General features: G+C 39.8%; 207 protein-coding genes, 2 tRNA genes, 2 rRNA genes and 2 pseudogenes (2 of these 213 running past the window's edge). 121 read left to right on the top strand and 92 right to left on the bottom strand.

Features of this window, described 5'->3' with window-relative positions; translation table 11 throughout:
* The 4 genes in view from DI060_RS08270 to DI060_RS08255 are tightly spaced (at most 9 nt apart) and all read right to left on the bottom strand, a layout consistent with a single transcriptional unit that may run on beyond the window.
* Window positions 1-165: the start of a DUF4436 family protein gene (locus DI060_RS08270; RefSeq protein WP_108975571.1), read on the bottom strand. The gene continues 732 nt to the left of window position 1, outside the view; only the first 165 of its 897 coding nucleotides appear in the window; it begins with the start codon at window positions 163-165; the stop codon falls past the left edge of the window.
* Window positions 162-530 carry a hypothetical protein gene (locus DI060_RS08265; RefSeq protein WP_108975569.1) on the bottom strand — a complete coding sequence of 123 codons (369 nt, stop codon included), beginning with the start codon at window positions 528-530 and terminating at the stop codon, window positions 162-164. Before DI060_RS08265 ends, DI060_RS08270 begins: the two co-directional genes overlap by 4 nt.
* Window positions 530-1,906, bottom strand: coding sequence for a tetratricopeptide repeat protein (locus tag DI060_RS08260; RefSeq protein ID WP_108975567.1), 1,377 nt, complete (start codon window positions 1,904-1,906; stop codon window positions 530-532). Before DI060_RS08260 ends, DI060_RS08265 begins: the two co-directional genes overlap by 1 nt.
* 9 nt (window positions 1,907-1,915) lie before the next feature.
* The gene (locus DI060_RS08255; RefSeq protein ID WP_108975763.1) at window positions 1,916-4,798 is read right to left on the bottom strand and encodes a M16 family metallopeptidase; all 2,883 of its coding nucleotides are present in this window, start codon (window positions 4,796-4,798) and stop codon (window positions 1,916-1,918) included.
* A gap of 150 nt (window positions 4,799-4,948) precedes the next feature.
* Between DI060_RS08255 and DI060_RS08250 the strand changes: the two genes are divergently transcribed.
* From DI060_RS08250 to DI060_RS08225, 6 genes are all read left to right on the top strand, one after another.
* The gene (locus tag DI060_RS08250) at window positions 4,949-5,551 is read left to right on the top strand and encodes a hypothetical protein (protein ID WP_108975565.1); all 603 of its coding nucleotides are present in this window, start codon (window positions 4,949-4,951) and stop codon (window positions 5,549-5,551) included.
* Window positions 5,532-6,059 (top strand): hypothetical protein, encoded by a 528-nt coding sequence (locus DI060_RS08245; RefSeq protein WP_108975563.1) that lies wholly within the window; start codon window positions 5,532-5,534, stop codon window positions 6,057-6,059. Before DI060_RS08250 ends, DI060_RS08245 begins: the two co-directional genes overlap by 20 nt.
* On the top strand, window positions 6,056-6,991 hold the full coding sequence (locus DI060_RS08240; RefSeq protein ID WP_108975561.1) for a CE1 family esterase: 936 nt from the start codon (window positions 6,056-6,058) through the stop codon (window positions 6,989-6,991). Before DI060_RS08245 ends, DI060_RS08240 begins: the two co-directional genes overlap by 4 nt.
* A gap of 81 nt (window positions 6,992-7,072) precedes the next feature.
* Window positions 7,073-10,684: an adenylate/guanylate cyclase domain-containing protein gene (locus DI060_RS08235; protein ID WP_108975559.1), complete on the top strand. Its 3,612-nt coding sequence runs from the start codon at window positions 7,073-7,075 to the stop codon at window positions 10,682-10,684.
* Between the two features lie 16 nt (window positions 10,685-10,700).
* A complete protein-coding gene (locus DI060_RS08230; protein WP_108975557.1) occupies window positions 10,701-11,336 on the top strand; it encodes a response regulator transcription factor in 636 nt (211 codons plus the stop codon).
* Complete coding sequence (locus DI060_RS08225) at window positions 11,336-13,240, top strand: 7TM-DISM domain-containing protein (RefSeq protein ID WP_108975555.1); 1,905 nt, start codon at window positions 11,336-11,338, stop codon at window positions 13,238-13,240. The genes DI060_RS08230 and DI060_RS08225 overlap by 1 nt, the downstream gene beginning before the upstream one ends.
* Window positions 13,241-13,246: 6 nt before the next feature.
* Here the strand turns inward: DI060_RS08225 and DI060_RS08220 are convergent, their stop codons facing one another.
* From DI060_RS08220 to DI060_RS19255, 3 genes are all read right to left on the bottom strand, one after another.
* On the bottom strand, window positions 13,247-14,281 hold the full coding sequence (locus tag DI060_RS08220; RefSeq protein WP_108975553.1) for a hypothetical protein: 1,035 nt from the start codon (window positions 14,279-14,281) through the stop codon (window positions 13,247-13,249).
* Between the two features lie 74 nt (window positions 14,282-14,355).
* The gene (locus DI060_RS08215; protein WP_108975551.1) at window positions 14,356-14,661 is read right to left on the bottom strand and encodes a winged helix-turn-helix transcriptional regulator; all 306 of its coding nucleotides are present in this window, start codon (window positions 14,659-14,661) and stop codon (window positions 14,356-14,358) included.
* Window positions 14,639-14,773, bottom strand: coding sequence for a hypothetical protein (locus tag DI060_RS19255; RefSeq protein WP_282097138.1), 135 nt, complete (start codon window positions 14,771-14,773; stop codon window positions 14,639-14,641). The genes DI060_RS08215 and DI060_RS19255 overlap by 23 nt, the downstream gene beginning before the upstream one ends.
* 90 nt (window positions 14,774-14,863) lie before the next feature.
* On the opposite strand from DI060_RS19255, the gene DI060_RS08210 reads away from it, so the two are divergent.
* The 3 genes from DI060_RS08210 (at window position 14,864) to DI060_RS08200 (ending at window position 18,424) form a co-directional block, all read left to right on the top strand.
* Window positions 14,864-16,327 (top strand): NADP-dependent isocitrate dehydrogenase, encoded by a 1,464-nt coding sequence (locus DI060_RS08210; protein ID WP_108975549.1) that lies wholly within the window; start codon window positions 14,864-14,866, stop codon window positions 16,325-16,327.
* 130 nt (window positions 16,328-16,457) lie between these two features.
* Window positions 16,458-17,522, top strand: a complete 1,065-nt coding sequence (locus tag DI060_RS08205) for a TauD/TfdA family dioxygenase (protein WP_108975546.1) — start codon at window positions 16,458-16,460, stop codon at window positions 17,520-17,522.
* Entirely contained in the window at window positions 17,519-18,424 is a 906-nt protein-coding gene (locus tag DI060_RS08200; RefSeq protein ID WP_108975544.1) for a bile acid:sodium symporter family protein, read from the top strand. Before DI060_RS08205 ends, DI060_RS08200 begins: the two co-directional genes overlap by 4 nt.
* Window positions 18,425-18,429: 5 nt before the next feature.
* Here the strand turns inward: DI060_RS08200 and DI060_RS08195 are convergent, their stop codons facing one another.
* The gene (locus DI060_RS08195; RefSeq protein WP_108975542.1) at window positions 18,430-20,016 is read right to left on the bottom strand and encodes a phytoene desaturase family protein; all 1,587 of its coding nucleotides are present in this window, start codon (window positions 20,014-20,016) and stop codon (window positions 18,430-18,432) included.
* 186 nt (window positions 20,017-20,202) lie between these two features.
* Here DI060_RS08195 and kdpA point away from each other — a divergent pair, with 186 nt between their 5' ends.
* From kdpA to DI060_RS08155, 8 genes are all read left to right on the top strand, one after another.
* Window positions 20,203-21,840: a potassium-transporting ATPase subunit KdpA gene (kdpA, locus tag DI060_RS08190; protein ID WP_108975540.1), complete on the top strand. Its 1,638-nt coding sequence runs from the start codon at window positions 20,203-20,205 to the stop codon at window positions 21,838-21,840.
* Window positions 21,841-21,848: 8 nt separating this feature from the next.
* The gene (kdpB, locus tag DI060_RS08185; RefSeq protein WP_108975538.1) at window positions 21,849-23,903 is read left to right on the top strand and encodes a potassium-transporting ATPase subunit KdpB; all 2,055 of its coding nucleotides are present in this window, start codon (window positions 21,849-21,851) and stop codon (window positions 23,901-23,903) included.
* On the top strand, window positions 23,900-24,478 hold the full coding sequence (locus tag DI060_RS08180) for a potassium-transporting ATPase subunit C (protein WP_108975536.1): 579 nt from the start codon (window positions 23,900-23,902) through the stop codon (window positions 24,476-24,478). The genes kdpB and DI060_RS08180 overlap by 4 nt, the downstream gene beginning before the upstream one ends.
* The gene (locus DI060_RS08175; RefSeq protein WP_108975534.1) at window positions 24,468-27,053 is read left to right on the top strand and encodes an ATP-binding protein; all 2,586 of its coding nucleotides are present in this window, start codon (window positions 24,468-24,470) and stop codon (window positions 27,051-27,053) included. The genes DI060_RS08180 and DI060_RS08175 overlap by 11 nt, the downstream gene beginning before the upstream one ends.
* A 17-nt stretch (window positions 27,054-27,070) precedes the next feature.
* A complete protein-coding gene (locus tag DI060_RS08170; protein ID WP_108975532.1) occupies window positions 27,071-27,757 on the top strand; it encodes a response regulator in 687 nt (228 codons plus the stop codon).
* 116 nt (window positions 27,758-27,873) lie between these two features.
* Window positions 27,874-29,121: a porin gene (locus DI060_RS08165; protein ID WP_108975530.1), complete on the top strand. Its 1,248-nt coding sequence runs from the start codon at window positions 27,874-27,876 to the stop codon at window positions 29,119-29,121.
* Window positions 29,122-29,194: 73 nt separating this feature from the next.
* Window positions 29,195-30,385, top strand: a complete 1,191-nt coding sequence (locus DI060_RS08160; protein ID WP_135355021.1) for a methyl-accepting chemotaxis protein — start codon at window positions 29,195-29,197, stop codon at window positions 30,383-30,385.
* Window positions 30,386-30,490: 105 nt separating this feature from the next.
* Complete coding sequence (locus DI060_RS08155) at window positions 30,491-30,799, top strand: hypothetical protein (RefSeq protein WP_108975526.1); 309 nt, start codon at window positions 30,491-30,493, stop codon at window positions 30,797-30,799.
* Between the two features lie 18 nt (window positions 30,800-30,817).
* Here the strand turns inward: DI060_RS08155 and DI060_RS08150 are convergent, their stop codons facing one another.
* Window positions 30,818-31,576, bottom strand: a complete 759-nt coding sequence (locus tag DI060_RS08150; protein ID WP_244594318.1) for an SDR family NAD(P)-dependent oxidoreductase — start codon at window positions 31,574-31,576, stop codon at window positions 30,818-30,820.
* A gap of 78 nt (window positions 31,577-31,654) precedes the next feature.
* On the opposite strand from DI060_RS08150, the gene purT reads away from it, so the two are divergent.
* A complete protein-coding gene (gene purT / locus DI060_RS08145; protein ID WP_108975524.1) occupies window positions 31,655-32,836 on the top strand; it encodes a formate-dependent phosphoribosylglycinamide formyltransferase in 1,182 nt (393 codons plus the stop codon).
* Here purT and DI060_RS08140 read toward each other — a convergent pair.
* Entirely contained in the window at window positions 32,833-35,895 is a 3,063-nt protein-coding gene (locus tag DI060_RS08140; protein WP_108975522.1) for a SpoIIE family protein phosphatase, read from the bottom strand. The two genes, purT and DI060_RS08140, sit on opposite strands and share 4 nt — an antisense overlap.
* Window positions 35,896-36,114: 219 nt before the next feature.
* On the opposite strand from DI060_RS08140, the gene DI060_RS08135 reads away from it, so the two are divergent.
* Both DI060_RS08135 and rrf (DI060_RS08130) read left to right on the top strand, forming a co-directional pair.
* Window positions 36,115-37,071 (top strand): hypothetical protein, encoded by a 957-nt coding sequence (locus tag DI060_RS08135; protein ID WP_108975520.1) that lies wholly within the window; start codon window positions 36,115-36,117, stop codon window positions 37,069-37,071.
* Window positions 37,072-37,118: 47 nt separating this feature from the next.
* Window positions 37,119-37,235, top strand: a 5S ribosomal RNA gene (gene rrf / locus DI060_RS08130).
* 359 nt (window positions 37,236-37,594) lie between these two features.
* Here rrf (DI060_RS08130) and DI060_RS08125 read toward each other — a convergent pair.
* The 3 genes from DI060_RS08125 to DI060_RS08115 form a co-directional block, all read right to left on the bottom strand.
* Entirely contained in the window at window positions 37,595-38,068 is a 474-nt protein-coding gene (locus tag DI060_RS08125; protein ID WP_108975518.1) for a hypothetical protein, read from the bottom strand.
* Window positions 38,069-38,231: 163 nt separating this feature from the next.
* A complete protein-coding gene (locus DI060_RS08120) occupies window positions 38,232-38,678 on the bottom strand; it encodes an LA_3150 family lipoprotein (protein WP_108975516.1) in 447 nt (148 codons plus the stop codon).
* Between the two features lie 37 nt (window positions 38,679-38,715).
* Complete coding sequence (locus DI060_RS08115; protein WP_135355020.1) at window positions 38,716-40,317, bottom strand: hypothetical protein; 1,602 nt, start codon at window positions 40,315-40,317, stop codon at window positions 38,716-38,718.
* 137 nt (window positions 40,318-40,454) lie between these two features.
* Here DI060_RS08115 and DI060_RS08105 point away from each other — a divergent pair, with 137 nt between their 5' ends.
* The gene (locus DI060_RS08105; RefSeq protein WP_108975510.1) at window positions 40,455-41,036 is read left to right on the top strand and encodes a DUF4256 domain-containing protein; all 582 of its coding nucleotides are present in this window, start codon (window positions 40,455-40,457) and stop codon (window positions 41,034-41,036) included.
* Between the two features lie 27 nt (window positions 41,037-41,063).
* On the opposite strand, the gene DI060_RS08100 is transcribed toward DI060_RS08105, so the two are convergent.
* The 3 genes from DI060_RS08100 to DI060_RS08090 are packed head-to-tail and all read right to left on the bottom strand — an operon-like array spanning window position 41,064 to window position 44,491.
* The gene (locus DI060_RS08100) at window positions 41,064-42,596 is read right to left on the bottom strand and encodes a hypothetical protein (RefSeq protein ID WP_108975507.1); all 1,533 of its coding nucleotides are present in this window, start codon (window positions 42,594-42,596) and stop codon (window positions 41,064-41,066) included.
* Window positions 42,597-42,639: 43 nt separating this feature from the next.
* The gene (locus DI060_RS08095; RefSeq protein WP_108975505.1) at window positions 42,640-43,632 is read right to left on the bottom strand and encodes an SPL family radical SAM protein; all 993 of its coding nucleotides are present in this window, start codon (window positions 43,630-43,632) and stop codon (window positions 42,640-42,642) included.
* The gene (locus tag DI060_RS08090; protein ID WP_108975503.1) at window positions 43,625-44,491 is read right to left on the bottom strand and encodes a phosphorylase; all 867 of its coding nucleotides are present in this window, start codon (window positions 44,489-44,491) and stop codon (window positions 43,625-43,627) included. The genes DI060_RS08095 and DI060_RS08090 overlap by 8 nt, the downstream gene beginning before the upstream one ends.
* A 27-nt stretch (window positions 44,492-44,518) precedes the next feature.
* On the opposite strand from DI060_RS08090, the gene DI060_RS08085 reads away from it, so the two are divergent.
* The 5 genes from DI060_RS08085 to DI060_RS08065 are packed head-to-tail and all read left to right on the top strand — an operon-like array spanning window position 44,519 to window position 49,958.
* Entirely contained in the window at window positions 44,519-45,061 is a 543-nt protein-coding gene (locus DI060_RS08085; RefSeq protein ID WP_439956895.1) for a glutathione peroxidase, read from the top strand.
* The gene (locus DI060_RS08080; protein WP_108975499.1) at window positions 45,058-45,942 is read left to right on the top strand and encodes a ChaN family lipoprotein; all 885 of its coding nucleotides are present in this window, start codon (window positions 45,058-45,060) and stop codon (window positions 45,940-45,942) included. The genes DI060_RS08085 and DI060_RS08080 overlap by 4 nt, the downstream gene beginning before the upstream one ends.
* A gap of 19 nt (window positions 45,943-45,961) precedes the next feature.
* Window positions 45,962-48,559 carry a transglycosylase domain-containing protein gene (locus tag DI060_RS08075; protein WP_108975497.1) on the top strand — a complete coding sequence of 866 codons (2,598 nt, stop codon included), beginning with the start codon at window positions 45,962-45,964 and terminating at the stop codon, window positions 48,557-48,559.
* Window positions 48,559-49,509 carry a hypothetical protein gene (locus DI060_RS08070; RefSeq protein WP_108975495.1) on the top strand — a complete coding sequence of 317 codons (951 nt, stop codon included), beginning with the start codon at window positions 48,559-48,561 and terminating at the stop codon, window positions 49,507-49,509. The genes DI060_RS08075 and DI060_RS08070 overlap by 1 nt, the downstream gene beginning before the upstream one ends.
* Window positions 49,506-49,958: a hypothetical protein gene (locus DI060_RS08065; protein WP_108975493.1), complete on the top strand. Its 453-nt coding sequence runs from the start codon at window positions 49,506-49,508 to the stop codon at window positions 49,956-49,958. Before DI060_RS08070 ends, DI060_RS08065 begins: the two co-directional genes overlap by 4 nt.
* A gap of 216 nt (window positions 49,959-50,174) precedes the next feature.
* Here the strand turns inward: DI060_RS08065 and DI060_RS08060 are convergent.
* Together DI060_RS08060 and DI060_RS08055 are read right to left on the bottom strand one after the other, a co-directional pair.
* A tRNA-Tyr gene (locus DI060_RS08060) sits at window positions 50,175-50,256 on the bottom strand.
* An 11-nt stretch (window positions 50,257-50,267) separates the two neighbouring features.
* A tRNA-Thr gene (locus DI060_RS08055) sits at window positions 50,268-50,339 on the bottom strand.
* A gap of 84 nt (window positions 50,340-50,423) precedes the next feature.
* Between DI060_RS08055 and DI060_RS08050 the strand changes: the two genes are divergently transcribed.
* Genes DI060_RS08050 through DI060_RS08035 form a run of 4 tightly spaced genes read left to right on the top strand, consistent with a single transcriptional unit; the run spans window position 50,424 to window position 53,527 of the window.
* Window positions 50,424-50,810 (top strand): DUF420 domain-containing protein, encoded by a 387-nt coding sequence (locus DI060_RS08050; RefSeq protein ID WP_108975491.1) that lies wholly within the window; start codon window positions 50,424-50,426, stop codon window positions 50,808-50,810.
* A 9-nt stretch (window positions 50,811-50,819) separates the two neighbouring features.
* Entirely contained in the window at window positions 50,820-51,632 is an 813-nt protein-coding gene (locus tag DI060_RS08045; protein WP_108975489.1) for a transketolase, read from the top strand.
* A 50-nt stretch (window positions 51,633-51,682) separates the two neighbouring features.
* Window positions 51,683-52,573 carry a transglutaminase-like domain-containing protein gene (locus tag DI060_RS08040; protein ID WP_108975487.1) on the top strand — a complete coding sequence of 297 codons (891 nt, stop codon included), beginning with the start codon at window positions 51,683-51,685 and terminating at the stop codon, window positions 52,571-52,573.
* On the top strand, window positions 52,574-53,527 hold the full coding sequence (locus tag DI060_RS08035; RefSeq protein WP_108975485.1) for a polyprenyl synthetase family protein: 954 nt from the start codon (window positions 52,574-52,576) through the stop codon (window positions 53,525-53,527).
* Here DI060_RS08035 and DI060_RS08030 read toward each other — a convergent pair whose 3' ends face one another.
* Both DI060_RS08030 and DI060_RS08025 read right to left on the bottom strand, forming a co-directional pair.
* Window positions 53,528-54,760 (bottom strand): ATP-binding protein, encoded by a 1,233-nt coding sequence (locus tag DI060_RS08030; protein ID WP_108975483.1) that lies wholly within the window; start codon window positions 54,758-54,760, stop codon window positions 53,528-53,530.
* Complete coding sequence (locus tag DI060_RS08025; protein WP_108975481.1) at window positions 54,735-55,442, bottom strand: LIC10920 family plasminogen-binding lipoprotein; 708 nt, start codon at window positions 55,440-55,442, stop codon at window positions 54,735-54,737. The genes DI060_RS08030 and DI060_RS08025 overlap by 26 nt, the downstream gene beginning before the upstream one ends.
* Before the next feature lie 103 nt (window positions 55,443-55,545).
* Between DI060_RS08025 and DI060_RS08020 the strand changes: the two genes are divergently transcribed.
* Entirely contained in the window at window positions 55,546-57,369 is a 1,824-nt protein-coding gene (locus tag DI060_RS08020) for a chloride channel protein (RefSeq protein ID WP_108975478.1), read from the top strand.
* Here DI060_RS08020 and DI060_RS08015 read toward each other — a convergent pair.
* Window positions 57,366-57,938, bottom strand: coding sequence for a DUF6580 family putative transport protein (locus tag DI060_RS08015; RefSeq protein WP_439956894.1), 573 nt, complete (start codon window positions 57,936-57,938; stop codon window positions 57,366-57,368). The two genes, DI060_RS08020 and DI060_RS08015, sit on opposite strands and share 4 nt — an antisense overlap.
* A gap of 49 nt (window positions 57,939-57,987) precedes the next feature.
* Here DI060_RS08015 and mazG point away from each other — a divergent pair, with 49 nt between their 5' ends.
* On the top strand, window positions 57,988-58,863 hold the full coding sequence (mazG, locus tag DI060_RS08010; protein ID WP_108975474.1) for a nucleoside triphosphate pyrophosphohydrolase: 876 nt from the start codon (window positions 57,988-57,990) through the stop codon (window positions 58,861-58,863).
* On the opposite strand, the gene DI060_RS08005 is transcribed toward mazG, so the two are convergent.
* Window positions 58,808-60,328, bottom strand: a complete 1,521-nt coding sequence (locus tag DI060_RS08005) for a M14 family metallopeptidase (RefSeq protein WP_209452001.1) — start codon at window positions 60,326-60,328, stop codon at window positions 58,808-58,810. The two genes, mazG and DI060_RS08005, sit on opposite strands and share 56 nt — an antisense overlap.
* An 82-nt stretch (window positions 60,329-60,410) precedes the next feature.
* Between DI060_RS08005 and DI060_RS08000 the strand changes: the two are divergent.
* The 3 genes and pseudogenes from DI060_RS08000 to DI060_RS07990 form a co-directional block, all read left to right on the top strand.
* Window positions 60,411-61,199: pseudogene (locus DI060_RS08000) on the top strand (formylglycine-generating enzyme family protein); the annotation flags it as partial.
* The gene (locus DI060_RS07995; RefSeq protein ID WP_108975467.1) at window positions 61,196-62,185 is read left to right on the top strand and encodes an LIC_10091 family lipoprotein; all 990 of its coding nucleotides are present in this window, start codon (window positions 61,196-61,198) and stop codon (window positions 62,183-62,185) included. The pseudogene DI060_RS08000 and the gene DI060_RS07995, both read left to right, overlap by 4 nt.
* Window positions 62,182-62,571 carry an LIC_13241 domain-containing protein gene (locus DI060_RS07990; RefSeq protein ID WP_108975465.1) on the top strand — a complete coding sequence of 130 codons (390 nt, stop codon included), beginning with the start codon at window positions 62,182-62,184 and terminating at the stop codon, window positions 62,569-62,571. The genes DI060_RS07995 and DI060_RS07990 overlap by 4 nt, the downstream gene beginning before the upstream one ends.
* 60 nt (window positions 62,572-62,631) lie before the next feature.
* On the opposite strand, the gene lpxD is transcribed toward DI060_RS07990, so the two are convergent.
* The 3 genes from lpxD to DI060_RS07975 form a co-directional block, all read right to left on the bottom strand.
* Window positions 62,632-63,699, bottom strand: a complete 1,068-nt coding sequence (gene lpxD / locus DI060_RS07985) for a UDP-3-O-(3-hydroxymyristoyl)glucosamine N-acyltransferase (protein ID WP_108975463.1) — start codon at window positions 63,697-63,699, stop codon at window positions 62,632-62,634.
* Between the two features lie 83 nt (window positions 63,700-63,782).
* Window positions 63,783-64,424: a RibD family protein gene (locus DI060_RS07980; protein ID WP_108975461.1), complete on the bottom strand. Its 642-nt coding sequence runs from the start codon at window positions 64,422-64,424 to the stop codon at window positions 63,783-63,785.
* Window positions 64,421-64,618: a (2Fe-2S)-binding protein gene (locus DI060_RS07975; protein ID WP_282097141.1), complete on the bottom strand. Its 198-nt coding sequence runs from the start codon at window positions 64,616-64,618 to the stop codon at window positions 64,421-64,423. Before DI060_RS07975 ends, DI060_RS07980 begins: the two co-directional genes overlap by 4 nt.
* A gap of 113 nt (window positions 64,619-64,731) precedes the next feature.
* Between DI060_RS07975 and DI060_RS07970 the strand changes: the two genes are divergently transcribed.
* Together DI060_RS07970 and DI060_RS07965 are read left to right on the top strand one after the other, a co-directional pair.
* Complete coding sequence (locus DI060_RS07970; protein WP_108975460.1) at window positions 64,732-66,081, top strand: MFS transporter; 1,350 nt, start codon at window positions 64,732-64,734, stop codon at window positions 66,079-66,081.
* 5 nt (window positions 66,082-66,086) lie between these two features.
* A complete protein-coding gene (locus DI060_RS07965; RefSeq protein ID WP_108975458.1) occupies window positions 66,087-66,305 on the top strand; it encodes a hypothetical protein in 219 nt (72 codons plus the stop codon).
* Between the two features lies 1 nt (window position 66,306).
* Here the strand turns inward: DI060_RS07965 and DI060_RS07960 are convergent, their stop codons facing one another.
* The 4 genes from DI060_RS07960 to DI060_RS07945 all read right to left on the bottom strand — a co-directional run bounded on the left by DI060_RS07960 (window position 66,307) and on the right by DI060_RS07945 (window position 70,718).
* Window positions 66,307-67,122: an LIC13212 family protein gene (locus DI060_RS07960; RefSeq protein ID WP_108975456.1), complete on the bottom strand. Its 816-nt coding sequence runs from the start codon at window positions 67,120-67,122 to the stop codon at window positions 66,307-66,309.
* Between the two features lie 67 nt (window positions 67,123-67,189).
* Window positions 67,190-68,236 carry an alpha/beta hydrolase gene (locus tag DI060_RS07955; RefSeq protein WP_108975454.1) on the bottom strand — a complete coding sequence of 349 codons (1,047 nt, stop codon included), beginning with the start codon at window positions 68,234-68,236 and terminating at the stop codon, window positions 67,190-67,192.
* A 3-nt stretch (window positions 68,237-68,239) separates the two neighbouring features.
* Window positions 68,240-69,721, bottom strand: coding sequence for a DUF2779 domain-containing protein (locus DI060_RS07950; RefSeq protein ID WP_108975452.1), 1,482 nt, complete (start codon window positions 69,719-69,721; stop codon window positions 68,240-68,242).
* Complete coding sequence (locus DI060_RS07945) at window positions 69,711-70,718, bottom strand: helix-turn-helix transcriptional regulator (RefSeq protein ID WP_108975450.1); 1,008 nt, start codon at window positions 70,716-70,718, stop codon at window positions 69,711-69,713. The genes DI060_RS07950 and DI060_RS07945 overlap by 11 nt, the downstream gene beginning before the upstream one ends.
* A gap of 64 nt (window positions 70,719-70,782) precedes the next feature.
* Between DI060_RS07945 and DI060_RS07940 the strand changes: the two genes are divergently transcribed.
* On the top strand, window positions 70,783-71,541 hold the full coding sequence (locus DI060_RS07940; protein WP_108975448.1) for an LIC13411 family adhesin: 759 nt from the start codon (window positions 70,783-70,785) through the stop codon (window positions 71,539-71,541).
* Here the strand turns inward: DI060_RS07940 and DI060_RS07935 are convergent.
* The 10 genes from DI060_RS07935 to DI060_RS07890 form a co-directional block, all read right to left on the bottom strand.
* Window positions 71,538-71,906 (bottom strand): LIC13410 family lipoprotein, encoded by a 369-nt coding sequence (locus tag DI060_RS07935; RefSeq protein WP_108975445.1) that lies wholly within the window; start codon window positions 71,904-71,906, stop codon window positions 71,538-71,540. The genes DI060_RS07940 and DI060_RS07935 overlap by 4 nt on opposite strands.
* A gap of 30 nt (window positions 71,907-71,936) precedes the next feature.
* Window positions 71,937-73,190, bottom strand: a complete 1,254-nt coding sequence (locus tag DI060_RS07930; protein WP_108975443.1) for an MFS transporter — start codon at window positions 73,188-73,190, stop codon at window positions 71,937-71,939.
* A 13-nt stretch (window positions 73,191-73,203) separates the two neighbouring features.
* A complete protein-coding gene (locus tag DI060_RS07925) occupies window positions 73,204-73,878 on the bottom strand; it encodes a biliverdin-producing heme oxygenase (protein ID WP_108975441.1) in 675 nt (224 codons plus the stop codon).
* Window positions 73,879-73,957: 79 nt separating this feature from the next.
* The gene (locus DI060_RS07920) at window positions 73,958-75,094 is read right to left on the bottom strand and encodes a hypothetical protein (protein ID WP_209452009.1); all 1,137 of its coding nucleotides are present in this window, start codon (window positions 75,092-75,094) and stop codon (window positions 73,958-73,960) included.
* On the bottom strand, window positions 75,094-75,870 hold the full coding sequence (locus DI060_RS07915; RefSeq protein WP_108975757.1) for a GNAT family N-acetyltransferase: 777 nt from the start codon (window positions 75,868-75,870) through the stop codon (window positions 75,094-75,096). The genes DI060_RS07920 and DI060_RS07915 overlap by 1 nt, the downstream gene beginning before the upstream one ends.
* A 90-nt stretch (window positions 75,871-75,960) precedes the next feature.
* Complete coding sequence (polA, locus tag DI060_RS07910) at window positions 75,961-78,762, bottom strand: DNA polymerase I (protein ID WP_108975437.1); 2,802 nt, start codon at window positions 78,760-78,762, stop codon at window positions 75,961-75,963.
* Entirely contained in the window at window positions 78,759-79,868 is a 1,110-nt protein-coding gene (locus DI060_RS07905; RefSeq protein WP_108975435.1) for a glycosyltransferase, read from the bottom strand. The genes polA and DI060_RS07905 overlap by 4 nt, the downstream gene beginning before the upstream one ends.
* Window positions 79,869-80,468 (bottom strand): ATP-binding protein, encoded by a 600-nt coding sequence (locus DI060_RS07900; protein WP_244594316.1) that lies wholly within the window; start codon window positions 80,466-80,468, stop codon window positions 79,869-79,871.
* A gap of 115 nt (window positions 80,469-80,583) precedes the next feature.
* Window positions 80,584-82,134 carry a glutamate--tRNA ligase gene (gene gltX, locus DI060_RS07895; RefSeq protein WP_108975753.1) on the bottom strand — a complete coding sequence of 517 codons (1,551 nt, stop codon included), beginning with the start codon at window positions 82,132-82,134 and terminating at the stop codon, window positions 80,584-80,586.
* Window positions 82,135-82,136: 2 nt separating this feature from the next.
* Complete coding sequence (locus tag DI060_RS07890) at window positions 82,137-82,892, bottom strand: hypothetical protein (protein ID WP_135355019.1); 756 nt, start codon at window positions 82,890-82,892, stop codon at window positions 82,137-82,139.
* A gap of 197 nt (window positions 82,893-83,089) precedes the next feature.
* On the opposite strand from DI060_RS07890, the gene DI060_RS07885 reads away from it, so the two are divergent.
* The 3 genes from DI060_RS07885 to DI060_RS07875 all read left to right on the top strand — a co-directional run bounded on the left by DI060_RS07885 (window position 83,090) and on the right by DI060_RS07875 (window position 88,463).
* Complete coding sequence (locus tag DI060_RS07885) at window positions 83,090-84,460, top strand: DNA gyrase subunit A (protein ID WP_108975751.1); 1,371 nt, start codon at window positions 83,090-83,092, stop codon at window positions 84,458-84,460.
* Window positions 84,461-84,463: 3 nt separating this feature from the next.
* Window positions 84,464-86,590 carry a toprim domain-containing protein gene (locus DI060_RS07880; RefSeq protein WP_108975431.1) on the top strand — a complete coding sequence of 709 codons (2,127 nt, stop codon included), beginning with the start codon at window positions 84,464-84,466 and terminating at the stop codon, window positions 86,588-86,590.
* A gap of 109 nt (window positions 86,591-86,699) precedes the next feature.
* Window positions 86,700-88,463 (top strand): serine hydrolase domain-containing protein, encoded by a 1,764-nt coding sequence (locus DI060_RS07875; RefSeq protein WP_135355018.1) that lies wholly within the window; start codon window positions 86,700-86,702, stop codon window positions 88,461-88,463.
* Here the strand turns inward: DI060_RS07875 and DI060_RS07870 are convergent.
* A complete protein-coding gene (locus DI060_RS07870; protein ID WP_108975427.1) occupies window positions 88,433-88,906 on the bottom strand; it encodes a MarR family winged helix-turn-helix transcriptional regulator in 474 nt (157 codons plus the stop codon). The genes DI060_RS07875 and DI060_RS07870 overlap by 31 nt on opposite strands.
* Before the next feature lie 104 nt (window positions 88,907-89,010).
* Between DI060_RS07870 and DI060_RS07865 the strand changes: the two genes are divergently transcribed.
* Entirely contained in the window at window positions 89,011-89,466 is a 456-nt protein-coding gene (locus DI060_RS07865) for a DoxX family protein (RefSeq protein ID WP_108975425.1), read from the top strand.
* A 168-nt stretch (window positions 89,467-89,634) separates the two neighbouring features.
* On the opposite strand, the gene DI060_RS07860 is transcribed toward DI060_RS07865, so the two are convergent.
* The 7 genes from DI060_RS07860 to DI060_RS07830 all read right to left on the bottom strand — a co-directional run bounded on the left by DI060_RS07860 (window position 89,635) and on the right by DI060_RS07830 (window position 94,497).
* Complete coding sequence (locus DI060_RS07860) at window positions 89,635-90,684, bottom strand: hypothetical protein (protein WP_108975423.1); 1,050 nt, start codon at window positions 90,682-90,684, stop codon at window positions 89,635-89,637.
* Between the two features lie 8 nt (window positions 90,685-90,692).
* The gene (locus tag DI060_RS07855) at window positions 90,693-91,025 is read right to left on the bottom strand and encodes a TRL domain-containing protein (protein WP_108975420.1); all 333 of its coding nucleotides are present in this window, start codon (window positions 91,023-91,025) and stop codon (window positions 90,693-90,695) included.
* Complete coding sequence (locus DI060_RS07850; RefSeq protein ID WP_108975418.1) at window positions 91,022-91,345, bottom strand: TRL-like family protein; 324 nt, start codon at window positions 91,343-91,345, stop codon at window positions 91,022-91,024. Before DI060_RS07850 ends, DI060_RS07855 begins: the two co-directional genes overlap by 4 nt.
* A complete protein-coding gene (gene lsa14, locus DI060_RS07845) occupies window positions 91,342-91,671 on the bottom strand; it encodes an adhesin Lsa14 (RefSeq protein ID WP_108975749.1) in 330 nt (109 codons plus the stop codon). Before lsa14 ends, DI060_RS07850 begins: the two co-directional genes overlap by 4 nt.
* A 305-nt stretch (window positions 91,672-91,976) precedes the next feature.
* Window positions 91,977-93,308 (bottom strand): DUF445 family protein, encoded by a 1,332-nt coding sequence (locus tag DI060_RS07840; RefSeq protein ID WP_108975416.1) that lies wholly within the window; start codon window positions 93,306-93,308, stop codon window positions 91,977-91,979.
* A 5-nt stretch (window positions 93,309-93,313) separates the two neighbouring features.
* Window positions 93,314-94,084 carry an SDR family NAD(P)-dependent oxidoreductase gene (locus DI060_RS07835; protein ID WP_108975414.1) on the bottom strand — a complete coding sequence of 257 codons (771 nt, stop codon included), beginning with the start codon at window positions 94,082-94,084 and terminating at the stop codon, window positions 93,314-93,316.
* On the bottom strand, window positions 94,084-94,497 hold the full coding sequence (locus DI060_RS07830) for a GNAT family N-acetyltransferase (protein ID WP_244594315.1): 414 nt from the start codon (window positions 94,495-94,497) through the stop codon (window positions 94,084-94,086). Before DI060_RS07830 ends, DI060_RS07835 begins: the two co-directional genes overlap by 1 nt.
* A gap of 63 nt (window positions 94,498-94,560) precedes the next feature.
* Here DI060_RS07830 and DI060_RS07825 point away from each other — a divergent pair, with 63 nt between their 5' ends.
* Both DI060_RS07825 and DI060_RS07820 read left to right on the top strand, forming a co-directional pair.
* Window positions 94,561-95,433, top strand: coding sequence for a tetratricopeptide repeat protein (locus DI060_RS07825; RefSeq protein WP_108975410.1), 873 nt, complete (start codon window positions 94,561-94,563; stop codon window positions 95,431-95,433).
* Window positions 95,434-95,526: 93 nt separating this feature from the next.
* Window positions 95,527-96,414: a DNA-processing protein DprA gene (locus DI060_RS07820; RefSeq protein ID WP_244594314.1), complete on the top strand. Its 888-nt coding sequence runs from the start codon at window positions 95,527-95,529 to the stop codon at window positions 96,412-96,414.
* Here the strand turns inward: DI060_RS07820 and DI060_RS07815 are convergent.
* On the bottom strand, window positions 96,407-97,438 hold the full coding sequence (locus tag DI060_RS07815; protein ID WP_108975406.1) for a sodium:calcium antiporter: 1,032 nt from the start codon (window positions 97,436-97,438) through the stop codon (window positions 96,407-96,409). The two genes, DI060_RS07820 and DI060_RS07815, sit on opposite strands and share 8 nt — an antisense overlap.
* Between DI060_RS07815 and DI060_RS07810 the strand changes: the two genes are divergently transcribed.
* On the top strand, window positions 97,437-98,069 hold the full coding sequence (locus tag DI060_RS07810) for a hypothetical protein (protein ID WP_108975404.1): 633 nt from the start codon (window positions 97,437-97,439) through the stop codon (window positions 98,067-98,069). The genes DI060_RS07815 and DI060_RS07810 overlap by 2 nt on opposite strands.
* Window positions 98,066-99,235, top strand: a complete 1,170-nt coding sequence (locus DI060_RS07805) for an FAD-binding domain-containing protein (protein WP_108975402.1) — start codon at window positions 98,066-98,068, stop codon at window positions 99,233-99,235. Before DI060_RS07810 ends, DI060_RS07805 begins: the two co-directional genes overlap by 4 nt.
* Here the strand turns inward: DI060_RS07805 and DI060_RS07800 are convergent.
* Together DI060_RS07800 and DI060_RS07795 are read right to left on the bottom strand one after the other, a co-directional pair.
* Window positions 99,215-101,533 (bottom strand): hypothetical protein, encoded by a 2,319-nt coding sequence (locus DI060_RS07800; protein WP_244594313.1) that lies wholly within the window; start codon window positions 101,531-101,533, stop codon window positions 99,215-99,217. The genes DI060_RS07805 and DI060_RS07800 overlap by 21 nt on opposite strands.
* A 5-nt stretch (window positions 101,534-101,538) precedes the next feature.
* A complete protein-coding gene (locus DI060_RS07795; protein WP_244594312.1) occupies window positions 101,539-102,792 on the bottom strand; it encodes a valine--pyruvate transaminase in 1,254 nt (417 codons plus the stop codon).
* Window positions 102,793-102,927: 135 nt separating this feature from the next.
* On the opposite strand from DI060_RS07795, the gene DI060_RS07790 reads away from it, so the two are divergent.
* Entirely contained in the window at window positions 102,928-104,022 is a 1,095-nt protein-coding gene (locus tag DI060_RS07790) for a DegT/DnrJ/EryC1/StrS family aminotransferase (protein ID WP_108975400.1), read from the top strand.
* 123 nt (window positions 104,023-104,145) lie between these two features.
* On the top strand, window positions 104,146-105,192 hold the full coding sequence (locus DI060_RS07785) for a hypothetical protein (protein WP_135355017.1): 1,047 nt from the start codon (window positions 104,146-104,148) through the stop codon (window positions 105,190-105,192).
* Here DI060_RS07785 and DI060_RS07780 read toward each other — a convergent pair.
* Window positions 105,189-105,968 carry an NADase-type glycan-binding domain-containing protein gene (locus DI060_RS07780; protein ID WP_108975395.1) on the bottom strand — a complete coding sequence of 260 codons (780 nt, stop codon included), beginning with the start codon at window positions 105,966-105,968 and terminating at the stop codon, window positions 105,189-105,191. The two genes, DI060_RS07785 and DI060_RS07780, sit on opposite strands and share 4 nt — an antisense overlap.
* Window positions 105,969-106,023: 55 nt before the next feature.
* On the opposite strand from DI060_RS07780, the gene cutA reads away from it, so the two are divergent.
* Complete coding sequence (gene cutA, locus DI060_RS07775) at window positions 106,024-106,335, top strand: divalent-cation tolerance protein CutA (RefSeq protein ID WP_108975393.1); 312 nt, start codon at window positions 106,024-106,026, stop codon at window positions 106,333-106,335.
* Here the strand turns inward: cutA and DI060_RS07770 are convergent.
* Entirely contained in the window at window positions 106,308-107,075 is a 768-nt protein-coding gene (locus DI060_RS07770; RefSeq protein ID WP_244594311.1) for a glutathione S-transferase N-terminal domain-containing protein, read from the bottom strand. The genes cutA and DI060_RS07770 overlap by 28 nt on opposite strands.
* 71 nt (window positions 107,076-107,146) lie before the next feature.
* Between DI060_RS07770 and DI060_RS07765 the strand changes: the two genes are divergently transcribed.
* Complete coding sequence (locus DI060_RS07765; protein ID WP_108975741.1) at window positions 107,147-108,007, top strand: cytochrome c; 861 nt, start codon at window positions 107,147-107,149, stop codon at window positions 108,005-108,007.
* Here DI060_RS07765 and DI060_RS19250 read toward each other — a convergent pair.
* Genes DI060_RS19250 through DI060_RS07745 form a run of 4 tightly spaced genes read right to left on the bottom strand, consistent with a single transcriptional unit; the run spans window position 108,002 to window position 113,385 of the window.
* Complete coding sequence (locus DI060_RS19250) at window positions 108,002-109,132, bottom strand: methyl-accepting chemotaxis protein (protein ID WP_108975391.1); 1,131 nt, start codon at window positions 109,130-109,132, stop codon at window positions 108,002-108,004. The genes DI060_RS07765 and DI060_RS19250 overlap by 6 nt on opposite strands.
* 55 nt (window positions 109,133-109,187) lie before the next feature.
* A complete protein-coding gene (locus tag DI060_RS07755; RefSeq protein ID WP_108975389.1) occupies window positions 109,188-110,633 on the bottom strand; it encodes a gamma-aminobutyraldehyde dehydrogenase in 1,446 nt (481 codons plus the stop codon).
* 2 nt (window positions 110,634-110,635) lie between these two features.
* Complete coding sequence (gene gabT / locus DI060_RS07750) at window positions 110,636-111,931, bottom strand: 4-aminobutyrate--2-oxoglutarate transaminase (protein ID WP_108975387.1); 1,296 nt, start codon at window positions 111,929-111,931, stop codon at window positions 110,636-110,638.
* Window positions 111,928-113,385, bottom strand: a complete 1,458-nt coding sequence (locus tag DI060_RS07745; protein WP_108975385.1) for an NAD-dependent succinate-semialdehyde dehydrogenase — start codon at window positions 113,383-113,385, stop codon at window positions 111,928-111,930. The genes gabT and DI060_RS07745 overlap by 4 nt, the downstream gene beginning before the upstream one ends.
* Window positions 113,386-113,520: 135 nt before the next feature.
* Between DI060_RS07745 and DI060_RS07740 the strand changes: the two genes are divergently transcribed.
* The 4 genes from DI060_RS07740 to DI060_RS07725 are packed head-to-tail and all read left to right on the top strand — an operon-like array spanning window position 113,521 to window position 117,437.
* Window positions 113,521-114,687, top strand: coding sequence for an ABC transporter substrate-binding protein (locus DI060_RS07740; RefSeq protein WP_108975382.1), 1,167 nt, complete (start codon window positions 113,521-113,523; stop codon window positions 114,685-114,687).
* A 30-nt stretch (window positions 114,688-114,717) separates the two neighbouring features.
* Window positions 114,718-115,725, top strand: a complete 1,008-nt coding sequence (locus DI060_RS07735) for an ABC transporter ATP-binding protein (protein ID WP_244594310.1) — start codon at window positions 114,718-114,720, stop codon at window positions 115,723-115,725.
* A gap of 16 nt (window positions 115,726-115,741) precedes the next feature.
* On the top strand, window positions 115,742-116,647 hold the full coding sequence (locus DI060_RS07730) for an ABC transporter permease (protein WP_244594309.1): 906 nt from the start codon (window positions 115,742-115,744) through the stop codon (window positions 116,645-116,647).
* On the top strand, window positions 116,637-117,437 hold the full coding sequence (locus DI060_RS07725; RefSeq protein ID WP_108975375.1) for an ABC transporter permease: 801 nt from the start codon (window positions 116,637-116,639) through the stop codon (window positions 117,435-117,437). The genes DI060_RS07730 and DI060_RS07725 overlap by 11 nt, the downstream gene beginning before the upstream one ends.
* Window positions 117,438-117,439: 2 nt before the next feature.
* On the opposite strand, the gene DI060_RS07720 is transcribed toward DI060_RS07725, so the two are convergent.
* Together DI060_RS07720 and DI060_RS07715 are read right to left on the bottom strand one after the other, a co-directional pair.
* Window positions 117,440-117,934 (bottom strand): hypothetical protein, encoded by a 495-nt coding sequence (locus DI060_RS07720; protein ID WP_108975373.1) that lies wholly within the window; start codon window positions 117,932-117,934, stop codon window positions 117,440-117,442.
* Entirely contained in the window at window positions 117,931-118,869 is a 939-nt protein-coding gene (locus tag DI060_RS07715; protein WP_135355016.1) for a hypothetical protein, read from the bottom strand. Before DI060_RS07715 ends, DI060_RS07720 begins: the two co-directional genes overlap by 4 nt.
* 101 nt (window positions 118,870-118,970) lie before the next feature.
* On the opposite strand from DI060_RS07715, the gene acpS reads away from it, so the two are divergent.
* The 8 genes from acpS to DI060_RS07675 all read left to right on the top strand — a co-directional run bounded on the left by acpS (window position 118,971) and on the right by DI060_RS07675 (window position 125,455).
* On the top strand, window positions 118,971-119,348 hold the full coding sequence (acpS, locus tag DI060_RS07710; RefSeq protein WP_108975369.1) for a holo-ACP synthase: 378 nt from the start codon (window positions 118,971-118,973) through the stop codon (window positions 119,346-119,348).
* A gap of 5 nt (window positions 119,349-119,353) precedes the next feature.
* Complete coding sequence (locus DI060_RS07705; protein ID WP_209452008.1) at window positions 119,354-119,575, top strand: tetratricopeptide repeat protein; 222 nt, start codon at window positions 119,354-119,356, stop codon at window positions 119,573-119,575.
* 6 nt (window positions 119,576-119,581) lie between these two features.
* On the top strand, window positions 119,582-119,950 hold the full coding sequence (locus tag DI060_RS07700; protein WP_108975366.1) for a bactofilin family protein: 369 nt from the start codon (window positions 119,582-119,584) through the stop codon (window positions 119,948-119,950).
* Between the two features lie 3 nt (window positions 119,951-119,953).
* On the top strand, window positions 119,954-121,732 hold the full coding sequence (locus tag DI060_RS07695) for a sensor histidine kinase (protein WP_108975365.1): 1,779 nt from the start codon (window positions 119,954-119,956) through the stop codon (window positions 121,730-121,732).
* Between the two features lie 10 nt (window positions 121,733-121,742).
* On the top strand, window positions 121,743-122,597 hold the full coding sequence (locus DI060_RS07690) for an SDR family oxidoreductase (RefSeq protein WP_108975364.1): 855 nt from the start codon (window positions 121,743-121,745) through the stop codon (window positions 122,595-122,597).
* Between the two features lie 142 nt (window positions 122,598-122,739).
* Entirely contained in the window at window positions 122,740-123,102 is a 363-nt protein-coding gene (locus tag DI060_RS07685) for a cupin domain-containing protein (protein WP_108975363.1), read from the top strand.
* Entirely contained in the window at window positions 123,102-123,725 is a 624-nt protein-coding gene (locus tag DI060_RS07680; protein WP_108975362.1) for a trimeric intracellular cation channel family protein, read from the top strand. The genes DI060_RS07685 and DI060_RS07680 overlap by 1 nt, the downstream gene beginning before the upstream one ends.
* Window positions 123,726-123,934: 209 nt before the next feature.
* Entirely contained in the window at window positions 123,935-125,455 is a 1,521-nt protein-coding gene (locus DI060_RS07675) for an HDOD domain-containing protein (RefSeq protein WP_108975361.1), read from the top strand.
* Between the two features lie 13 nt (window positions 125,456-125,468).
* On the opposite strand, the gene msrA is transcribed toward DI060_RS07675, so the two are convergent.
* Entirely contained in the window at window positions 125,469-126,140 is a 672-nt protein-coding gene (msrA, locus tag DI060_RS07670; RefSeq protein ID WP_108975359.1) for a peptide-methionine (S)-S-oxide reductase MsrA, read from the bottom strand.
* 304 nt (window positions 126,141-126,444) lie between these two features.
* Between msrA and DI060_RS07665 the strand changes: the two genes are divergently transcribed.
* Window positions 126,445-126,816, top strand: a complete 372-nt coding sequence (locus DI060_RS07665; protein ID WP_108975357.1) for a DUF2237 family protein — start codon at window positions 126,445-126,447, stop codon at window positions 126,814-126,816.
* On the opposite strand, the gene DI060_RS07660 is transcribed toward DI060_RS07665, so the two are convergent.
* A complete protein-coding gene (locus tag DI060_RS07660; RefSeq protein ID WP_108975355.1) occupies window positions 126,813-128,078 on the bottom strand; it encodes a phospholipase C/P1 nuclease family protein in 1,266 nt (421 codons plus the stop codon). The genes DI060_RS07665 and DI060_RS07660 overlap by 4 nt on opposite strands.
* A complete protein-coding gene (locus DI060_RS07655) occupies window positions 128,075-128,908 on the bottom strand; it encodes an SH3 domain-containing protein (RefSeq protein ID WP_108975353.1) in 834 nt (277 codons plus the stop codon). The genes DI060_RS07660 and DI060_RS07655 overlap by 4 nt, the downstream gene beginning before the upstream one ends.
* A 122-nt stretch (window positions 128,909-129,030) precedes the next feature.
* On the opposite strand from DI060_RS07655, the gene DI060_RS07650 reads away from it, so the two are divergent.
* From DI060_RS07650 to DI060_RS07625, 5 genes are all read left to right on the top strand, one after another.
* Window positions 129,031-130,221, top strand: coding sequence for an outer membrane protein assembly factor BamB family protein (locus tag DI060_RS07650; RefSeq protein WP_108975351.1), 1,191 nt, complete (start codon window positions 129,031-129,033; stop codon window positions 130,219-130,221).
* A 9-nt stretch (window positions 130,222-130,230) separates the two neighbouring features.
* Window positions 130,231-131,139 (top strand): hypothetical protein, encoded by a 909-nt coding sequence (locus DI060_RS07645; protein ID WP_108975349.1) that lies wholly within the window; start codon window positions 130,231-130,233, stop codon window positions 131,137-131,139.
* 1 nt (window position 131,140) lies between these two features.
* On the top strand, window positions 131,141-134,956 hold the full coding sequence (locus tag DI060_RS07640) for a tubulin-like doman-containing protein (protein ID WP_108975346.1): 3,816 nt from the start codon (window positions 131,141-131,143) through the stop codon (window positions 134,954-134,956).
* Between the two features lie 252 nt (window positions 134,957-135,208).
* The gene (locus DI060_RS07630; protein WP_108975342.1) at window positions 135,209-135,661 is read left to right on the top strand and encodes a WG repeat-containing protein; all 453 of its coding nucleotides are present in this window, start codon (window positions 135,209-135,211) and stop codon (window positions 135,659-135,661) included.
* Window positions 135,662-135,757: 96 nt separating this feature from the next.
* Entirely contained in the window at window positions 135,758-135,988 is a 231-nt protein-coding gene (locus DI060_RS07625; protein WP_108975340.1) for a hypothetical protein, read from the top strand.
* Between the two features lie 74 nt (window positions 135,989-136,062).
* Here DI060_RS07625 and DI060_RS07620 read toward each other — a convergent pair whose 3' ends face one another.
* From DI060_RS07620 to DI060_RS07590, 6 genes are all read right to left on the bottom strand, one after another.
* The gene (locus DI060_RS07620; RefSeq protein ID WP_108975338.1) at window positions 136,063-137,382 is read right to left on the bottom strand and encodes a thiolase family protein; all 1,320 of its coding nucleotides are present in this window, start codon (window positions 137,380-137,382) and stop codon (window positions 136,063-136,065) included.
* 33 nt (window positions 137,383-137,415) lie between these two features.
* Window positions 137,416-138,417, bottom strand: coding sequence for a ketol-acid reductoisomerase (gene ilvC, locus DI060_RS07615; protein ID WP_108975336.1), 1,002 nt, complete (start codon window positions 138,415-138,417; stop codon window positions 137,416-137,418).
* Between the two features lie 179 nt (window positions 138,418-138,596).
* Window positions 138,597-139,163, bottom strand: coding sequence for a manganese efflux pump MntP (locus DI060_RS07605; RefSeq protein ID WP_108975332.1), 567 nt, complete (start codon window positions 139,161-139,163; stop codon window positions 138,597-138,599).
* Between the two features lie 113 nt (window positions 139,164-139,276).
* Entirely contained in the window at window positions 139,277-139,687 is a 411-nt protein-coding gene (locus tag DI060_RS07600) for a response regulator (protein ID WP_209452000.1), read from the bottom strand.
* A complete protein-coding gene (locus DI060_RS07595; RefSeq protein WP_108975327.1) occupies window positions 139,684-141,624 on the bottom strand; it encodes a sensor histidine kinase in 1,941 nt (646 codons plus the stop codon). Before DI060_RS07595 ends, DI060_RS07600 begins: the two co-directional genes overlap by 4 nt.
* Window positions 141,625-141,627: 3 nt before the next feature.
* Entirely contained in the window at window positions 141,628-142,914 is a 1,287-nt protein-coding gene (locus DI060_RS07590; protein ID WP_135355015.1) for a SpoIIE family protein phosphatase, read from the bottom strand.
* Window positions 142,915-143,136: 222 nt separating this feature from the next.
* Between DI060_RS07590 and DI060_RS07585 the strand changes: the two genes are divergently transcribed.
* The 7 genes from DI060_RS07585 (at window position 143,137) to DI060_RS07555 (ending at window position 148,356) form a co-directional block, all read left to right on the top strand.
* Window positions 143,137-143,529: a nuclear transport factor 2 family protein gene (locus tag DI060_RS07585; protein ID WP_108975323.1), complete on the top strand. Its 393-nt coding sequence runs from the start codon at window positions 143,137-143,139 to the stop codon at window positions 143,527-143,529.
* A 75-nt stretch (window positions 143,530-143,604) separates the two neighbouring features.
* Window positions 143,605-144,018 (top strand): MAPEG family protein, encoded by a 414-nt coding sequence (locus tag DI060_RS07580; protein ID WP_108975321.1) that lies wholly within the window; start codon window positions 143,605-143,607, stop codon window positions 144,016-144,018.
* An 89-nt stretch (window positions 144,019-144,107) separates the two neighbouring features.
* Window positions 144,108-144,653 carry a hypothetical protein gene (locus DI060_RS07575; RefSeq protein WP_108975318.1) on the top strand — a complete coding sequence of 182 codons (546 nt, stop codon included), beginning with the start codon at window positions 144,108-144,110 and terminating at the stop codon, window positions 144,651-144,653.
* On the top strand, window positions 144,653-146,218 hold the full coding sequence (locus DI060_RS07570; protein WP_108975316.1) for a GMC family oxidoreductase N-terminal domain-containing protein: 1,566 nt from the start codon (window positions 144,653-144,655) through the stop codon (window positions 146,216-146,218). The genes DI060_RS07575 and DI060_RS07570 overlap by 1 nt, the downstream gene beginning before the upstream one ends.
* Window positions 146,215-146,583, top strand: a complete 369-nt coding sequence (locus tag DI060_RS07565; RefSeq protein WP_108975314.1) for a hypothetical protein — start codon at window positions 146,215-146,217, stop codon at window positions 146,581-146,583. Before DI060_RS07570 ends, DI060_RS07565 begins: the two co-directional genes overlap by 4 nt.
* Before the next feature lie 219 nt (window positions 146,584-146,802).
* Window positions 146,803-147,657 (top strand): acyl-CoA thioesterase, encoded by an 855-nt coding sequence (locus DI060_RS07560; protein WP_108975312.1) that lies wholly within the window; start codon window positions 146,803-146,805, stop codon window positions 147,655-147,657.
* Between the two features lie 33 nt (window positions 147,658-147,690).
* Complete coding sequence (locus DI060_RS07555) at window positions 147,691-148,356, top strand: TetR/AcrR family transcriptional regulator (RefSeq protein ID WP_108975310.1); 666 nt, start codon at window positions 147,691-147,693, stop codon at window positions 148,354-148,356.
* A gap of 9 nt (window positions 148,357-148,365) precedes the next feature.
* Here DI060_RS07555 and DI060_RS07550 read toward each other — a convergent pair whose 3' ends face one another.
* Window positions 148,366-148,905: an outer membrane beta-barrel protein gene (locus DI060_RS07550; protein ID WP_108975308.1), complete on the bottom strand. Its 540-nt coding sequence runs from the start codon at window positions 148,903-148,905 to the stop codon at window positions 148,366-148,368.
* A gap of 343 nt (window positions 148,906-149,248) precedes the next feature.
* Here DI060_RS07550 and DI060_RS07545 point away from each other — a divergent pair, with 343 nt between their 5' ends.
* The 9 genes from DI060_RS07545 (at window position 149,249) to DI060_RS07505 (ending at window position 159,362) form a co-directional block, all read left to right on the top strand.
* Complete coding sequence (locus tag DI060_RS07545; protein WP_108975306.1) at window positions 149,249-149,836, top strand: TetR/AcrR family transcriptional regulator; 588 nt, start codon at window positions 149,249-149,251, stop codon at window positions 149,834-149,836.
* Window positions 149,833-150,207 (top strand): Mpo1-like protein, encoded by a 375-nt coding sequence (locus DI060_RS07540; RefSeq protein WP_108975304.1) that lies wholly within the window; start codon window positions 149,833-149,835, stop codon window positions 150,205-150,207. The genes DI060_RS07545 and DI060_RS07540 overlap by 4 nt, the downstream gene beginning before the upstream one ends.
* Window positions 150,179-150,400 (top strand): DUF1289 domain-containing protein, encoded by a 222-nt coding sequence (locus DI060_RS19315; protein ID WP_108975302.1) that lies wholly within the window; start codon window positions 150,179-150,181, stop codon window positions 150,398-150,400. The genes DI060_RS07540 and DI060_RS19315 overlap by 29 nt, the downstream gene beginning before the upstream one ends.
* Window positions 150,401-150,532: 132 nt before the next feature.
* The gene (locus DI060_RS07530; RefSeq protein WP_108975739.1) at window positions 150,533-151,591 is read left to right on the top strand and encodes a CapA family protein; all 1,059 of its coding nucleotides are present in this window, start codon (window positions 150,533-150,535) and stop codon (window positions 151,589-151,591) included.
* A gap of 86 nt (window positions 151,592-151,677) precedes the next feature.
* Entirely contained in the window at window positions 151,678-152,151 is a 474-nt protein-coding gene (locus DI060_RS07525) for a tetratricopeptide repeat protein (protein ID WP_108975300.1), read from the top strand.
* A 98-nt stretch (window positions 152,152-152,249) separates the two neighbouring features.
* On the top strand, window positions 152,250-154,247 hold the full coding sequence (locus DI060_RS19310) for an adenylate/guanylate cyclase domain-containing protein (protein WP_108975298.1): 1,998 nt from the start codon (window positions 152,250-152,252) through the stop codon (window positions 154,245-154,247).
* 2 nt (window positions 154,248-154,249) lie between these two features.
* Window positions 154,250-156,682 carry a FecR family protein gene (locus tag DI060_RS07515; protein WP_108975296.1) on the top strand — a complete coding sequence of 811 codons (2,433 nt, stop codon included), beginning with the start codon at window positions 154,250-154,252 and terminating at the stop codon, window positions 156,680-156,682.
* Window positions 156,669-158,153 carry a hypothetical protein gene (locus tag DI060_RS07510; protein ID WP_135355014.1) on the top strand — a complete coding sequence of 495 codons (1,485 nt, stop codon included), beginning with the start codon at window positions 156,669-156,671 and terminating at the stop codon, window positions 158,151-158,153. The genes DI060_RS07515 and DI060_RS07510 overlap by 14 nt, the downstream gene beginning before the upstream one ends.
* 84 nt (window positions 158,154-158,237) lie before the next feature.
* Entirely contained in the window at window positions 158,238-159,362 is a 1,125-nt protein-coding gene (locus DI060_RS07505; RefSeq protein ID WP_108975292.1) for a hypothetical protein, read from the top strand.
* Here DI060_RS07505 and DI060_RS07500 read toward each other — a convergent pair.
* From DI060_RS07500 to DI060_RS19365, 4 genes and pseudogenes are all read right to left on the bottom strand, one after another.
* On the bottom strand, window positions 159,359-161,092 hold the full coding sequence (locus tag DI060_RS07500; RefSeq protein WP_108975290.1) for a SpoIIE family protein phosphatase: 1,734 nt from the start codon (window positions 161,090-161,092) through the stop codon (window positions 159,359-159,361). The two genes, DI060_RS07505 and DI060_RS07500, sit on opposite strands and share 4 nt — an antisense overlap.
* 48 nt (window positions 161,093-161,140) lie before the next feature.
* Window positions 161,141-163,780 (bottom strand): two-component regulator propeller domain-containing protein, encoded by a 2,640-nt coding sequence (locus DI060_RS07495; protein ID WP_209451999.1) that lies wholly within the window; start codon window positions 163,778-163,780, stop codon window positions 161,141-161,143.
* Window positions 163,752-165,113 carry an ABC-F family ATP-binding cassette domain-containing protein gene (locus DI060_RS07490; protein WP_439956902.1) on the bottom strand — a complete coding sequence of 454 codons (1,362 nt, stop codon included), beginning with the start codon at window positions 165,111-165,113 and terminating at the stop codon, window positions 163,752-163,754. The genes DI060_RS07495 and DI060_RS07490 overlap by 29 nt, the downstream gene beginning before the upstream one ends.
* Window positions 165,099-165,536: pseudogene (locus DI060_RS19365) on the bottom strand (ATP-binding cassette domain-containing protein); the annotation flags it as partial. The gene DI060_RS07490 and the pseudogene DI060_RS19365, both read right to left, overlap by 15 nt.
* A 168-nt stretch (window positions 165,537-165,704) precedes the next feature.
* Between DI060_RS19365 and DI060_RS07485 the strand changes: the two are divergent.
* From DI060_RS07485 to DI060_RS07470, 4 genes are all read left to right on the top strand, one after another.
* Complete coding sequence (locus tag DI060_RS07485) at window positions 165,705-168,317, top strand: hypothetical protein (RefSeq protein WP_108975284.1); 2,613 nt, start codon at window positions 165,705-165,707, stop codon at window positions 168,315-168,317.
* 189 nt (window positions 168,318-168,506) lie between these two features.
* On the top strand, window positions 168,507-169,880 hold the full coding sequence (locus tag DI060_RS07480; protein ID WP_108975282.1) for a hemolysin family protein: 1,374 nt from the start codon (window positions 168,507-168,509) through the stop codon (window positions 169,878-169,880).
* Window positions 169,881-169,882: 2 nt separating this feature from the next.
* On the top strand, window positions 169,883-170,419 hold the full coding sequence (locus DI060_RS07475; protein WP_108975280.1) for a flavoprotein: 537 nt from the start codon (window positions 169,883-169,885) through the stop codon (window positions 170,417-170,419).
* Entirely contained in the window at window positions 170,419-171,093 is a 675-nt protein-coding gene (locus DI060_RS07470) for a phosphopantothenoylcysteine decarboxylase domain-containing protein (protein ID WP_209451998.1), read from the top strand. Before DI060_RS07475 ends, DI060_RS07470 begins: the two co-directional genes overlap by 1 nt.
* Here DI060_RS07470 and DI060_RS07465 read toward each other — a convergent pair.
* Window positions 171,082-171,435 (bottom strand): DMT family protein, encoded by a 354-nt coding sequence (locus DI060_RS07465; RefSeq protein WP_108975275.1) that lies wholly within the window; start codon window positions 171,433-171,435, stop codon window positions 171,082-171,084. The genes DI060_RS07470 and DI060_RS07465 overlap by 12 nt on opposite strands.
* Before the next feature lie 89 nt (window positions 171,436-171,524).
* Between DI060_RS07465 and DI060_RS07460 the strand changes: the two genes are divergently transcribed.
* Together DI060_RS07460 and DI060_RS07455 are read left to right on the top strand one after the other, a co-directional pair.
* The gene (locus DI060_RS07460) at window positions 171,525-172,673 is read left to right on the top strand and encodes an aminotransferase class I/II-fold pyridoxal phosphate-dependent enzyme (protein WP_108975273.1); all 1,149 of its coding nucleotides are present in this window, start codon (window positions 171,525-171,527) and stop codon (window positions 172,671-172,673) included.
* Window positions 172,674-172,709: 36 nt separating this feature from the next.
* Window positions 172,710-173,894: a tetratricopeptide repeat protein gene (locus DI060_RS07455; protein ID WP_244594307.1), complete on the top strand. Its 1,185-nt coding sequence runs from the start codon at window positions 172,710-172,712 to the stop codon at window positions 173,892-173,894.
* On the opposite strand, the gene DI060_RS07450 is transcribed toward DI060_RS07455, so the two are convergent.
* Window positions 173,883-175,172 (bottom strand): DUF1577 domain-containing protein, encoded by a 1,290-nt coding sequence (locus DI060_RS07450; protein ID WP_108975271.1) that lies wholly within the window; start codon window positions 175,170-175,172, stop codon window positions 173,883-173,885. The genes DI060_RS07455 and DI060_RS07450 overlap by 12 nt on opposite strands.
* Window positions 175,173-175,266: 94 nt before the next feature.
* On the opposite strand from DI060_RS07450, the gene DI060_RS07445 reads away from it, so the two are divergent.
* The 9 genes from DI060_RS07445 (at window position 175,267) to DI060_RS07405 (ending at window position 182,271) form a co-directional block, all read left to right on the top strand.
* On the top strand, window positions 175,267-175,797 hold the full coding sequence (locus tag DI060_RS07445) for a hypothetical protein (protein WP_108975735.1): 531 nt from the start codon (window positions 175,267-175,269) through the stop codon (window positions 175,795-175,797).
* The gene (locus tag DI060_RS07440) at window positions 175,781-176,593 is read left to right on the top strand and encodes an enoyl-CoA hydratase/isomerase family protein (protein ID WP_108975268.1); all 813 of its coding nucleotides are present in this window, start codon (window positions 175,781-175,783) and stop codon (window positions 176,591-176,593) included. The genes DI060_RS07445 and DI060_RS07440 overlap by 17 nt, the downstream gene beginning before the upstream one ends.
* A 70-nt stretch (window positions 176,594-176,663) precedes the next feature.
* On the top strand, window positions 176,664-177,359 hold the full coding sequence (locus DI060_RS07435) for a Crp/Fnr family transcriptional regulator (protein ID WP_108975733.1): 696 nt from the start codon (window positions 176,664-176,666) through the stop codon (window positions 177,357-177,359).
* 178 nt (window positions 177,360-177,537) lie between these two features.
* The gene (locus DI060_RS07430; protein WP_108975266.1) at window positions 177,538-178,488 is read left to right on the top strand and encodes a rhomboid family intramembrane serine protease; all 951 of its coding nucleotides are present in this window, start codon (window positions 177,538-177,540) and stop codon (window positions 178,486-178,488) included.
* Between the two features lie 49 nt (window positions 178,489-178,537).
* Window positions 178,538-179,014, top strand: coding sequence for an LIC11177 family protein (locus tag DI060_RS07425; protein ID WP_108975264.1), 477 nt, complete (start codon window positions 178,538-178,540; stop codon window positions 179,012-179,014).
* 69 nt (window positions 179,015-179,083) lie between these two features.
* Window positions 179,084-179,665, top strand: coding sequence for an imidazoleglycerol-phosphate dehydratase HisB (gene hisB / locus DI060_RS07420; RefSeq protein WP_209451997.1), 582 nt, complete (start codon window positions 179,084-179,086; stop codon window positions 179,663-179,665).
* Window positions 179,662-180,288 (top strand): imidazole glycerol phosphate synthase subunit HisH, encoded by a 627-nt coding sequence (hisH, locus tag DI060_RS07415; protein WP_108975262.1) that lies wholly within the window; start codon window positions 179,662-179,664, stop codon window positions 180,286-180,288. Before hisB ends, hisH begins: the two co-directional genes overlap by 4 nt.
* A gap of 1 nt (window position 180,289) precedes the next feature.
* Entirely contained in the window at window positions 180,290-181,033 is a 744-nt protein-coding gene (gene hisA / locus DI060_RS07410; protein WP_108975260.1) for a 1-(5-phosphoribosyl)-5-[(5-phosphoribosylamino)methylideneamino]imidazole-4-carboxamide isomerase, read from the top strand.
* 8 nt (window positions 181,034-181,041) lie between these two features.
* Window positions 181,042-182,271 carry a vitamin K epoxide reductase/DsbA family protein gene (locus DI060_RS07405; RefSeq protein ID WP_108975728.1) on the top strand — a complete coding sequence of 410 codons (1,230 nt, stop codon included), beginning with the start codon at window positions 181,042-181,044 and terminating at the stop codon, window positions 182,269-182,271.
* Here the strand turns inward: DI060_RS07405 and DI060_RS07400 are convergent.
* Genes DI060_RS07400 through DI060_RS07385 form a run of 4 tightly spaced genes read right to left on the bottom strand, consistent with a single transcriptional unit; the run spans window position 182,268 to window position 186,904 of the window.
* Window positions 182,268-183,263 (bottom strand): N-acetylneuraminate synthase family protein, encoded by a 996-nt coding sequence (locus DI060_RS07400; protein ID WP_108975258.1) that lies wholly within the window; start codon window positions 183,261-183,263, stop codon window positions 182,268-182,270. The genes DI060_RS07405 and DI060_RS07400 overlap by 4 nt on opposite strands.
* A 28-nt stretch (window positions 183,264-183,291) precedes the next feature.
* Window positions 183,292-185,361: a ferrous iron transport protein B gene (gene feoB, locus DI060_RS07395; RefSeq protein ID WP_108975256.1), complete on the bottom strand. Its 2,070-nt coding sequence runs from the start codon at window positions 185,359-185,361 to the stop codon at window positions 183,292-183,294.
* Complete coding sequence (locus DI060_RS07390; protein WP_108975254.1) at window positions 185,355-185,603, bottom strand: FeoA family protein; 249 nt, start codon at window positions 185,601-185,603, stop codon at window positions 185,355-185,357. Before DI060_RS07390 ends, feoB begins: the two co-directional genes overlap by 7 nt.
* Window positions 185,600-186,904 carry an ABC1 kinase family protein gene (locus tag DI060_RS07385; protein ID WP_108975252.1) on the bottom strand — a complete coding sequence of 435 codons (1,305 nt, stop codon included), beginning with the start codon at window positions 186,902-186,904 and terminating at the stop codon, window positions 185,600-185,602. Before DI060_RS07385 ends, DI060_RS07390 begins: the two co-directional genes overlap by 4 nt.
* 114 nt (window positions 186,905-187,018) lie before the next feature.
* On the opposite strand from DI060_RS07385, the gene DI060_RS07380 reads away from it, so the two are divergent.
* Window positions 187,019-189,019 carry a helicase gene (locus DI060_RS07380; protein ID WP_108975250.1) on the top strand — a complete coding sequence of 667 codons (2,001 nt, stop codon included), beginning with the start codon at window positions 187,019-187,021 and terminating at the stop codon, window positions 189,017-189,019.
* A gap of 8 nt (window positions 189,020-189,027) precedes the next feature.
* Here the strand turns inward: DI060_RS07380 and DI060_RS07375 are convergent, their stop codons facing one another.
* The 3 genes from DI060_RS07375 to DI060_RS07365 all read right to left on the bottom strand — a co-directional run bounded on the left by DI060_RS07375 (window position 189,028) and on the right by DI060_RS07365 (window position 191,273).
* A complete protein-coding gene (locus tag DI060_RS07375) occupies window positions 189,028-189,321 on the bottom strand; it encodes a hypothetical protein (protein ID WP_108975248.1) in 294 nt (97 codons plus the stop codon).
* Window positions 189,322-189,400: 79 nt separating this feature from the next.
* The gene (locus DI060_RS07370; RefSeq protein WP_108975246.1) at window positions 189,401-189,868 is read right to left on the bottom strand and encodes a GNAT family N-acetyltransferase; all 468 of its coding nucleotides are present in this window, start codon (window positions 189,866-189,868) and stop codon (window positions 189,401-189,403) included.
* 4 nt (window positions 189,869-189,872) lie between these two features.
* A complete protein-coding gene (locus DI060_RS07365; RefSeq protein WP_167836941.1) occupies window positions 189,873-191,273 on the bottom strand; it encodes a glycine--tRNA ligase in 1,401 nt (466 codons plus the stop codon).
* A gap of 61 nt (window positions 191,274-191,334) precedes the next feature.
* Between DI060_RS07365 and DI060_RS07360 the strand changes: the two genes are divergently transcribed.
* Both DI060_RS07360 and DI060_RS07355 read left to right on the top strand, forming a co-directional pair.
* Complete coding sequence (locus tag DI060_RS07360; protein WP_108975242.1) at window positions 191,335-193,146, top strand: energy transducer TonB family protein; 1,812 nt, start codon at window positions 191,335-191,337, stop codon at window positions 193,144-193,146.
* Entirely contained in the window at window positions 193,143-193,919 is a 777-nt protein-coding gene (locus DI060_RS07355; protein WP_108975239.1) for a PrsW family glutamic-type intramembrane protease, read from the top strand. The genes DI060_RS07360 and DI060_RS07355 overlap by 4 nt, the downstream gene beginning before the upstream one ends.
* Here DI060_RS07355 and DI060_RS07350 read toward each other — a convergent pair.
* Window positions 193,859-194,383, bottom strand: a complete 525-nt coding sequence (locus DI060_RS07350) for a GyrI-like domain-containing protein (protein ID WP_244594305.1) — start codon at window positions 194,381-194,383, stop codon at window positions 193,859-193,861. The genes DI060_RS07355 and DI060_RS07350 overlap by 61 nt on opposite strands.
* Before the next feature lie 79 nt (window positions 194,384-194,462).
* On the opposite strand from DI060_RS07350, the gene rrf (DI060_RS07345) reads away from it, so the two are divergent.
* The 3 genes from rrf (DI060_RS07345) to DI060_RS07335 all read left to right on the top strand — a co-directional run bounded on the left by rrf (DI060_RS07345) (window position 194,463) and on the right by DI060_RS07335 (window position 196,786).
* Window positions 194,463-194,579, top strand: a 5S ribosomal RNA gene (rrf, locus tag DI060_RS07345).
* A gap of 618 nt (window positions 194,580-195,197) precedes the next feature.
* On the top strand, window positions 195,198-196,178 hold the full coding sequence (locus DI060_RS07340; protein WP_108975237.1) for a WD40/YVTN/BNR-like repeat-containing protein: 981 nt from the start codon (window positions 195,198-195,200) through the stop codon (window positions 196,176-196,178).
* 134 nt (window positions 196,179-196,312) lie between these two features.
* Window positions 196,313-196,786 carry a YbjN domain-containing protein gene (locus DI060_RS07335; RefSeq protein ID WP_108975235.1) on the top strand — a complete coding sequence of 158 codons (474 nt, stop codon included), beginning with the start codon at window positions 196,313-196,315 and terminating at the stop codon, window positions 196,784-196,786.
* A gap of 18 nt (window positions 196,787-196,804) precedes the next feature.
* Here the strand turns inward: DI060_RS07335 and DI060_RS07330 are convergent, their stop codons facing one another.
* Window positions 196,805-197,923, bottom strand: a complete 1,119-nt coding sequence (locus DI060_RS07330; RefSeq protein ID WP_108975233.1) for an MBL fold metallo-hydrolase — start codon at window positions 197,921-197,923, stop codon at window positions 196,805-196,807.
* 497 nt (window positions 197,924-198,420) lie between these two features.
* Window positions 198,421-199,200, bottom strand: a complete 780-nt coding sequence (locus DI060_RS07320; RefSeq protein WP_135355013.1) for an adhesin OmpL37 family surface protein — start codon at window positions 199,198-199,200, stop codon at window positions 198,421-198,423.
* A 124-nt stretch (window positions 199,201-199,324) separates the two neighbouring features.
* On the opposite strand from DI060_RS07320, the gene DI060_RS07315 reads away from it, so the two are divergent.
* The 3 genes from DI060_RS07315 to DI060_RS07305 are packed head-to-tail and all read left to right on the top strand — an operon-like array spanning window position 199,325 to window position 201,306.
* On the top strand, window positions 199,325-199,645 hold the full coding sequence (locus DI060_RS07315; protein WP_108975227.1) for a hypothetical protein: 321 nt from the start codon (window positions 199,325-199,327) through the stop codon (window positions 199,643-199,645).
* A gap of 12 nt (window positions 199,646-199,657) precedes the next feature.
* Window positions 199,658-200,953, top strand: a complete 1,296-nt coding sequence (locus DI060_RS07310; protein ID WP_108975225.1) for an ammonium transporter — start codon at window positions 199,658-199,660, stop codon at window positions 200,951-200,953.
* Window positions 200,954-200,961: 8 nt separating this feature from the next.
* Window positions 200,962-201,306 carry a P-II family nitrogen regulator gene (locus DI060_RS07305; protein ID WP_108975223.1) on the top strand — a complete coding sequence of 115 codons (345 nt, stop codon included), beginning with the start codon at window positions 200,962-200,964 and terminating at the stop codon, window positions 201,304-201,306.
* On the opposite strand, the gene DI060_RS07300 is transcribed toward DI060_RS07305, so the two are convergent.
* Complete coding sequence (locus DI060_RS07300; protein ID WP_108975221.1) at window positions 201,303-202,265, bottom strand: NAD(P)/FAD-dependent oxidoreductase; 963 nt, start codon at window positions 202,263-202,265, stop codon at window positions 201,303-201,305. The two genes, DI060_RS07305 and DI060_RS07300, sit on opposite strands and share 4 nt — an antisense overlap.
* A 100-nt stretch (window positions 202,266-202,365) precedes the next feature.
* On the opposite strand from DI060_RS07300, the gene DI060_RS07295 reads away from it, so the two are divergent.
* Window positions 202,366-203,286, top strand: a complete 921-nt coding sequence (locus DI060_RS07295) for an ABC transporter ATP-binding protein (protein WP_439956893.1) — start codon at window positions 202,366-202,368, stop codon at window positions 203,284-203,286.
* Window positions 203,283-204,044 carry an ABC transporter permease gene (locus tag DI060_RS07290; protein WP_108975217.1) on the top strand — a complete coding sequence of 254 codons (762 nt, stop codon included), beginning with the start codon at window positions 203,283-203,285 and terminating at the stop codon, window positions 204,042-204,044. Before DI060_RS07295 ends, DI060_RS07290 begins: the two co-directional genes overlap by 4 nt.
* Here the strand turns inward: DI060_RS07290 and DI060_RS07285 are convergent, their stop codons facing one another.
* Window positions 204,045-205,085 carry a ketopantoate reductase family protein gene (locus DI060_RS07285; RefSeq protein WP_108975215.1) on the bottom strand — a complete coding sequence of 347 codons (1,041 nt, stop codon included), beginning with the start codon at window positions 205,083-205,085 and terminating at the stop codon, window positions 204,045-204,047.
* Between the two features lie 3 nt (window positions 205,086-205,088).
* Window positions 205,089-206,246 carry a DUF1577 domain-containing protein gene (locus tag DI060_RS07280; RefSeq protein ID WP_108975213.1) on the bottom strand — a complete coding sequence of 386 codons (1,158 nt, stop codon included), beginning with the start codon at window positions 206,244-206,246 and terminating at the stop codon, window positions 205,089-205,091.
* 223 nt (window positions 206,247-206,469) lie between these two features.
* On the opposite strand from DI060_RS07280, the gene DI060_RS07275 reads away from it, so the two are divergent.
* Entirely contained in the window at window positions 206,470-208,683 is a 2,214-nt protein-coding gene (locus DI060_RS07275; RefSeq protein ID WP_108975211.1) for a ligand-binding sensor domain-containing protein, read from the top strand.
* Between the two features lie 6 nt (window positions 208,684-208,689).
* Here DI060_RS07275 and speD read toward each other — a convergent pair whose 3' ends face one another.
* The 3 genes from speD to DI060_RS07260 form a co-directional block, all read right to left on the bottom strand.
* Entirely contained in the window at window positions 208,690-209,451 is a 762-nt protein-coding gene (gene speD, locus DI060_RS07270; RefSeq protein ID WP_108975209.1) for an adenosylmethionine decarboxylase, read from the bottom strand.
* A gap of 53 nt (window positions 209,452-209,504) precedes the next feature.
* Window positions 209,505-211,769: an arginine/lysine/ornithine decarboxylase gene (locus tag DI060_RS07265; RefSeq protein WP_108975207.1), complete on the bottom strand. Its 2,265-nt coding sequence runs from the start codon at window positions 211,767-211,769 to the stop codon at window positions 209,505-209,507.
* A 115-nt stretch (window positions 211,770-211,884) separates the two neighbouring features.
* Window positions 211,885-212,724: a hypothetical protein gene (locus tag DI060_RS07260; RefSeq protein ID WP_135355012.1), complete on the bottom strand. Its 840-nt coding sequence runs from the start codon at window positions 212,722-212,724 to the stop codon at window positions 211,885-211,887.
* Here DI060_RS07260 and DI060_RS07255 point away from each other — a divergent pair.
* From DI060_RS07255 to DI060_RS07220, 8 genes are read left to right on the top strand one after another with little or no spacing between them, the layout of a single operon-like run.
* Complete coding sequence (locus tag DI060_RS07255; RefSeq protein ID WP_108975203.1) at window positions 212,713-213,684, top strand: DsbA family protein; 972 nt, start codon at window positions 212,713-212,715, stop codon at window positions 213,682-213,684. The genes DI060_RS07260 and DI060_RS07255 overlap by 12 nt on opposite strands.
* A 58-nt stretch (window positions 213,685-213,742) precedes the next feature.
* Window positions 213,743-215,212 (top strand): discoidin domain-containing protein, encoded by a 1,470-nt coding sequence (locus tag DI060_RS07250; RefSeq protein WP_209451996.1) that lies wholly within the window; start codon window positions 213,743-213,745, stop codon window positions 215,210-215,212.
* A 3-nt stretch (window positions 215,213-215,215) separates the two neighbouring features.
* The gene (gene lsa20 / locus DI060_RS07245) at window positions 215,216-215,815 is read left to right on the top strand and encodes an LIC11469 family lipoprotein adhesin Lsa20 (protein ID WP_244594304.1); all 600 of its coding nucleotides are present in this window, start codon (window positions 215,216-215,218) and stop codon (window positions 215,813-215,815) included.
* The gene (locus DI060_RS07240; protein WP_108975201.1) at window positions 215,815-217,110 is read left to right on the top strand and encodes a sensor histidine kinase; all 1,296 of its coding nucleotides are present in this window, start codon (window positions 215,815-215,817) and stop codon (window positions 217,108-217,110) included. Before lsa20 ends, DI060_RS07240 begins: the two co-directional genes overlap by 1 nt.
* A 13-nt stretch (window positions 217,111-217,123) precedes the next feature.
* A complete protein-coding gene (locus tag DI060_RS07235) occupies window positions 217,124-219,394 on the top strand; it encodes an NAD(P)-binding domain-containing protein (RefSeq protein ID WP_108975199.1) in 2,271 nt (756 codons plus the stop codon).
* A 20-nt stretch (window positions 219,395-219,414) separates the two neighbouring features.
* Entirely contained in the window at window positions 219,415-221,910 is a 2,496-nt protein-coding gene (locus DI060_RS07230) for a cation-translocating P-type ATPase (protein ID WP_108975197.1), read from the top strand.
* Window positions 221,911-221,952: 42 nt separating this feature from the next.
* The gene (locus DI060_RS07225; RefSeq protein ID WP_108975195.1) at window positions 221,953-222,816 is read left to right on the top strand and encodes a patatin-like phospholipase family protein; all 864 of its coding nucleotides are present in this window, start codon (window positions 221,953-221,955) and stop codon (window positions 222,814-222,816) included.
* An 8-nt stretch (window positions 222,817-222,824) separates the two neighbouring features.
* Complete coding sequence (locus DI060_RS07220) at window positions 222,825-224,693, top strand: two-component system sensor histidine kinase NtrB (protein ID WP_108975193.1); 1,869 nt, start codon at window positions 222,825-222,827, stop codon at window positions 224,691-224,693.
* Window positions 224,694-224,699: 6 nt separating this feature from the next.
* On the opposite strand, the gene DI060_RS07215 is transcribed toward DI060_RS07220, so the two are convergent.
* Together DI060_RS07215 and DI060_RS07210 are read right to left on the bottom strand one after the other, a co-directional pair.
* Entirely contained in the window at window positions 224,700-226,613 is a 1,914-nt protein-coding gene (locus DI060_RS07215) for a SpoIIE family protein phosphatase (protein WP_108975191.1), read from the bottom strand.
* The gene (locus DI060_RS07210) at window positions 226,613-228,001 is read right to left on the bottom strand and encodes a TPM domain-containing protein (RefSeq protein ID WP_108975188.1); all 1,389 of its coding nucleotides are present in this window, start codon (window positions 227,999-228,001) and stop codon (window positions 226,613-226,615) included. Before DI060_RS07210 ends, DI060_RS07215 begins: the two co-directional genes overlap by 1 nt.
* Window positions 228,002-228,133: 132 nt before the next feature.
* Here DI060_RS07210 and DI060_RS07205 point away from each other — a divergent pair, with 132 nt between their 5' ends.
* Both DI060_RS07205 and DI060_RS07200 read left to right on the top strand, forming a co-directional pair.
* Window positions 228,134-230,524 (top strand): ATP-dependent Clp protease ATP-binding subunit, encoded by a 2,391-nt coding sequence (locus DI060_RS07205; RefSeq protein ID WP_108975186.1) that lies wholly within the window; start codon window positions 228,134-228,136, stop codon window positions 230,522-230,524.
* 118 nt (window positions 230,525-230,642) lie between these two features.
* Window positions 230,643-230,686 carry the start of an aldo/keto reductase gene (locus tag DI060_RS07200; protein ID WP_108975720.1) on the top strand. The gene runs 784 nt beyond the window's last position, so only the first 44 of its 828 coding nucleotides appear in the window; the start codon lies at window positions 230,643-230,645; the stop codon falls past the right edge of the window.

The raw sequence follows: 230,686 nt of genomic DNA, 5'->3' as shown, positions 1-230,686 counted from the left end.
TGATGTCTTTTTTTGACTAACATCTACATCAGTGAAAGAGGCAAAGTCTAATTTGTCTTTTATGAAGAACCGCACGCTTGCCAAATAGCAACCTGCTATGATCACCAGCAATAGGAAGATCAGCTGGAATCGATTGGAGGAAAATAGACGAGGTATGGAAGTCATGAGAGATTTGTCCAGGCTAAAGATAAGAAAGTAAACAATACCAGAAAGAAAATAAAACCATATACATACAATTGCCAATGGTATAATTTGATATTTGCTTCTAGTGCCTGTTTAAGATCTTCAAGGCTTGGATTTTCAGGTGCTGCAGCATGTTTGAACGAAAGAGAAACTCTGATTGTCAAATAACCCAAAAATATCTGTAAGATGCCTTCAAAAATATTTCCATAATTTTCTTTGATGGTAACAAATCCTCCGATGAGATATAAAATTCCAAGTACGATGAGTATTTTACCAAATATACTCATTCTCGAAGACAATGTCAGCAATAGCTTTCGGTTTTGATTTTCTGTTTGGATTTCTTCCATTATTCCTTCTCCTTTTCTAAACGAGAACATGCTTGCAAAAGACCTTGTCCGCCATTGCATGCGATGTCTAAATATTTGATACCTTCTATCTTATCACCCAATTGAAGATTTGCTCTTCCCAAAGAGTAAGCGTTTTGTATGGAAATGTGTTGTTCTTTTTGTGCAGAGTAAGCTTCGCCATTTTCAGCTTCTAAGTGATAGTCTCTTGCTTTTTCATACTTGCCAGCTAACAGATAACTATCTCCAAGATAAGATAGTAATCGGTAATTTGGTGTAAACTTTGATTTGCATTCTTCTAATATTTCGATACCTTTGATCGAGTTTTCGTAATAGGCATAATTGTAGCCATATTCAATACAATAGTCGATGCTATCAGGCTCTTTCTCTGCCGCCAATTGGAAGCTTTTGAGCATTTTTGGAGTGAAACTTTCCTTCCATTCATCGAAATAACTCAATCCTGAAACATAGTCGTAGAGACCTATGTCGTCAAATTTTTGAGTCAATTCTTTGCTGAGCGAAAGAATTCGGTCTCTTTGGCCATAACGATTGTATGATGACTGAACCCAGTATTCAAATAATCCGTGTTTTGTGAAAAGTTTATCTTCTTTTTCATGGATTTCGAAACTTCTTTGGATCAGAGAATAGGCTTCACTTTCCAAAGAAGCTCTCTCCTCGGGAAGAGATGCGGCCTTTCTTAATTTGACAAGGGCAAGTCCAATAAAACACTCTTCACGATCCGTTTGTAAAGATATGCAGGTTTTGAAGGACTCTTCTGCATTAACGAAATCATTTGCATAAAATCGAAGATTCCCTTCAAAATTGAAAAATTCCGCCGTACGAGGATCAGTCGAAAAGGAGCTGGATTCCATGCCAGTCGCAATGTTATAATAGCTAGTAGCTTTTTCATATTTTTCATCCCAAATCTTTGTGTAGAGGGGATAATCATATTCCCAAAACTTGAAGATCATTTCTTCCAAACGGAAAATTTCTAGTCCTATGCGTATATGAGATTCAAAGATTTTGTTTTGAAATGGAAAATTTCCGGTTACGTCATTTTCAAAACCTTTTGTGAAGTATTGGATGGCTTTCTCCGGGTTGTTCTCTTGCTCCAAATAAAACAAACCTAGTTCCCAATTCTCTCGCACTAAACTTGGCGTATTTTCCAATTGTTGGATCAGTTTGGATTCATAGGAATTTTTTTGGTAGTAGAATCCTAATTCTTTTGCCCAACCAATTTTGTCGATGATACCGAAAGAATGGTCAAGATCCAAATGACCTAGATTGAAGAACACAATCAAGAGGGCAAAGATGGCCTCACCGAATAGTACATATAAAAAGGAATATTCCTTATGGATGAGATGTAGCTGTTTGGTCATGTTGGTCACCTATTTCCCCAAAATTTTCCTTTCTGATACAGTTTCAAGCTCCCCATATCTTTGTAATGTGGGACGATCCAAACGCTTTGCATCGCCTATGAGCGCTATCTGAAAGAAAGTAGCATCATTTAATTTTTTTGTAAAGTCGATAAAATCTTTCCACTCAATCTTTGAAAGAGAATCAAATCTGAGTTTGTCAACATCCTCTGTGACTTCTGCATACTGCGCGCGAATGAACTCATCAATCAAATAAACATTTGATTTTTTTGTGAGACTGGCAACTAACAAAGCAGACTGTTTTGCTTCCGAAAAGCGTTTTTCGCTGATTTCCAGTTTTCGTAGGCTAGCGTTTGCATCCTCTAAACAATTGCTAAGTTTGTCTGCCTGGCAGGCTAAGTTTACATACCAGAGAGCAGGGTCTTTCTTTTTTTCTGGATCTATGATATAGGAAAAAGCCGAATACGCATTTCCTGTCTGTTCTCGCATGGTGAGAAAGAATGGAGACGATAGACCCGCATGTAAGGTGTTGTAAAGAAAGAAAGAAGAGGCGAGATGCTCCTCTTTTAAACGGAAAGGAGCAAAAAAATTGAGTTCAATGTGGGGTCGACTTCTACTTAAAATATAAAATTTAGATTTGGGCTCTTCTCTCCAAGCTTTTTGACTTAAACTATGAGTATCAAAGGTTCCCTTTGATTGGAAGTATTCTGAAAAGACCTTCTTTTCCAGAGTATCAAAGTCTACATTTCCATAATAAGTAATGATCAATTTTTGCTTCAAAAGGCTCTTTAGGTGGTCAATCGCTTGGGAGGATTTAAACGAAAGTAGATCTGAGCGATTTGATTGAAAGAACCGATAGCTTTTGTCTCCGTGTAGGGCAAATTCATTTAGTGCAGAATTGATCTCGTTTTCATCTTGTAGGATCATCTTGTCTGAGCGTTGCTGATAATCTACGATGGAATCAAATACATCCTTTGAAGATGTTACAGATTTGATAGAATGCTCTAGTAATTGAAAAGAAGGGATAAAGTGTTCATCCTCTCCTTGGAGTGTGATTTCGATGTCGTCACCTAATCTCTGCATTTTGATCTCTGTTCCCCAAAGATAAAATTTTGTAGATAGCGCCCCAACTGTATACAAGTCAGTTCCCAGTTGTTTCCAATAATTAATGGAGAGATCTATATGTGGGCTAATCCAAGCTCCCTCTGGAATCAAAATCTTAAATCGATAGAGGGAATTCTCTGCATTCTTTTGGTAGATAAATTGATTTCCATTTGGGTATTGTTTAAATTTAATATTTCGATCAAAATCTGCAAATTCAGGTTCTATTTGATATGAAGGTTCGAAAGAAAATTGTTTTTTAAAGTTGGACTCTTCAACTTTACTGAATTGTAATTTGGAGATGGGAGGTTTTTCAATGAAATCAAATTTGGGATTTTGTGAAAAAGTTTCTATGGAAACAATGTTTTGCTCTATATATTCTTTTGTAAACTCGGCCAGATCATTTGCGTTGGATTGTTTGATAGCGGAGAATTTTTGGTCTAAATCGCTTCGACTCCAACCTGCCAAAAATGCTTCCGACATCTCTCGTATTCGAAAGTCGTTATCATCTTTTTTTTGAGTCAAATAAATTTGACGATTGTAATTCAAACCTTCGTACATCTCGTTCGGCAATTCCGAAGATTCTATTTTCTTGATTGCATCTACTAGTTGTTTTTTGGCCTCAGCTAAACTCAAGCCTGGATTAGGATCTATCCAAATGGTCAGGACAAGATAGTCCTTCCATTCATTGATGAAGGTTGTGATATGGTTTGCTTTTTGGGTGTAATAAAGACTTTCTTCTAAAAGTCCATTGTAACCGTTGGAAAGAAGAAGGGATACACCTTCCGTACTTGCTACTATTTTAGGATTCTTTTTGGGAATGCGAATTCCAAATAAAAAATGTTTTTGGGGTGAGGGGATGGAAATTTTGAGATCTTTTTCCAGAGGTTTCCACTCAGGTTGAGTATCTTCTTTTGATTCTTTTGAGGGAAGCTCACCAAATGTTTGTTTGATTTGGGAATAAACCTCTTCTGGATTGATATCTCCCGACATACATATCGCCATCTTAGAGGGAATGTAGTGCTCTTTGAAAAAGGAATGGATCCTCTGTATGGATGGGTTTTTCAAATGTTCATCTGTTCCGATTGGAGATTTTTCTCCATAGGGATGTTTGGGGAACATAGCTTGGTCATATTGGCGGAACAGCTGGGACTTGGCATCGGCAACTCGCAAATTTCTTTCTTCAAACACGGATTCCAATTCAGTATGGAAGGTTCGAAAGACGGGGTCCTTAAATCTTTCGTATTCCAATCGTAGGAAGTTTTCAATTTGGTTTGCGGGCACTGTCGCAACGTAGAAGGTTCTATCCTGAGATGTAAAGGCATTGGCATCCACAATTCCTAACATTGCTTGCATTCTGGAAAATTCGTTTGGCACAACGAATTGGGAAGCCTCTAAAGAAAGTGTATCAATCTCGGCGTAGAGTTTGCTACGTTCTTTTGGATCACTTGTTTTGCGGTACGTCTCAAAGAGGGATTCGATTTTGTCTAAATAAGGTTTTTCCTTTTGATAATCAATCGTGCCCAACTGACTTGTACCTTTAAACATCAAATGCTCTAAATAATGAGCAAGGCCAGTCGCATCCTCGGGATCATTGGCCGATCCAACAGAAACGAGGATAGAGGATTTCACGACAGGTTGGTGTTTGTTTACACTTAAGAATACTTTTAGTCCGTTTTCTAATTGGTATTCATACACATAAAAAGGATCTGAGAGGAAGGAGAGCAGTCTGTCGCAGGAAAGATGGACGATAGACATTGCGACAAGAAGTGTAAGCTTGAATTTGCGCAGCATAGAGTGACAATTGCTAACAGTGTGGAGTTCGAAGGCAAGAAAAATCTTTGAAAAAAGGATGGGATTGCAATTGACCTTTGTTACAAAGTGGTTCGTCATTGCAGAAAGTTTGCCCTCTGGCAAAATGCTATGTACTGTAAGAAATCTATTTTGAATCTTCTTTTCCTTCTACTTTCACTTAGTTCTTGTTCCACTTTTTATGTTGGTCCAAGGCATGAACCCACAACTGCTCCGTTCCCACCATTTAAAATCTTGAGTTACGAATTGTTTGGTTGGGAAGATGAGGAAGACCGAAAGAAGGCTGGAGAGATCTTAAAAGCGCTGGTTCAGACAAAGACAGCACAACTCCTAAAGTACAAATCGCAAAATACTTCCGAGTGGCACCTGCAAATCATCCTAGAATCAAGTCCCAAATTTCGGATGTATTTAGGCGAACAAAGAGAACCTTCCTCTAGGTTGCTCACAAGGGAGCCTCTGCGATTTCTATTGTATGGAGTGAACCGCTTGCTTGCGGTCTCAACTGTTTTGCTGATTCCGATTGTTAACCGAGATGATGATGCCATAGTTTTCCGACTCTACCAAAACAATCATATAGTTCGTGAAAAGAGAGTAATGGTTGAGTCTTACCAAATCATTGGATGGATTTCTCTATTTGCTAAATGGATTGATGATGGAGAGAAATGGGATTCTATTTTCAATGATTTGATCCTGGCAGAAAGAAGGCATTGGCAAAATGAAAGAATCTCTGAATAAAATATTTTTGATCATTTGTAGTATTCATACATTTCATTGTGCAGCTTTCCCTGTACATTCTGTACAAAAGGGAGTTAATCCTCCTTTCCCAAATGAGTTCTTAAAAGCTAATTTAATCTTTACTGGTTTTCATCGCTTTGAAAGGGAAGAATTAAAGATTCGAAATGAATTGAAAAAAATCGGCTTCTCCGAAGATAAGATTTCCGATACAACAATCGAATTTCGTTTAGAGAGAAACTACCCTATCTATCGTTATCTTTGGCTGCACCGGATGCATGCAGTTCTCACTGTTCTCTCAGGAGGTCTTCTGCCTTACTATACATATGCCGACCAAAGGTTAAAAATTCAGTATTGGAAAGACAAGGAGCTCAGAAAAGAATCCAGATACGATTTGAGTTTACACCAATGGCGAGGGACCTTGGTTCTTTTGGTTACGATTCCATATTTCCCTGATCAGACATTCTCTGATCTATTTGAATCTTCGCTACAAGAGGAGTTACAAAAATGAAAACGTGCACATGGTCTATTCTCATGATCTGCATTCTTTTCCATTGCAAAAGTTTCTTTTCACCTTTGTCAAACTATGAAAGAGAGGGCAAAATTTTAGTCGATGGGCAAACAAGAACCTACCTTATGCATACACCAAAAGAGGGATACAAAATGCCATTGCCCTTGGTCGTTGCTCTCCATGGACGCTTAGGTACGGGAAGTATCTTACGAAAACAGTCTCGTTTAGATGAGCTTGCCGATGAAAAAAAATTTATTGCCGTCTTCCCAGATGGACTCCAACGAAGTTGGGCAGATGGAAGAGGGAATTCACCTTCTGATCGAAACCAAGTCAATGATGTACTCTTTATCGAGACTCTTGTCAAAGAGCTCGTAGCAGAAGGCATAGTTGACCCAAAATCTGTTTTTCTGATGGGGCATTCGAATGGAGGTTTTATGGCACAACGATTGGCTTTGGAAAGACCCAAATTATTCCGAGCAGTTGTCTCCGTATCCTCGCAACTATCAGCATTCCTCGTAGAAAGAAAAAAACAAATTGCCTTCCATGCTATCTCTATAGGAATTATGGCAGGTACTGAGGATCCGATCGTTCCGTATAATGGTGGATATGTGAATGATGGGGGAGAAATATTAGGTGTGGAAGATAGCATTGACCGTTGGTTAGAATGGAACCAGTGCGATAAAAAAGCGATCGCTCGATCTGAATCAATCCAAGACGAAGGCATTCAATACTCGATAGATGAGTTCCTATATACACAGTGTACGGCAGAAACTAAAGTAAAATTGTTCCGCTTGCAGTCCTTTGGCCATGCATTCCCAGGAGAAAAACCTTTCTTTCCTGTCCGAATCCTAGGAAACTACAGCCAAAAAATAAATGGTACTCGCCTTATCTGGGAGTATTTTTCGAGCTTCTTACCAAAACCCCCAGTTTAGGGGGTCTCATTCCTTCGAAAATAGCTATATAGAAAACACAGCCAATTTTCTATCCTTACCATCCAATGGAAAGGAACGGACATGTTGACTCTCTCTGAACAGATGCAGGCAGACCAAGCTTGGATTTACTTTTGGGATATGCTTCCCTGGGCAATTCCAAGTTTCTTTACTTTTTTGATTAGCCTCAGTTTTGTAGGCATTGGCTTTTTTGCCTTGAAGCGTTTCCGAGATAAAGTGCAACTCATTGCCTTCATGGTCTTTTGCCTTGGCTATGCGTCTTACGGACTTTTACTCGCTTCGAGATCCTTGATTGTTGATAAAGAGGTTCTTCTCTTTTGGAACCGCTTGGGCTACTTAGGTTTCACATTGATCACACCCGCAGCTGCTTTGTTATCCTATACAATCATGAACCGACGGTATAAGATTTTACTTGGGTCATTTTGGTTGGGGATAGCGATCGAAATCATAGTGTATTGGGCTGTCTTCACAGGAAACGACCTCAAGAATGAGTGGTTCGAATACTCTTTTGGAAACTATCCCATTGGAAAACTTCCTCTAAAAATTTGGGCGAGTTATGGTATTTTTTGTATCTTAGGACTTTGGATCCCTTCGGCTATCTTTTTTTACAAGCAGGATCGAAAGGGATTTTTAGATGTAAAATACCTATCTGTCAGCTTGATTGCTATCGGATTTTTACTGATTTTAACTTCACCAAGTTTACTCGGATACCCAGTCTATCCTGTGAGTACATTTTCTTTTGTCCCACTACTCGTGATGGGATATGGCCTTTTCCACTCAGACTTTCTAAATATCAACGAACTATTATTTAAACAGCAATTTCTATTCAAAATTCTAAATGGAATTATCATTGTGGGACTTATCCTACTTTCTGCCTTAGTGGCTATTTTTCTTCCACCTAGTGAACACATTGTACCTTATCAAAAGCCATATTTTTTAATTCCACTTTTTTCAATGGTCTGTGTTTTTGCACTCGGGATCTATATTGCTGGAAGTAGGCCAGACCAAAAGATCAATATGATTGCGGCCTCTTCTCTTTTGCTCGCTGGATCATTTACTATTGTTATGGTTGTTATGAAATTGAGTTTGCCTGATTTGGTTTCGAGAAGGATAGAGCAGATTTTTTATACTGCCTTTGTTTTCACCCCAAATATCCATATTCGACTCTGTTACCTTTCTATTAAAGCAGAGAGACCACGTTATTTTCGTTATATAGATTTCATTTCTTTCATCCTTTGTGGAGTCGTATGGACTCCATATTTTTTTGGCGGTTTTTTTCAGAATACTTTTGGAAAAATATCTGAGGCAGGCATAGGCTTACAGGTTTTTGGAGTGCAGGGAGCTATTGCGATGACACTACTTTTGTTGCATTGGAAAAAACTTGGGACAAGTAAAACGGATGCCTTAGGAAAATACGTTGTCTACTCAATCCTATTGGGTGATCTTATGATCATTTCTAATTTGCCTGCAACCTTAGGATACCAATGGTATACGATCGGTGAATTGCAATTTCTCCCAGCGATTATCCTTGCTGTGGGTATCATAAAATTTGGTATCATTTCGATCAGAGGGGAGGCAACAAAAATTGCGAGCCAAATGTCTTTACTTATCCTTCTGTTTGTACTCATTAGTATGAGCTTTTATTGGATGAATTTAGCCAAAACCTTCACGTGGCTAGTAGCACTTTCCCATACTCTCTTGGTTTCTTCACCAATTGCCCTTGCCTTCTATATGGTTTCCTTTATTTTCTTTCGTCCAACAGTCGTCAAAATTGACCAGTCTGTTTTGGATTTGGCGGCACAAAAGGTGGAAACAGAAAGGGCATTCTTTGAAGCTGAAGCCATTCGCAAGGAAATCCAAGAAATCAACCACCTAACGCATTTGATAAATTCCCAGCTGAATATCAAAATGATTGTAAATGAAATCGCAAAGTATGTCCTTGTGAAGCATGGAATTAAAACTCTTTGGCTATTTTTACCAGATGAACAAAATAAATCCCTAAAAAGCTTCGAAATTGATACCATTGTGGAAGCAAAGAAAGAGGCCATGGAATTTGCAAAGAACTTAGTCATTCCTTTAAGTGAAGAGGGTGGTATTGCCTATTCTGTTTGGATGCGAAAGAACAGTTTGTACTTACCTAAAATTAAAAAATTTGCCTTTGATTTTGATAGGAAAATAATAGAGAATACAGGCGCCAAATCAATTCTCCATATTCCACTCGTAGTACAAGATAAGAGTGTAGGTCTATTTACCTTTTCCAATTCTACCGAAGAGATGAGGCTAAGTAGAAAAGAAATTACATCCTTGGAAAATCTTTGTGCTCAAGTAGCAGGGGTAATCAACAGGGTTTATCTATTGCGAGAGACAGAAAAGCAAAAGGCAGATACGACAGCTCTGAATCAATTGCTGAAAAGTTTAAATGAAAATATAGATCTAGATGTGATTATGGAAAAGGTTCATCAGTATGTTTCTGAGAATTTTGGAATCGAATATTACTCTTTATTATTACCAGAAGAAGGTAAGGATTACTTACGAATTGTGAATGTAAAGATACCAGAGTTTGTTTCTGAATTTGACAAAAAAAGACTCTTAGATATGAAAATTCCAACATTCGGAAGAAGTGGCGCTCACTCCATGGTACTACGGAGTAAAAAAGTTGTCTTCTTTACCCAAGGTGTAGGAAACTTTGATCGTTTATTTTCGGAAGATGATCAATTTGGTATGGGAGCATTAAAATTGAAGCATATCATTTTTATCCCAATGGTTCTTAGAGGAAAGATCATCGGAGTACTCGATTTATCCAATTCGGAGAAAGAGTTACGTCCTTCAGAAGAAGATCTAACACGACTTTCTATATTAGGCGAACAATTGGCGGGAATCATTTATATTTCGAAGCTTTTTAAAGAACTTCAGATTGCAAAGGAGTTAGCAGAAAATGAAAAGCGAAAGAACGAAAAATTATTACTAAATATTTTGCCAGCAGAGATTGCCGAAGAGCTTAAAGAAAAGGGAGCCACAGAACCAATCTTATACGAAAATGTATCGGTAATGTTTACAGATTTTAAAGGGTTTACTCAGATCGCAGAAACACTATCTCCACAAGAGTTAATTCGTGACCTAGATGCCTGTTTCATCCAATTTGATAAAATAACAGAACGTTACAAATTAGAAAAGCTGAAGACCATCGGTGACAGTTATATGTGTGCTGGGGGCATCCCAAAGCGTAACAAAACACATGCTATTGACTCAGTTCTAGCCGCATTAGAAATCCAATCCTTTATGAATTTGATGAAACAGATCAAAGAAGAGCAAGGCTTCCCCTTTTGGGAATTGCGACTCGGGATTCATTCTGGACCTCTTGTTGCCGGAGTCATTGGCGAGAAGAAATTTGCCTATGATGTTTGGGGGGATACAGTCAATACAGCCTCTCGTATGGAATCTTCTGGACAAACAGGAAAAATCAATATCAGTGGCACGACCTATGATATGGTCAAAGAATATTTCGATTGCGAGTTTAGGGGACAAGTCAGTGCCAAAAACAAGGGAGAGGTTGCTATGTACTACGTAAATGGATTGAAGGCTGAATTCTCCTCTTCCGAAGACTTTCGGATTCCCAACCAAAGATTTTGGGAAGAATACGCTAAAATTGATGGAAGTTTTGAATCGGTGGCATAAAACTTAAGAGAAGACTATGGATACTAAAAAGATAAGAATCGGAATCGTAGAGAACGATGAGTATTTTTTGGATGAAGTAAGGGATACTCTATCTCAGATAGAATGTGTTTCCGAGGTTCTCTCTTGGAATTCTGCTGAAGTCTTTTTACGAGATCCAAAACACAAAACATTAGATATATTATTTTTAGATATTATGTTACCTGGGATGAATGGAATGGATGTTGTTAAACACCTAACAGAAAAATCTGAAGGTATTAAAGTAGTAATGCTTACCAATATGAACTCGGATGAGATGATTTTTAATTCGATAAAGAATGGTGCGCTTGGCTATTTATTCAAATCAGAATTGGGGGAAATGAGCCATATCATTGACGTTATTGTAAAGGGAGGTGCCATGATCACTCCTACAATTGCGCTTCGAGTGTTTAGTAACTTTAGAAGGCCTGTTGATAAACCTCAGATCTATCTGACCGATAGGGAAAAACAAATTTTGGAACTATTGGTCAAAGGAAAAACCGTGGCCTCGCTCGCAAAGTTTTTAGATCTAAGCGAACATACCATACATGGCTACGTGAAATCCATTTACAAAAAACTACAAGTCCACAATCGCTCAGAGTTGGCTCTTAAAGTACAAGAATACTCCATCCTATAATGCATAAATCTTTTGTAGCTGCTCGATTCCTACTTTGTGTGGCCATCCAATTATCCTGTTACCGAAGCATTCCTAGCACCATTGCCCCCTCAGATGTGATAGACCTAAGCACATACCAGTTCGGGGAGGATCTCCCTATGAATCTATTTGGACCTTGGGAGCTTTATTGGGGAAAATTGTATGATCCAGAAGATTTCCAATCGGGAAGGGTTCAGAAAAGAGAAAAGGTAATAACTTACTTTCGGCCATGGACCAATCAACTCAATGGAGACCGTAAATTCCCAGCACAAGGCTATGCAACCTATCGTATGAGAATCAAGGTTCCTGCTTCGTCATCAAAAAGAATTTATACTATCCACTACTCTCATCTCTTTTCCGCTTCAAAACTCTTTATCAATGGACAGTTTGTCCACGAGAAAGGAAAGGTAAGTGAAAATTTGGACGAGATTGAAGCAATCAGAACAGGTTCTTACAATGAGTTCGAAGTGATTGGTGATGAAATAGAGATCATACTCCAGATAGCCAATCGAGATTTTTTTAGAGGTGGGCCCAGAGGCGAATTTCTCTTATCAACTTTAGAACCCATGGGTAAGTTTAAGATAAAAAGTATTATTCTTGAAATGTTTGCTTTTGGGCTTATCTTTGGGGCGGCCATTTATCATTTTTTTATCTTTATAGTGAATCGAAAACAAAAGGCATTCTTATACTTTTCTCTATTGTGTTTAGCATTTTTGGTTCGGATTCCGATTCTTAACTCAAAAATCTATGAATATTTTGTTCCGATTCCGAGCGCTCATTTTCTCGCAAATTTATTGCATTATAATGATATTGTTTCTTTTTTATTTGGAAATTTATTTCTCAATGCTTTGTTTCAAGTTAAAAGAATGCTTTGGATCAATTATTTATTTTATATAGGGGCACTTGTCTCCTGTTTTTCTCCTTTGTTCCCTTCATCAGTTGTTTTTTATTTCAATGTCTCTTATGTTTCTTTTTATTTGCTCTTATTTGTTCTACAATCAATACTCTTTCTAGTCTTAAACAAACAAAACCAACAATCTCTGTATTTTATGGGCTTTGGGTTATTTGTTTTTGCGGTACTATGCTTTTTGGCAATCTCATTAAATTTTATTGGTTTGCAAGGCGGCCTCTATCTTATCATCGCATATGCAATCTACGTCGTTTTTCAATCTCTTTTTATGAGCAATTACTTTGCGAAAACCGTTGAAAGAAGCAATCAATTGAAATTGCAAATGCAAGAAGAGCATCAAATAGCGCTCCAAAAACAAAGATCAGAAATGCAATTGATGGTTCATGACCAATTGGGCGCAGGTTTAACAGACTTGAAGGTGATGATCGAAAGAAAAATTCGTTCACAAGAAAGACCGATTTTTGATTCCATTCTACCAAACCTTCACAACCGCGTCATATCCATACTACAATCACTCAGAAATCAACTCCTTCATCTGGAAGATTTAGATTTGATTTATCAAAATTTTTTAACAGGTGTCAATCTTACTTTGCTTAGGCGATATACAAATGCTGGGAGGGAGTTTGATTTTCATGTATCGGAAACAGCTGAGGCACATTTTGAAAACCTTAAACTCCATGCAGAGATTCGAAATTATTATTTAAATATATACTATATCCTATATGAGCTCTGTACAAATGATTTAAAATATGGTATAGGTGAATCATCATGGTCTATTGATGTAAGCTCAGGAAAGATCAATATAGAACAAAAAAATGCAGTAGAAGAGAATAGGCAATTGTCCCCCCATTTAAAGAGCATCGGAAATCGTATCAATGGTTTGCGGGCAAATCTTTCAGTCAAAATTGAAGAAAGGGAATTTCACGTGAGAGTGGAAATTCCCCTTCCTAGTGTAGCAAAACTAGAGGCAGAGTAAATTCACTTACGGTCGGATGGGCCTCGCTCCTTTCCATTGGCCGAGTTCATTCACACAAATTCCATTGGAGACAAAGGGCATTGAGGCAGGGCAATTTTTATTTTTTTTCATTTTGCTCAGGTCAATTTTGGAAGAGTTTCGATCATCTCGTGGATATGGCATTCCAGAAAATGCTCCTGTATCAGATGTCGTTTTACTTCCGTAAGGTGCAAATTCATAAATGGGACTTTTTAATCCTAGAGAACCAGTAACTGAACCCCAATTTACATAGCTCACTTCCACAATGCCATACCCAGGCATTGTCCTTACAACAGCACGGTACCACTTTCCGTTCCATTTTGTATCGACAAGTGTTCCTGGTGGGACTACTTCATACTTTTGCATCTCTTCTGTAATTTCTGTGGACGGAGCTTTCTTCGGGTCAAAGAATCGTATGTTTTCTTTTTTGATTGTAAGTTTTTTGTCTTTGAATCCCGCCTTTGCACCCACCATAGTTCCATCAAAGATCCTTGCATTGACTTCATAGGTATCGCCATTGGCAGCAAGAATGGTCGCAGGCGAAAAAGTGGATCCAGATTCATCTTCGGAACACTCTACGGCTTCATTTGGCCAGTAGCAAATTTCAACCACATCGCCTTTGCCGAGAGTCCTTTCGACTTTGAAGATGTCTAGCTTGAGTACTCTTTCGAGCCATTCCTTTGGTTTCCATTTTGCTTCCAGTTCTTCTTGCTTTTGCGTGAATTCGATTTGTTCGTTTTCTTCGATTGCTTTGCAAGGAACAATCTTAGTGCAGTCTGTATAGTTACTTACCTTTTGACCTGCTTCCTTATAATAGCTTGGTACTTGCACCCAAACGCCATAGTAATATCCATCTGCGTCAATCTTATTGATTTTAAAGAGACCTTTATAAGCAGAGTTATTGCCTGTACCATCATACAAATCGACCTCGACAGTCTCTCCCACTTTTGGGCGTTCTGTACTGTGAAGGAATGTTGTGAAGGAAAGAGCGAAAACGAGAACTAGTGAGAATGTTAGTTTCATGCCTACGGAAAGATAGGACGATTTGTATTTCGTAAAGAGATTTTTAGAAAGTCTTCGAAATTAATTTCCGAGGGTTAGCGTCCTAAATTTAGGAGTTCTCCGATGTTGTGGTGTGCTTCTAGAGGGTGGCGCAATTTAATTTCTTTTTTGATTTTGTATTTATTCCGCCTGCCTTCTTTCTCAATTTTTAGAATCTTTGCCTCTACCAAATCTCGAACAATGGCTTGGACAGCTCGTTCGGTGATGCCGACCAGAAGTGCCACCTCGCGCAATAACATTTCCGGGTTTTGGTTTAAACAAATCAGTACGTGGGAGTGGTTCGAAAGGAAGGTCCATTCTATACTTTTTTTTGCAGTTTTAGCTGATTTTTTCTCGGTCATCATCTTTTCCAAACATGAGAAATGGAATGGTTCGGTATTTTACAATTTCACCTGAGTGTGCCAAAGCACAATCCATTAAAACAAGAAAATGTTCCTCTTTTTTTTCAATCAAAATTCAAAAAAATTTTTTTTGTTTGCTTTTTCAGTCTAATATACGAAAAATAATTCATGTAATAAAATACATATATAGGAGAAATCGACCATGGCAGAAAAAAACGTAGAACAAAATGGGACGACCACCATTTCTCTCATCAAAGGAGATGGGATCGGGCCTGAAATAACGGATTCCGTATTGCGTATATTGGAGGCATCTGGAGCAAATCTCAAATTTGTGGAAGTAGAAGCAGGGGAAAAAGTCTATCTCTCGGGAAAGACCTCCGGGATAGCCGATTCGGCCTGGGATGTCATGAGAAAGTATCCGATTCTTTTGAAAGGTCCGATCACCACTCCCAGAGGGACAGGCTACAAAAGTCTAAATGTTACCATACGAAAGACATTGGGTCTCTATGCAAATTTACGCCCGGCACGGACCTACGACCCCTTCGTAAAAACCAAACATCCTGGTACTGACTTGGTGATTGTTAGAGAAAACGAAGAAGATACGTATGCGGGAATCGAACATAGGCAAACAAGGGAAGTCACGCAGTGTTTGAAGCTCATCACCAAACCAGGAACCGAAAAAATTGTACGCTACGCCTTCGAATTTGCAAGGTCCAATGGAAGGAAGAAAATCACCTGTATGGTAAAAGATAACATCATGAAAATCACGGATGGTCTTTTTGCCTCAGTCTTTAAACAAATCTCAGAAGAGTACCCTGAGATCAGTACAGAAAGTATGATCATTGACATTGGTGCAGCCCATCTTGCGAACAACCCACAAAGATTTGATGTCATTTTGGCTCCCAACCTTTACGGTGATATTTTATCCGACATCGCAGCTGAAGTTACTGGCTCGGTTGGAATGTGTGGATCATCCAATATAGGAGATAGCATCGCAATGTTTGAAGCGGTCCATGGATCCGCACCTGACATTGCAGGAAAAGATATCGCAAATCCGACTGCTTTAATCAAAGCCGCAGTGCTAATGTTAGTCCATGTGGGTATGCCTGAAAAAGCGAATCTGGTTAGGAATGCGGTATTAAAAGCTTTAGAAGATGGATACAGAACCGCAGATATTTTCACAGGAGAAGCAAACACACAAAAGGTGGGAACAAAGGCATTCACCGATGCCATTATCAAACGATTGGGTGAAAAGCCAAAGCAACTCGAAGTGAGAGAATTGACCAGACCAAAAACTGTTTCGTTGGTAAAACCGAAGCATTTGGAGGTAAAGAAGTTAGTTGGAGTTGATGTGTTTATCGACGAATATGAAAATCGCAATCCAGAAACTCTTGGGAAAAAAATGGATGGGATACAAAATGCTTCACTCCATTTAAAAATGATTACAAACCGAGGTGTAAAGGTCTATCCACAGGGACAACCAGAGACCTTCCTGACAGATCACTTTCGGTGTCGGTTTGTTGTAAATGAAGGTAAGTCCGTACAACCAAAGGACATAGTAGATTTGCTATCCAGTTTCATTGGACTCGGCTTTGATGTGATCAAAACCGAAAATCTATACACCTTTGATGATAAACCTGGCTATTCTTTGGGACAAGGGGAATAATTTTTAGAGGGGGCTCTAGGTTGATAAAAATGGAGAGCCCCAATACTTTCAATAGTTATAGCAGCTAATTTTCACTCTGATGTAATAATGGCTCTTGCCAAGAAATCAGGCACAATGTACAATTTGCTTAATGAACAGTGTATTTAGAAAGGTTTCTTTGCATGGGGAGCAAACAAGTCCCAATGAGCTTCCTATGGTGTATGAAGGCTCTCCTGGCTCGGATCCCAAGCTACTCATTGATTGGATGCAACAGAATAAATCTGAATGGACTAAGGATCTAAACAATTCTGGTGCAATTCTATTTCGCAATTTTTCTTTTTCTAGTCCAAAAGAATTCCAAGAGTTTCTTCTCTCCACCAAAGAGCCTTTAGGTGAATTTTATCTTGGCACTTCACCAAGAGACCAAATTGTTCAATACGTTTTTACGGCAAGCGAACTGCCTCCTCATTATCCCATCATGCAACATGCGGAAATGAGTTTTTTAGACAATCCACCTAAGTATTTATTCTTTTTTGCAGAAAGAGCTTCGGAAAGAGATGGCGAAACACCTATAACAGACTTGAGAACTATTTGGGAGGAAATGCCAAATGAAATCCGAGATAAGGTACTCAAACATGGGATCAAATATAGGAGAAGGTATGATGGTCCAGCTCAGAAAAAACGATACTCGCTATGGAAGACAAAAAGATGGGACGAGATGTTTGGGACAGTAGATAAAACGGAAGTAAAAAAAATCTCTGATCAAAATCGATTTCAATTGCACTGGCAAGGTGATGACCAATTAACAATTGTAAACCATCAAGACGGTATACGCCAGCATCCTACTACCAAAACTACAGCTTGGCATAACCATAGCCAAACATTTCACTTCCAAGCAGCTGTCTCTGAAGTTTGGAGTATATTCAAAAGACAAAAAAGCATACGTTCTTTTTCTGTTGCTTTACTTTTGACGATTTTGACAGGAATAAAACGTCTTTTGGGTCCAGAATCCCATGATGTTCACGTCACATATGGCAATGGGGAAGAAATAAGTACAAAAGATATGAAACTCATTTCCAATTTATTTTGGAAACATATGAAGATCTTCTCATGGAGAACAGGTGATATTTTGATGATAGACAACTATTCGGTTTCTCATGGTCGGCTTCCTTTCAAGGGGCCTCGAAGAATATTAGTAGGCTGGGCAAACTCATGAACATAGATGAAGTTAGATTAAACTTTAATAAAGACTCAATTCTATTGATCAATCTTTTGATAGGATTTATTATGTATTCGGTATCATTGGATTTGCGTTGGAAAGATTTTGTAAACCTGTTCCGAAATCCGAAGCCAGCTCTAATCGGATTGATTAGCCAATATTTACTTTTGCCGCTAACGACCTCACTTATCATACTTATATGGAAACCTCATCCCAGTTTAGCATTGGGAATGATTTTGGTAGCGGCATGTCCAGGTGGTAACATGTCAAATTTTTTTACTTTATTGGCAAAAGGAAATCTTGCACTATCGGTAAGTCTGACTGCAATCACTTCTACTTTGGCATTTGTCATGACACCTATTAGTTTTCTATTCTTCGGTAGCATCAATCCAATTACGAAAGATTTTTTAAAAGAAATCGCTCTCAATCCATCCGATTTGTTTACTTCGGTGGCGATGTTACTTCTTCTCCCTTTAGCACTAGGACTTTGCAGTAGCCATTACTTTCCCAATTTGATCCAAAGGGTAAAATCTTGGTTACAGAGGATATCTTTATTATTCTTAGCCTTTTTCATAGTTGGTGCCCTATTGGCAAACTTTCGCTACTTCATTGATTATATTCTTATTCTATTTGGATTGGTATTTTTTATGAATGCGGCTGGATTGTTTGTTGGTTACTATTGGTCCTCTCTATTTTCACTTCCAGTCAAAGATAGACGCACGATTTCAATCGAAACGGGAATTCAAAATTCAAGTTTGGGTTTAGCACTTGTTTTTTTATTCTTTGATGGACAAGGTGGCATGGCTCTTATCTCTGCTTGGTGGGGGATCTGGCACCTTATCTCAGGTGCCACCATCTCTTATATTTGGTCAAAAAAGTCTGCGGAAGCAAACTCTTAATGGATTCACTCTTTTAAGATTCGCTTTAGTAAATTTTTATTTCCTAATATTTTAAGAGTCGAAGCCAAGCCACCCATCATTGCTCCCGCAATTCCAGGGGAACCTCCGGCGTCCACTCCCGTGAGATACAATCCTTTGATAGGTGTCTCAACCTCAAACCACGGTGATTTGGCTTTGTCATATCTCTCTGGGACACAAGCTAAACCATAGATGGCACCATCTGGGTGCCCTGTGAAATGTTGGTTTGTAAGCGCAGTGGAAACTTCTACATATTCAATGATCTTTTCAAATCCAGGAAAACGAGTTTCTAAAGTTTGGATTGCTTTCCTTGCAATCCTTTCCTTCAAAGCTTCATAGTCTTCCCCTCTTTTTTTCCAAATTTGCTCTTTCCATGGATCAAAAAGAGATGCATCACAAAATGTTATGACATCTGCTGTGTGGTGTTCAGCTAACGGATCTTTGAGACTTGGAAAGGAAAGGTATAAATTGCCAATAGGGCTTTCGGAAAAAATCCAATCATTCCTGCTTGCAAAATTTTTCTCATGGTCATTGGAAGCAAAGATCCAATGATTTTCGCCAGCAAAGCCAAATTTGGCGGGGCTCTCGGAAAGTCCTAAATAGACGCATATACTAGTTGCCATTTTTTCCCTTTTATAAAAAGACCTGAGTGCTTCTCTAAATTGGATAGGTTCACTTTCTGGGACTAAAGAATTGTAGGTATTCCAAGCCCCTATGCCTGAGACTACTATCGGTGCGTAAAATTCTCTTATAGGTTGTTTGCCTCTCAAAAACTGTGCTCGAACGCCTATTGTTTGTTTGTTTTGAATTAAAATCTCTTTCACTTCTGTTGTATCAAGGATTTGGCCAGATTTTTCTTCTATGAGAGGTTTTATACTTTTAAAGATATTCCCCCCACCTCCGATGGGGTAGTAACCACCATTTAAATAATGCACCACTAAGGCTGCATGAGTTGCAAACAAACACTTCGAAGGCGGCAAACCATAGTCGCCCCATTGAGATGCCAAAATTGCTTTCAAATCTGGGTCTACAAAATTCACATCTAAATAATCTTTTAAGCTTACTATATTCGAATTTCCTAATTGAGATTGAAATGCAGACAAGTCTGGTGCCGATGATTTCATCATCATTGATTTACCAAATAGGGCGGCTGCTTTCTTTATATCTGCAAAGTATTGAGTGATTGCTGTTTCTTCTTTTGGGAATGCTGCAATCAGGTCTGTTTGGAAACGTTGAGGATCTCCGAAGAGTTCGAATGTGCGGTTGGGATAAACAAATTTCTCAAATGGTTCCGCCATCCTTTGCCAATCGACTCCCTTATGTGTAATAGTATCCATAAGGGTCCTACTGAATCCGCCCGTCTGCATATCACCGATATAATGGATACCTACATCCCAGTGAAATCGATTCTTCCGAGAGAAAGCATGCGTGAACCCACCTGCCTGGAAGTGCCGCTCGATCACCAAAATTTTTTTGTTTTCGAATTGTGCAAGTAAACTGGCGACTGTTAAGGAACCCATACCGGAGCCTATACAGATAACATCATATTGTGAATCTACTTCTTCAAATTTCATGGTGATCGAGTTCCTTTTTGGAAATGAATGTAAAACAAAAACATTTCATGTTTGATTGGTCTATCTCAATCTTACTCTAGAATTGTTTACTTAACAAGAGATTTCTTAAGACAATCTTAATCTCTTAAACGAAATCTTAAGTCCTATTGCCTTGCCTTGTTTCAGTAGGTATGTTACCCTTATCCTATGGCTGATTTCGGTTATTTAATCTTTTATTTTTTTCTCCTCTTCCTTTTGTCACCACTATACGGATATTTTATGGCATTCGTTTTCAAAAAGGAATCTATTTGGGGAGAAAGAAAGGTGTTTTCCTATCTATTTTCTGGTAGTCCTATGGGACAATCAGCCAATGAATACCTTCGTTCTCTACTGGTCTTTCATGGATTAGGTGGCATCATCTTATTTGGAATTCTAATGTTCCAAGATCGGCTACCCTTAAATCCGCTCCATTTAAATGGACTTTCCTGGCACCTCGCCTTGAATACGACGATTTCATTTATAACAAATACCAACTGGCAAGCTTATTCAGGTGAGAGCCAACTTTCCTATTTTTCACAAACTTTAGGACTCGCCCCACAAAACTTTTATAGTGCCGCAGTCGGTATTTCAGTTCTCTGTTTTGTGGGAAGAGGATTGAGTAGTTCCCAAACAAACGAGTTCGGAAACTTTTGGGTAGACTTATATAGAGCAACTTTCTATATTTTATTGCCTCTCTCGATACTCCTTGCTTTGGTTCTAGTTTCACAAGGAGTTGTTCAGTCTTTTGATGCTCCCATTCAGTCGATAGGTTTGGATGGTTTTAAACAAACAATTCCTTTAGGGCCGGCGGCCTCTCAAATTTCGATCAAACAATTGGGAACAAATGGCGGAGGTTTTTTTGGTGTCAATAGTGCTCATCCGTTCGAGAATCCCACTGCAATTTCAAATTTTTTAGAATCATTTTCCATTCTATTTTTGCCTGCGGCATCCATTTTTCTTTTTGGTAAGTTAGTTGGCTCATTTAAACATGCATGGGTTATTTTTTTTGTTATGCTCACTTTTCTTTTCATCGGATACGCAATTGTCTATAGCAGCGAAGTCAATACAGCAGGAATATGGGAAGGGAAAGAAACTAGATTTAGCTGGATCGAATCAACTTTTTGGATGAGTGCAACGACTGCAGCTTCCAATGGATCTGTGAACGCAATGCACGATAGTTTTTCTCCGTTAGCTGGATCGATTGCCTTATTTCAAATGATGATTGGTGAGGTTATCTTTGGAGGAGTTGGGACTGGAATGTATGGAATGTTTCTTTTTATAGTTCTTACAGTCTTTCTCTCGGGACTTATGACAGGAAGAACACCTGAACTATTTGGAAAAAAAATAGGAAGCTTTGAAATGAAGTGGACTCTCTTCGGCATACTTGCCCCAAGTGTATGCATTTTGATTGGGTCTGCCATTTCAACCTTTTTTGAATCTGGCTATTCTGCGAAAGGTCCTCATGCACTCTCACAAATTTTGTATGCCTATTCTTCTGCATCCGGAAATAATGGATCTGCCTTTGCCGGATTTGCTGCAGATTCAATCTGGGGAAATCTCTCTCTCGGAGTTTGTATGTTAGTTGGCAGGTTCAGTGTCATAGCCTCTTCTATATATGTAGCAGCCTCTTTAGGTAAAAAAATTACTGCAAAAAGTACAGAAGGAAGTTTTCGAACAGATACAATTTTGTTTGGAATACTTTTGTTTTCCATTTTGATACTTGTCTGTGGTTTGACATTTTTCCCCTTCCTAACATTGGGTCCGATACTCGAGCATTTTCTACTTGGTGCAGGTAAATTTTTTTAGGAGTCTATATGTTGAAAAATTCATCCTTGTTTTCCAGAGAATTACTTTTTAGAAGTGTGATTTATTCCTTTCAAAAATTGTTACCAAAATATGCATTTTCCAATGCCGTGATGGCGACAGTGTGGTTGGGTACACTGATCCTCTTTTTCCAGGTTTGTTACAATCTGTTCACAAATAAGCATAGCAATTTGGATTTATCGATTTTGGTTTGGCTCATCTTGACACTTTTATTTGCTAACTTTGCAGAAAGTTATGCGGAAGGAAGAGGTAAGGCACGTGCGGATAGTTTAAAAAAAATGAGAATATCCACTCAAGCCAAAAAAGTATCCAAGATAGAATCAAAAGAGTATACTGCCATCTCTTCTAGCGATTTAAAAATAGGTGATATAGTATTCGTGGAAGCCGGAGATCTAATACCTTGTGATGGAGATGTTGTATTTGGAATTGCAACAGTTGATGAATCTGCAATGACCGGTGAATCTGCACCTGTTATACGAGAAAGCGGAGGGGATAGATCCGCAGTGACGGGAGGCACAAAAGTACTTTCAGACTTTTTATACGTTAAAGTAACGGCGCTACCTGGAGAGAGTTTTTTGGACAAAATGATTGCAATGATAGAAGGTGCAGTTAGGCAAAAAACGCCGAATGAAATTGCACTTGGCATTGTTCTTTTCACTTTAACATTCCTGTTTGCAATTACGGTCGTTTCGCTCATTCCAATCTCAGAGTTTGTTGGTAGGCAGATGGGTGAGAAATGGAGTTTGCCCATCTCGGTTTGGATTGCATTATTTGTCTGTCTGATACCTACAACAATTTCTGCTCTTTTAAGCGCCATAGGTATATCAGGAATGGAAAGACTTGTACGTTATAATGTAATTGCAAAGAGTGGAAAGGCAGTAGAAGCGGCTGGTGATATCGATGTTTTATTGTTAGATAAAACGGGCACAATTACTCTAGGTAATCGCGAGGCAAAGAATTTCATTGCTGCCGATGGCGTAAATGAAGAAACGCTGGCGGATGCTGCACAACTATCATCCCTTTCGGATGAAACTCCTGAAGGAAGATCCATCGTTGTACTCTCTAAACAAAAGTTTGCGATTCGTGAGAGGAATTTAAATGCCCTCGATGTCACTTGGATACCATTCTCTGCGGCTACAAGAATGAGTGGTATTGATATAAAAGAAAGCGGACAAATTGTTCGATCGATTCGAAAAGGATCTTTGGATTCGATAGAAAAATACATAGATTCTCTGGGAGGAAGTCTCTCCCCAAATATTAAACAAAGGGCGGATGAAATTGCAAAAAAAGGAAGCACTCCTATACTAGTGGCTGAGGGAGACCAGGTTTTGGGTATCGTAGAACTCAAAGATATCGTCAAAGGTGGTTTAAAGGAAAGGTTTGCTACATTGAGAAGAATGGGTATTCGAACAGTCATGATCACAGGAGATAACCCATTAACAGCAGCAGCTATTGCGGCTGAAGCAGGAGTAGATGATTTCATCGCAGAGGCTACACCTGAACGTAAAATGGAACGAATCCGAGAAGAACAAAGTAAAGGTTCTATGGTGGCTATGATAGGTGATGGGACAAATGATGCCCCAGCACTTGCTCAATCGGATGTTGGGGTTGCCATGAATACAGGAACTCAGACGGCAAGGGAGGCAGGTAATATGATCGATTTGGACAGTAATCCAAGTAAATTGATAGAGATTGTTGAAATTGGAAAACAATTATTAATGACAAGAGGTGCCTTAACTACTTTTAGTATCGCAAATGATGTAGCAAAATACTTTGCAATTATCCCAGCAATCTTCCCTATGGTAGGAGCACTCAATCTGATGAAATTGGCAAGTCCTGAAACAGCAATTTTATCAGCTGTGATTTTCAATGCGATTGTGATACCTCTCTTAATTCCTTTGGCTCTTCGAGGTGTGAAATATACACCCAAATCACCGGACTCTGCATTACTTCGAAATGTTTTTGTCTATGGACTTGGAGGTATACTATTTCCTTTTTTTGGAATTAAATTAATCGATATGATTATAGCAGGAGTTATAGTATGAAAGTTAATCACCCAGTTTCAGATTGGCAAATCGGTATTCGATTTATTTTTGTTAGTTTAGCTATTTTGGCAGGATTATATCCACTTCTAGTCACTGGTTTTGCAATCCTCATTTTCCCGATTGAGGCAAAAGGTAGCCTACTCGAAAAGAATGGGAACATCGTAGGTTCTCGATTGTTTGCGCAAAACTTCTCTTCTAGCGGTTTATTTAAGGCAAGACCGAGTGCAGGTGATTACAATGGCCTCCCGAGTGCGGCCTCCCAAAGCTTTCGAACTAGTCTTGATTGGAGATCCAAAGTAGAAGAAAGAAAAGTGAATCTTATGAAAAGCGGTATAGATCCAATCCTATGTGAAGAACTTTTGTATTCTTCAGGTTCTGGCCTTGATCCTCACATAACATTAGAATGTGCTCGAGAACAAGCCCGAGTGTTGGGAGTCTCGAAAGATAAAGTAGATCAAATTCAAATGCTCATAAATAATCACATAGAGGAAAAAAAGTGGCATTCCTTTGGGAGAACCATTGTAAATGTCAACAGCTTAAATTTTGAGCTTTTGAAAGGTGGATATGAGCGATAGAACGCCTGAGGATTTTTTAAACTTAGCAAACCAAGAAGAAGCTAAATCAAAAGCGAGTCTGAAGGTATTCTTTGGGATGTCTCCTGGAGTTGGAAAGACCTATTCTATGTTAAACGAAGCACATCGCTTGTTGAAAGACGGTTTTGATGTTCAAATCGGAGTCATAGAAACTCATGGAAGATTAGATACTATGAAATTAGCGGAGGGAATTCCTCAAATTCCATTGAAACAAATCAACTACAAGGGAAAAACTTGGTTGGAAATGGATATTGAAGAAGTCATCCGGAGAAATCCGCATACAGTTTTAGTCGATGAGCTTGCGCATACCAATATCCCAGGTTCGATCCATAGTAAAAGGTATCTGGATGTCTTTATGCTTCTCGATGCAGGTATCAATGTTTTATCCACTGTCAACGTACAACATTTGGAAAGTCAAGTCGATTCTGTGGAGCGTATCCTGAGAAGCCCTGTCAAAGAAACTATTCCTGACGTAATATTGGAACGTGCAGATGAATTGATTTTAATAGATATTATTCCTGATGAATTGCTCCAAAGGTTAAACGAAGGAAAGGTTTATTTTTCGGAAAAAATTGAAAAGGCAAAAGAGAATTTTTTTAAAAAAGAAAATTTAACATACTTAAGAGAATTATCTCTAAATTATACAGCTAGGTATGTAGAACATCGTATGCCGCATGGCAAAGAACGTGTACTTGTTGCTATATCGGCAAGTCCACATTCAAAGAATATTCTAAGATATGCAAAAAAATTATCGCTCGAGAGAAATTCTGAATTATTTGCTATGTTTTCAGAAAATACCGACACTCATCACTCAGCTGAGATGAATGATCTCATTCGAGCTCATTTGCGATTGGCAAAAGAGTTAGGTGCAGAAGTAATTCACTCTTATCATGCAGATCCTGTGCTGGGTATCTTATCCATCGTGAAAGAGAAAAGGATTCAAAGATTGGTAATTGGAGGTTCAGGAAAAAAGAACATCTATTCATTTTGGAAACGTTCCATTCCGGAAAGAATTGTTGCATTGGCCGAAGGAGTTGAGGTAACAATATTACCTACACCTTTAGAGAATGTCCACTCCCAGACTTTAAGAGATGGTTTGGCTAAACTGATACCATCTTCGAACTTGCGCACCTATGTTCAGACATTTTTAGCAACCTCACTAGTCACGGTGTTCAATTTATTTTTAGAGCCATTCACTGGTTACTGGACGGTTTCTATCATCTATCTTTTTTATGTGGCTTTTCTGGGTGCCTTTGTCAGTAGAGGACCAGTTCTTTTTGCGGCTTCTTTGTCTGCAATTTTTTGGAATTTTTTATTCATACCTCCTGTTTATACATTTCTCATAGAACGACTTGAAGATGCTTTAATGTTCGTAATCTTTTTTTTGATTGCGCTCATCAATGGTAGTATGACTGCCAAGTTAAGAAAGAATGAAACCATTTTAAAAACAAGAGAAGAACGATTATCTCTGTTATATGAGCTAACAAGGGAATTATCACAAACTTCTAAATCAGAGAGAATCTTACCTATAGGACGACGTTTCTTTGCCCGAGCCTTTCCTTTTCCCGTGCGACTTCATCTCTACCAAAACCACTCATTTTATCCAGATATAGAAGACTCTAAAGAACTTGCGGTTGCTACGTTAGCATTTCAAAACAAAAAACCTGCAGGAAAGTTCACCGATACACTATCTCTGTCTAGTTTCACGTTCTATCCTCTTCTCTCACCAGGCGGAACTGCGGGGGTAATTCAAATTGAATCAAATAAAGAACCAACTTTAGAACAAGAAGTTTTGATGAATACAATTGCAAATCAAATAGCCTTGGCTCTAGAAAGAGATATTCTGTCTGAGGAGGCAAAAAAGAATTTCTTAATTCAAGAATCGGAGCGTATGTACAATTTGCTTTTTAGTTCCTTATCTCATGAATTAAAAACTCCCCTAACATCCATTCGTGGATCTGTCAGCGCGCTCTTAGATCCGGAAATTGACAAGATTCCCTCAGCAAAGAAAGCATTATTAGAAGAGATCCAAGAAAGTGCACTCGTTCTGAATCTACTGCTCGGAAATTTACTAGATATCAGTCGTATTGAAAGTGGTCATTTAAAATTAAAAAAAGATCTAGTCCATCCCAAGGAAATTGTACAGGATGCGATTTCTTACCTGGGAAGGAGTAAAGATGAGCATCCGATTCAAATTTTAATGGAGGAAGCTCTTCCTACAATTTCAGTCGATAGAGTATTGTTTGCCCATGCTTTATTTAATCTTTTATACAATGCTTGTCTTTATACAAAAAAGGGAACAGAGATTCGCATCATACTGCAAAAAAAGTTGAATCAACTTTTTTTAATCGTGGAAGATGACGGGGAGGGTCTGCCTGAAACTCCTAGCCTAGTATTCCAGAAATTCTTTCGTGGAAATGCAACGGGTAAAATCGGAACAGGACTGGGACTTGCAATTACAAAATCAATTGTTGAGTTGCATGGCGGCCTTGTGAAGGCAGAAAACTCTGAAATTAAAGGAGCTAGATTTACAATAGAAATTCCAATCCTAAGCTAAATTCTGGATAAATCTACATGTTACCAAAAGATTACATTCTCATAGTTGATGATGAACTTGCGATTCGTAAAATGCTAAGAATCGCTCTCGAAGCTAAGGGATATACGACGATTGAGGCACTTAATAAAAAGGATGCCATTGAAAAAGCAGTTTTACACTCTCCACGTCTTATTTTGTTAGATTTACAGCTACCTGATGGATCTGGATTGGAGGTTGTCAAAGAAATCCGAAGTATGGTGATAACTCCCATCATAGTACTTTCCGTGATTGATTCAGAACAAAGTAAAATCGAGTTATTGGATGCAGGCGCAGATGACTATATTGTAAAACCCTTTAGTATGGGTGAATTGCTCGCAAGAATACGAACAGCACTTAGACGAATTCCGTCAGAGGAAATTATCTCAGGTTGGAAAGATTCTGATTTAGAAATAGATTTAACTAAAAATTTGGTATTGCGTTTAGGTAAAACAACACGGCTTACACCAATTGAATTTCAAATACTCGGAGTATTACTTCAAAATGCTGGTAAAGTGATCACCAACGAAGAATTGATCAAGAAAGTATGGGGAGATTCCGCACAAAATGAACTTAATTCTTTACGTGTTCATATCAATCAAATTAGAAAAAAAATTGAAAATGATCCTAGTTTTCCCACTCGCTTATTAACGGAGCCAGGGATTGGCTATAAGTGGTATGATAAGTAGTCAATGCAAATACCTAAAATATCAAAACTTCACACTTAATAAAATTCTAATATAAATCCAAAATTATTAAGACATAGGTTAATCGATTTTATATCCAGATGTGTTAGTATAAAATCATGTTCGATGAAACTTTAAAAAGTATAGAAAACCGTAAGGCTACCCTTGTCAGAATATTGGTGTTTTTGATTTTATTTTCTTCAATGACAACTCCGAGTTTAGTTTTTGCCGAAACGGAGGAGAATAAAATGCAAACAGAGGCTAAAAAAGAAAATTCAATTAGTCCATCTAGTTTGAAATTTGGAGCATATATAGACACATACTATCTACAAAATTTGAATCGTCCAGTTGTGAAAGAAAGAGAGTTTACGACACAAGCGGTGCGAAACCAAGAATTTAATGTCAATATGGCACATGTTGAAGCCAAATTAGAAGAAGAAAAATATCGTGGTCGACTAGCTCTGCACTGGGGTACGTCCGTAGTTGCGAATACTGCCTCTGAAGTAAATTCGGATCGATATTCAAATCAACTTTCCACGAGAAATATTCAGGAGGCCTTCGCTGGAGTTAAAGTGGGTAAAGAAACATGGCTCGATATGGGTGTGTTTTTTGGAAATATTGGATATGAATCCTGGATTTCACAAAATAACATAAATTATACGAGAGCCTTTGCTCTAGATTATGTGCCATACTATTCATCTGGGATACGACTTAGTCATCGGTTTAATCAAAAATGGAGTGGGCAACTTCAAATATTGAATGGTTGGCAAAATATTACAGAAACAAATAAAGATAAGGCGTTCGGAAGTCAAATCTTATTTAAAATATTTCCAAACGTAACCCTAACTTTGAATCAATTCGTTGGGAATGAAGCACCTAACACAGAAAGAAAACAGATTCGCTTGTATAATAATACAATTTTGGAATGGCACATTTCAGAACATTGGCTTATCGCTTTGCAAGCAGACATTGGTGCCCAGAGAGCAGGAGAGAGATTTGCCTATGAGCCCTGGTGGAGAGCCTATGATCCAAGTCTTTCTGAGACAAGGGAGGAGAGAAGTTTAGCTTTTAGACAATGGTACCATGGGACTCTTTGGCTCAGCTATAAAATCTCTTCGGATTATCGACTCAGTTTTCGAGTGGAACGATTCTATGATCCTAAGCAGGTGTTAGCAGTTTCAAATTCACCGAATGGGTTTATCGCATATGGCTATACAACCACATTCGATATTTTGAGTTTTGAGCCAGCGCTACTTCGTTTTGAATACGTTTACCGAAGATCTATGGACTCTATTTTTCCCTACCGTGATGCCAAGACATCCGCCAAAGAAGATTTCTTCATTTTTGCCTTCTCTTTGAGATTGTGACGGATTCTGCAAAATTCACCAATCTATCTTGACAATTTTATATTTTTTGAATACTCTTGGCCAAGAGAATCCATTGAAAGACTGGTCTACATTTTTTTTCAAATCATTAGAGAATTTATTTCTCATTGCCTGTCAATCCATTGGCATTTGTGGTTTTCTATTCCTTTATAACTCTCCCGGAAATCAATTAACATCCGTCATTTTAGGAAGTTTGTATCTAGTCCTTCTTTTTATTTATTGGGCATTCATTCTTTGGAAACAAAGGAAAAATGCTAAGAAAATGCAAGTTATATTCCATCCTTTGTTAGATCTTTCGCTCCGTGGGATTGACCTTCCTGATTTTTTGGAGTACTTGGAAGATAATTTTCAACAAATCCAGACAAAAATAGACGCGACCTATCAGCATTTAGAATCATTAAATGAAGAGTTAGGTGGGGTTTATACTCAGGTAGAAGAGATTTATAAAGTCGTAGCGACACTTGCGGAAGATGAAGTATTGTTTTTGGATTCTGTTAAGAGCACATCTCTCGATATCGAAACGATGCTTGAAATTGTGACCATAGTCATAGAAGAGATTCAACTCCGGGGAAGGACATTTGAGAATATGGTCTCGCAAACGGCAGAAGGAAAATCAAAAGTCACAAAATCAACGGACATTCTTGCTACCTTAGCAGATTCGACAGTGGGTATGTTAAAATTGACTGATTTCATCAATGAGGTGACCAAAAAAACAAATTTACTTTCTATCAATGCCGCTATAGAGTCTGCCCATTTAGGTGATAAAGGCAAAGGTTTTGCGGTAATCGCTGATGAAATGCGAACTTTAGCGATACAAACATCCTTGAACGCAAATGAAATCAAAGGACTCCTAAATCAAAGTGTCCAATTAACAGATGATGCCCATCAATTGAGTAAGGAAGCAGGCGAAGCGTTTTCAGAAATTTTTGATGGAGTTCAGGCAACACATGGGACCATTGCAGAGGTAGTGCAAACGATCTCAGAATTAAAATCGCGCGGATTCTCTGTCCAAGAGAAAACTAAGGTTTTAAACTCGATTTCCCATATAGTGAAAGATGTCTCGGGAGAAGTATATGGTTTAATCGTTCAGGTAAACTTTCATTTAGATGAAATTAAAAAATCTGGATTAGAACTTGAGAATAAAATGAAGGAGTTGACTGAAAGTTATTCCTGGTTAAAGAGAATTTCGATCAAAATCAAAGACCAAATGGAGGCCATTTTTAAAGAAATCGACGCACAGGTTTAGTCTACCTCCCACTTTCATCCGAGAACATTCTGTTCTCTCTCTTTTTTTTGGTTGCCACTATCGCGATCATTTTTTATGATATGACTCCTTCTTAAGGAGAGATCAATGAAACTAGTAATGTTAGGAATTACCTTCCTTTTGGCTTTTGTTTTTTCAGCCAATTCCCTGACTGCTGATACTTACAATTGTGGGAGGATCAAAGACAATTGGCCGCCGCAGATTCCTAAGTCGACCGGTACAACCTGTAAATTGAATGTGAATGCATCTAGTCCGCAAGAGGCTTTCGATTTGTGTACATCTCGTGCGGAAGATGGAAAGAATTGTTGCGAAGACAATGTGGTACATAAAAATATCAAGGGATTAGGAATTGTGAAAGGCAATGAAGTAACACATATCCCTTGCCCAGGAAAATAGACAGATAGAGAAATGGCTTCAAAAGGGAGGCAATCTTTTGAAGATGCCTTCCGGAATGATTTTGATGAGCAACATGATCCAACGCCAAATCCAATGGATATACACCTCGTCTTTATATTTTTCACCCGCCTCCACAATCTTTTTTGCTGCGATCGGAGCTTGCAAAGTGATAATAGGGAAGAGTTTATGCCCCTTAGACATTTTTGTGTACACTGGCCCTAGTAAAACGGTCGTTATCTGAACATTAGCTTTATGGAGTCGATTCCGAAGGCCTGATAAAAATACGGTCAGCGCGGCTTTTGTACTTCCGTAACCATAGTTTAATTGTCTACCTCTCTCACCAGCCACAGAACTTAGGACCACAATTTGACCAAATTTTCTCTCCTCCATTCGATTTGCGATTAGGCTAAGCAATGCCACAAGCCCTGAAAAATTAATTTCGATGGTGTCCGAGAGTTCTTGTAAGGAATATCGCAAGTCCATCTGGTCTTTGTAATACCCAATGGCGGAATAGACAACATCGGGGAAGGGATCAAGTTGTTCTAAAAAACGAATGAATTGATTTTTGTTTCGGATGTCCAAGCTAAAAAATTGAATTTTTTGTGCTTCGCTAGCTACTAAACCTGAGAAAGTTTGTTCCAAAACTTGGAGATTTGTTCCTGTAAGTTGTAAGTTTATATGTTTTTTTTGCAATTCATATACGATGTGTTTGGCGATATCAGAACTTGCACCTAAAACCAAAGCAGTTTTCATAGCAGATCCAGATTGTTTTCTCAAATCAAATTTGTCTCTTTTATTATTTTACTCCTCTCATAATTTTCTTTTTATTTTCAGAACATTTTTTTTTATAGCCTCATGATTCAAATTGGTACACCGCATTCAAGCACTGCATTAAAATTATTACTCCTTGGTTCTGGAGAGTTGGGTAAGGAAGTTGCCATTGAAGCGCAGAGACTTGGCGTGCACGTTATTGCTGTTGACCGCTATCCGAACGCGCCTGCGATGCTTGTCTCCCAAGAGAGTCGGGTCATTGATATGTTAAATCCTGCAGAACTTGAAGCTTGTATCAAGGATTTGAAACCAGATTTTATTGTTCCAGAAATTGAAGCCATCCATACAGCAACACTATTGCGTTTGGAGGGAGAGGGCTTTCGTATAATTCCCAGTGCCAATGCAGTCAATTTGACAATGAACCGAGAAGGGATTCGGAATTTTGCTTCTAAGGAATTAGGACTTCCCACCTCACAATATCGATTTGCAGACAATCTAGAAGAGTTTACTTCGGGGGTCAAAGAAATTGGACTTCCTTGTGTCGTAAAACCAATCATGAGTTCATCAGGCAAAGGCCAAAGTCTTATCCGAACCGAATCAGAAATTGAGACTGCTTGGAATTACGGGCAAACAGGTGGAAGAGCAGGTAAAGGCAGGATGATCATAGAAGAATTCATTTCCTTTGATTTCGAAATCACCTTACTTACGATTCGGCATAAGGCAGGAACGAGCTTTCTATCTCCGATAGGGCACAAACAGGTAAACGGTGATTATGTGGAATCATGGATGCCACAAAAAATGACCGATGAAAGTGTAAAGAAAGCGAAACAGATTGCTGAAACGATCACTTCAGGCCTAGGTGGTTATGGTATCTTTGGTGTTGAATTGTTTGTGAAAGGAGATGAAGTTTACTTCAGCGAAGTTTCACCGAGACCACATGATACAGGATTGGTTACATTGGTTAGCCAAAACTATTCTGAATTTTCTCTCCATGTACGTGCTTTGCTTGGTTTGCCAATTCCAGAAATCATTGAGTACGGACCGTCCGCATCCTCTGCCATCCTATTTACCGCAGAAGAGGAGGCTCCAATTTTTTATGGCCTAGAAGAGGCACTCTCAGAGCTAAATGTTGATCTAAGGCTTTTTGGAAAGCCAGAGATCAAAGGAAGGAGAAGGATGGGAGTTGCTCTTGCACGGGCAGAGTCCATCGAAACGGCCCGTTTGAAAGCCAACCAAACAAGAGATAAAATTCGCCTTAAAATTTAAACTTTATCCAAGTATTTTAAGATCTTTTTTGCATTTTGGTTGTCGGGATCCAACTCCAAGGCTCTTTCCGAATACTTTCTTGATTCCTCGTATTTTCCTGTTAGTCGGTTGAGGTCAGAAAGGTTGACCAAGTTATTTACGTTTTCAGGAGAAAGTTCATAAACTTTTTTGGAAGCTTCGAGTGAAGAAAGATATCGTCCCATTTTTTTCTGAGATAAAGATAGGTAATACCATAATTCTTCCGTATCTGGATCCATTTGTAGATACTGGCTCAAAACTTCAACTGCGGTCGCATAGTCCTTTCCTTTAAAGCTCATAAGTCCAAGTAACTTATTTAATTTTTGATTATTTGGTTCTAATGATCTTGCTCGCATGAGCAATCCGAGTGCAGCATTTACCTTCCCTTCACGGTACAATTGTTTGCTCTCTTGGTATACTTCAGAAAGATTGAAATTGGAATCTTCGTCTTTGAATGATAGTTCTTCCTCTTCATAAGATTGTGTGACTGGGGATTCCGAAATTGCCTGCTGACCTTCCCTGACTCCGATTGGTTGGAAATCTAATCTCAAAAATGACAAATCGTCTGTGATTGCTCCAAGTTCTTGGATTGCAGACTCCATTTGAAATATATTCCCCCCTGTTTTTTCAATCAAAGAGAGTACAAGGTTTTCATCTTCGTTGATTGTCCTTGATTCAGAATTGGGACTTAGATCGATATCATCTTTTCCATCGGAACCCATTATGATGGCATCACCTGGCAATAGTTTGAATTCTTGGATTTTAAATTCAAATTCCGATTCTTGGCCTAACTTTCGGAGTAATAGTTCTTTTTCGATAAAGGATGCTTTACCATCACGGTAGAGGATGGTCGCAGGATGTTCCGCATTAAAGTAAATCATCTCACCAGATTTTTCCTCTACAAGAATCACCGTTGCTGAAATCACCATAGTTCCGTTAAACGATTTGAAGACAGCATTTACCTCATTGTAAACATCTGTAAGCCATTCTCTCGGTGTGGTATTTAGGATTTTTTTATTGGAAGCAGATCGAGACATGATGGCATTGAATACTACTCCCATTACTAGAGAACCACCAGCCCCTTGCATAGACTTACCCATAGCATCACCATTCATTGCCATAATGTAAGTTTTAAAATTTTCAGGTGTTCCAAACTTTAGATTTCCAGTGATACAAATATCTCCACCGAGGTCAGCAGTTTTTGACTTAAACTCAAATCTCTTCTTTTGTTTGATCAAGAATTCAGTAGGTACAAGTTTGGATTTATTTGCATTGAAAAAGAGTGGTTTTGCGAGAAGGGAAGTCAGGAAGTAGTCTCCATCCTGTTGGATTTTCAACTGTTGGACTTCTTCCATTTTTTCTCTAACTTCACGAGTCCTTTCCTTCACCTTTACTTCAAGATTCTCGGCATAATCTTGTAGCTCTCGCCTTGCTTGTTTAATGGAAGTTACCATCGAGTTGAAGGAACTAGATAAAAATCCAATCTCATCTTTCACCTTGATTGGTACCTCTATGTCCAGATTTCCTTCATTTACTTTTGTCACCCCAGATAACAAATCGTTAAGTGGCTTAACCAAACTTGAGTAAAAGAATCGTGGGAAAACGAGTAAAATCAAGATTGTAGTGAAAAATATTGTACCTATAATTTTGATCGTATTTTGGTGAGTAAAGTTTCTATACAAATCGTAGGAATATCCGATCTCGTATTTTTTGTTCTCATCTACAAAATCAAAATGTGTATACCTCGACTTAGCCTCTCTGTAAAGTCTTTGAAAATCTTTTGTCTCTTCTTGAACGAGATTTTGGTATTGTCTTGACTTTTTGAATAATTCCAATGCCTCTTTTTGTTCTTCTTTAGTTGGAGTCTCTTTGCCGAATTTCCTTCCATTCTTTTTCATGACTTTGGTCAGAGAATCTTTTAATAGGTAATCTTTTTGTTTTTTGATCCCTCTTTTGATATCATCCAAATTTAAGTCGGAAGGATTTCTGTTGTATTCTAAAACCAATTCATCCGAAAATAGTGAATTGTCCTTGGGCTTAGTGAGGATGTATTCGATTTCTTGCGGTAAACCTGCAAACTGTCTGTTCAATATATCTTTTTTGATACCAACAATTTGTGCTTTTTTCAATTCATCGTATTCCTTTTCATTCATACTCAAAGTGATATTTCCAACAAAACCAAGTACCAATAGTACGGTAACCAAACTCAGTCCCACTAGTTTGAACATGAAAGTAGTTGGCTCTGGTGAATGATTGATATATGTAATTAAAATATAAAAACAAATTACTAAAGTTACGTTTGCAAAAATGAAAGCATATACCTCGTAAGAGATGATGCCCATCTTATTCAGAACATTCGATACAGCTATAATCAAAAAAATAAAAATAGCTTTAGAAAAGCTTTTTGTGGCTTGTGCTTCTTTCCCGAGTGGAGAGATGAATTTCATCCATTTGATCAAGAAATTGGAAAGATAATAGATTGGATAGGCACCTAGAGAGTGGGGTTTATCATTCCAGCGTAGTAGTATTCCATCATAATCTGAATTTTTAATAGTTTTGCGAATGAGGATTATGAGAGCGATTGTTTGGGTAGAAAGCAAAATAAGTGAGTGTTCGGCACCATAATCAAAGGTATAAAAGTGTGCAGTAAAGTTATAAATCTTTTCTAATCCAGATCCTTTCGCCACAAATTGAATATAGGTTGCAAGGATGATCAATAAAAGAACCGGTAATAGATACTTTGTTTCCTTTGGGTAATCCAATTTAGGAAAGTAATATGCAAATCCTAACATACCTGCGTTTCCAAGGAGCGCTACCATAGTAATGAATCGATGGTATGCGCCGAAGGGGGCGTTTATCGAATAGGCAAGTACGTATCCAAGCAGCATAAAGCTATAGCCAGTAAACATGATGGCAAGCCACCAGGTGGAAACGCTTTTGTCCTTTTTGGTCAATAGAAAGATGCTCATCAAAAAAATGATGAGGTATGCAGCAAAAACGCCTACGGAATGGTAGGAAAACGAAAGCCAATCCAAACTCATTGTTCCATCCTCATAAAAGGAAATTTCTCTCTTTTTGTGTCATTTCATTCCAACATTATGAAATAATTGTGCAATCTAATTTATCAAAGTCGACAGGTGGATGGGTCGGAAAATGTCGTTTTATAGTTAACGAAGTTCAGATCATCTCAAAATTCTGCATGATTTTTTTGGGTACGCAGAAATCTTAGGACATGATTTCAATTACAATAGGAAGGATCTATGGTACACAAGTTTCTCTTTCTCATTATCTTCTCGTTTATTTCCTCCAGCCTTTTCTCTAGTTTATTGGCCCAAGGTAAGGTAGAAGGAAGCGCCCTAAGAGTGCGCGGTGGATTGTTTTATGGTGGTGTCAAGACAGACATCGAAAAGAGATCGACATTTGCAGATTATTTTCTAGTGGACTTGAACCAAAAATGGGAAAACGGCAGAGGGCTTGATCTCATCAACCAATTGGGTGCCGATTACTACCAATCTTTAGGCAGTGGGCTTGTCAGCCATGCATTCTTTGGAGTCCAATTGAATGGTCATTCGCGGGACTATGAGTGGCGCTCCTTTTATCCAGCGGGTATCGGCATCAAAGAAGGTACTTACAAACTCAATTATAATGATTTTAACTTGGGTCTGACTCTATCGATAGCCCCTAACTTTCGGATTCTACCAAAATATGTTTTGAGAGTCGTTGACCAATCCTTTGAAGGATCATTGTTAGGTGCAGGTGTCCCCTCTTATTTTGGTACGCAAAAAACAACTGCACAAGGAATTGCAGGTCTTGTGGGTGCAGGTTTTGAGTACGATCTAAATTCAGATGTTACTTTGTTTGCAGATTTACTTGTCTATGGTCCGCTCCTCATCAACGGAAAGGGTTCATATAACAACGAAGTCATTCTCTTGAGAACCGATGGAGGTATTTACAGCACAGCTGATGGGGGTTATTTGTTTTCCTCTCAAAAATTCTCTTTCGGTGCCAGTTACCAGTTAATGCCAAAACTCAGGCTTTTTGCTAGTTTTGACCAAGAGAAAATGAATACGAAAAGCCAATCGCCCACTGCCTTCACACTTACCACGGCAGGATTTTCGGGATTGGGTACGGCGGGCCAATTCCTTGCGGCTACCAAGGAAGAAACGATTGATCTGACTGGGATCAAATTCGGACTTACCTACGACATAGGATTTTAAAATTCGTACTTGACGACGAGCTCATCACCAGGAGTATGGTAATTACTCCTGGTGATTATGGAGAGAAGGTCATACCCGTTCCCATTCCGAACACGGAAGTCAAGCTTCTCATCGCCGATGGTACTATTGGGTTCGCTCAATGGGAGAGTAGGACGTCGCCGGGTTCGTCATCATTGTTAACAGAGCGTTCAAGAGATTGAACGCTTTTTTTATTTAAGGGCGCTTCAAGCTAGTCCGGCGAGTCCGCGACTCTTCGGTCGCTGCCTCAGATCTAAAGCAAGGTGTCTTGCTTAAGATCTTCCGGCATTGTCGCCGGGTTCGTCATCATTGTTAACAGAGCGTTCAAGAGATTGAACGCTTTTTTTATTTAAGGGCGCTTCAAGCTAGTCCGGCGAGTCCGCGACTCTTCGGTTGCTGCCTCAGATCTAAAGCAAGGTGTCTTGCTTAAGATCTTCCGGCATTGTCGCTGGGTTCGTCATCATTGTTAACAGAGCGTTCAAGAGATTGAACGCTTTTTTTATTTTTAAAAAATATCTTCTTTGGCGACTTCCAAGAGGGTTTTGCTATGGGGAGCTATGTGTAACACAAGTTCTTCGCCTGCTTGGTGGGCTTCAAATTGACTCGATTCTACCTGGATTGACTCCCCATCTTTTAGAATCCAATGAAAGCTAATGGAATTCTTATAAGTCCGTCGTTCGGTACGTTCGATTTTTGTGCGGAGGATTTCCTTTTGTTTTCCCTGAATATCCAATTGAAATCTGCGAACACGAGGGAAAATCACTAAGTATAGGATGATGGCATCCATGACCAAAATTCCTATGGGCAAAAAGCGAATCCACTCTGCTGATTCTTGTAAATCCAGATAAAACCAAATCACATAAGAGAAAATGCAGAAACTAACCGTAAAGGCAATGGCCAATAGATAAAAGATCTTTTTGGATTCTTGTAATTTTACATTTAGCCATTGTATGTTTGCTTCTGTCATCTGTCTTGTCATGGGACACTCTCCTGGGAACCCAATATATTCGAACGGAAGATTTATCTGGCAACTCATAATTACAAAGTCTTGAATGAAAAGTAGGCAAGCTATCTTGCGTGCATATCGTAACACCTTGGTAGGAGATAGAGAGAGAGTTGTGTAGAAAAGAATCTGGTTTGGGTTAGAGTAAAAAGCCCATACTGCTTGCTAAGGAGCGAGAACAAGGGTTTGCGTTTGTACCGCATTGGTATGTTGAGTATTCAATGCCAGATTGGCTTTGGGTGCGGGGCCCTGACAATCGAAACCCTAAATTTGAGCAAGACTGTTCTGAGAGAATGTGTTTTTCCCAATCAGAGTTTGCGTTTTGTAAATTCATTGTTTGGAAGTATTGTTTGGCGGAAATACCAAAAAAATTATCCAAACAGATTCCAGTAAAATTAAAGGTATCGATCCTGCGCAGGCTTACAACAGAATTTGCGCCAGGTTCAGGCCTAGTTTGGAGGAGGAGTAAAATAAAGCCGTCGTCATCTATACCTTTTCTCTTGGGAGTACATACAATCAAAGTAATGAGGATCAAACAACTCAGAAGTTTTGTGTGTTTAAGGCAAAAACGGTTTTTTCTGAACATTCTTTTATCTCCAAATAATTTAGAATACGTTTTCCATTTAGCGTACAGAGTTAAGCACTTGTAGATTCCTAACTCCTGTCCAAAAGGTAGCTTGCAATTGGAAGTACAAGATATTGTTTCTTGCATCGTAATTTTCTCGGGCTATGGCATCGTAGGCTAGACGATCATTTAAAATCTGATAGAAAAGTTGAGCTTTGAATAGGTGACCATCACCGAATAGATTGGCCCCAATCCAATAGGAGCGAAATCTTTCTTTGTCGTTGATTTCTTTATTTAAATCAAAATCTGCTGATATCGTCTCATACCGAAAAACGGGCATTAGATAAAAATTCCCAATCTCAAAGTTGTACCCAATGGTTCCATGAAACATTTTGGCATCTCTCGAGGCAGCACCTCTAAATACAGTATAGGCAGAGGAAAGATATATGCCATTCCAGGTAAACGTGGAATCATATGTATGGCCTACTACACCCAATGAAGGCCGATTTGCATTTGTAATTGTATTCAATCCTGGGTTGTTGAAAGAACTTGTAACAACAATTCCATCAGAGCCTGCTCCCGTACCCCCCAAACCGATTCCGTTACTCGGAGTGGTTTGGACAAGAAAGATTGGAAATGGATCATAGCCTCTCGTTTGTGTATTGAAGTTATTGGTTGCTGAAGACTCTTTCGTCTGCATACCAGCGATGCCTAGTGACCATTTTAAATCCTTTTGGAAGATCTCCTCACCTTCTATCCAACCAACATCTTTCCCGTCTTTGATCAAGCCTCCGAACGGATTGTACTGTATTCTCCAGACATAGAGAGGGGATATGAGAAGAGGTTGTGTGTTGTTTCTGGTTTGTGTAAGGGTCTGTTGCCTTCCGATACCATCCAGTCCAGATCCTTTGCCATTGAAAACTCCAGCCTGAATGGTAAGATATCGATCATACTTTGCATCAATTTCTTTAAGTGGATTGATTGAGATCATTCCACCCCAATCCATTTGAGGGTAGGCAGAAGAGGCAAAGGATCTTTCCACCACCATCATATTGGCTGAGGTCATCATAAATTCGCGTATGAATGGTATCACAAATTGCCCAAAGTTTAATTGGATACGTGAATACGGGATATTGAACCAAAAAAAGGCTTCCTGGAGTCCACCCCGATTGTCTCTTATGTTTACATCTCGTGTAACAGTGATATCTCGGCCGGCTCCATCTTTGAAGGTAATGGTTTCTTTCACTAGGTAGGGTCGATTGACTAGGTCTTCTAATCGAATGGCAAGAGTAGAGCCCCACCAACTGTCTCCTTGGTAGATCCATCCTATCCTTGCTCGGCGGACATTCACATCGGGTGCATTAAAATCTCTGTGGCCATTGCTATAGATAGAATCTGCTTCTCCTCCTATCCCTCGAAGTTGGAGACGTCCAACGACCGTTAGTTTTTCTAGGATGGGGTTTTTGGGAACTCGAGAAAATCCTCCACGGTTGTCTTCTTCAACTGAAACTAACTTTTCTTTGATTTTTTTGCGGTTTGGGCCAGGTTTTGTGTATAGCTCACCCGTCTCTTGGTCCTCATACAATTCCTTGGTTGATTGAGAATAAATTCCCATGGTCCCTAGCAGAAAAATTAAGATTAGGAGATGTAATGGCTTCATAGAGAGGCAGTTCCAAGTGATCTGATAGCAAACGTTTTGGCAATGTAATTTTCTGAACTTCTGGATTTGCAAATCTTGGCCTCTTGGAATTTTTTCTCCTTCTCATTTTTCAGAGAGATTGTAAAGTATAGGTTTATATGGCCAAAGCAAGTAAAGCACTAACAAAAAATGCAAATAAGCCAAGTGACCTTTTACAAATATGTAAGGAAAGATTTGAAGCAAATCTAATTCGTCATCCGAACTTGTCTTGGGACCAAATAGTTACCTGTTTAGAAAAGAATCCTAAAAAGAAAAAGGCATTGGCTTGGATGGAAGAAACGGGAGGTGAGCCAGATGTGGTTTTGATGCAGGGAATCGCGCAAAGCATTTGCTTTGTGGATTGCAGCCTAGAAACTCCAGTCGGACGAAGAAGTTTATGTTATGATGATGAAGCTTTACACTCTCGAAAGGAAAACAAGCCAAAGGGTTCTGCAAAGGGAATGATTAAAAGTTTGGACTTACATTTACTCTCTGAAGTTGAATACCGACATCTCCAGACGATTGGTAGTTTTGATACCAAGACTTCGAGTTGGATTGAGACTCCTCTAGCTATCCGTACTTTAGGCGGTGCATTGTTTTGTGACAGAAGGTATAATACAGTATTTTCATATCACAACGGAGCTGAAAGTTATTATGCTGTCAGAGGATTTCGCACTCTTTTAAAACTCTCCGAATCCTGAATGGGAATTTTTGCCTAGCGGTGTTTATCAGTTTTCTTTGTATTCTAAACTTCCATCTGGTTTTATATAGGTTCTCCCAACTGAATAATCAGACCTTCGCCTTTGGCGGATGATAGTTTTAAAGGTATTTGGATTTGCAAGGTCATCATAATCAATCTCAACCGTCACCAATGAGCCATCGCAATTTGGCAGCGTACGGAAGTTATTCGATGTATTCCCCAGAGGTAGCATTGCAAATTTGGTTCTTGAGCCGTTAGATTCAGAAATAGTGCTTAAGAGTTCTACGCGCCCACCTGGATAACTGATGCCCACCCCAGGATCGGAACCCTTTGTCATCCCCGCGATGGTGGCACCTAAATTATCTGAAAAGATAGCATTGAAATAACCATCAGATGAAACACCATGAAAGGCACTATATTTGATCGAGCCGTCTGTTATATTAAAAGCAAAGCTTGTTTGTTCTCGATTTGGACCTTGGTATGCGGGCGATGGTGTAGGTGTGGTAATATAGTTTGCAGTATGGATTGTGCCGACTATTCCTATTCCATTTGTTACAGAGCTACTCGGAAACGGAGAGTCTGGACTTCCAGAAACAGATATTCCTAGATATCGATGTCGCAGGTAATTTCCATTCGCATCATAGCCTGCGATAAAGTAATGTCGAGTTCCCGGAGAAGTTGGAAAAGTGTTATCACCATTTGCAAAAGCTGGATCAGCAGAAGAGTTTATATCCCCAAATAACCAAAATCGATCTGTAGATACAAGTAGTTGCTGCGAGTTCACAGTAAATCCACCAGCCGAAAAAAAGGTAAAATAATTTGGCGAAAAATCATTCTGAATTGATATGATAAAAGCAGTACTATTAGTACCGGTTGCTGTTATCTTCGCAGAACCAGCATTTATTGGTGCATTCGAGGGACCACTGCCTTGAGCAAGGATAAGTAAGGTAGATGCAGAGATTCGTTTGAAGGATCTTGTCCGGATAGCCGCTCCACTATTTCCGAAGTATCGACCTCGTTTGATCGTTCCATCGGTCGACACTTCAAAAACTCCAATATTTTCTAGGCTACCGATAAAGCTTGCGCCAGTTGCCTCTGGGATTGCAGAAATCACTGAGGTAGAGATAAGCAAAGAATTCTTTTCCAGCAGAAGCTCACCTACATATTCATTCGATGTATTTGCTTTGCCTAAAGATAAAGACCAAGCGACATTTCCCTCACGGTTATATTTAATCAGGAAGATTTGATTTCCACCTTGGTCATTCTTTAAATTTTCAGGTAATAAGGTCCCCATAGTCAGTAAGTATAAATTTCCACTTACATCCGTTACTGCATCGGGAATCGTGACTATAGAGGATCGTACGCTCGGATAATTGGCGGTCCAAGGTGTCAGGTCATCGCAGGCACGTATCGATTGAGGCGCAGGTCTTAGGAGTGTTCGAAGGATTTGTGTAAATAAAAAAGTCCTTGTGTTCCCATCACCACTGTTATCAAGAGTGGGAGGTTGGCAAAAGAAAAGATTGGATGATAAAAATAGAATAGCTAGAAAACGAGAGAGCATAAGTAACTTTGAATCTTATTTGGTTAGATATTGCCTGTTAGTTTTAGGTAAAGCGAATTTTTTTTTCTGGGAAGTAAGCCAACAATTTTGAAAAAACAAAGTTTTCTAAGTCTCTTTTTTCCTCATGGGGATACGAAACGATTCCGTCCTTTCGTTCATATGGATAAAACAGTAGAGCATGGTCTTTTCGTTTTTTTTTGATCTCTGCGTAAAACTCCGAATTCATACGAAAGGAACCAATACTAATATCAAATACTTGTTCTGGCAAAAAGGATTTTCCCAATTCTTCCACCAATCCCGTATACAGCTCCTTCCAATTCGGTTCTCGAAGGAGAGGGTCCAAACAAAGCCTAAGCTTCCAACCCTTTGCGACTGCTAGCTTTGCGGATGTTATTTTATTTTTTAGACTTGGTGTTTTGTTCTCGATACTTTCTCGGAACTCTTGTGGGGATAAAGTCCAGGCAAAAATAGCATTGGGTATGGCTTCCACATCACGCAGCATTTGAAAATTTGCTGATTTTGTTCTTATTTCAATTTCTAAATTTTGATGTTCTTTTGCAAAAGACAACCAGGCTCTCGTTGCAGGAAAAAATCCTTCCATCGCCAGCAAATCTGTGTCATACGATAGAGCTAAATAGAGTGACTGAAACGCATTTAAAAATGCTTCTGTTGCACTGAAATAATCCTCCCAGTTTACAAATAGCACAATATTTGCTGAATCAAACATACCTTGCAAATAACAGTAGGCACAATCATAGATACAATTGAGTGCTAGGGTATTGTAATAAAAATGCTTTGCGCCAAAATTTGGGGCAAACTGGCTTCCAGGGTATAGAAATTGGTCTTCCTTTTTTGCAAGGATGAGTTTGGGAGATTCTTTTTGGAGGAGAAAATTTTGGCCTCGTTTGTGAAATACATCTTTGTAGTGTTTGACGGGTATCTGAATGCTTGAAGGAAATTTCTCTAGGACCAGCTTTGTTATGGGAGAAGCTAAAACCGATTCTTCAATATAGATATGGGAAAATGGTTTATGCATAAAGTAAGGCTTTCCAAGTCTTTAGATAATTTTTGGCGTCCCGTTTTTGCCAATTCTCTTGCAAAGTCTCAAACTGAGGCCTCGGAATCTTTTGTTTGGGATATCTAAGGTGGAAATACATCAAAGAATCTTTTAAGTCATGTAACATAGATTCTGTGAATTGTAGGTGTTTTGCAAAGTTGATTTCATCGCTAAAGTCAATTGGCTTTTCTAACCGATCTGCTAATTCTGAATCAGTGATATTTATAAACTCTTTCACCGTCTCTATGTGCGACTCTACAATAGATTCCACCTCTTTTGGGGAACACATTGTACCTTCCAAATGATCGGATACCATTTTCCCTACAAAAATTTGATGGATGGGGACGTAGAGGGAAGCAGCATAAAAAAATCCACTAGCTTCCATATCTATTAAATCCCATTGACTTAATTCTGACTCACTCAATTGGACAAATTTGGGAGTAAAATGCCTAGAAATCGGTTGGTCAACGGTCAAAAGATTTGCTTCTTTTGCTGGGAATTTTCCAAGGATTCTCTCCGGGAAAAAATCTCGGTCCATACTTTGGTCATGAATGCGATTGATCCAAAAGAAGTCACCTACCGGATTAGCTATGTTTGGTGATCCTGCGATACCTATATTTAAAATCTGAAAACCAGTTTGCTCCCTCTGTTCTTGGTTACTAAGGCAGTATTCGGTGACAGCCGAAGCCATAGCGAGTTTTCCGGGACCAGTCACGATAATTTGGTGTAGATCCGATTCAAATCGACGGAAGTGCCCTTGTTGTTTCAAGGGACTTGCCTTTAAGTCTCGAATCCAAGGATTTGCTTCCGATAAGAGAGCAAAAAAGAGTGCCGCCATAGTCTAAGGCTATAGGGGGCAATGTTTGTGCAAAGAAAAGTTTTTTTGTTCGCTTCACTGTGTTTGGTATCAAGTTTATGGGCAGGAGATAAAAAAGTGAATTTTCATTCATTACAATCAAAAAATATCCAAGGTAAAGAAGTGGCGTTCAGCCAATACAAAGGCAAGGTTGTGCTTGCGGTCAATGTGGCATCTAAATGTGGTTACACTCCACAATACGAGGGACTCGAGAAATTGTACCAGCAATACAAATCCAAAGGTCTAGTCATCATTGGTTTTCCTTCCAATGATTTTGGTGGTCAAGAGCCAGGCACGGAAAAAGAGATTGCTGACTTTTGTAAATTAAACTATGGTGTGACCTTTGACCTTATGAAAAAATTAAAGGTCACAGGTGACAGTAAAGATCCCGTTTATCAGTTTCTCACTGAATCCTCTCCTAAAAAAGGTGAGGTGAAATGGAATTTCGAAAAATTCCTGGTCGATAAAGAAGGTAATATCAAAGGAAGGTTTGAATCCTCTGTGAAACCGGAAAGCAATGAACTAAAGGCAGCCATCGAATCCTTGTTATGAAAGTCCGAACGATGATTTCTCTCTTTGTAATTACTTTCAGCATATCTTTCGTAACTTTATATGCGGAAGAGAGGGAAAGACCGATTTCGTTCAAAATCATAGAGACTCAGTCTGGTCAGATCGTTACCTGGAAAAATGTTTTGGACAGACTGGAATCCCATGAAGTTGTTGTATGGGGCGAGGAGCATGATGATACGATGGGCCACCAAGCCCAACTTAGTTTCTTTAAACTTTTAACAGAGCGGTTTCCTACCGCTTTGAGTTTAGAGATGTTGGAGAGGGACCAACAAACAACAGTAAACGAATTTTTCCAGTCTCATATTTCCGAGCGGCAGTTCTTAGATAGTTTGGTGCTTTGGAAGAATTTTTTATCCGATTACTTCCCTTTGCTGAAGCATGCGAAAGAAGTGTATGCTCCCATTGTCTGTGCAAACCCACCGCGTAGGTATGTCAGTAGTTTGGCAAAGAAAGGAATGCTTGCTTATGCAGACTTTTCAGAAGAGGCCCTTCGTTATATCCCCGCAGCATACTCCCTTAGTTTGTTTTCTTCAGAGGACTATACAAATAAACTACGTGGAGTTTTTTCTTCCACGCATGGCAACTCTAGTCAGCCTACTCCCCAAGTAGAATCATTGATTTTAGCCCAGTTTATGTGGGACCAAGGTATGGCAGAGTCTGTTTCTCGTGAGATTTACCGCTCTGGCCGAAAGGTCTTGCAGATCAATGGGAGGTTCCATAGTGATGAATGGGGAGGGCTTAGCCATAGGCTTCGTCAAATGGGGCACAAAGTAGTGCTCATATCCGCGTTTCCTGAAGGGAAGGAAGACGAGAAAAAATTTGTGAAAATAGCAGATTTTGTAATTTTGACTTCTGGCCGATAATGAGAGTATCGGTATTCAGATGCAGGCAAATTCGAAACTCTCTTCCCATCAATATATTTGCCCCCATTGCAATAAAACATCACGCCTTCCCGAGCCAATACCTGAAAAAGGCGTATTTCAGCTAACATGCGTACATTGCAAGGAAAAGGCTGTATTAAGATTTCAAGATTTCGAATATACTGTTGATCCAATCCAAAAAAAATCCAGTGAATCAAGTTTTATTTCTGGCGAAGTTAGACCCATTCCAAGGGAAAAATCTGAACCTAAAAAACCCTTCATAGAAAGACATGCCGTTCCTTCTCCCGTAACAAGGCCTACATTCAAGAGAAACAACTCGACCTCAAAACCGAATTGGTTTCAAACTAAATTCCAAAACAAAACACCCACAAGACCTAGAACCAAATCGAAAAATACAAATTCTCTTCTAAAGATTTTCTTTGTATCTACGGCCTTCACCTTATTTTTGTTTATTGTTGTTTTTGCTTATTTTATAGCAGGAATTTTTGAAGTGCAAAAAGAGGTACCAGGTTTACTTACTCAACTAACAAAAAATATACCTACCAAAATTCTGGATCGCAATGGAAATGTGGTAAGTGAGATCTTCCAAAAAAGAACTTCTACGCTACGCTTAAAAGATTATCCGGAAGATATGGTATCAATTCTACTTAATATCGAAGACCAAAAATTTTTCTCGCATTCAGGTATTGATTACTTTGCGATTCTTAGAGCAATTACAAAAAACATTATAACCTTTCGGTACAAACAAGGCGCTTCCACAATCACACAACAGCTTGCCAGAATCATAATCGATGATCGAAGAAAGAGTATCACTCGAAAGATACGAGAGGCGCAATTGGCATTTGCTTTGGAATCCATTCTCAGCAAGGAAGAGATACTCGAAACTTATATGAACCATGTATACTTGGGGCATGGTGCCTTTGGTTTTGGAGAAGGGATTAAGTTTTATTTTAGAAAAAATCCCCAAGAATTATCCCGAGAAGAAATTTTACTTCTTGCCTCTCTACCTTCTGCTCCGAATAAATATTCTCCTCTAAAGAATCCAGAGGATTCGTACAAGAGGATACTCTCCATACTTTCTATGTTCCGAAATAGAGGTATTTATCCTGGTTTGCAAAAAGAAAAATTTCTAAGTATATACCATAGTTTTTCCACGCGATCGCCCAATGAAACGGTATTCGGAGTTAGAGAGGATATTGCTCCTTATGTTACAGAGCATGTCAGAAATATCCTATCTCAGATAGAAGGAGATAAGAATATCTATGAAAGTGGCGGATATACAGTAGAAACCACATTAGATAGAAATATGCAAGAAATGATAGGGCCCATGGTGAGGTCCTACCTTGCCAAATCAGTACGTAGTGGTAAAATCCAAAAACGATTGATCAGAAAAACTCCAGATACTGTTGAAGAGAGGTCCATCAAACAATTGTTCTCTGATGTAAGCCTTTCGAATGAACTGCTTTGGGAAGCTGATTTTACTGAAAGCGACAAAGAAAATGGCATCCAAGCCGCTGTCGTGTGTGTAGAGCCAAAAACTGGCCAAATTTTATTTCTGCATGGAGGCGAGGAATTCAACAGCAAAAATCAATTCAACCGAGCAATCCAGATGAGAAGACAAACGGGAAGCTCCATTAAGGCAGTGTTATATGCTTCCGCAATTGATTCAGGTGTAATACAAGCAGGTACTAAAATTTTAGATGCCCCTCTCTACTACCGTGGGGGTGGTGGAAAAGAATGGTCCCCCGATAATTTGGGTGGAACTTATGACGGAGAAATCTCGCTGAGAACCGCATTGATTAAATCCAAAAATACAGCCGCCGTACAAGTTGCTGAAAAATTGGGGTACTATGGCATAGAAACCTACTTCACAAAATATTTCTTTCCTGATCCCGAAGAAAAAAAACATCGATTCCGTGGAGACCTCTCTTTGGCGCTCGGAACTTTAGAGATTTCACCATTGGAAATGGCCTCCGCCTTTACTTCCTTCATGAATGAGGGTAACGTAAAAAAACCTTATCTTATCAAAAAGATTTCAAATGCAAGAGGTATCACCATTTACCAAGCAAATGAATTGGATGAGTTTAAATTGAAATTACCCAAAGATAGACAAGTAATTCGTCCAGACACTGCGGAGGTGATGATTTCTCTTTTGAAAGACAGTGGTCGCGCGAGTGGGGTTCGTAACGGTGGTTATACTGGGGAGGTGGTCGGAAAGACAGGTACCACCAACGATTATAAAGATGCCTGGTTTGTCGGTGCTAGACCAGAACTTTCTATGTCTATTTGGATTGGGTATGACAATCCTAAGTATGGTATGGGTTCGAGCGGTCTCGGAGGCGCATTGGCAGCTCCTCTTTGGGGAGAGATTGTGGAGAGAATAGACCGAAATCAATTTATAGTAAAACAAAAATTTCCAGTTCCTATCCATGCAAAGCCACACAGGATTTGTTTGTTGACTGGTAAAGATGCAGGTCCACAGTGTACGGCAACAAGTTCAGAATTATTCTTATCAGAGTACCCACCAGACGGTATTTGTACGGAAGATCATAAGAATCCAAATCTTGAAAATCGTGACCTCATGAAGAACTTATACTAATGAAATGGTCAATCCTCATATTCTTTTTTGCAAGTAAGCTCATCGCTTCCGACAACGATCTGTATAAAGAAGCATATGAGATGGAAGCAAAGAATACACTCTTTGCGATTCCGCTCTATGAAAATACATTGCAAAAAACAAATTCCAAAAATCTTCAAAAAGCTGCGGCAAATCGTTTATTTTATCTTTATAAAAAACATTATAAATTGATCGATGCAATCTTTCTTGGATCTCGTTACTCCCATCTGATCTCTTCAAAAGAAAAGGCAAATATATGGAAAGCAATTACCGATATTTACCGTCCGATGTCTTATTCCAAATTGACCACCGCCTATAGTTTAGCGATGCGATCCAGTGCAGAGAATTACCAAGACTTAGAAAATTTTTTAAAAGAAGAGTCACAGACACAAATTTTCGATTTTGTCTTCTTGGTTCTCTATAAACGAAGGCAATACCCTTTATTGAGATTATTATTGCAGCCAGAAAACCCCCTGGCAAACAATCTTTTTTATTCTGGATTGATTGCGATTAAAGTTGATGAAGACTCAGGAAAGGATTTTTTAAACAAACATTCGCAGCGATTTGATACAGATGATTCTCATCGATCGGATTTGTTTTATTTAGTAGGGACCTTCTATCGTCATTTAGGTGAATTCGCACAATCTGCACGGTATTTTCGCATGAGTGGTTCTTTTTCTAGAAAAGAAAAAGGCGACTTGGAAGCAGCCAAATCTCTGGCTTTGGGTGGCTTTCTTTCTGAGGCATGCCAATCATTCCAATTTCCAAATGCAACACATGATGAGTATAGTCAGATCTTTCAATTGTTTTGTCATAAAAAAGACCGAGCGTACTTATTGGATATAAAGCCATCTCTTCAGCTATTGAATAAAAAAGAGGGCGGTGAATTCATTCAAAAAATATTGTTAGCAATAGAGCAAGGGGATATATGAAAGGTTTCTTTAGCCTTGGTGTCTACCTAATCTGTTCGATATTGATTTCTGCATATGGACAAACTGTATCCCTTCCTGATAAAGTCTTATCCCTAAAAAGCCCCATCCCCTTGGAAGAGCTGAGTATTTGCCAAACAGATACAAAGAAAGTGTTTGGGAAAAATCCAATCCTCTCTAACCAATGTATCTCTCTAAAAGAAAAAGCTTTTGCGGATGCATTTTATTATTTTTTTGAGCAAGCACAAGAAAGGGAAATGCAACTTGCCTTTTTTTCAAAAGAGGGACGTTTTGTCCAAGTCGTTTGGAAAGAAAACCAAGAAACATACAATATTAGCTCTTTCTTGATTCGACAAAACAAAAGTTTATTTGTTCAATGCATTCGAAACCAAAATAAATCCTATTTCCTTTGGAAAACGAAACCTGAACAGTGGGAGTGGGTAGAGGATTGATGCTTAAGTAGAGCAACGAGCGAGAGTTTGGGCAGGGAAGGATTCGCCTCCCCAGCGCAAGTGCCATCGTGGCCTTGCTTGCTTAGGCTCGTCGTCCTTTCTTTTCGGCATCCTTGCCGAAACATCTCCCTATGGGTCGAAGTCGAAAGGACTTTATTCGAATCCTTCATCTTGATTCGATTAGGTGAATCTTTTCTAATAAATATGTTGGGAGTTTGGGCAGGGAAGGATTCGAACCTTCGAAGACATAGTCAGCAGATTTACAGTCTGCCCTCGTTGGCCACTTGAGTACCTACCCGAAGAAAGATGAGCCGCCTGAGGGATTTGAACCTCCGACCGGCTGTTTACAAAACAGCTGCTCTACCACTGAGCTAAGGCGGCGTGCTTTTCCAGTTTTTGAGAATTCCCTTTCTGGTCAAATAAAAATTCTGTTGGTGGGAAAGCGAAGCTCCTCACACTGTCCTTGTGGCACTTTTTTTCATCCATACCCTGATGACTTTATCCATTCTTTGTTTCTACTTTGGTTATTGGTTTAGAAAAACGAGAAATGACATCCATAGAAAAGTGAATGTCTTGGGCGTTTTTTTGAATCTATCTGCCGCTGTCTTTCTTTTGGCCATCAAGTATCTGTTAGGTGGCTTGGAGGAGTGGGGGATTTATCCTTCTGTTCCTAGACTCTATATCGATATCCATCGTTTTTTTGCACTCCTAGGTTTGGTTTTGATGTTGGTTATGCTTGTTACTGGACTCAAAAGGAAAAAACAGATTCATAAGAAATTGCATTTTATTTTTTTACCCTTGTATACAATTGTGTATATCTCAGGGCTGTTTTTATTCCAATCTTCCCCTTAAGGTTATAAAATGAGTATCGTTGAAGTCGCAAAAGAATTCGCAAAAAATATCCGCATACAGGTCATAAAGATGGTGACCGCAGCAAACTCGGGCCACCCAGGCGGTCCCCTTGGACTTGCAGATATTTATGCCGCACTCTATACCAAAATTTTAAAACATGACCCTAAAAATCCTGAATGGGAAGAGAGAGACCGTTTGATCCTTTCCAATGGACACGTTTGTGCAGTTAGGTATGCAGCCATGGGTTTATCTGGTTATTTTCCAGTGGAGGATTTACTTACCTTTAGAAATATCAACTCTTACTTACAAGGGCATCCCTCTACTCGCTATATGAAAGGCATCGAATCTAGTTCTGGCTCCTTGGGGCAAGGCCTCTCCGTATCCGTAGGATTGGCGTTAGGTGCAAAACTTAAAAAGCAAAACCATAAAGTTTATGTCTGTATCTCTGACGGAGAGTGTGGAGAAGGTATGACTTGGGAAGCTGCTCAATCTGCTGTGCACTATAAAATGGACAATTTGATTGCTTTTATGGATCGAAATTTCATTCAAATCGATGGCAATACAGAAGAGGTGATGAGATTAGAGCCTTTAGGAGAAAAGTTCAAAACCTTTGGTTGGAATGTTCTGTATGCAGACGGACATAATATGGAAGAAATCTTTTCCGCTTTTGAAGCAGCAAGTGTACAAAATGGTGCTCCTACTCTGATCGTATTTAAGACAATTCTTGGTAAAGGTGTGTCTTATATGGAAAATAATGCAAAATGGCATGGCACACCACCAAACAAAGAACAGGAAGCGCAAGCCCTAGCAGAATTATCATAAAAAAGCAATTCTTGGATTGACAGTGAAAAAGTATTTCTAAATATTCTTGCATGGCATCTGGGCAACAACCTCATTTTTCATCTGAAGACATAACAAGATTATTGTTTGAGTGGGAAGTTGCCCCACCTGAAAAAAAACGTTTCCTCTTAAAAATGATAGCTTCGCGAATTCCATGGCAAATGTCCATAGAAGAAGCAACCGAAGAAGTGAAAGATCCTGTCCTTAGAGTAATGGCTAGAGCTGTATTTGAAGATATTTTTAAATATAGAATTCGACATAGCTTCTTTAAGTTAACACTTCGTGGCAATGCGAGTCATTACAAAGATTTAGAGGAGTCTGTTGTTCAGTTATCTAGTCTTGCATACCCAACACAAAAGTATTCTGAAATTGCAAAAGAGTTAGACCGCATTGCTTTGCGGGTGTCTGAGTTGTTTGATGAGCACGAAGGTCACCTTTCCGATGAGCTCAAAGTTCAATTGTTGGTACAGGTGATGTTCCAAGAAGAAGGTTTTGTTGGAAATATCCAAAATTACAATGACCCCTCCAACTCCTATTTGTATCACGTCATCAAAAGTAAGTTGGGGATTCCCATTTCTCTGTCGGTAGTCTATCTTCTGGTCGCTCAACGTTTGGGACTTCCCCTCTATGGAACCAATCTACCTCTGCACTTCCTCTTACAATATGAATCAGATTCCTATTTTACCTACATTGACCCCTTCCATGGTGGTGTTCTGTTAGATCGATTTACCTGCGAAAAGTTCTTAGAAGCAAATGGTTACCCGCTTTCTTCAAAGTATTTTACCAAAGCGAGCACACTTTCTATTATTAAGAGAATGTGCCGAAATTTAATCCATATGTATCGAGAAAAGTCATCCAAGGAAATGGAGCAACAGATTAGTGAACAATTATCGATTTTAGAAAGTCGAACTCATGTAGAGTAGATGTCAGCGAAACTTGTTCTCCCCAAACTCATAAAGATTTTTGATTCGCAACTTGATAAGATAATCTCTGAGGACCTAAAGGTTCTTAAGGAGATCAAATCTTATGTAATTGCTTCTGGTGGCAAAAGGATTCGCCCACTCACACACTATTTGGTCACAAAACTTTTAGCCTACCAAGGTGATCAGTGGAAGGATGTAGGTGCCGTTGCTGAACTTATCCATGCAGCTTCCCTCTTGCATGATGATGTTGTGGACAATGCCTCTCAAAGAAGAGGTAAACAGACAGTCGGTGCAAGATTTGGAAACAAGACAGCGATTTTAGCGGGTGACTATCTTCTCGCATGTGGAATCAATCGACTCAATGCGCTTGGTAACCCAAAGATCATGTCTCTCTTCTCCCAAGTTCTTAAAGATTTAAGTGTGAGCGAACTTTTGCAGATGGAATGGGAAAAGAAACCGGCCATCACTTTAAAGATCTATGATTCCATTATTTACGGCAAAACAGCTTCGTTGTTTGGAGCCTGCACTGCGAGCGCTGCTATTCTTTGCGGATTAAATGAGAAGGAAACAAAGTCACTATCAGAATTCGGAATTCGTTTGGGCAAACTTTTCCAAAAGAAAGATGATTGTTTGGATTATTTTTATGCCAGCTCAGAAAGTGGAAAAGATAAATTTAAAGATTTCCATAATGGTTTGTTCACATATCCTATTTTGATCTTAAAGAGAGATATTCCCAATAAATTTAAAAAGTCGGTAGACTCACTTGTCGCAAAGCCTGAAAAAACATCGAACGATGAAAGGCAAATATTACAAATGTTAAGCGACTATCAAATCGAACAAAAATTAACAAATGAGTTTAAATCCGAAACCGAATATTTTTATACCTTTATTTCGCAATTTCCAGACTCAGCCGAAAAGACACTCTTTCAATCTCAAATAGAAAAACTCACTTAGCTAACAAAATTCCAATACCGGCAATTGGATGATAAACTCGGTCTTTCCTGGATCTGATATTACAGAAATAGTTCCTCTATGTTTTTCTATAATTGATTTGGAAATTTGCAATCCAAGACCGCTGCCTTCGCCTAGGTTCTTTGTTGTAAAATCAGCATCGAAAATCTTTTTTTGAAGATCTATTGGAATCCCTGGGCCATTGTCACGAATCCTTACTTCTACCCAATTCTCGTTTAGCACTTTGGTGTAGATCATGATGTTGCCGTTAAATTTCATAGCTTGCAATGCATTTAAGATTAGATTTGTCCAAACTTGGTAGAGCTCTTCGGGAAAACCAAGCAGAAGCGCATCACAGGTGATAGTTTTGGTCAAAGAAACTTTTCCCCTCATCTGGTATTGATAGATTGTTAAAACAGTTTCGATATTCTCACATAATTTAAACTTAACTTCCGAGATTTCTCTCCTGCTCGATTTTGAGAATTTTTTTAAAGCGAGCAAAATACTCGCGGCTCTATCAGTTGCAATTTGAATGATAGAAAGATGTTGGTTTAAATTGCGCACAGACAAAATATAATTTTTCAATGCAGTATTCTTATGATAAAGGAGTGATAAATCACCATCATTTGGTTCAATGAGACCTGTATCCAAAATTTTTTCTAAGTCTTCTTCGGATGGATCTAGATTATGTGATTCTAGAATAGTTTTTAATTTTTTTTTCTGTTCTCTTCTTTCTGTATAACTCGAAACAGCTGAGAAATTTTTATTTTTTAGAACTGTCTCTATGAGTTGTTCTATTTCACTTTCTTCAATCGAGACAAGAATTTCCTTCGCCTTCGCAATGTTTTGGATTTCATGTGTGATGGTCTCTATCACCGTATCTGTTGATGCTTTGATGGCACTGATGGGATTATTCAGTTCATGAGCAATGCCCGCAAAGAGTTTACCGATCTGGCTCATTTTCTGATTAAAGATTAGATTGGTTTTTAAATCTTGGATATACAAGAGTGCATCGTCATAGGCAAGGTTCAATTGTTGGATTTGTTTTTCTTGCCTAGCGATTTCCGACTTTAAAAAAGAAAGTTCATTCTCTTCATCGTTCCTTGGACTTTCTCTGTTTTGGCTCGGACGATTTCGAAACCTATACAAAAAGAAAAAAAAGAGAGGGATTAAAGAGAATAGAAGGGCAAGAACAGCAAGTAAAAGGATATCACTGAGGGACAATGTTGGGAGCATTACAGTTTAACTTTCCCTGGATATTAACACTTGCAGTACCCGAGCTGGATTGAACTAAACATGTCCTATTGTCCGAGGTAAAGCATTGTGTAGCCGACTGACCAGAGGTACAATTGACTCCATCTAAAGTGTTACAGGAGTTTAAGTTTGTCGATGAGGCGCCAGGGGTGTAAGTTCCCAGTAGATTGACTTCTATGTTAAAAAAGGAAAGAGTCTGTTGGCCTGAAATGCTTTGGTCGACATTCACTCCTTGGTTAAACCACTTTACCGTACCTTGCGTACCACTCACTGTGTTACCAAAGAGTCCACCAGAAAGAATAAAACCTTGCTGAGGGTCGATCCTACCTTGAGTCTGAGTTACATCGTAAATAAACCGAATGTTCAGAGTTTCTTTGGTCTTCATGACCAATTGTGAAAAGACCGAAAAACGAGTGTTTGTTGTAGTTGAGCTAGTAGTCTGGGTAGGTGTCGTCTGACCTGTCTGCGTTGTAGCAGTGGTGGTTGCAGGGCTCGCTGTCCCGCAACTTGTCGTCACAGAGCTATCAATCTCTCCTAAGAAGTATAAAGCTGGGTCATTGTTAAGTGTACCCAATATAGTTAAATCGGCCTTATTTTGGTTTTTATAGCGACATGCAAAGATAAGCAGAATAATACTGAAGAGCAATACCAGCCGTGGAGACATACACTGAAAGAGTAAATCCCAGGCTAAGGGGAGTCAAGTCCATTACCTGGGTATAATTTGAATTTTCCTTTTTAAAAAAAGGGAACCTTAAAAGTTTGTGTACATGCTCATTGCAAAGCAGAAAATTCGAAGCTATTTGAGCATACAAGGTCCTAGGTCTATTTATGTCTATTCTCTCCTCATAGGTGTTTTGTCTGGCATAGGAGCCTATGGCTTTAACTTGATGTTGTCTTTAGCAGAAGGGTTTAGTTTCCATCGTTTGGTAGGATACGAAACAGGCCTTCCCAAGGGAGATGTGCATTTCTCCTTTTCATTCCCTCTAACAAGTTTCAATTACCTTTGGGTTTTCTTTCTACCAGTTCTCGGCGGACTCATTTCGGGATGGATCATCTATCGTTTTTGCCCAGAGGCGGCGGGCGGAGGCACCGATGCACTGATCCGAGCTTTTCACTTTAACGAGGGTAAGATTCCTAAACAGTTACCTTTTTTCAAAGCCGTTGCCACAATGATCACTCTCGGGAGTGGTGGTTCTGGGGGTAAAGAGGGTCCAACTGCGCACATTGGTGCTGGGTTTGGTTCCTTGTTAGGTGAACTATTGGGTGTCGGTGCAAGAGCTAGAAGGACACTATTACTGGCTGGTACCGCCGGGGGATTGGGGGCCATCTTCCGAGCCCCTTTGGGTGGTGCAATCACCGCCGTGGAAATGGTATACAAAGAAGACATTGAAAGTGATTCCTTGGTCCCTTGCATCCTCTCTTCCGTTTCTGCTTATCTCACCTTTACAAGTTTAGCTGGATCAGGTTCCGTTTTCTCTGTTGAGGATTATACACTCAGAGACTATCGTCATATCCCATTCTATGTTTGTTTGGGGCTCTTTTCCTTTGCATTTGGATTTATCTTTGTTCGATTCTACCATTGGATCCGCGAGAGATTCCAGAATTGGAATATCCCAAACTACCTAAAGCCGGCCGTGGGTGGAGTGTTTGTTGGTAGCATCGCTCTGATCTTTCCAGAAATACTTGGATCAGGATTTGGGTTTTTACAAAAGTTCATCACTGGTGAAGAAATCAAATCCTACCACTTTGGCCTTTCTGGGCCAGTTTTTTTCCTTTTGATTGCCTTGATGAAAATACTATCTACCTCATTCACTGTGGCTTCGGGTGGCTCAGCGGGTTTATTAGGACCTTCCTTCTTTATAGGTGGTATGTTAGGTGGGTTTGTTTCTTCTTTAGCACAAATACTATTTCCAGAATTAGGCATTCTCATTTTCCCATTTATTTTGGTGGGTATGGGCTCCTTTTTTGCCGGAGTAGCAAGAGCTCCCATTGCAGGTATGATTATGGTCTGTGATATGATAGGAAGTTATAATCTTCTTCCGCCACTTATGATTGTATCAGTGATAGCAGCAATCCTTTCCAACAAAATGTCTATATACAAACACCAGGTGCAAAACCGTTTTTTTTCACCCTCTCACCACTGGGATATGAACCAAGATATCATGGATCGCATTACGATTGATAAACATTTTTCTGAGTTTAGAAAGTTTGCGATGATTCAGGCATCGACACCATTGACGGAACTTCACACAAAAGCACCAGGTATCCAAGCGAGTGATTTTATAGTCGTCGAGGGAGAGAAGGAAACATACCTTGGCATCGTTTCTTTAAGAAAGGCCCGCATCCAGCCCGAGGACGAGGCTTATTTGGTGCATCTCATAACCTGTAGTGAAATCTGTGAAGAAGTACCTGCACTTAAGGCAAAGGATACCTTGGGCAAAGGGCTCAGGTTGATGCTACAGTATGATGTGGATAAATTGGCTATGGTTGACGAAGATAACCGTTGTTTGGGTTACCTTCGTTATTTAGACTTTTTTAATGCTTACCAAGAAGAGATACGACTGTATTCGAGGAAGTCCTCCGAAAACTAACCTTTGTTTGCTCGGACATAAACAGCTTCGCTTTGTCCTAACCACGTCTTTTCAATGACATACATAGAACCAAAAAGTACTCCCGTGAAGAATAGATCTCCGACGATGCTATTTTGGAAGAAAGGCAAGGCTAAGGTAAAACAAGAAATAAATCCTATCCAATCTAAGCTATACATCCCCGATGTAAGCCAAACCGCTAAGTTTGTCACAAAGAAAAAGAAAACAGAGGAAAGAACGCTTAAACCAAAAGTGGAAGTTAACTTTGGCTTTTGGCCCAAGTGGCTTCCTAAAAATACAGAGAGCATCATACAGAGATACACTAAAGGTAGCAACTCATGGAGACCGATGACGAGATCGGAGAGGAACATCGCTACTACAGGCACGAGAAACGCCCACTTCCTAGGCACAATGTAGGCGCCAGCAAAAAGCGAGACCGCGAGAATGGGTGTAAAATTCGGTGGATGGGGGAGAAGGCGACTTGCCGCTGCCACTAGGACCATAAAAAGAACAGTGAATAGTCTTCTTGAGAACATATAGTGATAGAATTTTAACAAAGAAGATTCAGACAAGAGAAAAATTGGTTTTTCTGCTTAAGCTGAGCCCATAAATGGGGAGAGTATGAAAGTCCCAAGCCACGGCGATCCTCTCCAAAATTTGCTCCAATTGACAAAAGACCTTCGGAGTCCTGAGGGATGTCCCTGGGATCGGGAGCAGAACCATCTGACCATCATCCCGCACTTATTAGAAGAATCTTATGAAGTGATTGAAGCTATTGAAACAAGGGACGATGAAAACTTAAAAGAAGAGTTGGGAGATCTTCTCTTTCATATTCTCTTCCATGCAGAGTTGGCAGCGGAGAGAAATGCCTTCCAGTTCAAGGATGTGGTGCAAACTGTTTTTGATAAGTTGGTGCGAAGGCATCCCCATGTGTACCAGGAAAAAAAAGGAATCGATAGCGATGCAGTTGTAAAACAGTGGGATGCGATCAAAGAGATGGAGAAAGCCAAACAAAACAAAAAAGAGGAATCCATCTTAGATGGTATCCCGAAATCCTTTCCTGCTATTTTGCGTTCCGAAAAGATCCAGAAAAAGGTTTCCAAAGTGGGCTTTGATTGGGACCATCCTTTGGATATTTTTGATAAACTAAAAGAAGAAATCCAGGAGCTCCAAGATGCCATTGGTCCTTCGCCAAAGATGGACGGAAATAAGATTGCCTATCAGGAAGATATAGAAGATGAGTTAGGTGATATACTTTTTGTTTTAGTGAACCTTGCAGGAAAACTTTCAATACAACCGGAAGTATGTTTACGAAAAGCAAACCAAAAGTTTGAGACAAGATTTCGAACCCTTGAACAAATCCTTCGTGAAAGAAATGAAACATTCCAAGATAAACCGTTATCGGAATTAGATCTGATTTGGGAGGAAGCGAAGCAAAGGATTAAAGCCCAGAAAGATTCCGCTTCATCTGGATCTCCTGAATCTTCCAAGAAGTAGTCGCTTGAATGGGCAATGTAATCTCGACTCCTTCTTTTGATCGTATTACGATCACGCCATCTTCTCCTAGATTTCCTAAATATTGGTAAAAGATACCAGAAGATGGCTTTGACCTTCTTTTTTCATTTTGGAAATATGAAATACTGGAGACTGCCACATCAGCTTCTAAGCTTGCACCAGATTCATCCTTGATTCGCAAAAGAATTTTCTTGCCATAGAGTACCTCATCTAACATCTGTATCCATAGTTTTCTATAGTTCTTCACGATCTGATTTACATATTTGTATTCTGGATTTAAGTGAGAAGTTTCAAAAATGTAGGCGAGAGTTCCATATTCGAAATAATAAAAATCTTGATCCGTTCCATCAACTGGATACAAACGATTTTTAAGTAAAAATGGTTTTTCGGGATTGCTACTTCCGATATTTCCTTGGATATTCTTGCCGAAGGTCTCCGCTAAATTTGGCAATGATGGCTTGAGATCAACATCCGTGTAAGGATATAAGAGTGTATTGGCAAAGGCATGGACACTCATGGATGCAACAAATCGTTCTCTTTCAGCTAGACGTATTAAGGCCTGGGTTTCCAATTCAGAAGCAGCACTGGTGCCTCTATAGTAAGGATTGTCCTTTTTGGAAGATGAAAAATTAGAATTACTAGCTCCCCAATTGATTGGGAAATTTCGATTTAAATCAACACCCAAGGGATTTTCGGTGGCGCTATTCTTTCTTCCATATAGAACATTTTCTTTCCAAAACGCTTGCGCGCCACCTGGATTTGCGATCGGTATGACCCAAATACTTAAATGTTCTAAATACTTTTTCTTAAATGTTTCATTGGTCAATAGATGGAAAATAATATCATAACAATGGTCAGTTGCATTGGCTTCATTTGCATGAATACCGCAACTAAATAGCACAGATACTTTGTTTCCGAGGTTCCAGTTTTGTTTTGTTATCTCCAAAGCGTAGATGGGTAATCCTTCTTTTGATTCTCCTATTGCTTCCAATTTTGTATAGTTCGGGAATCTCTTTTGGATTTCTTTTAAATACCTTGCGTTTAATATATTATCTTTATAACCTGAGTAAAGGTCTGTCATTTCGAAGTTATTTTTTTTGATCTGCCTTTGGTACTCGTCAGCATAGAATTGGAATCCTTTTGCTTTAGATTCTATCTTTAGATCAGGAAACTGATTCCAATTAGTGTCCCAGTCTGATTTTTTAACGCGAAAGTAGTATTGCTCGGATTCTTCAAATTGGATTTCCCAATTTGATTTCTGTGTGAATGCCTTCCAGTCCTGGAGAGATGATTTTGGAATGCGTGCAAGGATCCATAGATTTGGGTCACTTAGAGGAGAGATAGGTATTTTCTGTTTGATTGAAAAAGATAGGCAAGATACTAGCTGGCAAAGCAATATGCTTGAGAGTGCCATTTTAGTAGATAGACCAAAAGATTTTATGTACATTCGTATATCCATACTAAGCATCGTTCTAAGCTTCTTATCTTGTCTATCTAGAAACAAGACAGTCGAAGAGTCTATTGTCCTTCCTTGCAAAGGAATCAAAATCGATGGGATGTCCTGTATTCCGAAGGGAGAATTTATCAGAGGATCCAACCAATTTGAAGTAAACGAAAGGCCTCAGGCCACCATTTATCTCGATGATTATTTTATGGATGTGTATGAAGTTACAAACAGAGACTTTAATTCTTGTTTGAAAGCCGGATATTGTTCTGCTTGTTTGAAAGATCACAAATGCGATTACATTGGACCACGGTATGGCAAAATCTATATGCGAGATGAACAGCCGATTGTGGGTGTTAGTTGGTATACTGCCAAAGAATACTGCCGATGGAAAGGTAAACGGCTACCCACAGAATCTGAATGGGAAAAGGCCAGCCGTGGACCGAGTGGCGACCTCTACCCATGGGGCTCTTCACCAGCTAACTGCCAAAATGCGATTATTGAGGAGAATGGTCACAAAGGATGTTTTAAAGAGATTTCATTAAAACCTCATCAGATGACTACACAAGCTGTTGGTTCTCGGGAGGCTGGGCATTATGGCCTCTATGATATGGCGGGCAATTCGTGGGAATGGGTTGAAGATTGGTATAGCGAATCTTATGAAAAATGCGGTGGGGCATGTTTTGGAAAAAATCCTAAGGGTCCGTGCAATGGAAAGGAGGAATGTCCTGGACATTCTAAAAAAATCGTAAAGGGTGGTTCATGGTGGTGGCCTGGCAATATGGCAAGAGGCTCATACAGAAGGTCACATATACCAGAAAATTTTCCCGAATACCATCACTTTGGTTTTCGTTGCGCTAAAGATGTACCATGAAATATAGATTCTCGTTTTTCGCTCTTATTTTAATTCTTTCCCATTGTGCAAGTGCGTTCCAAAAACAATCCTCGGAAGCAGATTGGCCAAAGCTAACTCAGGTAGAACAGGAGATTCTCAAACCGACTCGCTGGGATATCGGTGACACAACTGTTTCAAATGAGGATAGATTGGATTTATTGATACCTCATGTAAAAAATTTGGGTAATGTATACTTAGGTGTTGGCTCTGAACAAAACCTAACACTTGCTGCGTGGGCAAAGTCTGATTTTATTTACCTTATGGATTTTACGCAAGTCGTTGTTTCCGCCAATCAAATGATGGTTATGTTTCTGAAAGAATCTCCAAATAAGGAAGTCTTCTTAAGTAGATATAAAAAAGAGAACCAAGCTGAATCCTTTGCACTTATCGAAAAAAACTTACCAAATCCAAACCATTACAAACAAATTTTCACGAATACTTTAAAATTTGTCAAGAAACGACATCGTACAAACAAAATCACATCTGACTTGTACAATTACAAGATGTTCCAAACAGATGATGAGCAATACGCCTATATTCGAAATCTTGCGTTGCAAGGTCGGATTTTTCCTGTCAAAGGAAGTTTATTGGGGGATATCACCTTAAATAGCATAGGTGATACCTTAAAGAAGACAGGCAGGACAATAGGAGTTTTGTACTTCAGCAATGCAGAAGAATATTTTAAATACCCACCAAGTTTTATCAGATCGATCAAAAACCTTCCAGTAAATGAGTCTTCTCTTGTTGTTAGAACAATATCGGTGAAACAAAACAAGTTTCCATGGTCTCCTGGTTCTGATCTTTCCACATCCATCGGATTTCATTATTGTGTACAAAAAGTCAACAATTTTCAAGTATGGCTTTCTCAACCGAGGACACTTCGTTCGGACATCATTATGGAGGAAGGGGGAGAGGTGGATAAAAAGAATGGGATCACTATAGTCACAGGTCTACCAAAATCGTGAATCCAGAAAGAGAGCGGATCTCAATCGCAGATTTGGATATTATCAATGAAATAGTGCAAAAGGATGCCAAGTTATTTCTCCAATTGTATCCCCCCATCGAATCGGTGGAGGAGATCCTGAAAGAAAGTCCGTTTAAGTGGCGATTTTTATATTCCGAAACAGTCTTTGAATCTCTTTTGTCAGAGATGGGTTCATTTACTGTTCGTTTGGCGGAACACCATCGTTTCAAAAAAAATCCACCTGTTTTGTTTTATGTGAGCATCGGAAAATACTCAGGGACATTCGTTTGGGAAAACGAAGACCAAAAGAGAATGGAAATGAGCCTTGCTACCTTAAGAGATGCAGTTCAAGAAAAATTGGACCTTTATCTGGAAACCAAAGAATAGATTTGTCCAGCAAAAGCTCTATCGCTTGTGAATAAGTAAGGTTTCTTCTACTTTTTTGGATCAGTCTTTGGGATCTTCAACTTGTATGCCAAGTTTTGATTCTAAATCTTTAATTCTTTTGATCCATTTATTGAGATGCACTATATTCTTCACATTCACCCTATATTTTTGGAATTCAGGATAAGTGAGTCCAAGATCCCATCCAATATAGACATCCTTAGTTTTTGGAGAAGTGCGAAGTGAACTCCCACCAGCAATGATTGTTCCATCCACAAGTGTTAAATGGTCACTGATAGCGCAAGCTCCTCCAATGATCACATGATTTCCTAATGTTACACTTCCCGCTAGTCCTGATTGCCCTGCAATGATGACATGGTTCCCAATCTTACAATTATGTGCGATGTGTACCATATTATCAAACTTACAACCATTCCCTATAATGGTATCTGTCAAAGCACCACGATCAATAGTGCAATTTGAACCAACTTCTACATCATCGCCTATGACCACTTTGCCTACTTGCGGAATTTTGTTGTGTTTTCCATTGGCAAAGGTAAAACCAAAACCGTCTCCGCCTATGCTAGTGTTGCCAAATACCGTAAATCGATTTCCGATGCGAGTTCCGTGATAAAAAACACAGTTCATGCCAATCCTTGCCTCATCACCAATGGAGACATCGTTTTCGATTTTGACACCATCTGCGATGATACAATTATTTCCGATCACGGCATTCTCCCCAATGGTAACAAAATGTCCGATTTGAGTACCAGAGCCTATTTTGGCAGAGGGAGCAATGATTGCATGAGGCGATATCTTTCCATTAGGAACTGCCGGTGGATGTACATAGTTTAATATTTCAATGAGGGCGAGTTCTGCATTTTTTACAATTAAACAAACCCTTGCTTCTGTGAGTAATGCCGCTAACTCTTCTGTCGTCACAATTACTTTAGCCAAACTAGATTTGGCCTCTTTCACAAAGGCCTTTGAATTTAGTACCGCAAGAAATTCTCCTTCGGTGTGGCTAAGTGGCCTTACTTCAGTGAAATGAATGAGATTTGGATCTGGGCAATGGAGTACTTTTGCATCAGGGAAAAGTTTTGTGATTTCGAAAAGGCTACGTGTTTTCATAGAATTTATAATGAACAGTATTAAACAGATTCGGGAAGGAGGATTTTTTTTCCAAGCTCATTCCCGATAGTGATTTGAAAAAATTATCGTTTGTCGTAGGTTAAAAAAATTTCATTTCCCTTTGTTATGCTCTGGGTGAGCGTCCAATTTTTTTGGTCAAATTCAGGAATAGGGGACATTCCGTCCGCTATTCCTGCAAGCCCTGTCTTTCCGATCAAATAGGGAACCAAAGTAATGTAGATACGGTCGATTAAATCTTCTTCAAAAAAAGAAAAATTTAACTTTGGCCCTCCTTCCAAGAGAACATTTTTGTATCCTTTTCGTTTTAGGATTCCAGTGATCTTTTTTGGTTCTATTTCATCAGCATCTAGAGCAAATATTTCAGCTTTGTTTTCTAAGCTAGCCTTGACTTCCTTCATATTTCCTCTGGTGCAGATGATGAGAGGGATATGATCCGATTCATCAAATACATGTTTATCGGAAGGGATGGTTCCCTGTCTGAGTAGAATGACTGGTCTAGGGTTGAGTGCATTGGGAATACTGCGAATTTTCACGACGGGATTGTCCATAAGTATGGAATTTTTTCCCAAAAGGAGTGCATCGGACTGAGACCTGTAGACATCCATTTGTTTTTTATCTTCAGGTGAAGTAAGTCCATACCATTTGCCATCGGGGCGAACAACTTTTCCATCCAAAGTCATCGCCATGTTTATTGAGATCTTCATTCAGTCTTCCTCTTGGAGAGATCATTCAATTCCCTTTGTAGGATCCGACTGACCAGTCCGATACAAGTTCCACAGCCGGTACTTGCATTCGTTTTTTCACGGATAAGTTCTAGATTGTTTGCCCCGGCATGGATTGCGTCGACCAATTCTCTTTCTGTCACCATCCGACATAGACAGACTCTTTTTGGTCGCATTAGAGAATTTAAATCAATTCCGTCATCCATGGCTGTACTTATCATTTGACAGATTTTCAAAATCGTTGGAAACTCTTTAATTACGAAAGAAAAGGAAAAATCCAGGAAACTTTATGACACATGACCTGTCTCCCGAAAGAAAAAAAAGCCGAAATTTGCAGATCTTCGGCTGGTGTATGTTCGACTTTGCGAATTCATCTTATACAACTGTAATCATTAGCGTCGTTTATTGTGAAATTTTTACTCAGCTAATTGTTCCTTCTGATCCAAATTCTGTTAATCCTTTTCAACATGGAAATTCATTGTGGGCATGGGCATTGGCCATCTCTTATCTATTTGTTGTTCTGACCGGCCCTCTCTTTGGAGCCATAACAGACTACTCGTCTACCAAAAAACTTTTTTTATTCTTGAGTTATGTGGGTTGTGTGGTTGCTACCTTTGCTCTTTACTATGTGAACCCAGGAATGATTTGGTTAGGCTTTGTCTTGGTAGCAATCTCAAATTTCTTTTTCGCTTCTGGTGAAAACTTTGCCTCGAGCTTTCTTCCGTTTTTAGGGGAAAAAGAAGATCTTGGAAAGATTTCCGGTTATGCATGGGGAATTGGTTATTTTGGTGGGATTGGTTCCGTAGTTTTAGCGACTACTTTAGGTGATTATACACTTTCCAATTTTGAAAATCTAAAATTAGTTGGTCCTTATACAGCCGTATTTTTTATGTTAGCTGCTATCCCTACTTTTATTTTCTTAAAAGAGCCAAAATTACCAATGGGACATCCTTCAAATATCAGTTTTTTAAAAGAAGGAATCCGAAGGGTAGTGACTACATTGAAGGATGCAAGTCATTTCCGTGATTTGATGGTGTATTTGGTCTCTCTCTTTTTTACGATGGCGGCTCTTGCTATTGTGATTTCCTTTGCGTTCATTTATGGCTCACAAGAGATTCACATAGAAGCGCAACACAAACAGGTAATGTTTATTTTTATTCAAATTTCGGCTGCTTTAGGAGCACTTGCTTTTGGTGTGATCCAAGACAACATTGGGGCAAAGAAGACATTTAATTTAACTCTAGTTCTGTGGTTGGCAGTCTGCGGATTGATCTACATCGTTGCAGACCTCACGCAATTTTTTAATTCTGTGTTAGGCACTTCCTGGACTGTCCAATGGGTATTTGTTGCCATCTCCTCTCTTGCTGGAATGGGGCTCGGCTCGACCCAATCTGCTTCGCGAGCCATGGTCGGTATCTTTTCACCAGAGTCAAAATCAGGTGAATTCTTTGGGATGTGGGGTCTTTCTGGAAAGATCGCGGCGGCTGCGGGCCTATTCCTTTTTGGATTTATCCAAACCATAGTGAGTCTAAAGAATGCCTTTTTGGTTGTTGCCCTATTTTATCTCATTTCCCTTCTCATAAATCTTTTGGTAGATGAAGAGCGAGGAATCAAAGCAGCTCAGGAGTTTAAAGAGTAATCCCAATGATCGTGGATACAGAAGACGACTTCGAACTGCACCAGAGCCAAAGAAAACTGGCTCTGGCTACCATAGATGAATTGATGCAAATTAAGCTTGATTTGTTAGATGCAGAGAAGAGTGTTCCCTTCTTTATCAACAATGCGATTTCGTATTTAAAGAGAAAGTATGTAACCGAGGAGCAGACAATATCGCAGCTCCTCAAAAAGAGACAACAAGGATAGTTTAATTGTAGTCGATTATCTTTGTGATCAACTGCTTTTGGTCCAATTCCATGTTTCGCAATTTACGTTCTGTGTGTTTGCTAATCTTGCGAAGCATTTTCTTATAAGTCAGCATGATATGTTTTTGTTTGTCGTAAGGTAGCGGGTCTTTTGCATCGTTTAACACCATAGTGATGTTTGGTTGTACTTTTTGCACAGGAACATTTGGCCAAATCGTATCTGAGGTGAGAGCCTGGTAATACTCCAACTGGATGTCAGAATTGGGGTCAATTTTGAACTCTCCCTTTTCGTCTTTTTCCGTACTTTGGTTCTTTGGTGAAGGATTCACAAGACGTCTCATTTCTTTGACGTAGACTGTACCATCAGCGTTCACACGCTTAAACATAAGTATGATACGATCGAGTTCAGTGAAATCTGCTTTTGGATACACGAATGCCAAACCATCATATAAATAGACTTTTGGCCAATCGATGTATGATTGCCCTTGTGGGAGTTTGATTTCCAGGTAGAGTTTGCCTTCTGCATCTTTTAAAAACAAGTCTTTGAGTGTATCGGGTGTATGTCCTAAATACTGAGAAGCCGTTTTGTCTACACCTAAGTCCTGTAATTTTTTCATTTTTGTTAAGTGTTCGGAGATCGTGGCATGCAGGGTGTCGATTTCATTATCAGCAAAACCAGAGGATCTCTGCGCATCGATTTGCTTTTGGGTATCTCGGTCTTTTAAGGTCATAGAAACGGGTTTTTCTGCCCAGATCGTTGTGGAGATGCCACCCAAAAGACTCATAGAAAGGATTAGTGCGGATTGACGTAGGGTCATGAAATACCTCGAACTTTCATTCCTTTATACTATCGAAAAAATTGCTACCGATACTTAAGCCCTGTCCCTAGATTTTTCTGGTCTCAAAAAAGTTCCGTAAGGATTGGAAAAAATCCATCTCAGCTGCCTCAGCGGCTTTGGACACATGGGAGTAGTGGACATAACCATGGATGAGATTGGGGAAATGGCGGTGTGATACTTTTTGGCCCGCTGCTAGGAGGAGTTCTGCAAATTGATCCCCTTCTTCGCGCAAAGGGTCGAAGCCGGCCGTTGCCAGATAGGTAGCTGGAAAACCCTTTACATCTTTCGCTTCCAAAAGGAGAGGAGAGTGGTAAGGCAGACTGCGGTCAGCCACTTCCGGGATGTAGTTTTGGATGAACCAACGCATCGTAGCCCGGGTGAGCACAAAGTTTTCAGAAAATTCTTCATAGGTGGAAGACTCTCGGCTGCAATCTGTCATGGGATAGAGAAGCCCGAGAAAGGCCGGGAGGGGAGTCTTTTCTTTTTTGGCACGTAATGCCAGTGCAATCGAAAGAAGTCCACCAGCGCTATCCCCCGCAACTGCAATCTTGTCAGGAGAGCCACCCATGAGATAGGCCACGTTTCGAATGTATTGGTAGGCCTGGAAACAATCCTCGAGGGCTGCTGGGTAGGGGTGTTCTGGTGCCAGGCGGTAGTCAACTGCGGCTACAATGGATTGGGAAAAATAGGAAAGACGACGGCAAAATTCATCGTGGGTTTCGATCGACCCGATGGTAAATCCCCCTCCGTGGATGTACAAGATGATGCCTTGGTTTCCTTTTTGAGGGTTTGCATTGTAAATCCTAAGTGGAATAAAAGAAGCAGAAGGAGTTGGGATGAGTTTGTCCTCTAAATGGGCAACGGGAATGGGATCTGTCTGGAGCATCTTTGTATTTTCGAGGTACAATTTCCTAGCTTTGCTAGGAGGTAAACTTTCTAGTTTAGGAAGGATACGGGCAAAATTGCATAACAACTGGCACTGCGGATTTAATACTTGTCCAGAACTTTCGGTTACGGTTCCAAACACTGTTTGCACCCAATTTTCAGGAATGGATAAAGCAAACTGAGCTAACGAGCGTTTGATACCTAACATAAATTAACCGATTTTTTGCCGAATCATCTGATATAACAAAAACAATGCATAGCTGTCCATCTTGCAATAGTTTTCTAAATCTTCCAAAACACGAAGTTTTTCATCTTCTGTCACCTGCTTTTTTAAAAGTCGCAAGTACTGGTAATTGGCATCTTGTCCAAGTTTGATCGACAGAGATTCATGACTTATGTCAAAAAATGCAGGTAAAATCTCCTTTAAGGAAGCTTTGCCTTTTTGTTTTGGAGAGTAGATCCAAAAGTGTTTAAAAGGCTTTGCCAAATCCTTGAAATTTTCTCTACGAATGTGCCATTCTGTACGGTTTTCTGGGTGTTGCTCGACAAGGTTTTCGATCACTTGTTTTTCAAAAAAATCATTAAAACAGTATACGGTTGCCTCTTTTGGAAGATCTTCAAATAACTTTTGTAAAACGATCTTTCTTGGGTCACCATTCTCCGGATGATGGATATAACTATGGTGGATAGGTGATTCGGAATTTTGATCCCAGATATGGATAGAATAGAGGAAAGGGCAGTGTTGGAATGGTTTTGTACCTTCAAATATGGGAATGGCTGGATTGATGGTTTCAAAATCCAGAAATGCTACTAGATCGGAATCTGTTTCTAAAAATTTACTAAGAGCGCCTAGGTCAAAGTAGACTTCCTCATTACGATGGGCAGTGACTTGGATCCTTTGTATCGGGTTCAGCTCCTCTTCTGGTAAATCTTTTAAAAATCGGAATCCTGCTTGGAAAAATTTTGGACCAAGATCATGTGCTTCCCGTAGATCAAAAATTTCAAAATTTTTTTCCTGCGGATAACATTGATTTGATGCAATACAAGATTTAGGCGAGTTACAATGTTTGTAGCCTTGGATGGGAAAGGAAAAATCATGCTGTTCCACAAAACTTTGAAAGTCTTTCCACTCAAGTTCAAATCGTTCTTCTTCTCTCTTTAAACGATCTGCCACTGATTCAACTGAAAGGTATTCTTTTGCATTGAAATTGCCTTCTAAAATATAACTTGGATTAATTTTTATAAGTTTTGTATCACTGATCGGAATGGCAAGTAGGCTCAGTATTTTATTTTGGAAGAATAAAGACCTTAGGATATCAAGTTTGTGCGAACTAACGGGTCTAAAATCATAGAGTGTCCAAGAAATTCCGTTCTCGTCAGGATACAAAAACTCTGTAAAGCAGATCATTTGCCCAAACAATAATTGTCCACCCGATACAGGAACTCGCTCAAGAATCCCTTTTTTGGTCTCTTCGATTTGCTGGGGTTTACTCAGTTCGGGGTTTATGATCCTTACAGATTCAAATTGTGATAAACAAATGTTTTGAAACTCTTTCCACTCCAAACTTCCGGAAAAGGTATTTTGGTTTTTTTCGACTAGGTTTTGGTTTCTGAGGTAAAATGAGTTGGCGCAATGTGAAAATTGTAAATAGGAAGATTTATTAATCGGGAATTGTATAGGTTTACTTTGCAACCAAGTAGCTCTCTAAGAGTTGATTTGTATAAGTCTGGAAGTTTTTGATAAAGATTGGATCTGAATCTTTTTGCAATGCCTCAGGGTATTTTAAGAAGAAGGGGAAGAGGGCCTCTTCATTTGTCGTCTCGATTTCAAGAATGTTGTCTTGGATTTGGTATGGATAAGCCTGGAGACTTTGGATGAAACTCTCCAGATAGGATTCTTGGATGGAAAGTCGTATTCTTTTTTTGTCATGGAAGTGGAAAGACAATGGCTGTAAGTTGGTATCACTCTGCGATATTTTTAAGTTTGAAAGAAATTCTTCCTTTAACTCTCGTTTTACGACGATTCTAGAGATAACAAACGTCCTAATCTCTTTTTTGCCACGATCATAAGCTAGTAAATAGACATCCTCTGTTTTTTTGCGGATCAATCGATACGGCTCTATGATCCTTTCTTTCGTATCCCATCCATATAAGATTGAAATGGCCCGTTTATCTTTGAGAGCTTGAAGAATTTTGGAAAGATTTGATTCCTCTTCTTTGTTTTTAGAGGCAGGTGCCGAGAATGGTTTCGCACCTTTAGGAAATAAATCCAGATGACCATAAAAAAGTTTTTGGGCGAGTGAACGTAAATTTTCATCTTGCGAAAGGTCTTCTCGGGAAAGTCGTAAGGATAAAAATCTTAATTCGGATTCGTCCAAACGAAGAGTTTGTGTTGCCGACTCTTTTTCAATGTAGTATGGATATAGGTCTTCTGATTGGTAACCAAAAGAAGAGACCTTGATATTGAATCCAAGAGACTTCAATTGATTTAAGTCTCTATAGAGTTTTTTTCGATCTGATTCTATATCTTCATTGTGGTAGTGTCTAGGGAGAAGGCGGCGGATCTTTTGGAAGGAAATCCCTTTTGGTTCTTTGATTAGATTGAAAAGTAGATTGAACAGACGCACTTCCGTCTCATTCATCTTTTTCACATCTAAAAAATCGAAATCCTCATCCAAGTCTTCACTCATTTCTCTTTTCCAGCTTCATTTTTTTTGGTTCCGAAAAGTAGAAAAGCCTAAATCTTGGAAAACAATGCAATTTTGGGCACTTCTTTTATCTTTCCTCTTCCTCACTCAATGTGCAAGTTATTGGAAAAATCGGAAAAACGATTTGTTTGATACTGTAACAATCGGAGCTGAGACACCGATGTATGGAGCTGCTGTAAAAGTAGGGCCTATTCCGGTGGGTTTGCTCTTTTTAGGTGGAGAAAGCGAACTAGGAAAAAAAGATTTAGGTAGAGGTTGGGGTCTACGATCAGGCAAAGTCGGTTCTTACCACTCACAACAGTTAGTCTATACTTTTTTGGGAGGCGAAAGCTTCCACTCAGGCGAGCCAATAAAAGATGAGAAAGGCAATTGGATGGTAGATGAAAAAAAAATCCCACTCACAGAAGATGATCGTTCGAATATAAAAAGTTACAAAATGCGCTACTTTGTCTTTTGGAACGATCCAGTAAAAGATAGAAAAAAGAGAAAGAAAGCTAAGTTCCAAAGAGAACTCACATATGATCTAGTGAAACAAACTGGCAAAACAGAATTTTTGGTCTATTTACCTAAGGAAGATAAAAAGCCATTTGGTTATCCCGATGGATTTTTATGGAATGTTGAGTTTGTGGCCGGTTTGTACGGCGGAGGTAGGTTTGGCATCAACGTGGGGGAAATCGCAGACTTCCTGTTGGGTTTCACCACCTTAGATTTGTATGACGATGACGTAGAAGGGAAAGAAAAAACCAGTTTCCCAGGATTTCCTTTCCCTGCAGCTTCCCCCTCTGAATCAGAGGATGAGGATTAAAGTTTAAAATCTTTTGCCGTAATTTTGTTTTTGGGATCAAAAGTCAGTTTTAGAAACTTATAGGTTTCAGGTTTTTCTGGCTTTTCCTTTAGGGTATAGTATTGTTCTGGAACTTCTTGGTCCTCAGCAAAGTACCACACCATTACTGTACCGGATGGATCAGAACTCTTTTCAGTGGGTTTACCGACAACAGCTTCTGTTTTTACTAAATTGTCACCGACCTTGATCATATCGATCTCAAGTTTTCTGAGAGCAGTATGCGGATGAATTTTTGTGCTGGTAGAAGTTACCTTATTTCCAGAAGAACAAGCAACAACTGTTAATAGAGAAAACAAACAAAGGGAAATGAGAATGTATCTTTTCAATGGACACCTCTTTTTGGATTTGTTTCTATTTTAAAATAAGTTTGGAGAATTGGCAAGTGATATCTCTTCCCTTTCCAACTGCCGATTCTTCATTTTTTGTAATATTTTATGAAAAAATGGAACCGTTAAAAGAACGAGTAGAATCTCTAAAAACCCAAATGAAAAAGAAAGAACAGGAAAAGAATATTGAGAACCAAGTTTAAATTCTAAATATGATTGTAAATTGACCGATGCTAGAGGTCCAAACATAAAACCCAATGATCCTACACCAGTAAAGGCCGCCATGGTCGTTGCCGTGAGCCCAGGTTTTGACATTCGGCTTGCTAACATCATGGACGGTACAAACATCACTCCCGCCCCTATCCCACATAACACTAGATAAGTGAGTAAAAGCCAAAAATCATTCGTTGTGCCAGCAAAGCCCAAAAAGATTCCATAAAAGAGAGACCCAGCAAGTACTAAAGGCAAAATGCCTGTTTTTCGAGATAATATCGCGGCGGGATAGGATAGGAGCGACATAGGGAATAAAACCAATCCCATAAACAATCCTGAAATTCCAGCATTGAATCCTAGGTTCTCGCGCAAATGTATGTTAAACGAAGACATAAAAAAACCGACAGTGAAACGATCAATGAAATTGAATAAAAATGGTATGATCAAGTAAGGGTTTTCCTTAGCTGCCACTAACAGCAATGAGAATTTAAACTTACGCTCTTTGTGGATCTTGCCATCCTTTAACAATAAAAGACTAGCTAAACCTATGAAAACTAAGATAGCCGAACCAACATAAAATGGAATGAGTGGATTTTTGCGTCCCAAAATACCAAGTGGCATACCAAAGGCGCCTCCTAGGGACAAAAACATTCCCGTGACTCCCATCAATACACCTTTGCCATAATAACGCTGGTTTGATGGATCATTTTCAATGTCGGCTGCAGAACTTAAAAGAAGGCCGATGATGAAAATATGAGCCGCACCTTCAAAAAATCTTAACCAAAGAAATACATTTAAGTCATGAACTAATGTAAGTGAATAGAAAAGGAATGCATCGATGAAACAAAAACAGGCAATCAAATACTTTCTATTTTGGAATTTATCGGAAAGTATACCAGCAACTGGGCCAAACAAAAAGCTTCCCAACATTGGAATACTGGTGAAGTAGGCAACTTCATAGTTTGTACCTAGAAGTCGGTCTTTTACAATATCCTTTACCACAGGTACAAGCATAGTGACAGGTACCATGGAAAGGAATACTAGTGTTACCAATGTGAAGGGAAAGCTCAATGCCTCTTATATCCTATGGAACCAAAGCTAAAAATCTTTCGTTGCCGATGTTTTGTTTTAGATCTGCTTCTAGTTCTATAAATAAATCTTTGTTCAGATCGAAAACAACTTTTGCCTCTTCTAAAAGTTCTCCTTTTTGAGTCTCGTCTAGATCTAGCTCGTCCAAGGCCTTTCGGTAGATTCCTTTAAATGCTTGGTGGTCCTGAATGGCTGGAAATTCATAAAAAGCAGTGCCCTCATTGCCCTCTAGTTGAAAGGTTTTTGCGATTACTTTTTTAATTGCCTGTCCGCCTGACAAATCACCCAAATAACGAACGTAAGACTGTGCACTGAGGAGATAAGGTTTTGTTTTGGCTACTTCTTCAATGTGGCTCGTGTAGGCCTTTGTTTTTGGGGTGATGGAACCTCGCCTTTTGGTATTGAACTTTTTTTCAAAGAATGAAAGATCCTCTTCGATGGCCTTGGTTCTATAGAGTTCTGTGTAATAGACCTTGGATAGTACGGGATTCGATTTGTGAGAATCAAAAAGAGTTTCCATGACTTGGTAGATGGAATGGAAGGCTTCCAATTGGTAGGCATAGGTCTGCGGATCCAATCCACCTCGGAAGATTGCCCGAAGGTAGGGAACTCTTTCTGTCTCCTGGTGTTTTTCAGCGGTGCCTTCGCGAAGCATTAAGGCTATGGACATTGTATTTCTCCTTTAAAACGACTGAGAATCAATCTCATCTCTGACAGTCTGGTGACAGTGGATAGGAGGTAAAGGATTTTTACTTTCGTTCGGGAGATAATTGGTAGCCCTCGCTCCTAGGAAAGAAGGCACTGTGGGCACTCTGGGAATCGGGGTAGAGAACAGAAGAAAGGTAAAAGATAAATAGGCTGATGAGTAGTCCCAAGGTTGCGAGGAAGACGTCTTTGGCTACTTTTCGGAAGGTATCGAGGTAGGGCAGGTCTCGGTATGTTAAAACGTTTAGAATGATCTCTCGACCTGCTAGCAGTCCCAAAAATACCCAGGTCGTGGACATCGGCACGGAACTCATGTATTGGAAGAGAAATAAAATAGATCCATAGACCAAATCAACGATGGTCGCTGCCTTGGACCATTTGATGTCGGATTTTTCTGAAACAACCTCTTGGATGGTACCGCCGTTGGTACGAAAGATAACTAGTAAGGCTAGGAGAATGACGGTAATGGCAGACACAAATTCCAAGGCACTGAGTTTTCGCGGAAGAAAGACAGCGATGTTTGCTGTGTCTTGCAAAAGCCAAGCAATCCAAAGATACATTGTGGATAGCCATTGGAGTCTCGACCATTTCAACTCTGCTTTTGGCTCTGGGACATGCTCTTCGTTGTATTCATGTGGGTCTAGTTTTGCAAGTATGGCCCATACAAAAATAGCAATCAAAAAGGCCAGACCATAACCAAAGAAGGATTTGGTGAGCATTTTTTCTATTGTTTGACCACCGAATAAGCCCAATACAAGAAAAGTGGTGGAAACAGGAGCGCGGAGCCTTGTGATCACAACCAATATAACAGGTGCTAAAAGTTGTATGAGATTGAAGTTTTGAGTTTCTGGGATGTTCTCTAATCTTTGGAAATGAATCTCGCCGTGGTCGCTGATCCAAGCGAACAGATGAACAATAACCAGTAAGGAACCAAGGACTGTAAGTTTTTGGAACCAATGGACCGATTTTTTGCTCTCGATAAACGTGCCAACAGTCTGGACGGCATCATTGCCAGCTACGGAAAAGGCGGCTATCGCAAAGGATAGCCAGCCCAGCCAATATTTAGGAAATCCAAACCAATAGCCAAAGCAAATCAGACTTACCAACAAAAGTGTTCCTAAAAAGAAACGAACTTGGTCCTTAAGGCTAGGATGTTGGTAGTCTATATCCTTTGGTTCAATCATGTACTCAAATAGTGTTTTGCGTATCTCTCGGTAATTTCTTTTCTATCAAAGAGAATGAACACGTCTGTAGTACCAAAAACCGAATCGAGCGCTGGAAAGCCACATATTTTAGCACCCAATCTCATATAACCTTTCAAAAGTGGAGGTATATTTTTTGAAATTTCTTTTAAATCTTCGATTTTAAATTCGCTATCAAATCCTTTTAAAACATAATCAGGATTTGGGAAAACTCTAAATTCTTCTGGAGCAATTGCATCCTTTGCTTTTAAAAATGCATAGGATTGTGATGCCACTGCCGCATCTGTAGAGTGAATCGACCCGCAACCCATGAGATAGCGTACGTTTTGTTTGATCATAAATTCAGCAAGGCCTTGCCACAATAATGAGATTACAGATCCATCTCTATAATCAGGGTGAACACAGCTTCTTCCAACCTCTGCAATTTCGTCAGGTAAGTTATAAATGGAAGTGATATCAAATTCGTTTTCGCTGTAAAAACCAACTCCTTCTTTTGCATTTTTTCGAGTTAAAATGCGGTATGTACCAACAATCTTATTTTCACTCGATTTATCGATAACGATAAGATGATTACAATATAAATCATATTCATCTCTGTCTTTGCGAGTAGCTGAGGATTGAGGCAATCCTTCTCCCATTTCTAAGTTGAAAACATCATAGCGAAGAGCTAAAGCTCGTTCGATCTCTAGTTGATTTTCAGCGAGGCGAACCTCGAGGACTCTTTCTTTTTTGGCGATTGGTGTATTTGCTTTCATAGAGGATTTATCCTTCTTTTTTCTTGGTTTCAAGATAATCCTCCTTGGTTACAGACTTATGACATTCCGGTAAATTTTAAAATAAGAGACTTAATGAGCCTCATCCCAGTTGGATCCAAATTTACCTTCTACGGTAATAGGCACAGAGAGTGGAAGGGCTGTTTCCATCTCTTTCTTGGCCATGTCAAAAAATTCTTTCTTTTCTGATTTCGGAACTTCAAAGACGAGCTCGTCATGAACTTGTAATATAATTCTAGATGTCCAGTTTTCTTCTTCAATGCGTTTTTGGATATTGATCATGGCAATTTTGATCATGTCTGCAGAAGTTCCTTGGATGGGAGAATTGATTGCGATTCGTTTGGCTTGTTCTACCGCCATACGATTGCTAGAGTTGATATCTGGTAGAAACCTTTTTCTACCTAATAAGGTCTCGACATAGCCTTTATCTTTACAGAAATCTACCATCTCTTCCATATAACGAGAAACTCCCGTATACTGTGCAAAGTAACGATCAATGAACTCCTTTGCTTCTTTTCTCGAAACTTTCAATTGGTTAGAAAGTCCGAAGGAGGTGACTCCATATATCACAGAGAAGTTGATGATTTTGGCTTTGTTTCTCATCTCTGAGGTGACATCCGCTTCTTTTACCGAATAGAGAGCTGCCGCAGTTCTTCGGTGTATGTCAATGCCCTTTTGGTAGGCATCTATCATTTGTTTGTCTTTTGAAAAATGAGCCATAATGCGCAATTCGATTTGGCTATAATCCAAAGAAAGGATTTCAAATCCTTTGCTGGCTATGAATCCCTTTCGTAGCCATCTACCTTCTTCATCTTTTATAGGTATATTTTGTAAATTTGGGTTTGTCGATGATAATCTACCTGTAGCGGCTATCGTTTGGTTGTAGCTTGTATGTATCCTTCCAGATTTTGGATGGATCAAACTTGGCAAAGAGTCTGAGTAGGTTGATTTTAATTTTGCAAATTTTCTCAGTGCTAAAAGATCATCGATGATCGGATGTGTGCCAATGAGAGACTCAAGTACGGAATGATCTGTAGAGAAACCAGTCTGGGTCTTTTTTTCTGCTGGCAATCGCAAGTCTTCGAAGAGTACAATCTGTAATTCTTTGGTTGAATTGACATTGAATTCTCTTCCTGCATAGAAGTGAATATTTTTCTGATGTTCTTTTATCTTTTCATCGAAGATCTTGGATAAGTTTTGAAAATAATCTGCTTGTACAAGTACTCCTTGTGATTCCATCTTTGCTAGAACAAAGAGTAGAGGATGTTCTATCTTATTATATATATTTGCTTTATCCTCGGCCTTGATTTTCTTCGAGAGGATTTCATAAAGTTGAAAGGTAATGTCCGCATCCTCGCAGGCATAATTGGATACATCATCCGGGTTAACATCATACAGATTCTGCTTCTTTTTGCCCGTACCCACTAAGTCTTCATAACTTATTGTTTTATAATTTAGATAATCCAAAGCTAGATCATCCATGTTGTATCGTCTCTCTCCCGGTTTTAGGATATAAGAAGCAATCATTGTATCAAAACTGATACCTTTTAAGTCTATGCCATGGTTCTTTAGAACAAGCAGGTCATATTTGATATTTTGTCCAATCTTTGCTATGGACTCGGATTCTAAAATTGGTTGAAGGATAGGTCTAACTTCATCCCACTTAGGCAAGGTATGCGAAAAGATAGAATCGGGATGGGAAAGTGCAATGTAATAGGCTTCATTGGCTCGGAAGGAAAAAGAAAGGCCCAGAAGTTCGGCTAACATCGGATCAGTAGATGTTGTCTCTGTGTCAATACAGATCGTTTTTTTATCTTCTAATTTTTTAACTAATTTTTTTAATTCATCTAAGGTTTTGATTCTTGTGTAGTTTTGCTCTTTGCTGAGTGATTTGATTTCTTGAGAATCAGCTTTGTCGCTTATTTCATCTGTGTTGGTATCTTCTTTTTTCTTTTTGGATTTTTTTGCAGGTGCATCTTTTGATTCTTCGATCGGAATCCCCGCTTGCTTTGCTAAATCTCTATGTAATACGTTATAACCTTTTGTTTTGAAATAATCGACCTTTTCTTTTTCAAAATAATTTGGTAACTTTAAGTCATTTTTTTTGATCTCGAGTTTTAAATCGGTAACAATGGTAGCTAACTTTCTGGAGAGAAAGGCATTTTCCTTGTCCGCAATAAGCTTATCTACAAGACCTTTGTTTTTTACTTGGTCTATTTTTTTATAGATAGTCTCAAGGTTCCCAAATTCTTGGATTAGGGTGGAAGCACCTTTTTCTCCCACACCTTTTACGCCAGGTATATTATCTGAGGTATCGCCAACCAATCCCATGTAATCTGGCACCTGTTCTTTGGTGATGCCAATGTTTGTCTTTACCCATTCCGGATCAATATGCTCAAACTCTGAAACACCTTTTTTGCCGCGTAACATGTGTATGTTGGAATCAAGAATTTGATAGAGATCTTTATCGGAAGAGAGGATAACGATTTGATCGAATTCCTTCTTAAATTTTTTACAAAGTGATCCAATGATATCATCTGCTTCAATTCCGTCCATTTTGTACATGGGAAATCCGAGTTGTGATATCATTTCATAAATTTCTCTTAATTGAGGCTTTAAATCCTCTGGCATTGGCTTTCTCTGCGCCTTATACGGTTCGTAGAGATCATTCCTTTGGAGTCTGGTGCCAGGATCAAAAGTGAAGGCAATATGCGATACTTTTTCATCTTGTAGCAGTTTAAAGAGCATACGCCAGAATCCAAAAACAGCACCACTGGGCGCTCCCGTTAATGAATTTTTTAGTTGGGAGGCGGCAAAAGCAAAGTATGCTCTAAACGCGAGGGCATGGCCATCGATGATGAGAAGACGGTTCATTTTTGCCCAAGCCCATGAATGGTATTTCCGAGCAGTGAGAAGTAGATGAGTTTGGTTTTTTCTACAGTGTTTTGGTAGGTAAATCGTTTCACAGAATTTTTGTTAAATGCTCCAAACTCGTCACGCAAAGACTCGGATTGGAGTAAACTTTCATAAGACTTTGCTAAATGTTCCACATCACCAACATCGGAGAGAAGCGCCCCTTTGCCCTCAGTTAACATTTCCGCAATTCCACCGCCTCTGGTAGCTACAACCGGCAGTCCACTTGCCATCGCATCCAGTACGGATGTACCCAATCCTTCTTCTTTTGATGTTAAAGTAAAGATATCGAAAAGGGATAAAAATTCTGGAATCTCTGTTCGGTAACCTGTAAATATTACCTTCTCATTGAGTCCAAGTTCGCTACTCAAAGATTTTAATCTTTTTTCAAGTTTACCTTCGCCAACGATAATTACCTTAAAAGGGATATCTGTTTTTACCAATGAGATTGCCCTAATCAGTGTTTCTTGGTCCTTGTGGTCAACGAGTGCAGCAATATTACCAATCACCGATGTTTTTTTGGAAATGCCAAACTCTTCTCTCAATGCATCGGCCGATGGGAGTTTATGAAATCGTTTTGTATCGATACCAGAGTAAACGGTGATTAATTTCTCAGGACTAATGCCCGCCTCAGCCATGATTGATCTGATTTTCATGGAGACAGGTAGAAAATAATCGATCGCCTTATGTTTGTATTTCCACCGTGAAAAGAAGTTGGTCGCAGGTTTAAAATCTACTCTACGGGAAACAATTAAAGGAATCTTCAGGTGGTTTCGCTTTGCTAATAAGGACAAAGTGTGCGCATGTCCCGTATGTGCATGGATGAGTTTTGCCTCTTGGGATTTACATAGGTTCCGAATTTGCTTCGCTGCTTTAAAGTCCCATTCTCCCCGCATTTCCAAACCGTAGAAAGGAATTCCATCTTGTTGGCACCTTTCTTCAAGAGGTGAATTGGGAATGCCGACTACAAGTTGGGGGATCTCAGCAGACTTTAATCCAGAAGAAAGGTAGTATAACTGTTGTTCGCCGCCTCTCCACTCTCGAGAGGTGTTTACATGTAGGATCAATTATAGATGTTTGGTGCGATCGTATTCAAGAGCAAGTATTGAACCCATGACTTTAAAGCCTTGGGGTACTTCTCCCACCACACCTTCTCCGTGAAACATTACTTTAACGGAGTCCATCATGGCATTGATTATTTTCAAGCCTTTTCCCACATTCTTATGTTTTTGGTCTGTTCCATTGTAGGGAAGAGCCTTGGGTCTTTTGTTTTGGTAGGTGCGTATGTTTTCTATGAAGTTTGTAAAACAAAGGGCGTTATTGGTACGGAGTAATTCTGGGTCGTTGTCCTGCATAGGCTCATCGTTTCGTAGACCGGAGCCATAATCCAAAACATAAAGAGTGAATTTGGAGCCTACGATGCGCCAGCGACAAATAATGGTTTCATCACAGTCATTGCAAACATTGGCTGCAATGGAATTGGTAAGTGCTTCATCGGCAGCAAGTTCAATTTGCATGATGTTGTTGTCATTGAATTGGTTGTCTCTGAGAGTCTTGCGGAGTTCTCGGCGGAAGAGCTTCACAGAAGCCATATCGGGAGGGAGGAACATAGCATAGGAGCCTTGCGAAGGAGTCAAAAGTAGGCTCGTGTCTTCGATGATTCCCATTAAATTTCTTGGTAGGACTCCTTTATTGCAAAGTATACGAAAAAAAGGAGAGAAAAAAAGACAAAAATCTCTCCTTACGTAGAAATTCGGGGTTTTTCTAAAAAATATTGTCTCTTTAGAGGTCTATTTGCAACTGTGTTGCAAGTTTATCCATTCTCTTTACCAATTGTTCCTTCCCTAAGAGAGAAAACAAAATGGGTAATTCCAATCCATGGGACTTTCCGGTGGTTATAGAGCGGATGGGCATAAAGAGAGTTTTTCCTTTTTCGCCTGTCTTTTCCCCCACGGTTTTGAAGGCCGCAGAAAAATCATCAGCTGACACCGCATTGGCATTCTTGATAACTTCGTAAAAACCTTTGGCTACGAGCTTTCCGTTTCCTTCCAAGACAAGGTTTTTGGCTTCCTCATTCTCAAATTGGATATCTTCCAAAAAGAATTCTTCAATGTAAGGTGGTGCTTGTAACAATCTGTCCAGATATACACGTACCTTATCCAAAATTTCCAATAGTTTTGGATGTTCGCCAGATTTATACTCATTGGGAATTTTAGATTCTTGTAAGAAAGGAACCATTTCTTTTCCGAGTCGAGCAATAGGTATGTCACGTATCAATTTATTGGACATCCAATTGAGTTTAGATTTTGGATTGAGGTATTCAGCTAATCCATTTGCATCTAACTTATTGAAGTCGACAGACTCTTTTTCTTCTTCTTTTAACTTTTTGAAAACATCAAAGGTGGCTGGTGATTTAGAACAGCGAGCAATATCAAAGAGTTTACAAAGCTCCTCATCAGGCAAAAACTCTCTTCCATCAGGCGATGTCCATCCGAGAAGTGCCATATAGTTTCGCATAGTCTCCGGAAGGTAACCCAAGTCTCTGAATGCAAGAACGGAAGTTGCGCCTGCCCGTTTTGAGAGTTTTTTCCCATCGGCACCGACGATTTCACTAACGTGTGCGAACTGTGGTATCGGAAAACCGAAGGCTTCGCCAATGAGAATTTGCCTTGGGGTATTGGAGAGATGTCCCACTCCTCGGATCACATGTGTAATGCTCATGAGAGCATCATCAATCACAACCGCATAGTTATATGATGGAAAACCATCGGATTTTACGATGATGAAGTCACCTATCAATTTGGATTCGAATTTGACTTTGCCTTGGATGATGTCATCAACGATGACAATTTTATTTGGGATTCGGAATCGAACAGTATAGGCTTGTTTTGCACTTAACTTTTCTTGGATTTCTGCTTCAGAGAGGTTGCTACATTTCCCATCGTAGAGATAAGGAATCCCCATAGACTCAGCCTGTTTCTTTTTGTTTTCCAATTCTTCCGGTGTACAAAAGCAACGGTAGGCTTTGTTTTCTTTGATCAAACGATCAGTGTGTTCTTGGTAGATCGGAAGTCTTTCGGATTGTGTGTAGGGGCCATTCGGTCCACCCACTCCTGGTCCCTCATCCCAATCCATGCCTAACCATTTTAAGGATTCTAATATAATTTGGAACGAAGCTTCTGTTGATCGATCCCGATCCGTATCTTCAACGCGGAGTAAAAACTTTCCCCCCGTAGCCTTTGCGTACAAATAGTTGAAGAGAGCAGTTCTTGCTCCACCAACATGTAAAAAACCGGAAGGGGAAGGGGCAAATCGAGTGCGCACCTCTTTCATTGTCATTTGGTCTCCTCATGATATAAAAAAATACCATATCGTTCAAAACCGAGAGGTTCTTTCGGTAGAGTAGGCGATTGGTTGATGAGAGGAGGAAGGATGTATATCTCTTTTCCTCCTTCTGAAAAGATAGGTCGATAATACAATTTGTTCTTTTGGATCGTATCTGATTCAAATTGGATCTGAAGAAAATCATAGTGCTCGGATGCAGTTTTGAATTGTAAATCGTTTCCATTTAACGACTGAAAGCTGGCCTTTAAATTCTCTCTATCCGATTTTGGTGGCATGTTTTGCCACTTGAATGTATGTTCTGGACCAATGCTGATCGATTCTGCTTCTAAGAATGCTTGCTCCCCATCTAGTACAAAGGATTTTGATTCGCGTATGCTAACTGTCTTCTCTTTGGCATGAGAAAATGTTTTGAGGAGTGTGAGCAGATCATTTGCCGTCACTTCTCCGGAGGATAAGGATTCATAGTCTACAGTAAATCTTTGCTCACCTTCTTCGATTGAGTAGGTGCCATACCTTTTTTTCCAAATCAATTTGTAGAGAGGGAATGCGCTATTGGGAAAGGAAGAACGTATTTCTGTAAGGAACTCTTGGTCGTAGACGAGCAATGTGAGGTCCAAAGAAGACACTTTTGGCACTCCATCGACTCTGTTTCTCTCCACCATTTGGTAGTGGCTACTGCCTTCTTGGAAGAATTTAGGATTTAACTTTTTTGGGTATTTGTGGTACAGAAAGAGAGCTGGTTCCACTGCCTTTTCTGTGCTTTGTTTGCGAAAGGAAGGAAGCGAACAGGTAGAGAAGAAAAAAAATGTGAAAATGCAAAAAAACCAATAGATTCGGGGTGAAAATTGCATTTTGGGAGACATAGAAGAGACCGTACCGCCAATCTAAAAAGGGAAAACGGATTGACAAGTCAATTCACCCATTCTCTGTGTCATTTGGTATCATGAAGAACGAAGATCAATTCCCCAGGCGCCCCTTTGAAGATCAGGTCCACGACGACCAACGAAAATACTCGCGGTATGTATGTGATTCCAGAGCCATTCCTCATGAAATCGATGGTTTAAAGCCTGTTCAACGACGAATTCTTTGGGCGATGTGGAATTCGGATGCGCGAAATCGACACACAAAAACAGTTAAAGTAGCAGGCTTGGCTATGGGTTACCACCCTCATGGGGATCGTTCTATTCAAGATGCACTTTCCCAAATGGCACAAGACTTTGCTTTTGCCAATAACTTCCCTTTAGTCCACGGCGAAGGTACATTTGGAGATGTACTAGATCCAAATGCAATCGCATCTCCTCGTTATACAGAAGTTAAATTATCTGACTTTGCGAAAGACATTGGTTTTTTTGAGAGTTTACCAGACATAGATTATGTAAAAAATTATGATGAAACGGAAGATGAGCCTATCCACTTTGTAGGTAAAATACCAGTTGTCCTCTTAAATAACATCCAAGGGATAGCAACGGGATTTCGTTGTTTCATCCCAGGTCACAAATTGTCCGATGTCATCGACTCTCAGGTTTCCTACTTAAAGACTGGGAAAACAAAAAAAATCACTCCTTGGTACAAAGGATACGGTGGAGAGGTCAAACTTTCCAAAAATGACAATGGTTCTACTGTCATGTCTACTACTTTTGGTTTCCGTCGCGAGGATGGAAAGCTGTATCTCACCGATGCTCCAATGAATTGGAACAGAGAAAAAGTGATCCTCTACTTAGATGATATCATTGAGAAAAAGGACAATTGGTTAAAGGACTACGTCGACCACTCCAGCCAAACATTCAAGATTGAGTTGATTGCGAAAAAAGGAGAAGAGCCTTCCGACAAGGAATTAATGGCGCTTTTCTCAAAAGAGAGCAATGAAGTTCTTACTGTAAATATCATCACTCACGAAGGAAAGTTAAAGAACTTTACACCTGAGGAGCTAATCAAACGTTTCTGTGACTTTAGAAAGACACATTTAATCCGCCGATTCAAAAGACTAGCAGGATTAGAAAAAGAAAAGATCGATAGAAACTCAGAACTCATTCGATTTATTAAAGAAAAGTGGAATGAAAAAGTAACTGGAATCAAATCCAAAAAGGATTTTGAAGAGAAATTGAAGGCCTCAAAGTTTGTATATTTTGAATGGTTGTCGAGTATACCTGTCTACAGAATGACTTTGGAAGAAGTGAAAAAGTGTGAAGAGGCAATAGTAGAAGCAAAGACAAAATTTGCAGAGTATACGGCCCTTCAAAAAGATGATAAAAAACTAACAGGCTTTATGGTGCAAGAGCTCGATGAGCTGAAAACAAAATGGGATCCAAAATAATTTATGGCTCAGAAAACTGAAAAAACCTCAGGAAATTCGCGAAATTTTAAGAAATTATCACACGTAGAACACGTCCGCATGAGAACTGGTATGTGGCTTGGGCAAAACTCTTTGTCCACATTCGAACAACACTTTTTTAAAAAAGACCAGTCCGGAAACTACGACATTAGCCATGAGGAGCTTTCTGACATACCTGCCAAAATCAAATGTCTTGATGAAGCATGTATGAACTGTGTAGATGAATACCGGAAGAATTTAAATGATAGGTCCATTCCCGAAAAGGACAAAATGAACAAACTCATAGTTCAGTTGTCAACGGATCGCAAACGAGTCACAATCCAGGACAATGGTAGAGGTATACCTGCCGAAAATGCAGAAGGTGTATATTTACATTTGATGTATGGTGAAAACTTTGATGATAAAGTCAAAGAAGATCATGTTGCTGGACAGAATGGTGTGGGTATTTCGCTGGTTAGAATCGTCTCTTCGTTTTTTCGCGTAAAAACGATTAACAATGGGAAAGCATACAAAAAAATGTTCACCATCCATGACGATGTCAAGAAAGTAATCAGAGGATTCAAACTTTCCAAAGAGGACACAGAGCGTGTCCAACTTTATTTTGACGAACATGGAACCTTTACAGATTGTCCGCTTTTAAGCGCAGAACAAATCAAACAACTCAAAGCACCATCCGAAAAAGCGGGTATGTTCGCTCAGATAGAAACAGCAAAGAAAGAAGACCATGGAACAACTGTAGAGTTTGAGTTAAACCCTGAATATTTCAATAAACTTGATGTGTCGTTTAATATTGATTTGGTGAAACAATATTTGCAGGATATCGCCATGTCCAATCCTGGTTTGGAAGTTGTTTTCATTCACAAATCAGGCAAAGAAAAGTATAAATTTAAGAAAGGTTTTGATGAGATTTTTAGTAATTCCGAGATGGTTTACTACAAAATGGATTATGCGGATAAAGCATCCTCTTCTCAGATCAACATGGACACTTATCTGGTAGTTGGCCAAAACAAAACTCTAACTTGGGTAAATTCCATTTTTTGTCCTCAGGGTGGATCGGCGATTGAATACCTGGAAAATCGGATTTGTGATGAAGTAAGAAAAAAATCACAAATCGTTTCTTTAGAGAAAAAATTAAATACACAGTGTACGAGAAATGATGTTAGAAGCGTGTTTCATATGTATGTAAACTTACGCATTCTCAATCCTCGTTTTAAATCACAAGATAAATCTTATCTAATCAACGACCTAAACGAAGATATACGTAAGGCCGTAGATAAACATTTGGAAAAATTCTTAAAGAAAACGGGTCTCATCGAAGAAATCAAAATGGTGATGGAGCGTCGCACCCAGTTAAAACAATTGGAAGATGCACAAAAAGGATTACGTAAAGCATCCAAGACAAATATCCCGAAACTTATGCCTCCTACAGGCAAAGCAAATGATGAAGGGCGTATCCTTTTCATAGCAGAAGGGGACTCAGCCATTGCAGGTTTGAGACCTGCAAGAAATCCGAAATTACATGGCCTATTTCCTTTGCGTGGCAAGCCATTGAATTGTAAAGGTATGTCACTCGCAAAAGCATTACAGAATGAAGAGTTAAAGAATATAGTAGCTATTGTAGGATTGCCATTGGATACAAAGGTAAAGTCGATTGATGAATTAAACTATGATAAAATCAGTATCATCACCGATGCAGATTTTGACGGCTATGCCATTCGTTCGCTCATGCTATCCTTTTTCTATGAATATTGGCCAGAGCTCTTCGATCTAGGTTTTGTCGCTGTATCCTCTGCTCCTCTTTACGAAGTAGATGTGAAATGGAAAGATGCAAAGAAGGAAACTGTGTTTTGTATTGATGACGCAGATTATGAGAAATTGGTGGCAAAGGTTAACAAATCCGGTGCGGAGATTACAAGAAAGAAACGTAACAAAGGTTTGGGTGAAACTGGAAAAGAAGCCATGAAATATGCAGTCGACCATTGTATGACTGTGATTACGATCGGTAATAAAAAAAGTGCTAAAAACATCCAGGATTTATGGTTTCATAAAGACTACGCGGAAAAGAGAAGGGAGGCAATCTCTGAATACGCGATGAGTGTAATCCAAGACTAACATTTCAATTCACTCCTTGGGGAGTAGCATTCACTCCCCAATCTTGCTTCTTCCCAAATTTAATACCATTCAAACTTTACGAATCAATAGGCTTTCAAAATTTGGAAGTATGATTTTTCATTTTAGTAGTAAAGAGTATTCTAAAATTTGTTTCACCTTCATAGTTTTTCTGTTTTTCGGTTGCCTTTCGATTCCTGAAACTGCGCAAAAGACTTTATATGGACCAGAAATTGAGGAAATCCTATCTGGACTTGTAGGCTCAAAATCTAAATCTATTACTTTTGCCTTTCAAGATGGCTTGGATATAAAAGAATCAGGATTTTTAGGAAAGGAAACAAAACCACATCGTTATAAGATCGGGAGTGTAACCAAGCTATTCACAACCATTGCCGTATTGCAATTACGAGATAGAGGAAAACTTTCATTAGATGATCCCTTGGCTCGCTACATTCCTGAGCTGAAAAAAATTCCAAAACAAAACAAAAATGCTCGTGACTTCACGATCAGAGATGTTTTAAAACACCAATCTGGTTTACCATCTGACTTAAGTTATGAATTCTTTTTAGATAGTGCCTCAAAGTATACAGATATCCAGAAGGCAAGGATTCGATCGCTCTCAATTTTAAAAGATTCACAGACCGCAGAGCCAGGACAATACACATCCTATTCTAATCTAGGGTTTGGCTTGTTGGGCATATTGATTGAAAGAACTAGCAATCTAGATATCGAAACTTATTTCCAAAAGAATATATTTGAAGTTGCTGGTATGGAACATTCAAGTTTGGTAGATGAAGCACAATCAACAGCGCTCATCGATGGATATGAAGGCATATTATTTTCAAGTAAGGTGCCAAAACCGATCATACGAGACCTCACGGCAGGTTCTCTCTCCACGACAGGTGCGGATATGCAAAGATTTTTTGCCGCCTTCTTTAGGAGTAAACAAAACCGAAATGGACTAATCTCTGCAAATTCATTCCGAGAAATGCATAGACTACAATCGCCTAGTCCTTTAGATTTCTCATTTCAGATTGGTTTAACAGTGATGTTAGATGATTTTCAGTCGAATGGTAAATCCGTAAAACTTGCTTTCCATTCGGGATCTTTACCTCCCTATGCTGCGCATTGGCTATATGATCCTGAATCAGAAATATCCGTATTCATTGCTGGAAATCAGTTCCCTGCCCATATCCAAGACATACCTGGGTCAGCCGAGAAGATATTTAAGGTTCTTTGGAAAAAGAGATTCGGCAATGAGATACATTCTGTCCAAGATAAGAAAAGTTTGCGAAAGTCTATCTTTCGTCCAGGGCTCTATGCTTCCTCAAATGGAATCATCGAGGTAAAAGAAGAAGGAGAAAAAAGAGAGCTCATCTTTTCAGGTCTTCCATTACAAATAGAAGAGAAGGATGGTGCATTTTATTTACGATTGAAGGCATTTTTTGGACTTTTTGACCTAACTCCAAAAGAACTCGAATCATGGATTGTGGAAATGGAGGAGACTTCAAAAGAAACTATCTTAACTTTGCAATCGTCTTCCTTAAAGAAAGGAGTTGCTGGTGTCGGAATTCTCAATATAGCACAAACTAACCAGATAGATTCAAAGTATTTAGGCACCTATCGGAATTTAGAAGCATTTCCTATTTTAACAAAAGTTAACTTATATTTTAAAGATAATCAATATTGTGTAATCGCTGTGAATTACAGACTCGCGAATTGGAATTCGAAAGTAGACTATCTTTGCAAAGTATTGGATCCAGAAACTCTTTTAATAGAGGGAAAAGGACGTAATCTCAATGAAATCATAAAGTTAAAAGAGAAAGATGGAAAGGTAATTTTGGTTCACTCAGGTGTAAACTTTGAAAAAGACTGAGTTGAGTGATTCAGAGAACGTATTCCGATAAACATCTGTAATATGTCTGAATGACTTTCCTTGGGTATGGCATCTAAAAAGTACTTTTGGATGCCATTCTTATAGATGGGCCAAGCAACTTTCACAGCTTCCTTTCCTTTTGGAAGAATTTCAATTCTCAAGGACCTTCCATCCTCTGAAGATTGGCGCCTACGGATCATGTGAGCAACTTCCATTCTATCCAATAGTTTTGAGACTGCACTCTTTGTGAGAACTAAATCTGCAAGGAGTTCTTTTAGAGATAGAGAATCTTTCCCACTCCTCACAAGTACGATCAAAACATCATACCACACCAAAGAAATGCAGTCTGAGGCCCTTAGATCCCTTTCAATTTGTTGGATGATTTCATGGTGCATCGTCAAGAAGTGGCGCCAAATCTCGATCCCAATAGATTTTTCTTTCATTCCGCATAGAATGCGAACCTATCGAAAAAAAAATACTCTTTTTTAGTTGACACGGAAACTATATTCTTGGATTAAGTTGACATGTCAACTAATAAGAGGTTTATATGAATTGGTTACTGAGAAGTTTAGAAACAGATGGAAGTTATGCTTCCCTAATCTTGCGTTTGACTTTAGGCATTGTGATCTGGGCTCATGGAGCCCAAAAACTTTTGGGCTGGTATGGGGGATATGGTTTTGAAGGAACCATGGGCTTTTTCACAGGAAAGATGGGGATTCCTTGGATCTTTGCATTGCTCGTAATCTTAGGAGAGTTTTTTGGAGGCATCTTTCTCGTCTTTGGATTTGCAGTTCGGTTTTCCGCCCTCTGGGTAGGCATCATTCTTCTGTTTGCGATGGTCTTAGTTCATTGGGAAAACGGATTCTTTATGAATTGGTTTGGAAACCAAACGGGCGAAGGCATAGAATTCTTTTTGCTCTTCTTAGCTATCTCTTTGAGTTTGGTGATCACGGGTGGAGGCAAATTCTCTTTAGATCGTTTGATAGCAGAAAACTTGGCTTAAAAACGAAAAGGGAAAGTAAGGAGCCAATTCTGGCTCCTTATCCGCGATGTTATTCGCCGTAGACAACGATGCGGGTTTTAGTGTAAGTAGAGAAAGATAATCTATTACATTTAAACAATCAATACTTTTGAATACCATCTTTCATTTAAGACTCACATTTGTAACTTGTTAATTTCCGAATCCTTTTGAAAACTCAATGGTAACATTATAAGAACCATACTTTACATTAACATCTGATAAGGACTGGGTCAAGAGGGACGAAGCAATAGCTGCAATTGGGTCTGTCTGTATATTCGAAAATGAGTATACTTTATTAGTCTTGGTAAAATTTTCTCGTGTGTACCCCCATCGAGTCGCAAACCAAGATGAATATCGGAATACAAAATCAATCGTCTGAGAATAACCTTTGTAAGATGCATCACCTTCTCCAAAGGAAAATCCAGAGGCAGAAGAATTTCCTAAACTGACATATGCAAAATCATTGCGGATGTCATTTCCTTTCAGATTGAAATAAAGGTGCTGTAAGTGTATCTCAAACCAACTGAGAGGTTTAAACTCAAATCCGATACCAGGAACGAGACCCGTATACTTTACATTCTGATCCGAAATACCATTAATAGCTAGAATTTGCCTATTGACTGCTGATCCTACAGGCACCGATCGAATTGTGCCAAAGTCAGATTTTGTTATCTGATTTAATTCGACATGCCTTAGGCTAAGGCCAACGGTTATGGATTCCGCTATGGGAAAAAAATAAGCAAATCCTAAGCGCTTTTGTTTGTCGGAATAATCCAAAGGAACAGAACTTAAGCCGAAACCAGATGAATTGAAAGTATTATAATCTCTATTCTGGACAATGGTTCTTGTTTCGTACAGAATTCTAAATTTATCTAGGTATCGATACTCGAGATCAAATTGGGTAGTTGAAGTTCTGAAATCCTTTCTAGGACCGAATAGAGTAGTGAACGCAGTGGAGTAAAACTCTCTTCCCCCCGAGGCGATCGTACTGGCTCTGTCATCCGCAATTAACTCCCCTTGCGCAGGAGTAAACATTGATCCATCTCCACCTAATAAACGAAAAAATACTCTGTGCTGATCTGGCTTTGGTTTTTCAAAGGGTTTTTCTAAAATTGTATCAAAATCTTTTGAATAACTTGTGGTGTTTGCAAAAAGAAAAAGGATAAAAAAAGCAATCGCATACTCACACTTCGTCGACATAAGGAAATTTATTCTCCCCATACGATAACACACTCTTTATAAAAGAGGTTGTATAGAACATTGAAAGAATCTCGGTCTACCAATGCGATTTTTGTGATTCCAGCATTTTTTGCAGCCTCTTCTATAGAGTTACCTGAGCCATAGTAGAAAAGATTGATCAATAAACCAGAGGATGCGCATGATTTACCAGATTTTAAAATCCTTGCTGATGTGATTTGGTTCCCAGTAACATCTCCGTTTACGTTTTGAGATGTACTAGTAAATAACAAACTCTGCATTGGTGCAGAAAGACAGTTTACAAAGAAACATAGAGCTAGTATGGGAAGGCAATGGATTTTCATTTCTGTTCTCCCGAAACGATAGTACAGTAATTTCTAAAGGTGATACCCAGAATACTGAGAGATGAATGATCAATAGTCGCCACCTTTATAATTCCATTCTCGAATGCAATGGAGCCTGCTGCCGCATTGCCAAATCCAACTAAGCCTAAAATTGAATATTGGCAACCTTTTGAGGTTTTATTCACTTTGACATTGTTTTCTGGATTGATGAGGCCAGGGAAAGTTATGGAAGTAAAAAGTCCACCCATCGTGGGTCCGGTAGCACAGTGTAACATAAGCAATGTTAGCGATAAAGTAATGAATTTAAAAAATGGTTTCATTGAATGGATTGCCCCTTAACAATCGAACAGAATCTGTGGTAGAGATACCCCCCTAAAATACCTAGCTGTTGGTAATCAACGTAGGCAACCTTTGAAAACTTTCCCTCTGACTTTGCCCTTTCGATACTAGAATCTCCCCAAGAAATCAAATACAAGACAGAGTGATTACATACTTGGACATCATTGCTCGCTTCCGCGTTTAGGCCAATGAAGCCTGGTGTAAAATTTCGATGAAAAATAAACCCACCCTTATTATATGGGGAAGAACTGGCGTATTCTCGCGTAGGATTTGTGTTTGCCGCTGTTTGAACAGTGGTTAGGTTCATTCCTGTGCATGAGACAAGCGCAAGGGAAATTAAAGAAAAAAATGTTGAATTCTTGTATGATTTATACAAAGCTAACACCTCATTATACGATTAAAATGCAAACCTAATGGATGTAAAAAAATAGTCAATGGAAATATAAGATAAAATCTGTTAGTTTGCAATTTAACAAAGAAATGTTGGTGAGAAAATAATTTATTGCATCTGTTATGCATAAATTGTATCTAAATCTTGATGAGAAAAATAAAGCAAATTTAGATTGTTTTTTCGAATTTGGACTAGAAATACTACGAACTATCTTTTAAATTTCAAACCTCCTTTGTGTATCTAAGTCGGTTTCGATAATGAGCTATGTAAGTTATGGCAACTAACAATCCTACTGGCAGAGCAAAAAAGATGTGCACTTGGATTAGTCCTGCTATCATTCCTAAGATTCCACCTAAAAATTGAATGACGACAAGGTTTCCACCTGTATTGTCTAAGATCATTTTTTCCAGTTCGTCTGTATCCAATTCCATAACACGTTCTTCAACGAGGGCAGTCACATTGATCTTATGTACGAACTTTTCAATGTTCTTTTTGAGGTATACCTTTCCTTCCTCACTGTTCATAAATTCCAAAAGACGGCGGATTACCCAATCTGTGGCCCGCAAAAAGTTTTTATCGATCTCCTCCCAATTGTTTGGATCATCCAAATAAGACTGCAATCTTTCAATCCCCGTCGGCAGTAAATTTTGTCTCGCATAATCACCGCTTGCTTCGAGCCAATCGGAAATTTTTCGAGTAATGAAATCTTGGGTTTCTTTAGAATTCAATCTCTCTTGCAATCGGCGCATCACTTCATCCATCATTCCCATGAATTGGCCAGATGTTTCGGGGTCTTGTACAAATCGTTCGAGTAATTCTCGGATAGCTTCATCATTAAAGGAAAAGATTTTTTTAACTCCAATACCGATTTTACCAAGAGTGTTTCTAGTGCGGAGGTATTCTTCCAAACCTTCGTTTAGCATATTTGCTAGTTTGGGCATTTCTTCCAAAAGTAGCACTCGCAACTGGTTTCCAATTTCTTCTCTGTTGGATTGTTCTGTTAAATATTCTGAAATCTTATTGCGTGTATAGATCCAGAGTTTCTGCACTTCCTCTGGGCGTTGGGCCATCTTTTTGATTGTCTCTTCCGAAAAATCAAAAACTACCTCAAGAATTTCTGGACCCCTTTCTTTTAAGAGAGTGATGATTTTTGTAACTAGAATTTCACGGATTTCGTCATTATGCAAAGCTTCATCGATCTCTTTAGCAATCTTTTGTAATCCAGACTCGACTAAATTTCTTTCATAGATATAGGCAAGGATGATATCAGGGTGCAATAGATTTGTTTGGATACTTTCACCCAATGACTTGGCAATCTTTGGTTTGTTCTTGGGGACAAGCCCTGACCAGCCAAGCACCTTTCCATGCTTTGGTTGGAATAACATTTTTATGGCCAAAAAATTTGTGAAGTATCCTACAATACCTGCCATTAAGACCACAAAACAGGCATTAATCCATAAATTACTTTCCCAATACACTTGTAGTCCGCCCGCAATGAGGGAAAAGATTACAAGTAATTTTCTATACCAATTATCTAATTTAGCGACATCCATCCCAACTAGCCACTTGTATCCATAAATTTACCGGCACCTTTTCGGATCCAAGATCTTGGTAACAAACCTGTGAGTCCGACAACACCTTGGTTTACCATACCAGTGATGCATACTGCTTGGTTATGGTACAAGGCTCGCAAGGATTCTTCAGCGACCTCTTTTGCATCTTGCCACATAAAGCCTGGGTATTTGGATTTTTCTATACCTGCTCTTTGGTGGAATTGTGAATGAGTTAGGCCAGGACATAACGCTTGCACATGGATACCATGCGGGATTGCTTCTTCGTGGATAGCTTCCGTAAATGATTTAACATATGCTTTAGTGGCGGCATAGGTTGCACTCCCTGGTGCTGGTAAAAAACCTGCTATCGAAGCTACGTTGATGATAAATCCTTTTTTACGTGGTTTAAAGGCATTGAGTGCCGTATGACTCAAACTCACCAAGGCTTTTACATTCAAATTGATTTGGTCGAGTTCTTTTTCGAGATCAAGATTTGCAAATTCACCAACAGTGCCGAAGCCCGCATTGTTAATCAAAAATTCAAAGTCTTTATCCTTTCGCATCACATCCGATAGTTCTTCCCATGATTTTTTTTTGCTCAAATCATAAGCTAAAGGTTTTAAAATCCCTCTCGATGTCGGTTCCAATTCTGCAATTGTTTTATTTAGATCTGACAATGATCGAGAGATAAGAAATACGTTATAGTCTTTTGCTATTGCCTTTACAAACTCTTTCCCTATGCCTTGGGAGGCTCCTGTTACGTATGCATTTTTCATTAATTTGGTTTCCTTTTCATTAAAATTGCTGTCTCACCGTTGGGATAATAGTTTTTACGAGTTTCTAAAATACCAAATCCAACTTTCTGGTAAAGATTGAGTGCGGTCTTGTTGTTTTCTCTGAGCTCTAAAAAAAAATCTTTGCTAGGAAATTCTTGGAAGAGGCTATGCAATAAAAATGTTGCAACACCTAACCTATGATAGTTGGGAAGTGTTGCAATTCTAAAAATTTCTACTTCCCAAGGAGTTTCGCAAATGAGTGCATAGCCCTGCGCCCTCTCGCCAAATGCTAGATAGGCAGCATGGAACTCCAGGTGGTTCAGGAGCATTTTTTTTGTCCAGGCATCCTCGGGAAAACAGAGCATTTCCCAAGTCTCAAGATCAGAAAGATCTTTTTCTGAAATTGGGCGCATTTCAAGAGACATAATCTCATTTTTTTCTAGCCAGGCGAAAGAAAGAAACTAAAATCGAGATTCATGGCGAGAAAAGTTCTCATACCTCTCCTTTTCCTTTCCCTTCTTTCCTGTGATGGTATCAAAAACCTTGGAAAATCTCGCTGGGAAAAACAAAAATCTGATCCTGGGGCGGATGAAAAGGACCTGGTGCGCTGGTCTGAGAAATTGGCATTGGAAGAGGCCGAAATTTCTGAGATGGATGAAAAAATCCGTAAGATGGTGCAAAAATCAAACCAGGCCGGAGCCCTTGCTTGGAAGATTGCACGAGGTTATATGAGGGCTGGTTCCTTTGAACGAAGTAGCCAATACTACCAAGAGGCCTTGCAGGTGGAATCAAAACAAGCTGGTTACGAAATCCATTCCTTTGAATCTGCACTTCCGTTCTTTGAGAAAGCCATCCAAATGGGCAAGTTAGATAAACAGTTGTTATTCGAGGCAGCTCTTGCATATGCAAATGCATCAAAAGATATGGGATGGGAGCCTGGTCGCAGAAAAAGAGCGATAGAACTTTTCCAATCTCTCACTCGTTTGGACCCGAAAGATAGTCGATTTCCATTTCAATTGGCGCTCATCTATTTTGATTCCAGTCTTCGTTCGGAAGCCTGGGAAGGGAAGGGCAATCCAGGATATGGAAACTTAGAAGAAGCTTTCGAATTGTTGGACTCGATACTGAAAGTAGAACCCTATAACATACCTGCTCGGTTTGCGAAGGCCAATTTTTTATACCAGATTGGAATGATGTCGGGAGCCCAAGCCGAATATAGCAAAATCAAATCAGATCTGGAATATTTAAAACAGCAGGGACAAATCAGAGAGCCCCTCGAGAAAAACCAATCCTATCAAAATGTCCTAAAAAATCTAAGTACTATCCAAAGCCAGAATCCTAATCTCTGAACCTTTCTCTATGTGTATTTAGAGTCATTCTTTGCTCAAGCCTCAGTTGCCTCTTTCTGTCACAAAACCGGTATTTGGCGAAATAATGATTCTTTGGATTCCCTATACCAAACTTGTAAAAATTTTTTCCCAAGAGATCGTTTTACTCTTCTAAAGGCGAGAGCTGATTCCTTAGCGAAGAGCCTACTTGGGCAAAATTTTATAAACATCTATTCAAAAGCCTACCCTGAGCTACTGAGAGAGATCTATGACCCTCCTCTCGTACTCTCCTTTATCGGGGATCTATCCCTCTTTTCACTTCCAAAGGTTGCCATTGTGGGCACAAGAAAGGCTTCGCCAGTTTCCTTACTGGCAACAAAACTATTGGTTGAGAGGCTTGGTGAAACTAGTATTCCTACTCTTGCGCTTGTATCCGGGATGGCCATGGGAGTTGACAGACAAGTTTTTATAACCGCCATGGACCAAGGTTTGGCTGTGATTGGTTTACTTGGCACAAGCATCCAAGAAGAGTATCCTCCTTCCAACCGAGATTTATACAAAAAAGTGAAAGCGTATCAAAAACACCTTCTCCTAACAGAATATATCCATGAGCAGAGTCCGAGTCCCTGGACATTCCCAAAACGAAACCGATTGATTTCGGGACTCGCTCCAATCGTCTACATCATGGAATCAGGGAAAAAATCAGGGACTATATCTACCGCACATAGTGCACTCTCACAAAATCGCGAAATCGTTGTCTTTGATCATTCTTTACAATACGACAATGAAGGCGGGAGAGTTTTGGTCTCAGAAGGAGCGGATGTACTCAACTTTGAAGATTTAATAGAAGGAAAGGGGCAAGTGATTCGCAGCGATGTCTATCCAAAGAAGGTCCTAAGCTTCCAGGAGTGGCAGGTCTATGCAAAAAAGGAAACTAGTTTTGCATTGCAACCCGAGCTCACTCCCTTGGGTTCAGGATATATATGGAAGCCGTTTACTTAAAGAAATACCCTGCGACTGTTGCCAGTACATAAATCACCAAAAGGATTACACCAATCGGTCGTTTGATGGTGTCTTTTGAAGCAAAGATACCAACTCGAAATATGATTAAAACAAGTAACATTGCCGGAAAATAGAATTGGAAGAAGTTTACGGGAGCTTCTAAACCATTTGCCGTCACCGCCGCTGAGGCTCCAGATACAAAAAGTACGTTGAGAATATCTGCTCCTATGATGTTTCCCATCGCTAACTCCGAATGGCCTCGTCTAGATGCTTGGATAGCAGTCACGAGCTCCGGTAAAGATGTCCCAAACGCAACTAATGTGGCTCCAATGATTGCATCTGGAATGTATAAAGTTTTAGCAGTTATTTCAACTGCAGGAATTAAAATCTGGGAAGAAATGATCACAACACCAATCGCAATCAACAATTTGATAATGACAATTATGGCAGAGGAATCATCAACATCTGTCGTATCATCAATACCTTCTTCCAATTCACCAGGTTTGGATCTGGACCATCGGATGCTGAAGTAGATATAAAGTCCGAGTAAAAAGAGAAAGAAGATACCTGTTGCCTGTGTAATTCTTCCGCCTAAGGTAAAGGTAGAGTTGAGATCAAACCAAGGTATGGCAGCAAAGAATAACAAAAAACCTGCTCCCACTTGGATCCAACCTTGTCTATTAACCAATCGTCTGTCTATGCTAGGTGGCGAGATAAGTATTGCAATGCCCAAGATCAATCCAGTATCACAAATGATAGAGCCCACGGCATTTCCCAAAGCGATTCCGGGATTCCCCTCGAGGGAAGAAATAACCGAAACAGAAACCTCAGGCAAGGTGGTTCCTAAACTTACTAAAGTAGCCCCTATGATCATTTTGGGAACACCCCATCGCAATGAGAGAGAAACTGCCTCGTCAACGAGTACGTCCGCTGCCTTCCCAAGTGCCAATATGGCAAGAAGGATCACAAGAAATAAGAGCGGAAGAGGAAATGCTTGAAAGGTTATGTGTAGAAATTCATCCATGGATAGAGACCAATTTATGATTTGCCCAAACCGATTTCGAGTCTTTCTTCTACTTTTTTTTGCCGCAAACATTCTATTTGCTCAACCAAAAGCTCCGCAGGAGCCGACCTCACCAAAAATACCAGGAGAGCAAAGGTTGGAAGAACGCAACGTGAGAGGTGAGGTAACCGAAGCGAATGTCATCCGCACGATCACTCTCTGCGACGGACGTACCCTACGTGGCCAAACAAAGGAGCAAAACGATGGGTTTAGTTTTTTGCATACAAAGGATGGGATTGAATATAAAAAACAACTCAAATGGTCCGAGGTGCAGATGATCAAGATTGATTCTTGGGAATTGAAGCAAAAAAAAGAAGAGAAGAAAGGTATCACCTATGAGGCGCTTCCCAAAAAAATCCGAATTAGAACCAAACAGGGCGAATTTTTCTACAAAGAAAGTGGATTGGCTGATCTAAAACTTCTAAGTCTAAGTATAGAAAACCAAAACGGGGTCGCTACCGTTTATTCTTATTGGGTAGATCTTTTGTATCCGAATCAGACATGGTATTCTGGCTTACCCAATCCAAAGGGAGACAAACTAGTGAGAGAGGATTGTTATAAAGATGTAGTTAGGATGATAGAGTGGGAATGAGTCCTTTCTCAACTAAATACGCAGAGATCACCAAACAAATCCAAAATCTAGATCCAGTCTTATATGGAAAAACTAGAAATTACATAGATGGAAAGGTTTCTTATCTTTCCCCTTATCTCTCGAGGGGCCTTATTAGTACAAAACGGATCTTCGATCATATACTTTCCTTGGGATATAAACGTTATCAAATCAGCTCTTTTTTGCAAGAGTTAGCTTGGCGCGAATACTACCAAAGGATTTGGTCAGCCAAGGGGGATGGTATTTTCCAAGACTTGAAACGAGAGCAGCCAGATGTCCATCACTTCGGTATCCCGAAATCTGTCCTCTTGGCAAGAACTGGGATTGAAGGAATAGACAAAGAGATCCAAAAACTCTACTCCATCGGCTACATGCACAATCATGTAAGAATGTACCTTGCCTCCCTTGTTTGCAACATCGCTAGAGCACATTGGTATGAGCCATCTCGGTGGCTTTATTATCATTTGTTAGATGGAGATCTGGCAAGTAATACATGCAGTTGGCAGTGGGTAGCCGGAGCATTTAGTAACAAAAAGTACATAATGAACCAAGAGAACATTAATAGGTATACACACACCTTACAATTCCAAACACCTCTGGATAAAAGTTATGAAGAGATTATGACTATGGATTGCCCAGAAGAATGGTCGGAATTAGAAAACCCGATCTTGGAAATAGATTTACTTAAGTGGTCAGAAAGATTAGCTCCAGATCTTCTAAAGAGATTTCTCTCCAAAGAAGATTTACAAAATGACTTCCAAGCAGATGTCCAAAATAAAAACATTTTTCTCTATCATTTTTACCACCTAGATCCAGAATGGAGGTCTCTTGAAGAAGGGAATCGTTATTTGGTATTGCCTCCAAGTCTGTTTAAAAAACATCCTGTGTCAGAACAAGTTCTTCAATTTACAATTTCTCTTGCCCTTGAGAATCTTCCGAACTTGCAAATCTTAATTCAAGAATGGGAAGATATTTTGCCTATTTTGGCAGCTAACAAAATATATACGCGAGAACACCCAAGTCTTCCCCATTTAGATATCCATCTAGACGAACGGGAATGGATGTATCCCAACGTGAACGGCTTTTATCCTAGTTTTTTTAATTACTGGAAGCGATGTGAAAAGTACCTAGATACGTTTTTTGGGTAAGTATTTATAGTATTCCATTTCAATCGTGTTGATGAGATAGGTATAGTATTTGACCATCTTCTTATCAAACTTCTTTTTGTTCATCTCATCGCGATAGAAGTCAGCTAACTGGTCACGGAAGAGGGCTGCCTTTAAGTCGTTTCTGTTGATATAGATTGTACTTGGTTGGTCTTTGACGGCAACTTCGTCTGGAATAAGAATAGTGGCTACAGATTGTAAAACCGCATACTCCACAGTAGATGCCACCTTGTCATCATTCGTTTCTTTGGCCAAACTCATATGATTGCGTTTGATATTGTCCAAGTTTTCATAGATCCGAGTTTTTAGTGTTTTTGGATCTAAAACCTTGTCTGTAATCTTATTGAATCGTTTTGGGAAGACAAAATTATCAGCCGCCTTGTAAATATGGGCGATTTTTTCTTCTTTAGGATTGCTATCTTCGTCTTTACCAACTGAAGAACCAAGTGAACTGCCAGAACTAGACCCTGGTTTTCCCCATTCTGACAAAGCCCCAAACTTACCTGAGTTCTTTATATCCTCACGAATCTCGTCCTGCGATTTTTCTCGAAAGAATAAGGCAGCCATAAAACCAGCGACTACCGAGAACGGTACGCCAAAAAACAGTGGCATCGCTGAACGCAAATAATAGGCGGCTGTGACAAAGATCAAAGTTGAGACTATGAAGGTCATGACACCAGAAACAATGTTGAAACGACTTCTGATATCCTCTTGTTTTGCGCGTTCCGCTTCTTGGATTTCCAATTCGCGGATACCTGCGTTCATTTTGGAGATGGCATCTGGCCTTAACTTGCTGTTTAATCCAGGGTGTTTTGGATTGGAGAGTCTATGGTTGATGATTTTAGCGTATTCTAATTGTTTTTCTAATTCGGGATTTCCTTTGCCTTCAAAGGAAAGTTTGTGAATAACGGCCGCTAAATAACCGTGGTCCACAACATAGTAGATGGTCCTGCCATTTTCCTGCTTTTCTTCATAATAAGAAAACTCTGAGAAGACATCGTCTTTTAGTCTTTTGATATATTCCTTTGCCTTTTCTTCAGAGGTGATACCAGCTTGTGCTACCTCATCTTCGAAATTAATTCTCAGAAGTGTATGGTTGTTCTTTGTATACTCAGGAATTTTTGACATGACGGTTTGTTTTACAGAAGAATAGATATTGTCATCTTTCCTATGTAATACGGAACCTTTTTCCTCACAAAGCCTTCTTAAGATTTTGATACTTGTGTCAACAGTTTCTCTGACTTGGTCGCTCAAACCACCCTTTCCAGAAGTAAAAGGGAAAGATTCAACGAGAGTCAGAAATTTTTTGACCCTCTCTTCTGGATTCATCTTGTCTTCGATAGAAGTAAAATGATTTGTCTGGAAATACTCGTTTATTCTTTGTAAGAATGATTCATATTTGGCATCTGTTGCCATCTTTATCAGATATTCTTTTGTAAATGTTTCAAGAGCATCCAACTGCGAAAGGATTTGATTGACCACTTCTGGTAACTTTTTGAATTTTCCATCTGGATGAATGTCCAATTCATCAATGACAATGTGATAATCACTCAAGATTGGCAATGCTAGACTTTGTTCTTTGGCAAAATTTACGAAATCAATCAAAAAATCAGCCATTGGTAAGTACGGAATGTTCCCAAATCCCTTCCTTACTAAAGATGTGACTTCCGACTCAAGGCTACCCAACTTCGGATAGAGCCAAGGTTTACCATCTCGGTTCTTTTGGATGAGAATATTCCCTGGATTTTGTTCATCCCAGTTTCTACCTTTTTTGGCTCGGTTGTCCAAAAGGAGTTTCACTAGCTCTTGCGAAAATCGAAAGCAAGCTTGGCGGTATGGGATGGTATCTGTTTTGTTTTCTTTCTGTGGGGCAATGAGTGCGATTTTACTAGCGATTTTACTCCCGTTTTTTATCAAATAGGGGTAAGCATACATGACTCGATTGGTACCCCTATGGTCAATGTCCAATAACAGGCGTAAGGCGTGATAAATAGCATTCTCAGTTTTGCCTTGGGCACCCAAATTGTTGTACTTACCCAAAGCTTCTGGGACCTTATCGAGTGTAAGGAGGTAGGATGGATGCACTTCCTTACTCCCATGTTTTTCAACACGTTTGTGCCAATCTTTGAGTTCATCTAAAATACACCTAGCAGTGGGGCTGAGGCTGCCAATAGCATCCGATAGTTGGATGTAGGATTGTGAGCTAGGTGTCTGCACCTCTGCTGGGGCCCGGGTTTCCTCTTTCCCAAAGCTGATATCTAGTTCATCTGAATCGTTCATTTGGCTTATGAATGTTTTGCCACAAGTTGGGCAAGGATTTTACTCCCGTAGGCTATTTCCTCCTCGCTACGGCAATATGTCAAACGTATGCATTTCTCTCTGTGTGAAAAGTGCTCTACTAAACCAGGGAAAAAGTAATGTCCCGAAACAATGGTAACGGATTCTTCTTTGCAAAGTTCATATAGCTCCTGGTTCGTGATCGAAATACTAGGGAAATACAACCATACAAAAAATCCACCGAGAGGTTTGTGGATCAGGTAATCTATTTTTTCAGTTTGGAACACTCCTTCCAGGATCTCGAGGGCCATTTGTAATTTAGTATCGTAGTACGGGCGTAAGATGTGATTGGACAAATATTCCAATGTGCGTTCTTTCCAAAAGATTCGCGCAAAGGCTGGACCAATATTGCCCGCACTTAGATTCCCTGTCGCCGCAAAGGAGGAGAGGAGCTCGATGACGGGAGGATCGGCAACCACGATCCCAAATCGTAATCCTGGCAGTCCAATTTTGGAGAAACTTAAACTTAAGACCATCCCAGGAGAGAAGTGTATTGGTTCCTCTTTGCCGATGAGATTTGGGAATGGATTTCCATAGGCAAGGTCGATTAAAAATGGTATCTTCCTTTTCACACAGAGGCTATGCAAATCCTTGATTTCTCGGAGGGAAAGCACGTTCCCGCTTGGGTTTGTCGGGCGTGAAATGACCAAGACTCCTAAATCGTCCGGGTACTCTTGCTTTGCATTCAATGTATACCGAAAACGGTTCGGACCGTCCTGTTCTACATTGGGAAGGAATGCTGCAAAGACTCCCGCTTCATTTGTTTGGTCCGCATAACCAATGTACTCTGGGACGATGGGCAATCCAATGCGACGGAAGGTTCCATCGGGCATAGTGCCAGAAAACGCATTCAACAAAAAGTAAAAGGCATTTTGGCTGCCATTGAAAAAGGCTATGTGTTCCTTTGTGAGCGGGAAGTTCAATTCCAAGGCGAGGGCTTCGGCGGCTAGGGAGCGGAGGTCTTCATTGCCAATCGGTCCACTGTAATCCCCTAAAATGCTGCGTAGATGGGACTTGTCCCTGCCGATCGCTTCGTAGGTTTGGGCAAAGATTTCTTCTGCTTCTGGGATGGAGGCAGGGTTTCCCCCTCCCAAAAATGCCATCCTTTCTCCCCTGTGGGTGAGGGCCTCTTTGAGGTCTTCCATGAGGCTCAGGATGCCATTTTGGGTCTGGATTTTTTGCGAAAGCCTTGAAATCTGCACTATTTTCCTGCCTGATCGCCAAGATTCTGGCCCCCAAACCAAGCTTCATTAAAAATTATGTTCTCATATCTAAAAATGAAGTGACATAATTCAGAAGTACCGATGTAAAGTGACATAATAAAGGAAGCTTGTTGGATGAGCACCGAAACAATACAAAGACCCATCAAAAAATTAAAAGAAATCGAATTCCACAAACCCACCCTCTCACGCGAGGACTTAAAAGGTGTTTTGGAATGTTTGGTAGAAGAGCACCTGTCCACTGGAGAAATCGTGGATAGATTTGAAAAGTCATTTTGCCATACCTTTAAGACCAAACATGCTGTCTCGGTCAATTCACTCACTTCAGCGTATCATCTCTCTTTACTTGCCTTAGGTGTCCAAGAAGGGGATAAAATTTTACTTTCTTCCTTTGCTCCTATTGCTGCTCTTGATGCCATCTTTTTGTTACGAGCCAAACCGATATTAGTAGATCTTGGGAAGAATTCTTTTCACCCAGATCCAGAATCATTCCATACGAAGCGTCTATCTTCAGAGGCTAAGGTCGCCATTTTAGACCATAGTTTTGGTTCTCTACTGTCTTTAAAAAATTACCAAGCAGAGGGCCTGCAAATCATTGAAGATTACACGGAAGTGATTGGGGCTATCTCGGAAACAATACCTGTCGGGAAACAAGGTTCGATTTCCATAGCTGGATTGGATGCTGAGAATATGATCACAACCGGTAATGGAGCAATGATCACCTCTGCGGAAACACAACTTGTTCAGAAGATCCGATCCTTTAAATCTGGACCAAACGTAAAACGAGTATTTGGTGAACCCAAGTTTGATTACCATTTAGTTGATTACCAAGCTGCTTTGGGCATCGAACAGCTTTCCAAACTTGGTGTGATCCTTGACCGCCAAAGAAAAATCGCATTTGCCTATTTACAAGCTGTTCAAAATTCAAGGCTTGAAACTTATTTTTCAAATCCGAATGAAGACACCTTTCATCGCTTTCCTATCATTGTCTCTAACCGAGGTTATGAAGAAGTGAATAGATACTTTAAGTCGATACACATTGAGACACAGAGAACCATTCAGGAACCGTTACATTCGATTTTAGAAGAGAATCGATTGGACTTTCCAAATGCAGAGAGACTTTACCAAAGAGGTCACTGTATTCCTGTCTATCCCAACCTAACAAAAGATAATGTACAGAGAATAGCAACGGCTATTCGTAGGATCTATTAGAGCGGTTTGGCTTTCCTTTATTCACTTGATCCACTCTTTGAATATAGGCTTCTTGAACCAAAGATATCTTTAGACAAATCAACTGAGAGGAGAAGGGAGTCATTGGAGACTCTTTTTTTCCTCTTGGCTCGTCCTGATGATTTTGTTCACCTGACGGGCAATCCTCATCCAAGTTATTTCCATTTTTTAAAAAGATTTGGAATTGAACCTGCAAACATTTGGAAGGAGGGAGATCTCTTGTCCCCCTCGATTCAATGGAAGGAATGGGGCAGACTCCATGATCTCGACAATGGTGTTATCACAGAAAATTTAGACAAACGCAAAGAATCCCAATACCTAAATTCAAAGATCACCCAAACAATTTGGAAAGAATCCTTACCTGAGTACGTTATCCGAGCAAAGATCTTACATTCGGAAGATGGCCTCTTCGACTACTTACAAGAGCATAGCTCAACAGCAATGGTTGTGAAGGGGAGGTATGGGATTGCAGGTAGAAACCATCTTATCTTGGAAAACCCTGGGCAAGTTTGGAAGTTGCAACAAATCAAACATAAGTTATTTGATTTTCCTATTTTTGTAGAAGAGTGGTTTGGAAAAGAAAGGTTTTATGATTTTTCAAGCCTCTGGGATTTTGACGAGGTAGGCCCCCAAGGAATTGAGCTTACCCATATGTATGTCGATGAGAAGGGGGGCTTTCTGGGCATTTCCATTTCAAAAGAAAATTCAGCCTATTTACAAACATACTTCCCCGAGATCCAGAAAGTCATCCAATCTGTCTACCAGCTTTTAGAAGTCCCTTACCAGGGACCTTTAGCTATGGATGGATTTTTGTATAAAAAAAATGGAACACTGCACATCCAGTGTTTTTCTGAGATTAATTTTCGTTATTCGATCGGCAGAGTCTTGTATGAGTTTAAGAAGAGAAGGAATACATTTGGTGAAACGGTAGGATTTTTGTTTCTGCCCGTTCGTTCTGTTCAACTAAAAGCAATTGAATCTTGGTTAGAGGCTATAGAATCAGAACATAATTGTTTTTTAAACTTTGTGACCCCTTTTATGGACCAAAAAAATAAAGCCTACCAAAATGTAGGCCTGTATTGGGAAACAAAGGGCGATGAAAGTTCACTCTTAGAGGAGATTAGGCTTTCTTGGCGCGATACCTTTGTTTAAACTTCATTGTTTCTGATGAACCGATGTTTCCCATTGATTTCGATGTAGGGATCTGAGCCTGATCGGTTGAATTTCAATTCTAAACGATCTGTATCCGTAAGTGGTAGCTTTGCCTCCAACTGAACTAAAACTTTGTCGCCTTTTTCAGACCAAGTGCATAACATTCTCGCTGATTCATAACCCATTTCACAGGTACCATCGTTGTGTAGTGAAATCCTTGCTATATTGGATTCGGTTTTCCATTTGCCTATTGCCCAGGTATTTTTGGGAGGGCTTAAGATAAGACCAGATTGTTCGGAAAGAAACTTAAGTTCTGCGATCGCGGCACCACTTTCCTGTTTTCCTTTGTAGACTTCTAAAATTGTCAATGTAATCGACTTGGCATTGGATTCCGTTTTGAGATCCAATTTTTGCATGGATAAACTATCCTTAAGTAAAAAGGTCTCTTCCGTTCCCGTATTGGTGCTCAACTTTAGTTTTTTGATTCTGTTGTGGTTGCCCCATTCTTTCGGATCCCCAAAACCATTGTAAATTGCCAGGGTTTTGAATTTAAGATCGCTCTTATAGCTGATTGTTAAGCTCTCGCCTATCCCATCGCCATTCGTACCTTCTACCCAACTCGACTCTAATTTACCATCCATTGCAAATGAAGGAGGAAATTTATTGGTATTTCCAATCCGAAAACTACTGGAAGAGATAGCAGGTATGTTTACTGGATCAGCCCATAAGGTCAATGAGATCAAAAGAGAGGTGAGGTAAAACGATCTTTGGGTCATAATGGGAGTAAACTAAATGATAGAAAGAAATCGGCAAGTAAGAAATATTTGGTGTATGGCGAGAATCTTTCTAGTTTACATCACAACCCGCGATGAGGCAGAGGCTGAAAAGATCGGTGAGGCTTTGGTCTTGGAACATTTGGCTGCTTGCGCCAATGTCATCCCCAAAATAAAAAGTATCTACAATTGGAATGGTAGTTTGCAAAGAGACAGTGAAAGTCTCCTGCTACTCAAAGTAAAGGAATCCAAATTGGACGAGCTGATCAAACGAGCCAAGGAATTACATTCTTACGAACTCCCCTGTATCGTTAGTTATCTTTCTGGGCCATCTAATCCAGATTATGTGGAATGGGTTCTAAATTCATGATAAAATTCTCTTATTCGGTCCAAAAGAAAGTCGATGTCCAAAGATCGTTTCCACTCCAAAAAGCCTTTTGGCATTTCTGCTGAAAGAAACCAATCTGTTGCCGGCGCTTTTTCTGGCAAAGCGAGTGCTCCCAACAAACTGGAAATCGTTAGGTCCACCCGACCAAATGATATTCCATTATAAAATTTTCGCTTTTTATAAACGGTTTGGATCTCTTGAGCGTATTCATTTACCCTTGTCAGAACAGATTCCACATTCTTTGGATTGATTTTATACTTTTTTCGTAAAACAAGAGAGACTAGGTCAAATCGTTCGGGCGGGGGGATTACTTCCTCTGGTTTTGGTTTTTGTAAGGAGAAGAGTTTGCCTACAATTTCGGGACTCGGGAGTACGTAGTAGTATAGAATGGTTTGTAAGCCTTTTCCTAAAATTTCGTCTATTTTCTCTTCCTCTGCTCTTTCATTGGCCTCTGCTTTCTTTCCGAAGGCTTTTTCTTCTACCAAATCCAGGACCAAACTAGAGCCTTGGATCCATCCTTTTTCAGTTTCTAAAACGGGAACAGAAGTTTCGGGCACTTTGTCCTTTAAAATTTGAATGTGTTCTCCGGGATAAAGCAATTGTAGATCGTAACTGTACCCAGCTCTGTCCAAAGCAAATCTTGCTTTTTCTGAAAAGTGAGAAATGGGGAAGGCATACAATTTAGGTTTCATTTGCAAAATCTTATCAGAGATAGAATTCATGTCAGCTCTGATTCTGCTTGACCAGTGATTTATTTGGAATAAAATACCTTGCAAACAAAAAAGGAAACGAAATGAAAAAGTTTTTTTTATTTTTGCTGGGTTTGACTGCTATTCTTTTTTTTATAGTCAGCATCATATACATTCAAACCAATTCTAGGCTAACAAAAGTTATAGAGGGTGTAGGAGAGATATCTGTTTTTCCTCCTGGAGCTAATGATCTTGTAGAGGGCAAACGTCTCTATGTGACAAGAGGTTGTCCAGATTGCCATGGGCTCCAGGGGCAAGGTGTGACCTTTATCAATGACCCGCTACTAGGAACATTCACTGGCTCAAATCTAACCAAAGGACAGGGTGGACTCGGGAAAAAAAGTTTTCAGGATTTTGTTTTGGCTCTACGGCATGGCATTGGCACAAACAAACAACCTCTGCATTTTATGCCTTCTACAGATTTCCAAGCAATGACTGATGAAGATGTGGGAAAGATATATAGTTATCTCCTATCTTTACCACCCGTCGAAGAAACTTCGGCAGAAATCAAAATAGGTCCTCTTGCAAGAGTATTATTTTTGACGGGGAATCTTCCGCATCTTGCGAGTGCCCTCTTCATTGACCATTCTGTACAAGCGGCCTCCAAACAAGAAAAAACTCTTTCCCTTTCTTTTGGAAAGTATTTAGCAGATACTTGTACCGGTTGCCATGGAGCCAATTTAAAAGGAGGTCCGATCCCAGGTGCCCCGCCAGAATGGCCAGAGGCAACCAATATCACCAAACAGGGGATTGGTGCTTGGTCAGAAGATCAATTTGTGTCGGCGATACGAACTGGTATCACTCCGGATGGAAGAGAAATGAGAGCGCCCATGCCATGGAAAAACTTTGCCTATATGACTGATGTAGAACTAAAATCGATACGAATGTATTTGATGAGTTTATAAATCTCTCTTAAGCGCTTTGCCCAGTTCAAACTGTACGTAAATAGACCATGGATTGGTGCTATTCCCGATCTGTACTGGTGAGAATATATGCACCAGACCAGATCGGTCAGTAAAATCATAAGGACGACCTTCCATAACAGCAATTTTTGCCTCCTCTGGGATCGAATTTAATTTTGTCCCAAGCAAATCAGTATTTGGTGAGGCTGCAAACACACTTTCATTAGAGAGGAGTGAAGAACTTCCGGCATTAAAAATCTTTCTTTGGGATAGATTGGCTTGTAGTTGTTCCAAAGAAAAGTCAGCACCCATGATTCCAGCAAATTTCCCATGGATAATCAAATTTGTCATCAAACTCGTCATGCGAACCATCTCTCCATCAATAGGATAGACATATGGTTCCATCATCACATCTCTCCCTAAGGCACGCGGAAGTTCATACCATTCATTTTCACCTTCCACATCATATCCTTGCAATGGTTCAATGGCTATCTTACCTCTATGTCGATTGCAATAGGGTACAAATCGTCCGTTTGTATCATGTCCTTCGTCATTTGTGTGTAGGTGGTCGTTAGCATCGACTACATTTGGCTCGAAACAACATGCATATGCTAATTGTTGTGGGTTCTGTTCCAGATACTCTCTCATTAGAATGAGTATCTGTTTACGGGTAAGCCCACTCTCAGATTGTATCATACTTTGGATCAGAAACTTCAATCCATAGAGAGAAGTAGCCATGATATAAAACTTTGCTTCTAAATCAGAGGCGACTTGTGCAGACCAGATCCTTGCATATTCGAGGATGGCATCAATTTCAAAATGTTCCACTTCTTGTGCAGCACTTTCTGTCTCTCCGTAAATTCTACTTAGGATTTCATTGATTTTCTTTGTGGCTTCGGAAGTCCTATAAGAAAGTTTGGATACTTCATTGGCAACAACTTCGAAACCTTTGCCTGAGTCTCCAGCTCGAGCCGCTTCGATTGCGGCATTGAGGGCTAATAAATTGGTTTGTTTGGCAATTTGTTGGATAGCGGTCGCGACAGAACCGATCTCTTTGGAGCGGGCGCCAAAGGCAGAGATCATCTGCCTAAGACGTATCATACTATGATTTGAATACTCATCTGCCATGGTTCCTTAAATAGAACCATGGAGTCTACATCACAGCAAGCATTAATTCTTAGAATCAAACACCGCCGATCATGACGTGTTTGGTGACTAAATAATCGGAAACTGATTCCGAGGATAGATCCTTTCCAAACCCAGATTGTTTGAACCCACCATGTGGAGCTTCCGATGCTAATGGTAAATGGTCATTGACCCAAACGGTTCCAAATTCCAGTCGTTTGGAGACTCGCATGGCACGCGCAACATCTTTTGTCCAAATAGAAGAGGCAAGTCCATAGTTTACATCGTTCGCAAGTTGGATAGCTTCCTCTTCCGTTTCAAAGGGGAGTATGGTAAGAACAGGTCCAAAGATTTCATTTTGGACAACCTCCGCCGTTTGGCTTACTCCTGAGATGACGGTAGGCTCAACGAAATACCCTTTTTCAATTGTTTTTGGGCTTCCTCCACCTGTTAAAATCTTGGCACCCGATTGTTTTGCCCGGTCCAAAAAACCCATGATGTGGTTTTTTTGTTTGAGTGAAACGATGGAACCCATTTCTGTTGCATCATCAAACGGATTTCCCACTTTAACTGATTTCATAGCCTCAACTAACATCTCTGTAGCGTCTTTTAAAAGTTTGTTCTGAACATACACTCTTGTTGCGGCCGTACAATCCTGTCCTGAATTGCAAGTTGCGCCAAATGTAGCTTTTTGAGCGAATAAAGCAAGATCGACATCATCAAAGACAAGTAGAGGAGCTTTACCACCTAACTCTAAGTGGACTCGTTTGAGGGATTGAGAGGCAGACTGCATGATACGTTTTCCGGTTTGTGTAGAGCCAGTAAGAGAAACCATTCGTACCTTTGGGTGATCAACCAATGCCTGTCCCGCTTCATTTCCTCCTGCTACGACATTTAGAACGCCGTCTGGGATACCTGCCTCTTTGGAAAGTTCAGCAAGCATCAATGTCGTTAATGGGGTGTTAGGCGCTGGTTTTAAAACAAGCGTACAACCAGCAGCTAGGGCAGGGCCTAATTTCCATACTGCCATCAGGATGGGGTAGTTCCAAGGAGTGATCTGGCCAACAACACCTACTGGCTCTTTTCGAAATAGAGAGGTATAGCCAGGAAAGTATTCACCAGCTCGTGAACCATGAACTTCTCTTGCTGCACCTGCAAAAAACCTGAGGTTATCAATAGCAAAAGGAATATCTCCCGCCAAACTTAAGTTTTTGTAAGGTTTGCCCACGTTTTCTGATTCTACTTTTGCAAATTCTTCTGTGTGTTTTGCCAAAAGATCAGCCAATCGATAAAGAGCATTTGATCTCTCCCCTGGACTAAGCATTGACCAACGACCATCATAGAATGCTTTGTCCGCGACTGTTACAGCCGCATCAATATCTTCTGGAGATCCTTCGCTAACCTCGGCAATGATTTCTTCGGTGGCTGGGTTTTCGATTTTGGAAGTTTTTTTGGATTTAGATTCTGTCCACTTTCCATTGATCCAATGTTGGTATTGTTTCATGATTAACCTTCTATTTCCTTTAATGATGATTCAATGATTTTCATGCCCTCTTCTAAAACAGGGTCTTCCACAGTGATCGGCACGAGGATTCGAATCACATTTCCGTAGACTCCGCAGGACAAAAGTACAAGCCCTTTTTCGAGTGCCTTTGCTGTTAATTTTTTGGCTAGATCTGCGGACGGTTTGTGCGCATTTCCATTTTCAACTAATTCAAAGGCGACCATGCCCCCAAGGCCTCTAATTTCTCCGACTGATTTTGCATCTCTTTGGATTTCTTTGAGTCTTTTGATGAGTTTGTTCCCTAAGGCCTCAGATTTGCTCAGGATATTTTCTTCATCAATGAGGTCCATGATTGCAATCGCAGCTGCACAGGCTACGGGGTTGCCCGCATAGGTTCCACCTAATCCACCAGGTTCCACTGAGTCCATGAGACTTGCTTTTCCAATAACAGCGGATAGAGGCATTCCACCTGCTAGCGATTTGGCGGTAGTAATCAAATCTGGTTCGATTCCGCTATGCTCTATCGCAAAAAGTTTTCCGGTTCTAGCAAAACCAGATTGCACTTCGTCAGCGATCAATAGGATTCCATGCTCATCACAAATGGATCGTAATCGTTTCAGGAAACTAGAGGATGCAATGTAAAAGCCACCTTCGCCTTGTACTGGTTCAATGGCTATTGCTGCAATTTTTGCTGGGTCAATGTCTGCCTTGAACAGATTTTGTAAGGCTTTGATGGAGTCATCTTCCGAGACTCCATGGTATTCCATTGGGTAGGGAATATGGTATACATCTCCAGGAAATGGACCAAAACCTTTTTTATAAGGTATCACCTTCCCTGTGAGTGCTAAGGCCATCATCGTCCTTCCGTGGAATCCACCAATAAACGAAATAAATCCGGTTCTACCTGTAGCTGCTCTTGCAATCTTCACTGCATTTTCAAGAGCCTCTGCTCCCGAAGAAAACAAAATAGTCTTTTTATTTCCTGCGATGGGAGCCTTCGCATTGAGTCGTTCGCACAGCTCAATGTAAGGTGCATATGGCATGATTTGAAAGGCTGTGTGTAAGTAAGCATCCACTTGTTTATGAATGGCCTCTATGACCTTTGGGTGGCAATGCCCCGTATTCATTACCCCGATTCCGCCTCCAAAATCAATATAGCGTTTTCCTTCTACGTCCCAAATTTCAGCATTCTTAGCTGATTTTGCAAAGACGGGATAAGCGGTGCTCACCCCTCTTGGGACATTGCTTACTCGTCTTTCCCAAAGATTTGCATTGGTAAGCGTTTCTACTGTCATCATGTGATTCCTCCTAAACATAAGTACTTCGTAACAATATAATCTTCGATTCCATATTTAGAACCCTCTCTACCCATACCAGAAAACTTGACTCCACCAAAAGGAACCTGTTCCGATGAGATCAATCCTTCATTAATTCCCACCATTCCATATTCAAGTCCTTCGGCAACTCGAAAGAGCCTAGCTATATTTGAGGTAAAAACATAGGAAGCTAAACCAAATTCCGTATCGTTGGCAATTTGGATGGCTTCTTCTTCTGTCCGAAACGTCTGAATAGAGGAGACAGGACCAAAGGTCTCTTCTTTGGAGACTAACATTTGTTGGTTGACAGGATACAATACGGTTGGCTCAAAAAATGTCCCGCCCATGGGATGGGGCTTTCCTCCAGTAAGGATTTTTGCTCCCTTCGCAGTTGCATCTTTGATATGTTCTTCTACTTTTTTGAGTGCAGGTTCATTGATAAGAGGCCCTTGTTGGACTCCTTCTGAAAAACCATCACCTACTTTCAATTGACTCGCTAACTTTGCCAATCGTTCCGAAAATTCCTGAGCAATTGATTCTTGTACGATAAATCGATTCACACAAACACAGGTCTGCCCTGTGTTTCGGTATTTGGATAGCATTGCACCTTTTAAACTTGCTTCTATGTCTGCATCTTCAAAAACGATAAAGGGAGCGTTGCCTCCTAATTCTAAGGAGAGTTTTTTGAGTGTCTTTGCCGATTTTTCCATCAGGTAAATGCCGGTGCGAGTAGAACCAGTGAAGCTCAGCTTACGGACGATAGGTGAATTGAGAAGAGATTCTCCAATTTCTTTTGGTTCACCAAAGACCAAATTCCAAACTCCTTTGGGCAGGCCAGCTCTTGTAGCCAGTTCGCACATTGCCGATGCAGAATATGGAGTAAGCTCCGAGGGCTTTGAGACTACCGTGCAACCGGCTGCTAGAGCTGGTGCCACTTTCCTTGCCAACATTGCCGATGGAAAGTTCCAAGGAGTAATCGTTGCAACCACACCAATTGGCTCTTTCAATACCATAATCCTTGTATCAGTCCGATGGGAAGGGATAATATCACCATACACGCGTTTTGCTTCTTCGGAAAACCATTCTATGTAAGAAGCGGCATATAGGATTTCGCCCTTAGCTTCCGCGAGAGGTTTGCCTTGTTCTGAGGTTAAGATACGTGCGAGATCATCTGCATTTTCGATCATCAGCTGGAACCATTTGCGGAGGATTTGCGACCTTTCCTTGGCAGTGGTTTTTTTCCAGAGGTAGAGTGCGGACTGTGCGGAACGGATTGCGCTTTCAGTTTCTTGGGTGCCTGACTTAGGGATGGTACCTATGGTAGATCTAGTCGAGGGGTTCTGAACGGATAAAGTTTCGCCAGAAACTGCTTTTGTCCATTCACCGTTAATATAGTTAGACTGTCGAAATAAAGTTTGATCGAAAAGTTCGTTCATATCTTATGCTTTTTTAAATTTCGGAAAGAAAAATCCTACCATTTTTTAAAATCTTTCGGAAATGCTTGCCAGCAGTTTACTCTCTGAGATCGTTTCGCATTGAAACGGATCAAATACAAAGGAGTAAACGATCAAATGACAAAATCATTTTTGAAACGACTCACGGCAGTGTCTCTAGTCCTAGTCTTTGGACTACTGATCTCTTGTGGCAAAAAGGAAAAAATTACCGCAATCGGTGCAACGGAAGGTGAGGTTTCTATCGTTGCTTGGCCTGGCTACATCGAAAGAGGGGAAACAGACAAAGCCTACGACTGGGTGACTGAATTTGAAAAATCTAGCGGCTGTAAAGTGACGGTAAAAACCGCTGCGACATCTGATGAGATGGTTGCACTCATGAATGAGGGTGGTTTTGATTTAGTAACTGCTTCTGGAGATGCTTCGCTTCGCTTGATCGCTGGTGGGAAAGTGCAAGAAATCAATATCGACTTGATCCCTAGCTGGAAAGAAGTAGATGCAAGATTACAAAATGCACCTTGGCATACAGTTGACGGAAAACACTACGGAGTTCCTTACCAGTGGGGACCAAACGTTCTTATGTACAATAAAAAGGTATTTAAAACTGCCCCTACATCATGGAATGTTGTGTTCGAAGAGCAAAAACTTCCTGATGGAAAAACAAACAAAGGCCGTGTGCAAGCATTTGATGGACCCATTTACATTGCTGATGCAGCTCTTTACCTAAAGAAGGCAAAACCTGAACTAGGTATCAATGATCCTTATGAGTTAGATGAGAAGCAATACAACGCTGCGATTGAACTACTTAAAAAACAAAGACAACTTGTTCCTAAATATTGGCATGATGCTATGGTTCAAGTAGATGATTTCAAAAAAGAAGGTTTAGTTGCCTCTTCTACCTGGCCATTCCAAGTGAACCTACTTACAGCAGACAAACAACCTGTAGGATCCGTTGTTCCAGTGGAAGGTGCAACTGGTTGGGCAGATACTACAATGTTACACAAAGATTCTAAACACGTTAACTGTGCTTACAAGTGGATGGAACATTCCATCAGTGCAAAAGTTCAAGGCGATTTAGCTTCTTGGTTTGGTTCCGTACCTTCTGTACCTGCAGCTTGTAAAGGTAACGCATTGCTAACTGATGAAGGTTGTGCAACAAATGGTTTTGACAACTTTGAAAAAATTTCTTTCTGGAGAACTCCAGTAGAAAATTGCTCAGGTGGAAGGAAATGTGTTCCTTACAAAAAATGGGCAGAGGATTACATTGCTATCATAGGTAGCAAATAACAAGGATTTAGGTAGGAAGCATTGGAAAACGTGTTAGATGTTGAATTAATCGAGGTTACTAAAAATTTCGGAGATTTTCTGGCTGTGGACCGAGCTTCCTTCGGAATCAAAAAAGGAGAATTTTTCTCCATGTTGGGACCATCTGGTTCCGGAAAGACAACCTGCCTACGTATGGTGGCAGGTTTTTATGATCCTTCGGCTGGGAAAATATTACTCGGCGGACAAGATGTTCGAGGCATTCCTCCATACAAACGAAATGTAAATACGGTATTCCAAGACTATGCACTCTTTCCCCATATGAGCATCGCTGAAAATGTCGGCTATGGTCTAATGGTGAAAAATGTTTCCAAGAAAGAGATCGCCTCCAGAGTCCAACATATGTTGGAAATGGTGCGGCTTCCCGATGTTGGAAAACGAAAACCATCAGAACTTTCTGGTGGCCAAAGACAAAGGATTGCCCTTGCGCGAGCTCTGATCAACCAACCCCAAATCCTTCTCTTGGATGAACCTTTAGGAGCCCTGGACTTAAAATTGCGTGAAGAAATGCAAATTGAGTTAAAAGCGATCCAAAAGACTGTTGGGATTACGTTTATATTTGTGACCCATGACCAAGAAGAGGCACTTTCGATGTCAGACCGCATTGCCGTCTTTAACCAGGGTAAGGTGGAGCAAATCGGAAGCCCTTGGGAAATATATGAGAAGCCTAATACTTCTTTTGTTGCCAATTTTGTGGGAACTTCCAATATCTTTGATGAACAAACAACGTCCTCATTTATCCAAAGATCCTCAAAAACGATGATCCGTCCGGAAAAGATCCGCATCTTGTCTCCCATGGATCCGAAAGATGGGCTGATTACAGTGCCGGCTACTTTACTCAATGAAGTGTATTCTGGAGCAAATTCTAGACTTGTGGTGCAGACAAAGGCTGGCCAAAGAATCATCGTATCCAAACAAAATTCAAATTTAAAAGCAATGGAAGCCTCTTCTGAATTGATTGTGGCTTGGAAAGAAGAAGACATGCATCTCATTCAGGCTTAAAGATATGTCAGGAGCCATGGATCGTATTTTTACTTTCTTATTTTATCGTAAGTCTCTCGCCATCTTCCTTCTTCTAAGCCCACTTTTGATATGGCTAGGGATTGTTTATATTGGTTCTCTGTTTACTTTACTCATACAAAGTTTCTTCTCTGTAGATTCCTTTTCTGGTGTCATCAAACACGAGTTTACCCTCGAAACTTATTACGATCTTTTCAAACTATCGACAAATTGGGATATTTTTATCCGTACGAGTTTGATGGCACTTTCTGTCACAATCATGAGTGCGATTTTAGCTTTCCCTGTCGCTTATTATATGGCGATGTATGCAGGGCCAAAACTTAGACCGATTTTGTATTTAGGTATCATGTTACCTCTTTGGTCTAGTTATCTGGTAAAAGTTTATGCTTGGAAGATGTTGATGGCTAAAGAAGGCATCATCACATGGGTTTTAGAAAAGATTGGCCTCACCTTTGTTTTAGATGGAATTCTTTCGATTCCTGTGATCGGTGGACCAAGCCTCTCCTTTTCATACATTGGAATGTTTCTTGTGTTTCTGTACCTTTGGTTGCCTTATATGATCCTGCCTATCCAAGCATCTTTAGAGCGAATCCCAAAATCCTTATTAGAAGCATCTTCCGATTTGGGTGGCAATCCTTCCATTACGTTTCGAAAAGTAGTCTTTCCTTTAGCTTTCCCAGGAGTCGTGGCGGGCTCGATCTTTACTTTCTCTCTGACTTTGGGTGATTATATCATCCCGACCATCATTGGCAATTCGAGTTATTTCATAGGGATGGCAGTATACACCCACCAAGGAACAGCCGGTAACATACCTTTGGCGGCAGCTTTTTCTGTGGTCCCTATCATCATCATGATGGTATACCTAAACATAGCAAAAAGGTTAGGTGCGTTTGATGCTCTCTAAACTCCTCGGAAAAAACTTAGGTTTGAAGATATCGACACTTTTAGTCTTTATGTTCATTCATATCCCCATCGGCTTTATCATCATCTATGCTTTTTCTACTGATGAAAAGACCTTTCAATTTCCGATTCCAGGATTCACGACAAAGTGGTTTGGTGTCGCATGGGATCGCAAGGATATCTGGGATGCGATTATCTTATCTGTACAAGTAGCAAGTATCTCCACCTTACTAGCAATTTTCCTTGGCACTTTGGCAAGCCTTGCGGTCTACAGAAGTCAGTTTTTTGGAAAGGAGATCATTTCATTTTTAGTGATTTTACCGATCGCACTTCCAGGGATTGTAACCGGTATTTCCTTGAGATCTGCACTCAATTTATTAGGGATTCCTTTTAGCACCTGGACAATCGTCATCGCGCACGCTACATTTTGTATTGTCACTGTCTATAATAATGTTCTAGCAAGGCTTAGGCGAAGTTCCCATTCTCTTGTTGAAGCATCTATGGATTTAGGAGCCAGCCCTTGGCAGACCTTCCGATTTGTTGTCCTACCAAACGTTGCGACTGCTTTGCTTGCAGGAGGGATGTTGTCTTTTGCACTTTCTTTCGATGAAGTCATTGTGACTACCTTTACGGCAGGCCAACAGTCCACGGTTCCTATCTGGATGTTAACAGAATTTGTGCGTCCAAGGCAGAGACCAGTCACGAACGTAGTGGCAGTCTTTGTAATCCTTGTAACAACCTTGCCTATCTTAGCTGCGTATTTTCTGACGAGAGAAGACGACAGAAGCAAATAAATTCATTCATTAAAGCTGAGTTCTTTTTTTAGTAAGTCAGCAAATTCTAAGATGAGGTCATACTCTCTGTTTTTTTCATCATCTATGGGCCGTAGTCCTGTGATACTGATGGTATTTAAGCGGTTTCTGTAAAAAATTTTGAATAGAACGTCTGCTTGGTAATCATCTTGAGGCAGACGTTTTGAATACAAACTGATGTTCATATCGGAAATCAAATGGTTTTTGTCCAAAAATTCTTCTAACTTCTTTGTAGACTTCATCAAAATCGTTCTTTTGATCTCTCTCGGATAATCTACGTTAGGATGGTTGCCGAGATACTTCCATTCATAAAACAATCTGTTGTTTTTGACTGAAAATGTCTCGGAAGTTGAGTATTTGTGTTTCGTTGTTTCTGCATAAGTCAAAGTCAAATCAAAGTAGAACCGATCCTCAGCTGAAGGAAGCGAGGAGGCAGCTAACAAAAAAATGACGATGATTACTTTTGCAGAGAGTTTCATTTTTGGTATCGTATCGTTGTCTCAGGTGGTTTTTTATCCATAACACAGGAAAAATCAATAACGGCAGATTCATTCCCGCTAAAATCTCTAGCTTTGAATTCTAAACTTATATTTGAATGAAATGGAAAAAATTTTTCTAAGTCAAATTGCCTTTCTGTAACATTCCAATTCTCAGCGTTCTTTTCTCTCCAGAGAATGTCCTTTACCTCTGTCCATTGGTCTTTGGCTAAAAGATTGATCTTTGTATAGCGTGGGCAGACTAGGTTTTCGTTTTCTTGGATCAGTTTAGGAATGGTATTGAGGCTCAGACTTGGAGCAGAGGCATCGACCAGCCAAGCGATTTCCCAACGTCTTGAAATGTTCTTTACCTGGTCAAAGGCAAATGCAACTAATCTATGTTTGCCTTCTTCTTTAGTCTGGATTTGAAAGTCTTTCCCCGCCGCAAACAATTGCTCCTCTCCGTCATCTAATGATACGACCAAATTCTGGATCCCACTCTCTTCGTCTGAGGCACGGATCACTAATTCATTGTTTGTTTGAACGATGTATTGGTCATTCCATAGCTTTGGAAGGTACCGCCAATTGACACTTAATTTAGGTGAGGTGCGGTCTACATACAGATTGATTTTGTTTTCAGATTCTTTATTTCCGACTGGATCTTCTGCATAGAAAAATAACTCATTCCAGCCGAGTATTGGCGGAACCAATGGTTCCGAATACTCAATCCAAGGATCGTCATTCCACTTTACAAAAAACTTTGTATTGGCTTCGTTTTTTTCCCATGTTAGACGGTAAAACTCATTTACGAAGAGAGTCCCATCGGACGCTTGGTAACTTGCAGGCACTAAGTTTTTGATATAGAGGCTGTCTGGTTTTTCTGCAGAAAACACCATGCAGGCAACGAAGACGAATGATAGAGAAAAAATACGCTTCATGGGAGAAAGTATCTCGAAACCGAAGGAAGTAGGCAAGGAGTTTCTGCCCTAAAAAATCTGACTCGACCAAAAAGGAAAGACTTGGGACTTTGTGGCATTGAATGATTTCTGTTGGCAATGACATCGTTGAAAACTCCAGGATCCGAGAACTTCTGGATCGCTATGGGGATCGTTTTCTCAATCGGGTCTATACCCAAGATGAGGTTCTGTACTGCCAATCCCATAATGACCCTGTTCCCTTTTTAGCTGGCAGATTTGCTTGTAAGGAGGCCGTCATCAAGGCTATGTCGCTTGCACCCGGTGAGGTACTAGACATGCGCGAGATCGAACTTGCAGGTACTGGATTTGGGAAAAAAACGCTAGTCATCCACGGCAAAACTGAAACATTTTTCAAAGAAAAAGGATTCACTTCCAGCTCTGTATCGATCAGCCATGCTGACCATTACTCCACTGCGGTTGTGATTCTCTATAAGGAGTGAGCATGATCGTTTCTGAAAAGATGACAAAAGTTTTGGCTTTATACAATGAGGGTTTATCTCTCTATAAAAACCGAAAGTTTGTGGAAGCGAAGGCTAATTTCCAAAAGGCACTTGAGATTGAGCCAAACGATGGCCCCTCACTTCTCTACATCGAACGCTGTGATGACTACATTGCGGACCCACCTCCTGAGGATTGGGACGGCGTTTACAATATGAAAACAAAGTAATCAAATATGACAAAAAAAACCACTCAACCTATCATCACAGAACATGGCGTCATTGCCACGATCTTTGGAAAAGAAACTACATTTAATGGCACTCTTCTGTTTAAGAAACCACTCCAAATCTCTGGAGAATTTGTGGGTGAAATCATCTCTGATGGTTATTTAGTCATCAGCGAAGGGGCCCGCGTCAAAGCAAACATCAAAGCTGGCACGGTCGTAGTCGGTGGCACAATCATTGGAAATGTGACCGCTACCCAGAGATTGGAAATGTTGGCTACTGGAAAGGTACAAGGAAACATACGGACAGCAAAACTACAAATCGCAGATGGCGTTGTCTTTGACGGAAATTGTGAAATGATACAAGAGTTAGAATCATAGTCCTTGTGGCAGTTCCACCCTTATAGTCTCTTATTAGGCTTTGCCTTTTTTCTCAATCTGCTTTTGGCGTTCTATTTGGTACGCCTTCTGCGCATCCAAATCGGACGCTATCTCTTCACTATGGTGCTTGGCTGTCTCTTATGGACAGGGCCATATGCACTCGATTATCTATTCATCCATCCTTTTTGGCATAGAGTATTTTTGTATTTGGTGCATACGGGAGTTGTGATTGCATGTTTGGGAGCCGTATTAACAGGTGTTGGATTTACACAAAAATATAATATTCTAACAAAGAATCTCTGGTTTGTTCTTTTTATCTTACCTTTTTCTATGTTGGTTTTGATTGTTTTCGATCCCGTTTACCATACTTTACTGAAAGCGACCTACCTAACAACGATTGAGGGAAGAACGCAATGGATACAAGTTCTGCCTTGGACAACTTATCTCGTTGAGTATGTAGGCACGGGCATCTGGTCATTTGTCATCATCCTCCACATATTGAGAGAGTCCAGGAATGACAAACCAGAAATGCGAAGAAAATATTTCTTCTTTTTACTTCCGTATTCGATTGTTTGGATAGTTGCCATTGCTCATCTCATTGGCCTCCGCCCTTTTCCAGGCTTGAATGCCACTCCCGTCACTCTCTCTTTGCTATCGATTTGGATTTTCTTTTCAATAAATTACTTTCGCGTTTATGATATAGTACAACTTGCACGCGCTGAGATCATAGATGCCTTAGATGAACCTGTCATCATCATAGATACCAAAGAACGCGTTGTAGATTGGAACTTTGCAGCCGAAAGGATTTTTTTATTGGATAGAAAATTCTATTCCTTAGACCAAGCTTCCGAATTTTTCAAATACACCCCTGAACTCCACCTCAAGTTAAAACACCTTCCAGAAAAAAAACCTGAGCATTCCTGGCAGTGGACTTCCAGCACTCCAACACGTAACTGGGAAGTAAAATCCAAAAAGATTCGAGATAAAGACCGAAACAATATCGGTCTCATCCTCTCCTTTCGGGATGTCACCGAACAAAGATTATTGGAAGCAAAAATGGCAGAAGCAAATCGAGCTCTACAACTCGGGAATGCAACTAAAGATCGGTTTTTGTCCATTATATCTCACGATTTAAGAGGCCCTCTCATAGGTATTAAATCCCTTCTCAAAATTTTAAACGAACGTATGGACAAACAGGATAAAACTGTTTCCGAAATGACAGAATCCTTGGTGGATGCAACGGAATCTATTTTTTCACTATTAGAGAATCTATTGGAATGGTCCAAATTGCAGAGAGGCCAAGAAGACTTTAGCCCGAGCAATCTTTCCCTACTTACTTTGGTAGAGGAGGCGACCAATCTATTTGAGCTGAATGCAGGAAATAAAGACCTCCATTTCGTAATCCAAATCCCTACCGTGGCACTCGTATATTGCGATAACAGAATGATCTACACGGTATTACGAAACTTGATTTCGAATGCAATTAAATTCAGTTTTCGTGGATCAAAGATTGAAATCAAAGCAACAGAATTCCCAAAAGAGTGGCAATTGGACATCAAAGATGAAGGAGTGGGTATGGAAAAACAAACCATTGCTAAACTCTTTCAAGTGGGAGAGGTTGTCAAATCACTGGGTACACAAGGTGAAACAGGCAATGGTATCGGACTGTTATTGTGCAAAGAGTTTATAGAAAAAAATAACGGAACCTTGTTTGCCGACTCGGACGGTTTGCACGGTTCTACATTTTCCATCCGTTTACCAAAAGCCATGATTGAAGTATGAGGGAGAGATTATGAATCAAAACCAATGGATTTGCATAACTGGTTGCACAGACGGTATCGGCCGTATCAGTGCGCTCGAACTGGCCAAAAAAGGATATCCCTTGGTCTTAGTGGCAAGGAACAGTCAAAAGTTAGAAAACTTAAAAAAAGAATTACTCCAAATACGAAATGAACCAGATGCCTTCGTTCTTTTTGTATGTGATTTATCTATTCTCTCAAATGTTCGTAGTACTTCTCAGGAGATTCTGAACCGATTTCCGAAACTTTATTGCCTATTGAATAATGCGGGCGCCTTTTTCCAAGAAAGGACTCTGAGTGCGGAAGGGAAAGAAATGACCTATGCATTGAATCACTTGCATTACTTTTTGCTTACCAATTCTCTTTTACCCGCCTTACAAGCATTTGGAAAAGCAAGGATTGTAAATGTTGCTTCTCGCGCTCATAAAGGAGTAGAGCTTGATTTCCAAAACATCGAAGGAGAGAGGCTGTACTCAGGTTGGAAACAATACCAAAGGTCTAAGTTGATGAATATCTATTTTACTTACCACCTTGCCGAAAGATTGAAAGGCACTTCCGTGACAGCGAATTGCCTTCACCCTGGCTTTGTAAAAACCAAGTTCGGTTGGAACAACGAAGGTTTAGCAAAGCTTCTTGTGACCTGGGGTCAAAATCTTTTAGCCATCAGTGAAGAAGAAGGAGCAAAGACTTCAGTGTATCTTGCAAGTTCAGCTGAAGTGGATGGGATCACAGGGAAGTACTTTGTAAAGTGCAAACCAGAAAGAAGTTCAAAGGTCTCATATGACTCTGCCATCGCTAAAGAGCTATGGGAACATTCCGAAAAAACTTTGAAAGCTATTTTGGCCTAAACCAAAGGTTCTCCTTAGCCTCATCTTCACAAAATGAGAAATCCTTGGGCGGTGGATCTGTTGGTTATAGAAAACGATTTGCTTTCTCCTAGAAACCGTCCAATCAATTGACGAATCCGAATGGATTTGTTCTTTTACTTTCATGAACTGGCACCACCAAACCAAACCCATCTCAATACCCGTTCCTGGGGGAAAGACCATTGAAGAGCACTTTGGCATCCCTTCAACAAACACCACTGGCATATCCATAGCCCATATGGTTGCTCCGTCTGGATGGGGAGAACCCTTCCAAACTCCCGAGTTTGATGAATACACATTGATGGTGCGTGGACGAAAGCAAATTGAATTGGATGGCAGGGTCATTGTTCTATCTGCCGGAGAATCCCTTTTCATCGGGAAGGGAACTAGAGTTCGTTACTCCAATCCATTTCCCGAAGATGCTGAGTACTGGTCTGTCTGCCATCCAGCCTTCAATATAGAATCTGTTCATAGAGAAGGGGAGTGATGAACCCTTTCTACCTCCTGGAACTTGCGGGGATCACTGTCTTTGCCATCTCGGGAGCTTTAGCTGCTTTGGAGAGGAGAGAGCACCACCATGATTTTTTTTCTGTGTTTTTCACAGGATTCATCACAGCCATAGGTGGCGGGACCTTGCGAGACATCACTCTAGGGAACTATCCTGTTTCTTGGGTGCGAGACCAGAATGTACTCTGGGCAATTTTTGTCGGATTTATGCTCACAATTGGAATCCCTCGTTTGCTTCTCAAACTTCGCAAGGAAGTCTTTCTCTTCGACACCGTAGGCATTGGAATCTACACCATACTCGGAACAAAGATATCTCTGGCCCAGAATGTAAATCCGTTTGCAGCCATTATCTTAGGAATGGTCTCCGCAATCTTTGGTGGAGTGATCCGTGATACCTTGATGAACCAGGTGCCCTTTATCTTCCGGAAAGAAATTTACGCGACGGCCTGCCTATTGGGAGCCTTTGTTTACATTAGTTTGCGCGCCTGGGGAATCTCCGAGGGCATGAATGCATTTGTGTCTGTTTCCTTGGTCGTATTGGTCCGTATAGCTGCTGTTAAGTTTAAATTGAGCTTACCAAAAATCTATCTACCCAAAGTATAAAGACAAAATGAAATAAATTTCACTACAATCCTTGGGATATGTCCCAAGCTGCATTTAGGTACCTGGAAGAGTATTTTTGTAATGAATATAAAAAGATTTACGTCTACTTAGGATAGAATTACCTATAGATAGAAACAGGGAATCAAAAGACTTACCGCAGTTATACTAGGAGTTCTACGTATTTCCGCTCAAGAGTTTGGGAGTATGATATGTCGCAAGCGAAACCAGTTCAATTAGAATATAGAGAAAATCTTGGGCTTCATTCTAATATTTCAGATATTAATGACCCTATTCAGGAAAATCATCCATTCCACTTTAAGTTTTTTAACATGAATGAAAGTGTTGAGAACACTTTGTACCAAACTCTGGATCGATTTTTATTGCAGTTAGATGTGATATCTGTTCGTGAATCCATCGTTGCCGCCGTAAAAGAGATGGTTACCAATGCCATCAAGGCAAATGCTAAACGAGTCTACTTCCACACACAATCTGCCAACATTCAAAATGAGCAGGAATACCAGTCCAAGATGACTGACTTCAAAAAAGAATATCTTGAGAAGAGAGATGAATTTGAAGAAGGCCTTCTCAAACACAATTATGGCGTGTATGTTTCCTTTATCCACAATAAGAATCTCATGCGCATACGCATCATGAATAACGTTGAGTTGACTGCCGATGAAGTGGATAGAATTAAATACCGAATCGAAAGGGCAAAATCTTATAATGATTTGGCGGAAGCCTTCATGGACGCGAGCAACGAACAGGAAGGTGCGGGACTAGGTCTCATCATGACACTCATGATGCTAAAAAATGATGGTTTAAGTGATTCAGCTTTTAAATTTGAAAGTTCTGGAAACAAGACAATCTTTACGATTGATATACCCGCTCAGTTGACTAAAGAGGTGAGTCAATCTTCCAAATTGGACCGTTTGATTGATGAGTTGGACCAGTTGCCAACATTCCCAAAAACCATCCAAGATATCCAAGCTGCCATTGACAAACCAAACTCAAGTATTGGCCAAATTGCAGAGATGATCAAACGAGACATTGCACTATCTGCTAACATTTTGAAACTTTCCAACTCTGCTGCCTTTAGAAGAGGTGCAAAGGTTGAATCTTTAGATAGAGCGATACAGCTGATTGGCCTAAAAGAGTTACAATCATTATTGTATTCTTTGGGAACCAAACAGATATTAGAAGATAAATTCCCTGTATTCAATGAGATTTGGGAAAAGTCAAATGAGGCTGCCTTCTATGCAAAAATGATCTCACAAAAAATGGGGATGAACAAAAACTCTCAGAGTAACCTCATCGCATCTACATTGTTGCATGACATAGGAGAGATCGTACTTCTTTCTCTCGAACCAAACCATATGGGAAAGATTAAGAGTTATTCATCCTCAAAGGAGATTGCGACTGCGATTTCTTTAGAAGAATCTGCTTTTGGCATCACACATTCTAAACTTGGTGCGCTAGTGGGTAGCAAGTGGAGTTTTCCAGATGTTTATATCAGAGCTATGGAATACCACCACAGACCACTTCTCGCGGAAGATTTTTACCAAGAAGTGGTGTTCCCCATTTACCTTGCGGATATGATGATATTGATAAACCACAAAGAAGCAAAGTCATCTGAAATCCCACATGAGATTTTACAATATTGTAAATTCGCTTCAAAAGGTGAATTTGATTCCTTCCGCACGAAAATCAGAGAGCAGTACCAAGCAGTTTAAATAAACTGCTTGTTTACTTTCGCTTTTCTTTCCAAGCGGAATAATCTTTTTTGAATCGTTCGTATCGAGGCATGGACACTGCCCGCACATAAGATTGGTTCGGATTTTTTTCTATGAAATCTTGGTGGTACTCCTCTGCAATGTAGAAGGCATCGATTTTTTTTATTTCCGAAACAATCGGAGAAGGAAGTGGGAATTCTTTTGCAAATTTTTGTTTTACGGATTCTGCGGTCTTCTTTTCGTTTTCTGTACTGAAAAATAGGATCGATCGATACGAATTGCCTATGTCCGGCCCTTGTCTATCAGGTGTTGTGGGGTCATGAGATAAAAAGAAAATATAACAAAGTTCTTCAAAACTAACTTTTTTAGGATCATATAGAACGCGAACGGTTTCCGCATGCCCTGTCGTTTCCGTATTCACATCTTCATAGGAAGGATTGACTGTATGTCCTCCCGCATAACCAGAGATCACTTCTTCGACACCTTCAATGGATTCGAAGATATGCTCAGAGCACCAAAAACATCCTTCCGCAAAGTAGGCATAGGCTTTTGAGGTTGGTGGAGTGGGAGATAGTTTGGTATCCGAACCATTGGGTCTGAGAGTTTGTTTGCAAACACTTAGGCAAGAGATTAGAACTAGGAAGACCAAAAGGAGGGGGAGCCGAAGCCGTTTTTTGTGGACCATGGTCTTTAGACATCTTGGACTCTCTCTATTCCATCGCATTCACTGGCTTTTCAGCCTCCCCTATGCCAAAAAAAAGAAGTGGAGAGCGAAAATAAATCACCTAATGACTTGACAAGGAAACATATGTGTAGTATTTTGAGTCTAGGCTTTCCAACCATTTGATCTGTGGGTTTGTTTGTTTGATATGCAAGCAAATCCACATTTTTTTTGTACCGAGTCTTCCCCTCCCTTTATCTGATTCTTTCTCGACAAGCAAGAGCCTTCTCCCATAGTCAAAATCTGAATCCTAAAGGATGAGCTTTCTATGTCCATGTACAAATCTGAAAACGTTTTTGGGGAAGAACTCCTCCCTTGTTCGGCAAATCCTCTGACTGGTTTTTTCCGGGACTCTTGCTGCAATACTTCTGCGGAGGATTTGGGTTCGCATACCGTCTGTGTGGAAGCAACAGACGAGTTTTTATTGTCCCAGAGAGAGTCTGGCAATGACCTCATGACACCGAGGCCAGAATACCACTTCCCAGGGGTGCGCGCTGGCGAGCGTTGGTGCCTTTGTGCGAGTCGCTGGCTAGAAGCATACCGAAATGGTGTGGCTCCTCGTGTTTTTTTACGTTCTACTCACAAAAGAGCCTTGGAGATCATTCCACTCGAAACTCTAGAAAGATTTTCTGCAGACTAGAGCGAGAGAGAGCGCAAGTAGCGACGTGTGATGACATTGGTTCTGTAAAGAGCTTTTGCGAGGATCACATGGATCGGGTGGTTCTCCTCGTAAAGTGTTTCGTATTTGGGGATCTGTAGTTCTTCCAAAGATTCATCCAAATCTTCTCCGAGTTCATAGCTCCCCTTGCTGTAAGAGTTTCGGACCTCGGAAAATTGGAAGGGAGATTTTAGGTCCTCTTCCTTGCTTGTCTGCAGAGCTTTGAAGACAGGGTGGTTTACCTTTTGGTTGTGTATGAGATCTTTGATGAGAAAGTATTGGTATTCTTCGATGAGTGTATGTCGTTGTGTGACATGATCAATCATATTGTTCTTGGCACCTGTTAACCCAATCATTGCGAGAACTTGTACACCAATTTGTTTTCCCGCAGACACTCTTGGTAGGACGGAGGCATGGTAAGGTTGGCTAAGGTCTTGGAGATAGTGTAGCGCCCAACCAGCAAAACGGTAAGCCCAATAGTGGTGTCCCTTTTTCTTTGCGTATTCTGCAAGTTTGGTGAATTGGTAGATACGATATTCTGGATAGGTCCTTTTCAAAAAACCAGCTAAAGAAAAAATAATAGCAGGCTCATGGTAAAAACCCATGTGAAAGGGAGCCTGTGAGGAATACTCATACTTTGGATTGCCAAAGGATTGCTCCCCAAATCCATATTGTTTTCCAAATTCAGATTCGTTATCGGAAAAAAGATAGAGATCTAAATCATAGTCTGGTTCATCAACAGCTGTCACAAGCACATCCAATGGTGAAACAAATTGACCATCCTTTGTTTCTTCAAAGGTCTCCAATACTAATTTACCTTTATCATTTAAAATCGTTATTCGGTTGAGAAGTGGAGATTCTGTTTCTGCTCGGATGTTTACTTTTTGTATATAAGCAGTTGTTTGGTGGTTTGGGTTGACTCGAAGGGCGTGGAAAAACTTTTGTTTTGCGTTCTCTTGCGTAATACTTTCAGGTTGAAATAAGAAATGTGATGGAGTCTTTGGATAATGGGGAAGATCTTTTGCTATCGTTTCTTCTATTTCAGCAAATACTGCTGGCAGAGAATCTCTTTCCTTAATAATAAAATCTTCCAAAGATTCCACTGGGATTTGATTGGGGACACCTTGTTTCCAGTAGGAAGTTAAAATAATCTGTGTGAGTCCGGCATGGTTATTCCATGCTAATAAGGTATTGTGTGCAAATAATAGTAAGAGAATTATGCAGAGTATTTGTTTGCCTTTCATTTTTTTTCCTCCATATGTTTGCCGTTCCAAAGGTAGCGGACCGTATTAAATGAGTTTTCGGTTTCATCATCTATATTGTAGCTACGTGTGACTTCAAGGATCGTATTCTTTTCTCCTTGGTACTTCTTTCTTTTGATGCTTTTATCTTCTTTAAGGGTCTCGCCAGGAAAGACTAGCCAGGTGTCGGCGCAAGAAGGTGGATCACAACCACCCTGGGTCCAAGTAAAAAATTTGTTTATTTTTTGTTTAGAATCAATACTGAAAATGGTTTCTTCCGAGTAAGCATATTCGATCTCCGAAAAAATCAAATACCGTATTCCGATGAGCTTACCAGGGTTAGGTGAAAAAAAATCTCCAGAATAAAGCTGGTGAGACCAATTTTCATTCGAAACAGGACCTACTTTCAACTCAAATTGAGAGAGGATTTTTTGGTTTTCTACAAGTTTGATTTGGATCTTTCCTTCCGCCACTCCCAAGTTTCGGATCAATACTTGTTGTGATCCCAAGCTTACATCGTAGTCCGATAACAATCCACCCCATACGAAGCCTTTTTTGCCTTTTGCCTCAACCTCATACCAATACTCCTTTGTGTTCTGGGAGCTAAAGAGTTCATTTGTCTTTTTTAGGATTGAGACTGGCTCACCAACCTGTAATTTTAGGAGCGAGGCTGAACTTACGGAAGCAGACTTCCTTAGGTTTACATTTTCACCAAACACAAAGTATTTTTTTTCTGCAACTTTCTCTGGCATGACTTGGTCCCAATGGTTTTGTCCGTGGACAAACAATGGAAAACAGAGTAGAAGGAAGAGGCATTTGATTTGGGTGGCCATAGGAAGAAGTGTGCATAAAAATTGATCTGGTCAATCATTAATAAAGAAGGCCAAAATGAAGAAAGAGAGCTTTTTTTTCTTCCCTTTCGTTCCGAAAATAGTAACATTGGGTCGGATTTGCCATGTCATTTGTATATAAAGAACTCAAAGCGTTTTCCCCTAAAGACAACTTAAAAGTAAACGAAACATTTTCACTAGCTGGTGTGGGAAACTCGAGCGAAGACCCGATAGGTGATCTTTTAACTGAAACCCATGACCCAAACCATGCACCTGGTACTGCCTTCCTAAACTTTCGGACGAAGGCACCGATTACAGCAGGGATCATTACCTTCCCTTCCGATGATTCTGGATTGTTGTTACTCGTGAACCATAAAGGTGAAGTCATCTTACTCCAATCAAATGAAGATAAGGTAAACGTTCTCTGGAATATTACCATCCCTGGTGCTTTTTATCGCACGCCGGTGCTTGTGGGAGACAATGTATTTTTGGTCACCAAACAGGGCTTAATGGCGGCAATCAGTTTGAAGAAAGAAGGACAAGAAAAGTCCGATCAGGCAAACATTATCTGGAAAAGAGATCTGGGTCTAACCGTGTTTTCCAGGCTGATCACTACAGGTAGGATTTTGATTGTTGCTACGATCAATGGGATTCATGCCTATGATTGTTATGTTTCTGGTGAAGGAGAAACAGGCACATTTGGAAAACGTTTATGGGACCATCGCTTAGAGGGTATTGTCTCCTCACCATCGATTGATGGAAGCACACTTTTTATAGGTTCGGAAGATAGGCATTTTTATGCACTTCGGTATGGTGGAGAAGGTGCCAATTCACTTTGGTCATACAAGACAGAAGGTGCAATCCGTTCGAAGGCATGTGTCTCTCAGAAGGGAAATTTCGTACTCATAGGATCTTTGGATGGATTTGTATACTGTTTTGATCGAGTCAATGGAAATTTGATCTGGTCTTTTCCCGCAAGAAGTGCAGTACATTCGGATATCGTCTCCTATGTATTGGGCAATGATGAGTTCTTTTTGTTTGGCTCGGATGACGGTACATTTTTCTGTGTCAATGTGTACGGCAAGCAGCAATGGTCATTCAAAACAAACGGCAGAATCAGAAGTGAAGCTCTCGTTCACCAAGATACTGTATTTTTTGGTTCAGAAGACAATCATCTATATGGATTAAAAGTTCATACGGGTCAGTTGAGTTTAAAATACAATACTGATGGCAATATCAATGGTAGACCGGCTGTCATCGGCAATCGATTGTATGTAGGTTCTACGGATTCATTTTTACATGGGATATATATTTAAGAGGTGATTATGTTTTTAGCGCAATTGATAAATCCGTATTCCATCGATCAAGTTAAAGCACTCGAAGACAAAGTCAATTCTTATGAAACTTGGATTTTCTTCTTGGTTTTTGTTTCCGCTGCATTGGCGTTGATTGTCATTTTCCAAAGATTGACGATCAATAAAATGAAGTTCAAAGATGGTAGTGATATAAAGTATTACAACAAGCCAATTAAGCCAAAGGCAGAATCAGAAAAAAAAGTAAACAAAGACTTGGATACATTACCAGATATAAATACTATTACCCAAACAACACCTACTCATATCAACGACAACAACCCCAAGCCAAAAGATTTGCCTGATCCAGGATTGATCTTTAAGTATACCTTGAGTGGAGAAACAACGGAAAAGATAATCACAATTGGTCAAAAAGAAGGGACCATCAAAACATTTTCGACTGAAATTGTAGATCACCACCTTACTATTATGATACGAGCTTTGGATGCTTCACGTGGTCAGGATATCTATGATCTACCCGAAAAGATTGTAGAAAAATATGTCTTAGATTTTCGGAGAGAAGGAAAAGCTCTGATTGTCATGCCATTCTCCAAAGAAGTGCGTGAGATGGGCTCACGAGAAAGAGTGTATTTACAAGACCAGCCTGACGAGGCAGGTGACCCAAACTATCCATCCTTAGAGCATAACCAGCCCATTCGCTTTCGTCTTGGAGATAGACTGAGCCAAGAAGGCAAATTTCGAGCTGGTTACTTTGAGTTTCACTTATATACAAAAGATATAGAATCAAAAACCAAAGCCGGTATACCGAAAATTGAGAAACAGTTTTTCCTAAGATTGTATAAAATTTATCCGGGGTATGATACCGCAAAACAAAACTCAGATGGTCTTTTCCCGATGATAGATCCATTCGCAAAGGCTTGATATGGCAAATGTTCAAAATTCGATCCAAAGAGTTCTCTCCGGAGATAAACCTGCTGTAAGGAAATCGATCATTTTAGGTGTGGGTGGCTCTGGTATGAAAGGGGTACTTGCAGTAAAAAAATGGATGGAAGACACTCTTCCAAATGAAGCTTTTCATTATCTTCGTTATGTGGGAATTGACACTACTGATATTGAAACAAGCATAGAAGCAAAAGGTGCAAAGTATAGATTCCCATCCAATCAATTCTTGCAAGAAGATAGAAGGATGCTGTACATCCCTGCGCCGACTCCCGCCGAACTTTCCTTAGACTATCTACGGGATAAATTCCAAAACGACCCAGCCTATCGTTGGTTGCCAAATCCTGACGTGTATGACATTTCGACAAGATCTGGACAAGGTGCCAACCAAACCAGACCATTGGGAAGGCTTGCATTTTTTCAAAACGAACATCTCATACGAGAAACTTTGGTAAAAGAAAGAGATCGTTTAGCAAGTCTTTCTACGAATCCAAAGTATTTTCAGTTATTGGATGTGAAGGAGGAGGATCGAAAAGAAGAGGTGATTCGATTTTCCATAATAAAAGGAACGAGTCGATACTATTTTAAAGACAAAATTTCCTCCGACAGACAATTCATAAGCCTTGACCCCGATCCAAAAGCAAGAGCCATCCTTGCTCCTCAATCTGATAAACCTTTGGCCTTGGACTCATTTCCTTTGGATGAGAAAGGTTATTATTTTGAAGTCAATCCTAGCCATTTTGCTGGCCAAGAATTTCAGTTTAAGACAAGCCATATGCGGAGCTCTGCTCAAATTTCCATCTTCATCACTTGTTCCATAGTAGGTGGAACAGGGAATGGAATGATACTTGACTTGGCAGCAATGGTCAAAGATATCTTCAAAGACTTTTGGCCATCTCCTAGAATCTATGGCATTCTCGTTTTACCAGCAGCTTTTCAGAAAGTAGTCTACAATCGAAATGCGAGAGCAAATGCGTATGCCGCTCTAAAAGAAATAGATTATTTTATGAGTGGGAACGCATTCCGTGCAACCTATCCAGGTGGCCGAGAGGTTGTTGTGAATGACCAACTCTTTGACAATGGTATGCTATATTTGTTGGATATTGAAAACATGGCCTCCAATTCTCTCCAAGGTCGTGACCAAGTCCAAGAGTTGACGGGTCAATTTATTTCGACATTTGTAGCCTCTACAGTAGGTGGTGCCATAGAGGAACGGATGGTGAATGATTCAACACGTGTTAGCATTTATCTCCCCAAAGACCAGACTTCCAAAAGGAAAGCCTGTTACAATTCGTTCGGTATTTCGCGTGTTGTATATCCTGTTGATAAAATGGCGGAATTAGGATATAAAATAACAGCTGTAAAGGTGATTGAAAATTTTCTAAAAGAAGTGAGCTCAAAACTCTTACTAGAAACTTTAGGTGATCTCAATCGAGGTTTGGTGCGTGCACTAAGGCTGAACTGTTTGTCATTCTTTGAGAGACTCTATCCAGACTATGAATTGGATTTGGATGTTGAATTTAAATCTTATGGAACACGGATGAAAGGTCTCCTTGAAAAGAAAGACTTCCGTGGTGCAGTGAGCCTTATGGAGATACTTGTTAAGGATTATGGTCCTGAAGAGCAAGAAAAAATTAAGAACAATTTTCTTTCTAGAATAAGCAAACGAGCACAACTTGAGACCGATAAACTTAAGAGCATTCTGATTTCAGAAATTCACAAGTACCTTGCTGACCCTATGAAGGGGTATCTCTTTGCTGAAACAGCTATAAATCTAATATTAGAAAGACTAGAGATCTACCAAAACAAATACTACAAAGAGAAAGTGGCGCTTTCCCGTTACTCCACCGAGGATTTTGCAAAATGCATTGAAGCTGCTGAGAAAAATGGTCCTGAAAAACCTGAGCTCTTCCAGCAATTTTTAAATATGCAATCATTTAACTACCGTCAGTTGGTATTTGAGTCCATGCTCACAGCCTCGGAGAATTTTATCCGTGACTTAAAGGCAAATCTTTTTGAAATCAAAAACAAGGAAATAGTTCTCTTAAAAGAGAAACTTTTAGAATTGAAAAAGGATCTCGAAAATGAAATCAAAGAAGGAAAATTTGAACTGCTAGAAAAGAAAAATCCACTTTTCTTCTATTTGATCAATCCAGATGAGATAGACCAGTTTTTAAAGAAATACTTTTATTCCAGACTTTCCATTGAAGACCTTTCCTCGGAAGTAAATTTTTTACAGATGGACCGCGAAGATAATGCGATGCAATTATTAACTACCCATTTGATTGCCATCAAAGGTTTAAAAATTCTGGAAAAAAAACCAGATGAAATCAAATCCATGATTGAGCATGCTTATCCTCATTTACTCAAACTTTCGGGAGATGAGGTAAAAGCGGCACTTGCCAAAGAAATGGAGAGTGCGGAGGACAAGTTAGAGGTTTCTGAATCCACTCAGCTAAAAATCGAAATTGAGAGTATACGTTCCAAATTATTTCAAATTATCTATACAAAGTTAGCTGGTATAAGTTTTGAAACTATATCGATCAAACAAGTTCTCGAAGAGAAAAAAATACCACTTAAAAAATTATTGGAAAAATTGGATTCTTATTCTAGGCCCTATATCAAAGTAAATGCTTCTGGTACGGAAGCCATGGAATACTATCGAACAGTTACAAACTTTCCTTTGAATGCCTATGAAGAGGGAGAGGACTTGGAACAAAAAAATGACCTTCCTTCACGAATGGACCATTATTCCAAACGAGCAAATACAAGCCCAGATATCAGTGTAGAAACATTTGAAGCAAGTACAGTTTGTAAACCATATGAGATGATTTCGATTGGTATTTTACTTGGTTTCCCCATTTATAAAATTTCCAGTCTGACTGCTTCTGTAAGAGATTATCATGAATTAATGGCGGAGAAATCGCACCCACTCCATTGTTTTAACCATCCTTCAGAAGACGCGAAGTACTTCCCAGACCCCATGAGAGCATTGAACTATATAAATCCTGCTAGGTTGTGGAATGGTCTTGTAAACTATGGCCTCTTAGTGCAAACTGAGGCGGGTTTTGCCTACGACAAAGGTCTCGAAGTGCGTATGAAAGAAATACATGCCAAAGAAGCTTACAAGGGAAATATCTTAGCGATCGAGACATTGATTACGAATGATGGTGGCATAGCCAAGATGAGTCCAAAGACTTTGCTTCAGGCAATCCATACTTTTGCTTTTTTATCCAAGACAAAATCGGGCAAAATTGGTTTTAGAAAAGAAATCGCAAACTTGATTGCTGACATCTTAGACGGTGATGAAACAGACCAACGCGCTAAAGAAAAACAAGTCAGTAAAGAAGAGTATATCAATACTTTCTTGAAAAAGCCTGAATTTTCAAATATGGAAGAGCTTCGAGATTTCATCTTCAAAGGTGACGAAAGAGTAAGGCAATTCCTTATCCAAGAGATTGAATCCGTAATCCAACGAACAAAAGGTAACGAAGAGGCCGGTGCCTCGGTGTCTTTGCCAAAATCTAAGATAGATGCGGCCAAACTCCCCACTTTCAAAGACCAATATCAATTTTACGAATACTTTGAAAAATTTGGTTCCTTGGAATGGCAAAATCTTTTGAAGAATGAAATCGTTACGAAACTGGCGGCCAAACTAGCTTCGTATGAGTTCCGAATGGATTATGACCCAACCTTACTTGATCGAAAGAAAGTACAAGACTTTCTCGAATCACAGAAACAGATTTTACCAGATGTTGTGATATGGGAAACAGCCGTTGAAAATAAGATCATTAAATAGATATATCACTCTACTCTTTCTCTTTTTAACTCCGCTTGTTATTTTCGGGGAAAAAGTGAACAGAAAATGCACAGAAGCCTGTCGGAGTAGAGGCTACCAGTATCATTATTGTGAGATGAAGTGCCTATCTAATCCTGCTTACCAGGATTTTTTTAATGATAACTCCCATGCACCTCTGGAAATAGATTATGATCCAAAATGTATGAACACTTGTATGCCAGAGAAAAAGAATTTCGCAAAATGTGAGGAGAAATGCAGGTATTAAAGTTTAGTATTTTTTTCGTTCTCTTTCACTTACTTCTAACTTCTCTTGATTCCAAGGATATCACAAGTTTCCATAAAGAGATTGTAGGCAAAGTAGAGTACAATAAGTACGGTATTGCGATCATCCTACGAGAAGAGGGTTGGTTTGCGATTGATAAAAAGAAAAAGATACTTTACCAGGTGTATACATTCGACAACGGACCAGACTACATTTCCGACGGTTTGTATCGGATTGTTGATGGCTCAAAATTTGGTTTTGCCAATGAAAAAGGGAAAGTGATTGTTCCACCTAAATATGATTTTGTTTGGCCATTTGAAGATAAAAGAGCTCAAGTTTGTATTGGTTGCCGTTTTCGAAAGGTAGGTGAACACACTGAAATCATTACAGAGGGAGCAACGGTTTTTTCTATCAACCAATCAGGGAAAGAAATTTCAAAATAATTTGATTCTGTTCTAATTCCAGAAAACAAATCTTGGGAAAAAAATGATTGAATCAAAATTCTTCGGAGGCTGTAGTAAGTATCCAGGAGAATATCTATGAAAAAAATAATCGTTGCGACTGCATTTCTTTCGGTCTTTCTTTTTAACTGTGGTGGCTCTTCTGTACAAGCACCGGATCCTAAACGAGTTGGCTGTGAAAATACCTGTGGTCCTATCGCAAACAAAGCCGTTGATGAATGTAAGAAAAAGAAGAAAGCAGAGGATGTTTGTAAAGCAGCTGGCACCGCAGCAGAAAGTAAGTGTATCGATGAGTGTATGGCGAAGTAGTCTCTCGAGTTCATAAAAAAAAGCCCGAAGGATTTTCCTCGGGCTTTTTTTTTGTTCGTATGGAATCGAAAGATTTAAGCTCTTTCGACTACCATTGAGCCTGCAACTCCACCGTGTGCACACGCAGTGATGAGGACTTTCTTCGCATCTTTGTTTTCATGGAAATCCATGATTGCATTGTGGAGTAGTCTAACACCTGTTGCCCCAAATGGATGTCCGATCGCGATGGATCCACCATTAGGATTGATTTTCTTTGCATCAAAATTCTTTTCCCAATCAAAACCTGTTCTGATTTTGATCTCTTCCAAAGCAGCTACAGCTGTAGCTGCAAACGCTTCGTGGATTTCAATGACATCGATGTTTTCAATTTTTTCTCCGATTTCTTGGAGAAGTGCTAGGGTAGATTCAGCTTGGCCTAAACCCATGAGATTGGGTGCGACTCCTTTCATATGGAATCCGGACACATAAGCTTCAGCCTTGAGTCCTAGTTTTTTAGCTGCTTCTTCAGAAGCAACAATGATCCCAGCAGCTCCGTCGGAACGAGGGCTTGCGTTGAAGATCGAAACAGTAGGTCCATGGCTTTTCTTTAAGTCCTTTCCATACTTTTCTTTCCAAGCATCAAACTTCATCCCTGGATTGTCGAACATAAGCATAGCTCTTCCCATTCGAGTTGGGTTTTTCACGAGACCTTCCCTAAGAAGAACTGCTTCATCAGCTTGTAATGGATTGCCTTCATCGTCTTTCACTTCCATGATGAACGGTTTGTATCTTCCTTCTTGCGTAGCTTCATATGCTCTTTTGAAAGACTCATAAGCTACTTTGTCTTGCGTTTCTCTTGGGATTGCATAATTTTGCGCTAAAATTTCTGCAGTTACCTGCATACCATAACTTGTTTCACCATCGCCCAATCCATCTTCGAGAGTGTCTCGGACTTCCACACCTTCTGGAAGTTCGTTGGGAAGGAGTTTGAGGAGTGAATCTAAACTATTTGTCTTTTTGTTGAGTCTTGCATTCTTCACAACGAAAGGCATAGAAGTTTGTGATTCTTCTCCGATGACAAGATACACTTGTCCTTCGCCAAGAAGGATTCTTCTTGTTGCTTCGGCTACCGCTTCCATTCCAGAAACGCAGTTATTGGCAACGGTAAGGCAGGGAATTTCTAGAGGGAGGTTAAGTAAATTTGCAATGACACGTGCAGAGTTAGGAGCATTGGAAAAACCTTCACCCACGATCACCCCATCAATGTCAGTGGTTTTTAATCCACTTCGTTTCATCACTTCTTCTCCAACTAGTTTGCCTAGATGGTGGCCTTGGTATTGTGCAAGAGCCTTTCCGATCTGCGCGAAGGGGGTCCTTGCTGGACTTGAGAGAACGACTTTTTGGTTCACTTTCATGGTTTTGTTCCTTTTCTTGGCTTCTAAATCTGTCTACTTTGCTAACCACTTCATCATCGAACGAAGTTTGGTTCCTACTGCTTCAATAGGGTGAGCGGCATTTTGCTCTTTTAATTTTTTATACTCTGGGTACCCGGCTTTGGTATCAGCAATCCAACGTTTTGCGAACGCTGCTCCTTTATCCTTTTGGATATCATTGAGCACTTCCTTCATGCGAGCTTTGACTCCTGCATCAATGATGCGAGGTCCACTCACATAATCTCCATACTCGGCAGTGTCCGAAATGGAAAAACGCATTCTTGCTAATCCACCTTCATAAATCAAATCAGTGATCAACTTAACTTCATGAAGGCATTCAAAATAGGCGATTTCTGGATCATATCCAGCTTCAGTTAAGGTTTCAAAACCTTTCATAATTAGGTTAGCTACTCCACCACAGAGTACAACCTGTTCGCCAAAAAGATCCGTTTCTGTTTCTTCACGGAAACTTGTTTCTAGGATACCAGCTCTTCCTCCACCAACACCTGCAGCATGCGCAAGAGCCCTTGCTTTTGCCGTTCCAGTGGCATCTTGGTAAATCGCGATAAGGCATGGTACACCACCGCCTTCTGCATATACTCTCCGAACCAAATGGCCTGGACCCTTTGGAGCAACCATGTATACATCTACATTTTTGGGAGGAGTGATGAGATCGTAGTGGATGTTAAATCCATGAGAAAAGACAAGAGCCTTACCTTCACTTAAGTTAGGTTCGATTTCATTTTTGTACATGTCTGCCTGGATTGTATCTGGGGCGAGGATTTGGATGATGTCCGCTTTTTTTGCTGCTTCCGAAACAGAATACACTTCAAAACCAGCTTCTTTTGCATCCTTGACAGATTTGGACCCATCACGGAGTCCGATGATGACTTTTAGGCCCGAATCCTTCATGTTCTGGGCTTGTGCGTGGCCTTGGCTACCGTAGCCAATCACTGCAATGGTTTTTCCTTTGAGAGTATTGAGATCGCAACTGTCGTCGTAATAGATATTTGCCATGAATGGGCACTCTTCCTGAGAATTTTTTTACTGATTTCTCCATATTTTGGAAAATAGGGGTGGGAAACAAGAAGGATTTACAGCAGGTTTTCAGGCATAACACGCTAGCTGGGAGGGTGCCTTCCACTATATCCTTTGCACATTTTGTCACATCGGAAAGAGAAACGAAAAAAGGGTTCTTACTTCATTAGGTGTTCCCAAAGTACCTTTGCCCCTATGCCCAACAAAAGCATGGCTCCTAATCCTTCCGCCCATCGTTTGATCTTATTGCCCGTAAAGAAACCCAAGTAAAGCCCGAGGAAGGAAAATAGAAAGGTCGTGGTTGCGATGATGAGAGAGGAGCTCAGGATCTCGATTTGCATGAGAGCAAAGGTTCCACCGATGGCAAATGCATCCACACTGACAGCGAATGATAAAATGAGGAGTTTCTTTAGAGAAATAGAATGTTTGGAGAGAGGTTTTGCCGTTGGCTCCACGGTAAAAGCATCTCGTAACATTTTCAAACCAATGCCCCATAGGATAAAACAAATCAGCCAATGGTCATAGGCTTCCAAAGATTCTGAGACTACACTGCCCAAACTGTATCCTATAACAGGCATAAGTCCTTGGAAACAGCCGAAACTTAAGGAAATGTGGAGTGCTCGTTTGGTATCGAAAATACGAAAGGCCAATCCTTCTGATACGGCGACAGCAAAGGCATCCATAGAGAGACCTATGGATACTAAAAGGAGTTCAAAGAGTCCCATTCGATGGCTTCAAAATTTTGTTTGGAGAGGTTTGACGTTGTTTATTGATTTTCGAAGAAGAATCGTAAGAAAGTAATTCCATCCTCGTGAATGGACAAAATTCCAAAACCAAGCTAGAGGGTAGGTAAAACTTGGAGTTCTCGGATTACCGAAATTAGATGGTCTTTCTTCCAAGGTTTTGTGATTACATAATCAACTCCGCCAACTCGTTTTGCTCTTTCTAAGGAAGCGGGATCTACCTGGCCAGTTAGAAGGATTTTTTTGATATTGGGAAAGTTTAACTCCAGGTGGATCATAAATTCATCACCTTTCATACCCGGCATTAACCAATCACTCACAACGATTACAATTGAGTTGTTGGGGTCCAAAGTATCGTCAATGATGTCAATGGCCTCTGCCGCTGATTCGGCTGTTTCATAAAGGAAAGAATTGCCGAAGGCATTTCGAAGTTGCTCTTTGAGACTTTCTAGGACAGTCACTTCATCATCCACACAGAGAAACATAAACTTTCTTTCGGAATTCAAAGGGGCAACCTCACTCTGAAATTGGTTCCAATCCCAACCTCTGAATGAAACATAATCTCTCCCTGGTGCTTTTCAATGATTTTTTTCACAATCCCGAGCCCTAGGCCTGTCCCTTCCCCTCGGCCCTTTGTTGTGAAAAAAGGATCAAAGATCTTGTCCTGGACCTCAGGAGGGATGCCTTTGCCACTATCCTGGATGCTTACAGTGACGAAATTTGGATTTGGATCGCGTTCGATACGGATTAGAATCTCACCATTTCCGTCCATAGCCTGCACTGCGTTGTGGATGAGGTTTGTCCAAACCTGGCTCAATTCGTCCGCATAACCTGAAATATTTCCAGCCCACTGAAAATCCTTTATGATCTCAATTCCAGATTTAATCATACTTTTATAAATCACAAGAACGGTTTCTATACTCTCGGCTAGTGAGATATTTGTTTTCTCACCTGAATTGTCTCGGTGTGAATAGCTCTTCAATGCAAAGACAATTTTTGATGCTCTCTCAACCGAGTTATCAATATTGTGCGCATTCGAATAGAGACGAGATATTTTATGTAATAACTCTAGAGAGCTCGCTCCATGTTTCTCCTGTAATAATGCAAGCCATGTTTCGAAAGGAAAAGACATCTCGATATCTAAAATGAGATCGGCAGCGTGTTCCGCATTGGCTATATTATGCGAAAGAAATAACTCGGCGAATTCTTTTTTCTTTTGGCGTCGTTCTTTGCCTGAGAGATAGTTTGATCTAGGTTCAGCATCTCTTTCCATGATGGATTTAAGTAGTGTATGGGCCGAGAGTGATATTTGCTCAAAAGGGAAATTGAGAATATAAGTCATGGCATCTTCTACATTGGAGATTGCCGTACGGATAGTACCCAGTGGAGTGTTAATTTCATGTGCAACTCCTGCGACCAATTGACCAAGAGTAGACATTTTTTCTGAATGGATCAACTGCTCCTCAGCCGCTTTGAGTTCTACAAGAGCTTGGGAAAGATCTTGGTTGGATTTAGAGAGATTTAAATTGGACTCGTTGATATCTTGTATCAAGGAAGAAATCTTTTCTTTTAAAATTCGAAAGGCAGAGGCCAATCTGCCAATTTCGTCTTTGGATTCATACTGGATTTGAACAGACCAGTTTTGATTTCCAATTTCATGCGCAACCTTTGTCAACTGGTCAATAGGGTTACTGACTTTATCTTTGATTACGATAAATGAAAAAGATAAACTGATGATCAACAAAATGATGACCCCAATCATGGACGATATTAAATAAATACTGGTTTTCTCCAGTTTACGAACATTGTCATTGGTCCGTTTTTCTAAAAGTTGGAAGAACTCATCAATTGGTTGCATGATTTCTTTTTTTGATTTATGATAATCCAATCCATGCATGAGAGAAATTGCATATTCCCGGTTCGGTGTGGCTCGTTTTGTAAAATTTCCTTTGCTGTCTTGGTAAATGCCTTTGATGGCATTCATCGCGATGTTTTCCAAATTCACAAGTTCATCAGAATTGAATTGTGCCTTCTTTAGTTTTTGGAATTCTTCGTTGGTAAAACCTGCTTCAATCATTCGCGATTGAAGAGACTGTTTTGTACCGGTTGTTGTTTGAATGTCCTCAGGTCCTATGACAAAATCCCAATAGATACGGTCATAATTTTCAGGTCTTTCTTTCTCTCCGTTGCGGATGGCTAATATTTCATTGAAAATTTTCTCATAAAAATCGTTTCCAGTGACCACATAGGTGCGAGCAAATCTTGTTAAATCATCAGAACTCTGTCTAAGTTCATCTGCTAGTTTGATAGACTTAAGCCTTGTTTCTTGGCTCTTTGCTAATGATGATTGCACTCGGAATAAGGCAATGGAAAGACCAGCTAATAAAAGTAAGAGGATGATATTTACGGAAAAGATTAAATAAAAGAGCCTTTTGATACTCATAGGTCACCTATTCACCGTCAGATCAACCGACACCAAACATACATCGTCATTTAAATCAGAATCTTGTAAAAATTCCATGAGATCAGAAAAAATACCAGCAATGAGAGACTCACTATCTTCCGTTCTATGTTTCATTAAAAAATCATGAAGAAGTTCTTCGTAGAATTTCAGGCCTCTTTTCTCGGAGCAGGCTTCCAAAAGCCCATCGGTAAAAAAAAGAATCCGAGAGGCTCCCCGTAAACTGATCTCTTCATTGATATAATGAGCTTGTTTTGAGCTTAGCACCTCAGAGCTTAAGATTCCTAAGGGCTTTCGTTTGTGCTTTAACTTTAATTCTTTGACCGTATCCATATTGAATACATAAGGGTATGGGTGGCCTGCATGTGAACAGACCATATCTCCCGTTTCAAAATCTATTACCGCATAAAGTGCCGTGACAAATCTTCCATCGGAGTAGGTAAGGATTACATCATTCAATAGTGATAGAAGTTCGGAAGGGTTGTCCATCACTTCTTCTGGCATTTGGTGAATCGTACTCTTGATAATGGCTGTAATGAAGGCAGAAGCGACACCATGACCGGCTACATCGCTGATGAAGATTCCAATTTTATTGGGATTTGTGAAAGATAAAAAATCAAAAAAGTCACCTCCCACCTTTTCTAAAGGTAGGTATAAAGTGGAAATGTATTTCTTTGCGCGTCCGGGAGGTAGTAGAGCATTTTGGATCCCAGCCGCTAAGGTTAAGTCCTTTTTCATCAGTAAATTTTGCTGTAAAATCTCTTTTGATTTTTTTGCGAGATCCTTTTCGGTGCGTTTTTTTTCTGTCACATCTACTATGGTAAGCCTGATCAATATCGCTTCACCTGGAGGAGAAACAATTTTGCCGGAGAGGTAGACATCCAAGGAATTCCCATCTTTTTTGTGTAAGGTGAACTCTTGGTTGTTTGTTTGGCCACCTGCTTTGATCCAGGAAAAATCCTTTTCAAATTGTGCCGTTTGTGATTTTAAAAGAAGATTTTGAAACTCAGAGAATTGGAGTAGTTCTTTCCGAGTAAAACCTAACCAGTCTAAGAAGGTGACATTCGCCTTTAGAATGTGACCTTTCTCATCCAAGTTGACATAGCCAGTGGGGGAGTTATTAAAAAAGTCATCTAGAAGAACATTTTGGATAAGGATTTGGTACTTTAGTTGCTCAATTTCCTTTTGGAGGGCAAGGTTCTCTCCCAAAATCTGCTCATTCCCTTCCAAGGCCATATCCCTCCAATACAAGAATTTTTGAAAATCGCTCAATACTTTTCTGGCCTTCGAGAAGGATCTTTTTGAAAAAGATGCAGAGCATGTACTAGGAAATCTTCTGAATATGATTTGGCTTCTATTTGCTCTAAGACCTCGTTTTCATCTGGGGAAAATTACGGAACTACTGACCTAATTTTGTATGTTTAATAAGTAGACTGATGAGTTCACATTTTTAATCTATGTAGATGGGTTAAAACGAATAAAAAGGAGTTACCTATGGATATACAGAACAACAAAAAGATTGTGGCTGAATTTTTTTCAAATTTGAACGCACGCGATATGAACGCAGCATTTGCTCTCTTGGACGAGAGTTTGCATTGGTGGATTTTAGGCAATATACCGGTGTCAGGTGACTATGATCTAAAAAAGATTAGCCTTGGTCTAAAATTGATCTTTAGAGCTTTTGACAATTTTCAGTTTACTTGTAAACAATTTACAGGAGAGGAAGACCGCGTGAGCCTCATTGCTGAGTCTCATGGAATTCGGAAATCCACAGGCAAAGCATATAACAACCAATATCACTTTCTCTTTACCATCAAGAATGGGAAGATAATAAAGGTGCAGGAGTACTTTGATACCGTACACGCTGTCTGGGTAGAGAGTCCTTGATCGAAAATAAAAGAGTTGCCAAACATTGGCTAGGCTACTTCTTTTGGAACATTCTAACGAACGAATGGAGATCATATGGATACATTGTATTGGGCCTTAGGTGGTTTTGTGTTTTGGACTTTACTCGTAGGCTTTAGCCTTACAACTTACCGGAGTATCTTTGTGCTTACAGGCAAAAAGAAATCCAATGAATTCCCTGCGGGCGTGCAGCACGGTTCAGAGTTCAATTGGCGTTTTAACAGAGCACATATGAATTGTTTGGAGAATGTTCCTTTGTTTGTTGCCGTTGCGTTTTTAAGTGTAAGTTTACAAAAAGTTGATTCTTTTGTTAACCAAGCAGCTTTGCTCATTTTAGCCGCAAGAGTTTTGCAAACTACTACTCATTTGATATCCGGTTCCCCTTGGTTTGTAAACATTCGGTTTACATTTTACTCGATCCAAATTATTTCTTACGCGGCTATTCTTCTCCACATATTCTCCATTCTGTAGCTGAAATAAATTTCCAAGTAAATGCACCTTGCAAAAAGGTGCACTTTTTTTTGCTTGAAAAATATACGCGTATATTCTATAGTCAGGAAATGGTGACGCGGTCTATATCGAGAAAAAAATTCCTGATTGGTTCTTTTGGTGCCCTGGGACTTTACTTTGCCCTAAGTCCGTATTTGGGTAAGCGGCTAAAAACCTTATTTTTATCTAAAACTCAATCTGAGGTAATATGGGTGTATCTTTCGGCACTTTTACCTCTTGGCTACATGGAACAGCCTAATTATCGCAATTCTGTCATCCAGAGAGTGGATGAAGAGCTTTATTTTGTAAATGAATCGATTCAGTCAGAATTTGACAGCGCCATACTTCTAATTGAATTTTATCCTTGGGTCTTGGGTTATTGGTCCTCATTTTCAAAGCTGAAACGGGAGGAGGCCTTAGAATGTATCCAAAAAGGGATCCAAAGCAAAAACCTGTCTGTAAGGGCAGCTTTCTCTAGTTTACGAATGTTATGTTATCTAGTCCACTACGGACAAAAGGAATCCTGGAAAGATATACAGTATGAAGGTCCATTTGCCGCATTTCCGGAAAAAATCTCAGAATCAAGAGCCTATTACAAAGAACAGGTGAGGGGCTAATGATGAAATATTTGTTCGAATGGAAGGATTATCCCCAAGTGAGTGAGATCAGAACAAAGGTTTGTATCATTGGTTCTGGATGTGGAGGAGCTACCCTTGCACTAGAGTTACAAAAATCGGGTATCGATACGATCATCATTGAGAAAGGTGGCTATTACCCAACTTCTAGTTTTGACAATTGGGAGTTAAACATGGCGGGGAAAATCTCCGCAGAGCGAAATCTGCAAATGGACACCCAATACTCTATGAATTTGGTATACGGGAACAATGTTGGAGGTGCCTCTGTTCACTACTGGGCTGATAGTTATCGTACGCCTGAGGATCGTTTGGTGCGTTGGCAAGAGAAATTTGGCATCAAACACCATGGCCCCAAAGACTTAAATCCATACTGGGATATTTTAGAAAAGCGACTCAATGTCCATGAGCCTAAAAAAGAATATTATAATTTAATGAATCAGAAAATGAAATTGGCTTCCCAAGGACTCTCTTGGTCGGGTCACCCTGTTCCCCAAGCCCGAAAAAATTGCCAAAAGTCCGGCCATTGTATGCAGGGGTGTGCCTTTGGAGCAAAACAGTCTCAACTTGTAACTCATATTGAAGAGTTTATGCAAGTCGGTGGGCGTATCTTTGCTGATTTGGAAGCAGATGTTTTTGGAACAGAGGATGGGCAAAAAGCGAAGAAAATAAATTCGTTGAAAGCATCAGTAATCGATAGAGCTAAAGGCAAAAAGAACGGCCAGACAATCGAAATTCTCGCAGATGTTTATGTCGTGGCAGCAGGTGGTTTCCAAAGCTCAGCTCTACTTTTGAAACAAGGTTGGAAACAAAATTTACCAGCATTAGGCGAATATTTTGGAATGAATGCTTCACCGATGGTACACGCCTTGTTTGAGGAAAGTATGATCACTTACCGAAATATACCCGCAGCCTTTGGAATAGACGAGTTCCGATTAGCGAGATTTAACGAAAAGAACGAATATACGGAAGGAGGATTTATGCTCATGGCAAACCAACTCCAGCCCGGAACATTTGCTTCGATGATTCCTTTCGTTGGCGAAAAGCATTTTGAATGGATGCGCTCCTACAAACAAGTCGGAGGAACTATCGGGTGGATTGATGATTTTTCCGATGAACTGGGTCGGGTAGAAATGGATGGTAAAAAGAGATTGGTGCAAGCACCTGATGGAAAAAAGACCAGAAAACAAATGTTAGATCTTTTGAAAAAACAAGTGATTCTCAACTTTAAGGTGGGCGCCAAAAAGGTTCTGGTTGCTACAGTTACAGGAATCGAAATGAAATCCATTGATGAAATCTCCAGATTAGATTCCCAAGAATTGCCTCCTCATTCTTTACTCATGGCGGCCCCTCACCCTTTTGGAGGATGCCGTATGGGTGAGGATCAAAAAGTATCAGTTGTTGATTTTGAGCACAAAGTCCATGGATTTAGAAATCTTTATGTTGCTGATTCTTCTGTTTTTCCAACAGGACCTTCCGTGGACCCAAGTTTTACAATTATGGCGTTTAGCATGCGTTTAGCTGATTTTTTAAAAGAAAGACTTACATGAAGATACTACTTAGAAGTTTATTGAGTGCTGTTGTTTTTACCAGTCTTTGGAGTACTTGGGCTTATTTTGCGAATGCAAATTTTGGTTCTGAGTATGCAAAAAAAGCAGCTATTACACAAGGAAGTTTTACTCTAATCAATTCTTTTGTGTATACAGTTATTTTGGAATTTCTTTTAAATCGTTTCGAAGGGAAGAAACGCTGGATTGCATTTTTCATTCCAAATCTCATTGTCTCAATCATATTACCTCTGTTGCATATTAAGAGAGGTACACCAAATGTATTTTTTACTGTTTTGCCTGTTTTACTCATTATCTATTTGATCTCTGGGCTCTACACCTACAGAAGGGAAGCGGTTAAAAAATGAAATTTTTTTTATCACTTAATGTATACGCGTATATAAATATTGGATACCATGATGGTCTGTATTTTTTTTATGCCTGCTTTCGAAGGTTGTCTTTCCAAAAACAAATTTCAAAGCTGAACATTATATTCCTTTCCTACTCTTACTGCTTGTAGCGGCCTGTATTAGAATTTTCTCATTCTTTGCATATGATCATTTAAAAAACAAAAGAGTGCTCCTTCCATGAATGAATTGGGAAAAGACTACACGAACCATTATGTGACACGCATTGGAGATATAGACTACAACGAACATGTGAATGGTTCTCGTTATGAGTTTTTTGCTGAAGATGCGAGAATGCAAACACTTAGCAAAATGGGAATTGACATAAAAAAATTGATCAAAAACCATATTGCTCTCCAACACAAAGGATCACATTTTCAATTTCTCAAACAAAGGACATGGAATGAAATTCTAAAAATTGAAACTACATGTGATTGGATTGAGAATGGCAAGATCCAATGGAATCATCTTATTTATGAGCTGGAATCGGGCGACTTAGCGGCTAAACTTGTAAGAGTAGATTCTTTAGAAGAGTTTGAAGCAAAAGACAGAGATTTGATTCAGTTCTATGCCGAGAAAAATAATGAATTGCGCATCCGAGAGCAGAACACCGAGCTCAATCCGGAGAGTAATGTATTGGAGTTTTCTTTGCGTGCAAATACTTCCGATCGAAATGGATTCCATGCCTATCCATTGCACCAGTTATTTAAACTTGTGGAGGAAGTTCGTTGGCTTTTTAGTGAAGGAATGGGTTTGAGTTTAGAAGCCGCAAAAGAGATGGATTGTATTTTTTTCACTACAGAGAGTAACCTCATCGAAACATCCAAGATTTACCCAGGTCAAAATATTCAGGTAAAAGCCTTTATTTCCGATTATAAAAAAGTAGCCTGCACCTTGCAGCAGTTATTCTTCCAGGGAAATGAGGCAAAGCCATTTTTATCAGTCAAAGAAACAATGCTTGCGATCTCACCATCGAGAATGGCTCCACGTAGGATACCAGACGAATTGATCCATCGCTTTCTAAAATCTCCTTGAAACAAACAAAATTCTTTGCCCTATGGTTGGTAGGTGCAAAAGAAAGAAAATCCAAGGTCCAAATCCTCCCGTTCTAAATCCAAGAGCTCATCCTCTCCGAGTAAGGAGAAGGATCTATTTGTCCGAGCTCAGATTTTAGAGGTCGCAAGAAAGACAGTCCTCAAAAAAGGTTACGAGGCTCTTTCCATACGTACCTTGATGGCGGAACTCGACTATTCTCCTATGGTCTTCTATCGTTACTTTACAAACAAAAGAGCCTTACTCCATCACTTATGGGTCGATATCTTTGAGGCATTGATTCGTTCCATTGAAAAACATCTGGATCTCAAAAAACCTGAATCTGACTCTCGCATCAAAAAAATTGTCATCGGAAATATAGAATTTTGGCTTAAGCACCCAGATAAGTATAAGATCGTCTATTTGCATCCTGACTATATTGAAGAAGAGGAAGAGGATCGGTTCTTTGTGGATTCTCCCCTGATCCAATCTTACCTTGAGAGGTTGATCCAGGTGGTCGTATGGGAAAAACAATCACGAAAAATTGGAAAGGATTTATCGGAGATGGATATCCTTCGGTCAATGGTTATCCTAGTGCAAGGGGTTTGCCATTCTTTGGTAACGGTAGGTGAATTTCCATGGGGCTCGCATAAAAAATTGTACCAGACAATGGTGAATATCTGGTACAAAGGGCTTAAGTGATGGTAGGATTTAGAAATGATACCCTATACCTAAATTTAATTGAGGTGCATCCGTATATATTTTGTTATCCTCTCTAAATTGGTAGCGGCTCCCCGATAGTTCCAGATTTAGATAAAGACTTTCTGTCATAAAGTAACGAGTTCCTAGACCGATGCCATATTGCCAGAGGTCTGCTCCTCTTCCAAAACCAGTCAACTGGCCACCTCCACCTAATAACCGTATGTATGGTTTCCAGTCCGTACCAATGGCAAACTGGTATCCTAGAGATAAAGTGGCAGTTGCAACTGAAATCTCTGTAGACCTGGCGAAACCAAATCGATTTTCGTCTTTTTCGGCTTGGATCCGAATGTACTGGGCAGAGAGTCCAATTAAAAATGACTCTCCTAATATCCGTTCATATGACAATAATGCAAGCGGTTGAGTTTTGTTTTCGATTTGTACGGCCCCCAATCGGAGGTCAAGATAGTTAGCTTTAGGACTCGGGCCCTCCGCCGAAAGGCTAAAAGAGATCAAAAAAAGAAGCAATAAAAAAATAGAAAAAGGTTTCATACAGTTACTATACGCGTAGATATTTTTTGGTAAATGAAAAAAAACAAAAGTTCGATTTTATTTAGATTTCTAATAAAGATTGCTACAAATGTAATTTATTGACAAAGTTAATGCTATTTACATTTTACATCGATTTAATCCGAATTTTAACTTCCTAACGAATTCTTTGACAAAATTTGCTTTGTGTCACAGAGAATGCACTGGATATCCCGGAAATTGGAGCATTTTACCTCCAAACGACTCTAAGTTTTCAATATCGCAACTTTTTAAAAAATTCAAAACCTAAGCCAAGCCCATCTTAAAAAACTTGACGCAGGTTAATGTTATTAACTATTTGGTTAATATGATTAACCAAATTTCAGAATCTAAGGTAAGGATTATGGAAACGGCGGTGGGTATTGCAAACGCAGAGGGATGGGATTCTTTGAGTGTCAAAAAAATTGCAGACCAACTATCGATTACCTCAGCCGCACTCTATAAACACTTTGAAAGTTTCGAAGATTTAAAAATCCATATAAGTCTATTCTGTTTTCAGGAGATTTCAGAGCTCTTGGAAGAGGTAACACTATTACGTGCAAATTCTTCTGCCCGTTTGGAATACCTTGCCTTGTTACTCCGAAAGTTTGCAGTCAAACAACCTGGATTATTCCAAGCAAGTCTCTTCCGAGGAGAGAAGGAACCTAAGGAGTTGGCAAGTTTACGGAACCGTTCCCAAAAACTTTTACAAGATCTATTTAGAGATTATTCTATCCCTGAAGACAGATTGCTCTCTGTTAGTCGTTCTTATCGGGCACTTATATTTGGCATTTTGTCTCTTGAAATAAAAAAATCCTTCGGACTCCCAGAAAAGCCTGAAGTGAGTTTCAGAGAAGCCGTTTCCATCTTTTTAGCTGGCCTGGCAAGTAAATACCCTGAAGGAAGGATTGTATGAATCTTTTGCCTAAATCATTTCGCTCCCGTTTCTATCCATTTTACAATGAAGTGTATTTGCCAGAACACAGAGATCCTCGGACCGTACTATTCCATGTTATAGGGACAGTGATGGGTCTAGTATGGATTCCCTTCGCCACTTTTTACCTTCATCCTATAATGCTTGTTTGTTTTCCAATCATCCACGGTCTACCGGGTATACTTGCCCATCGGTTGTTTGAAAGGAATGAGGAGGTTGGAGACCTTAGGATCAATCGTAAGGATTATCCAAACCTATGGTTTGTCATAGCGAACCATATCATTACTTTTCAATTGGTCTTCTATTTTTCTCGGAGAAAATTGCATGAAAACAACGAAGAATCCGTTCGTTGAATGGAAACAAAAACTGAAAGGTATATATGATTCACCCTGTATTGATGCCTGCGATTTTAAAAATGAAAATAAACAATGCCCTAATTGTGGATTATTGCGGTTTGAAAAAAAAGAATGGAAGTATTACTCTCCGGAAGAAAAAAGCAAAGTCATAGACTTGTGTGCATTTCGTCGAAAGAATTCTTTTTTGTGATCGAATATAAAATTTGCCAAAGAGAGCTCCTTACATTTTCTTAACTTCTGTATGCTCCTTAAGCCAAAATTTTTGAAATACATAGTTTCTATTTGCATTCTCCTTATTTTCGCGCAATGCCGAACCACACAAATGCAAACCAAAGAGATTTCTGACTCCAAAGAAACGAGTCCCATTCTTCCTTTTTTTGAATCGAAAGATGAAAAAATAGAAAGCAAGAATATCAGTTTTAAGGCAGTAGGAGATACCATTCCTGGTACAAATTACCCCGAAAACAAATTGATCGATGATGAAAAGCGATTGTTTGCTGCCATACAAGAAACTCTATCCGGAGCCGACATCTTGTTTGGAAATTTTGAGAGTACACTTACAGAATACCCACATTCGGGCAAGGATGTCTCTCGGCCCAACACTTATGCTTTTCGCACCCCACCTGCCTATGCCAACTTACTGAAATCAGTTGGCTTTGATGTAATGAGTGTTGTGAATAACCACTCTTATGATTTTAAAGAAGCTGGTTTTTTGGATACACTTCGTAACTTAAACCAAGCAGGGATTCTGGCGGTAGGTGGAAAGAATACCATTCAATACCTGAACAAAAAAGGCAAAAAGATTGCCTTTATCGGTTTTAGTTACCAAACCTATCACAATTCCATCACGAGGATGGAGGAAGCAGAGGTTTTAGTCAAAGAAGCCGTTGCCAATGCTGACATTGTGGTTCTTTCGATCCATGCAGGAGCAGAGGCAAACGCGATCCACACTCCTGATGCAGAGGAGATATTTCTAGGAGAGAACCGAGGCAATATGGTAAAGTTCTCACATCGCATGATTGATCTGGGAGCTGATTTGGTTTTGGGGCATGGCCCACATGTCCCGAGAGGGATGGAAATTTACAAGGACCGTTTGATTGCCTATTCATTGGGGAACTTTATGGGTTACCGCTCTCTTTCCTCCAAGGGCGACAATGGTTTGTCCTTGGTCTTGGAAGTTCTTGTGGATGAACAAGGCGGCTTTGTATCAGGGAAAATCCACCCCGTCTTAATGAAAGATCCAGGCATTCCTTTCCCCGACCCTGAGAAAAAAAGCATCCGTTTCATCCGGCAATTGAGTAAAGAGGATTTTCCGAATTCTCCCCTTACCATTGACGAAGAAGGCAATGTGGGCAAAATTACCGAAGCCCTTCCTGGTTGAGCTAACTCTCCAGAAGGACATTTTTTCAAAAAAAAGGTGTCCTTTTTTTCGCATCAAATTATACTTTCAGCGTTTTGGAGTGTACTATGCCCCATCGCGAAGAGATACAAAGATTATACAATGCTTATGAAAGCATCGACCACCAAGACCTACCAACTAGACTCAATACTTTGGACCAAATCCTAAGCCTTGACCCCAAATTCCCACATGCCTTGCGAGAGAAAGCGATGATTCTTTCTCGTATGAACCAGAAGTCTCAGGCCAAGGACTTGATGAAGGAATACCTCAAACATGTGAATCCTAGTTTTACGGCAGGTGCCTATTTCTTCATCGCGGAGATTTGCCATGAAGAGAAACATTTGCAAGATGCCCTGCAATACTGCAATGAAGCTTTGCACATCCAAAAAGACTTTGAGCCTGCTCTTGAGTTACGTGCCGAGGTATACGAAAAATTAGGAGAACATAAAAAATCGGAACAAGATTTACTTCTTCTAAAGAAGTTACGAGATGAGGAAGCTGCCAAATGGGCTGATCCCAATCATTACTATCACTACAAATAAAAATATCTCGAATCACAATCTACTTTACATTCATCCTACGCTTATTTAAAATATAGCTGGTCAAACGATTGGTTCGACTAAAGTTCTAAGGAGCATTCATGGATCATCAATCTGAATTCAAACCCTCACGCTGGACGATTCGGATCAAGCTCATCAGCATTATTTCCTTCATCATTATCTTTGGACTATCAACAATGATTTTGTTAGCGTCTTCCTTTTTTAAGGATGATTCTGAAAAAAGAATCCAAGAGACAAATCTACAATTGGTAGATGTGATCGGCCAAAAAGTGGAAGATGAATTTTATTCCATTGCCTACAAAATCAATAATATGGCCATCATTTTGGACCAATCACTGCGGAAAGAACAAACTGCACTTTTAACAGATCTCTTTTTCAAAAATAATGAAGATTTTATCTACATGGCGATTGCGGAAAAGAGGGGAGACTCCTTACTAATCAAAAATAAAATCGTCAATGAAACATTTTTAAAAGAAAACAATCTTTCCGAAGAAACGTTTTTACAAATGAACAGTGTGTTCGGAGATGAATTTGGAAGATCAGCCGATGGAGCTACGGTTGTGCTCAATGTTAGCCCTAGTTGTTTAAGTCCCTGTTTGGGATTGAGCATACCTTACGGAAGGCCTGGCCAGAGTCAGTTAGTACTTCTCTACATGGATGCGGCAAATTTTTTGAAAGCATTCCAGTCATCCGGGATCACAACCACTTATTTGATCAATGAAAAAGCGGACCTACTTGCTCACCCTGATCGAGATGCAGTTTTAGCTGGAAAGAGTATGTTAGAGTTCCCGATTGTGAAATCCTTATTGGAAAGTAAGGTAGACAATGGCCAAACACGGTATGAACGTGAGAGTGAGTTCTACTTAGGTTCATATAAAAAAATGGGCCTTGCTGGACTTGGAGTTGTGTCAACCGTAAAGGAGGATGATGCATTTTTAGCTGTCTACAATATCCAGAGAAGAAATATCTACATACTTCTCATTATTTTAAATGTATCCGTCATCATAGTATTTTTCTTTTCCCGAACCATTTCGGCTCCTATCATCCGACTTGTTTCTGCCACAAAACAAATTGAAGGTGGTGACTTCCATGTAAAAATCCGTCCGTCTACCCGAGATGAAGTAGGTGTCTTGACCAACTCATTCATAGGCATGGCGCAAGGCTTGGAAGAAAGGGAAAAGGTGAAAAGTATCCTTGGAAACATGATCGATCCAACAGTTGTGCAAGAAGCAATGATTGATATGGCTGCGCTTAAACGTGGTAGCGAAAAACAAATTACTGCATTCTTTTCGGATGTTGCAGGCTTTTCCACCATCAGTGAGCAGTTAAAGTCAGAAGATTTGGCGGCTTTGTTAAATGAATACTTATCTGCTATGACCATCATATTAAAACAATATGATGGAGTTCTAGATAAGTACATAGGTGATGCGATTGTGGGGATTTTCAATGCACCAGTAGATGTAGACAATCACCCTTTGAAGGCTGCAAAGGCATCTATAGATATGATTCGCAAATTGAATGATTTGCGAGCTTATTGGACAGCAAATCAGTTATATACGGAAGAAGCTCGGGTCATGGATGCACGGATTGGTCTCAATACAGGACCAGCTAAAGTTGGTTTCATGGGGACAGACGCTTTGGCCTCTTATACTATGATGGGCGATACGGTGAACTTAGCAGCGCGTTTAGAAGCAGCGGGAAAGGATTACGGTGTTAACATTCTTATCAGTGAATCCACAAAATCTAGAATTGAATCTGAACTATTCACAAGACGTCTTGATTTAGTGCGAGTGAAAGGAAAAAATGAGCCGGTGCAATTGTTTGAGCTCATTGCCTCACATTCGGAAGTCGATCCGATCATCAAAGAAAGTGCTGAAGCGTATGAAAAAGGGTTTGAACTTTATTTAAAAAAGAATTTTGCAAAAGCAATTACAACCTTAAACGAAGCCATTAAAATCAAGGCGCAAAAATTTGGTAAAGATAAGGCAGCTCTAATGTTAATTGAGCGCTGTGAAGAGTACAAAGAATCCCCACCTGCATCTGGATGGGATGGAGTATTTACTAGGACTCACAAATAATTATGGCATTCAGTCTCAGCGAAAAACTTTGGATTCTATTTCAGATAACAGTGCTATGTTTTCTTTCTTTTTTGCTCTACCAAGACTTTAACCAAAGGATCAACGTAGAAGGGGAAAAGGTCATTGGAACCATTACCTTTAAGAACAAAACAGTACAGAGAAAGTATGCAAGCCATGTCGTATGGGAGGATTTAGAAAAAGACTTTCCTCTCAGAAATCGGGATTCCATTCGAACGACTTCGGAAGCAGATGCAGAAATCACATTGAATGATGGTACCAAAATCAATTTGAGTGAAAACAGTATGATCCTTCTCAACTTGGAGGACGAAAAAACGGATATCGACTTCGCCTATGGTTCCGTTTCCGCCAAAACAGAAGGGGCAACAGGGAGTTCTAATCTACGAATTAAATCTGGCGATAGTTCCGTGGCTGTTGGAGCCGGGGACGTTAAGTTATCCAAGACTGAGAATAAAGGATTGGATGTAACGGTTGAAAAAGGTGTCGCTGAGATTTTTTCCTTTGGAGGGAGTGGACAAAAGATTGGCCAAGACCAGAAGGCTTCATTGGGAGCAGACAATGGCAAATTAGAGATCAAAAAAGTTGAATTAAAGCTCGTTAGTCCTGCGGATAATACTCGCTATTTTTCTCAATCCAATACTTTTCCTGTATCATTCGAATTTTCAAAGGATACAAATGTACAAACTGTAACCTTTCAAATCGCGTCCTCTTCCGATTTTAAAACAGGGCTACAAAGCAAAAAGACAAATGACAAACAAGTCTCTCTTCCTTTGAAAGAGGGCACATACTACTGGCGAATTTCTGCGGGCAATGACTTAAGCCCTACTCGTAAAGTTACCATTTACCAAAACAAATCAGTTACACTCGTTTCACCTTCCAAAGAATATACTCTTGCAGTTCCCGTAGAAAATGCATACGTAAGTTTTTCGTGGACAAAGAATGATCTCGCTTCCAATTATCGATTAGATGTTTCCCCAAGCCCAGATTTTAATTCGAATCTGAAATCATCTGTTACAAAGGTAAATTATCTTTCGATGGAAATACCTAAAGGGAAATTCTATTGGCGAGTTGGTGCAAATCTCCCAACTGGTTCTGGTTCTTATGAATTCTTATATTCGAATATTCAAAGTTTTGAAATTACTGATCCAAAAAAAGCGAAACCACCAGTTTTATTTAACCCTTCTCCCAAGTCAGTGGTATATTCGATCTTAATGGAAAAAAAGGGTCTCTTTTTCAACTGGTCTGGAGACCAAAGTCTTTCGGGATATGAATTCCAATTGTCCAAAGATTTAAAATTTGATTCCATTTTGCAAAAAAAATCTCTCAACTCCAACTTCCTTGAACTCAAAGAAAGTTTATCGGCTGGGATTTACTATTGGCGTGTTCTTGGAAAAACAAAAGATGGGCAAGATACCGATTTGTCTCAAGTTTCTAACTTTGAGGTAAAAGATATTAATTCGATCAAAACGTTTTCTCCTGAACCAAACATAAGTCTCTCTGACGTGGATTTGAAAGAGAAGGGCTTGGTCTTCTCTTGGGAAAAACTTCCCATCAAAGGGAAATACCAATTGCTAATTGCAGAAGATCCTGACTTTAAGAAGGTCATCAAAACAAGTTCTACAGAAAATCATCGATTAGTGATAAAGGAAATTGGAGACGGAACCTTTTATTGGAAGGTAGCTTTGCTTTCCAATTCTTCCGAGAGCTATCTAAATTCCAATGTTTCTAATTTTTCCGTACGATATGCACCAGAACCGATTCGTTTATTCGCGCCAAAAGTGAATGCAAAAGTCAAACTAGCACAGGCCCCACTTCTTTTCCAATGGAGTAAGGGCAATACCAGTAGCTATGAGTTCAAACTGTTTGTAAAAGACGGCGACCAGACAAAAGAGATTCATTCCAAAATACTCACGAGCAATGAGTATAAATTGGATATAAAAGAAATTGAATCTTTTTCTGGTCCCATGGAATGGTCTGTTCTTGGCATTGCAAGTAGTGGAGAAAAAAGTAAAGAAACACGCTCCAAGTTCATCCTAGAAGGAAAAGAGATTAAAGGAGAAAATGATGTTCAGGACGTACGTTCTGTCACTTTACTTCTACCACTAGAGGCACAATCTATCAATATTTCAAAATCAAATGAGATATTATTTAAATGGAGTCCTATCCCAGGTATTAAAAAGTATAAGTTTAGCCTTTATGACAACAAAAAGGAAATTTATAATACTACGGTTTCCAAGTCTGACTTCCGATTTAGTAAATTAGATTTATTAGATAGAAAGACCTTTCGATGGGCAGTGAGTCCATTGACCGATCAGGAGAATGGACCGGAAACCTCCGGAACCTTTAAAATAGAACTAGATGCGATCAAAGAGGATATTGAGATTTTATCACCGGATGTTCAATATGAAGAAGATTAGATTACTAGTCATTCTGATTGGGCTTGCACCTCAATTTATCTTTGCAGAGTCGTTTCACACCATTCGTTGGAAAGGAATTCCATCAGCATCTGCGTATTCAGTTGAACTTAAGGACCCAAAGGGACAAGTCACAAATTATAAAACAAAGAAACCCGAAGTCACTTTAAAAATGAACAAAGGGGTCTACCAATACCGTGTAGGTGTATTAAATAAATTAAGCGCGGTTGAAAAATGGTCTGAGTGGCATGATCTAGAAGTGAAATCTCTCGCGGCTCCTGTCGTTGACGAGGACAGTTCCCGTGTCACAACAGAAGGTGGAAAAGAAAAGATATACTTTACAAGTGAAAATGTCTATGAAGGCACAAAAGCATTTGTGATTCAAAACGGAAAAAAAATTCCAGCCAAAGTTGAAACAACTCAAGATGGCAAGACAAGTATAGTTATCGTTGATCGGAAGTTAGTTGATCCAACAAAAGATCATAAGGTAGTTTTGACAAACGCAAAGTATGAACCCATAGAGGTTCTGATACCTGGAGAACTTGTTGAGAAAAAGGATACGGAAGGAAAGCTCACACTAGAAAAAAAAGAAGACCAAGATTTTTCTCCGGAGTCAGGAAAATCACTTTGGTCTATGCTGTGGAGACAAGCCGTACTACCCGGTTGGGGCCATCAATATGCGGGGCATGAAAAGACATCCTATGTTTACTATGGTCTATTGGGAGGCTCTCTCATCAATTTAGGCGTACAAGAGTCCCGTTTGGTTCGCAGAGAAGGTAGTTTTCGAACGGCAGAAGATATTTCAGAAGGCCTACGCTTTGCAACAGAACCATTCCAACCAGCCGTTTTATTCTATATGGATACAAGAGAATCGCGGCTGGAAGAACAAAAACAAAGAGTGAACCAATCCCTTGTAGGCGTAGGAGCGGTTTATTCAACAGCATTACTGCATATTCTCTATACTGGTACGAAAAATTCTTTAGGAACTCGGAAGTTGACATTTTGGGAAATGTTGGGTAGACAAATCCTTTTGCCTGGTTGGGGACACGATGCGGTAGGAGATCATAAGACGGCTTATTTTTATTATAGTTTAATGGCTGCTAGTTTAAGCAATTTAGCCTACCAGAATTATCTTTATCGGAAAGAGTCATCCAGCTATCGGACAGAAAAAGATTTAAGTGAGGGCGGCTTTCTTTTAGACCCAAGCAGCCCTTTCTTTTTAATTTTGATGGATACGAAAACGCAAAAGATTGAAGACCGAGAAGCGCGTGTGAATCGATCTCTAAGCGCAGTTGGAGCAATCTATGCTACTTCCATTTTGCATATTATGCTATCGGCTCACCTAAAACGGTATATTGGTGGCGGTGAAACCTCTTTTTTCTTTGGGATCAGACCCGATGATCAAGTCTATAGCTTTCGCCCTCTCGACTGGAACCAAGTTAGAGCTGACATAAGATTGAATTTTTATTTCTAAATCATAGCAAAATTTCTCTAAATCATTCTCGCTAAAAAACGGAAATCCAGAGACTTAGTCAATGTATCCTTACATTTGATTCACATGAGTTTGCTATCCAAAATACTGCTAATTTTGTGTATTTTTGCCACAAATCTTGGGGCAGAGGCATACCATGTCATAAAATGGGCACCCATAGAATCTGCGTTTGGTTATACGATCGAGATTAAAGATGCAAATGGAAAAACCATATTTGAAAATGCAAAAGAGCCAAGTGTCCGCATAAAATTAAGCAAAGGAAAGTACCTATACCGAGTCGCCGTCCTAAACAAATTCAAAAAAATTGAAAAGTGGTCGGGTTGGAACGAGCTCGAAATTCGCCCTGTGGCACTGCCTATTGTGACCAGTGCCACTTCAGAAGTGCAATCGGAAGGAAATGTAGACAAGATCACTTTTAATGGAGAAAACATCTACGAGGGCACCAAAGCTTTTGTCATTCAGGATGGGAAAAAAATACCCGCAGAGATCCAAACAAGTCGCGATGGCAAGGTCAGTGTAGTTTCAATTAACCAGGAGCAAGTTGATAGGAAAAAGAATTATAAAGTTACATTAGAAAATCCTAATTTTGATCCAATCGAGGTTCCCATAGTGGGAAAACAAACAGCCACTTGGGAGGATCCTAGAGCGGAGACGCATGTATCCGAGACGGCAAAACCTGTAGATGATTTGAAAAAGAATATATGGCCAATGTTTTGGCGGCAAGCCTTGCTGCCTGGATGGGGTCATTACTACATAGGAGAAAAGAAAACAGCCTATGCTTATATGTCGATTTTTGGTTTATTTGCTTTCAATACGCTTCGAGAGTACAGAGAGTATCGTTTAGATTACATTGATTTTAAGAGCAACCAAGAGAATTGGCAAGCCATCCGAGCACTCGATCCCTCTGGGAACCAAATCCCCTTTTTCACGACAAGTATTATTGAAGAGATTGCACTTTCTAAATTAGAAGAAAGGGAAAATAAAGTAAGGCAATCCATAAACCTTATGGGTATAGTCTACTTAGGTTCTTTACTTCATATTCTTTATACTGGGTATTCGCATCAGTCAAAAGACCTTAACCAATCGAACAACTTTCAAATGGGATTTAGATATGAAGAGCCAAATCTGCACATCAGGTCGCAAGATAAAAACCAGATGAGAGTTGACTTACGGTATACATTTTTTTATTAAGCTCGACTATATCTCATCAAGACAAGAGTTAAATCATCTTGGATTTGGTCTATACCTCCGGAATAATCAAGCACCTTTTGAAATACATAATTGCGAATATCATCCAAACTTTCTTTTCTTTTTTCTGTTATGATTTGAAGGAAATTTTCTTCCCCAAACATCTTTGCATCTTCTTGTGGTGAGGCTTCTGTTAAACCATCGGTAAGGAGCACGATCAAATCACCGGATTCTAATTCATATTGTTCTGATTTTGCGAGCAATGGAAAGAAAGGAGTTATCAATCTACCTGTCGGACGCAGAGAGATGAGGCTTCCATCCTTTTTTATGATGTATAAAGGGAAGTGTCCAGCACGTGCAAATATTAACTTGCCAGTATCTAAATCAATATGAGCCATACTAGCAGTAATAAAATGATCCTTTAAATTGCTTGAAAGTTGTGTGCGAATGTGTTCCAAGCTTTCTATTACTTCCTTGGGATGTCTTCTCCAATGGTCCAATGCCATCTTCATCAAAGCAGACAAAAAGGCAGCGGGTATCCCATGTCCGGAAACATCTGCTATAAACACTCCAATTTCTTTGTCTTGTTTGTTCCATATGATATCGAAAAGATCTCCTCCCACTTTCATCATAGGAACATTTCGAAAACTGATTTCAATATTTTCTAAATCGCTTGGTTTTGCAGGGAAAAGAGATTCTTGGATCCGTTTCGCAATGTCTAATTGTTTATCGATTTCCGCTTTTTGTGCTTCAATCACCAGAGTACGTTCTGTAACTTTTCTCTCAAGTTCCTCATTTGCTATTTCTTTCAAGCGATTTAAAATTTCAAGAGATTCGAGGGCATGTTTTTGAGCGCGCTCTCTTTCTTTCGATGCAGTTACCAAAAAGAAGGCAATCCCATTTACGCTGAAGAGAAACGCATCTAAAAAGATCAGGGAATCATTGATGGATATGGAACCTTCACTTTTCCGAGCAAAGACGCCTATGCCCTGGATTGTTTGAACAACGGCTGTGAAAGAAAGAACTGCACCTGATAAAGTTGCTCCATATTGTTGGAAGCGCAGACTTGTTAAAATAACAAAAGGAATGGGCAAAAATAGTAATGGCAATTCATCGGAGAATGCGATTCGGCCCGAAAGATAAACCAACACACACCAAAGAAAAAGTTCAATTTTTTTGTACCATCGGACTTTCATTTCCTCTTCAGGGTTTAGCCAAACATATAACAAAGGTGCTACGATTAGAAAACCTTGCATTTCTCCAGAAAACCAAGTGAAGAGCACATTCCAATACACTTCGTAGGGTAAAAATCCATAGACGAGAAGACTAGTCACTCCGATGCCTGCCGACAAAAGAGAACCAGGTATCGTGCAAAAGGTTAAAAAATAAAGGAGTCCTCTCGTTGAATATAGAATATCTCTTTGTCCTGTCAGTCGCACTAACAAATAATAGGTGAGAGAAGAACTTAAGGTATTCCCAATCCCGATCAAAAGCGCAGTCGGCAGATGGGGGTTGTTTAGGTAGTTGGCAAGACTTGCTCCTAGAAAAATCCCAGGGATAGAAATTTTACCGAGCAGGAGAAGGGCTGTCAGTGCCATGCCTTCCGGAGGCCAGACAGGAGAAACTTGGCTGTTTAAAAAGGCTAGTTGAAAGCCTATTTTGGAAAATATGACATAACCGAATGTGAGAAGTGCAGTCCAAAACAGTGCCTTCGGTTGGAGGAAAATTTTCACGTGGCATAGCCTATCACAAGTTGAAGGCAGAGTCGAGACTTTTACAGGTTATTGGCTTAATTTATGCATATAGACACCTCTTGCAAAGGAACCGTTGATTGTTGTAAAGACACCACCTAAAAATAAATAGGAACCCGACTTTTGGATGCTCCTCACTTCACCGTTTGCATTTAAGGTGAGAGGATTTACAACGAAGGTATCATCAGAACGAACAGTCACGTGGGCAAAGTTTGCGCGAGTGTTCCCATTGACTGTGGTGATGGAGGTTCCACCAAAGTAGATGTCTTGCCCATCCACTAAAAATCCATAGAGGGAAGGGCCCGTTGTGATCGGGATATTTGTGGTTCTCAAGGTTGTAGTGCCAACAGTAATGGAAGCCAGACCATTCCTCGCGCTACCTAATATATTCGTATAATTTCCGAATACGAAGAGCTTTTGGTCGGGACCTGCTTTGATCCCGTAGACGGGTTGGTTAATCGTATACACCTGAGACAGGGCAACACCAGTACTCGGATTGACAACACCTAGATAGGCTCTATCTCCCAAACCATTCAGATTGGTAAAATCTCCCGAGATGTAGAGTTCATTGTTTGTGGTCTTAAAGAAAGAGCGGACATTGGTATTGGCCGTGGCAGTGAAAAGGGAGTCAACCTTCGCTGTCTCAAGATTAAACTTCACAACATTTGTATGGGTTTCTCCACCGACTGTTGCAAAATTACCTCCTGCATACAATTGTCCATCAGCCTGATAAAGACCAGTCACAAAATTGGAGCCAGTGATGGCAAAATTTCCGTTCCAAGGATCTAATTTTCTTTCTTTGATATTCCATGCAGCTAACATTGGTTTTGTTTCGCCATTTACCTTTTGGAACCCTCCGCCAAAAAATACTCTGTTGTCCACTCGTAGAAGAGAGTAAAGCTCAGAACTCAAATTGACAGTCACGTTCGGATCAGCGATTCCTGTGGATATATCTATGGCCCCAAAATTTAAAGTGGGATGAAGTCTAGGATACAAAAAGTCACCGACGATGATAAAACTAGTGTCTGTTGAGATAAGGTCATATATCCTTCCATTGGCGTTGATACTTGTGGATTCGTCTATCCGTCTGTTTTGTATATCATACTTTAAAAATGAAAATACCGCAGTATTATCGGATTTAACGTAGGTTAAGTTTGCGCCTAAAAATAACAATTGACCATCTTTGATTAGTAGTGAATCGGCAAGTGTAGACCCACCTAATTGGTTGCTCCTAATGAACGGATCGTCGGATAGAAGTGTTGAACTACTCAAATCATAGGCAAAAAAATTGGTTCGGTTTTGTCCAAAGGCCGTCGTGAAATTTCCACTTGCATACAGAACATTCCCAGAAATGGCAAGGGCTTGCGCCGAAAATCCTGATTGGAAAGGATTGAAACTGAGATCTAAGGTGCCGTTAGAGAGGTTGTATTTTCCAATTCCATAGTTTGTATTGAATTGATCATCGGCTGCAACAAAGACCCCAAAATTCGTTACCACAAAGCTTTTTGGAATTTCTACGTTGTTGTAATCTGTTGCAGCAAAGCTCGTATCTGCATTGGAAGATCCAAGATTAAGTCGACAAACGAGTCCTGAGTTATGTGTATTTGCCCCACAAGTTGCTAGAGCACCCAATAGAACATAAATTTGGTTGTTGAAAATTTGTATATCAACAACGGATTGGTTTGGATTTGGCGCCCAAGAGGTAACTGTGTTTGAATTTAAATCAATCTCTGCCAAGCGATTCCGTGCAAAGCCTCCAAAGGTTGTGAAGTTTCCTCCCACCAAAAGCTTTGATCCAACAACCAAGAGTTTGTTGATAGCTGCATCTACTGTAAAAGAGATAGGAGACAGAGAACCATCAGGTAACACTTTGGCAATGTATGTTCTTGTGGAAGAAACTCCTTTGTCTGTAATCGAGGTAAAGTTCCCTCCTATCCATAAGCCTCCATTAGGATCTGGAGCAATCGTATACACGGAGCTATTTGGGACAACTGTCGTTTGGCCTCGGTTAAGACCCGTTTTGGGGAGTATAGAGAGAAAGGGTTCGAAATACCCGATGCCTTTAAAATTCCCAGCGATGAATAATTGATTACAAAATAATTCAATTTGGCGAAGTGATGTGATCGCAGCAGGAGAATCGACAAGTTTTGGCTCACCAGTATCGTAACCTCTGGTATATAGAACTTCTTTCCCTTGTTTGCTACCATTCAGGCCTGAAATATCACCTAACATCTTAATCTTAAATCCAGTATTGGAAACACAGACATTTCCTGGGTTTGGGTAAACTTCAATAGTCGGATTTTTGGAAGCATCAATAGTTCCACCCAAACAACTCGCAAAATTATCTTTTGATAGTTGAAAATTGCCAGTGCAAGGTCCGTTTTCGGACTGCATGGTGAAGGTACTCGTATTTACAAGGCTTGAATAAGTGGCACGGATCGGTATGCCTGCCGGAACGCCTTGGCTCCCATCGATGGGACTTAAGGCTAAAAGTTCAAAGCCCCTCCCACAATTGGGAGCTGTCAAAATACATTCTAAGAGGCGGGCTTTCCAAAAGGAATCTGAATTTGGATCACCTTGGTTGTTCAAATCTACCGTACAAAAAGTACATAAATGTAAAACAAAAAAGACGGTATAGAATCTAACCGGATAGGGTATCCCATTCTGCATATTTTTCTTCAATTTTAGCATTCAAGTCCTGGATGAGTTTATCTATTTCTGCAAGCTTGGTATGATCACTCATAAACTCTTCTAAGCTCTTTTCTAAATCCTTTTTAGACTTTTCTAATATTTCAATATCTTTTTCTAAATTTTTACGTTCCTTCTCTTTTTTATTAGAAACTTTTACGTTTATATTTTTGTTAGGTTTTTCCTTGGGCGTTGGCTCAACATTCTTTTTGGATTCTAAAAATGAAGTGTATGAGCCAGTAAAGTTGCGGATGTGTCCCTCTTCTTCAAATACCAGCAAACTTTCTGCCACACGATCCATAAAATAACGATCGTGTGACACAGTTAGCACAGTTCCTGGAAAATCTTCCAAAAATGTTTCCAAGATAGAAAGCGTTTGGATATCCAAATCATTGGTTGGCTCATCTAGGATCAAAAAATTTGGCCCAATCATTAAGACTTGCACAAGATACAGCCTTCGTTTTTCTCCACCTGACAATTTGTAAATGGGTGTATGCTGTAACTTACCATCGAAGAGAAATCTTTCCAGTACTTTGGATGCAGTAAGCTTTTCTCCATTCTCACTTTCAATCATCTCTCCTGCAGTCTCTTTGATGTAAGCTAAAACCGTTTTTTGTTCCGGGAGTTCTTTGCTTGTCTGGTCAAAGTAGCCAATTTTTGTATTCAAACCTGGTTTGATCATTCCTTGGTCTGGGCTTAACCTTCCAGCGATCAAATTTAGTAAAGTGGATTTACCAACTCCGTTTTTGCCAACAACACCTAACCTCTCTTTAGCTTTGAATACATAGGAAAAGTTTTGGATGAGCTTTTTTTCGGAAAAGGATTTTTGCAGGTTTTGGATTTCGAGAATTGTCTTTCCTTGCCTTTTATTGATGACAATGAGTTCTAACTCTTTTTGTAGTTCAAATTTTTCTCTTTGGCCAAGCTCTTCTGCTCTATCAATCCGAGCCTTTTGTTTTGTTGTCCTGGCCTTTGGTTGTCGCTTTAGCCATTTCAGCTCCTGTTTGAGGTGTTGTTTGATTTTCTCTTCCTGTTTGATGAGTGTTTCCTCTCTCTCTGCTTTGCGCTGAAGGTATATTGAGTAGTTTCCATCATAAAGATAATGTTTGCCTTGGTGGATTTCTAAAATTTTATCTACAACTCGATCCAAAAAATAACGGTCATGTGTGATCAGTAGGACAGCTTTGTCAGTGTTGGCCAAAAAATCCTCAAGCCAAAGAATTGCTTCCACATCCAGATGGTTTGTAGGTTCATCTAAAATCAAAAGATTGCATTCTTCTATCAAGGATTTTGCTAACTCAACTTTTTTCAACATCCCGCCGGATAAGTCTTTCATCTGTAGATTTAAATTTGGTACACCTAATTCGCGTAATATGTTTTTAATTTGAGTTTCAAATTCCCAAGCAGAGAGGCGGTCCATCTCAGACATTAAAAAAGTATAGGTCTCTAAGTCTTTCTCCGTGGCAGATTCTAATCTTTGGCAGGCTTCCGTATAATCATGGATTAGGCGGATCAAAGCACCGCCGCCTTGGTAGATATGATCTAAAATTTTCTCCTCGGGCTTAAATTTCGGATTTTGTTCGAGAAGAGATATTTTCAGTTCTCGATTTGCTATGATCTGGCCTCCGTCTGGTTCTTCTTGTTTTAATATGCAGCGCAAAAGTGTGGACTTACCCGAACCATTGACTCCGACGATGGCACATTTTTCTCCCTCAGAAATCCCGAAATCAAGGTTTTGAAAGAGTACCTTTTCGCCGATGGTTTTGGAAACTTTTGAAAGTGAGAGTAACATATCGAGTGCCTAGAAGGGAAGTTTCTGCCAGTTTTGCACGGGGGAAGCAGAAATGCAAACCTTAGACTTATGTCACTTGACCAATTTGCTTTCTTCTGAAAGATTGATGCAGTGATGGTTTGGCTTAGGATCCTGTTTTGTTTCTCTTGCCTTCTCTTTGGCTCCCTTGGTTTGTCTGCAGAGTCGAAGCGATTCCATGGATGGTCTGTTTCCTCTCAATCTGCAAATTTGATGATCGCAGGAATTGAGACCAACTCTTCTCGCGATGGTTTTCGTTTTAAGATCCCAAATGCTCTTCCCGCCAACTATGAGATAGACTACTATCTTATGTTAGGTGAAGTTTATCTTAGAAAAAAAGACAAAGTTGGAATGGCGAACATTCTGTATGAACTTCGAAGCAAAAAAGGTGATTTCGCCTTCGCAGATGCTCTGCTCACATCTTTATGGAAGCAGGCGCAAGGTGATGAAGCTCAGGCAGAGAAAATTTTAGATACTTATATCCAAAAAGAAGCAAATACTTACTTTCGCAATTTAGCAAAAAATATGCGGACAAATCTATTTTTGTCAGGTGAAGATGAAAAAAAATCTATGATCCGCATGGACTGTTCCAAGAACAAACCATACTACTCGCTTTGCCGAGTATTTCGGATGCAATACTATATCGATATTCCGAATGGCAAGGAAAAGGATATGCACAAACATTATGTGAATATCATTCGAGTGTCCTCGCCATTTTTTGAAGATCCATATTTAGAATGGATTCCATTACTGGATCGTATTGATGAGGATCTTCCCTCTAAGTTTGCATTTTTAGGTTTCGCAAAAGAGGCAATTTATTTCCAAAAGATGATGATGGATCTGGAGTATACGAGTGATGGCCAGATCGGCGAAAATTCATTGGAAAGATTGTCTTTTTTTCAAGTCCTTGCTTCTGATTATTCCGCGGCAGAAGAATCTTTAAACCAATATCTAAATGTAACCAAAGGCAAGAAGTCTTCCTTTACTAATAGAATCTATGTAAAATTAGGTGTTCTGTCTTATTTGCAAAAGGATTATAAAAAATCCCTCTCGTATTATTTAAAGTTGGATTTTGGAAACTGGTCAAACAACGTACTCCATCCTATTTTGAATGAGCCACTTAGTATATCTGGCGCGAAAGACTTGATTTCCGTTACAGTTTGGAAACAGCAAGGAACAGAGGCGGCCATCAAAGCACTCCAAAAAATCCAAGATCCTGAAAAGTTAGGTGAGGATGATCTCTGGCCAAAATTAAGAACTGCACAATTTTTAGCAGAACAAAACCCTGAATTAGCATCTCGCATAACAGATGAGATCATTTATATGGCCCAGGGCAAAGGTTGGCGTAAAATTGAATATATGGCCACGATTCTACAAGGCTATACTCAAATCCTTCGAAGAGAATACAGACGTTCAACAATTGAGCTAACTAAAAGTCGAGGCATCTTAAACGATGAAAATCGATACCTTGGATCTGAGTTCATCCGTAATTTCGGTTTCGTGTTTGCCCATTCAGCTTCCGGAAAAAGAGGTCCCATATCAGGAAATATCAAAGAGGCATTGTTGGATTATCAAAATACGGCAGCATATGAAGATATATTCTTTATTCGAAACTACCGTGCTATTCAATTCACAACAGAGCTATTTTGGGAGCAGGCCACACAATTTCTAAAAGATGAAAATGACGCATGGTCTCTTTTGGATAGCCTATATAAATGGAACCAAATCCGATCTCAACTGTCCTCACAAACAAAGCCATTTGCCATAGCTCAAGTCCGATTTATGGACAATCAGTTTAAGTATCTTTCTGGATTTCAATCGCCGAGAGAGTCAAAATTTTTTGATTCCACCTATGTTGAATCACGCATAACTGAATCGGCTTATCTAACAAAAATGGACGAAGAATCCGTACACAAAGCACTCGATTCTGCAAAAGTGCCAGCTGTGTTCGTTATGCCTTTTCGAGATTCGCTTTTTGTTTTTTTATACCAACCAAAGGAAGCAAAGAAAAATGCCTTGGTATGGAAAGAGATTCGAAACAATCGTTCAGACAGTTTTGAAGTTTTAGAAGCAGTTCGAGAGATGACCACCTCAGTAAAGGATGCAGAACAGATCCAATTCTACGGAAACTATGAAGGATTGATCACACTCAAATCCCTAAAAAAGGATTTTGGTGAGAAACAAATCAGTTCCTTTGTCTTTCTTTTCCCATCGATGGAGATTATAAAACCACAAAGCATTGTCTCTTGGAATTGTCCTTTCTCTGCTTCCCAATTCCCAAGTGGGACAGTACAGTTGGTGGACAAAGCGTACTTTGAAGGCTCAAGGATTTTGAAAGATAAAGAGAGGGCCCACCTTTGGGACTTTGTTTCCAGCAATAAAAATACGGACCTAGGCATTGACCGAACCTGGTCTTGTAAATCCAGTGAAGGGAATTGGGATGAGATATCTTTGTTTAGAATGTACCGTCGGATAGATTACCGCACCGTACCGAAAACTATTTTTTATTCACAAACGGTTTTGGGAAAATCCTTTTGGGAGGAGCCCGCAACACATTTGGATTGGCTGAGGTTTTGGTTACATTCGGGAACCAGATGGATCTTGTACCAACCTAAATGGAGGTATGCAGATTACACCAGCCCAAATGCCTATTCAGAATTCTTTCGATCAAAAGATGAGGGGATTTTGTTTACGCAGTCTCCTCTGTAATATCTGACATAAATTGGGAACTCTGGCCTTAGAGGCTGAGAATTTCCAAAAAATGATGCTGACAATCGGGTGCTAGGATACAATTCTATGTCTAATCCGCCTTCTAAGGAGGAAGGTTTCTAGATCCTCAATGGACCCCCATAGTTATCACTTCATTTCTTTTGTCGCATCTATCCCCTCTGGTGTTTTGTGGAATTTTTAGGCATTTTCCTCATCCTCTCACTTGTCTTCATTAACGGCTTCTTTGTAGCGGCTGAATTTGCAATGGTTTCGCTTAGGCCCTCCCGTTTGGAAGAGCTAGTGAAAGAAAATCGTTCCATGGCCTTGCTCACAAAAAAGGCTATCACCAAACTAGATGATATGTTATCTGTTTGTCAGGTTGGGATAACGATCGCTAGTCTTTTGTTAGGTTGGATTGGGGAAGAGATTTTTAGCAGAATCATCATCAATACTTTTTTACTCTTTCAGTTTCCTGTTGATCCCGTTACAATTCATAGCATAGCGATAGCTTTTGCATTTGGATTTATTACTCTTTTTCACGTAATCCTAGGTGAGCTTGTTCCAAAGACCCTCGCGATTCAAAATACAGAAAGTATTGCCCTGGGTGTTGCATTTCCGATGTGGGTTTTTTATTATCTTTTTTTCCCGGTGACCTTCGTCATGAATCGGCTGTCTGGTGGAGTGCTCACATTGTTTCGACTGCAAAGGACAGGAGATAAATATGTTCATTCTGCGGAAGAACTTATGATCATTATCGAGGAGCAAAGGAAACAGGGACGTATTGATAATGAAGAGATGCGTTTAATCCAGAAGACCTTTGATTTTTCAGAACACACTGCAAAAGATGTAATGACGCATAGGCTTTCCATAGTTGGTATTTCGCAAGATTCTACAATTGATAAAATGTTGCCTCTGATTGCGGAACACAATTTCTCTCGATATCCAGTTTATGACCAAACTTTAGATAAAATTACGGGCATTGTTCATGTTCAAAAGTACTTGAAGTGGCAAGCAGAACACATGACCAGTAAAGGTAAAAAAGAAAAGATAACAGCGATTATGGAAAAGCATTTTGCTCTAGTTCCAGAATCAATGTCTATCGAAAGAGTCATGAAGAAACTCCGAGAGAAAAAACAACACATGGCCATTGTGATCGATGAATATGGTGGTGTAGCGGGGCTTTTGACTTTGGAAGATATCATCGAAGAATTTTTTGGTGAAATTCGCGATGAGACAGATACTGATGAAAATGATGTGCCGCTTGTCAAAAAATCTAAAACAATTGTTTTGGATGGCGAAACTGAAATCGACAGTCTCATGTATATATTGGAAGGCGAGGAGCCTGACGATTTGCAAGAGGTGAGGACCATAGCAGGTTTTTTCTTGGATAAAAATGAGGACATGCCAAAAGAAGGCAGTACCATAAAAATCAAACGTGGTACTTTAAAGGTAAAGAAAATGGAAGGAAACAAAATTGTATCCATTTCCTTTACACCGAAGGGTGATATCTCACAGGAAGAAGAATCCGAGGTTGAGAGAGAATCTTCTTTGGAGGATCGCTGATCATGACAAAAGAAATCATAATTGCTGTTAGTGGGTCAATTGCGGCCTATAAAACTTGTGATTTAGTGAGAAGTCTCTCTAAAAAATCTTTACCTGTTCGCGTGATCATGACAAAACATGCAACTGAATTTGTGGGCAAAATTACATTTGAAGCCCTTACAGGCAAAGAAGTAAGGATTGATGAGTTTGATACTGGCATGGCTCATATAGAAATCAAAAATATTGCTTCTGTGTTTGCTGTTGTACCTGCATCCGCAAACATTATAGGCAAATTAGCAAATGGTATTGCGGATGATTTAGTTACTTCCACGTATTTGGCCAACACAAGTCCGGTGCTCATCGCTCCATCTATGAATCCTGGGATGTATATGCATCCAGCTGTCCAACGAAATTTAAAAATTTTGGAATCAGACGGTGTGCATATTGTACGTCCAGATAAAGGCATTGTCGTCTGTGGCGATGAAGGTTATGGAAAACTAGCAAGTATCGAGCAGATAGAATCAGAAATCATATCCTTGCACCAAAAACAGATTAGTTGATGGCATCCTTTAAAAAAATCATCATAACATCTGGCCCTACGCGTGAGTGGATCGACCCTGTCCGTTATATATCCAATGCCTCTTCTGGAAAGATGGGTTTTCACATTGCAAAACATTGCCTAACAAAAAACATCCCAGAAGTTGTTTATATCCATGGGATCACCATGGAGGCATATTCTAAAGTTCCTGGTGCAAAGAATCTATCTGTCGAAACCACGATACAAATGCGAGACCAGGTGTTGACAGAGCTCACACATGATAGCCTGCTAATCATGGCTGCGGCTCCTGCAGACTTTCGGCCGATCATGACGGCAGAGCACAAGATCAAAAAAGAAAATTCCTCTGGCACAAAGAAAGGTTTACTACTCGAGCTTGAAGAAAATCCAGATATTTTGATGCAAGCATCTGAATATGTGAACAGCCAAAACCTACAGAATGTACTGAGGGTTGGTTTTGCGGCTGAGACCCAATTGTTAAAGGAGCACGCTCTAGGAAAAATTAAAAAAAAGAACATCCAATGGATAGTTGGCAATTATGTAGGTCAGGGGAAAGGCTTTGGTGAAGCTGATTCCACGATTACAATTTTTAATGCTTTGGGACCACAAAAAGAAATAGGCCCACTCCCCAAGGAGCAACTTGCCTCTCAGCTTGTGGATTTTTTGTTAGCTGTTTGATTCATTGTTGAAGGCAAAGGCAAAGAGGACAGCTAAGAATAAACAAATAAAGCTAACGATGTAATTCCATTTAATCTTTTCTCCAAGAACAAAAATAGCAAAAACAATAAAGACGATAAGAGTTATCAATTCCTGTAAGATTTTAAGTTGAAAGCCAGCGAATTTGTATTCCGTATAGCCAATACGGTTGGCAGGCACCATCAGAACATATTCAAAAAATGCGATCCCCCACGAGATAAAAATCACTGCTATCATTTGGTGGTTTTTTAGATATTTTAAATGCCCATACCAGGCAAAGGTCATAAAGATGTTGGAAAAAATAAGGAGAATGATTGTCAGCATAAAGTCCAGTTCTCTAGGTTTTCATTGATTTGCAATCTGTTTGAGAAAAGGACTTCTCATTTTTCTGAAGTTCTTTTTTTTTAACAAAGATGGCAAATTTTTGGTCAGAGATACAATCTGATTTATCTCATATCATATCCAAACATCTTTATAGAAAGCCATATCCAATTGCTAATTTAGATTTTTGTTCCAATGATTATTTAGGTTTATCAAAACATCCAGAGTTACTGCAAGCTATGCACCAAAACTTGGATCAATTGGGTGCAGGTTCAACAGCTGCCCGTTTGGTGAGGGGTCATCGAACTGAGATTGATGATTTTGAAGCTGAGTTTTCACAGTTCATTCATTCAGAAGATTCACTCTTTGTAGCCAATGGATTCATAGCAAATATGGGTCTAATCGATACAATCGCAGATTCACAAACCTATGTTTTTACTGATCGACTCAACCATGCCTCTATTTTAGATGGAATCCGAATATCAGGAGCAAAGAAAAAATACTTCCACCACCTAGATTGTAATCACCTCGAGGAACAATTGGAAAAACTCGAAGCGTCTCCTTCAGAAAAAAGCAAAAGAAAGATCATAGTCTCTGAGACTTTATTCAGTATGGATGGAGATTCTCCTAATTTAAAAAAACTTTTGTTTCTCAAACAGAAATATTCATGTGTACTTGTGTTAGACGAAGCACATGCTCTTGGTGTTTATGGTCCTGAAGGTAAGGGAAAGATCTTTTCGGAGCTTACTGAAAGTGAGATCAAAGAGATTGACTTCCGAGTTTATACTCTAGGAAAAGCCTTTGGCTTAGAAGGCGGAATGATTTCCACAACACGGTTAGGCAAAGAGTACCTTACAAATCGTATGCGATCCTTTATCTACAGCACTGCTCCTCTCCCTTTAATCCCAGCCAGCGGACGCATAAGTTTGCAATTGGTAAGGCGGGCAGACAAAGAAAGAAAACACCTACATCTGATCTCGCAGACCTTACGTACGGGCTTGAAAGAGATAGGTTGTGAACTCACGAACACTGAGTCCCATATCATCCCTATCTTATTCCGAGATGAGGAAGAAACACTCACTTTCTCTAGAAAACTAAAGGATATGGGCTTTGACGTAAGAGCAATTCGGCCACCCACAGTACCAAGTCCCCGTTTAAGAATTAGCTTAAACTCTGGCATTACGGAAGAGCAAATCGCCTATTTTTTGAAAATTTGCCGAGACCTGAAACAAAAAATCTAAATCGTTAGCTCTGTTTTTTTGCCGATAGAAATCTTAGTGAGAGCTTTTGCTTACTTGATTCCTTTCTTTTTTCTCCTACCGTTTTCCTTTCTATTTGCGCAAGCGGCGGAGGGACAGCTGGCCTTTGCCTTTCGAAGCCAAGGGAGTCTTAACCCGAGTCGTATGATCATTGTGGGTGATGTCGTGGGAGTAGAAAAGGCTAGTTACTTTGAAGCTGATAAACATAAAATTGCAGCAGAGCTCCAGGTCGATACTAGACCAGATACCGTAACCATAAAAGTGCAAAGCGATAAGGGCCTAAGGCCTGGACAAACGCTCTACTTGCTAGAAAAAAATTCAGACCACAGAACCTACCGAGACGGAAACATTGTTGGAGAAATCACTGTTAAATCGGTTTTTAAGACAACCTTTTTTGGCTGGCAGGTAAGAGGGGAAGGTTACCTAAGATTGATCGAGGACCGCCCAGTATCTGCAGCACTCCCTCTTGACACGACCAAATATGAAGAAGCTGTTTTGTTTAAAAAGCAAGGTGATTATTTTGTTGCTAAAGGCAAAATGGATGAAGCAATCCGAATGTACAAAAAGTCTATTTCTTTGGACACAAAGTATCCAGACTCGCATTTTGCTTTGGGTAAAGTACACTGGTTAGATGGAGAAGGATATGTTTCAGCTGCCAATGAATTTAACCTAGCATGGAAGAATAAAGAAAGATTTTCCAACCAACAGGAAAAAATGATTTTTCTCTTAGAGTATATGCGATTCTTGTTATACTATTACAAAATAGAATTAAAAGAAAATCCCAATACCTTCAAAATACTTCCTGAAGTTGCAAAAGAAACAAGGATTTCCGATCCAAAGAACTTTGAGGCTTGGTTGTATAGTTTTGAAATTTCTTTTCTTCAATTTAAAAGAGCAAGCAACATGGCATCGGGTATTGACAATCGAAAGGAGATGGAGCGCTTACGTGAGGAAGCACAATCACACTTAGATAAAGCTTTGAGCATCAAAAAATCTGACTATTATCTACATAAGTTGGCCTGCGAATTTTACCACTCGAGATTAAAAGACGCAACAAATGATAAAGAACGTTTGGACTACCGAACAAAGTTAATCGATCATGGCAAACTGTTGAGAATCTATAACACAGGTGATTCTGAGATTCCAGACGAGCTTCTAGATGCGATTAGAAGAGCAGAAAAAGAAGCCGGCCTACTCCGATAGTATTTTCATACTTTTCTCAAACAAAAATTCTTCTAAATACAAGAGGTCATCTGGGGCAGCACTAAAATAATTCACACCCAGATGGAAGTAATCACCTCTATCTAAAAATCGTATGATTTCTCCCCGAAGGATTAACATTCTCTCTCGACGCAGAGGAATAAACATTTTGATAATGTTGTGACGTTTTAAGTATTGAAATAACCTTCTATCATGGATTTCAAATAGCAAACCATCTAAAGAAATGTCCACAACCCTAGTGGTGCTTTGCATGGTTTCAAAGCTCCCAACTTGAATCGCAACCTTTGTGAATGCATAACTAATAATTTCACTCAATTCATGGACATACATTGCTTGAGTTGGAGCAATGGTGAAACGATCCATTGCGGTGGAGTAGGCCTTTATATAGCCGACAACATCATCATATAATCGTATCGGTGCAATTACATAGGATACAAAAAAGTTCCTTGATTCATTCTTTCGTATTGTTTCAAAAAACTCGAAAGCCAATTCCTCTCCGATTTCATTACACATCGATTGGTATTCCCAGGAAAAACTGAACAATACATCGCTTTTGTATTCTTTAATATAAGAATCGATAGAGTTGCAATCTGCTACATAAAACGTTTTTCCTGTTTCTCTGATTGCATTTTCTAAAAACTTCTCCGCATCGGTTTGAAAATCTGCATCTTTAAAAAAGACAATATCGTAATCTTTGGATACTTTTTGGATTGCCTCTGTGAGAATTAAATTGAGTAATTTTAAATCTGGTCGATCTCTCCTAATTTCTTTCATTAAATTGGGAAATCTACTTTCAGCATAAAGATTTTTACCGACTTCCCGCGATCCACCAGCTAATGATCGAAATAGTATGATAAAATTCATGAAAAGGTCATCTACGGGAATTCTTTTATTGGTCCTGAGTTGGTAACTCTGTAATTCTGTAGGAGTACGAATGATGATTCTATCGTGATGGATATCGTTGATCACTACCTCAAATTGATAGTTGATATTCATCACTTCGAATCGAACTCTTGCTCTTCTCGATCCTTTCTCTACAAAGTCAGGAATGGTTAACATTACCGTACTTGTTTGGATATCCTCAACTGCAGCAATGAGTGGCTCTTCCTCATAAATGAATTCAAACTCACGATTATCTGCTTTTAGATAATAAAACAGGTGTTTAACGATGTTGACATCAGAACCGATGATAGTCTCTTCAAAATAAGATTCAAGAATTGTGATCAATTCCTGCATCGTGTCTGTTCTGCCGATCGCCATATGTTAATTATCGAATCAGGACTCTCCCAAAAATGAACCCCTTTTGCGAAATTTTGGTCTCGGAAACGACAGAATGCGCCGAAAGAGGAAGTATATGGCAGTGAGCATTCCCAATCAGGTAAATCCAGAACTTCTTCCCATGATTCGACAAGGCCTTCTGAACCAGGAAAAAGTCTCCATTTTGATTGAACTCTATGAAATTGTGGATCGTTTCGCAACGACACTCTTCACCGAGGAAGAGATACAAGAAAGAATCAAAAAAGAAACAGGTGTTTTACCGGATATCATCAGCTGGTCAGATTATTTCCAAACAGAAGTTGCCTCGCGGTATTTTTTGGAGAGCGAAGATTCCTTACGTAAGATCGTGGATACCATTCGTTTTGATCTGATTTCTGCTCATCTCATTTTTTCTGGTAAACCTGAGTATTTTAAAAACTTAATCCGCAAAGAGGCTTTGGTCAGCAAAGGCATAGACCAAGCCAAATGGGATCATAAGATAGAGGAATCTATCCACTTAGACATTCTTTTGGATTACTATGAAAATCTAGGCATCGGAAACAAACCACTTTCCTTAGTAGACAAATTGTGGTATGAAGGCTTTCAGTTGAATGACATCGCTATTTAAACCCAAACAATTCCAATACTTAGAAATCGAGGAAACAGAAGGTGGAAAGATCATTTCCCTCTTCTTACACAACCCAGAGTCTCGGAACGCCATGACTTGGAAGATGGGCGAGGAATTTTCGCAAGCCATCGAAATCATCCGTAAGTCCAAAACTCCTCCGAGAGTTGTAATCCTTTCTGGACGGAATGCTGTCTTTTGTGCGGGAGGAGATTTGAACTTGCTCAGATCCTTCTCCGAAAAAACATACTCGCAAAACAAACGTGATATGAGGAAATTTTATAGTTTTTTCTTGTCCGTGAGAAAACTCCCTTGTCCCATCATTGCGGCGGTAAACGGGCACGCCATCGGCGCCGGTCTCTCCCTCGCCTTTGCCTGCGATTTGCGGATTTTTGCGAAGGAAGGGAAGTTCTCCTTTAACTTTGTGCGCTTAGGTATCCACCCAGGTATGGGCAGTAGTTACCTGGCACCAGAGCTTCTTGGAAAAGCATTGGGAGTTCGTTTGCTCGTGACGGGAGAAACATTCGGGGGAGCGGAGGCTTTACAATGGGGTCTAGCCTCAGAAGTGCATCCCAAGGAAAACGTGTATGAAAAAGCCTACCAATATGCAGTCAGCTTAGTGGAGGCGGCTCCTTTGGCTCTTCAGGAATTGAAAAAAAATCTATACGACGAAAGGGCTCTCGACCAAGCCTTAAAAAAAGAGGCAAAGTCTCAGGCAAAGAATTTCCTCTCCGAAGACTTCCGCGAAACGTTAACAAGCGTTCGCGAAAAGAGAAACCCCATATTTCTTGGGAGATGAAAACAATTTAGAAGTCTTCTAATTTTTGCTAGACATCTTTTCCTCTGGTGTTACAGTCAAAGGGTCGTTTATGGATGATCATCAAATACCAGATTGTTTTGATTGTGATTACAAAAATCACAATGTGCTACTTTGTGCGACCCACGAGACCATTTCTAGGATCAACGCAGAAAAAGGCTTCAAGATCTTCCAAAAGGGAGAGCATCTCTTCCATTCTGGGGAGCCTGCCGATGGCTTTTATTTCATCAAATCTGGTCTCGTGCGCACCTTTGCCCACCTTCCCTCGGGCAAAGAACAGACCTTTGCTCTTAAGAACTCGGGTGATTGGGTAGGCTTTCGGGATTGCATTTCGGAAAGCAGATTCAACCACGATGCGGTTGCTATGGAGGAGACCCATGCTTGTTTTGTTGCCTCTAGCCTCATCGAAACTCTCGTACACGACGATGCGAGCTTCCAAAAGGAAGTCTTCCGCCAGATGGCCAAAGAGTGGCGGGAAGCAGAGGAGCAGGTTGTCTCTTTAGGAACCAAACAGGTTCACGAGAAGGTTGCTGAGATCTTGCTCGTTCTGAATAACGCACAGGGAAACCGAGGGCAGGTGGAACTCAAAATCACGCGAGACATCCTCGCCTCTCTCATTGGGACCAAGACAGAAACCCTTGTCCGCGCACTTTCGGACTTGAAAGCCAGAGACTTTATTGCGATCGAAAAAAACAAAATCGACATTCTGAACAGAGAGGCCTTGTATTCACTCTCAAAAATTGCGTAATTTTTTCCCGTAGCATTAACTCTTTTTCCAGAAATTCCGATCATAGGAGGGATTGATAATCATGATAGGGTCTGTTGCCTGATTCTGTCATAAATCACTCCCGGGGGGAACCGTTAAGGAACCCCCTTTTTTTATTTCCCTTGTTTGTTTCTCTCCCGACTAAATATTGGATGAAGATATGAGCGGCAATCGACAAGAAAAAGCACAACTGTTTGGAAATCCTATCACACACCCACTCAATGTAATCCTCATCATAAACTGCTTAGTGTACATCTTACAAAATTTTGCAGACCAACAACTCGTATTTCGGTTTGGATTGATTCCTGACTTTGTCCTACATGGGGCTTTTTGGCAGGTCGTTACCTACGGATTTTTGCACTCCACTGCTTACCCGATTCCAGTTCACCTCATGTTCAACATGTATGGATTTTATATGTTGGGCACATATCTCATCCCTATCCTTGGCAAACAAAAGTTTGTCCTTCTTTACGCATTATCACAATTAGGTGGCGGTTTGCTAGTTGTTTTTTCTGCTTTGTTAAATTCTATCCTGGGCGGAAATATTATTTTGTTAGATCATTCCAATATTCCTACCATTGGAGCATCAGGTGCCGTCTTTGGTTTGTTAGCTGTCTTTGGAGAATTGTTCCCACAATCTGAACTTCTTCTCATTGTTTTTAGAATTAAAGCAAAGAATGCCATTTGGGTTTCACTGGCTATAGGCTATGCCTTCACCATTCTCGGAGATAGCGGAATTTCGAATACCTGCCATTTGGGTGGAGCCCTTGTCGGATTAGTATTTTACCGTATGCTAAAGGATAGACTCCCCAAAAACCAATTCTCTTATATGGCTGGGATGGATTGGGAAGAGGAGGAAGGCCCAAAAAAATCGGAACGAAAGCCAGAGCCAAATTTAGCTGATCTATTTATGGACCAGAAAAAAGCCAATGAGTCTTTGCTTTCCAAATTGGCCCACATGCCTGACAACTCTATCCAGATCAAGTACTTGCAAGATTACCAGGTTGCGGATGCGAACATCTGCCCTCCTTCTACGTATAACCCCGAAGATCCCATCTGCCTACGCTGTGAATGGCTACCAAATTGTGCTTTAAGAAGGGCGAAAGGATAAAAATTTTTGTAATGAGTTGACATTTCATTTCGTTACAGATAATGAAAGTATGTCGGAAAAGAAGCCTAGTGCCATCGAAGAAGTCTTAAAAAGAGAAAAGCTCACCAAAGACTTTGAGAAAGAAAAGAATTCTCAAGAAAAAAAATCGATCGCTATCGCAGCCCAGAAGATTGCGGAGGCCAACAAGGAGTTGGATGGCAAGGGATCTTCTACAACCAGTGCTCGGTACATTTCTTCCTTTGATATTGCTCTCTCTCAATCCCGCCAAGATATGCGTTTTTATTTCCTAAATGAAGAAGATTATGGAAATCGATTGAAATCCATTTTTATGGAAAACGAATCTGTTCTCAAACGATACGGCATCGACGGGAAAAAATTTTTGGATTATGTCAGAGAGTCCTATGACCGCTACAAGAAAATTCACAATCTAATGCCCCTAGAACCTATGAAGCCCAAATACTTTAAATATGTGGAGGATTCTGTTCAGGAGCTAGTCGCTATGTTCCAACAGAGATTCGGCAAATAAGCCTTTCTCCCAATCTGATTCCATCCTTTCGCAGTTGACAATGCGGTTTTCTGCAAAAGCATCTATTTTATGATGGAATCCCGTAAAACACAAGAGACTGACATTCGGCTCGATCTCAAACTTTATGGAACGGGCCAGTATCAGTTTGACACAGAGATCCCTTTTTTTGAGCACATGCTCTCCCACATTGCGAAGCACGGACTCATCGATATGAACCTCTTCCTCCGTGGTGATATTGGCATCGATTGCCACCACTCAGTTGAAGATACCGGCATCTTAATGGGGCAATTGATTCACAAACAACTCGGAGACAAAAAAGGGATTTTTCGCTACGGCCATTTTACACTCCCGATGGACGAAGTACTAACGACAGTCTCAGTAGATTTAGGTGGAAGGTTTTACTTTAAATACACGGGGCCTCATCTAGATGGTAAGTTCGGAATCTATGATGCAGAACTTTCTCTAGAGTTTCTCCAAAAGTTTGCCATGCATGCAAAGATGAACCTACACGTAGTCGTTCATTATGGCGAGAATAGACACCATATTCATGAGTCCATTTTTAAGGCTTTGGGAAAAGCTCTGAGAATGGCAATGAGTAAAGATACGGCAAATCCCGATTCTATCCCGTCCACCAAAGGCATGTTAGAGTGATTGCAGTATTAGACTTTGGAATGGGAAATATTCATTCCTTATTAAAGGCTATCTCCCTCTCGACAAACAAATTCCATTTCACTGCAAAACCCGAGGATATTAAAGCCGCCGATAAAATCATACTTCCAGGCGATGGACATTTTGATAAGGCAATGGAAAATCTCAAAAGCCAAGGTTTTATTGAGCCTCTAAAAGAACATGTGGAAAAAGGAAAGTATCTGTTAGGCATCTGCATTGGCTACCAAGTCCTTTTTGAAGACTCCGATGAAACTGCAAAAAAAGGCAGTGTGATCCAGGGACTAAGTTTGGTGAGAGGCAAAATCCGAAAGTTCGAGGGAAAACCCAACATCAAAGTCCCCCATATGGGTTGGAACAAACTTTATGAAATCAAAGCAAAGTCTTCGAAGTTGTTAAAAGGCGTACAGAATGAAACCTTTATGTACTTTATCCATTCCTACAGACCCACTGGAGTAGATCGATTGGATACCATGGCAACTTGTCGCTACTACGGGGAGTCTTTTCCCTCTGTCATTGAAAAAGGCTCTGTTATGGGCACTCAATTCCACCCAGAAAAGTCCGATAGGCTCGGACTCCAAATTCTAAACAACTTTATAGAGTTATAGTATGTTCATTTTACCAGCCGTAGATTTATTGGATGATGAGGCAGTCAGACTTCTTCAAGGAGATTACTCAAAAAAAACTGTCTACTCTTCTCATCCCGAAGAACTTGCCAAGAAATTTGAATCCGATGGAGCCGAGATCTTACATATAGTCGATTTAAATGCAGCCAAGAGTGGTGTGTCCAAAAACCAAAAATCCATCAAAAAAATTCGAGAAAATTGCAAAATGAAACTCGAGCTAGGTGGTGGTATTAGGAATGATGAAGCCATACAGTTCTTTGATGATTTGGGTATTGATCGTTTTATTTTAGGGACAATTGCAGTAGAAAATCCAAAATTTGTAGAGCAAAGTTTGGCAAAATACGGAGTGGATCGTATCGTTGTTGGCGTTGATGCCAAAAATGGTACTATTCGTACAAAAGGTTGGGAAACAGACTCCGGTTTATCCGCTTTGGATTTTTTGCGCCAACTTCACGAGATAGGCGTGAGGCATATCATTTATACAGATATTTCAAAGGACGGTATGTTGATTGGCCCAAATTTTTCCATTTACCAAACCATTCTAACGATTTATCCGGATTTCCATTTGATTGCTTCTGGTGGGGTTTCTTCTTTAGCGGATTTAAAAGAACTTCACCGCCTCACAAATGGTACATTGTATGGTGCTATCGCAGGAAAGGCGATATACGAATCAAAATTAAATTTGAAGCAAGCATTAAAAGAATTTAAAGAATATCAAAAAGGATGATAGGGTACATGGATCTTAAAAAGAAAATTAATTTAATGGGAATCATCATTTCCTTTATCGGAGTTTTAGTTTCATTCCTCTTGGCTATCGAGTATTTTGGTCTCGGTACTCAAAATATAGCCGAAGGAGCATGTTCAACATTAGGCGGTGGAGACTCATGTGCAAAGGTTGCTGAAAGTTCCTACTCCTACATTCCATTCCCGTTTCTTGGCAATGTCCCGATTGCCTTATTTGGCTTTGGATTCTATGCCACAGTGCTTTACTTATTTGGAACAAATTTCAAGAGCAAAGTTGAGGAAGAAGCCAAGAACTCCGCAAGGATTATTTTTGCCCTGGGAGCTTTAGCCTTTTTAGTTGATATAGGATTACTTATCATTTCTGTTTTTGTCCTTGAGACCATTTGTCGACTCTGCCTCATAACTTATTTTATTACAGCTGCGATCTTGGTTCTGAGTTATCTCCTCTTGCAGGCAGAGGCTTTGGATTTCAAAAAGGCGGGAAGCTTAATTCTTGGTAGCTTAGGCACTTTATCAGTCGTTTTTCTATTTAATTTTTCTGTTGGGTTCACTGCTAGCAAATTGATTGCTTCTCCCAAGTCCAACCATCTTGCCACAAGCAAGGACATGGATAAATCCGCGATTGAAGAACGGATAAAAGCGTACGAGGCGAGTGCTAACCTGAACATCGACCTGACAGGCTCCGCTTCCATGGGTAAGCCAGATGCACCGATCGTCATCGTAAAGTTTGCAGACTTTAACTGCGGTCATTGTATGCACACCTCACATATATTACAAAAGGTACTTGCAGAGTACGATGGAATGGTGCGAGTCATTTATAAAAACTTTCCTCTGGATGGCTCATGTAACCGATTGGTAGGTGAGCCGAGGCCTGGCGCTACATCTTGCATAGCAGCAGCTGCCGCAATTTGTGCGAACAAACAAGGTAAATTCGAGGCGATGTACCACGGTCTTTACGAGAATACAGAGAAGGGTGTTGCCCACACTGCATCGAGTGTTTTAAACTTAGCCTCTCTAAACGGTATCAATACTGCCCAGCTCAAAAGCTGTATGAGTTCCTCCGAGACTCAAAATCTCTTAAACAAAGAAATTGATTCGGCGGAAAAACTAGATATTAAGGCAACACCATCCTTGTTCATCAATGACAAACGAATTGAAAGCGGAACTCCAAATCCTGAATTTTTAAAGGCACTTATTGAGCGTCTGATTAAAAAACTTTAATCAACTTTCGTTTCAAAGAAGAGTGGCCCCTCCTTTTCGTAGGACGAGGGGTCATTTACTTCGTTAGCTCTCCAAGCCTCTAGGTATTTTTTATCTCTAACATGGAGCGCAGGTCTCATTGCCAAGATTTCCTTTCCCTGTTTATACAAAGATCGTCTGCCATAGTACCAGCCAGAAATTTCTTCTTGGTGTACATTCTTTCCGTACTCTCCTCGGGCTGAAAATGCCTCATCTATCTTCTGCCGAAGTTCTAACATTTGGTTTGGATCTGCTGAGATGGTATGATCAGGACCTTCGAGCGAAGTATCTAGGGTAAAATGTTTTTCGATGATGTTTGCCCCTAGGCCGACAGCAATAGAGGCCGCTAAAGACCCATTGCTATGATCAGAAAAGCCAACCACAACATTTGTTCTATCCAAATAATAAGGGATACTATTGAGATTTGCCTTGTGAATAGGAGTTGGGTATAAAGATACACAATGTAAAATCGCAAAGGATTGTTTACTTTCTTCCAGATAACGAATTGCTCTTTCAACTTCTTCTGGCAATGCAGCTCCTGTAGAAACAAGCATAGGTAACTTTGTTTGTATCACTTTGTTTAGAAGAGGTAAATTTACAATATCTCCGGAAGCAATCTTGAAAATGGGAACACCTAATTCGAGTAGTAAATCTACAGAATGTAGATCAAGCGGTGTAGAAAAAAAATCAAGCCCTTCGTTTTTAGCAATTTTTTGAAATTCAAGATGGAACTCTTTTGAAAGTTCATATTGTTTAAAGATATCAAAAAGGAATTTGGCATCCGCTTGGCTTTGAGAGATAAAATCCTCTGTTTTGTATGTTTGGAATTTAACCGCATTGGCTCCACAGGCCTTTGCTGCCTGGATTGTTTTTTTTCCTATGGTTAAATCGTTGTTATGGTTAAGGCCAATCTCAGCGATTAAATATGGTTTGGAATTGCGGTCTATGATCGTACTGCCGATGGGAAAATTCATTCGTCTCTCCATTCAGAGTATCGACGATTTAAGAAAAACCCATAAGCCGTCCGAGCTGATAAATCGAAAAAGACGAAACCAATGCGAGTGTCATCATGTAGAGAAACTGAATGCTTGGCCAAAAAAATCCCCCAGTTTCCTTTCGCACGACGGCAAGTGTTGACATACATTGGCTTGCAAACGCAAAGTAGAGTAAAAGGGAGATTCCCGTCAATGGTGTCCATACGGGACTGCCATTGGGTCTTTTCTCATCTTTAAGTTTTTCTTTTAAGCTTATGTTTTCTTCGTCATTTTCTGTTCCGTAGAGAACGGCGAGAGTAGACACCATGACTTCACGTGCAGCAAATGAGGTGATCATGGAAATCCCAATTTTCCAATCAAAGCCTAAATGTGAGAGTGCAGGTTCGATAGTCTTTCCCATGTTTCCGATATAAGAGTCTTCAATACTACTTTGGATCCATGTGTCCTTATCTCTTTGGACTGGGAAAACAGATAGATACCATAAGACAACGGAGATATAGAGAATAATTTGACCAGCTGACTTGAGAAAGGCGAGGACTTTTTGGTATACTTGGTGAAAGAGGCTTTTTGCAGAAGGAACCATATACCTTGGCAACTCTAATGCAAAATAGGAGGATGTATGCCTAAAGACAGTCTTTTTGAAAATTAAACCCACCGAAAGAGAGGTTAATAAACCAAGCAAAAACATCCCAAACAATACAAGACCTTGTAGACTAAAAAAACCCAAAGCTTTCGTGGATGAAAAAACAGTCCCCACAATCAAGATATACACTGGATATCGCGCTGAACACATCACCAAAGGAGAAATCAGAATTGTGGTTATACGCTCTGATTTATTTTCGATGGTTCTTGTTCCCATAATTGCAGGAACTGCACAAGCTGCAGAAGAGAGCAAAGGAATGAAAGACTTCCCAGAAAGTCCAAACTTTCCCATCAATCTATCCATTAATAGACTAGCGCGTGCTAAATATCCAGATTCTTCCAGAATTCCAATAAATAAAAATAACAATGCAATTTGGGGGACAAATACAACAACTGCACCGACTCCACTCAATATGCCATCGGAAAGCAAAGATACAAAGAGTCCAGTTCCCCAATTTTCTTTTAATAGGGTTTGTAGTGTGGAGATTCCCGAATCTAAAAAATTCATAGGATACTCAGCCCAGGAAAAAAGAGCCTGAAATAAAAAAGCCATGATACCAAAGAAGAAGAGAAAGCCAAAGATCGGATGTAGCAAATACTCGTCCAATTTTCGTTCTAAGCCTGAGATATCATTTTTAGATTTCCCAAACACTTTGCTAACGATCTGTTTGGCAAGAATGGATTTGGCAATGATTTCTTCTTGGTAGGAAAACTTATGTTTTTCTTCTACTAATCTTTGTTTTATATGTTTGGTGACTGCTTCAGGGAATTGATTTTCATAGTTTCTACCTGAAAAAATAGGATCACCTAATAAAGATTTTATCGAGGAAAGTAAAATAAAATCAGAAGCCGATTTTGGAAATTGGATCTCCGTTTTGATCTGCTCAATAAAATTTTCTTCTGGTTGAGACCATTTCCAAAGTCGCTTGTTTGTTTGAAAGAAGTTAGGATTAGCTAATTTTTCTTTGAGTTCATGGGTATTATCAGAAGACTTCGCATTGATTAAAAAAAAGTCTAGCCCTAGCTCTTTTTTTAAAATTTCCAGATCAATGTGTAGTTTTTTTTTCTCTAAGACGTCTTTCATGGTCAGAACAACAAACACTGGGATTCCCATGTCCATTAATTGCAATAGCAGTACTAAACTTCTCTCTAAGTTGAGAGCATCTAACACAAATACCACTCGATCGGACGGATTCCGTTTACTGAGTAAGTCGAATGTTAATCGTTTATCTTCTGCTAAACTACCCAAACCATAGGTACCGGGAAGATCAGTGATTTGGATCACTTGGTCCTTCCACGTAAAAGTCCCTATTTTTGCATCAATTGTGACACCAGAAAAGTTCCCTGTTTTTTGATTTAGGCCTGTTAATTGATTAAATAGAGTAGTCTTTCCACAGTTCGGATTGCCTACGAGGTAAATGTTTTGGTTCATGATAGTGTATTTAAATCTTCAATGCGGATGGATTGGCAGTCTTCTGAGCGTAATCCTACTCTTACGCCTCCCACCAAAAATATATGTTTTCGCAAAAGAGGAATTTTTTGTACACAATGAACACTTATGCCGGGTATAAAACCCAGTTCTAATAATTCCGTCATTTGGCTGCCTGAAATTGTTTCATGGTTAAAGTTGACTAGTTTGGCCGACTCACCTTCTTGCATAGTATCCAATGTTTTCATTTCGTTACAAATTTTTGGGTATCTCGGAAAAGATTTATCTCCGGAGCCATAGTTTTGACATAACGATCGAAATAAAGCATCTGCTTCATCAGGAGAGCAAACTCTCTTGGTATTTTTAGTCCGTTCTTTTCGGAAACTGCTTTTAGTTCAAACATCATATGATTGATTTTAGATTCATCGAAGTTTCCCGGATCTCCATCTAACATTGCTAAGTATAAGGACTCGATTTCTGAAAAAACAGATTCTAATTGAGAAGCAAGATGTTCTGCTTTGACGTCGGCATGAGTAGAGTCCATCGCAATGAGACCTTCTGCGACAAGACGTGGTTCTCCCATTCCCAATCCTTGCGTGAAGAGTAACATCCCTCGCCAAACATTTGGCGAAATCCTACCGACTATACCAAAATCAAGAAAGCCAATCCGACCATCTTTCAAAATCATTAGATTTCCTGCATGTACATCGGCATGGAAAAAACCTTTTTTGGCAAGAGAAGAAAACCAAATTTCCAATGCGTCATTTAATACTTTTCTAGGATTCTCAGAATATCTACGCAAACCCTCTTCACTTGTAATCGGCATTCCATAAAATCTTTCCATCGTCAAAACGCGTTGTGTGGAAAGAGTATGGTAAACTCTAGGAACACAGGCTCTTTCTTCACCAGTTTCCAATAGGTAAGACTCAAACTCTTCTATATTGGCGGCCTCTTGAATGAAGTCAATTTCTTGTAAAATGGAGCTTTGGAATTCGGAAAACATACCTGACAAACCGGACTTTTTGAACTCCGGGGTGATCCATTCTAAAACACGTGTTAATAGCCCAAGAATCTGCATATCCGTTTTTAAGGTAGTTTGTATGTCAGGTCTTTGTACTTTGACAACAACATCTAATCCTTCTTTGGTGATAGCAGCATGCACCTGTGCAATTGAGGCTGAAGCCAGAGGCTTTTCATCAAAACTGTAGAATAAATTTTGGATGCTGTCCCCTAAATCTTTTTCGACTACACGCCGGATATCGGAAAAGGAAACAGGCCTGACCGAATCCAAACATTTTTGCATTTCCGTTACATATTCCTCTGGGAAGAGGGAAGGCGCACTTGCGATAAATTGACCTAACTTAATATAGGTGGCCCCAAGTGACTCGAATGACTCTCGGAGCAGTGCAGCCGCTTGTTTGTGGTCTGGTTTCCCCGCAGCAAACATTTTTAAGAGCGAACTTGCCTTGGCAGTGAAGATGATTCCCGAATGGATCATCCTAGCACTAGAGTGAAATCCAAAGGAAAGGTAGTCCGAGAGTGTTTCCATACGCCAAAGCTATGGATGTTTTCTCCTTAGGAAACGAGAAAAAGCGACCAAGTCGCAGAATTGAAATTGAGTTGCCGATTTCACCCTTGTTTAGAAACCTATCAAAACACCCCCATGAGCCAAGAGAGTGTCCTCTACCAAGAGCTAGAAAAGCTCGATTTAAACGAAATCAAGAAGATAGCGACTCTCTGGAACATCCAGAAACTCCCTGGCAAAGATAAAAAATCCACAATTTTAGGTCTCATGGAGCACTTTGAGAGCGAATTTTACCTCAAAGGTGTTCTGGAGAAGTTTTCTCCCCTCCAAGTCAATATCCTCACATCCATTCTCAAAAACAAAGGTGTGATGACCCTCGGAGAAATCGCAAGAAAGGTAAACATTCCTCCTATCAACATTGAGATGGAGTTAAATGTTCTTCGGAAGTACTACCTCATCTACCAAAGGAAGAACCGCGAGCGCTTAACCAATAATCTAGATAAATACCATGCCTATGAAGAGTTTCAAAAATCCATAAAGGTTGAATCAAATAGTAAGGGTGAGAAGTTTAAATTTTCCATTGAGAAATCCCTTCACAAAGCAACCTACGCGGAGATTCCGCAAGAATGGAAGGAGGCTCTTGGAGCAAAAAAACAAGACCAACTCGAGCATTTTTTAAAAACAGCCCTAACCGCAGAATCCATCCAAAAGGTCCTAGATTCGTTAGGTGATTTTGACCGAGATGTGCTCCATAAGATTTACACCCATGGTGGCGTCATCGAAGCAGAGACCATACGAAATTACATCACGGTAAACCGTGGAAAATTTGAAGTCTCAATCCCACACCTCAGTGCCCTATATTTGATCCGAGACCTTTACTATGTAGAAGACAAATTCATCCGTGTCATCGTCATTCCCAAAGAGATACTCGACCATTTGCAATACTCACCTATTTTACCTCCGGTAAAAAAAGGAACAAGAGTTCGCCAAGAAAAGATCAGTGCCAATGGCTTGGACTTTTTCTTAAACGTGAAAAAGCTCATCTCCTATATCTCCAGAAAAGGATTAAACCTAGCTAAGTCGGGAAAGATCAAACAAGCTGACCACAAACGGACAGAAACCGAACTTCTCGCACCTGACATTGAAATTTTCCCAGAAAAAAGCCAAGTCTACCAAATTGAGCTCATCTTACCCATCTTAAAGCTCTTAGGCTATGTGGACATCAAAGGTGAAAATGTCATCCTAACCAACGAAACAGATGAATTCTTGAAGAAGGACATCTTTGAGATCATGAAGATCATCATCCACGAGGTAAACGAAGCTCGGACACGCAGATTGAGTCCTCCAGAGGTATTTACCGCCGCCGAAGTTCCGTTTTACGAAAAAGGGATTTTGGATAAAACTGTAAAGTTGATCATGTCCCATGGTAAGATCAACGTATCTGTTATTTTTTCACATATTGTGCGTGATCACTTGGTCTTTGCGCCTACCTTCCAAATCAAGACCTATGAGGAAGATTTGGCTGACCTTAGAAAAGAAATTGTCTCCGCCATATTTTATCTCCAATTGTTTGGATTGATAGAAGTAGAATACCCGCAGAGAAACTTGAGTTTATCTGAGTTAGGCAAACATTACTTCAACCACGATGCATTTACCACACAGACAGAGAAGGGTGGGATTACCATCAACCCAGACTTCTCCATCATTGCCTTCCCGGATCGTGTTTCCATCTTTGGCATTCACCTTCTCAAAGCCTTTTGTGAGTTAAAAGACTATGACAGAGTGTATACCTTTGTTTTGACCAAAGATTCCTTTCAATTGGGGATCTTACTTGGCTATGAAAAAGAGACATTCATTCAATTCTTACGAGAGTCCAGTCGTGCAGACTTAGCTCAAAACTTACTCTTCCTATTAGATGATTGGGGTAACAATCTACCCATTGTCACCATTACGGAAGATTCCGTCTTACTGCGTACAAAGGATGCTGTTGTGATGGAACTGCTTTTGGGTCAGATCAAAGGGAAAAAGTTTGTCCTGGAAGAAGTGAGCCCTACTGGGATCATCATAGAAAAGTCAAAGGTCATGGAAGTCATCGCAATAGCGGAGAAGCTGAATATGATCATCCGCCTCAACCGCTAAATCTCGATCTATTTTTTATCAGCTGTTACTTCAGGGTCAGTAATCTTAATTTTTGTTTTAAAATCCCATTTTCGGAAAGGGGATACTGCGTCGAGTCGTTCCTGGGATACATAAAAAAGCCTTTCCCCGTATTTCACGAGTCCGCCTTTATAATGGGCATATTTGGTTTTATGGTCCACTAAACCAAGCTCCGATACCTTATTCCAGTCCTCGCAAGTCTTTAAAGAGGGAACCTTTCTCAGATGAAGTTCCTTGATGGAACCGTCTTTGACAGCGTCCCGAAGTATTTTTTCCCATTCCATATTCGAATAGAGTTTTCATCCCTAGAGAAATTTCAATTTGTTTTTTGCTACAAAATATTCTTGGGCTAATTCTTAAGCCTCAGATGACTCGTTTTCTGTATCGAATATAGAACCTTTCGAACTCGGAATGATCCCAGAAAGAGATGGCATCTTGGTTGGCGAGAATTGCCCGAAGCTCAATACTCGGAATTTGTTTGTTTTGACACCAAAGATTTAAATCAGCTAACAAAGCTTTCATGTAGCCCGATTTCTTTTTACCATTTTTTGTCACCGCAAGATCGATAAAAAAAGAAACCTCTTCAACTAAGTGAGGTTTTTCTTCAATTCGTCCAAGTAAGAGCGAACAAAGTTCCTCCCCGACAAATACACCTCTTAGATACACTTTTCCTGTATCCTTCAATTTAAAATAGATTTCTGAGAATTTACTAGCAGCTCTTGGTCTAATCTTAAAAAGACCGTCTAATTTTAGTTCGTTGACCTGTCTGAAGAATTGATTGACCAGCTCTATAGTTTGGAGCCGGTCTTTTTCTTCAATATCTCTGAGTATCAGATTACAGTATCCTTTCGAAGAGATAGGACTTTAAAGAAGTAATGGCAATCCTTTCCTGTTTCATGGAATCACGTTCACGTATTGTGACCGTTCCATCCTGTAAGGTATCATAATCCACTGTCACACAGAAAGGTGTTCCGATCTCGTCATGCCTTCGGTATCTTTTTCCTATGGCACCGCTTTCATCATAATCCACATACCAATGGGGTAGCAGGTCTTGGTAGATTTCTTTTGCCTTCGCATCTAAGCCATCTTTTTTCATCAAAGGGAAAATAGCCACTTTCATAGGGGCAACACGTTTCCCAAAGTGAAGCACAGTTCTGATATCCTCTTTTTCTAGGGTTTGTTCTTCATAAGCATCACACATAACCGCTAAAAATAATCGATTGAGACCTAATGCTGGTTCAACGACATAAGGAAGGTATTTCTTTTTGGCCTCTAAATCATGGTATTTTAGGTCTTCCGAGGAAAACGACTCATGTTGGGTAAGATCATAATCGGTTCTTGAAGCTACACCCCATAGTTCTCCCCAACCGAATGGATACTTATACTCGATATCGCTAGTCGAGTCACTGTAAAATGAAAGTTCTTCTTTGGCATGTTCCCGCACGCGTAGGTTTTCCGCCTTTAAGCCTACTACATTGGTGAGCCAGTTCATGCAGTAGTCCACCCAATACTTAAACCATTCTTTCTGCGTTCCAGGTTCACAGAAAAACTCCATCTCCATTTGCTCAAACTCTCGAGTTCTAAAGATAAATTGGCGAGCCATGATTTCATTTCGGAAGGACTTGCCAATTTGTGCGATTCCAAATGGGATCTTCTTGCGAGAGATTTGGTTTACGTTCTTAAAATTGATAAAGATCCCTTGTGCGGTTTCTGGACGCAAGTATATGTCCATAGCTCCTTCTTCTGAAGCACCATGAGCTGTTTTGAACATAAGGTTAAATTGACGTGCCTCTGTAAATGTACCCACCGAACCACAGCTCGGGCAGGCATATCCTTTTTCTTTGATATGGTTGGTAAGTTCTTCTAAACTTTTCCCAGTGGCAGCACCATCGCCTTCTTTGTCTTCTAAGAATTTATCCACCCGAAGGCGTGTTTTACACTTTTTACAATCCATCAAAGGATCATTGAAATTCGAAACATGCCCCGAGGCCTCCCAGACCCGAGGGTGGAGGAGAATGGAAGAGTCTAGGCCTAAAATATCATCCCGTCTGTGGACAAAATATTCCCACCAAAGTCGTTTCAGGTTATTTAAAACTTCGACTCCATTCGGTCCGTAGTCAAATGTATTGGAGAGACCACCATAAATTTCAGAACCAGGGAATACAAAACCTCTCCGTTTGGAGACGGCTACAATGGACTTAAGGGATTGTTCTTCTTTCTCTTTGGGCTGTGCCATATGCACCAAATTTTTTGTTTTCCATCAAAATTCAAAGTATTTTCCTAGAGATAGCGACGAAATGAATCCAACGAATTCCACGCCCACTCCCCATTGGACCAAAAAAAGCCTTAGTTTCTTGGTATGGCTTTCCCCGGCATTCACCTATAGTTTTTTTCTACCGCTTGGTGTTTTATTTTTATATCCTAGAACCTTCAGTTTGAGAGCGAAAGCTCTTCTTTTGATCGCAACATACTTCGTTTGTATTGGATTATTCTTTCCATTGGAGCTTTTCATTCACTACAGCTTAGAGAATGAAATGCAGATAAATTTCTTTCTTAATGATTCTGCGGTCAAAAACGGAATAATCGGAATTTTTGTACTCTGTGTAGGGATTCTTCTGTTTGCCAACTATGTTTTGTCATCACTGAGACATAGCAAACGTAAGGTGAAAAGGGAAGCCCACTATGCCTTACTTTTCCCTGAAAAAAAATTGCGAAACCAAAATCAGATTCGAGATTCCAGATTGGATCATTTCTTTTTGGTTTTTTTTCTATCTCTGTTTTTAAGCTTCGCTTTCCAGGCTTTGGGTGAATTTATCTCCCCTCCAAATCCCAGAAATCCAACAGTACTCTTAAAATCTATACAAGGATTTTTGTTTAACTATTTGTTGAGTGTCCAAATCCTATTACTGAGCTTAAACCGAAATAAATTGCCGAGCCTATATGCTCGAGTGCTCTTGAGATACCAGAATGGGATTCGTCTCAAAGAAACTTGGCGGCAAAAGTATTTGAACCGCGAAAAAATCCCCTTCTTGAAGGAATTAGAAGTAAAAAAAGCAGCTAGCATCCGTGAGGCGATATTGCCTGGGTACGGTCATATTTATTTAGAGGATTTCTGGAGAGGATTTCCGATTCTCTTTATATCATTACTTCTCTGGCTCTTTATTGCGGTTTGGAGTTTTTCGTATCTCTCTCCTATCTTTGGCATTCAGTTCTTGAGCTCCATGGGCTTAAAGCCTGGGATTAGTGATAAGGATTTTTTTGTATCCTCTCAGAACATTATGTACCTGGCTATTAGCATTTTGGCGTTTATTTTTATATACCTTTACTCACGGCATTTACTCAGCCAAAGTTTTACCTTACAGAACTTAGGTTATAAAAAAGCTCAGTCTGATGATGAAAAGGAGCCAGTGTTTGCTTCGGGAGTTAGAAAGGGATTTCGAAATATCCTGCCGCTCTCACTTCTTTTCCATTTCATTTTACTTTGTTTGGTCTTTATCATCCCGATTTCCTTGCAGAGAAATTCAGCGAAGAAAAAAGAAAAGAGTGACCAAGCAAGTCATTTCCAGCCAGAAAAAATGGAATTCTATTTTATAGATCCAAATGTTCCGGATACCACAAAAGGATTGAATGGGGGTGTCTATACTGGGAATGAGACAAAGACAGAGAATGGAGAAAAAATATCAGATAAAAAACTATCCGATAATGGCCCCAAATCAGGCTATATAAAGAAGATTCGTGGTAAAAAGGTACCACCGACTTACTCCAATTATATCTCTGCTAAAATGAGAGTCCCAGAATCTTACCTTGAGTATTGGTCAAAAGCTCCTCAACCATATTCAAGCGTTGTTGCCTATACCATCACTAAGGACGGAGACATCATCGATGTAGAATTAGTGGAAGGATCCAATTATCCGGACCAAGATCGATTGACATTGGAGTTGGTCGAGAGAATGGGACCGCTGATGCCACCCCCTGAATCAGAAGGTTCGATTCGTGTAACAGAACTCTTTTGGAATGGACCAGTAGATCCAAATTATGTGCCAACTCCTCTGCAGAAAGAAATGGTTTATATGTTTGACGGGCGTTATATGGAAGAGATAGACGAATGAAAGAATTGAACATTGAATCCATTGATTATCTTTTGGGTCTAGTATCCATTTTGCCATGGGTGTTCGCGATTTGGTTTTCTTACTCTTTACCCAAAACAAATAAGACTCGAGTCATGGTTTTGGTTGCACTTGCCTTAGGCTGGTTGAGTACGGTGATTATCATTTGGTTGCATCCCATTTTATGGCCTCAAACAGATTTTACTCCCAAAAAGAAGGTAAGCTTATTAACATCAACTGCTCATTTGTCTTTCATAGAAGCGGGTATGATGGAGGAGACATTTAAAATTGGCTTTATCCTGATATTGAGTTTTCTCTTTGCATTTCGGCGAGAAAAAAAGGAGTTTCGTACTGAAGTTGTATTGATTGCCGCATTTGTTGCGTTTGGTTTTGCGCTTACTGAGAACATTCAATACATTAGTCGAGAGCAATCCATGAGAAAATTTGAAATGTTCTTGGGAAGGCTCACTCACTCATCAAACATACATCTATTAATAAATGTATGTTTCGCACTTTTTTTACTCAAATCAAATGCAAAAAAAGGTAAGGAGAGATTGTATTACCTACTCTTTGCATTTTTTATTGCAATCATGCAGCATGGTGTTGTGGATTTTCTTTTGATTCCAGGTTCTATTTTTGGAATGTGGGTTGCAACTGCGCTCTTTGTTGGGATTTGGGTATGGGTTGTGAAAGATTGGAGGTTGTACGTGAAAGCTCAGGTAGAAGATAAAAACACTCTGATTCCTGCTTCGGAATACTCCTCCCAGTCATACTGAAATGACCGTAAGGCGTGCACTTCCTTTCGATTCCAAATCTCCTTCCAAAATTTAGGAACAACATCTTCGGGAGCACCTGGTTGGATGGCAAAATACCGACCTGTTTGTTTGGGAATTTGTACTTTGGTCAATCCATAGATAGGGTCTTGGCTCTCTTGGACCGCATAACCTAGGATAAAGTCATAGGTTCCCGTTTCATCCGATTCATAATTAAAATAGACTGCATAGAGGGGATCAAATCGTCTCACTAGGTCCAATTTCTTGGGAAAGTCTTCTTTATAGAATTTTGAATACACTGCTGGGATGTCTTTGGGTGCTTTGTCTTCTGCATTCGAAGTACGAATCAATAAACCTAGGATTGTGAAAGAATCAGTCGTTACCAAAGGTTCTATCAGTCCAGACATAACAAACAAGATGGCGATGGTGACTGCTCTGGCAATCTTTTCTTTCCTTGCTTTTCCCATACCCTCTTTTCATTACGGATTCTCTTTTTTTTTCAATTGCGTTGACGAACCGGGATTCCTAGAAATCATGGTATTTACTCCTGGTGATTATGGAGAGAAGGTCATACCCGTTCCCATTCCGAACACGGAAGTCAAGCTTCTCATCGCCGATGGTACTATTGGGTTCGCTCAATGGGAGAGTAGGACGTCGCCGGGTTCGTCATCATACAAAAAGCCAACCGTCAGGTTGGCTTTTTTATTGTAAATAAGTTAGAGCGAACCCTTCTTAGCTAAATTGTTCGCGAAATGATAGACTCGCGACCCATAGGGAGCGAGGCTTGGGCGCGCGCCCGCGGAGCGGAAGAGCGCGTGAGGGTGGAAGTAGGACGTCGCCGGGTTCGTCATCATTGTTAATAGAGCGTTCAAGAGATTGAACGCTTTTTTTATTTAAGGGCGCCGCAAGATAGTCCGGCGAGTCCGCGACTCTTCGGTCGCTGCCTCAGATCTAAAGCAAGGTGTCTTGCTTTAGATCTTCCGGCATTGTCGCCGGGTTCGTCATCATTGTTAACAGAGCGTTCAAGAGATTGAACGCTTTTTTTATTCAAGGGCGCTGCAAGCTAGTCCGGTGAGTCCGCGACTCTTTCGGCATTGTAGCCTTAGTTCAATCAAACGACAACAAACCATGAGTAGACTAAAAGCCACCTTGGGTTTCAAATCCAAAAGTAGCCCAAAAAAGGATCCGTCCTCTTTCATTTTTTCGTTCAGTATCATGACCTAGGACGATTCTTATCGCAAAGCGAGTATCATAGGACCTATGCAAAATATGGAGAAGCCTATGTTACGTTTAAAGTGTTTAGTCCTCATTCCCATCCTTTCTGTGTTTATACAGTGTGTACCTGAGAAACAGGAAGTTGACCCAGCCACTAGATTGTTTGCTCTACTTTACCTTTTGAACCGAAGGGACGTCTCCTTCCAGCGAGTACGATTTTTAAATGGAAAATTCTTTGCAACAGGAACCTTAGGTCAAATCTATGAATCCACGGATGGAGAAAGTTGGACAAAACAAAACCTTCCTACGCAACAACTTGTTTATGATATTGGGTTTAGAAATGACGTCTACACTGTTATTGCGAACACAAAGTACTACGAGTCGACAAATGCATCTACGTGGAATGACATTAGCACAACCTTCAACTCTACCTCTGGCCTTTATGGAATCGGAAATTTTTTATCTTCTTATAGCGTAGCTTTTGGTATCTACTCATTCACCGCTACCTCTGGGAGATGGTCAGACTCATCCACTCTTATCAGTAGTTCTGCTTTCAGTACTTCGGCAGGCTATTTTGGGAGTGCGGCCAATTCGAACCGCCTCATCCTTGTGGGGAGCAATGCTTCAAGTCGTGCATCCATTCTATCTTCTAGTTTTATCGTAACGACCCTTGTTTTGAGTAGTTCTTCTATAACCGGAATCTCCTCGGTGCCGTCCTTACGAGACGTCGCCTTTGGTTCGGGAACCTTCGTAGCAGTAGGAGCGAGTGGAACCATAGTCAGATCCTCATCGGGGCTTGACTGGACATCTGTAAGCTCAAATGCGGTGGAAAATCTGTTCGGAATTTGTTTTGGAGATAGGCAGTTCGTCGCGGTTGGAAGCAATGGGGCGATTCTCCGAAGTTCTGATGGCTCCAATTGGACCAAACAAACTTTGGAATCAGCCACAAGCTTGGCATCTGTGGCCTACGGAAATGGAAAGTATGTAGCCGTGGGCGGAAGTTCGATTTTTGTCTCAAGTGATGGCATCACTTGGACTAGCAAGTAGTTCTTTTTTTACTCCATCAACTAAAGGGAAGACATTCGTTTCCTCCTTCTTGTGGAGGAGGAAACATTTTTCTAGACTCCGCCAAACAAAAGAGTTTACACTAAATGAAGCGAGATGTGAGATTTAGCTTCCATATGAAACGTTTTTTACTCATTTCACTCTTACTTTCTTTCGCCTACCTGCCCTTGCTGCCAGAACCTAACAAGCCAAACCCACCCCAAGCACCCAGTGCGGCCATTCTGACAAAAATCGACCAAGCAGAACTCAAGAAGCTTCTCAAAGAATCCCAAATTGAAATTGTAGAAGAGTCTGAAAATTTTTTAGTCTTACAATTGAGAGACTACCGGGCTGCATTGTTTCTCCCAACCGAGTACTCCTTGCAATTCTATTCTTCCTTTACCTCAGCAAAGCCAAGAGCGGAACTTGTGAATCGCTGGAACCAAAAGATGAGGTACTCACGGGCATACACAGATGAGGAAGGGAGAATCATCTTGGAAAGTGATTTGGATCTTACAGGCGGAGTGACAAGAGAAAATATCAAAGATTTTTTTAAAAAATTCCAACTCTTATTAGGACAGTTTAGCTCTAGTTTAACTCTCCAAGACTAGGCCTTACTTATGGGAACATTAGCCATCTGTTCCCATCAATGATTTCCACCATCTTTCCCAAGCATTTGGTGTCTGTGAACTTACCATTTGTCCGAATTTTGGAGTCAACAGATCAATGTTCTTTTCTTTTGCATACTTCTCCAACTCTTCAGCTGGTTCATACCAATTGTGTAGAGACAGGTCAAACATCCCCCAATGTACGGGCACTAACTTCTCACCCTTTAGATCAAGGTGTGCTTGGGCCGTTTCCTCAGGCATACTGTGAACAGCACGCCACATAGGATTGTATTGTCCGTTTTCCAAAAAGGTCAATGTGAACGGTCCATAGGCATTTCCTATCTCTTTGAAGTGAGTATCATACCCAGAATCCCCACTGAAGTAAAATCGTTCGGTTTTACCGAGCACCGTCCAACTTGCCCAAAGTGTATGGTTACCATTCATGCCTCTACGCCCAGAAAAATGTTGAGAAGGGGTACAGACAATTTTGAGTCCATCAACTGAATCAGTACTTTGCCACCAATCTAATTCTAAAAGTCGATCCTCTGCAATACCCCAGTCCTTCAAATGAGATGAGACTCCTAGTGGTGTGATGAATTTAGTTTGTTTTTGTTTAAAAAATTCAATGGTTTCGAGATCTAGGTGGTCGTAGTGGTCATGAGAGATTAAGATATAATCCACATTTGGCAACTCTTCCAAAGATACGACTGCATCTTGGAAACGTTTGACCATAAAAGAGAAGGGAGCCGCCGAACCAGAAAATACAGGATCAAATAAAAGAATCTTACCTTGGATATTTACTATAAACGTAGAATGGCCGAACCAGATAAACTTTATATGTTCGGAAGGCTTTACAAACTCCTTTAGGTCAGGTTTGATTTCGGGAAGCCTTTCTTTGGGACGACGCTCCTTACCACCACCAAACAAAAATTTTGTGAGCAAACTAAAAAAGTTTTGCTCTTCTCGCATTTTCTCTAAAACATCAGGTCTGCGGTTTACAAACTGATCTCTTTCTGGATCATAGTGAGTAGATTTTTTGATTTTTTCTAAGTGATCGCCATGCGGATCTTTTCCAAAGGCTCGGCATTGCCAAAGTGTGATTGACAATAAAAAAATAACCAAGGCACGGATTTGTCTCATTGGGGATTAATTTCCTTCTCATGATTAGATTGAGATGGGAAAACAATCGATGGATTCTTTTTATGTGGCGTGGATTTTTTTTGTCTAATTTTTTTCAAGAGATAACCTATTATGATCAGAGAGATTGAAGATAGTCGTAATTCTAATGACAAATTTGGATCAAAAGCTAAAAAATAAGCCCCCACTAAAACAAAGGCATGAACCAAAATCCAAAAAATACTTTTTTCCGCTAAAAACCGCCATATGCCTGTTTTGCGAATTGACTCTTGAAGTTGAAATATACCTATCCCGAGAAATGGGACTCTAATCAGCACTGCTGAAATCCCAAGAAGCAAACTGAGAAAAAAAGTGAGTGTTAGGCCTACAAAAAATCCATTCCAGTAAAATAGGAATTTAGCCGCTGATTGCGTGGCAACGGACAGTTCGTATCCTAAGAGTAGCTTACATAGTAGATAAAAAATAGAGAAGTAGAAACTGAACATCTGCCCCCGAATGACCTAACGTTTGATGCGTACATATGCAGGATCAATCCCTGGAAGCGGTTCGGCAAGTTCATTTGTGATTGGGCCATTTAAAACTTCAAAATAGATCCCTGATCCATCTAGGACTTTGAAATGATTGTCCCAATGCATTTTTCTAAACTTCTCTCTATCTTTGATAAAAGCGCTCATAATCTCCGCATCCATTTGCTCAAACTGCATGATCTCAATGGGACGGTAGATTTCTGCATCATGAAGTAAGCCCAAATAAACGACAAAGCGTCCGGCACGTTTTAAAATTTTTAAGGCAAAAAGCATCTCTCTCAACTTCAAAAGATAGAGTTGTGGCCGAGTATTGCGAGCAAAGGTCAATTTTTGTTCGGCTTCCGCCAAATCGCGAAATCCCAATCGGAGTAGTAATTTGGTCTGCGTTTTTTCTCGGTCTCGAGAATCTCTGCCTAGGCGATTTAGCTCAGCTCTCAGAAATTCAAGGTTTTTGGACAGCATTCTATCGTAGAGCGGAATCAGGAGAGCTTGGGTGTGCCTCAGTCTTTCATACGAAATCGAGTCATTTCGCCTCATATTTAGCTCTAAAAACTCTAAGTAATGCAATAAAATCCTACGGTATAACTTTCTGTCTGCTTCATCGCCCAAATAGGAAATTGTCGAATTGAGGCTTTTTAAGATTAGCTGATTTTCCTCTACACCAAATGCAACTTGTAAGACAGCCTTTGGCTCTGATGGCTTGGGAATGGTCAGGACCACAAGAAGGAGTATCTGTAAGGTTCGAATCATCATACCAAGAAAGCTCTTAACATTTAATTTTCGGTTTACAATAATTCAAAATAAAATCATTTATGTGTGGTTCTGTGGAAGCGACTTATGTCAATCAATCCAAATTATTATTTTGTTAGGTCATAGCATGGGAGCAAGTGAGAGACAGTTAGAATTGATTATAGATGCAGCTGAGATCTTGATTGCCGAGACCCGCCTTACGAAAGAAGAAGCCATACAAATCATTTCTTCTTCCATCAAAAAGGAGCTAGTGAAGCGAAATACCAGTTTGGAAATTTTGAACATCAGTCCAAAGCCGGAACGCACATCTTTCATTCGCTCAGTGGTAAAGTCTGTACATGAGTCCATCCAGGCAAATCCATACTGGAAAATGAAAAATATTGAAAAAGTGATCGAGAGCTTTTACAAAGTTTTACATGAATCTTGGCAAAAAGAAAATGAAAAGTAAGAGGAAGGGGAAATGAAACAATTCAGTAAAGTTTGGCGAGTTTTAGCCATAACATTGGTTTTTTTGAGCTTCTCATTGTTTGGTGAAGAAGTAACGAAAGAAGAAAGTCCACAAGTAAGTTTAGATAAAGCGGACACGGTATGGATGCTTGTATCCTGTACTCTTGTGTTTTTTATGATACCAGGCTTGTCTTTATTCTATGGTGGTATCGTAAGATCAAAGAACGTTTTATCCACTATGATGCATAGCTTCATTGCAATTCTAGTAATGACACTACAATGGACTATCATTGGATATAGTTTTGCATTCTCCGGAGAAAATCCTTTGTATGGAAATTTAGATCTGGCTTTTTTGGAAGGAATCGATATGAATCAGTTAGAAGGTACTATACCAAAGTATGTACACTTCTTGTTCCAAGGAATGTTTGCCATCATTACACCTGCTTTGATTTCAGGTGCCATTGCGGAAAGAGTAAAATTGTCAGGCTACGTAGTTTTCATTCTGCTTTGGGCAACCTTTGTATACGACCCTGTTGCGCATTGGGTTTGGGCTCCGAAAGGTTGGCTCTTCGAAATGGGAGCACTTGATTTCGCCGGTGGTACCGTTGTTCATTTAATTTCAGGTATTGCTGGACTTGCTTGCGCATTGGTCATTGGAAATCGAAAGGGTGAAGCGTACACTTTGACACATCCAAATAACTTAACATATACACTTCTAGGTTCAGGCTTGTTGTGGTTTGGTTGGTTTGGGTTCAATGCAGGCAGTGGCTTGGCTGTGAATGGAGTGGCTGCAAGAGCATTTGTTGTTACATTGATTGCTCCTGCTGCGGCTGGAGCATCCTGGTTGTTACTAGAATGGTTGCATACCAAAAAAGCAACTGCATTGGGTGCGGCCTCTGGCATAGTTGCTGGACTAGTCGTGATCACTCCCGCTTCAGGTTTTGTTGGTCCAGTTGGATCCATCATTATGGGAATCTTAGTATCACCTATTTGTTACTTTGCGATCTTTTTGAAAGGGAAGTTGAACTATGATGATACTTTAGATGCATTTGGTATCCATGGTGTAGGTGGTGCAATCGGCGCAATTCTTACAGCAGTCTTTGCTTTAGAATTGGCAGAAGGAGTGAGTATGGGGAACCAGTTGTACGTTCAGGTAGTCAGTGTTTTGGCAACGGGAGCCTATTCATTTGTTCTTTCCTACGTTTTGGCCTTTGCGATTGAGAAAACGATTGGCTTCCGTATAGAGGAAGACAAAGAGATTTCTGGTTTAGATCAGGAAATTCACGGAGAGAAAGGATACGATATTTAGAGGATTTTATGAAATTGATAATTGCGATTATACAACCACACAAATTAGAAGAAGTTAAAAACGAGTTAACTAAGAATGAAATCTATCGTTTAACAGTTAGCGATGTTCAAGGATATGGCCAACAAAAAGGAAAAACCGAAGTGTATCGAGGGCATGAGTATACGGTAAACTTACTTCGCAAGGTCAGATTAGAAATTGCAGTGAACGATGAGTTTGTGAAACCAACAGTGGATGCTATTCTGAAAGCAGCAAAAACTGGAGACGGAAAGATAGGAGACGGTAAGATTTTTGTTCTCCCGGTCGAGGAAGTCATTCGCATACGGAGTGGAGAGCGAGGCAGCAAGGCAATCTAATCCAAAGGCCAATCTTTGTAGACTGCTTCGGCAGAGCGGATTGCCCCTAAAATACTACCTCCACCAAAAGCATCACCAGCTAACACAAGAAGGGGTGATGCGGAGATGAGAGAATAGGGGGAATCTGCTTTTTTTTTAGGTTCCGAGTAGCGCCATTTTTTGATCTGCAACTTCTCTTTGGGTAAATTTTTAGAAAAAACCATTGCAAATTCACTCTCTAGCGCTTTCCGAATTTCCTCTTCCTCCTTTTCGAAATGCAATTCACTAAACTCTGGACTCATAACCATAGTATACCGAATGGGAGATGCTTCGAGTTTGCTGGATTGTAAGGCGAGTGATCGAATGTTATTTGAAAGATTTGTCTGGAATTTATTTTCCCTTCCAGGGATTAATTCTTCCTCAAAGGAAAACAATGCGACAATCGCCTTGTTGTAAACGATCTCATCTAAATGTTTTGGGTAATCGATTTCTGAATCCCTAAGGATTTGCAATGATTGGGGCAGAGGAGCAGTGAAGACCAATCCTTTGGTTCTGTATTCCAGATTTGCCTCCGTATAAAGAATCCATTCCCCTTTATCTTTTTTAACTTTTGTTATACGCTCTTTGAATATAATTTCACCAGGATTCGGTACCTCTTTTGACAATTGGTTGATCCCTGAATGACAAACGAAATACTCTCCACCACTTGTGTCCACAAACCAGAGCGATAAGAAACCTTTCTCATCCCAATCCTTTTTCCAGATAAAGTCACTGTTTGGTTTCATGTGGATAAATTGGGCGCCATGATCAAATGTCCCAAAATTGGTTCTGCGTGTCGCCATGCGACCGCCGTATGCATGCGACTTTTCTAAAATTTGTACAGAGAGTCCCTTTGCCTGATAGAATGATCCTAGGCTGAGTCCTGTCATCCCAGCTCCCATGATGATAATGTCTTTCGTTGGCTTGGTTTGCGAATTCATCTTGTTTTTAGACAGAAGATAGCAAGGTTAAAGGATCTCTTTTTCTCCGTAAATGCTTTACAGTTGCGTCAATTGCCTTCTTTTTGAATCTTACATGCAAATGCACTTACAAATTAATTCTGTTTCGAAGACCTATGAGAATGGATTCCAAGCTTTGAAGGATGTCACTTTGGGCATCCGAAAGGGTGAGATTTTAGCCCTCCTTGGACCAAATGGAGCTGGAAAAACGACTCTGATATCGATCATCTGTGGACTAGTGAATCTTTCTCGCGGGGAGATCCTTGTGAATGGAAAGAACATTCAGACTGACTCTATGGAAGCGAGAAAATTAATTGGCCTCGTACCACAGGAGTTAAGTGTTCATTCCTTTGAAACTGTTTGGGCAAGTGTGAAATTTACGCGAGGTTTGTTTGGAAAAGCTCCCAATGATCAGTACTTAGAAGATTTATTGAAGTCTTTATCTCTATTTGATAAAAAAGACCAAAAGATCATAACTCTCTCTGGGGGAATGAAACGAAGAGTATTAATTGCAAAAGCTCTTTCGCATGAACCAGAAGTATTATTCTTAGATGAGCCTACTGCAGGAGTAGATGTTGAGCTTAGAAAAGATATGTGGAATGTTGTGCGAAATTTAAAGGAGAAGGGTGTTACCATTATTTTGACCACACATTATATCGAGGAAGCTGAGGAGATCGCCGATAGAATCGGAATCATGAATAAAGGAGAGCTGGTATTAGTAGAAGAAAAGAATATTCTGATGAAACAATTAGGTAAAAAACAATTAATCCTAAATTTGAGTAAGAAAATCTCCAAACTTCCGAAATCCTTCGCAGCTTATAATGTGGAAATTCAAAAAGATGGCTCACAACTTATTTTTACCTATGATACAAATTCTAAGGAAAATATTATACCTAAGATTTTGGAGGATGTGAAAAAATCAAAGATCACATTCAAAGATTTGGATACGGAACAAAGTTCTCTTGAAGAAATATTTGTTTCTTTAGTAAAGGAGTCAAAATGAATCTGAGGGCAATTTACGCAATTTATACTTTCGAAATGATGCGGACATTTAGAACATTGATGCAAAGCATTGCTTCTCCCGTTCTCTCAACTTCTCTCTATTTTATCGTATTTGGTTCCGCCATTGGTTCCAGGATACAGGAAGTAGATGGAGTTTCTTACGGCTCTTTCATTGTACCTGGTCTTATCATGTTATCCTTGCTCACTGAAAGCATTGGCAATGCATCATTTGGAATTTACTTCCCTAAATTTACTGGGACCATCTATGAAATTTTGTCGGCACCAGTCAGCATGATTGAGATCGTCTTTGGTTTTGTCGGGGCGGCAGCTACCAAATCACTCATCTTAGGATTAATCATGCTTCTTACTTCATCTTTCTTTGTTCCGGTAAAAATCGCGCACCCTTTCTTTATGGTCTTATTTTTACTGCTGACCTGTATTTCCTTTAGCCTTTTTGGTTTTATCATTGGGATCTGGGCGGATAGTTTTGAAAAATTACAAGTCATACCGATGCTTGTCATTACCCCTCTAGTTTTTTTGGGGGGTAGTTTTTATTCCGCAAGCATGCTCCCACCTTTTTGGCAAAAGATTTGTATGTTAAATCCAGTTCTATATCTAGTCAGTGGGTTTAGATGGAGTTTTTATGAGATTTCAGATGTAAGCATAGAAATGAGTCTTACATTTATTTTTGCGTTTCTTGCAACTTGTATGGTGGTTGTCTATTTAATGTTCAAAACCGGGTACAAGCTTAGAAAATAATTATTTCCGATTCAGACTTTTCTCGAGTTGGTTCAGGAAAGAGAAATCTGGTTTTTTCTTTCCTGATTCAATATCTTTGATCTCTTCTACTATTCTATCATTTATGGGACATGGAATTTGCAATGTCTTCCCAATCTTTGAAACAACGGCATTTAGATAATCGATTTCTGTGACTCGTTTAGCATCTAAATCTTGGACAAGAGAGGTTCTGATTTTGAAATATTTGATACCTAATACAAGTAAGACGATATGTTTTATAAATGTTGGGAATCCTGAAGGACCATTGGAAAGTTTTTGAATGGAAATACTCCCTGGTACAACTCTTTCCTGTATCCCGAGTTTCTGCATAATTTGCGAAATCTCCGTCAAGACTGCAATGGCTAACTTTCGTCCAAGCGAACTGAGAAATAGATATCCAAGAGAAGATTGGACAGAGCCTGCAAGGCCGTTGATGATAGCGTTAATTCCCAATTTGTGCCAACGATAACCTTCTAAATCTGAGGTGAGAATCGTTGGGATAAAAGGTGCGAGGTATTCCGTCCAATCCGAATCGGGGCGAGTTCCCTCAGAATTGCCTAAGATCAAATGACCTGCATTGGATTGAAAGTACACTCCGTCCTGTCTTTTTTGGGTATTCCAACCAACAACTCCCCCCATTAGATTTTCTTTTTTGGCTTGTACTAAGTTTTCTGGTAGACCATTTTGCAATAGAACCAGGCGACCATTCTCTTTCAGAAGAGGGCTTGCATTACGGCAATAATTTTCTAGTTCGCTAGACTTACAGCCTATGAAGATACAGTCAAACTTCTCTTCACATTCATCTAGAGTCCGCACTGTTTCCTTCCATTGGAAAGATTCTATGGGTTTAGTTCGGAATTGGTATAGGAATGTTTGAGAGCTGATTTGGTTCTTTCGAGACTGATTTCTTGCTAGAATGACAAAACCAATGCCGTTCTTATCAAATGCCCTCGCTATGGTTAGGGAGATAGCGCCCAGTCCATAGATTGCGATCGTATGGTTTTGCTTTATCCCTACTGACACAGATTAGGCGAAGGCACCTTGGGCAAGTTGTTTTACCATTTCAATATTTTGTTCGAATCGAGACTTTTCGGACATGACTCTTGATTTGCCTGTGAATTCTAAGCCAAGTTCCATATCACCATTTTCAATTTTTTTCACCCATGCAACTCTGACAAAAAAATGGAATGGAGCCTGCATTTTAAAAAATAGGTCAACAGCAAAACCTTTTTGCTTTGGCAATGTGGTCATTAAATGTGGATGGTTGATCCGCAATCGTATCCCTGAATAAGAAACATCTACCACAGGGAATTTATCCTCCGTGGTCATAAGGTTTGCGTCTTTGATCCTCTCTACCATTTCTTTGGTGAGTCTGAGGATGTCGTCAACCTTTGCGCGAGAAAGTTTTGATTCCTTAGTTTGGATCCAAACATATCCAATCGGAATGTGTTCTTCTAATTCATTGATGTATATGATGGGATGGAATAGCTCCGACTCAATCTGTTTATCTTTATACTTTTTTATTAAATTCTGGATTTGGTCATCGACTTCTTCGGAATAAGAGAGAAAGCCCTCTTCTTGCATTTCAAAGGATGATTCTTCATAGCAGTCTGCCAGAAAGATAGGTTTCATGAGTCGTTTGATCACTTCAAATTCATTGGGTAGATCATTTTTGAATACATCGACAACTATATTGGCATTTGGGCCAAGTTCTGTTTTTAGTTTTTTTTCATATTCTTCAAAGCTAACACGTACTAAGGTAGGAATATTGAACATATTGGCTTCTATGATGGTCTTGGAGCTGATGATGTTTGTGGCTTTTACGAAGCCTTCTTCTGTAATGGGAAAACGAGGGTAGGCACGCTCTTTTTTTGCAATGGCGATTTTGTCTACCTTCACTTCTACCAAGTTTGAATCATAGGACTTTACAAAGGTGCAATGGATTTCAATGTAACGAGCAAGAACGATGGACAAAGTAAGTTTGGGGTCCATCTTAAAGTCGATGGGTAAGGAGAGTTCCAAAACAGCATGGTCTGTCCCAGGAACCACATCTTTCATAAAACAGCTTTGGTCCAAACCTAAGTTATGCGCTTTAAGAGGCTTCCCGATTAAGTATTTGATGATGACATGGTTTTTTTGTTCTTTTTCTGCAATGTGGTCCATTGCTCTTTTTTGTGTTTCCATCTTTCTTTTCCCACATACGAGCTTTTGATTCGCTTCTCTAGTTCAACCGACAATGTTAGAAAAATTTCCATTTCAGTTCAATAAATTTACAAAAATCGTTCTAATCCTTTATTGACAGTTTGTTCGAAAATGCAAAATTTCCACGGGCGTACGTTCCCAAATGATATGACGAAGCTATTTTTACTTTTCTTTCCAAGCAAATTCGGTTCCTCTGACGGTAAGCATGAGTGAAGCCCCCGATAGCCAAAATGAGCCATTTGCCTGGAGCAGGGAGGCTTCCGCGTCGGATCCAGAGCCAAAACACGAGGCCAAGGTACTCGTTCCCATCCTGGAATTGCCGAAAAACCGAGCTAGGTTCTCCCCGAGCTCCCTTGCTATCCTAGAAGAACTACGAGTACGACACCGCCGGATGGAAATGCATGGGAGTGCAGAAATTTCCCCCTCAACTTTGCTCACTGTAGACCAGATCCCGGAGGTTCTACACAAAGAGGTGCAACTTCCTGAAACCCACAAAACACAAATGGCAATCTCAGAAGCCTTAATTGAACTGAGCGATAGTCGTAACCATTTTCAAGAGAGAGCTGTGTATTTTTATCCCTTTTTTTTGCGGACGGAAACAGGCATAAGCATTCGGATCGCAATGATGGCTCCGCAAAACAAGGATAAAATGGATATGACTCCATACCGCCGAGCTTGCTTTAAGTATTCACTCGACTTGTTTGGCATTGTGTATAAAAACTTATCTAACCAGGAGCCTTTTCTAGATGATAAAAATCCCGGCAAATCTCTCTTAAGCCGAGATGCCAATGGCAATTTATTTTTAGATTCTTTTTTTTATTCTTTAGAAAGGGATATCAAACACATAACAGAGAGAGGATTTTCTCCTTATTTTTCATTTGAGATACCTGATTTTACACAAGACTTCATCCAATTTGGCAAGGAAAACAAACTCATACTCGAAATTGATGAATCCTATCATATCGTTGTACCTGCAAACAATCCGGTGGAAATTTTAAAAAAACATTTAGTTGCCCAACTTGATGGACTAATGTCATTTAGCGCGCATTATCTGGTTAAGTTTATAAAAGAACACTCTCTCTTGCGTTTTTTGGATATTTGGGAAGACTTGGAAAAGAAAATAGGCAATCAAAAAGAATCTTTGCTGTCCCAAACTTGGGTCTTGGCGGATGATTTGGTGCGTTTTATCAAAGAGTTTCCGTTTCCAGAAGATCCTACAGTTGATTGGTCAAGAGTCCAAGAAACTGCTGAGAGGTCTGCTTCGGTTCTCGAAAGGTTGTTGGCGGAGATTCAAAAGAAAGGAAAGGACATCGCAGAAGAAAAGTACAGAGAGTTTTTTTTCAGAATGAAAACCAAAATTTTGGATCATACCTCAAAACAACTTAGGCTACTTAAAATTAATTTATTAGATGAAATTTCAGAGATTCATTTTGCAAATCCTGAAGAGAAGGAAAGTTTCTCTGTACGTTTGATGAATGATATCAAATCTATGTTTGGTGCCGTACTGGAAAAAAACGAATTTGACCAATGGTTGGTTTATGCAATTGACCAAAGGTATTTGCGAGATGTGGAAGCGAATGTCCAAACAAATCTCAGCAAAGATCCCGATGCTTTCCTTGACCAAAAGAGACTCACTCAGATTCGCGAAGAGCTAACCAAAAGAAAAGACAGTCAGCTAGATGTTTTATCTGAAACGATCCCACAAGCTAGTTCTGAAGCAGAGGAAACCCAAGCCGAAGATAAATCCAATAACTTACAAACAAAAGGTGGATTGCTAAACCAGATGCATTTGCCTTCCGGTTTGATCGTGGCAATGGCAGGATCTTTTGGTTCCACGCTTACTTCGCTTTTTACAAACCAAATGGAGATTCTTTTCCAAGGTGTTTTGCTTAGTTTGGTGTCAGGATTTACCGTTTCCTATCTATATCCTTATTTTTTACCAAAAAAAGAAGCCCTTACCAAGTCATCTGCGAGTCATCTGCAATCAATAGAACGAAATATGGGTCTTCACAAAGCCATTGAATCTGTTTTATTCCCCAAAAAATATAGTCAGATATTTGAAAGAGTCTTTGATACAAAGAAACTCAGATTTCAATTGGAAGAAAAGATGGATGAAATCCTCTCTCTTTTACCAAACCAGGAAAAACAAAAAGATAGACGAAGACTACTGAACGATATCGAATCTGCTGCAGCTCAAATCACAATTATGATCCGTATCCCGGAAACTCTTTTGGTGAGAGGAAGGTCTCGAGAGTTTATCGTATCAAAGAATGATATGAAGACTGTCGTATTCCGAGACAAACTATCAGAACACTTCCGAAAGGAAGCTTCCGTTTATAAGTCAGACCCTGATATGATGGCCTATCTGAATTTTATTATCAAAGAAATTGATTTTGGTTATACGAAGTATCTCAAATGACCAGAATCAATGGATCATATGGTAGACTTCTTTCATCTCTTCTCTGAGTAGTTTCATTTTGTTGGGTACATCAGGATGTAGTTTGTCTTCAGTGTTTAAAAGATAATTTTCCGGTCCCATTTCTTTGATCATCATTTTGGTCTGCCAAGTATTATCCTGTGGCATGTTGATATCTGACAAAAAAGTATAGTTTCGTTTGATTTCAGGTTTGATAAAATCAAGAATGGAATTGAAGTGATGGTCGTTGTAAATCTTTTTGCCATCTGCCAATCTAGTATAGCCTCTAACAACATAATCGATGTAGACAACATCGCATTCAAAGGCTTCAAATAAATAATTGATTGCATCCAAAGGAATGATTTCACCACAAGTTGAGATATCAATATCCACACGGAAGGAGCAGATGCCATCTGGGTCAGCCGCGTCAGGATAAGTGTGAACTGTAATATGGGATTTGTCCAGGTGCATGCTCACTTGGGCTGTTGGAATCGGATATCCACCGCCTTTAACGTCACTCATTAAGACCATAGAAGAGGCACCGACTGGATCATAGTCTTGGGCAGAGATGGCGAGAATATTGGCATCAATCAGTTTTACGATTTCTGTAGAAATCTCTGTAATCTTTGAGGCATTGTATTTGTCATGGATGTAACTCACATACTTGGATTTCTGTTCGTCATCAAGAGTGATGCAAAAGTCGTACAGATTGAAGCTGAGAACCTTGGTAAGGTTGTTAAATCCTGATAATTTAATCTTCTCTTTGTCCATTTTTACCCCTAAGTGCAAGAATTCGTAGGTAGCCTATATCACAAGGAGAATTTTCAGTTCTCAACCACACAGTCCACATAGTATTGTAGCTTCCCATTTTCATCTTCTTCCTGGATCAAACCATGGATATCTGTCTCAAAGCCAGGAAACTTACTATTGAAATCTCTTGCAAATTTTAGATAACCAACTATGGTTTCGTTGAAGCACTCACCTGGAATCAATAGAGGAATACCGGGTGGGTAGGGAGTGAGAAGAATACTAGTAATCCTACCTGTGAGGTGGTCAATGCTCACTCTCTCAATTTGCCTATGTGCCATCTTTGCATAGGCTTCGGCAGGAGGCATTGCAGGTACCATGTCCGAAAGATACATCTCGGTTGTTACACGAGCGATGTCATTTGCCTTATAGACAGCATGGATTTGGTCACTCAGTTCTCGGAGTCCCATCCTTTCATATTTTGGAAACTTAGCGACGAACTTTGGCATGACTCGCCATAAAGCCTTGTTGCTATCGTAATCATCCTTTAACTGCTGTAATTCGGTAACCAAAGTATTCCAACGTCCTTTCGTAATCCCTATCGTAAACATAATGAAAAAAGAATATAACCCTGTCTTTTCGACGATGATACCATGTTCAGAAAGGTATTTTGTTACTATGATGGCTGGGATGCCGACTTCATCAAAGTTTCCATTCATATCCAGACCTGGAGTGATGATAGTTGCTTTGATCGGGTCTAACATATTGAAACCAGCTGCGAGAGCTCCGAATCCATGCCAACCATCCTCAGCGCGGATCATCCAATCCTCACGGTCTCCAATCCCTTCTTCGACTAGATAGTCCGGACCCCATACCTTAAACCACCAGGAATCCCCAAACTCTTCGTCTACTTTTCGCATCGCTCTTCTAAAGTCTAATGCCTCTGCAATAGACTCTTCAACGAGTGCTGTTCCTCCTGGTGGCTCCATCATACTTGCGGCCACATCACAAGAAGCGATGATCGCATACTGAGGGCTAGTGGAAGAATGCATATGGTATGCTTCATTGAATCTATGGCGGTCCAACTTCCTTGTATTTGAATCTTGGACAAGGATTTGCGATGCTTGGGATAGTCCAGCTAACAATTTGTGGGTGGACTGGGTCGAGAAGACTAGCGAATTTTCTGATTTTGGTCTATCAGGACCTATGGCATGCATGTGTTTGTAAAATGAATGGAAACTAGCATGAGGCAACCAGGCTTCATCGAAATGCAGCGTATCTATGGAATCCCCCAGTACCTCTTTGATCATATCAACATTGTAAAGAACCCCATCATATGTAGACTGGGTAATGGTCAAAATTCTAATTTTTTGGTTTGGGTTTTCATCAAAGGCTTGTTTGGCGATAGGGTTGGAGGCAATTTTACGTCTAATTTCATCCGGTTGGAACTCGGAGAGAGGTATCGGACCGATGATACCATAGTGGTTTCGAGTCGGCATAAGAAAAACGGGGATAGCCCCTGTCATGGTAATTGCGTGTAGGATAGACTTATGGCAATTGCGATCCACAAGTACAATATCTCCTGGGGCAACTGTAGCATGCCATACCATCTTATTTGAAGTAGAAGTTCCATTTGTAACAAAGAAGAGATGGTCTGCATGGAAGATACGAGCGGCATTGTGTTCACTCGCAACCACTGGACCATTGTGGTCCAAAAGTTGTCCCAACTCGTCTACGGAGTTGCATACATCTGCGCGTAACATGTTTTCTCCGAAGAATTGGTGGAACATATGCCCTACAGGGCTTTTTAAGAAGGCCACCCCGCCAGAGTGACCCGGGCAGTGCCAAGAGTAGGATCCATCTTGTGCATAATCAGTAAGTGCTTTAAAAAAAGGAGGCATCAAACCTTTTAAATAGGTCTTGGCTTCACGAATGATATGCCGTGCCACAAATTCAGGGGTGTCTTCAAACATGTGAATGAAGCCATGCAGTTCTTTCAAAATATCGTTAGGAATGTGGCGGACAGTTCTTGTCTCTCCATACAGAAAGAGCGGAATGTTGTTGTTGCGGAAGCGAATCTCCTCCACAAATGCACGGAGGTTCTCCAATGCAGATATGGCATCACTCGGACTAGAAAATTCCTCATCATCAATTGATAAAATGAAAGCAGATGCACGGCTTTGCTGTTGAGCAAATGAGCTGAGGTCTCCGTAACTTGTGACACCTAAGACCTCCATTCCCTCGTCTTCAATACTCTTTGCGAGAGCACGAATCCCAAGTCCGCTTGTGTTTTCCGAGCGGAAATCTTCATCTATGATAAAAATGGGGAATCGAAATTTCATTTATAACTAACCTCTAAAAGAGTAAAAACTGATTGGGAATCAAGGTCATTGAAAAAACAGCTTCCCGAATTGCAAAATCATTTAATTTTTCAGGGAAGCTTTTTTTGGGGAGTGTTTATCTGGAAAGAAACCATTTTCCTTCCACCAAACTTAAGTAAAGCGGTAAGGAAATGCCATCTTTGGCAGTGAGAACGTCACCTGCTTTAGAATTGGTAAGCAATAAAACTTTTCCATCACATAGCACTGTAAACGTGAGATCTTTCGTATCCAATTTCCAGCTTGCACCCGTCATTTTAAGGAGAGATTGTATGTCCTTTTTGTCAGATTTAGGATCCGTTGGATAGTATCTTGCAAGTGAAGTGTCTTCCAATTTGAATTGGAAGTAAGGATAGATCGAGTCAATTTTCTTTCGGTTGAGTTCTTTATGTAGTGATTTAACCCATTGTAAGGCACTTGACTGTAACTCAGGGTTCAATTGAATTTTCTCTGCCTTCTTCCAAAGCAAGCTGGGAGGTAAGAAGGGAGGATCGAATTCGAATGTTTGCCATTGGGAATCAATGGAGCTTGATGATTCAGTTTTGGTTTGATAGGAATATACGACTTCGCCCTCGCTTGGGAATTGTCCCTTCTGTGCAATGATAAAGGAAAATTCTGCGCTGGGTTCAAAACCTTTTCTTTGTTTTCCATCTTTTCTCGGAACCAAACGGAGTGAGATTGTATTCTTTCCGGGTAGAATCCATAGATTGAGGTCAGCTTGACCTTGCCCATCTTCCTCGGATACTGAACTTCGGATTGCATAACCGTTTAAAAGCAAATCCATATCTACATTTACGTTTTTGTATGTGATTGTATAGAAGCCTTCTTTTGACTTTACGGTTGAAGTCGGAATCTCCAGGGCAAACAATGGAAAGGCAAAGCAGAGAAATAAAAGGATACGAACGAAATGCAGAATCATACTCCCTCCAAAAAAGATATGGTTATCAATATTCTCTTTTCGAAAAACGCTTTCCATGGAAGGATCAATTTTGTGAAGAATCAAATCCTTTTTCTATTCTGTATTTTGTTTTTGCACTGCCAGAGAGAGAGGCAAGTTGAGTTTTTTTTCCCGAGTCAACTTCCCAGCGAGGAGCAAATCAAACGAACACTCGCCATTTCTTCTCACAGGGAAATCTTGGTAGAGCTAGCCACTCAAAAAGGATTCACACTAGATGCTTGGAAAGAGGAAGAAAGGATGTTAGTCCGAGACCAAGATATACAAAGGTATTGGCTATTCGAAAAAGAGAAAAACAAAAAAGGATTTCTGGACGGAGATCATGTTGATTCGTTTCGCAAATCGTTAGTTATACGATTGGTTTGGGCTCGTATTTTCCGCACGGCAGGGATCGAGATCTTGCCTGATGAATTTGATCTTAGTCTTTTGCATCGATTGGATGTAAAGAATACTCCCAACTTGAATGTAAAAAAGCCAAAATGGACCATCATTGAATGGAGCGACTATGCCTGTACTTTCTGTAAGCAGACATTTCCCTATACTAAAGAAATCATCGCCAAACACCCTGGCCAGATTCGTTACATAAAAAAAGCCTTCCCACTGGATGAAGAATCAAAAGAAGGAATGAGCCTACTTGCCCTCTCCCAATGTTTGTGGGAAAAAGATAAAATTCATTTTTGGGAATCATCCGCTCTACTGTACATAGAGAACCAGAGAATTAGAAAACGTGAATATTCCGTCCATCCCGATTGTAATTTGGATTCTTTGTCCGAAGTGTATTTTCATCAAGTCAGGAAGGATTTGAATGAAGCAAAGGCCTTTGGTATTCAGTCCATCCCTACCTTTTGGATCAATGGGAGGTGGGTAGTTGGGGCCCTCAATGTGAAAACCTGGGAAAAGACCTTGGAGCAAACCAAACCTTAAAAAAATATTGCTATTTTTAGAATAGGCATTTTTCTTTTCAGACACAGAAAGGAATACAATGAAATCCAAACTACTTAAAGTGCTTCTATTCACTCTAATCGTGCTTTTTGGTACGAATTGTGGCAAAAAAATTAGTATATCAATGGTGACTTCGACTTCAATGGACAATGGCTTGCCATTTTTGGTGTTAGCTGGGAAAGAATGGAAGGCAGAGCCAGGTGCTGAATTTGTGAAACTACATTTTTATGCAGATGAGCCATTTGTGCTGAGCAAGGTTTCCATTGAATCTTGCTCAGGTTCCTTTAAAGATAGAATTGCTGCCTATGTAAATTTCGATGAAGTATACGCAAGTACTGATGTAGAAAAATCAAATTCAGATGTAGTATTTGAACCTGCTGTGAGTGCACGTTCCCTTACACTTAACTTCCAAAGAAATACAGATATTTGTTTAAAATCTGTTGCCTTTTATGATGAAAAACAAAAAAAATACAGGCCAATCATACCAGAGATTGTAACGGCAAAAGTAACGGCTTCAGAAACTGCATCGCCTGAAACTAGTTATTCTGCGATGAACCTTTTTGATTCCAAATATGAGAATGGTTATGCGACCGCCAAAGGTGCCGTCGGAGTAAGTTTACAATTTGACTTTGATTCTAAACAAAAAATTGACCAATTAAAGATTTGGAATGGATACCAAAGATCAGACGTCCACTGTATTAAGAATGGAAGGGTAAAGGAATTTACTCTTACTGGTGACGATGGATACTCAGAAACAGTGAACATTGAAGATGCAATGGGCAGCCAAGAAATTAAATTAACAAAACCTTTCTCTGGCAAAAGCTTAAAGCTCACAGTCAACTCGATTTATCCAGGATATTCAGAAAAGGGTTTTGTGATATCAGAGCTTCGATTTGGGAATGGAGGGGATTGGATAGCAGTCGATACACTTGCAAAGTCACAAGCAACCGCCAAACAATACTTTGCAGACTTTACGGCCGCATCTTTGCGCAATGTGCTCAATCGTGGGTTGACAGGCGGGGAGGCAGTGGAACCAGAAGTATCCCCTGTTACCGATATGCCAGCTGGGGCATCTAGCGAAGTACCAGTCGATGCACAATTTGAAGCACCCAGTTCCTCTGATTGGACACTTCGTCTGCGTTCAGATGGAACTTTCTTTTTGGAAGGAAGTACGGCTCGTACAAATTATGATGCTGGTGAAGAAAGTTCTAGAAAGTTTTATGGCATGGGCAATTACCAGGTAACAGAAAAAAAACCTGGACAAATTGATATCCGCATCTTTGGATTTTTAAGAAAGCAAACCTTTACTAGTTTTCTCGATTATGGTGAGGGTGATTGCAATGGATGTGGGAGAGACTGCAATAAAGTCAAAAATGCTGATCCTGATAACACGGAAAAGATTTTCCAGGAGCATGTGAGCTTGAAGGTTGTAGGCAACAAATTTTATCTGATCAATAAAAAAACAACACAGAACTTAGATTTCTCAACATTAGAATTAGGTTTGGAATAGACCTTGTTTCCCTATTTCATACGGTTCTTGTGCCTTGTTCTCATGTTTTGTTTTGCCCATTGTGGAAAAACAGACAAAAACGCAGCACAAGAACTAAGTCTAAACGAACCAAGTAAGGCCAAACAGGTTCATATTCAAATTTCTTGGGAATATTCACAAATCCCATTGAAAATGCAAATCTATGAACCATCTGTCGGCCAAGCCTTAGATCTTTGGACAACTGGTTCCGTTACTGATGCAAAACCAAAGCCTTTCTCTATACCCATCGAAGATTCAAGTTTTTGGATGTCTCCCGGTTCAAAAAAACAATTTGTCCTCGTCATGAAGAATGAAAGTGATAAAGAAATTTATTTCTTTGCAGCTCCTCACCAGGCCTTACCTGTAGAACATAGCTTTGGTTTTAAATTCAAATGTCTATGTGTGAACCACGCCTTCATTGTCCCTCCCAAAGAAACGTGGTATCGTGTCGTGGAATTAAGATTGTCGCCTGAGTTTGTTGGAGATCGGCTTTCCATCACACACCACATCATTGGTATGAGCAAAGAGAGGATGTTCGAATTCAAAAAAGGTGCCAAGCAAGAGCTTCACAACGAGATGGATTGATGATTCCGACTCTAAGAAAGTTGATTTATGCAGGGGTTACAGAAGAACGTGACCCCGAATCTAGCCTTCGGATTCAATTGGCAAACATATCCGCTCTGCTTGCAATTTCATCGAATATCCTTTATAGCATTCTTTTTTATAGCTATGATTCTCTGGGTAAGTTTTTAATCCCTGCAATCAATACCCCGTTTGCCTTCATTTTATCTTATGCGATCTATTTAAACCATAAACATTATTACACAACGTCCAGAGTTCTGATCCTTTCCTGTATTCCGTTAGTTGTTTTTTTAACAACCTACCTTTTTTACGGAAATTTATTGGGCGCTCATTATAATTTTTTGCTCATTGCACTTTTACCGTTTTTGGTTTTATCTTATAAACATAAATATTTAATCTTAGCATATTTTTTATTAAATTTATTCTTATATACATATATTGGCTTCTTACATGAGCCTCCTTATCTCACGCCCGAGAGCCCATTTTTTGATTTTAGAGTGAGAGAGTCCTTCCAGATCAGCTCTGTTGCCTCTTGTTTTTTGATTCTTGCTGCCGTACTTTTTTACTTTCTGAGAAATACAGAAAGAAATCAACAAGAGATCAAACGAACCAATCTATATAAAGAAAGAATCTTTTCTATTTTAGCTCATGATCTAAAAGGTCCCATAGGAAGTATGGGTACTTTTTTGTCTATCTTACTGGAATCTTGGAAAAAATATTCTGCAGAAGAGATTACAAATTCACTAAAAGAACTACAAAAAAATGCAAACCAAAGTTATGTTGTCTTAGAAAATCTTTTGGAATGGGTAAAGAACGATACCAAACGCTATCATTTTATTCCTGAGCGAGTCGGATTGGAGCAACTGTTACAAAACTCTTTAGAGTTGTTTTCAGTGATCGCACTCGAAAAAAAGATTCATTGGGACATTAAAGTTGCAAAGGAACATATTGCCTTTGTTGATGAACGGATGATGGCCTCCATTTTTCGCAATCTTCTCTCGAATGCGATAAAGTTTTCTCCTATTGGAGGAAAAGTGGAAATTGAATCCAAAGACTTAGGCCACCAAACAGAAATTTCATTTTTAAATGAAGGAAAACCAATCCCCTTGTTTGTCCAAGAAGCAATCATGAACCGCCACCCAATCAAATCAGAATTTGGAACGATGGGGGAAAGAGGAACTGGCATAGGTTTACTTGTCAGCTATGAATTATTGCTTGTCCAGTCTGGGGAGTTTTGGATAGAATCGAGGGAGGGTTATGGGACAAAGATGATCCTTAGATTACCGAAGGGATCCTAAAAGGAATATGTAAATGGTGATTTCCCTCTTTTCGAAGTATTTGAACTGGCTGAATGCAGGTGTTCCTAAGAGAGAAAAAGAAACTTATCCTCGTTTAACGGAAAATTCCGAGACCAATTTAACAGGTTTATTTGTTATTGGAGATTTAACGGGTGTTCCGCTCCTCAAACTTGCGGTTAAAAGTGGCATAGAAGTTTGGAAACATACCTATGAAAACAAATCGGAAGACTACGATGCAATCATCATAGGTGCAGGACCAAGTGGTATAGCCTGTGCGATCGAAGCAAAAAGACTTGGAAAAAAATGCAAAGTTCTGGAATCAAATGTTAGCTTCCAAACGATACTAAGCTATCCAAAAGGAAAGCCCATCTTTGCATATCCCGATGATCTCCAATTGGAATCTCCGATCGCTCTTACTGGCAAAACGAAAGAAGCCCTCCTTGCTGAATTGACAAATGTTCTAGATCAGGAAAGAATAGAGGTTGAGACCAATGCTAGAGTTACGAATATTACAAAAAACAAAAGTACGGGCGGGTTTGAAGTTCAACTAACAGATGGCATTCGCTATTCTTCAAAAAATGTAATTTTGGCCATTGGGAAATCTGGGGATCCCAAACGATTGTCTATCCCTGGGGAAGATTCCGCACATGTATTCTATCGTTTAATTGATCCAAAGGATACGAGCGACCATGATGTCGTGATTGTAGGAGGAGGGGATTCCGCCATTGAAGCTGCCATTGCTGCTGCCCCCTATGCTAAAACGCTACACCTGGTGTATAAGGGAAAGGAACTGGTTAGGCCAAAGGTGGAAAATCTAAAAGCATTTCAGAATTTGGTAGCTGAAGGAAAGATTCAATTTCATCCAGAGGCCAAGATTTCAGAAATCAAATCAAACTCCGTGGTCCTTCTCCAAGCAGAGAAAGGTAAAAAGATCCTCTGTAGCCAAGTCTTCATCCTTATTGGATCAAAAGCTCCCATAAATTTTTTACATCAGATTGGCATCTTAATGGAAAACCAATGGTCAAAATGGGAATACTTCGGATTGGTTTCCGCTTTAAGCTTTGCCTCATTTTTTTATTTTGGTAAGGCATCCTTCTATACCGGTTTTTTTGCGACCCAGATTGCAAACTTTTCGTTATTCATTGGATTCATATCTTTATTACCTACCTTATATGGCATTTCTAAAACTCTCCTCTGGTCAAATCAGTGGACTATCTTTCGAAATGTTTACCTGTCATTTGTATTACTCTACTTTACATATACGTATGTCTCTTCGAAATTCTTTGGAGTTCATTTCTTATCAAAACTTCCGAGCTTTCATTATACTTTTCTTTACTCGCTGACAATACTTGTCTTTGGCATTCGAAGGATGTATATTCGAAAAACCGAATATATCGCATGGCAAACGTCATGTTTGATTTTTATCCAAGTCTTTTTCTTATTCCTGCTTCCTGAGATAATATTTCCTTATTTAGGAAAGAATGGATTTCTGGGTGGCCCAGATAGTTTTGTGAACACTCAAATTTTTCCAAATGGGGCCTATTGGAAGGCTTATGGATTTATTTTGCTCTGGCCTTTGAGTATGTCAGTTCTCTATGATGGGTCTCTCACATACTTTTGGTTAGTATATGGTCTGACGACAACTTTTGTCCTTCTTCCGATCTTAGTTATACGATACGGAAAAGGAGCCTATTGCGGTTGGATTTGTTCCTGTGGAGGACTGGCAGAAACATTGGGTGATGAACACAGGCAAAAGATGCCACATTCCAAGCTTGCCTACCGATGGGAGCATTCTGGACAGATCATACTAGGGCTCGCATTTTTATTGACTCTTGGTAAATTAAGTTCGATTTACTTTTGGAATCCAAGTGATTCTCAAAGTCAGTTAGGTATGTTTGTGGATTCAGTAAAATGGATGTATGACTTGCTTGTGGATATTGGATTGGCAGGGGTGCTCGGAGTAGGACTTTATTTCTTTTTTTCAGGTAGAATTTGGTGTAGAATGTTTTGCCCGCTTGCAGCGCTTATGCATATCTATGCAAAATTTACTCAGTTTCGAATTTTTGCAAAGAAAGAAAAATGTATATCATGTAACATTTGTACAAAAAACTGTCACCAAGGGATAGATGTGATGTCTTATGCCAACCAAGGTAGACCTATGGACAGTGTACAATGTGTTCGATGTTCCGCTTGTGTATCTCTCTGCCCAACGGATGTCTTGTCCTTTGGTCGTTCTACTAATCAGGGGATTTTCTTCGATACGCTTCAGGCAAAGAATTCGTAAAAAAACAACGGTGCTATCCATTGCAGATTGATCAATTTAAAGGGCTAAGTTCTGAGGAAATTCCAAATATTCGAAAGGTGTCGGGTTGGAATGAACTTCGGCAGCAAAAAGAAAAGAATGTTTTACAGAGCCTTTATGATATTTTAAAGGAACCAATGGTCTTTCTATTGGTCTTAATTGGACTAATCTATACTCTCATTGGAGATTTGGGAGAAGCAATGATTCTATCTGCATCAGTGGCTCTCATTGTGATTATTACATTCATCCAAGAAGGCAAAACGAGTAAAGCATTGAAAGCTTTAAGAGAGATGGCAAGCCCAAGATGTATGGTAATTCGGGACGCAGCCATACAGAGATTGGATGGCAGAGAGTTGGTGCCTGGAGATTATATCCTTCTCAGTGAAGGTGATCGGATACCTGCTGACTCAAATATTGTAAGTACTCAGCATCTCAAAGTTGACGAGTCCATTCTTACCGGAGAATCCATCTCTGTTACCAAGAACAGGGCCGATACCATTTATTGCGGAACCTTGGTTGTAAATGGTGAAGCTGTCTGCGAAGTTAAATCCATCGGAGAATCTACAGAAATCGGTAAGATTGGAAAAAAAATAGCTGAAGAAAATCTGAATAAAACTCGATTGGAGTTGGAAGTTGAACAAATTGTTCGGATAGTATTTATCTTTGCAATGTTACTTTGTTTGGGTCTAGCTTTATATCTTGGTGTATCAAAGGGAGATTGGCTGAAAGGTATCTTATCAGGTTTAACTCTTGCCATCGGAATCCTTCCAGAAGAACTTCCTCTAGTATTAACCATCTTTTTCGCCTTTGGTGCCTATCGTTTAAGTAAAAAAAATGTCTTAACTCGTAAAACACGTGTTATTGAAAGTTTAGGTACAGCAACGATACTTTGTACTGATAAGACTGGCACCTTAACACAAAATCGTATGAGCATTAAAAAAATCCATACTTACGGTTCAGGTGACTCGAATGAAGAGGAAGGTCATTGGAACGAGAGCTCTAAGCATATAGTATTTGTCGGTGCACGTGCGAGTAAAGAGTCGGGGCTAGATCCCGTTGATCTTGCATTTTTAGAAGCAAGAAATAAATTTAAATCTATAAACTTACAAAATGAGCCTGTTCTGCATTGGCTGAAAGATTTCCCAATTACTCAAAATATTTTAGCATTTGCATCTGTTTACCAACATAGAGACACTTTATCCATTTTTGCGAAAGGAGCACCAGAGACTATCCTAAGCCTATCTCAATTGGATGAAAAAGAGAAGCACAACCAGTTAGCAATTGTAAATCGAATGGCAAAAGAAGGGTATCGCATTATTGCTGTTGCCAAAGCGATACAAAATTCTCTGGCGATACCTGAAGAACTGCATGACTTACAATTTGAATATTTAGGCTTCGTAGGTCTTGAAGATCCTATTCGCGAAGAGGTACCAAATGCGATTCAAAGAGCATACCAAGCCGGGCTAAGAACGATAATGATCACAGGAGATTTTCCAGAAACAGCCAAACACATCGCAAGAAAGATTGGTCTCAAAAATCCAGATTCTGTATGCACAGGCGAAGAGTTTAGAAGCTTAAGGGAAGAAGACAGTATCCAGACAATTTCAAATGTAAATATCTTTTGTAGAGTAAGCCCAGAAGATAAATGGCAGATTGTTAAGATTCTAAAAGGTTTGGGTGAAGTAGTCGCAATGACAGGGGACGGTGTGAACGATGCACCGGCCTTGAAGACAGCAGATATCGGCGTTGCTATGGGAAAAAGAGGAACGGATGTGGCAAGAGAAGCCTCAGATTTAGTGCTTTTGGACGATAGTTTTTCCTCAATACTCTCAGCTGTTGAAGAGGGGAGGCACATTTTTCATAATTTAAAAAAGGCATTGGCTTATATACTTGCTGTTCACATTCCAATCATTGGATGTGCATTTTTACCCTCTTTACTTCATTTACCATTTCAAATCCTTTCTGCGGTTCATATCGTATTTTTAGAGATGATTATAGATCCAACGAGTACTTTAGTCTTTGAAAGAGAACCCGTCGAAGTATCAGAAATGAATAAACCACCCAGGAAATCCACTGAAACTTTATTTGATAAGTCACTGTTTTTAAATGCATTGGCACAAGGCTCGATTTCGCTGATTTCCATCATGTTAGCATATTTTTATGTACTGAAGTATGAAGCGAATGTTGAGGATGATCCTCTTATCATTTCAACAGTTTGTTTTTATACTTTGGTTTTCACAAATCTTTTGTTAATTATGGTAAACCGAAATTCGAATTTAGCGTTTTGGGAAACATTCCGCGTACCAAACTCCGTATTGCCCATAGTAGTCATGGGTACTTTATTTTCTTTGTACTCTGCTATCTACATTCCAGTTTTACAAAAGATTTTCCATTTCGCTCCGCTAAATCTCAAAACGATTGCCTTTTGCTCTTCTATCTCCATACTTACGATTGTAGTATATGAACTACGAAAAATTATTTTTAGGCGCAAAGTTTAGTCTATACAGGTTTTCGATTTAGGCAAAATCTTGCAGTAAGATATGATCGATTTGCTCTTTCCAAAAAAGTATTCTGCGCTCTGTCTCAAATCTGCTTTTTTCGGTTTTTTTGCTCATACAGGCTTTGTGCGAGGGCTTTCTGAGATTGGCTTTAAACCCAGCATTGTCACGGGTTCGAGTTCTGGGGCACTGATAGGCGCATTGTATGCAGCGGGTATCGAGCTCTCAGAAGTGGAAAGGATGGTTCTCTCATTAAAAAAATCTGATTTTTGGGAAGGTAACTCGTTTACTCAATTGGGAAGATTTTTTAAAAAAGGTTGGAAGGGCTACAGTGGTGTTTTAACAGGCCAAGCCACTAGAAATCTTTTAAATCCTTATCTCGGAGGAAAGTCATTTTCGGATTTACCTGTCCATTTAGGAATTGCTGTATCAAATTTAACAAAAGCTAAACGAGAGCTGATAACAGAAGGCAATGTTTTGGATGCTGTTATGGCATCTATTGCATTCCCATTTTTATATGAAGTACAAACGTTTAATAATAGTGAATTCTTGGATGGCGGTATCGGCGATAGTGAGCCTATAAAAGAACTGATCTTAGATCCAAGTATAGATAAAATTGTGATCCATCAGATCAATAACAGCCGCCCCATCAGTAAAAGTGTTATCAAACGAGCATTTGATGCTTCAGTATCCATTATTGAATCCGAAACAGAAGATTTAAAAACACTATTGGCAAAGGAGAAAGGCAAACGATTGATTCGATTGGAAACACAAACACCTTATCTTTCTCCTAACGACTTCTCGCTTGGCAAATTTGCGATGGCTGAGGGTAGGGGAACTGCTTATAAGAATAAAGAATTGATTTTAGCAGAGAATCAATTCTCGCTCTTTCCGTTTCCAATCTAAGCATCCACATGCTTCGTTATTTACAAAAAAAGAAAATCTACCTTTTAGGCGGAAACGAAGGTCTCATTTCTTCTATTAAATCTCTACTTGATCTCCGCGTTTGGTCATTTTGGGAGGAAAGAGAAAAAACCTTAGACCATATCCATTCTGAAGACTTAGGCATTATTTTACTTTTAGATCCAATCGCAATCGATACCATCAATCTTCTAAAACAAAACCATCCTAACAATCCATTGATTTTGATCTCTCAAAATGACCAACCTGTTGATAGTATCTCTCTTTACCATGCTGGACTTACAGATATTGTTATGCAAAGCAATTTGAATCGTTTGCCCCTTATTTTAGACCGTACATGGGAAATTTATGAAACACTGAAGCAACAATCTAAAACCTGGGATATGTTGGTGCATAGTGAAGAGATCATAACAAGATCACAAAAATTAGCTAAAATCGGTCACTTTGAATTAGATATTCCTGATGGAAGAATGTTCTGGTCATTGGAAATGTTTAATATATTAGACTATTCTTATGCGTTGACTCCAGAGATCTCAAAAATATTCGATTTGGTAGTAGGCGAAGAAAGAAATGAACTCCTTGAAATCTGGGAAAAATTAAATCTGCGTGCAATGACTTATGAAAAGCAGATACAAGTGCAAACTACGAAAACGAATAAGTACATTCACATAGTTATAGAAAGTGAATTTTTAGGTGATCAGAGGATTAAGATATTCGGTACTTTGCATGATATCTCCCAATACAATCAATTGGAAGAGGCAAGGCAACTTAATGAACAACTTTTTACAGGTTTATTTAATAACTCATCACAAATGATCATTCTTCTAGATGAGATGGGCAAAGTTCAGAAAATGAACTTACAGTCTCAAAAAGTTTTCAAAATAGATGAAAATAAAACCATAGGTCTAGATTTCGTTCAATCAATTTTCCATTCATCTGCCGAGAAAGATAAGCTTGTCTCAAGTATATTAGAAACTTGGAAAAAGGGTAAAACAAAATTGTTTCTCACCTATCCACAAGTAGGCGAGAAAACTCTTTTTCTCGATTGCGATTTGTCGATTGTAAAGGATTCCCGTGGTAAAGGACTTTATCTGGTTTTTGAGGCGAAAGATATAACGGAAAAAATTGATCTTGAAAGATTATATGGGCAAGCTCAAAAGATGGAAGCTCTTGGTACATTTGCTAGTAGTATTGCACATGATTTTAATAATCTTTTGACCCCTCTCTTGAATTACTCCCAAATCCTAAATACTACTTTAAAAGAAGACTTGCAGCAACAAACGATGCAAAAGTTAATCAAAAGTCTAGACCAAGCAAAGTCTTTGGTATCACAAATATTGGATTTTGGAAGAAAGGATTCAAAGGATTTAATTGCACTCGACTTGAACCAATCCATTGTTTCTTTTCTCGCAGAACAACCTTCTGCTAGCCAGGTAAAAATCATTTATTCGCACGAAGCAGATATTCATGAAGCCTGGGTATTATCCAATTCTACCTATACCTTCCAGATTCTCTCCAATCTATATGAAAACGCAATATTTGCAGTTAAAGAAAGAGAAGAACCGCTTCTAAAAATTAGCCTTAGAAAAATTTTGACAAAGAATTTGGAACTAATCCCATATCCCTTGTTGCCAGGTGAGATGTATTACGAGTTATGTTTTGAAGACAATGGCATTGGCATTCCCAAAGAAAATTTGAATAAGATTTTCGAGCCATTTTTTTCAACGAAAGGAAAGGACGGAACAGGTTTAGGATTGCCCATAGTTTATGGGATACTTCGAAATCTGAACGGATATATCCATGTAGAGAGCGAACTAAATTTAGGTACAGCTATCTATTGTTATTTCCCAGTTTTGAAATAAACAGTTTCACTTTTTTTTGAGATCAATAGCAAAGATTGTAATATCATCATCGGCTCTTTTGTATTTAGAAAATCTAAACACTTCTCCAATCACACGATCACAAAGTGATTGAGGGTCTAGATCCATATTTTCCATCAATAGAGTTTTGAATCTCTCATCACCAAATAATTGATTGGTGGAAGGATCTCTTGCTTCTAATACGCCGTCGGTATACAAAACAAATTTTCCTTCGTTTGGAAGTTCTGATTCATACTCTTCCAACGTCAATGGTATAAACTCTGTAATAGCCTTGCCTTTCGAATTTATGTAGAATGGCTCTTTGTCTGATCTGAGTAATATCACCGGATGGTGACCTGCATTTGCAATTTTAAATATATTCTTTTCTGGATTGATATAAAGAAAAACAGCACTTAAGAAGTGACTGGAAAGATTCTCCTTTAATGAGAGGCGGATCCTTTCTGCAGCTTTGGCAGGTTTATCCAGTTCGTCGGCCCAAAGTTGTAGAGAAACCTTTGTCATACTTGCAATCATAGCCGCTGCAATGCCATGTCCAGAGACATCACAAAGAAAGATGCCAATTCCCTTTTCATCCTCTAGGAATTGAACAAAATCACCTCCTATATCCGAGGTCGGTAAATAACGAAATCCTATCGGGAACTCCTTTAGATGTGATCGGTGTTTAGGAAGTAAATCCTTTTGGAGTTTTTTAGCAACCTTCAGTTGTGTATCCAACTCTTGTTTATCTTCATATTCCTTTCTAAAATCACTTACCCTCAACATAAGTGCGATTGCGAGGAGCATGATCATAATGGCGGCACCGAACGGCAAACTATAGGAAGCAACAGCGAGTGGTGAAACCCAACCTTGAATCGTTGTTACATTAATGCCGGCACCAATCAAAATAGAACTCAAAGCAAAGAAAAAGAGATAATTTTCTGCACGTTTGGGATACTTTACGATGGAATAAATGGATAGATAAATCCCCCACAGGATAGGGAGAATTACAATTTTGACTGCTGTATCAATGTAGGTTCGAATATCGATAAACAAAATGCTTGGCATCAAAAGTAGCATAAGTCCAATCTGAGCACCGTTAATTCTATAATGTGTCTGACCATGTTTTTCCAGATCCAAAAACTCAGCGGTAAACAATAATCCAAAGATACCAGTGAGGTAGATTGAGACAGGAAATAGATAATTCTTCCATTCATGCGATGTACCTATCTCTATGTACTGAATGAATCCTGTAGAAAACAGAGTTACTAAAATGACTGAGCCAAGATAAAAAAAGTAAAAGAAGAATTGTTTATATCTGAGACTATAAGATAGAAAAAGAGAATAAAAGAACATGAGAGCACCCGCTCCAAAATAAGCAGCAAAAAATATATCGCTTGTTTTGGAATATTCAAGAAACGATCTGGATGGGTATACCGATACGAACGAGAATAAGGGGTTTTCTGATTCCATTTTTACATAGAGTGTCTTTTTTTCGCCAGGGGTAAGTGTAAATGGGAAGGTTGGGATATGGGAAAACAATGGTTTATCTTTCATAAAAACCTGTTCACCAGTTACCATTTGTAACCATCTCCCTTGGTTCTGATAGTACACTTCGTACCTATCGATCACTGGGCTTGAAAATAAGAGATAAAAAGTCTCTGGTTGTTTGCCTGCATGTTCCAGTTGGATTCTGAACCATGCAGTCTCCTTTACATTCGGTAAATGAATTGTGATTTTATCGTTTTGTTTCCAATTTGACTCTTGGTTTAGGATCATTTGCAAATTAGAAGCACTTGTAGGTAAAATTTGATATTCTATCGCTTTGCCGATGTTAGCTTTTACCTGAGATTCTTCAAGAAAAACGGTTTCCGAAGAGATATTTGAGGCACAACAAATGAAAAATAATAAGAGTATCCTTTTCATTAATAAGAACTCCCTGCGCCTCCTCCGCCAGAACTTCCGCCTCCCCAAGACCCACTAGAACCACTGCTTGACCAAGAACTCGACCCGCTACCGGAACTAGAAGGCGGGGATAATTTCGTTGTATATATTCGAACGGAAGATTGGTGTTTGCAATGAGCACAGTTTGAATTCACAATCTCTTCACCTCCATGACTTTCCGTAGCAACAGAAATAACCGTTCTACTCACCTCACGAAAGGTTTTGTAAGAACAACGTGGGCATCCGGAGGCCGGGGATTCACCAGAATACTTTTCTTTTTGGGTATGTTGGCAGTTTTTGCAATACCAAATATCGTAATCCAACGATTTAATCTTTTCCTCAGTTATTTCTCCGGCATCTAAGTACGCATTGTCCTCTTTTTCATTTAATTTAATCATTCTGTTTCCACATCGTCCGCAACTTCTTGGATTTTCTCTTAATCTTTTTAAGATCCACCCATTTGCTTTTAAAAGTAGGAAACCGAAGGGTAAAATTTGTAAGATAGACCAAAATGATTCACTCTCATAATATTCGGAATAGGAGATAAAGCCAACGGCAAAGATTGTGGCAAGCCATACAATCCATCTGCCAATATGAAGATAAGATTGATAAAAAGCGAACTTTCCGATAGGTAAAACAGCAAGAATGGAGCCTATGAATAAAAAAAGTAGTGAACTACCCAAGGCGTACCAGTAAGTTGCATACTCTTTCGCACTTTGGAAGGGAGAAGAAAGATGTCTTTCAAAAATTCCAGGTACTGGTTTTAGCGTCACCAAACGATCACTTTGCGATAAATAATACTCCATAGAATTGTCATTGAATTGTTCTTCCATCTTGGGTAAGATAAGTTTTTTTTCTAAGCTAAGATTTGGCATTTTCAAACAACGAATGAGTGAATGCACGCCTAAAACTAGACCTAATGAGAACCGACCTTCTTTAAAGTTGGGAATCACATGTGTTTCTAAAATCCTTTTGGCTATGATATCTGGGATAGCACCTTCATTTCCATACCCTATTTCGATTTCCACCCGCCTTTGGTCTGCTATATGTAAAACCAAAATTCCGTTCTCTTTGCCCTTTTTGCCTATCTGCCAATAATTAAACAGCCTTACCGCAAAATCTTTGGGTGATTCCTCGCCAATGCTAGAAAGTGTAACAACTGCTATTTCAGCACCTGTCTCTTGCTCTAAATTTCCAATCAATGCATTCAGTCTAGCCTCCGCACCTGAATCTATCAGGTAACCGATCCCATCCAAAACCCAGCCATTGCTCAACCGAGGATTGGGAATTGAGCTTAGGTCCAGACTTTCGGAAAAGAGGGAGCTAGCCAGACAAGAAAATAGGAGAAAGAGAATGAAAAGGCGGGGCATGCCTTATTTTCGCAGAAATCGCCTCGATCTCAAAGCGAAATCAGCCTTGTCTGCATTTTTCTTCTTGAAAAAAGAAGGAAATCGAAGAAATTAGCAGTCTAAGGCTTAGAGTGCTAAAAAAAGGAGCCATATATGAAACAATTTGATTCTACTGTCCAAGGAGCCTTGGATATAGCCCAAACGGATGCCATTCGTAGGAAGAATCCGGAGATTTCTCCTTTGCACCTTTTTCTAGGCCTACTTTCACATCCTTCGTCCTTTTCTGCGAGAGCTCTGGCAAAGTACCGAGGCAGCGTGGATACTTTACTTTCGAAGCTTCCCAGGTCTACCACTGATATCTCCTTCGAGAATTTGCGCACCTCCGGGAAACTCGGTCAATGGATAACGATGGCATCTGGGAGGGCTGCAGAAAATGGGAGAGAAGAGATCAAAGAGTCAGATCTTTTACGCTATCTCCCGGATATCTTACCGGAGCTGAAGGTTAACATTGATGATTTGCAAGTAAAGGAAACGGACCAAGAGATTCCTGATTTTCTTTTGAATTTGAATGAAGAAGCCAAAGCCGGGAAATTAGACCCGGTGATTGGAAGGACGAAAGAAATTCGCTCTGTCATGGAAATTTTAGGTCGTCGTAGTAAAAACAATCCTGTGTTAGTTGGTTCTGCTGGGGTAGGCAAAACTGCCATTGTTGAGGGATTGGCTGATCAAATTGTAAAAGGCAAGGTGCCCGATGTTCTCAAAGGAAAGACCGTATATTCCCTTGACATGGGTCAACTTATGGCGGGCACAAAGTACCGTGGTGATTTTGAGGAAAAGATACAACACCTACTTAAATTTGTAAAATCTCGAGCGGGTGAGGTGATCCTTTTTATTGATGAAATCCATCAATTGGTAGGCGCTGGAAGAACAGAAGGAGCCATGGACGCAGCCAATTTAATGAAACCTGCATTGGCTAGAGGCGACTTACATTGCATAGGTGCAACAACACCTGAAGAATTCCAAAAGTACATTTTAGGTGATGCAGCACTGGAAAGGAGGTTTCGCTCTGTTCCAGTCAATGAACCTTCAAAAGAGGATGCTATAGAAATATTGATGGGGATTCGAGATAAACACGAAATCCATCATGGGATTAAAATTTCTGATGAAGCGGTCTATTCTGCAGTATTTTTATCTGACCAATACATTACAGATAAAAATCTTCCTGACAAAGCTATTGATTTAATCGATGAAGCAGCCTCAGCTCTAAAATTATCTGCTGAAGCTATGCCTGCACCGTTAGTGGAACTGGAAAGTGAAATTCGTTCCAAAAAAATCTATGCCCAAGTTGAAAAAAAGAATGAAGATATCTTAAAGGAGATAGAAATCCTTGAGAAAAAATTCAATGAAGGCAAGGCTGAATGGGAAAAGGAAGTCAATTCTTTGAAACAAATGGCCTCCATTAAAAACAAAATCGAACGAGTGAAGTTTGATTTAGAAAATGCTGAATCAAGAGCGGATTATACGGAAGCTTCTCGTTTAAAATTTGCCGTATTGCCTGAGTTAGAGAAAGAATTAGGAGCATTTCAGAATATCTGGATATTGGGTAGGCCTCATGTTGCAAGTGTGATTTCACGACAAACAGGCATACCAGTCGAAAAAATTTTAAAAACAAAACAAGAGAATATACTAGATTTGGAAAATCAATTGAACCAAGTCGTATATGGACAAAAAGAGGCAATCAAGGAAATCGCGGAGACACTTCTGACAAGTTATGCGGGGATTTCCTCTGAGAATCGACCTTTGGGTTCCTTCTTGTTGAAGGGGCCTACCGGAGTTGGAAAGACAGAAACAGCAAAAGCACTGGCTAAGTATCTATTTGATTCGGAATCTAACATGGTTCGCCTAGACCTGTCAGAATATTCTGAAAAACATTCCGTAGCAAAACTCATTGGATCACCTGCTGGATACGTTGGATACGAAGAAGGAGGTATCTTAACGGAAGCGATTAGAAGAAAACCATATTCCGTCGTTTTGTTTGATGAGATTGAAAAAGCACATCCAGACTTTGCCGATATTCTTTTGCAAATTTTGGATGATGGTAGATTGACCGATAACAAAGGAAGAACAATTAACTTTCGAAATACGATTGTGCTTTTGACCACAAACTCAAAAGATATCCATTCAGATTTTAAACCCGAAGTTTTAGGAAGATTGGACTCGATTCTGACCTATGCCTCTATTGACTCTTCTATCATGGAAAAATTGATTGAGAAACAGGTAGCTCTTCTAAATGAAAGGTTAAAATCCAAAGGGATCATAATTAAACTTTCAGAAAGTACGGAACGTATTCTTTCTGAGCAAGGTTATGACCCAAAATTTGGTGCAAGGCCTTTAAATCAGGTTTTCAATCGCATTGTGAATCGACCTCTTTCCAAAGAAATCCTGGCAGGCAATATTGCCGAAGGAACCTATTTGGCAGATTGGAATGAAAACAATTTGAGTTTTAAATTGCAGAAAGGCAGCCTAGAACCAAATTTAAGTTAATGAAAGGAATTGGGAATTGGGAATAGGCAAAGGCTTCTTTGTCTATTCTCAAAAACACCAAAATTTAGAAAATTCGCTAGCTCCAAATTATTTTTTCCACTATCTCTGTCTAAATACTATGCTCGATACCATTACTTCCTCACACATTCCTACCAACCAAAA

The sequence above is a fragment of the Leptospira ryugenii genome, from assembly GCF_003114855.1.
Lineage (GTDB): Bacteria > Spirochaetota > Leptospiria > Leptospirales > Leptospiraceae > Leptospira_A > Leptospira_A ryugenii.
Note: the sequence above shows the minus strand (reverse complement) of the source record. Positions and strands in the feature narration are given on the sequence as shown.

Excerpts from the sequence above, each read along its gene's own strand:
- DI060_RS08265 (WP_108975569.1), bottom strand. The coding sequence starts at position 530 with ATGGAAGAAATCCAAACAGAAAATCAAAACCGAAAGCTATTGCTGACA.
- DI060_RS08260 (WP_108975567.1), bottom strand. The coding sequence starts at position 1,906 with ATGACCAAACAGCTACATCTCATCCATAAGGAATATTCCTTTTTATAT.
- DI060_RS08255 (WP_108975763.1), bottom strand. The coding sequence starts at position 4,798 with ATGCTGCGCAAATTCAAGCTTACACTTCTTGTCGCAATGTCTATCGTC.
- DI060_RS08245 (WP_108975563.1), top strand. The coding sequence starts at position 5,532 with ATGAAAGAATCTCTGAATAAAATATTTTTGATCATTTGTAGTATTCAT.
- DI060_RS08240 (WP_108975561.1), top strand. The coding sequence starts at position 6,056 with ATGAAAACGTGCACATGGTCTATTCTCATGATCTGCATTCTTTTCCAT.
- DI060_RS08235 (WP_108975559.1), top strand. The coding sequence starts at position 7,073 with ATGTTGACTCTCTCTGAACAGATGCAGGCAGACCAAGCTTGGATTTAC.
- DI060_RS08230 (WP_108975557.1), top strand. The coding sequence starts at position 10,701 with ATGGATACTAAAAAGATAAGAATCGGAATCGTAGAGAACGATGAGTAT.
- DI060_RS08225 (WP_108975555.1), top strand. The coding sequence starts at position 11,336 with ATGCATAAATCTTTTGTAGCTGCTCGATTCCTACTTTGTGTGGCCATC.
- DI060_RS08220 (WP_108975553.1), bottom strand. The coding sequence starts at position 14,281 with ATGAAACTAACATTCTCACTAGTTCTCGTTTTCGCTCTTTCCTTCACA.
- DI060_RS08215 (WP_108975551.1), bottom strand. The coding sequence starts at position 14,661 with ATGACCGAGAAAAAATCAGCTAAAACTGCAAAAAAAAGTATAGAATGG.
- DI060_RS08210 (WP_108975549.1), top strand. The coding sequence starts at position 14,864 with ATGGCAGAAAAAAACGTAGAACAAAATGGGACGACCACCATTTCTCTC.
- DI060_RS08205 (WP_108975546.1), top strand. The coding sequence starts at position 16,458 with ATGAACAGTGTATTTAGAAAGGTTTCTTTGCATGGGGAGCAAACAAGT.
- DI060_RS08200 (WP_108975544.1), top strand. The coding sequence starts at position 17,519 with ATGAACATAGATGAAGTTAGATTAAACTTTAATAAAGACTCAATTCTA.
- DI060_RS08195 (WP_108975542.1), bottom strand. The coding sequence starts at position 20,016 with ATGAAATTTGAAGAAGTAGATTCACAATATGATGTTATCTGTATAGGC.
- kdpA (WP_108975540.1), top strand. The coding sequence starts at position 20,203 with ATGGCTGATTTCGGTTATTTAATCTTTTATTTTTTTCTCCTCTTCCTT.
- kdpB (WP_108975538.1), top strand. The coding sequence starts at position 21,849 with ATGTTGAAAAATTCATCCTTGTTTTCCAGAGAATTACTTTTTAGAAGT.
- DI060_RS08180 (WP_108975536.1), top strand. The coding sequence starts at position 23,900 with ATGAAAGTTAATCACCCAGTTTCAGATTGGCAAATCGGTATTCGATTT.
- DI060_RS08175 (WP_108975534.1), top strand. The coding sequence starts at position 24,468 with ATGAGCGATAGAACGCCTGAGGATTTTTTAAACTTAGCAAACCAAGAA.
- DI060_RS08170 (WP_108975532.1), top strand. The coding sequence starts at position 27,071 with ATGTTACCAAAAGATTACATTCTCATAGTTGATGATGAACTTGCGATT.
- DI060_RS08165 (WP_108975530.1), top strand. The coding sequence starts at position 27,874 with ATGTTCGATGAAACTTTAAAAAGTATAGAAAACCGTAAGGCTACCCTT.
- DI060_RS08155 (WP_108975526.1), top strand. The coding sequence starts at position 30,491 with ATGAAACTAGTAATGTTAGGAATTACCTTCCTTTTGGCTTTTGTTTTT.
- purT (WP_108975524.1), top strand. The coding sequence starts at position 31,655 with ATGATTCAAATTGGTACACCGCATTCAAGCACTGCATTAAAATTATTA.
- DI060_RS08140 (WP_108975522.1), bottom strand. The coding sequence starts at position 35,895 with ATGAGTTTGGATTGGCTTTCGTTTTCCTACCATTCCGTAGGCGTTTTT.
- DI060_RS08135 (WP_108975520.1), top strand. The coding sequence starts at position 36,115 with ATGGTACACAAGTTTCTCTTTCTCATTATCTTCTCGTTTATTTCCTCC.
- DI060_RS08125 (WP_108975518.1), bottom strand. The coding sequence starts at position 38,068 with ATGACAAGACAGATGACAGAAGCAAACATACAATGGCTAAATGTAAAA.
- DI060_RS08120 (WP_108975516.1), bottom strand. The coding sequence starts at position 38,678 with ATGTTCAGAAAAAACCGTTTTTGCCTTAAACACACAAAACTTCTGAGT.
- DI060_RS08115 (WP_135355020.1), bottom strand. The coding sequence starts at position 40,317 with ATGAAGCCATTACATCTCCTAATCTTAATTTTTCTGCTAGGGACCATG.
- DI060_RS08105 (WP_108975510.1), top strand. The coding sequence starts at position 40,455 with ATGGCCAAAGCAAGTAAAGCACTAACAAAAAATGCAAATAAGCCAAGT.
- DI060_RS08100 (WP_108975507.1), bottom strand. The coding sequence starts at position 42,596 with ATGCTCTCTCGTTTTCTAGCTATTCTATTTTTATCATCCAATCTTTTC.
- DI060_RS08095 (WP_108975505.1), bottom strand. The coding sequence starts at position 43,632 with ATGCATAAACCATTTTCCCATATCTATATTGAAGAATCGGTTTTAGCT.
- DI060_RS08090 (WP_108975503.1), bottom strand. The coding sequence starts at position 44,491 with ATGGCGGCACTCTTTTTTGCTCTCTTATCGGAAGCAAATCCTTGGATT.
- DI060_RS08080 (WP_108975499.1), top strand. The coding sequence starts at position 45,058 with ATGAAAGTCCGAACGATGATTTCTCTCTTTGTAATTACTTTCAGCATA.
- DI060_RS08075 (WP_108975497.1), top strand. The coding sequence starts at position 45,962 with ATGCAGGCAAATTCGAAACTCTCTTCCCATCAATATATTTGCCCCCAT.
- DI060_RS08070 (WP_108975495.1), top strand. The coding sequence starts at position 48,559 with ATGAAATGGTCAATCCTCATATTCTTTTTTGCAAGTAAGCTCATCGCT.
- DI060_RS08065 (WP_108975493.1), top strand. The coding sequence starts at position 49,506 with ATGAAAGGTTTCTTTAGCCTTGGTGTCTACCTAATCTGTTCGATATTG.
- DI060_RS08045 (WP_108975489.1), top strand. The coding sequence starts at position 50,820 with ATGAGTATCGTTGAAGTCGCAAAAGAATTCGCAAAAAATATCCGCATA.
- DI060_RS08040 (WP_108975487.1), top strand. The coding sequence starts at position 51,683 with ATGGCATCTGGGCAACAACCTCATTTTTCATCTGAAGACATAACAAGA.
- DI060_RS08035 (WP_108975485.1), top strand. The coding sequence starts at position 52,574 with ATGTCAGCGAAACTTGTTCTCCCCAAACTCATAAAGATTTTTGATTCG.
- DI060_RS08030 (WP_108975483.1), bottom strand. The coding sequence starts at position 54,760 with ATGCTCCCAACATTGTCCCTCAGTGATATCCTTTTACTTGCTGTTCTT.
- DI060_RS08025 (WP_108975481.1), bottom strand. The coding sequence starts at position 55,442 with ATGTCTCCACGGCTGGTATTGCTCTTCAGTATTATTCTGCTTATCTTT.
- DI060_RS08020 (WP_108975478.1), top strand. The coding sequence starts at position 55,546 with ATGCTCATTGCAAAGCAGAAAATTCGAAGCTATTTGAGCATACAAGGT.
- mazG (WP_108975474.1), top strand. The coding sequence starts at position 57,988 with ATGAAAGTCCCAAGCCACGGCGATCCTCTCCAAAATTTGCTCCAATTG.
- DI060_RS08005 (WP_209452001.1), bottom strand. The coding sequence starts at position 60,328 with ATGTACATAAAATCTTTTGGTCTATCTACTAAAATGGCACTCTCAAGC.
- DI060_RS07995 (WP_108975467.1), top strand. The coding sequence starts at position 61,196 with ATGAAATATAGATTCTCGTTTTTCGCTCTTATTTTAATTCTTTCCCAT.
- lpxD (WP_108975463.1), bottom strand. The coding sequence starts at position 63,699 with ATGAAAACACGTAGCCTTTTCGAAATCACAAAACTTTTCCCTGATGCA.
- DI060_RS07980 (WP_108975461.1), bottom strand. The coding sequence starts at position 64,424 with ATGAAGATCTCAATAAACATGGCGATGACTTTGGATGGAAAAGTTGTT.
- DI060_RS07975 (WP_282097141.1), bottom strand. The coding sequence starts at position 64,618 with ATGCGACCAAAAAGAGTCTGTCTATGTCGGATGGTGACAGAAAGAGAA.
- DI060_RS07970 (WP_108975460.1), top strand. The coding sequence starts at position 64,732 with ATGACACATGACCTGTCTCCCGAAAGAAAAAAAAGCCGAAATTTGCAG.
- DI060_RS07965 (WP_108975458.1), top strand. The coding sequence starts at position 66,087 with ATGATCGTGGATACAGAAGACGACTTCGAACTGCACCAGAGCCAAAGA.
- DI060_RS07960 (WP_108975456.1), bottom strand. The coding sequence starts at position 67,122 with ATGACCCTACGTCAATCCGCACTAATCCTTTCTATGAGTCTTTTGGGT.
- DI060_RS07955 (WP_108975454.1), bottom strand. The coding sequence starts at position 68,236 with ATGTTAGGTATCAAACGCTCGTTAGCTCAGTTTGCTTTATCCATTCCT.
- DI060_RS07945 (WP_108975450.1), bottom strand. The coding sequence starts at position 70,718 with ATGAGTGAAGACTTGGATGAGGATTTCGATTTTTTAGATGTGAAAAAG.
- DI060_RS07940 (WP_108975448.1), top strand. The coding sequence starts at position 70,783 with ATGCAATTTTGGGCACTTCTTTTATCTTTCCTCTTCCTCACTCAATGT.
- DI060_RS07925 (WP_108975441.1), bottom strand. The coding sequence starts at position 73,878 with ATGTCCATAGCCTTAATGCTTCGCGAAGGCACCGCTGAAAAACACCAG.
- DI060_RS07915 (WP_108975757.1), bottom strand. The coding sequence starts at position 75,870 with ATGAAAGCAAATACACCAATCGCCAAAAAAGAAAGAGTCCTCGAGGTT.
- polA (WP_108975437.1), bottom strand. The coding sequence starts at position 78,762 with ATGAACCGTCTTCTCATCATCGATGGCCATGCCCTCGCGTTTAGAGCA.
- DI060_RS07900 (WP_244594316.1), bottom strand. The coding sequence starts at position 80,468 with ATGGGAATCATCGAAGACACGAGCCTACTTTTGACTCCTTCGCAAGGC.
- gltX (WP_108975753.1), bottom strand. The coding sequence starts at position 82,134 with ATGAAAGAGGTGCGCACTCGATTTGCCCCTTCCCCTTCCGGTTTTTTA.
- DI060_RS07885 (WP_108975751.1), top strand. The coding sequence starts at position 83,090 with ATGAAGAACGAAGATCAATTCCCCAGGCGCCCCTTTGAAGATCAGGTC.
- DI060_RS07880 (WP_108975431.1), top strand. The coding sequence starts at position 84,464 with ATGGCTCAGAAAACTGAAAAAACCTCAGGAAATTCGCGAAATTTTAAG.
- DI060_RS07875 (WP_135355018.1), top strand. The coding sequence starts at position 86,700 with ATGATTTTTCATTTTAGTAGTAAAGAGTATTCTAAAATTTGTTTCACC.
- DI060_RS07870 (WP_108975427.1), bottom strand. The coding sequence starts at position 88,906 with ATGAAAGAAAAATCTATTGGGATCGAGATTTGGCGCCACTTCTTGACG.
- DI060_RS07865 (WP_108975425.1), top strand. The coding sequence starts at position 89,011 with ATGAATTGGTTACTGAGAAGTTTAGAAACAGATGGAAGTTATGCTTCC.
- DI060_RS07860 (WP_108975423.1), bottom strand. The coding sequence starts at position 90,684 with ATGTCGACGAAGTGTGAGTATGCGATTGCTTTTTTTATCCTTTTTCTT.
- DI060_RS07855 (WP_108975420.1), bottom strand. The coding sequence starts at position 91,025 with ATGAAAATCCATTGCCTTCCCATACTAGCTCTATGTTTCTTTGTAAAC.
- DI060_RS07850 (WP_108975418.1), bottom strand. The coding sequence starts at position 91,345 with ATGAAACCATTTTTTAAATTCATTACTTTATCGCTAACATTGCTTATG.
- lsa14 (WP_108975749.1), bottom strand. The coding sequence starts at position 91,671 with ATGAACCTAACCACTGTTCAAACAGCGGCAAACACAAATCCTACGCGA.
- DI060_RS07840 (WP_108975416.1), bottom strand. The coding sequence starts at position 93,308 with ATGGATGTCGCTAAATTAGATAATTGGTATAGAAAATTACTTGTAATC.
- DI060_RS07835 (WP_108975414.1), bottom strand. The coding sequence starts at position 94,084 with ATGAAAAATGCATACGTAACAGGAGCCTCCCAAGGCATAGGGAAAGAG.
- DI060_RS07830 (WP_244594315.1), bottom strand. The coding sequence starts at position 94,497 with ATGCGCCCAATTTCAGAAAAAGATCTTTCTGATCTTGAGACTTGGGAA.
- DI060_RS07825 (WP_108975410.1), top strand. The coding sequence starts at position 94,561 with ATGGCGAGAAAAGTTCTCATACCTCTCCTTTTCCTTTCCCTTCTTTCC.
- DI060_RS07810 (WP_108975404.1), top strand. The coding sequence starts at position 97,437 with ATGGATAGAGACCAATTTATGATTTGCCCAAACCGATTTCGAGTCTTT.
- DI060_RS07815 (WP_108975406.1), bottom strand. The coding sequence starts at position 97,438 with ATGGATGAATTTCTACACATAACCTTTCAAGCATTTCCTCTTCCGCTC.
- DI060_RS07805 (WP_108975402.1), top strand. The coding sequence starts at position 98,066 with ATGAGTCCTTTCTCAACTAAATACGCAGAGATCACCAAACAAATCCAA.
- DI060_RS07800 (WP_244594313.1), bottom strand. The coding sequence starts at position 101,533 with ATGAACGATTCAGATGAACTAGATATCAGCTTTGGGAAAGAGGAAACC.
- DI060_RS07790 (WP_108975400.1), top strand. The coding sequence starts at position 102,928 with ATGAGCACCGAAACAATACAAAGACCCATCAAAAAATTAAAAGAAATC.
- DI060_RS07780 (WP_108975395.1), bottom strand. The coding sequence starts at position 105,968 with ATGACCCAAAGATCGTTTTACCTCACCTCTCTTTTGATCTCATTGACC.
- cutA (WP_108975393.1), top strand. The coding sequence starts at position 106,024 with ATGGCGAGAATCTTTCTAGTTTACATCACAACCCGCGATGAGGCAGAG.
- DI060_RS07770 (WP_244594311.1), bottom strand. The coding sequence starts at position 107,075 with ATGAATTCTATCTCTGATAAGATTTTGCAAATGAAACCTAAATTGTAT.
- DI060_RS07765 (WP_108975741.1), top strand. The coding sequence starts at position 107,147 with ATGAAAAAGTTTTTTTTATTTTTGCTGGGTTTGACTGCTATTCTTTTT.
- DI060_RS19250 (WP_108975391.1), bottom strand. The coding sequence starts at position 109,132 with ATGGCAGATGAGTATTCAAATCATAGTATGATACGTCTTAGGCAGATG.
- DI060_RS07755 (WP_108975389.1), bottom strand. The coding sequence starts at position 110,633 with ATGAAACAATACCAACATTGGATCAATGGAAAGTGGACAGAATCTAAA.
- gabT (WP_108975387.1), bottom strand. The coding sequence starts at position 111,931 with ATGATGACAGTAGAAACGCTTACCAATGCAAATCTTTGGGAAAGACGA.
- DI060_RS07745 (WP_108975385.1), bottom strand. The coding sequence starts at position 113,385 with ATGAACGAACTTTTCGATCAAACTTTATTTCGACAGTCTAACTATATT.
- DI060_RS07740 (WP_108975382.1), top strand. The coding sequence starts at position 113,521 with ATGACAAAATCATTTTTGAAACGACTCACGGCAGTGTCTCTAGTCCTA.
- DI060_RS07730 (WP_244594309.1), top strand. The coding sequence starts at position 115,742 with ATGGATCGTATTTTTACTTTCTTATTTTATCGTAAGTCTCTCGCCATC.
- DI060_RS07725 (WP_108975375.1), top strand. The coding sequence starts at position 116,637 with ATGCTCTCTAAACTCCTCGGAAAAAACTTAGGTTTGAAGATATCGACA.
- DI060_RS07720 (WP_108975373.1), bottom strand. The coding sequence starts at position 117,934 with ATGAAACTCTCTGCAAAAGTAATCATCGTCATTTTTTTGTTAGCTGCC.
- DI060_RS07715 (WP_135355016.1), bottom strand. The coding sequence starts at position 118,869 with ATGAAGCGTATTTTTTCTCTATCATTCGTCTTCGTTGCCTGCATGGTG.
- acpS (WP_108975369.1), top strand. The coding sequence starts at position 118,971 with ATGATTTCTGTTGGCAATGACATCGTTGAAAACTCCAGGATCCGAGAA.
- DI060_RS07700 (WP_108975366.1), top strand. The coding sequence starts at position 119,582 with ATGACAAAAAAAACCACTCAACCTATCATCACAGAACATGGCGTCATT.
- DI060_RS07690 (WP_108975364.1), top strand. The coding sequence starts at position 121,743 with ATGAATCAAAACCAATGGATTTGCATAACTGGTTGCACAGACGGTATC.
- DI060_RS07685 (WP_108975363.1), top strand. The coding sequence starts at position 122,740 with ATGAACTGGCACCACCAAACCAAACCCATCTCAATACCCGTTCCTGGG.
- DI060_RS07680 (WP_108975362.1), top strand. The coding sequence starts at position 123,102 with ATGAACCCTTTCTACCTCCTGGAACTTGCGGGGATCACTGTCTTTGCC.
- DI060_RS07675 (WP_108975361.1), top strand. The coding sequence starts at position 123,935 with ATGTCGCAAGCGAAACCAGTTCAATTAGAATATAGAGAAAATCTTGGG.
- msrA (WP_108975359.1), bottom strand. The coding sequence starts at position 126,140 with ATGGTCCACAAAAAACGGCTTCGGCTCCCCCTCCTTTTGGTCTTCCTA.
- DI060_RS07665 (WP_108975357.1), top strand. The coding sequence starts at position 126,445 with ATGTCCATGTACAAATCTGAAAACGTTTTTGGGGAAGAACTCCTCCCT.
- DI060_RS07660 (WP_108975355.1), bottom strand. The coding sequence starts at position 128,078 with ATGAAAGGCAAACAAATACTCTGCATAATTCTCTTACTATTATTTGCA.
- DI060_RS07655 (WP_108975353.1), bottom strand. The coding sequence starts at position 128,908 with ATGGCCACCCAAATCAAATGCCTCTTCCTTCTACTCTGTTTTCCATTG.
- DI060_RS07650 (WP_108975351.1), top strand. The coding sequence starts at position 129,031 with ATGTCATTTGTATATAAAGAACTCAAAGCGTTTTCCCCTAAAGACAAC.
- DI060_RS07645 (WP_108975349.1), top strand. The coding sequence starts at position 130,231 with ATGTTTTTAGCGCAATTGATAAATCCGTATTCCATCGATCAAGTTAAA.
- DI060_RS07640 (WP_108975346.1), top strand. The coding sequence starts at position 131,141 with ATGGCAAATGTTCAAAATTCGATCCAAAGAGTTCTCTCCGGAGATAAA.
- DI060_RS07630 (WP_108975342.1), top strand. The coding sequence starts at position 135,209 with ATGCAGGTATTAAAGTTTAGTATTTTTTTCGTTCTCTTTCACTTACTT.
- DI060_RS07625 (WP_108975340.1), top strand. The coding sequence starts at position 135,758 with ATGAAAAAAATAATCGTTGCGACTGCATTTCTTTCGGTCTTTCTTTTT.
- DI060_RS07620 (WP_108975338.1), bottom strand. The coding sequence starts at position 137,382 with ATGAAAGTGAACCAAAAAGTCGTTCTCTCAAGTCCAGCAAGGACCCCC.
- ilvC (WP_108975336.1), bottom strand. The coding sequence starts at position 138,417 with ATGGCAAATATCTATTACGACGACAGTTGCGATCTCAATACTCTCAAA.
- DI060_RS07605 (WP_108975332.1), bottom strand. The coding sequence starts at position 139,163 with ATGGGACTCTTTGAACTCCTTTTAGTATCCATAGGTCTCTCTATGGAT.
- DI060_RS07595 (WP_108975327.1), bottom strand. The coding sequence starts at position 141,624 with ATGAGTATCAAAAGGCTCTTTTATTTAATCTTTTCCGTAAATATCATC.
- DI060_RS07585 (WP_108975323.1), top strand. The coding sequence starts at position 143,137 with ATGGATATACAGAACAACAAAAAGATTGTGGCTGAATTTTTTTCAAAT.
- DI060_RS07580 (WP_108975321.1), top strand. The coding sequence starts at position 143,605 with ATGGATACATTGTATTGGGCCTTAGGTGGTTTTGTGTTTTGGACTTTA.
- DI060_RS07575 (WP_108975318.1), top strand. The coding sequence starts at position 144,108 with ATGGTGACGCGGTCTATATCGAGAAAAAAATTCCTGATTGGTTCTTTT.
- DI060_RS07570 (WP_108975316.1), top strand. The coding sequence starts at position 144,653 with ATGATGAAATATTTGTTCGAATGGAAGGATTATCCCCAAGTGAGTGAG.
- DI060_RS07565 (WP_108975314.1), top strand. The coding sequence starts at position 146,215 with ATGAAGATACTACTTAGAAGTTTATTGAGTGCTGTTGTTTTTACCAGT.
- DI060_RS07560 (WP_108975312.1), top strand. The coding sequence starts at position 146,803 with ATGAATGAATTGGGAAAAGACTACACGAACCATTATGTGACACGCATT.
- DI060_RS07550 (WP_108975308.1), bottom strand. The coding sequence starts at position 148,905 with ATGAAACCTTTTTCTATTTTTTTATTGCTTCTTTTTTTGATCTCTTTT.
- DI060_RS07545 (WP_108975306.1), top strand. The coding sequence starts at position 149,249 with ATGATTAACCAAATTTCAGAATCTAAGGTAAGGATTATGGAAACGGCG.
- DI060_RS07540 (WP_108975304.1), top strand. The coding sequence starts at position 149,833 with ATGAATCTTTTGCCTAAATCATTTCGCTCCCGTTTCTATCCATTTTAC.
- DI060_RS19315 (WP_108975302.1), top strand. The coding sequence starts at position 150,179 with ATGAAAACAACGAAGAATCCGTTCGTTGAATGGAAACAAAAACTGAAA.
- DI060_RS07530 (WP_108975739.1), top strand. The coding sequence starts at position 150,533 with ATGCAAACCAAAGAGATTTCTGACTCCAAAGAAACGAGTCCCATTCTT.
- DI060_RS07525 (WP_108975300.1), top strand. The coding sequence starts at position 151,678 with ATGCCCCATCGCGAAGAGATACAAAGATTATACAATGCTTATGAAAGC.
- DI060_RS19310 (WP_108975298.1), top strand. The coding sequence starts at position 152,250 with ATGGATCATCAATCTGAATTCAAACCCTCACGCTGGACGATTCGGATC.
- DI060_RS07515 (WP_108975296.1), top strand. The coding sequence starts at position 154,250 with ATGGCATTCAGTCTCAGCGAAAAACTTTGGATTCTATTTCAGATAACA.
- DI060_RS07510 (WP_135355014.1), top strand. The coding sequence starts at position 156,669 with ATGAAGAAGATTAGATTACTAGTCATTCTGATTGGGCTTGCACCTCAA.
- DI060_RS07505 (WP_108975292.1), top strand. The coding sequence starts at position 158,238 with ATGAGTTTGCTATCCAAAATACTGCTAATTTTGTGTATTTTTGCCACA.
- DI060_RS07495 (WP_209451999.1), bottom strand. The coding sequence starts at position 163,780 with ATGCAGAATGGGATACCCTATCCGGTTAGATTCTATACCGTCTTTTTT.
- DI060_RS07490 (WP_439956902.1), bottom strand. The coding sequence starts at position 165,113 with ATGTTGAAAAAAGTTGAGTTAGCAAAATCCTTGATAGAAGAATGCAAT.
- DI060_RS07485 (WP_108975284.1), top strand. The coding sequence starts at position 165,705 with ATGGTTTGGCTTAGGATCCTGTTTTGTTTCTCTTGCCTTCTCTTTGGC.
- DI060_RS07475 (WP_108975280.1), top strand. The coding sequence starts at position 169,883 with ATGACAAAAGAAATCATAATTGCTGTTAGTGGGTCAATTGCGGCCTAT.
- DI060_RS07470 (WP_209451998.1), top strand. The coding sequence starts at position 170,419 with ATGGCATCCTTTAAAAAAATCATCATAACATCTGGCCCTACGCGTGAG.
- DI060_RS07465 (WP_108975275.1), bottom strand. The coding sequence starts at position 171,435 with ATGCTGACAATCATTCTCCTTATTTTTTCCAACATCTTTATGACCTTT.
- DI060_RS07460 (WP_108975273.1), top strand. The coding sequence starts at position 171,525 with ATGGCAAATTTTTGGTCAGAGATACAATCTGATTTATCTCATATCATA.
- DI060_RS07450 (WP_108975271.1), bottom strand. The coding sequence starts at position 175,172 with ATGGCGATCGGCAGAACAGACACGATGCAGGAATTGATCACAATTCTT.
- DI060_RS07445 (WP_108975735.1), top strand. The coding sequence starts at position 175,267 with ATGGCAGTGAGCATTCCCAATCAGGTAAATCCAGAACTTCTTCCCATG.
- DI060_RS07440 (WP_108975268.1), top strand. The coding sequence starts at position 175,781 with ATGACATCGCTATTTAAACCCAAACAATTCCAATACTTAGAAATCGAG.
- DI060_RS07435 (WP_108975733.1), top strand. The coding sequence starts at position 176,664 with ATGGATGATCATCAAATACCAGATTGTTTTGATTGTGATTACAAAAAT.
- DI060_RS07430 (WP_108975266.1), top strand. The coding sequence starts at position 177,538 with ATGAGCGGCAATCGACAAGAAAAAGCACAACTGTTTGGAAATCCTATC.
- DI060_RS07425 (WP_108975264.1), top strand. The coding sequence starts at position 178,538 with ATGTCGGAAAAGAAGCCTAGTGCCATCGAAGAAGTCTTAAAAAGAGAA.
- hisB (WP_209451997.1), top strand. The coding sequence starts at position 179,084 with ATGATGGAATCCCGTAAAACACAAGAGACTGACATTCGGCTCGATCTC.
- hisA (WP_108975260.1), top strand. The coding sequence starts at position 180,290 with ATGTTCATTTTACCAGCCGTAGATTTATTGGATGATGAGGCAGTCAGA.
- DI060_RS07405 (WP_108975728.1), top strand. The coding sequence starts at position 181,042 with ATGGATCTTAAAAAGAAAATTAATTTAATGGGAATCATCATTTCCTTT.
- DI060_RS07400 (WP_108975258.1), bottom strand. The coding sequence starts at position 183,263 with ATGAATTTTCCCATCGGCAGTACGATCATAGACCGCAATTCCAAACCA.
- DI060_RS07390 (WP_108975254.1), bottom strand. The coding sequence starts at position 185,603 with ATGAAAACATTGGATACTATGCAAGAAGGTGAGTCGGCCAAACTAGTC.
- DI060_RS07385 (WP_108975252.1), bottom strand. The coding sequence starts at position 186,904 with ATGGAAACACTCTCGGACTACCTTTCCTTTGGATTTCACTCTAGTGCT.
- DI060_RS07380 (WP_108975250.1), top strand. The coding sequence starts at position 187,019 with ATGAGCCAAGAGAGTGTCCTCTACCAAGAGCTAGAAAAGCTCGATTTA.
- DI060_RS07375 (WP_108975248.1), bottom strand. The coding sequence starts at position 189,321 with ATGGAATGGGAAAAAATACTTCGGGACGCTGTCAAAGACGGTTCCATC.
- DI060_RS07365 (WP_167836941.1), bottom strand. The coding sequence starts at position 191,273 with ATGGCACAGCCCAAAGAGAAAGAAGAACAATCCCTTAAGTCCATTGTA.
- DI060_RS07360 (WP_108975242.1), top strand. The coding sequence starts at position 191,335 with ATGAATCCAACGAATTCCACGCCCACTCCCCATTGGACCAAAAAAAGC.
- DI060_RS07355 (WP_108975239.1), top strand. The coding sequence starts at position 193,143 with ATGAAAGAATTGAACATTGAATCCATTGATTATCTTTTGGGTCTAGTA.
- DI060_RS07350 (WP_244594305.1), bottom strand. The coding sequence starts at position 194,383 with ATGGGAAAAGCAAGGAAAGAAAAGATTGCCAGAGCAGTCACCATCGCC.
- DI060_RS07340 (WP_108975237.1), top strand. The coding sequence starts at position 195,198 with ATGTTACGTTTAAAGTGTTTAGTCCTCATTCCCATCCTTTCTGTGTTT.
- DI060_RS07335 (WP_108975235.1), top strand. The coding sequence starts at position 196,313 with ATGAAACGTTTTTTACTCATTTCACTCTTACTTTCTTTCGCCTACCTG.
- DI060_RS07330 (WP_108975233.1), bottom strand. The coding sequence starts at position 197,923 with ATGAGACAAATCCGTGCCTTGGTTATTTTTTTATTGTCAATCACACTT.
- DI060_RS07320 (WP_135355013.1), bottom strand. The coding sequence starts at position 199,200 with ATGATGATTCGAACCTTACAGATACTCCTTCTTGTGGTCCTGACCATT.
- DI060_RS07315 (WP_108975227.1), top strand. The coding sequence starts at position 199,325 with ATGGGAGCAAGTGAGAGACAGTTAGAATTGATTATAGATGCAGCTGAG.
- DI060_RS07310 (WP_108975225.1), top strand. The coding sequence starts at position 199,658 with ATGAAACAATTCAGTAAAGTTTGGCGAGTTTTAGCCATAACATTGGTT.
- DI060_RS07305 (WP_108975223.1), top strand. The coding sequence starts at position 200,962 with ATGAAATTGATAATTGCGATTATACAACCACACAAATTAGAAGAAGTT.
- DI060_RS07300 (WP_108975221.1), bottom strand. The coding sequence starts at position 202,265 with ATGAATTCGCAAACCAAGCCAACGAAAGACATTATCATCATGGGAGCT.
- DI060_RS07295 (WP_439956893.1), top strand. The coding sequence starts at position 202,366 with ATGCACTTACAAATTAATTCTGTTTCGAAGACCTATGAGAATGGATTC.
- DI060_RS07290 (WP_108975217.1), top strand. The coding sequence starts at position 203,283 with ATGAATCTGAGGGCAATTTACGCAATTTATACTTTCGAAATGATGCGG.
- DI060_RS07280 (WP_108975213.1), bottom strand. The coding sequence starts at position 206,246 with ATGGAAACACAAAAAAGAGCAATGGACCACATTGCAGAAAAAGAACAA.
- DI060_RS07275 (WP_108975211.1), top strand. The coding sequence starts at position 206,470 with ATGAGTGAAGCCCCCGATAGCCAAAATGAGCCATTTGCCTGGAGCAGG.
- speD (WP_108975209.1), bottom strand. The coding sequence starts at position 209,451 with ATGGACAAAGAGAAGATTAAATTATCAGGATTTAACAACCTTACCAAG.
- DI060_RS07265 (WP_108975207.1), bottom strand. The coding sequence starts at position 211,769 with ATGAAATTTCGATTCCCCATTTTTATCATAGATGAAGATTTCCGCTCG.
- DI060_RS07255 (WP_108975203.1), top strand. The coding sequence starts at position 212,713 with ATGCAGAATCATACTCCCTCCAAAAAAGATATGGTTATCAATATTCTC.
- DI060_RS07260 (WP_135355012.1), bottom strand. The coding sequence starts at position 212,724 with ATGATTCTGCATTTCGTTCGTATCCTTTTATTTCTCTGCTTTGCCTTT.
- DI060_RS07250 (WP_209451996.1), top strand. The coding sequence starts at position 213,743 with ATGAAATCCAAACTACTTAAAGTGCTTCTATTCACTCTAATCGTGCTT.
- DI060_RS07240 (WP_108975201.1), top strand. The coding sequence starts at position 215,815 with ATGATTCCGACTCTAAGAAAGTTGATTTATGCAGGGGTTACAGAAGAA.
- DI060_RS07235 (WP_108975199.1), top strand. The coding sequence starts at position 217,124 with ATGGTGATTTCCCTCTTTTCGAAGTATTTGAACTGGCTGAATGCAGGT.
- DI060_RS07225 (WP_108975195.1), top strand. The coding sequence starts at position 221,953 with ATGATCGATTTGCTCTTTCCAAAAAAGTATTCTGCGCTCTGTCTCAAA.
- DI060_RS07220 (WP_108975193.1), top strand. The coding sequence starts at position 222,825 with ATGCTTCGTTATTTACAAAAAAAGAAAATCTACCTTTTAGGCGGAAAC.
- DI060_RS07215 (WP_108975191.1), bottom strand. The coding sequence starts at position 226,613 with ATGAAAAGGATACTCTTATTATTTTTCATTTGTTGTGCCTCAAATATC.
- DI060_RS07210 (WP_108975188.1), bottom strand. The coding sequence starts at position 228,001 with ATGCCCCGCCTTTTCATTCTCTTTCTCCTATTTTCTTGTCTGGCTAGC.
- DI060_RS07205 (WP_108975186.1), top strand. The coding sequence starts at position 228,134 with ATGAAACAATTTGATTCTACTGTCCAAGGAGCCTTGGATATAGCCCAA.